This window comes from Pseudoclavibacter terrae, assembly GCF_008831075.1.
Lineage (GTDB): Bacteria > Actinomycetota > Actinomycetes > Actinomycetales > Microbacteriaceae > Pseudoclavibacter > Pseudoclavibacter terrae.
Genome location: NZ_WBJX01000001.1, coordinates 1044222 through 1274907 on the forward strand (window position 1 = coordinate 1044222; position 230686 = coordinate 1274907).

Here is a 230686-nt window from a genome sequence, read left to right on the forward strand (position 1 = left end):
CGACGACGACCTCGGCTCCCGGCAGCAGTTGCCCGAGGGAGATGGCGATGTCACCGGTTCCCGGCGGCAGGTCGAGAAGCAGGACGTCGAGATCGCCGAAGTACACGTCGGTGAGGAACTGCTCGATCGTGCGGTGCAGCATCGGCCCGCGCCAGGCGACCACCTGCGCGCCGTCGCCGAGGAACATGCCGATGGAGATGAGCCTCACCCCGTGCGCCTCAGGCGGCACGATCATGTCGCCGACTCGAGTGGGCGAGACGTCGTCCCCCAACCCGAAGAGGCCCGGAATCGAGTATCCGTGCACGTCCGCGTCGATGAGACCCACGCTGAGCCCGCGTCGGGCGAATGCCGCGGCGAGGTTCGCCGTCACCGTCGACTTCCCGACGCCGCCCTTGCCGCTCGTCACGGCGATGACACGCGTCAGCGAGTCCTTGCCGAACGGATGCACGCGTCCGGCCCGCGAGCCGCGCAGCCGTTCGGTGAGCGCGGTCCGCTGCTCACGCGTCATGACGCCCACCTCGAGCTCGTATGGCGCACCGTCGATCGCCGACTCGATCGCAGTCCTCACGTCCCGTTCGATCTGCCGGGCAGCCGGGCAGCCGACGATCGTGAGGCGGAGCTCGACCTCGAACGACCCGTCCTCGCGCTCGTCGACACGCTCGATCATGCCGAGCTCTGTCAGCGGTCGACGCAGCTCAGGGTCGCTGACCGCGCCGAGCGCGCCCCAGACAGCGTCAGCGACGGTCACGCCGCTCACACCTGCTCTTCTGCCGACTTCGCCGCGCGCTTCCTGTCCCGGATGGCTTCCGCACGTCGCCTCGCCGAGTCACTGACTCGCTGCTCCTCGCGCGAGATGGTCTCGGAGCCTTCCTCATCGGGATCGTCGAGGTCCTCGATGTCCTCGAGCAGAGCGCGCAGCTCGGCCCGGATGAAGTCCTTGGAGGCCAGATCCTTGGTCAGGACGCGCAGCGCCACGATCTCGCGCGCGAGGTACTCGAGGTCGGCCGAGTTTCGCTCGGCGCGCTGGCGGTCCTGCGCGATCTGCACGCGGTCGCGGTCATCCTGCCGGTTCTGGGCGAGCAGCAGCATGGGGGCCGCGTAGGACGCCTGGAGCGAGAGCATGAGCGTCAGGGCGATGAAGCCGAGGTCGGCCGAGTCGAAGCGCAGCTCCACGGGCGCCATCGAGTTCCACACGACCCAGAAGATGACGAACAGCGACAGCCCGACGAGGAAGGCGGGGGTGCCCATGGCTCGGGCGAAGGCCTCCATGCCGCGGCCGAACGCATCGCTGCGCTCGTGGTCGCGGTTCTCAGAGTCGTCTCCACGAGAGTCGCGCCTCGGCTTCGGGCGCGGCCGACGGAGGTGGAGCCCCTTGACCTTCGGGCGCTCGAGATCGTCTTCACGACGTGCCATGAGTCCTCCGGACCACTGGAGAGTTGGCGGGGGCGGTGACTGCGCGCTTCGTGCCGACGCGCTGCGAGACGCGGCTGGGCACGACCTCGCCCTCCGCGTCGACCTGTCGCCAGTCCTCTGGCAGGAGGTGATCGAGGACGTCGTCGATCGTCACGACGCCGACGAGGCGGTGCGCCTCGTCGATGACGGGCAGCGCGACGAGGTCGTAGCTGGCGAGCACGCGGGCAACCTCGGCGTCGCGCATCGTCGTCGGCGCCGGCTCCATCTCGCGGTCGAGGATGGTGTCGAGGCGCTCGTGCGGCGGATATCTGAGGAGCCGTTGGAAGTGCACGAGGCCCAGGTACCTGCCAGTCGGCGGCTCGTAGGGGGAGAGCGTCACGAAGACACTGGTCGCGAGGGCCGCAGGGAGGTCCTTCCGACGGATCAGCACGAGCGCTTCTGCCACCGTCGCATCCCCGGGGAGGATGACGGGATCGGTGGTCATGAGACCACCAGCGGTGTCCGGTGCGAACTCGAGGAGCATGCGAACCTCTTCCGCCTCCTCCGGGTCCATGCGCTGCAGGAGCGCCTCGCTCTTGACCGCGTCCAGCTTGGCCACGAGGTCGGCGGCGTCATCCGGCTGCATCTTGTCGAGCACGTCGGCGGCGTGCTCTTCATCGAGCCACTCGATGATCGTCACCTGATCGGACTCCCGCATCTCCTCGAGCACATCCGCGAGCCGCTCGTCCGGCAGCATGCTCACGACCTCCTTGAGGCGTGCATCCGGCAGATCGAGGAGCGCGGTCGCGAAGTCACTCGGCTTCATGTCGGAGTGAGCCGTGAGGAACTGGGTCGCCGCCTGCTGCTCGCCGATCGTCACCTCCGGAGTGACCTCGTCCCAGGTCGCGAAGCGGGTCGGGCCGGTCCCGAAGAGCTGCTTGCTCTTGCGAGGGAGACGCACGAACAGCTGGCCGACGTTCCAGTACCCCTGCGCGTCCTCCTCGATCTGGACGTCCTCGATCGTGCCAGTCGCCGTCCCGTCGTTGAAGGTCACGGAGCGGTCGGCGAGGTCCGCGAGCACGCGTACCTCCTGTCCGTGCTGCACGAACGGGCGCGAGTCGATCTCACCGCTCACGACGATCTGCCCGGAGCCGATCGACTCGACCTGGCGGATCGGGATGAAGATGAGGCGCTTGCTCTTCGTCTCGACGACGAGCCCGTTGACGCGCGGGGAGTGCGCTGCACGGTACTCGACGATGACGTCGCGCACCTTGCCGATGCGGTCGCCGTCCTCATCGAAGACGGGGCACGCGGAAAGTCGCGCTGTAAAGACCTTGGAGACGCTCACGGACCAATGGTAGTCGCCCGCGACCGCTCGCCAGCCGATAGCGAACATGTGACCGGGCGGCCACGTTTCCGAAGGGCGTGCTGAGAGAATGGCGGCATGACAACCCCAGGCACGACGACACGTGGCGCGCGCAGTCGGTTCCCGAAGGTCCCAGATGGCGACGTGATCGCGAGCCTCGAGAGCTACGAGGAAGCCCGCGCAGTCGTGGACGGCCTCGCGAAGCAGGACTTCCCGGTCTCGACGGTCTCGATCCTCGGCAGCCACCTGCGCACCGTCGAGCGCGTCACCGGTCGGATGTCGTTCGGCAAGGCGGCACTCGGCGCGGTCGGCACGGGCGTCATGCTCGGTCTCTTCGTCGGGCTGCTCGTGCTCATCGTGACGCCGGGGGTCGGATTCGAGACCCTCATCGCGATCCTGCCCGTCGCGATCGGCTTCTCCGTCATCTGGAGCGTCATCGGCTACGCGGCGAACCCGCAGCGTCGGCAGTTCACCTCGGTCATGCAGGTCGTCGCGACCCACTTCGATGTGGTCGTACCCCGAGAGCACGCCGGGAAGGCGCGCGGGCTCCTCGGCACACAGCAGGCACCTGCCGGCGGCATGCCGGCTCAGCAGGCGCCGGTGCAGGCTCCGACGGCCGCACCTGCCGCGCAGCAGCCCGGGCTCGACTCGCCGGCGCCGGCAGCTGACGCGGCGAACACGGACACCGAAGCCGTCCCCGCAGCGCCCCGCCGCACCTACTCAGAAGCGCAGGCCGAGCTGCGGCGGCTCGAGCGCGAGAAGCGGGCCCAGCAGGCAGACCAGGGACGGCCGGGGCCAAACGGCACGTCCTGAGCCAGCGGCCCCGCCGCTACTCGCCGTGGAGACTCGCGAACCACGACTCCACATCCGCGACCGTCCGCGGAATGGCTGAAGACAGGTTCTCGGCGCCGTCGGCCGTCACGAGGATGTCGTCCTCGATGCGCACGCCGATGCCCCTGAGCTGCTCCGGCACCGTGAGATCGTCCGGCTGCAGGTACAGACCGGGCTCGATTGTGAACACCATGCCCGCCTCGAGCACGCCGTCGAGATAGAGCTCGCGGCGCGCCTTCGCGCAATCGTGCACATCGATGCCGAGGTGATGGCTCGTGCCGTGCACCATGTAGCGGCGGTAGAGCTGCTCGGCGGGGTCCGTCTCGCCGACGCCCAGTGGCATGCCGAGCTCCTGCGTGCGCTTGGCGATGACCTCCATCGCCGTGTCGTGGATCGTGCGGAACGTGATCCCTGGGCGGACGATCGCGAACGCGGCATCCGCAGCCTCGAGGACGATCTCGTACACGAGGCGCTGCTCCTCGCTGAACCGTCCCGTGACCGGGATCGTCCGCGTGATGTCAGCCGTGAACAGCGAGTCGACCTCGACCCCCGCATCCACGAGGATCAGCTCGCCCGCGCGCACCGCACCGGTGTTCTTCGTCCAGTGGAGGATGCAGGCGTGGCTCCCGGAGGCGGCGATGGTGTCGTAGCCGACGTCGTTGCCCTCGAGGCGCGCCCTCTGCTGGAACACTCCCTCGACGATCCGCTCCCCGCGCGGGTGGGCCGACGCCTGCGCCAGGGCCGCGACGATGTCGTCGAAGCCCGCGGCCGTGGCCGCGACGGCCTCGCGCATCTGGCCGATCTCGTAGGCATCCTTCACGAGCCTGAGCTCGCTGAGGTCCTGGGCGAGGAGCGCGTCGTCGGCGAGGAGCTCGTCGAACTCGGCATCGGGGAGCGACATCGTGCGCCGAGCCTCGTCGACTCGCGCCGTGAGCGCTGCATCGGCCTCGCGAAGCACGAGCGTGCGTGCGTCCGTCACCAGACCGAGCTCGGAGAACTCGGCGAGATCCCGAGCCGCGACGTCGAGGTCGGCGGCCGTCTGCGCGAGCGATGGACGTGGGCCGATCCAGAACTCACCGATCTCGGAGTTCGCGTAGAACTCGTCGCTGTCGCGGCCGGCGCGTTCGCGGAAGTACAGCGTCGCGTCGTGGCCATCGTCGACGGGGTCGAGGACCAGGACGGCCCCCGGTTCGGCGTCGGAGCCCCACCCCGTCAGCTGCGAGAACGCGGAGTGCGCTCGGAAGCGGTAGTCGGTGTCGTTCGAGCGCTGCTTCAGACTCCCCGCTGGGATGACGAGTCGCGCGCCCCGGTGACGTGCGGAGATCGCATCCCGGTGGGCGGCGGCCGTGGGCACCGACACTCGGGCCTCCGGCAGCGGCTCGTCCCGCTCCGCCCAGCCGCGCATGATCTGCGACCGGAACGCGTCGCTCTTGGGCGTCGTGCTGCGGTTCTCGTTGGCAGGCGCTTCGACGGCCCGCGCGCCTTCTTCCACGGCCGACGCCGCCTCCGTGGCGGATGCTGTGGCAGGTGCTGTGGCGGACAGGGTGCGGGAGCGGTCGGAGGTAGTCACCCCACCATTGTCGCGCGGAAAACTGGACGACGCGGTCACCCGCCGTGGCGCGCTCGAGGGAGACCGCGTCAGCTCAGCGACGAGGGGGACAGCTGCGCGAACACGGGGCGGTGGTCGCTGCCCGCCTCATCGCGCGACACGATCACCTCGAAGCCCGTGACACTCCACTCCGGCGTCGCCATGACGCGGTCGATGTTCGCGCCGAGCAGCGGAGGGACTCCCGCGGTCCAGGTGCCCACAGCGCCGTTGTCCGTCGCCAGCGCCGCGTCCGCGCACGAGCCGAGCTGGCCCGACCCTCCGTCTCCGAGCCCCGAGAGGTGGTCGAGCGTCGAGTTGAAGTCCCCGGCGACGATCGTGTTGCTCGTGCACTGAGTCGCCAGCCAGTCGAGGTCGGCCTTCCACGCGTCCATGTTGCCCGGCGTCGGCGAGACGGGGTGTGCCGCGATGATCGTGGGGCCGCTGCCGTCGACCGGGACCGCGATGACCGTCGGAAGCGTGCTCGTGTCACCGCGGTCGGTGACGACCTCGTAGTCGCCGAGGTCCGGGGAGATGAGGAGCGTCGTCGACGTGGCCTTGTAGTCCTCGTCGATCGTCTGGGTGTGCACCCACATGGGTGAGCCCGCCTCGGACATCTGCGCGGCGATCTCCACCCCCAGCTCCTCGGTCGTCTCCGGCAGCACGACGACATCCGCGCCGACTTCCACGGCGAGTTCGGCGATCGAGGGGGAGCCGGGAGCGTCGCCGCGCGTGTTCCAGCTCAGGATGTTGATGCTGCCCGGCGAGTCGCTCGCGGCGAGGGGCGCACCCAGGCCCCGGTCGAAGAGCACGCCGACCGTCGATGCGACGAACAGCGCGATGACCAGAGCGGTCATACCGAGGACCGCGCGCGCCTTCCGGGAGGCGAGGACCGGGATGAGCAGGAGCAGGAGGATCGCCGTCGCCCCGATCGCTACTGGCAGCCGGAACGAGATCGCCTGGGCCACCAGCGGCGCGCGCTGCAGGTCGAGCAGTTGCGGCCAGCCGAGCACGATCGCCGCGGCGAGCGCGACGAGCCCGAGGAGGATCCCCGCTGCACGGTGGCCGGCGAGAGAGGAACGTCTGGGGTGTGAAGAGCTGCGCGGCATGACCGCCTCAGCGTAGCCCCAGAGCCGAAGAGAGGCTGGGAGGCGCGTGGCATTCACTTCAGCACCCCCTGTGATTTGATCGGAGCATGACCCCCTCCGGCACGCCAGGCATCGATCTCCACACCCACTCGGTGGTCTCAGACGGGACCGAGTCGCCTGGTGACGTCGTGCGACAGGCGGCGAGGGCCGGTCTCGACGTCATCGCCCTCACCGACCACGACACGACGGCGGGCTGGGCGGACGCCAGCGTCGCGGCGCGGGAGACCGGCGTGACGCTCATCCCCGGCATCGAGTTCTCGTCCCAGCTGAACCACGCGAGCATTCACGTGCTCGGCTACCTCATCGACCCCGCGAACGAGATCATGCTGGCCGAGATGCAGCAGGTGCGAGAGTCCAGAGTCTCGCGCGCCGAGCGGATGGTGCAGATGATCGGCGGCGACCACGACCTCGACTGGGATGACGTGCTCGCCGTCACCGAGCCCGGCGCGACGGTCGGCCGTCCGCATATCGCGGACGCGCTGGTGTCCAAGGGCATCGTCGAGAGCCGTGTCGCCGCGTTCGAGACCATCCTGCACTGGCGGGGCGGCTACTACGTCGCGCACTACGCGCCGAGCCCGTTCGAGGCCGTCAGGCTCATCCGGAAGGCCGGTGGGGTGCCCGTGCTCGCGCATCCGGGGTCGAGGGGGAAGCGGGGAATGGCGACCGATGTCCTCGAGCAGCTGGTGCAGGCGGGCCTCGGTGGGCTCGAGGTGGGCCACAGGGAGAACGACGCGGAGAGCCGGCGACTCCTGCTCGACATCGCGGCTCAGCACGACCTCATCGTGACGGGGTCGAGCGACTACCACGGTGCGGGAAAGCCGAACCGACTCGGCGAGAACACGACCGCGCCCGGGCAGCTGCAGCGGATCCTGGACCAGGCGACGGGCAGCGAGCCCGTGATCGGCGGGGCCAGCCCGCTCTGACCATCCCGACGCCGTCGACGGGCGGCTGAATCTCCGGGAACGCGAACGGCGCCGAGCTGATGCTCGGCGCCGTCTGCGCTCGTGCAGCGATCGATTCGTCTCGTTGCGGGTGCTCGCTGTCCTGCGACTACTCGCTGGGCTGCGACTCCTGGCGGGAAGCGCCCGACTCGCTGCCCGCTCCACCGCCGCGACGGCGACGGCGACGGCGAGCTGGGCGCTCTGCTCCCGCCTCGGCGGCAGGCTGCTCGCCCGAGGCCGTCTCGGCGGCGGGCGCCTGGCCCTCTGGAGCGGCAGTCGAGTCGTCGCTGCGGCGACGCGAGCGTGAACGAGCTGGCCGCTCCGACGAGCCTCGCGTCGACGAGCCTCCGCGCTCACCGCGCTCAGTCGAGCTGTGGCGGCTGCCTGGCGACTGCACCTCGCGCTTCGGCGCCGCGATGCGGCCCTTCGTGCCTTCCGGGATGCGCATGTCGGCGTAGAAGTGCGGGGATGAGGAGTACGTCTCGACGGGCTCCTCCGCTCCGAGCTCGAGCGCCTTCGAGATGAGCGCCCACTTGTGCAGGTCGTCCCAGTCGATGAAGGTCACGGCGATGCCGGTGTTGCCGGCGCGCCCCGTGCGGCCCACACGGTGGAGGTAGGCCTTCTCGTCCTCGGGGATCGTGTGGTTGATGACGTGCGACACGTCGTCGACGTCGATGCCGCGAGCCGCGACGTCGGTCGCGATGAGCACGTCCTTCTTGCCGGCCTTGAAGGCCGCCATGGCACGCTCGCGCTGCTCCTGGTTGAGGTCGCCGTGGACGGCTGCGGCCTTGAAGCCACGGTCGGTGAGCTCCTCCATGAGCTTCGCCGCTGCACGCTTGGTGCGCGTGAAGATGACGGTCTTCCCGCGGCCCTCGGCCTGCAGGATGCGGGCGATCATCTCGTCCTTGTCGAGCGGGTGGGCCCGGTAGATGACGTGCTCGATGTTCGCCTGCGTGATGCCCTCATCCGGGTCGGTCGCGCGGATGTGGATCGGCTTCGTCATGAAGCGACGGGCGAGGGCGACGATCGGCCCCGGCATGGTCGCGGAGAAGAGCATGGTGTGGCGCGTCGCCGGCGTCTGCGCGAAGAGGCGCTCGATGTCGGAGAGGAAGCCGAGGTCGAGCATCTTGTCGGCCTCGTCGAGCACCATCTCGCGCACGTTCGAGAGGTTGAGCATGCGCTGCTGCGCGAGGTCGAGGAGACGGCCCGGGGTGCCGACGACGATCTGGGCGCCGGCCTTGAGCTGCTCGATCTGGCCCTCGTACGCCTTGCCGCCGTAGATCGGGACGACGGTCGTGGTGCGGCCGGAGACTGCGATCTCGAGGTCTTCGTAGACCTGGACCGCGAGCTCGCGGGTGGGCACGACGACCAGCGCCTGCACGCCGTGGGCCGGGTCGAGGCCGAGCCGCTGGATGAGGGGGAGGCCGAAGCCGAAGGTCTTGCCAGTGCCGGTCTTGGCCTGGCCGATGATGTCCTGCCCGCTCAGCGCGAGAGGAATCGTCTGCTCCTGGATGGGGAACGGCTCTGTGATGCCGTGTCCCTCGAGCGCCGAGACGATGTCGGCATCGATGGAAAGGTCGGAGAACTTCACGAGTGAAACGCCCTGTCTGCAGTTGTGGGATGCGCCCGGGAAGTCGAAGGGCGCCGAACGGCCGCGGTCGCGGCATCGCCACAGTCTAGCGAATAGCTGCTTTCCGGTCCTCTCGGCATCGGCGGGGGCTGAGATCGGCCGACGCGGACCAACCGGGAGCTGCACCTGGGCGGACTCGTCTGGCACATAGGATGTGCGTGTGAAGCCAGTATTCGGAAGGCGCAGCGGAGACCGATCCCAGGATGACGCAGCTCCGGCATCCGCGCCGAAGCCAGCGACGTCGCTGGGAGACCTGCTGGTTCCCGTCGACGCGCTCGTCGCGCGCGCCGCGTACCTCGAGCTGCTGCTGTTCCAGGAGCTGTCGGCCATCGTCAACGAAGCGCCCGCGCTTGCCAACAAGCAGCACATCGGAGCGGCCGCCAACGCCGCACTCGAGCGGCACAGGGCCCTGCTCGGCGGTGCAGAGGCGGCCGCGGAGCAGGCCTCGATCACGCGCATCGGCGAGGCTGCCGAGCATTTCTCGGGCTACCCGGAACGAGTCCTCGGGCACGACTGGGCGCAGCGTCTGCTGAGCTGCCACCTCTCGTCCGGCTTCTTCCGCGACTTCTTCGGGGAAGTGGCCGAACAGGGCGGCGAGCGATACCGGACGGCCCTCGCGCCCGTCTTCATCACGGACGCGGAGCGGGACCAGCTGCTGCCGGTGATCGAGGCGGCAATCCACTACGAAGACGGCCTCGGCGACCGACTCGCGATGTGGGGGCGGCGCATCGTCGGCGACACCGTGCTCGCGATCAGACTTGCCCTCGATGTGCCGCTCGGAACGAGTGGAGACGACCTCATCCCCGACGGGGAAGCGCAGCTCGAGAAGCTCGCGTCGGTGCTGTATGCCGGCCACTCCCGCCGGATGAACACGCTTGGGCTCGCTGCCTGACGGACATGCACGACCGTGGCCCGGTCGCCGGGCACGACGAAGGCCCCCGGTCCTCGCCACTCCAGTCGGAGTGTCGGAGGACACGGGGGCCTGATCGTCTGCTGCGAGCGGAGCCCGGGGGGCCTACGTGGTCGTCTGCGCGCGGCCGAGGTGGCTGAGTCGGTGCAGGAGGTCGTCGTCATCGTGCTGGCGGCGAGCGCTCAGCGACCAGCCGACGGCGATGGTCACGACCGCGGCGACGAGCAGGGTGATCACCCAGATCCATCCGCCGTCGTAGGCAAGCCATGGCGCTGGGCCCTGAAGCCACGTGAGCGCCTGCCAGGCCACGAGCGCGACGATGCCGCCGAGCGCCGGCAGGAGCACGGGGCCCCGCGTGGCCCGGTGGGGCGCCGCGAACTGCACGGCCACACCGAGCAGGATTCCCGCGAGGCCCGCGAACATGAGTTCCATGGTGGTGGGCTAGGCGATGAAGCCGACGCGGCGAGCCTGGTCGCCGGAGAGCTCCACGTAGAGGATGTTCTCTGTCGCGACGAGGTAGGAGCGAGACTTCGAGTCGTGCAGCTTCACGATGGCCGCTTCCTTCGTGACTGCGTCCTCGATGATGCGCTCGAAGTCGTCCTTGGTGAGATCGGTCTCGAACGAGAGCTCTCGTGGGGCGTGCTTGATGCCGATGCGAACTTCCACTTGGCGCCTTTCGGATGCGAACGGGTGTCTGGCAAGGCTACCGGCAGGCCGCTGGGCTCGCGCGCATTCGCCGGGTCTTTCGCCGTGGGCGCAACGCGTGCTGCGCGCGCCGGACTGCGGCCATGGCTGCGCGTCGAATGTCGGTGCCCCGGGATACCGTGACTGCATGACTTCCGGACCAGTGCTCGATGCGGTGCTCCTCGATGCCACGCAGATGGCCGTCCTCGAGGCTGATGATGCGTCGCATCTCAGTGTCGTGGGTGCCCCGGGCTCCGGGAAGACGACGACGCTCATCGAGATGCTCGCGCGGCGTGTCCACGTGGACGGCCTCCGGACCACCGAGGTGCTCGCCCTGACCCCCGACCGCCGGAGTGCCGCACGCCTGCGCGAGAGCATCGCCAAGCGGCTCGCGGTCAGCACGCCAGGTGCCATGGCGCGCACGCCGGAGTCGCTTGCCTTCGAGATCGTGCGTGCCGACCGCGCACGGCGCGGCCTGCAGGCTCCACAGCTGCTCACCGGCGCCGACGAGGACACGATCCTGGCCGAGCTCATCCAGAGCGACCTCGAGGCACGCGCCGCGACGGTCCCGGAGCGGCTGCACGCTGCACCCATCGAGTGGGCTCCGCCCGTGACACCCGAGACGATCGGGCTGCGAGGGTTCAGGGCCGAGCTGCGCGACCTCCTGGCCGCGATGTCGGAGTACGACGTCACTCCGGAGCGCCTCGAGGAGCTCGCCCACCTCAGGCCCGTGTGGTCGGGTGCCGCCGTGGTCGCCCGACAGTTCCGCGAGAGCATCGAGCAGGCGAAGCCGAACGCCTTCGACACCCCTGGCATCGTGCTCGAGGCGGCGAGTCTCGTTCACTCCGCGGCAAGCCTCGACGCCTTCGCGGAGCTCAAGCTGCTCCTGGTCGATGACGTCCAGGAGTTCACCGAGTCAGGGCGAAGGCTCCTCGCGGCCTTCGCCTTGCGGGGAGTGCGCATCGTCTCGTTCGGCGACCCCGACATCACCACGGGGGGCTTCCGCGGCTCGAGACCGGAACTGGCGGCGGACTGGCGCGGAGAGACGCGCGGCGCGCTCGAGGCGCCGATTCGCCTGGTCCTCGGCACCGTGCATCGAGGGAGTGCGGAGCTTAGAGCGTTCGTTCGACGCGTCACCGAGGGCATCGGCGTGCAGCGTGAATCCGGACACCGCGCGGCGGATGCGGCCCTGGCAGGTTCGCCACCGCCAGCCGCCCCGCCCACGGTGGCCCGTTTCTCCGCCACGTCGGCTGCGGCCGAGTGCCGCGAGATCGCCGACTACCTCCGCGAGCTGCACCTCCTCCACGACGTGCCATGGGATGACATGGCCGTCATCACGCGCCGCGGCGGCAGCATCGAGTCGCTGCGACGGCAGCTCGCGAAGCTCGAGGTGCCGACGAGTTCCTCGCAGGCTCTTCCCGCGGCGAGAGACAAGGCGGTGCAGGCAGTGGTTCGTCTTGCGGCCATCGCGAGCGGGGCTGATGAGCTCACCCCGGAAGCCATCGAGGAGCTCGCCGCCTCACCTGTCTTCGCTATCGATCCCGTGCAGCTGCGGCGAGTCCGGCGAGCCCTGCGACTGGACGAGATCGCGGCAGGGGGGAACCGTGCCGCCGACGAGCTGCTCGTCGAGGCCGTCTCCCGCGTCGCCGGGCTCCGCCTCCTGACCGACCCGGACGCGCCAGCTTCGGCGACGTTCGAGCGCCTGCTCGCGACAGGCGGCTCCGCAAGCGGGCGCAGCGCGACGAGGGCCCTCCAGCAATTGGGCTCGGTGATCCGCGCCGTTGCGGCCGAGATCGAAGCCGCGAGTGGCCAGCAGCGCAGCATCGCGGCCGACGAGGTCCTGTTCGCCGTGTGGGAGCGCCTCGGCCTCGCGAGATCGTGGCGCGAGGCAGCGTTGGGGTCGGGGCCGCGCGCGGAGCAGATCGGTGCCCACCTCGACGCCCTGGTCACGCTCTTCGACGTGGGCAAGCGCTTCGTCGAGCGGCAGCCAGACGCGGGCATCCACGACTTCATCCTGCAGTGGACTGGGAGCGAGGTCACCGCCGACTCCCTCGCGAGTCGCACGCACGGCGGCACGGTCACCGTCACGACTCCGGCCGCTGTGCTCGGTCGTGAGTTCCGAGTCGTCGTCGTCGCCGGGCTCTCAGACGGTGTCTGGCCGAACCTTCGTCTCCGCGATTCGCTGCTCGGGGCAGGTCAGCTCGCGGAGCTCGAACGAGGCATCGACACCACGCGCGATCTCGTGGACCGACGACTCGAGGTGCTGCACGACGAGCGACGCATGTTCGCCCAGGCCGTGTCCCGGTCCTCGGAATGGCTGCTCCTGACCGCCGAGGAGAGCGAGGACAGCGCGCCGTCGCCGTTCTTCCTGCTGTCGTCGACCTCGTGGAACGACTCGACCGCAGCGCCGGGGCAGGCCGCGCTCGCATCCCTGACCTTGCGCGGCCTGGTCGGCGAGCTGCGTCGCGCCGCGATCGTCGACGGGGTCGATACCTCCGGCGCAGCTGGTCTCGCGAAGCTCTCGGCCGAGGGCGTGCCCGGCGCGGACCCGGCCGACTGGTACGGACTCCTGCAGCCGACCACCGGCAGGCCACTGCACGACCCGTCCGACCCCGACGCGAGCATCCCGGTCTCGCCGTCCAGCATCGAGAGCTTCGAGGACTGCGGCGTGAACTGGTTCGTGACTTCCCACGGAGGCGGGAGCACCAGCGACAGCATGAACGTCGGCAACATCGTGCACGCGGCCGCCGAGTTCGACTTCCCCAGCTTGGAGGCTCGAACGGCCTTCGCGCAGGCACGCCTGCGCTCGAGTGATTTCGACGCGCCCTGGCAGGAGAAGGCGGTTCGAGCGAAGGTGGACGAGCTCGTTCGCAACCTCTCCGCCTACCTGCACCGCGTCAGTCTCAGCGGCGGCGCCCTGCTCGGGGCCGAGCGTGGATTCAGCATCGAGGTGCGCGTCGAAGGCGATGACAGCGCCCAGATCATCCTGCGCGGCAAGATCGACCGCATCGAGAGCACCGCTGCCGGTTCCGTCGATGTCGTCGACTTCAAAACCGGCAAGTCGATGCCGTCCAACGACTCCATGGCCAGAAACGCGCAGCTTGCCGCCTACCAGCTCGCCCTCTCGACGGGAGCGGTGAGCGACCCCGTGGAGCGTCCGCCCCAGTCCGTCGAGCTCCCCCCGCGAAGCGATCAGGGAGGGGAGATCCCCGCCGCGGAGGTGCACGAGGCGAAGCTCGTCTTCCTCGCGAAGCCGACCTCGAAACTCGAGTGGAGCGAGCGCACCCAGCAGCCGTTCGACGAGGCGGCGACCGCGGAGTTCTTCGACCGCGTCCGCACCGTCGCCCTCGGCATGGTCGGGATCCCCGAGCCCTCCCGTGAGACGGGAGGCAGCGACCACGTCGCCGACGCCCACTATCTTGCCCACCTCGAGTCGCACTGCCTCGGCTCGTTCGGTGGCGGACGAGCGTGCGCGCTGCACGCCGCACCGGAGGTCACCGAATGACGCACACCTGGCCCGCAGGAGCCGTCACGCACGGCGATATCGCGCTGGCACTCGCCGACAACGACCCGTCGCGAATGCTCGAACCGACCCCGGAACAGCGACGCGTCATCGAAGCGCCCCCCGTGCCGAGTCTCGTGATGGCCGGAGCCGGCAGCGGCAAGACCCAGACCATGGTGCAGCGCATCGTCTGGCTCGTGGCCGCTCAGGGCGTGCATCCCACCGAGATCCTCGGCCTGACCTTCACCAGGAAGGCGGCGGGGGAGCTCCGTGAACGGGTGCAGCTGGCCCTCGCCCGGCTCCGCAGCGAAGGGCTGGTCGGCGGCGACGAGTTCGCTACCCCCGAGGTCTCGACCTACAACTCGTTCGCGAACCGCGTGTTCTCGGAGAACGCCCTCCTCATCGGACAGGAGCCGGACGCCCGTATCGTCGACGAGATGACCGCGTTCGCGCTCATGCGCAGCGTCGTGCTCGCGAGCGACGACGAACGCCTGAGCTCGCTCGACCTGCAGCTCGCCGCCATCACGGCCCTCGCGCTCAACGTCGCGAGGGCGATGAGAGACAACCAGCTCACCGCCGACGCGTGCGACGCGTTCGTCGCCGAATTCCGGCGCGTCGGTCAGCTGCCGGGTCGAGGCAAGGGCAACACGCCGAGCAAGCCGGTCACCGACGCCGTCGCCATCCTGGAGGAGCTGCCGATCTTCGTAGCGCTCGCCGAGCGCTACCAGCTCGAGAAGCGCAAGCGAGGGCTCATCGAGTTTTCCGACCAGGTGACGTTCGCGGCAGAGATCTGCGCGGGCACACCAGCCGTCGCCGCGGAGCTGCGCAGCAGGCACCGGTTCGTCATCCTCGACGAATACCAGGACACGAGCGTCGGCCAGACTCGCCTCCTCGGAACGATCTTCGGCGATCACCCGGTCCTCGCGGTCGGTGACCCGAAGCAGTCGATCTACGGGTGGAGAGGCGCGAGCCCCGGCAACATGCGGCGATTCCACCGCGACTTCCGGACGCGCATCGCACCGCCAGCCGAAGAGCCCACCTTCCAGCTGTCGATCTCCTGGCGGAACGACGCGCGCATCCTCGACGCAGCGAACCAGGTCGCCTCCAGGCTCCCTGAGGCCGATGACCCCGGAGTCACCCAGCTCGGTACGCGTCCGGGAGCGGCTGCGGGCACCGTCTCGCTGGCGTTCCCCGAGACACTCGATGATGAGGCGGATGCCGTCGCCACCTGGATGCGCGACCGCATTGTCGGCAGTGGCAGTGGCAGTGGCGAGACGAGACCGCCCTCGGGTGCCGTGCTGCTCCGCGCAGGCAAGCTCCTGCCACTCTTCTCGGCCGCCCTGACCCGTGCTGGCGTGCCCAACAGGGTCATCGGCTTGGGCGGGCTCCTCTCGTCACCCGAGGTTGTCGACCTCCGCTGTGCCATGCGCGTTGCGCACGACTCCACCGCCGGCAACGAACTCCTCCGGCTGCTCGTCGGCGCGAAGTACCGGTTCGGCCTCGCCGACGTGAAGGTCATCCACGACATCTCGCGGCGCCTCGCCAACCGGGACGTCACCATGGCGGCCCTCGCAGACGACGTCCGCGCCAGCCGGCGAGAACTCGCGACCGGTGACGACGAGGTGCCATTGCAGGAGGCCCTCGACTTCCTCGCCACTCGAATCCGCGGCGCCGCCAGGCGTGACGAGCCGGACACCTGGTTGACCGGGCTCAGCGACGAGGCGCTTCGCCGCATCCCGAGGGTGAACGACCTCATCTCCGCGCTCCGACGAAACTCAGGACTCCCGATCACCAGCTTCGTCGACGCCACCATCTCGATCATGGGTCTCGACCTCGAGGTGACCGCGAACCCGGACAACATCGCCAGAGTGGGCAACCTCGACGCGTTCGTCGAGGCGGCCGCGTCATTCGCATCCGCCGAGCCGGATGCCGACCTGGGCGCGTTCCTCGACTGGGTCGAGATCGCCGCGGGGGAGGACACGCTCGCCCCCGTCCAAGAGCAGGCCGAACCAGGAGTCGTGCAGCTGCTCAGCATCCACGGCTCCAAAGGACTCGAGTGGGACTTCGTCGCCGTGCCCCGCAGCGTCGAGGGGGAGATGCCGAGCTCATCACGCGACGGCCTCGGTTGGATCCGGAGGGGCGCCATCCCGTACGAGCTCCTGCTCGACGCCCACGACCGGCCAACGCTGTCCTGGCGGGACGCCGAGTCGCAGAAGGAACTCGCGGACCTCATGGCCGACCTCAGGGAGCGCATCAGGGAGCGCAACGACGACGAGGAACGACGACTCGCCTACGTCGCCTACACGCGGGCGCGCCACGAGCTGCTCATCACGGGTTCCTACTGGAGCGCCATCCACAAGGCGCCACGGAAGGTCTCGGTCTTCGTCAGCGAGCTCGCCGACGCGGGCATCATCGAGGCCCCGCCGGAGAACACGCTCGAGGATGCGCCCACGTCACTCGCCGCCGACAGCGTGGCGTGGCCGCACCAGCCCTTCACGGAGGCCCGTCGTCGACGAGTCGACGAGCTCTCGGGTGCCGTCGCCAGAGCGCAGCTCGACGCGACGATCCCAGACGAAGTGCTCGATCGGCGCATCGAGCTCCTCCTCCGGGAACGCGCCGATCGGAACACGGTGACGAACATCCAGCTCCCGGCACGTTTCGCGGCCTCGAAGTTCAAGGACCTCGTCACCGATCCCGCCGAGATCGCGGCGCAATTGCGACGTCCGATGCCGCAGAAGCCGTTCAGGCAGACCCGCATCGGGACGATGTTCCACGCCTGGGTGGAAGCGCACTACGCCGCGCCCAACGTCGGCGGAGACCTCCTCGGCATGGCCGAGATCTTCGGCACGGAAGACGCGGCGCTTGGCAGCCTCGCGGACGCCTCAGGTGCCGACTTCGCCGAGCTCGAACGCCTGCAGGACGCGTTCCTCGAGACGCCGTGGCCGCACAGGACGCCGATACTCGTAGAGCAGACCATCGAGTTCCGGCTCGGCGACCGCACCGTCGTCTGCAAGATCGACGCCGTCTTCGAGCACGACGGCCGAATCGAGGTCGTCGACTGGAAGACCGGCCGCGTGCCAAGCGGCGAGAGCGCCCGCTGGGAGCGTCAGCTGCAGCTCGCGCTCTACACGCTCGCCTACTCGGAGCACACCGGCGTCGCCCCCGAGCTCATCGATGCCGTGCTCGTCTACGTCCGAGAGGGCGAGGAGATCCGGGTCCCGGAGGTCACGGGGCGCCGCGAGCTCGAGCGGCTGCTCACAGAAGCGGAAGCCGCGCTCAGCGCCGCGAATCCGTCCGCATGAAGTCGTTCGGGGGAGTGTCGTCGTCGAGGTCATCCTCGGCTGCGTGATCGACGTCGACCTCCGGGCTGTCGTCAGGATGCACGTCGGCTGGCACCCCAGAGTCGGCCCTGTGCACCAGACCGGTGAGCACGGCGCTTCCCGTGTCCTGCGCGGCAGACTGGTGCGTCGGGCGGCGACCCGCGGCCTCCTTCAAGAGCTCCTGCACCTCTGCGATATCGAGCACCGGAAGCGTCTCGTGGACCAGCGGCTGAGCTGGCGCACGGTGGATGCGGTCGACCAGCGAGTCGAGCATCCCCTCCGCGTCGGAGATGATCTCCGCGTCGCTCGCATCCACGCCGTGGAGCAGCCAGCGGGCGAGCTCGAGCTCTGCGTAGAGCAGCGCGCGCTGGCGGAGCTGCCGGTCCACGGTCCCAGGGGCCTCATCCGTGTACTCATCGAGAATCCCGCGAGCGATGGCGCCATCGAGGGACGAGATCCAGTGGAGGTCTCGCGCCGGATCGCCGACGCGCAGGTCGCTCCAACCGAGGACACCGCGCACCTGGTTGCCGTCGGTGATGATCGAAGAGAGCCCGAGCGCTCCGTGGATGACCGTGGGCTGGAACTGCCAGAGCGAGTCGTCGTCGACGGCTGCCGACCACCGGCGATCAAGCGTCACCGGGAGACGGCCGGTCTCCTTCGCTCGGGCGATCGTCTGCGCCGCCGCCTGCCGCGCCTCCGGCGCGGTGAGCGTCGGCATGCCAGCGGCCTCGACCGGCCCCTTCGGAAGGGAGTGGATGGCGGCGATGGCACGACCGAGGCTCACGAGGAAGAGCGTGCCGGGCTCGAGCGTCTCCTGGTCGGCGGGGATCCCGCGCAGGTAGGTGTACACGGCCACCCGCTCGCGCTGATCGGCCAGGCTGCCGAGCACCTCGGACACCTGGAACGGCAGCCTGCTGCGCATCCCCGGCGTCAGCACGGCCAGCGCGCGCACGTCGGCCAGCTGCTCCTGCGCAGCAGCGGACGAGGTCGGGCGCCGGGCGATGATCGTCTCGCCGTCCGTGAGGGTCAGCAGGGCGGCGTCGAAGTCGCCGTGCGCCCCGTACGTGTGCTCGAGGGCCGCAGCCACATCGAGGTCGGGGACAGCGGCCACGGCAAGTGCCGCGAGTTCCAGCGAGAGCTCAGCCATGGGTCCAGGTTAGGAGGCCGGGTCCAGGCTGAGCGAGTGCCACGCCCGCACAGCGCCGAGGCGACCTAGGATGAGTCCGCCTATGAATCACTTCATGTCTCGTCTCCCCCTCGCCCAGCAGCAGACCGATCGCGACCACGAACGTCGGAGCCAGCCCGGTCTCGTTCAGGCGCTCTTCGCCGACGACGCCACCCGCGTGCTCGTCCTGAGCGGAGGCAAGGCGCTCATGCGCTCCGACGGCGACGGGCCGAAGCTCGAGCTGCTGGTCGCGACGAGCGAACGCGCGTCCGCGCTCGAGCCTGTCATCGGCGAGGCCATCTACCTCGGTCGCACACTGGCTGACGACGACGGACTGCCTCGGGGCACCTCCGTCGTCTCCATCAGCGTGGGCGAGCATCTCGCGGCCGCCCTCGAACCGGATGCGCGACTCTGGGCGGGGCTCATGGAGACCGCCGCGCACCTGGGCGCCCTGCATTGCGGGCTCTTCACCGAGGCGCTCGCCATCACGAACTGGCACGACACCCACGGGTTCTCGCCGCGAACGGGCTCCGCGACCAGCTCCGGCCTGGCCGGCTGGGTGCGCCAGGCGGAAGGTGAGTCGCATGTCAGCTTCCCTCGAACCGACGCCGCCATCATCGCGGCCGTCCTCGACCGGGACGATCGCATCCTGCTCGGCGCGAACGTGCGGTGGAACCCGCGACGCTTCTCGCTCCTGGCGGGCTTCGTCGAGCCGGGGGAGTCGTTCGAGGCCGCCGTCGCCCGGGAGATCTACGAGGAAGCGAGAGCGCACGTCGTCGAACCGAGGTACCTGGGTTCGCAGCCGTGGCCGTTCCCCGCGAGCATCATGGTCGGCTTCACCGCCAAGCTCCACCCGGACCAGGACCCGGCGAGCGTCGAGCCGGACAACGACGAGATCGTCGAGCTCGGCTGGTTCACTCGAGACGAGGTGCGCGCCATCGAGGATCGACTCCCCGGGCCCACCTCGATCGCTCGCGCGATCATCGATGCGTGGCTCAGTGGTCACCTCGACTGATTCGGAGACACCCGCGCAGGCCTCGACGGCAGACGTCAGCCTGCTCGCCTCCCTCAACGACGCGCAGCGTGAGGCCGCGCTGGCGCTGGTCGGACCTGTCTGCATCCTCGCCGGCGCTGGGACGGGCAAGACCCGCACCATCACGCACCGCATCGCCTACGGCATCCGCGCAGGCGTGTACGACCCGTCCCGTGTGCTCGCGCTGACCTTCACCTCGAAGGCGGCGGGTGAGTTGCGCGGACGCCTCCGCGACCTCGGAGCCTCCGGCGTCGCCGCTCGAACATTCCACGCCGCCGCGCTGAGCCAGCTCGGCTTCTTCTGGCCGCACACCGTCGGCGGACCCGCGCCGGCGATCGTGAAGGGCAAGGGGAGGCTCATCGCCGAGGCCGCCGAGCGCATCCGCCTCCGCCTCGACCCGGCCGGGGTGCGGGACATGGCGACGGAGATCGAATGGCGCAAGGTGCGCGAGCTCTCGCTCGAGGAGTACGCGATCCAGCTGCGAACGACGAGATCGCTGCCGAAGGGGGTCGGCGATGACGCGGCGCTCGCGCTGCTGCAAGCCTACGAGGACATCAAGGACGAGCGTCGGCAGATGGACTTCGAGGACGTCCTCCTCGCCACCGTCGGCATGCTCGAGCTCGAACCGTGGGTGACCCAGCGTGTTCGTGAGCAGTACCGGTTCTTCGTCGTCGACGAGTACCAGGACGTCTCGCCGCTGCAGCAGCGGCTGCTGCAGCTGTGGCTCGGCGAGCGACGCGAGCTGTGCGTCGTCGGCGATGCGGCGCAGACGATCTACTCGTTCGCCGGGGCGTCCAGCTCGTTCTTGACGGGGTTCCCCGAACGCTATCCGGACGCGCGAGTCGTGCGCCTCGAGGACAACTACCGCTCGACGTCCGCGATCATCGCCGTCGCCAACGAGGTCGCGCGTCACGTGCCATACGCGCTCACGCTCGAGCCGGCCGCCGAGACACCGAGGCGAGAGCCGCTGCCAGAGGTCCTGCAGTTCCACGATGACGATGATGAGGCGCGCGGGGTCGTGCACCGCATCGGCGAGGATCTCCGCGGCGGCATCCCGATCGAGAGCATCGCCGTGCTGTACCGGACGAACGTGCAGGCCGCCGCCGTGGAACGGGCCCTGCAGGACGCGGGGATCGCGTACTCGGCCATCGGGCAGCGCCGGTTCTTCGAGCAGCCGGAGGTGCGCCAGGCGCTCAGCGCACTGCGCGCCGCCGTCATGCAGGAGACCGAGGGGCCCCTGTTCCAGGCGGTCAGTGACGTGCTCCGCGACCTCGGGTGGACGCACGAACCGCCCGCCGACTCCGGCGCGCTCCGCGACCGGTGGAACTCGTGGGACGCGCTTCTGCGGCTGGCCGACGCACAGCCGCACGGCACGAAGCTCGCCGAGTTCTCGGCCGAGCTGCAGCAGCGGGCCAAGATGCAGTACGAGCCGGAGCTGCGAGCCGTGACGCTCTCGAGCATCCACGCGGCGAAGGGGCTCGAGTGGGACAGCGTCACGATCATCGGGGCGAGCGAGGGCCTGCTGCCCATCTGGTACGCCGAGTCGCAGGCTGAGCTCGACGAGGAACGGCGCCTGCTGTACGTGGCCGTCACGCGCGCACGGAAGCGGCTTCGCCTGACACATGCGCAGTTCGGGGGGAGACGCGACGCGGAGCGCCCTGCGTCCCGGTTCCTGGCAGAGCTCGGCACCCGCATTCGGCGTGGAACGAACGGCGCGTTCGGTGGACCTCGCCGCTGACGGCGTCGACATTCCAGGAGTCAGCGCCGCAGTCTGCTGACCCAGGTCCGTCGGCGAGCCAGGATGCGACCGATCTCGTCACGAGACTGCGCACGATCTCTCGAGTGGACCGTTGCAGTGGGACCCGGTCGTTGACGGCGAGCTGGGTGGCGATGGCCGCCCAGGCGAGGTCCGCGTCGAGTCGGTGCAGGTCGTCGCAGCGCACGCACGGTGTGCGACCGGGCACGACGAACGGTCCGATGGTCGCCCCGAGGTCCTCGGCGATGACGGCGAGGTGCGGGACGTCGTCGGCCATGAGGGGCGCGTATCGCCGTGGCGGCAGGACGTAGTCGGCGCAGTCGACGACGACCCCGATCTCTGCGGGTCTCGGAGGCCGGTAGTCGGCTCCGGCACGCCTCACGGTGCATCCGAGCGTCGCGATGTGCTCGGCGAGGTCGTCGCCCGCGACGGTGCCCCGAACCAGGACGACCGGAGGGCGCCGCGCTCCACCCCGCGCGGATCTCGTTGTGCGTCTGCGCGGCGAGGCCGGCGCCACCTCGAACAGCGGGCTGACGGCGTCCAGCAGGTCGCGCACTTCGGCACCGCTCAGCCCGAGTCGGGCGCCACGCGCCTGGAACTGCTCGAGCGTGCCCTGCTGACGCAGCGATTCGAGGAAGCGCTCGGCTCCCGTGGTCGGTGCGTCGATGACCGCGCGAGCGGTGACCCCGCCGAGCTGGAGCGCCGTGGGGGAGCGCCACACGATCGGTACGCCGGGAGGCAGTCGGAGGTCCATGCGGAGATCATGCTGGAACTGGCGGGACCACGCAGGAGTTCTCCACAGGGAAGCTGCGGCGCGGCCGGGGGATCGAGCCCGGCCGCGGCCGCGGCCAGCTAGCTGGCGGGCTTGTCGCCGCCCTCGGGTGCATCGCCGAAGGCCGTGGGGTCGTCGAGGAACTTCGCGAGCGCCTCGTCGTACTCGTCGGCCGGGAGCTCACCGAAGCCGAGCCTCGTCACCAGGGCCTCCGGGTGGTCGATGTCCTCACTGGTGGGGAGGGCGTCGAAGTGCGCCCAGAGCTCGTCGCGAACCTGCGCGCCATGGGCTTCTGACACAGCCCTCCACATCGCGGCCGCCTCGCGGAGTCGACGGGGACGGAGCTCAAGACCGACGAGCGAGGCGAACGCGCGCTCCGCCGGTCCACCCACGGCTCGCCGACGGCGGACCGTCTCCGCCAGCGCAACGGACTTCGGGAGCCGAGCGGTCGCATCCTCCGTCACGACGTCGACCCAACCCTCGATGAGCGCGAGCATCGTCTCGAGCCGTGCCAGCGCCGCCTCCTGCTGCTCGGTTCGCGGCGGGATGAACGCGCCTTCCGAGAGCGCGGCCCTGATGCCATCCGGGTCGCTCGGGTCGAGGGTCTGCGCGAGCTCCTCCATGCGGGACACGTCGATGCTCACCCCTCTGGCGAACTCGGTGATCGACGAGATGAGATGCAGGCGGAGCCATTTGGCGTGCTGGAAGAGACGCGCGTGGGCGGTCTCGCGCACCGCGAGATACAGCTCCACCTGCTCGCGGTCGACGTCGAGGCCCTCGGCGAAGTCATCGATGTTCTGCGGCAGCAGCGACGGGCGGCTGTGGTCGAGGACCGGCACGCCGATGTCACCTCCGGCGACGACCTCCTCTGCGAGGTTCCCGACGACCTGACCGAGCTGCACCGCGAACATGGCGCCGCCGATGCCGCGCATCATCGAAGAGGACTGGCCGAGCAGCTGCGCCATCTCGGGCGGAGTCTGCTCGGTGAGCACGTTCATGAGCGCATCCGCGATGCTCGTGGCGACGGGCTCGGACAGCGAGGTCCAGAACTGGATCGACCCCGTGATCCACTCGAGCCTGGTCAGCGTCGCGGGGGACTCGCTGAGCTCGCCGAGTTCGGTCGCCTCGCTCAGCCACAGCTGCGCCACGCGGAACGCCTGGTCGAAGCGCGCGGCCTCTTCCGAGCTGATCTCGCGGTTCTTGGGCTGCGCCACCCGGCGCGCCTGGTCCCGCGCGACCTGCCAGTCGAGCCCGTTCCCGGGGTTCGCCACGGCCGCCTGCAGCTGCGAGAGCAGCGCCTGCACCGCGGCAGGGTCGTTCGGGAGCCCCGCGACACCGGCCAGCTTCGCAGGGTCGAAGCCGCCCTGGCCGCTCAGCAGCTCGCGAAGCAGCTTGCGCAGCTCGTCCTCGGATCCGTCGTCGGGAATCGGTCCCTGTGCATCACTCATTCCGCACCTCCCAGCGCTTGGATCTACGCTAGCTCGTGGCCCCTCGAAGGAAGGGTCGCCGTGACTGCGTATGCGCCGAGTGCCTTGCGCCACGGGCGAACAATGGCCGCAGGACATCGAAACGAGCGCAGTGACCTTCTTCTCCGAGCCCTCATCAGAGGGTGAAGCGCGTGTGCGCGAGCAGTCCGAGGCGTTTGCCAGAGCGCACGAGGCGAACCGTCGTCGAAGCGAGGAGGGGACCCGCAGGGCGCGCATCGGCCTCGTGTTCCTGTCGATCGGCATGCTGCTGCTCGTCGCGCTCGGGTTCAGCCCGGCCCCGTACGTCGTGCGCTCGCCAGGGCCCGTCTTCGACGCCCTCGGCACCGTGCAGGCGTCGCAGGAGGACCCCACGCAGGTGGAGGTCATCACGATCGGCGGAGCGGACACGTTCGAGCCTTCTGGCGGGCAGCTGGATGTCATGACCGTCAACGTGGGCGGGAGGCCGGAGAACCTGCCCAACTGGTTCGAGGTCTTCCTCGCCCTCGTCACGCCGTCCAACGACGTGCTTCCCGTCGAGGCGTACTACGCAGATGCCGAGACCGGCGAGCAGCGCGACGCGCAGAACGCTGCGCTGATGCAGGGTTCGGAAGCGGATGCGATCGCCGCCGCGCTCCTCAACGAGGGGTACGACGTGGGGACGGCGCTCGCGATCGTCTCGGTGGGTGAGGACGGGGCAGCGGCAGGGATGCTCGAGCCGGGCGACCTCGTCACCTCCGTCAGCGGCATCCCGGTCGACTCGACCGAGGGGCTCCCAGCGGCTGTCGCCGAGGCCTCTGGCGGCAATCTGGAGGACCTGCAGCCGGTGGACGTGGCCGTCGACCGGGGCGGCGAATCCAAGACCTTCTCGATCACGCCACGCGCGGGCGTCGTCGAGGGGGAGGAGCGAGCGCTGCTGGGCGTCACCGTCTCCACGCAGCACGACTTCCCCATCGATGTCAGCATCGAGCTCGGCAACGTCGGGGGACCGAGCGCGGGCCTCATCTTCGCGCTGGCCGTGTCGGACAAGCTCGTCGACGGGGACCTCACCCAGGGGCTCCACGTCGCCGGCACCGGCACCATGTCCCCGGACGGCACCGTCGGCAGCATCGGCGGCATCACGCAGAAGCTGTACGCGGCCGTCGAGGTCGGGGCGGACCTCTTCCTCGCCCCCGCCGACAACTGCCAGGACGTCATCGACGGTGGCGTCCCCGGCGGTATCCCCGTGTACGCGGTCTCGTCGCTCACGGAGGCCGAGCAGGTCATCCAGACCGTCGGCGAAGGCGCCGACACGACCTCGCTGCGCACCTGCGAGTCCGTGCTCGGCTCCTGAGGCGGCGGTGTCTCAGTCTTGCCAGGCACTTGCCAGATAAACTCTCCTAGTTCCCCTTTCTCGGAAAACAAACGGCCCTTCCAGGCAATGACAGGTACGACGTGACAAGCACTGCAGCTCAACAGCCCCAGAGTCCGAAACCCGCCAGCCGACGTCGGATGGGACCGCTCACGATCACACTGCTGATCGTCGTGGCGCTTCTCGTCGTCTTCTTCTGGTTCGCCGGCCGATACGCGGACGTGCTCTGGTACGACCAGCTCGGCTTCCTCCAGGTCCTCCTCACCGAATGGGGAGCTGGCGCGATCATGTTCGCGATCGGACTCGTCGCCATGGCGGTACCCCTGTACGTGAACCTGCAGATCGCCTACCGCGCGCGTCCCGTCTACGCGAAGCTCAACGAGCAGCTCGACCGCTATCAGCAGGTCATCGAGCCCATCCGTCGCGGGGCCATGGTGTTCGTGCCCGCCATCTTCGGCCTCTTCGCCGGTGTGGCGCTCATCGCCTCCTGGCAGACCGTGCTCATGTGGATGAACTCGACGCCGTTCGGCGAGACCGATCCGGTCTTCAACCTCGACGTCTCGTTCTACGTCTTCCAGCTTCCGCTGTACCGCGGTGTGGTCGCCTTCGTGAGCGCCGTCGTGCTGCTCTCCCTCATCCTCACCGCCGCGACGCTGTACCTGTACGGCGGCATCCGCGTGACCGGTCGCGAGGTCGTCATCTCGAAGAGCGCGCGAACGCACATCGCGATCCTCGCTGGCCTCTACATGCTCGTCCAGGCAGTGAGCTTCTGGCTCGACCGCTACGCGGCGCTCAACACGCTCTCCGGCCGCTGGACCGGTGTGCTCTACACCGAGGCGAACGCGACGATCCCCGGCCAGGGCATCCTCGCCGGAGCCGCGATCGTCGTCGCTGTGCTCTTCTTCATCGCGGCCGCCATCGGCCGCTGGCGTCTGCCGCTCGTCGGGACCGCGCTGCTCGTCATCGTCGGACTCGTCGTCGGCATGGTCTACCCGTGGATCGTGCAGCAGTTCCAGGTCGGACCGAGCGAGCAGGCGCTCGAGACCCCGTACATCCAGAACAACATCGACGCGACCCGCGCCGCCTACGGCCTCGACAAGATCGAAGAGGTCAACTACGCGGCCGAGACGACGGTCAGCCAGGGGCAGCTGCGTGACGACGCCGACACCACGGCGAACATCCGCATCCTCGACCCGTCGCTCGTCTCGCCGACGTTCGCGCAGTTCGAGCAGGAGCGCGCCTACTACCAGTTCCCGGAGAGGCTCGACGTCGACCGCTACGAGATCGACGGCCAGGTTCAGGACGCGGTCGGCTCCGTCCGAGACATCAACATCGCGGGCCTCGGCGCCGACGCCCAGTCATGGGTCAACAACACCATCGTCTACACGCACGGCTACGGGCTCGTCACGGCCTTCGGCAACCAGCGCGGCCCGGACGGCCAGCCCCTCTTCATCGAGGGCGGCATGCCGAGCGAGGGCGCGCTCGGCGAGTTCGAGCCCCGCGTGTACTTCGGCGAGACCTCGCCCGAGTACTCCATCGTCGGTGCCCCAGAGGGGTCCGAGCCAGCTGAGTTCGACCACGTGTCGGGCGAGGACGGCGCAACCCAGACGTACAACACGTTCACGGGAGACGGCGGTCCCGATCTCGGCAACCTCTTCAACCGTCTCGTCTACGCGATCAAGTTCCAGTCGGAGCAGATCCTGCTGTCGGAGTACGTCAACGACGAGTCGCAGATCCTCTACGACCGCGACCCGGCTGAGCGAGTGCAGGCAGCTGCCCCGTACCTGACGATCGACTCCGACCCGTACCCCTCGGTCGTGGACGGACGCCTCACCTGGATCGTCGACGGCTACACCACGAGCAACAAGTACCCGTACTCCGAGCTCGCCGGCCTGCAGAACCTGCTCGAGGACGCCGACACGCCGGCTTCCTCGTTGCCGCCCGAGGTCATCAACTACATGCGCAACTCGGTGAAGGCGACCGTCGACGCATACGACGGCAGCGTGACGCTCTACGCGTTCGACGAGACGGACCCGATCCTGCAGACGTGGCAGAAGGTCTTCCCGTCGACGCTCAAGAACGTGTCGGAGATGTCGGGCGACCTGCTGAGCCACATCCGCTACCCCACGGACATGTTCAAGGTGCAGCGCGAGATGTTCGCCCGGTACCACGTGACCGACGCGAGCACGTTCTACAACCAGACGAACGCGTGGCAGCTGCCGCAGAACCCGACCGGTGGCGAAGCATCGCAGCCGCCGTACTACCTGACGATGCAGCTCCCGGGTCAGGAATCGGCGTTCTCGATCTACTCCACGTATATTCCGCTGACGAACGCGAACGCGCAGTCGAGGAACGTGCTGAGGGGGTACCTGGCGGCGAACTCCAACGCGGGCTCGACAGACGGCACGGTCGCTGACACCTACGGACGCATCACGCTCCTCCGGGTCGAGAACGACAACGTCAACGGTCCGGGTCAGGTGCAAAACATCTTCAACTCGAACGAGACGGTCGCCAACCAGCTGAACCTGCTCGAGCGAGGCGGCCAGACGCAGGTGCTGCGAGGCAACCTGCTGACCGTGCCCGTCGGCGAGGGCTTCCTGTACGTGCAGCCCGTCTACGTCGAGTCGACCGGTGAGACCAGCTACCCGCTGCTCAGGCGCGTGCTCGTCGCGTTCGGCGACAAGATCGCGTTCCAGCCGACGCTCGACGAGGCGCTCGACGAGCTCTTCGGCGGTGACGCCGGTGCGGACGCGGGCGACGGCGGCGTGGAGGTCTCCGACGACGATCTGCCCGTCGACTCCGTCCCGGACGACACCGCTGGGACGCCGGCTCCGACTGCGACGACTCCGCCGGCTGGCGGGGGAACGGGCACTCCGCAGGAGCAGCTCTCGACGGCCCTGGCCGACGCTGAGCAGGCACTCGAGGACCGCACGGCGGCCTACGCGAACAACGACCTCGTTGCCGCGGCCGAGGCTGACAAGCGACTCACGGACGCGCTGAACCGCGCCCGCGAGGCCGACGGTCAGATCTCGGGCACCTCGGGCGCGCCGAGCGATTCGCCGGAGCCGACGCCGACCACGTAGGCAGCCGAGCTCCACACGCCGACGGGCGTCGTCCTCACTGAGGACGGCGCCCGTCGGCGTCTGCGCCTGCGTCTCATTCGTGCGGCGCGCCCACGCCCCGCCCCGGCTCAGGATTCCGCAGCCGAGGTGGGGCGTGTGCACCTGCTGAGCGGGCGGCGGCTGCACGAGGCCCAGGTCTGCGGGTGCACCCGCGATTGTCACGGAGGCGCGACGCGCCCGGGATACGGTGCCCACCGGGCCGGGTGAAGCGATTTTCGACGATTTCGCATCCTTCGGGCGGCTTCTCGGCCCGCTCTGGGCCGTGGCACTGGCCCCGTCGCACCCCCGACACGCCGTGTTTTCCGGGGGAGGAGCACCCCGAGTTGCACGACGTGAGGACCGCGTGTAATGTTTTCTCTTGTGCCGCGGGGTGGAGCAGTTCGGTAGCTCGCCGGGCTCATAACCCGGAGGTCGTAGGTTCAAATCCTGCCCCCGCAACCAAAGCCGCACAAGTTGGGTTGCTCGAAAGAGCAAGTATGAACTGCGGCACAAGGCCCGTTTCCTCTCGAGGAAGCGGGCCTTTCGCGTTCCCGCTTGCCGCCGCCCACCATCCGTCCCCGGGGCGCTGGGCGGACCTCGAAGTGCGCGGGTGTCGTGGCCCGCCTCAGCCGGTTCGCGGCCTGATGCCGCTAGTCTCGGCCATTCGACGTGCGCCGATCGTTGGCGCGGTAGGAAAGCGGCGGTGCCAGGTGGCCAGATTCACGAGCCTCGAGCGGCGCATCGACGTCGCCGCCGGGCGTCTCCTCGAGAACTCCCCGTCACACGGCTTCAGAGCCGCCCTGGTGGAGTTCCTGGTGTTCGGCCTGAAGCAGGCGTGGGCGTGCATCTTCGGCGCGCTCATGCTCGTCATGATCCTCGCGGCGAGGCTCTGGTACCCGGACGACGCCCTGCTCGCTCGGAACGACGCGCTCGTCATCGGCGCCGTCGTCATCCAGGTCGTCATGATCGCCGCGCGGCTCGAGACGGGGCGCGAGCTGCTCGTGATCCTCGCGTTCCACATCGTCGGCACCGGCATGGAGCTCTTCAAGACGAGCGTCGGATCGTGGAGCTACGCGTCAGGGGGAGTGCTGCACATCGGCCCCGTGCCGCTCTACACGGGCTTCATGTACGCCGCAGTCGGCTCGTACATGTGCCGCGTCCATCGCCTCTTCGACCTCCGCTTCTCGAGGTACCCGCGCATCTGGCTGACCGTCATCGCCGCGATCTTGATCTACGTGAACTTCTTCACGCACCACTACGCCTACGACTTCCGCTACGTGCTGCTGCTCTTCGTGGCGGTGCTGTGGGGTCGCACGTGGATGCACTTCCGCGTGTTCCGCAGGACGCTCCGCATGCCGCTGCTCGTCGCGTTCCTGCTCGTCGCGCTCTTCATCTGGTTCGCAGAGAACATCGGCACGCTCGCGGGGGCGTGGGTGTACCCGAACCAGGAGCACGGCTGGGAGCTGGTGTCGATCACGAAGCTGCTCTCGTGGTTCCTGCTCATGATCATCTCGGTGGTCATGGTGACGCTCGCCTACCCACCGAAGCCTCCCCTCGCCGACGCGGAGGCGCCGGGGCAGGAGGCGCGCGCGGTGCGCTAGTCCCAGGCCTTGGCGGCGGGGATGCGCACGATGAAGGCCGCGCCGTCATCCGACTCGACGGCGATGTGCCCGCCGTGCGCCTCGACGATGGACTTCACGATCGCGAGCCCGAGCCCGGTGCTGCCAGAGGCACGCGTCCTGGCCGAGTCGCCGCGTGCGAACCGCGAGAAGAGGTCCTGACGCAGGGTCGCTGGGATGCCGGGGCCGTCGTCGCGAACCACCAGGACGGCTTCACGCCCGGTCGCGGATGCCGTCGCGAGCTCGTAGCGGACGGAGACGTTGACGTGGGTGCCCTGCGGGGTGTGCTGGCTGGCATTGGAGAGGAGGTTCACGACGATCTGATGCAGGCGCTCCCAGTCGCCGAGGACGGAGACCTCGCTCGGGGGCACGGTGGCGCTCCAATGGCGGTCGGCGTCGCTCGCCTGCGCGTCGCTGACGGCGTTGATGACGAGTTCCGAGAGGTCGACGGTGTCGAACTGGAGGTCCTGGCCCTCGTCGAGGCGCGCGAGCAGGAGGAGGTCGTTGACCAGAGAGCTCATTCGGGTCGCCTCCGACTCGATGCGCGCGAGGGAGCGTTCCGTGGTGTCCGGCAGTGACGCGGAGTCCTGCCTGGTGAGCTCTGCGTAACCCTGGATCGCGGCGAGCGGGGTGCGCAGCTCGTGGCTGGCGTCGGTGACGAAGCGGCGCATCCGCTGGTCTGCCGCAGACCGAACCGCGAAGGCCTCGTCGACGTGCGCGAGGAGCTTGTCGAGTGCCTCGCTGACCTTGCCCACTTCGGTCCTCGGGTCGATGTCGTTGAGCTTCACGGCTTGGCGGAGTCCCACCTCGCCTGAGGCGAGGGGCATCTGCGCCACGTTCTCGGCGGCGTTGACGACCCTGGAGAGGGGACGCATGGCGACGCGCATGACCAGGGCGACGAGGAGCACGATGAGGCCGATGCCCAGCGAGGAGAGCACGAGGGTGAGCACGGTCTGGTTGAGGGTCGCCTCTCGGGCGGTGTCGAGGGAGACCGCCGAGATGAGGGCGTAGCTGGGGTCCCCCTCCCACTCGTGGATCATGACGCGGAAGTCGCCGGCGACGTCATCGAGCTTGATGGTCTCCAGCAGCGAATGCTGGGCCGCGAAGCCGTCCGACTGTGCGAGGGCTGCGAGCTCGTTCTTGATGGTCTGGTCGCACTCGACCGCCGACGTCTCGCTGAAGGACGCCGAGTCGATGATCTCGCCGTTGTGCGCGAGAGCGATGATCGTGCCAGGCGCGTGTCCGACGAAGTTGATGAGCGGCTTGACCTTCGGGGCGCTCGTCTCGCCGTTCTTCGGCGGGTGCGGGTGGGTGCCGGGGATGTCGTCCCGGTACTTGTCGACGGAGTTCTCGAGCACCGACATGGAGGCGGCGAGCTGCGTGTTCACGACGCTCGTGATCGCCGAGTTGAGGGTGACGACGTTCATGATGCCGATGACGCTCATGACGAAGGCGACCACGAGGGTGACGCCGACGATGATGCGCGCCCGGAGCGTCCACGGCCTCATTCGGCTGGCCTGATCACGTAGCCGACGCCGCGGACCGTGTGGATCATCGGCGTGCGCCCGGCGTCGATCTTCTTGCGCAGGTAGGACACGTAGAGGTCGACGATGCTGGCCTTGCCGGCGAAGTCGTAGTTCCAGACGCGGTCGAGGATCTGGGCGCGACTCAGCACGCGCTTGGGGTTGCGCATGAAGTAGCGCAGCAGCTCGAACTCGGTGGTGGTGAGGGCGATCGGGTCGTTGCCTCGACGAACCTCGTAGCTGCTCTCGTCGAGGAAGAGGTCGCCGACCCGGAGCTGCGAGGCGTCGTCCGCGACCGCCTCGCCCGCTCGTTGGATGAGTCCGCGGAGCCTGGCGACAAGCTCCTCAAGGCTGAAGGGCTTGGTCATGTAGTCGTCGCCGCCCGCGGTGAGCCCGATGATGCGGTCGTCGATCGAGTCCTTCGCGGTGAGGAAGAGGACGGGCGTGGCGTGTCCCTGACCTCGGAGGTTCCTGAGAATGCTGAGGCCGTCGATGTCGGGAAGCATGATGTCGAGCACGACGACGTCGGGCCGTTCCGCCGTGAACTTCGCGAGCGCGTCGCGACCGTTGCTGGCCACGTCGACCTGCCATCCCTCGTAGGAGAGGGCCAGGCTGACGAGGTTCGTGAGCGTCTCTTCGTCGTCGACAAGCAGCACGCGGATGGGGGTGCCGTCCGGCCGGTGGAGACGGGGGAGCTGGGCGAGGACCGCCCGACGGCGCCCGGGCTCGATGATCGGGTCAGCGGAAGCAGAATCGGGCATTGGATCATCGTGTCATGAGCGGGCCCCGCGGGTGGTCTGCGGGCCCGTCCTCATAGGAAGCTCAAATCTTCTCTTACCGAGGGCATGGAGGGAGTTCGTAACCTGCGACGCATGACACTCCAGCGAATCCAGCAGCCCGACCTCGGGAGCCGCACGCCGGGGGTCAAGAAGGACCTGCAGGGTGGGCTCTTCCACCGTCCCCGGTTCCTGCGCGGCCCCCGCACCGAGCGTCCGTTCGACGCGCCCCAGCTCTTCACGGAACGCCTTGTGCTCCGTCCCCACACCGTCCGCGACGCGGCGGCCTGGCACGAGATCGTGTCGAACGCCGACGTGGTCCGCTACCTGCATTGGAAGCAGCGCGATCTCGCGGAGGCGACGGAGCATCTGAGCCGGCGCACCACGCAGACGCGGCTGTGGCAGTCGGGGGACTTCATGGCACTAGCAGTCGAGCATGACGGTCAGCTCGTCGGCGACGTCTCCGTGCACCTGCGGGAGGTCGAGCCTGAGCACCGGTCCGCTGAGCTCGGGTGGATCATGCATCCGGGATTCGGCGGTCACGGCTTCGCCACGGAGGCTGCGGATGCGCTCGTCGAGTACCTGCGCGACTATGTCGGAGTGAAGCGGGTGCTCGCGGTGATGGACCTCGAGAACGAGGCGTCCTACGCGCTCGCGAGGCGCCTCGGCCTCACGGAGGTCTCCCGCTCCGACGACTCGAGGACCACGGCGCTCGATCTGGTCTGAGCGGAGTCGCCGCCACGCGTCCGCTGTGCACCGCCTGTGCTCGCGGGGTGCGACGCCGCCATGAGCTGCGCGACCTCCAGGAGGTCCCATGCCATGTCGCCGGTGATGGAGATCCCCCTTGCCCCTGATCTGCGTGTCGTGCCTCGCACGAGCATGTAGTGCGTGCGGAACACGCGATTGCCAGCCCGCTCCTGCGCGTCGTGGAAGAACACGGTCTGCGAGAGGCCGGTGCTGTCGTCGAGGGAGACGAACACCGTGCGGCGGCCCCCGCGCATCGGCGGCGTGTTCGTCGCACGGCGAACCCCGGCGATGAGCACCTCCGTGCCGCCAGGCAGGTCGATGAGCGTGCTCGCCGGCACGACACCGAGCTGTCGGAACAGCGGGAAGAAGCGCTCCATCTGGTGACGGCTCACGCCGAGGCCGAGCTCCTGCAGCTCGAGATCGGTCTGCGTCTTGCCGTGCAGGTCCATGGTGCTCACTCCCCGCAGCTGGGGGACAGGCAGCGCGAACGCGAACGCCTGCTGGTGCTCCGGCACGCGTGTCGGGCTGCTGGTGAGCGAGCGGATGAACGCGAGCAGCTCGTGCCGCCTGCGCGGCTCGTAGTCGATGAAGGCGTCGAGTGCTCCGACCCTGGCGAGGGAGTCCAATGTGTTGCGACGGGGCCGCACCCGTGCGCGGAAGTCGGCGAGTGAGTCGAACGGCTGGTGTTCGGCGACCCTCTCGCGTTCCGCCGAGGACATGCCGCGCACATCCGCGAGGGACATGCGCACCCCGTCACGCCCATCCGGGAGCGGCTCGACCGTGTACTCGAGGCCGGATCGCTGCACGTCGATCGGCAGCAGCGGGATGCCGAGGTGCCTTGCTTCGGCGATGATCAGGTCCTTGCCCCACATGCCGGGGTCGTGGGTGAGGAGGCCCGCCCAGAAATGCGCGGCGCGGTGGGTCTTGAGCCACGCGCTCTGGAAGGTGGGCAGAGCGAACGCGGCACCGTGGGCCTTCGCGAAGCCGAAGCTGCCGAAGCCGGCGAGGACCTTCCACGACCGTTCGATGATCTCGGGCGGGAACCCGCGCTCGGCGGCTTTGCCGCGCACCAGCTGCTCGATGCGCGGGACGAGGTCTGGCTTCGCGAGCCAGCGTCGGTACACGTCGGCCAGTTCGAGCCCGCAGCCGGTGAGCTCGTCGAAGATGCGCATCACCTGCTCGTGGAAGATGACGACGCCCTTCGTCTCGAGCAGGATGGGCTTGAGCCTCGGGTGGATGTAGTCGGGCATCACCTCGCCGTGGCGTGCCCTGAGGAAGTTGAGGGGCATGTTGTTCTGCATGGGGCCGGGGCGGAACAGGGAGATGTCGATGACGAGGTCGTTGAACACCTCGGGCTGCAGCTTCCCGACGAGTTCCATCTGCCCCGGGCTCTCGACCTGGAAGATGCCGAGCGTCTTGGTCGAGCGGATGGTCTCGTAGGTCGCTTCGTCGTCGAGGGGCAGCGCGTCGAGGTCGAGCTCCTCACCGCGGGTGCGCTTGAGCTCCTTCACGGCGTGGGCCATGGCGCTCTGCATGCGCACGCCGAGGATGTCGAGCTTGATGAGGCCCATCGGGTCCATGTCGTGCTTGTCGAACTGGCTCATGGGCAGGCCGATGCCTGACATCTGCACTGGCGTGCGGTCGAGGAGGGAGATGTCGGAGAGGATGACGCCGCACGGGTGCACGGAGATGTGTCTCGGCAGGGAGTCGAGCCGCTCCGTCGCCTCGACGAGCACGTCGAGCTGACGTGAGCGGCGCACCTCTTCGGCGAACTCCCGAAGCTCGGGTTTCTCGGCGAGGGCCTGCCGGAAGCGCTTCGCGGAGAAGCGCCACAGCTCCTTGGCGATGCGGTCGACCTCCCCGTCGGCGAGCCCGAGCGCGAGCCCGGCGTCGCGCACGGCCCCCCTCGAGCCGTACGTGTTCACCATCGACATGAGCGTGACCCGCTCGCCGCCGAACTCGTCGAAGATGCGGTGGTAGACGCGGTGGCGTTCTGCGCTCTCCACGTCGAGGTCGATGTCTGGCAGCGTGCGTCGCTCGTCGGAGAGGAAGCGCTCCCAGATGAGCCCCAGGGAGACGGGTTCGACGTGGCTCGTGTACAGGAGGTAGTTGAGGAGCGAGCCGACCCCTGACCCCCTGGCCTGCACACGGACCCCCATCTCCTTGATGAGCTCGACGACGTGCGAGACGGTGAGGAAGTAGGGGGCGAAGCCCAGCTTCCGCACGGTCTTCAGCTCATGGGCGAGGCGATCGTGCAGCTCGCGCTCGTGGGCACTGGATGCGCCGGGGTAGCGGGCGGGGATCGCGGCTTCGGCCTTCGCCCGCAGCACCTCGAACGGGTCGCCGTCGATGCCGAAGCGCGTGACCTCCGGCATGCGCGGGGTGCCGATCCCCGCATCCCGCTCGAGATCGATGATGCAGGCTTCGGCGAGCGCTCTCGTCTGCGCCATGAGGTCGTCGGCGGCGGAGGCGTCGTGCCCGCCCGCGTCCGCGACCATGCGCGCGACCTGCCGCATGAGGCTCGCTGGCTTGAGCCACGCCTGCGCGGTGGGGGCGAGCTCGATCTCGTCGAGCGCTCGCCGAGCACGGACGGCGTCTGCGATGTCGACCGTCGCCGCTTCCTCGGGGGAGGCGTAGCGGACCGCGTTCGTGAGCACCGCCCGCAGCCTGGACTCCGTGGCGAGACCGAGCATCCGTGTCGCCGCTGTGACCGAACCGGGAGTGCCTGGTTCGGCGAGGTGGCACACGACCTCAACGACCAGCGAGGAGTGGGGGAGCGCGTGCACCCAGGTTCGCAGTCGCTCCCGCGCCAGTCCCAGCTGTGCCACGGAAGCGGCCGTGCCGACGTCGCTGCTGGGGCCGAGCAGCACCGTCAGGCGAGTGGCCCCCTCCTCGTCCTCGGCGAGCTTGGCCAGGCGGGCGAGCGGGATGCTCGGCTCATGCACCCCCGTTGGGGCGCTCGCGGTGGTCTCGTGCGCTGCAGACACGGCCCGGCACAGTGCCGCATAGCCGGAGCCGCCGTCTCCACCCGTCGCGAGCACGACAACCCGCCCGAGGGGCTCGCCCCGTTCGTCGTGCACGGCGAGCTCGCTGCCGAGCACGGCCCGCAGCTTCGCGTCTCTGCAGGCGAGGAGGTGCTTGACCGCGCCGGAGATGCCGTCGCGGTCGGTGAGGGCGATCGTGTCGAGGCCCCGCTCGACGGCTGCCTGCGCGAGCACCTCGGGAGGGGAGACCGCATAGTGCGCGCTGAAGCCGGACGAGACGTGCAGGTGGGGGAAGCTCATCGCGTGCTCATTCCCAGCTCAGCGCCAGGAGCCAGCCGCCGGAGGCACGGCAGAGGTCGTAGAGGTGTCCGTCGTGCTGTGCGTGCTGCTCGTGTGCGCTGTCGCGGACCGCGGTGACGCGCCACAGCTCCTGGTCGATGCGCTCGGGGGATGAGCCTCCGTGCCACCACGGCGGGAGCCTGCGGAAGTAGGCCTGGGGCTGGCCTGTGACGGTGTAGAGGAAGCGCTGCCACACGAAGGAGACCGGCTGCCCGTCTGGGCTGACGGCGACATCGATGGTGTCGTCGATGACGGTTGGCATGGTTCCCTCCTTCGTTGATTCGAATCTGTATTCGAACGTGGATCAAGCGTAAATCGCACCACCGACAGTGGCAACCGCAAGTCTCAGTCAGAGGGTGAGGGTGTGCTGCAGCTAGACAGGTTCTAAATCTGTCTGATAGCTTTTCTGCAGAACGTCACCCTCAAGGACGAAGGCACATGACTCACACCCCAGACTCGATCCCCTCGGCAGACTCCATCCGCTCGATAGGGCTCTCGACGCTCCGCCTCCCGCTCGCCACCCCCATCTCCGACGCGAAGGTCTTCACGGGCAGGCAGAAGCCCATGACCGAGGTCGTCTTCCTCATCGCCGAGATCCACACAGAGCAGGGCTTCTCCGGCCACGGGTTCAGCTACTCGAAGCGTGCAGGCGGCGCCGCCCAGTACGCCCATGCACGGGAGGTCGCCGAAGTCGCGCTCGGCGAAGACCCGAACGACATCCAGAAGCTGTACACCAAGCTGCTCTGGGCCGGCGCCTCCGTCGGACGCTCTGGCGTCGCCACCCAGGCGCTCGCGGCGTTGGACATCGCGCTCTACGACCTGAAGGCCAAGCGCGCCGGCCTGCCGCTCTCGAAGCTGCTCGGCGCGCACCGCGACTCGGTGCGCACCTACAACACGTCAGGCGGGTTCCTCCACGCGTCGCTCGACGAGGTGCGCGAGCGCGCGACGCAGTCACTCGCAGCGGGCATCGGCGGCATCAAGATCAAGGTCGGCCTCCCTGATACGGCCGAGGACCTGCGCCGCGTCCGCGCGGTGCGCGACCACATCGGGGCGAGCGTTCCGCTCATGGTGGATGCGAACCAGCAGTGGGACCGCGCGACGGCCCTGCGCATGGGCCGCCGCCTCGAGGACCTCGACCTCACGTGGATCGAGGAGCCGCTCGACGCCTCCGACGCGGAGGGGCATGCGGAACTGGCGCGTGCGCTCGACACCCCGATCGCGACGGGCGAGATGCTCGCCTCCGTGGCCGAGCACCGTCAGCTCATCACCGCCCGCGCGTGCGACATCATCCAGCCGGACGCGCCCCGCATCGGCGGGATCACGAACTTCCTCCGGCTCATGACCCTCGCCGACGAGGCGGGCCTCGACCTCGCCCCGCACTTCGCGATGGAGATCCACCTGCACCTGGCCGCCTGCTACCCCCGCGAGCCGTGGGTCGAGCACTTCGACTGGCTCGACCCGCTCTTCGAGGAACGACTCGAGACGCGAGGCGGCCGGATGATCGTGCCGAACCGTCCGGGGCTCGGGTTCACGTTCAGCGAGCAGGCGCGGGCCTGGACGACCGACAGCGTCACGCTGTCCGTCTGAGCGCAACCAGCCTCCACCGCACATGCCGCGGGGGCGAAGAGTTCGACTGCGCGGCGTGAGCCGTGCGCTCGCCGACGATGCCGTCGGCGATACTGACAGAGAGGTCCTCGAACATGTCCACAAAACCAATGTCCACCCGCAAGATGTGGTGGATCGCACTGATCTCGGGAATGGCGTCCTACATCGACGCAGCCGCCATGACCTCGAGTGGAACGGCGCTTGTCCTGCTGAAGGACACGCTGGCGCTCACCCCGGAGATGATCGGCGTGCTGTCCTCGGCGCTCACCTTCTCTGTGGCCATCGGGGCGCTCTTCGGCGGGCGGCTCGGCGATCTGCTCGGGCGCAAGTCGGTCTTCATCGCGACCATGGTGATGATCGCGGCAGGCTCAGCCATGCTGGTGTTCGTCGAGGTCTTCCCCGGGCTCCTCGCCGGCATGATCCTGGTGGGGCTCGGCGCAGGTGCCGACCTGCCGGTGTCCCTCGCCACGATCTCGGAGATGGCCAAAGCCGGGCTGCGCAGCAGCATGATCGGCTTCACCCACTTCCTCTGGAAGATCGGCAGCATGGTTGCGCTCGGAATCGCGACCATCGTCGGCAGCATGGGGCAGCTTGGCGCCCAGATCCTGTTCGGGCACATCCTCGTCGTCACGCTCCTGACGCTCGTCGCACGCTTCGCGGTGCCCGAGTCGACGCTCTGGCTCGAGCAGCGTGAGGCTGAGAAGGCCGGCGCCACGAGTCGTTCGGATGCTGCGCTCGGCTGGACGACGCTCAAGACGCTCCTCAAGGCGCCATTCGCCAAGTACTTCATCGTGCTCGCCATCTTCTACACGCTCATGAATCTCGGCTCGAACACGGTGGGGCAGTACGGCGCGTACATGTACACCGAGGTCGCGGGCTCCTCTGTCCAGGTCTACTCGACGGTCAAGCTCATCACGATGTTCCTCGGGGCGATCCTCGTCCTCCTCTTCATGCGAGTCGTGGGGACGCGCTGGCGCATGACGTGGTTCGTGGGTGGTGCCATCTGCACGATCACGGCGATGTGCGTCCCGCTGTTCCTCGGCGTGACCGAGGGAACGCTGAACGTCATGATGTTCCTGTGGCTCATCGGCACGGTGTTCGCGGGTGAGGGCATCATGAAGATCTGGACCCAGGAGTCCTTCCCGACCCTGCTGCGGTCGTCGGCTCAGGGCGCGATCATCGCGATCGCACGGTTCGGCTCGTCTGCACTCGTGCTGGTCACCCCGGTCGTGCTCGCCACCGGTCCCGGTGCGCTGTTCGGCTTCCTGACTGGCTCCTGCCTCGTCGCCGTCGTGCTGGCCTTCGTCGTCTTCTCCCGTCAGCGGACGACGGTCATCGACCAGGAGGAAGCGGACGCCGCGGCTGCGCAGGACGCCGCTGTGGATGCCGCGCCTGTGCGGGTGCAGGGATGAGCGACACCATGCGAGAGGTCGTCCGAGTGCTGCAGGGGGACAGCGCTCACGCGGCGCCGCTCATGCGCTGGTGGTGGTTCTCGACGCACGTGAGCGAAGCGGCCATCGACGCCGACCTCGACGCCATGCGGGCCGCCGGGATCGGGGGAGTGGAGGTCGCCTTCGTCTACCCGGTCGACGAGGGCGGCCCGAGCTTCGGCTCCCCGGAGTTCCTGTCGCTGGTCGGCTATGCGGCGCGCGGGGCTGAACGGCGTGGCCTGCGCTTCGATCTCACGCTCGGTGCGGGGTGGCCGTTCGGTGGGCCGCACATCGACACGATGACGGCAGCTCGGGGCCTGCGCTGGGAGCGCGTCGAGCTTGCTCCCGGGGCGATCGAGGTCGCATTCACCCCACCGCTCGACGGCGACCGCGTCGTCGCCGCGTATGTCGGCGCCGGTTCGATCCAAGAGCGCCCCGGCGCGTGGCATCGCGCGGAGCTCGGGGAGCGCATCCACGTGCCGGCGCTGGGCAACGGCCCTCGGGTGCTTCTGGTGGCCGTGTCGCGCCTCACCGGGCAGAACGTGAAGCGCGCACCGCGCGGCGGCGAGGGGCTGGTGCTCGACCACTACTCCGCGCACGCAGCGAAGGTGCACCTCGACGCGGTGGCGACGCCCTTGCTGACCGCGGTCGGCGCGTCCCGCGTGCATGCCGGCTTCTGCGACAGCTTCGAGGTGTACGAAGCCGACTGGACCGAGGACCTGCCTGAGCAGTTCCTCGCCCGTCGCGGCTATGAGCTGCTGGCTTCGCTGTGGATGCTCGAGGTCGAGGTCGAGGGCACTGCTCGTCTGCGCATCGATTTCATGACGACGCTCAGGGAGCTGTTCGAAGAGCGCTTCCTGGCGATGTTCCGGGACTGGTCGCACGATCACGGCATCCTGTTCCGCGCGCAGGCCTACGGCGAGCCGCCGATGCTCCCCAGCAGCTTCCGCCTGGTCGACCTCATCGAGGGCGAGGGCTGGGGGTGGCGACGCTGGACGAAGAACTCCTGGGCGGTGTCCGCGGCCGGGGCCTTCGGCCAGTCGTTGGTCTCGTCAGAGACGTGGACCTGGGTGCATTCGCCGTCGTTCCGCGCGGGGCCAGCGGACCTCCTCGGCGAGGCCTACGAGCACCTGCTCAGCGGCGTCAACCTGCTTGTCGGTCACGGGTGGCCGCTCGGGGCGGCGCTTGGGGACGGGCAGCCCGTCTTCTACGCATCAGGAGCGCTGGATGCGAGGAACCCGTGGTGGTCGGTCGCAGGCGAGCTCTTCTCGGGGTTGGCCCGGGCCAGCGCGGTCCTCCAGCTGGGGACGAGGATCGCTCAGGTCGCCGTCTACCACCCGGTCGCAGAGCTCCTGGCGAGCGCCGATGGTGAGCGACCGTTCGACCTCTGGCGACAGACGCGTCGGTTCGTGGATGACGGGTTCGTCTCCGCTGTGCGCACAACGGGTCTGGACTACGACCTCGTCGACGACGCGCTGCTCGCGGCCGGGGGCACGGAGCGCTTCGAGGTGCTGCTTGTGCCAGCTGGGTGCACGCTCTCCGCGGTCGCTGGTGCACAGCTTGCGGCGGCGGGCCTGCGGGTCGTGCGGTTGTCGGCATCCGCCGGTGAGGCGCGTGAGGCGGAGATTCGCGCCGCGTTGGCCGACCTGGTCCCGCCCCTCGCCACGAGCGAGCGAGCGACGGTCGGCGTGACGACTCGGCAGCTTGACGGGGCGCGGGTCTCGCTGGTCGTCAATACCGGGGAGGCTGCTGCCGAGGTTGCACTCGAGGCGCACGGCTGCAGCACGCTCACGGTGTGGGACAGCGTGTCGGGAAAGATGCGCCTGGCAGCTCAGGACGGTCGTGCCGTGGTCCGCCTCGGCTCGTATGAGGGGGTCCTGGTCGCCCAGACGCCGGGCTGGGCCGGTGAGCAAGGGCTGGGGCAGGACCTCGACAGTGGAGTGGATGGGCAGAGCCGACCGCTCGGAGAGGGCTGGTCGGTGAGCGTGGAGGGCGGCCAGCGTCCGGTGTCCTTCCCCCACGTCTGGGAGGACGATCCAGGCATCGCCCCGCAGGCTGAACGGCTCGTGTACACGACGCAGGTCGAGATCGAAGCGAGCGCCCACGCCGCCCTCGACTTCGGTGAGGGCGTCGTCCCCGAGGAGAGCCCCGAACGTCGAGAGAACTCCTTTGCGCTGCCGGCCACCCCGCCCGTTGGCGCCGCAGCGCGGGTCGAGGTCGATGGCGTCCTCGCAGGGGACGTCTGGCGCGCCCCGTACTCTGTCCAGCTCGGGAGGCTGTCCGCGGGTCGCCACGAGATCACGGTGACGGTGTCAGCCCTCGGCGTCCGGAGCACGGCCGCGAAGGCGGTCGACGGGACCAGCCCTGCCGCGATCGCCGCGAACGGAGTGCGATTCCGGGTGCAGGACGCGAGCCGCAGGCAAGACGGAGCGCGGGCGGGCCTCTTCGCCATTCCCATCCTGCGCCTGTCACCAGGGGAAGCCGCGTCGACAAGGGACTCGCTCGGGAGGACGTGACGCACGATGCAACCCTCACCGCGGCCGCCATGTCGCGGCTCGGACCCTCAGGGATGGCACGATGTCTCCATGAGCATGACGCGCGCCGAGGAGATCGCCAGGGTCCTGGCCGACCGCATCGTCGAAGGAGTCATCGCCCCCGGTGACCGCCTGCCGAGCGAGGGCGGCCTCGTCGAGGAGTTCGGGGCGAGCAGGACGGTCGTGCGTGAGGCGCTGCACCGCCTGCAGTCGCGCGGCCTCGTTCGCACGCGCGTCGGCTCCGGAAGCTACGCGCTCACCCCTCCCGTGCCCACGGCGGGTGACGACTGGCTCGGGGCGCACACCGAGGCTGAGCGCGCCGAGCTGCACGCGTTCCGCATCGCCGTCGAGGTCGAGGCCGCCGCGCTCGCGGCGCGTTCCCCGTCACCCCAGGAGATCGCCGAGATCGACGCAGCCCTCGACTCCCTCGCGCAGGCCACCCTGCCGAGCGAGACGGTCGATGCAGACTTCGCGTTCCACCGCGCGATCGCCGCAGCATCCGGCAACCGCTACTTCCTCACGGCCCTCGACCGCATGGGCGCTCGCGCCATCATCCTGCCGCCCGCGCGCATCTCCGACAGAGAGCGCAACGCCGCGGACTCGGCCGCCGTGCTGGCCGAGCATCGGGCCGTTGCCGACGCGATCCGCCTCAACGACCCCGTCGCCGCCGCGGCCGCAGTGCGCACGCACCTCTCGGCATCGACGGCCCGACGAGCGGCGCGCGAGTCGAGGGCGTGACCCGCGCGCGGCTCCCCGCGCAAGCGCAGCGGCCCGCAGGCCCGCGGAGCCGCGGGTCCGACTAGCCCTGGGACGACACCGGGGCCATGAGCTGCGGCCCCGAGCTCGCGACCCGGCCCACCTCCGGGCCCACCTCGTGCATCACGAGTGTCGAGGCCAGCTCCACGCCCGCCTGGCTCGCCTCGTCGAGCAGCCCCTGCGAGCCGACCACCGACTGGTCCAGCCACTCGTCCCACAGCACCCGCGGCAGCATGAGGGGCATGCGGTCGTGGATGCTCGCGAGCTCGCCCGTCGACCCTCGCGTCAGGATCGTCGTCGAGAGCACCCAGCGGGACGGGTCGTCGCCGGGTTTCGTCGGGTCAGCCCACCACGAGTACAGGCCAGCAAACGCGATCAGGTCATCGCTCCGCTCCGGATGGATGAAGAACGGCGTCTTCGAACCGGCCTTCGTGCCATCCGCCGTCTTCCGCCACTCGTAGTAGCCGACCGCCGGCACGATCGCACGCCGCTGCTTCACCGGGCCGCGGAACGTCGGCTTCTCCAGCACCGTCTCGATCCGCGCGTTGAACGCCTTCGACGAGAAGCTCGGATCCTTCGTGAACGGAGGGAGCAACCCCCACCTGGCGCGCTCGACGCGGCGCACCGCATCCCCGCCGCCCTTCGGCTCCGGCTCGACGACAACAGGCACCGGATCCGTCGGAGGAGTGTTGTACGACGGCTCCGGCAGGTCAGCGCCGAGCGCCTCGATGTCGAAGAGCGCCTCGACGTGCTCAACTGCTGGGGTGACGTAGCGACCGCACATGACTCAACGCTACGACGCGGGAACCCACGACGCGCGCTCCGAGCTTCGGATTCTCTGTACGCTCAGAGCATGGTCAAGCAGCGCAGCGCCCTCGAGCGCATCCCCGCGTACAAGCAGGGCGCCATGCCCAGCACCAGCGACGTCGTGAAGCTCTCCTCCAACGAGAACCCCTTCCCGCCCCTCGCCTCAGTCCGCGACGCGGTCGCCGCCGAACTCGAGCACATCCACCTCTACCCCTCGATGGCCGCCCCAGAGCTGACCACGCGCATCGCGAAGCTGCAGGGCGTCGCGCCGGAGAACATCGTCCTCGGAGCCGGGTCCGTCGAAGTGGCGACGCAGCTCGTGCAAGCCAGCGCAGGAGAGGGCGACGAGGTGATGTTCGCCTGGCGCAGCTTCGAGGCCTACCCCATCATCGCGATCGGAGCAGGCGCGACGCCCGTGCAGGTGCCGCTCACGCACGACGAACGCCACGACCTCGACGCCATGGCAGACGCCATCACCGAGCGCACCGCCATCATCTTCGTCTGCAACCCCAACAACCCGACGGGCGCGAGCCTCACCCACGCCGAGGTGCGGTCCTTCCTCGACCGCGTCCCGAGCGACGTGCTCGTGGTCATCGACGAGGCCTACGAGCACTTCAACAGAGACGCCGAGACCGCCATCGGCATCGACCTCTACCGCGAGTACCCCAACGTCGCCGTGCTCCACACCTTCTCCAAGGCCTACGGCCTCGCCGGCCTCCGCATCGGCTACGCCGTCGCCCAGGCCGACGTCGCAGCCAACCTCCGCAAGGTCGCCGTCCCCTTCGCCGTCTCCGCCCTCGCCCAGACCGCCGCCTCCGCGTCGCTCGACGCCGAAGCCGAGCTCGCCATCCGCATCGACGACATCGTCGCCGAACGCGACCGCGTCACCTCGGAGCTCCGAGCCCAGGGGTGGAACATCGGAGACTCCCAGGCCAACTTCGTCTGGCTCAGACTCGGCGACGACACCACACGCATCGACGCCGCCCTCACCGAAGCCGGCGTCCTCGCCAGGGCATTCGCAGGCGAAGGCATCCGCATCACCATCGGCTCACCGGACGCCAACAGCCGCGCGCTCACCGCGCTCGCGGGAGTGCATGCGGGGGCACGAGGATGAGCACCTGGCGCATTCGCGACTTCCAGCCGACCGACATGGACGCGCTGCTCCGGCTCTGGGAGCAGCATCGAAGCTCGGGGACCGAGCCGGTGTACGGGCTCAGCGAGGTCATCGCGTCGACCCGAAAGGACACCGCCGTCGTCGCGGTCGCAGGGGAGAAGATCGTCGGCGTCGCCGTGGCGCGAGCAGCCCACGACCAGGGCTGGATCGTGTTCTTCGCGACCGACGACGAGTGGCGCAGGCGCGGCATCGGCGGCGCGCTGCTCGCATCCCTCGAGCAGCGGATGGCCCAGCACGGCCTGCAGAAGCTCACGATCCTCGTGCCGGACGAGCAGACCCAGGTCGGCGCGCTCACGAAGGCCGGCTTCGCAGACAAGCGGCACCTGCGCTACTTCGAGCGGGAGATCCGAGTCAAGCAGCAGGAGATGGTCGCGCTTCGCGAGCTCGGCGGACGCATCCTGCCACCCGACCGCTGGGATGCGATCGGCGGAATGCAGCACGAGAAGGACGTGCTCGAGCGTCGCCTCGTGCTGCCCCTCAGCGACCCTGACCTCGCCGAGGAGTACGGGGTTGTGCCACCACGCGCCATCGTGCTCTTCGGCCCTCCCGGCACGGGCAAGACGACCTTCGCGAAGGGCATCGCCTCCCGCCTCGGGTGGCCGTTCGTCGAGGTCTTCCCGTCCAGACTCTCCGCGTCACCCCGGGGCCTCGCCGGCGAGCTGCGCGAGACGTTCGAGCAGGTCGAGTCGCTCGAGCACGCCGTCGTCTTCATCGACGAGGTCGAGGAGATCGCCTCGCACCGAGGAGGAGAGCCGCCGTCGCCGACGCAGGGCGTCACGAACGAGCTCCTCAAGATCATCCCCGCATTCCGCGAGAAGCCGGGTCGTCTCCTCATCTGCGCGACGAACTTCATCCGAGCCCTCGACCAGGCCTTCCTGCGCCACGGGCGCTTCGACTACGTCATCCCCATCGGGCTGCCGGACGCCGCAGCGCGTCGGGCGATCTGGGAGCGGTACGTGCCCGAGTCGGTGAGCGACTCCGTCGACGTGCCTGCGCTGGTCGAGCAGACGAGCGGGTACTCGCCGGCTGACATCGAGTTCGCCGCTCGCCGCGCCTCGCAGGTCGCCCTCGAACGCGCCGTCGCGGCCCGCAACTCGGGGGATGTCGTGCCCCTCGGGCCGACCACGGACGACTTCCTCGCCTCCATCGCGTCGACGCGCACCACCGTCTCCTCCGATGTCGAGCGCGAGTTCGAGGAGGACATCCAGGCGATCGCACGCGTGTAGCGCAGGATCGCTGTCCAACTTCAGTGCGATATCGGGGCGGACGCTGCGTTTTCGGGCCAATCGGCCGGATATCGCACTGATGTTGGTCACAGGTGCGACGGCCGGGAGGCCAGCAGGACCTTCGGGAGACAGACGAGGGGCCGGATGCGATGCATCCGGCCCCTCGTCCGTGCAGCTGAGGCTAGGCCTTCTTCGCTGCGGAGTCCTCGTCGTCCGTGGTGATGTCGAAGTCGTCGACCTCGTCGTCACCTTCAGGGTCGAGCTCGGCCTCGACCTCGTCGAGGTCGTCGTCTTCGTCGTCGGCGTCTTCGAGTTCGCTCTCGATCTCGTCGATCCACTCGTCGAGCAGGTCTTCAGCGGCCTCGTCGTCTGCGGCGGTCTGCACCTCGAGGGTGCCGTCGCCCCACAGGCGCGAGGAGACGCGGACGTCGTCGGTGTCCTCGACGGCGTCGTGAGCCTCGGATTCGTACTCGTTGGCGATCTTCGCGGCTTCGTCTTCGGATTCGGCTTCGATGACGAGCGCCGAGACGACCTCGTATTTCAAGAGCACGGCGTAGGTAGGCATGGGGCGACTCCTCGTGACAGCGAGCACACCGCTCGCAGAATGAAGGTACTCGTGACGGTGCGCGCAGACAAGCCGGGGCCGGTGCGTCGCGGGTGACACGTTGGTGAAGACTTCCCGACCGGTGCAGCTCACCGTAGGCTCGCGTCATGTCTTCCGACGCTCGCACCCCCCTTGAAGCACCCCTCGGATCCCCTGACGGTGGCCAGCAGCGTCCGATGCTCGGCGTTGCTGTCGCGCAGTATGCGCCAGGCGCGGACCCTGCCGAGAACGAGCGGCTGCTGCGCGAGCACGTCGCCATCGCCGCGGGTCGGGGCGCGCGGCTCGTCGTGGTGCCCGAGTACGCGAGCTTCTTCCTCCCGGACCTCGGGGAGGAGCTCGTGCGCCAGGCCCAGAGTCTGGACGGGGCGTTCGTCTCTCGGATGCGATCGCTCGCCGTGCAGCATGGCGTCGCCATCGTCGCCGGTCTCGTCGCCGAGTCCGAGGATCCGGGCCGGTTCGCCAACACGCTCGTCGCGGTTGATTCGAACGGCGAGGTCGTCGCCCAGTACCGCAAGGTGCACCTGTACGACGCGTTCGGCGCGAAGGAGAGCGACTGGGTGGTCCCAGGTGAGCTCTCGGCGCCGCAGACGTTTGTCGTCGGAGGCGTTCGGGTCGGCCTGCAGACCTGCTACGACCTGCGCTTCCCCGAGGTGACGAGGACACTCGTGGATGCGGGCGCGCAGCTCATCGCCATCCCCGCCGAATGGGTGCGCGGCCCGCTGAAGGAGCACCACTGGAAGACGCTGCTCGCTGCGCGGGCGATCGAGAACACCGTGTACTTCGCGGCGGCCGACCACCCCGCGCCGATCGGCGTGGGGCACAGTGCCGTCGTCGATCCGCGCGGAGCGACCCTCGCCGGTGCGGGTGTCGACCCGGGCGTCTCCATCGGTTGGGTCTCGCTCGACGTGATCGATGCGGTGCGGGAGCAGAACCCGGCGCTCGAGCTGCGGCGATACCGAGTGCTGCCGATCGACTGAGCTTCTACCGGCTGAGTTCGCCGAGCCGGTCGAGGCGGCGCATGCCCTCCTCGAGGACTGCGTCGCTCTTGCAGAACGCGAAGCGCACCAGTGAGCGGTAGTCTCCCTGCCGCTCGGGTGTGCACAGGGCGGCCACAGGGATGCCGACGACCCCGATCTCGCGGGGGAGTCGACGGCACAGCTCCGTGGCATCCGTGTAGCCGATGCTCGCCGCATCGGCGATGGCGAAGTAGCCAGCCGAAGGGGTCGCAGTCTCCAGGCCCCGGCTGCGCAGGGCGGTGACGAGCAGGTCCCGCTTGGCTCGCAAGCGGTCGCGATCCTGGTCGAAGCGCGCGGCCGGAAGCCGAAGGCCGACGGCGATCGCGGGCTGGAATGGCCCACTGCCCACGTAGCTGAGGTACTGCTTGACGGCAAGGACCGCCTCGATGAGCGTCGCGGGGCCCGTCACCCAGCCCACCTTCCACCCGGTCACGCTGAAGGTCTTGCCTCCGGACCCGATGCTCAGCGTCCGCGAGGCGGCGCCGGGCAGGCTCGCGATGGCGACGTGCTCGCCATCGAAGACGAGGTGCTCGTACACCTCGTCGGTGACGATGATCGCGTCGTGGCGAGCCGCGAGCTCGACGATGAGCTGCAGTGTCTCGCGGCGGAGAACCGCGCCCGTGGGGTTGTGCGGGGTGTTGACGACGATCAGTCTGGTTCGGTCGGTGACGGCTCGCCTGAGCTCGTCGTGGTCTGGCTGGAACTCGGGCCACCGGAGGGGCACGGTCACCAGTCGGGCGTCGGCGAGGTGCGCGAGGGCGCCGTAGGCGTCGTAGTGCGGTTCGAGGACGACGATGTCCTCACCGGGCTCGACGAGGCCGAGCACCGTTGCCGCCAGCGCTTCGGTGGCGCCGACGGTGACCAGCACTTCGCGGTCAGGGTCGAGCGAGACCCCTCGGAAGCGGAGCTGGTGCTCGGCGATGGCAGCGCGCAGATCTGCGGTGCCCCTGGGCGGCGGATACTGGTTCTCGCCACGGGAGATCGCGTCGATCGCCTCGTCCAGCAGCTCCTGCGGACCCGAGTAGTCGGGGAACCCCTGGCCGAGATTCACGGACCCGGTGGTCCGCGCGAGTTCGCTCATCTCCCCGAAGACGGTGCCCTGCAGCTCTCCGCTCGGTGAGAGGAGGCCAGCACCCTGGGCTGCCCGAAGCCACGGTCCATCTCTGCGCATGCATCCAGTCTGTCATCGGCTGAGTCACGATCGAATCTCGAACTGCGACGTGCCGCGGAAACCAGAGCGTCCACTCCGCCTGCTCCCTAGACTGGCGCCACCGATGCGCCCCGACGCATGGAGCGAACGTCAGGATTCACATGCTCGACACACCTTCCCCTGCCGGCGCCGACGCGACGAGCGCCGACGCGCCCACGAAGGCTGCGCAGCAGGATGAGCATGGGCGGCACCGCGCGGGTGCCCACCTGCACTCCATCCACGACGATGCGCCCGTCGTGACTCGACGCATCGGGCTGCTGCTCGCGGCAGGCGTCGCCGTCGTGGCTGCGGTTGTCGGGGGTGTGAGCGGTGCGCTCATCACGGCGAATCTCATCGGCGAGCCCAACCAGGACGCGCAGCGTCTCACGCAGCCGCTCGGGTCCCCGAGCGAGCCCACGGCTCCGCTGCCGGGGGAGGCAAGCGGCGCGATCGCGTTCGCCGCTCCGAGTGTCGTCACGCTGACGGTCTCGACGCCGACCAGGACCGAGACCGGGTCTGCGGTCGTGTACTCGGGCGACGGCCTCGTCATCACCAACGCCCACGTCGTGACGCTCGACGGCACGGTCTCTGATGCGCAGATCACGGCGACGACCAGCGACGGTCGGGTGTTCACCACGAGCCGCGTCGGACTGGACGTGCTCGCCGATGTGGCCGTGCTGCGCTTGACCGGGGCAAGCGGTCTCCAGCCGGCCAGGTTCGCGGACTCCGACCAGCTGATCGTCGGGCAGTCGACGATCGTGCTGGGCGCGCCGCTCGGGCTCACTGGCACGGCGACGACCGGTGTCGTCTCGGCGGTCAACCGCAGCATCGAGATCGCGTCGGCGGCGGTCCCGCCGACGGTTGACGAGAACGCCGCGACCGATTCTCCGCTCAGCTCGACGGCCGATCCGGGCAAGAGCATCGTCCAGCTGCCCGTCATCCAGACCGATGCCGCCATCAATCCGGGAAACTCGGGCGGTGCGATGCTCAACGCCGAGGGCGAGGTGATCGGCATCAACGTCGCGATCGCCGGCACGAAGCCCGGCGGTCAGGGGCAGGCGGCCTCGAGCGGCAGCATCGGCCTGGGGTTCGCGCTGCCGGCGAACTATGCGGTGCAGATCGCGGCGCAGCTCGCGGAAGGCCAGACGCCGTCGCACGGCGCCCTCGGTGCGACGGTCCGCAACGCGGCAACCGTGGCGACGAGCGGGCAGAGCATCGTGGGCGCCTACGTGGACAGTGTCGTGGAGAACGGTGCGGCTTCGGTCGCCGGTCTGCGTCGGGGCGACGTCGTCACCTACATCGGCACGATCCCCGTGTCGAACGCCAACGACCTGATCGCGCACGTGCGCGTGTACGAGGCGGGCGAGGAGGCGACGCTGACGGTGGTTCGCCAGGGAGAGGTCATCGAGATCGAGGTGTCCCTCGACGCTGCCGCGTAGGCACCCCGGGGCTTCTCTCGCCCGTTAGACCGAGGTGTCGTCGTGCTTGTCCTTCCCGCGGGTGAGGGCGAGCGGGACCCGGAAGAAGGAGAACGGCCCGCGCGTCAGCGCCTTGTGGTCGTCTCCCGCGTCGCTCTTGGGTGGAGCGTAGGTCGGGTGCAGTTCGATGGGGAAGCTGGCCGGTGCGACGCCGAACGCCTCGCGTGCTGTGCGCACGACCTCGTTGCTGAGCATCCGGTTGCCGGCTCCGCCGATGACGGCGCCGATCCCGAACGGGACGAGTCGCCCGACGGTGCTGGCCGACTGCCGCACGACGAACCTCTTGAGGAACATCGATTGGATGCGTCCGGAGAGTTCGCCGACCATGGCGCGCGGGAGGCTCTTGGTCACCATCTCGCCCCAGAAGACCTGCTTGGTGGGGCCCTTCCCGAAGACCTGGCCTGCGAACTGCTGGATGAGGTTCTTGCTCGCCTTGCCGAGCATGAGCGACTGGATGAGGGTGCGTGCGCGGACGGGATCCGAGATGGGGAGGCCGTGGATCTCGGCGACGGCCTGCCCGAAGAGGGAGGTCATCTCGAGGAAGCCAGCGGTCTCGACCCCGGTGACGGCGAGTGAGGCCGCGGTTCCGACGCCGGGAACCATGGCTGCGGCGCCTGCGGCTCCACCGCTGACCGTGGTCGCGTTGAGGTACTGCTGCTCGATCTTCTTGATGAGCTCGCTCGGTGTCGCGTCCGGGTATTTGCCCCGGAGGATGCGGATCTGCCGGACCACGATCGGGCGCTGGATGGCCATGAGGCGGTCGAGCCAGATCTTGTCCTGTTCGCCGGGCGCCGCGCCGGTCTGCTCGTCGCGAGGCGGCAGGGGCGCGTAGGTGGTCGCGTCTGCGGCGTCGTCGAAGCGCTGCGTGCTGGAATCGGACACTTGACCTCCTTGTGGTGGCACCGCCCCGGGTCTTGCAGGGGGCGACGCGAGCAGTGTATGAGGGGCCGCCTGGGGAGAGCTTGGAGCTCGCGGGGCGGCGCGCCACGCCGGATCGTTGGTACGGTTGAGCGATGTCTTCGAAGAGCTCAGACGTCGGCGATGGCACCGCCGACGATGTGAACGAGAGTGCTGCCAGCCCCGACGTGCCGGAGGGCGACGCGAGTCGACCCCAGCCGATCATGGTCGAGGCGATCGTCGTCGACGACACCGTGACCGTCTCCTCGCTGGCGGAGGAGGCGACTGCGGAGCAGGAGACCGGCCTCCCGGCCGCCGTCAGGAACCCGGTGCTGGGTGCCGCGACTGCCGAGGGGCTCTCGACGATGACGCCGGTCACCCGCGTCACGGAGGCTCCGGATCGTGAACTCGGCGACACCGTCCTGTCGGTCAACGGGCTCACGAAGCGATTCGGTTCCGATGTCGCGGTGAACGATGTCACGTTCGAGGTTCGTCGCGGCTCCTTCACTGGCATCGTCGGGCCGAACGGCGCGGGGAAGACGACGACCCTGTCGATGGCGACGGGATTGCTGAAGCCCACGAGCGGCAACGTGGAGGTCCTCGGCCTCGACGTGTGGAAGAACCCGAAGGCCGCGCATCCGCACATCGGCATCCTGCCTGACCGTCTGCGCCTCTTCGACCAGCTCACGGGCGGGCAGCTCCTCTACTACTCCGGGCTCCTTCGTGGGCTGTCGCCGGCTGACTCGCGTGCGCGCACCGAGTCGCTCGTGCACGCGTTCGAGCTCGAATCGGCGGCGAACCGGCTGGTCGTGGACTACTCGGCTGGCATGTCGAAGAAGATCTCGCTCGCAGCGGCGCTGATCCACTCGCCTGAGCTCCTGGTGCTCGATGAGCCGTTCGACACGATCGATCCGGTGTCTGCGGGCCAGCTCATCGACATCCTCCTCGAGTACGTGCAGCGCGGCGGCACCGTGCTGCTCTCGAGCCACAGCATGGACCTCGTGCAGCGCGTGTGCGACCACGTCGCCGTCATCGTGCGGGGCGAGCTGCTCGCTTCCGGCACCGTCAGCGACGTGCGCGGCAGCATCACGCTCGAAGAACGCTTCCGCGACCTCGTCCGCGGCACGCCACAGATGGAGGGGCTGGATTGGCTGGACATCTCCTTCAACTGAAGCTGCAGTCGATCCGCAACGGCGCTCGACGCGATTCGCAGCATCGGGGGGCGTGGATCGGCACGCTGCTGCTCTCGATCGCCTTCGCGGTCTTCGCGGTGCTCATGGTCGTGTCGATGCTGGATTCGGACATCGAGGCGAAGCGCGAGAGCGCGATCATCGTCGGCTCGCTCGTCACGATCGCGACCGGCCTCGTGAGCGTCTTCGTGACGCCGGTCGCGGCCATCGACCCTCGGTCGCTGACCGTCATGGGCTTCTCGCCGCGGCGTTCCGCGTGGCTCGCTCTCGGGACCGCCTTCGTGAGCGTGCCGTCGTTCGCGATGACCGTCGTGCTTCTCGCCGGGCTGCTGCTCTGGGCGAGTGCTGGCACGGCGCTCCTGGTCGGTGTGGTCGGGGCCGCGGTGGTGCTCGCGACGCTGGTCGTGCTCTCTCGTCTCGCTGGGCTCGTGGGTGAGGACCTGCGAGCCAGGCGGCTTGTGAGTGATGCTCGCGCCGCGCTGGTTCTCGTGCTGCTCCTGCTGGCTTCGCCGCTCGTCTTCGTCGCCGTGTCCGTCGACTGGCAGCTCGGGCAGCACGACGCGATCAGTGCCGCGCTCGAGGTGCTCTCGATGTCCCCGATCGCAGCGCCGTGGGCCGCCGCTGCGAGCGCTGCCGGGGGAGACCTGCAGCTCGCGTTCGCGCAGCTCGGCATCGGCGCCGCGACCCTCCTGGTCCTTCTGGTCCTGTGGCAGGTCATCGCCGGTCGGGTCGCGTCTGCGGCGCTCGGCGGTGACGAGACCGAGCTGGTCGACCTCGGCGTGTTCGGTGCGTTCGGTCGGTCGCCGGCCCTCGTGGTCGCCGCCCGCACGGTCACGTACTGGATGCGCGACCCGCGGTACGTCGTCGTCAACGTCTCGATCATCCTGATCCCGCTCCTTGCGCTCATCCCGCTCGCTGTCGTCGGCGTCGAGCCGAGGCATCTCGCGCTCCTGCCGCTGCCGCTGCTGGCGTTCTTCATCGGGTGGACGCTCCACAACGACCTCGCCTTCGACGGCTCGGCGGTGTGGATGCACGTGACGAGCGGCATGTCGGGGCTGTCAGACCGGTTCGGTCGCGCCCTGCCGACCCTGGTGTTCGGCTCGGTGGTCGTTCTGCTCGGCGCGGTCATCACGTGGCTGATCGTCGGTGACTGGGGCACGATCCTCGCGCTCGTCGGGCTCTCGCTCGGTCTGCTCTTCTCGGCGACCGGGTTCTCGAGCATCGGCAGCGTGCTGCACCCGTACCCGGTGGCGCGCCCCGGTGACTCGCCGTTCAGCCAGCCGGTCCGCTCCTGGGGGTCCGGCGTGTTCTGGCATCCGACGACCGGCTTCATCGCGATCCTGCTCATGGGCCCCGCCGTCTACGCGGGCCTCGTCGCGCTCAACGGCGGCGAGTCGTGGTGGAACTTCGTGGCTCTCGGCTGGGGGCTTGTCGTCGGGCTCATCGTGCTGCTCGTAGGCCTGCTGGCGGGGGCTCGCCAGTTCGAGCGCCGCTCGAGCGAGATCATGGCCTTCGCGCAGAGCGCGTAGACCTCGCCTGTTCTTCCAGAGGCGCCACCGGGTCGTGCATCCGGTGGCGCCTCCGGTTTGCGCTCTAAGATGTTCGGCATGACGTTCTCCAGCACCCCAACGGGCCCGGGCGGGCCAGACGAGACCGGCGGCGGCACGGCGATCCTCGACCGAGAGCTCGAGAAGCTCCTCAATGAGGAGCAGACCGATGACCCGGGCGACCACGACAAGTTCTCGCACTATGTGCGCAAGGAGAAGATTCTCGAGTCGGCTGTGACGGGCAAGCCCGTGCGCGCGCTGTGCGGGAAGAAGTGGCTTCCGAACAGCAACCCTGACCGCTTCCCGGTCTGCCCGAACTGCAAGGCCGTGTACGACAAGATGAAGGGCTGAGCCCCCTCACCGGCGATCGGGCTTCTGCCGGATGCACGACGGCCGCGAACCCGGAGACGGGTCGCGGCCGTTCTGCGTGGCGGCGTGGCTGGAGTCAGACCCAGACCGTCTCGCGGCCGTCCTGCTCGACGAACACGGTCGGCAGCGCCGCTTCGCCGGCGTGCAGGCGGAGGGCTCCGATCGGCAGCTCGTCGATGGCGGTGCGGTGGTGCTCGCGAGCGCGCTGCACCCCGGCCTCGCCCGTGAACTCCTCGTTGATGACTCCGTCGACGACGAGGTCCACGAGCAGGGGCCGGTCGCTCTTGTCGGAGACGGGCGGTGCGCCGATGCCGACGACCTCGGCTTCCGCCACGCCGTGCTCGTCGCGGCGGCGGACGGGGAACTTCTCGCCGCCGACGCTCGCCTTGCCTGCGGAGCGCTTCGCGACGGACGCCCAGTCTCCGTCTTCGCCGCGGCGGGCGACGAGCTTGTAGACCATGCCGGAGGCGACGGCGCCGGAGCCGGTGACGACGCTCGTGCCGACCCCGAAGGAGTCGACCGGGCTCGCGCCGAGGCCGGCGATGGCGAACTCGTCGAGGTCGTTGGTGACCGTGATGCTCGTCTCGGTGTTGCCGAGCTCATCGAGCTGCGCGCGCACCTCTGCGACGAGGGTGGGGAGGTCGCCGGAGTCGAGGCGGACGCCGCCGAGCTCGCGGCCCGCGACCTCAACGGCGAGCCTGACTCCTTCGCGGACGTCGTACGTGTCGACGAGGAGCGTCGTGCCGGCTCCGAGCGTCGCGACCTGGGAGGCGAATGCCTCGCGCTCGGAGTCGTGGAGGAGCGTGAACGAGTGCGCGGCCGTGCCCATCGTCGGCACGCCCCAGCTGCGGCCCGCTTCGAGGTTGCTCGTCGCCTTGAAGCCGGCGATGTAGGCGGCGCGCGCCGCGGCGACCGCGGAGCGCTCACCCGTGCGGCGTGATCCCATCTCGGCGAGCGGGCGGCCTCGGGCGACCGAGACCATGCGTGCTGCGGCGGAGGCGACGGCGCAGTCGTAGTTGAAGATGCTGAGCAGGAGCGTCTCGAGGATGACGCCTTCAGCGAAGCTCGACCGGACCTCGAGGATGGGCGAGCCGGGGAAGTAGATCTCGCCTTCGCGGTAGCCGCGGATCGTGCCGGAGAACCGGTAGTTCGCGAGCCAGTCGAGGGTCTCGGGGGAGACGATGGAGTGCGCACGCAGGTGCTCGAGCTCCGCCTCGCCGAATCGGAAGTCGCGCAGCAGCTCGAGCGCGCGGCCCACTCCCGCCACGACTCCGTACCGGCGTCCGCTCGGCAGTCGCCTCCCGAAGAGCTCGAAGACGCTGTCACGATCGGCGGTGCCCGCGTGGATCGCGGCATCGATCATCGTGAACTCGTACTGGTCGGTGAGGAAGCCGGTGGACGGGCGTTCGGAAGTCACCGCCCCAGCCTAGGCCCCACCGCGGGCAGCGTACGGGATCTCGGCGCGCGCATCCACGCTCGAAGGTGCCTGGGAGTAGACTCGGCACCCATGAGCGAGGCACCGATCGGCGTATTTGACTCTGGTGTCGGCGGGCTGACGGTCGCGAGGGAGATCCGGGCGCAGCTGCCGGGGGAGTCGCTCCTCTACGTCGGTGACACCGAGCACACGCCGTACGGGCCGAAGCCGATCGCCGACGTCCGGCGTCTGTCGCTCGCGATCCTCGACGAGCTTGTCGAGCAGGACGTGAAGATGCTCGTGATCGCCTGCAACACGGCCTCCGCCGCCGTGCTGCGGGATGCGCGTGAGCGGTACGACGTGCCCGTCGTCGAGGTCATCGCCCCCGCCGTCCGCGCGGCCGTCAGCGCCACCCACAACAACCGCATCGGCGTGCTCGGCACAGAGGCGACCGTGTCGTCTCGCGCCTACGACGACGCCTTCGCGGCGGCCCCGCACCTCGAGATCTTCTCGCAGGCCTGCCCGATGTTCGTCGAGTACGTCGAGCGGGGCGACACGACGAGTCCCGAACTCGTCCGCTACGCCGAGGAGTACCTCGCCCCCATCAAGGCGGCTGGCGTGGACACGGTGGTGCTCGGATGCACGCACTATCCGTTCCTGAAGGGCGTGCTCGGCTACGTGCTCGGCCCGGGCGTCCGCCTCGTGTCGAGCGACGTCGAGACGGCCCAGGACGTGTACCGCGTCCTCGCCTCCAACGGGCTGCTCAACTCGAGCGGGCGCGCTCCCCAGTACTCGTACCGCGCGACGGGCGAGAACACGGAGGCGTTCGTGAACCTCGCTGGCCGCTTCCTCGGGCCCGATGTGCGCCACGTCGAGCGCCTCATGACGGAGGCCATCAACCTGCCGCCGTCGATGCGCCGCGCCTGACGCATCCGCCCGCCAGCTCCCACCGCTTTCCCGTACCCATCAGACTCCTTGGAGGACCAATGACCGAAGCACGCGCAGACGGCCGCACTTACGACCAGCTCCGCCCCGTGACGATCGAGAAGGGCTGGAGCGAGCAGGCAGAGGGCTCCGCTCTCATCTCGTTCGGGAAGACCAAGGTGCTCTGCACGGCGTCGTTCACCCCCGGCGTGCCGCGCTGGCTGAAGGGCCAGGGCAAGGGCTGGGTCACGGCCGAGTACGCGATGCTCCCGCGCGCCACGAACGACCGCAACAGCCGCGAGTCGGTGAAGGGCAAGATCGGTGGGCGCACGCACGAGATCTCGCGCCTCGTCGGACGCTCCCTCCGCGCCGCGGTCGACATGTCCGCGCTCGGGGAGAACACGATCGTGATCGACTGCGACGTGCTGCAGGCTGACGGCGGCACCCGCACGGCCGCGATCACCGGCGCCTACGTCGCGCTCGCGCAGTCCATCGAGTGGGCGAAGGCGAACAAGCACGTCCCGACGAAGGCCACCGTGCTCACGCGCTCCATCGCGGCGATCTCGGTCGGCATCGTCGACGGCGTCCCGCTGCTCGACCTCGCCTACGTGGAAGACGTGCGGGCGGGCACCGACATGAACGTCGTCGCGACGGGTGACGGCAAGCTCATCGAGGTGCAGGGCACCGCCGAGGGGCAGCCGTTCGACCGGGAGGAGCTCGACCGTCTCCTCGACATCGCCCTCGCGGGCACCGCGACGCTCACCGAGCTGCAGAACGAGGCGCTCAAGGCATGAGCGGGCCCGTCCGGGTTGTCCTCGCCTCCCACAACGCGCACAAGCTGGTCGAGCTGCGGCGCATCCTCGGCGCTCAGCTCGACGGCATCGAGCTCGTCTCCTACGACGGGCCAGAGCCACGCGAGACCGGTCTGAGCTTCGAGGCCAACGCGCTGCTCAAGGCCCGCGCCGCCGCCGAGCACACCCGGCTCCCGGCGCTCGCCGACGACTCCGGCATCTCGGTGGACGTGCTGGGCGGATCGCCCGGCATCTTCTCCGCCCGCTGGTCCGGGCCCGCGAAGGACGCCACCGAGAACCTCGAGCTGCTGCTCTGGCAGCTGAGCGACGTCTCGCATCCGCACCGCGCGGCGCAGTTCGTCGCCGCGGCGGCGCTGGTCGTGCCGGCCATCGCCTCGCCGACCGGTGAGGAACAGAGCGAGGCCGTGCTCGGTGTGTGGCCCGGCCGCATCCTGGAGCAGCGTAGCGGCGACCACGGCTTCGGCTACGACCCGATCTTCCAGCCAGATGGTGCGGAAGGGTCCGCGGCTGACCTCACCGACGCGGAGAAGGACGCCTCGAGCCACCGCCGCCGCGCCTTCGACGCGCTCGCACCCAAGCTGCGCACCGCCCTCGGTCTCAACTAGCGACTCGGGATGGGAAACTCGCTTCGTGCTGGAGAACGTTCCAGCACGAAGCGAGTTTGCCATCCCGAGCTTCTCGGGTTGCCGTCGGTGACGACGAGCCCGTGTCAGAGCAGCGAGCTGGCCTCGGTGAGCACGCCGCGAAGCGTCTGCTCGATCTCGTCGAACTCGGCCTGGCCGATCGTGAGAGGCGGGGCGAGCTGGATGACGGGGTCGCCACGGTCGTCGGCGCGGCAGTACAGGCCGGCGTCGAAGAGCGCCTTCGAGAGGAACCCGCGCAGCAGGCGCTCCGATTCCTCGTCGTTGAAGGTCTCGCGAGTGTCCTTGTCCTTGACGAGCTCGATGCCGAAGAAGTAGCCGTCGCCGCGCACGTCGCCGACGATCGGGATGTCGAGGAGCTTGTCGAGGGCAGCACGGAAGTGCGGCGAGTTCTCCTTGACGTTCTGCGTGAGGCGCTCCTCCTCGAAGATCTTGAGGTTCTCGAGCGCCACGGCCGCCGAGACCGGGTGGCCGCCGAACGTGTAGCCGTGCGAGAACGACGTCTGGCCGTGCTTGAACGGCTCGTAGATGCGGTCGCTGACGATGGTGGCGCCGATGGGCGAGTAGCCGCTTGTCATGCCCTTGGCGCACGTGATCATGTCCGGCTGGATGTCGTAGGTCGTCGACGCGAACATGTCGCCGATGCGGCCGAAGCCCGTGATGACCTCGTCGGCGACGAGCAGCACGTCGTACTTCGTGCAGATCTCGCGCACACGCTTGAAGTAGCCAGGGGGAGGCGTGAAGCATCCGCCCGAGTTCTGGACTGGCTCGAGGAACACTGCGGCGACCGTCTCAGGGCCTTCGAAGAGGATCATCTCCTCGATGCGGTTCGCGGCCCACTGGCCGAACTCGATGAGGTTGTCACCGTGCTCGGTGGCGCGGTAGAAGTTCGTGTTCGGCACGCGGAAGCCGCCGGGTGTGAGGGGTTCGAACATCGCCTTCATGGCGGGGATGCCCGTGATCGCGAGTGCACCCTGCGGCGTGCCGTGGTAGGCCACCGACCGAGAGATGACCTTGTGCTTGGTGGGCTGGCCCTGCAGCTTCCAGTAGTACTTGGCGAGCTTGAAGGCCGTCTCGACGGCCTCGCCGCCGCCCGTCGAGAAGAAGACCCGGTTGAGGTCGCCCGGCGCGTAGTCAGCGATGCGGTCGGCGAGCTCGATGGCATTCGGGTGCGCGTACGACCAGATGGGGAAGAACGCCAGCTCGGCGGCCTGCTTGGCGGCGGTCTCGGCGAGACGCGTGCGGCCGTGCCCCGCGTTGACGACGAAGAGGCCGGAGAGGCCATCGAAGTACTTCTTGCCCTTCGAGTCCCAGATGTGGTGCCCGTCGCCCTTGACGATGATGGGCACACCGGCGCCGTCCTCCATCACGGACTGGCGCGAGAAGTGCATCCAGAGGTGGTCTTTGGCCTTCTGTTGCAGGTCGGCTTCGTTGAACTCGGTCATCGTCGATGCTCCTTCGCAGTGCTGGTACTGGAACCGTACCCGTTGGTCGGGGAGACGGACCAGACAGTCTGTCGAGTCGGAGGAGCCTGACACTCCAGTGCGGAAGGCGGGACTTGAACCCGCACGCTCGAAAGCACAGGAACCTAAATCCTGCGTGTCTGCCAATTTCACCACTCCCGCGAGCACGGGCGTACCCGTGTGCGGGAACCAGTCTAGGGCGGCGTTGAAGGGCAGCGGAGTCGAGGCTCGCGGGCTCCTGTGGATAACTTCTGCGGGGTTCTCCGGTTTTCGGCAGGCTGTCGTCGTGAGCATCGCTGTAAGCACCATCACCGACCGAATCCGTCGTCGTGTCCTGCTCGAGGGCATCGACCTCGGCGGCGATCGTACGAGGGCCGCGGACATCGCGCGGGAAGAGGTGCGCGGCTACGCCGAGGAGGCCCTCGGGTCCTCACTGCCGCTCGTGCACGACGAGGAGTCGACGACGCGCGAGGTGCTCGCGCGGGTCACTGGCTTCGGCGTGCTTCAGCCGTACCTCGACGATCCGGAGATCGAGGAGATCTGGATCAACGCACCGAGCAGGGTGTTCGTCGCGCGCGGCGGAGTCCCCGAGCTCACGCCGACGGTCGTCCCCGAGGGTGACCTGCGCGACCTCATCGAGCGGATGCTCCAGTCGAGCGGCCGGCGCGTCGACCTGTCCTCCCCGTTCGTCGACGCTTCCCTCCCCAACGGCGAACGCCTGCACGTGGCGGTCCCGGAGGTGACCCGCCGGTACCCGTCGGTGAACATCAGGAAGTTCACCCGCCGAATCCGCGACCTCTCGCACCTCGTCGAGCGAGAGGCGCTCACCGCCCAGGCGGCGGAGTTCCTGCAGCTCGCGGTCCTGGCCGGATGCAACATCCTCGTCTCCGGCGCCACGCACACGGGCAAGACGACCATGATCAATGCGCTCCTCTCCTCCGTGCGCAGCGAAGAGCGCATCGTCACCGTCGAGGAGACATTCGAACTCGATCTCGTCGCGCGCGACGTGGTCGCGCTGCAGTGCAGGCAGGCGAATCTCGAGGGCACCGGGGAGATCACCCTCCGCCGGCTCATCAAAGAGGCGCTTCGGATGCGACCCGACTGGCTCGTGGTCGGCGAAGTGCGGGAAGCGGAGAGCCTCGACCTGCTGATCGCCCTGAACAGCGGCATACCTGAAACTACTAACGCGCAATGAGAAGTTTGGGAGACCAGCCTCAGCGGCGACCGAGACTCAAGCAACTCCTTGACAAACTGGCCTAGTTGTAATCGATCGAATCCTCCTTGTGTATCGCCGCTCCAAACCTCAATCTCTATTGCAGGAGTCTGAGGAACTGGGTCAGAAATCGTCACCTGACCCGGTACTACATTCGTGATACTAAGTCCAATATTTGCGGCGTGTCGTGGTAGAATGGATGCTGAGCGGCAAACTCCGGAGGGGTGCGACCCAATCCCCGCACCCCTTCCGCCTGCCGCTCTTCCACCGGAAATCTCGAGGTTCGAAGGAGTTGCCGCTCAATAGTCCTCAACGAAGAGGACGACATGACCCAACTTGAAGACCCGTACGCTTGGCCAACCCCGCCGCCCAAGCTCCCCAAGAAGCGCCGTCAGACTGACGACGGCGATCTCGTGCAGGATCACTCTGCCCCTGACTTCGGGCAGGAGGTCAACAAGCTCATTCTCCGAGTGCTAGGCGACCTCGTGCGGGCCGACGAGAGCCTTCTCGACCGTCCGGAGGAGCTGGCGGAGCTGGGGCGCGAGCGCGTCTTCGACATCGCTGACGACCATGTGCTCATCGATTACGAGCTTGACACGGGCGGAGCACCATCCAGCAACGCGATGGGGCATGCAGGCCTCATCCGAGCCGACGACCTCGAAGCGAGGGTCGATAATGCTGTCGAGTTCATGCAGCTCTCGCACATCACCAACGACGAGCACCGGGAGATGCAACGTCGGCGCGGTCGGGCCGGCGGGAAGCGCTCGAAGCGGGGGAAGGGCTTCACGCTCAACGACTTCGCACCGCACGCGCATCTGACGAACAAGGCAGCAGCAGAAGAGATGCGGTGCTCTCCTCGCACCGTGGCATCCCTCAGGAAGCTGTACAGGGAGACGGTGACCAAGAGTGTGCAAACTAAGCCTACTAACCCCCCAGAGGGAGACCAGGCAGAGGGAGATCGGCAGGAGCTACCCGCAGCAGCTCAGCAGGTCGAAGACACTCCAGAGCATCAACTCTCGGTGTACTACAGCCATGAGGATGAACCGGAGCCACCGGAGTTCCTTGACGACTACACCTATGAGCACCTCCTGTTCCTCAAACACTCTCAGCGGCTCCGTAATGACCTGCGACGTGCAGAGATGACGGATGCGGACTGGAGGCTCGCTCAGCATTGGAGTGCTGAGGACTACGCGAACAGTCGCATCTCGACCACTGTGGATCGCCGGGAATGGGACGAGCTGCAAGCTTTTATCGACGCGCTCGAAATGACTGACAGCTCGGTATAGGTAGCTGGACAGTCCCCCTGTCTCAGACGGCTGTTCCGTCGCCGATCGTCTGCTTCGATCGCCTCTCAGGCCCAGAGAACACGCAAATTTTCGACCACATCCCAGCTGGCAGTAGGGCAACCACCCCGTTTCCCGCTTCACGCAGTGCCAGCCGAAGAGTCGCTGGCGATTGCCGATAGTAGAAGTAACAGCTCAACTTCTACCGACGGGAACCGACAACATGGCTATGCAATGCAAGGTCTGCACCTCCTCGCTTCAGGGGCGGATCGACGCGGCCCTCCTTGCAGGCGAAACGGTCGCGAGCGTCCAGCGCGCTCATCCGTCGTTCACCGACTCGGCGATCAGGCGGCACTACCGGAACCATGTCCAGGCCACGATCATCTCGAAGGTCGCGAACCTTCCCGGACTCGACACGGCTGACCTCGTACTCCGGCTCGTGCAGCTCGCCAACGACGCGATGGGCGTCCGAAACCAAGCTGTCGCCCAGCGCAACGGCTCCGCAACCCTCAGGGCCGCGAACGCCGAACTCGGCATCCTCCGCGAGTTGATTCAGACGCTCGGCATCGACGACACCGACGTGCACGTCTACATGCAAGAAGCCCAAGCGCTCGCAGGAGCGGCAGGGGCCGTCGCGCAGGAACACCCCGAGTTCGGTGCCCTCCTCATCGCAGAACTACGCGAGACATCTCCCGAGCTCGCATCCGGCTTCGAAGCACTGAGCGCAGCCCGCGCTCTCCCCAAACCAGAACAGGACCCCCCTCATGACATCCAAGACACTCACTCCCCAAGTCCAACAGCTCCTCGAAGCTAAGCAAGTACCCGGAGAGCTGCACCAGCTCGTCGGCTCGACCTGGCACGTCCTCTCACCGCGCGGAATTCTCCTTTTCGGCCAGGTGTACACACGCGGAGACGAGTTCACGCTCACCGCCGACACCGTGGCCAAGTCCGTCAATCGACTGGGCGAGTCCCTGCTGGCGAGCTTCCTCAGCGACGACGCCCAACTCGCCGCATGGGGCGAAGTCCGCTTCGCCGCCGGTCCACGCCCTGAGGACTTTCAGCAGCTCCTAGCCGGCTCGACCGCATGGAAGCTCGCGAAGCAAGCTGCGCTCGCTCGCGCGGGTCGATACCCCTACGGCACGAAGCTCCGCGACGACGCCATGCGAGAGGTGGAAGCGCAGTTTGGCCCCGGCGACATCGCGACCGGCGGTCAGACGAACTCACACGGCGGGCAGGTCACCCCATGACCTCGAACCGAGCGAACCGACACCGCGGCGAAGAGTTCCGAACACGGGTCGCGAACTTCTTCAAACTCGCGCTCCTGCCCGTTGTCCAGAAGGTTCCCATCGACAGCCTGGCGACGGCGTTCAGGATGGACCCTCGTCCCCAGATTTCCCATCTCCACATCGGCGAGCATTTCGCTGTCTCGGTCTCAACTGGGTTCCCTCTCGACGTATCCGGCAACCTCGATCGCGCCGAAGCAAACGCCCGAACCGATCGGCGACCGTATGCGGTGGCCGTGATCGAGCGACAACGACGAGACGGGATCGAAGAGTCCTACGCCGTCCTGTCTCTCGACACCCTGCGGTCGCTCATCGAGCAAGTGGAGCGAGGTGGCTCTCGTGATTGAAGCGGAGCAGACGCCTAGGCGACGTGGCCGACCTCCTGGGAGTACGAGTCAGAAGGTCAGCCGGATCGAGATCATCCATAACGGCACGCTCTGGCTCTTTCCCGAGGGCACGCGCATCCGCAGAGTCATGCTGGACCGCAAGGCCTGGCTCATCGTCGCCCCGGCGTCGGAACGCCCCTTCCTCGTCGACGACATGAACTGCAAGCGCCACGTGACAGACGACGACCAAGAGATGCTCCTCCGCCTCGTATCCGCAGACACAGGCTCGGTAGTCGACCACAGCTCATAGATTTCAGAAACCGGGCGCTGGTGATTCCTGCTTGACCTCGACCAGCGCCCACTCCTACGGCGGAGCCTGAGAACTCCGCAGTGCGGCACGTTGTCCTCGACGGAGCCGCGCAGAGCGTCCGGCGATCTTTGGTCATTTCGTCCCGGACAGTTCCGACACCCCCTGCCAGCCGGGCGACGGCAGGGGGTTTGTCGGAAGCCGTCAGTCCTTGGGCTCGCGCATCCTGACCAGCATCGAGAGGGTACGCCGCGCGACCTTGCCCCGTGGGCCGGTGCTGATTGCGCCTATAAGTGCGACGACACCCGTTGTCAGGGAGAGGAAAACGGTCGGGAAAGCAACTAGTGCCAGCGCCAAATCGGACATCAGGCCTCCGCCTGCATCTTGGTGCCCCGGTACGGCAGGGGGTGTTGCGGGGCCTTGCATACTGAGCCGATCAGGCGCTGTACCTGATGGCCCTGATCCTAGCTCGACCGATCGCGCGGAGCAACGCTAACGATCATTTACGGACACGTGCTGATCGACGCCGATACTGGCTCGAAATCCGTAACTTTTTCCGTGTCCGAAATCTATGTACTGTTAGCACCGTTTGTGTTACGCTCTGGGCGTGACTTCTCAGCGCATCGGGTACAGCCGCGTATCCACGACCGACCAGAACCCAGATTCTCAGAGGGATGCCCTCGAATCGGCAGCAGTGGACGCGATCCACGTCGATTTCTACACTGGCACGAAGGCGAGCCGCCCCCAGTGGGACATCGCACGCGGGAAGCTCCGTCGCGGCGACACTCTCGTAATCACTCGCTTGGACCGGCTGGGCCGCTCGACTCGCGACCTCCTCGAAATTGCCAAATGGTTGGAGGACAACGGCGTCCACCTCGAAGCCACCGAGCAGAAGATCGACACCGCTACACCGGAGGGGCGTCTCTTCTTCACCATGATTGCCGCATTCGCAGAGTTCGAGCACGGCATGATGGTCAGCCGCACGAAAGATGGGCTGGCGGCGGCGCGTGCTCGCGGCCGCGTCGGCGGCAGGAAGCCGAAGCTCACCGAGCGCCAGCGCGCCGATATCCGGAAGCGCTATGAGGCCAAGGCCAGCCCGACGGAGCTTGCAGAGGACTACGGCGTCAGCCGCCAGACCATCTACCGGGTAATCGGAGATGCCAAGGCATAGCCGCTCCGCTCGCACGACCGGCCCCCGCCACGTGCGGGAGTTTCGTGTGTCCGCCGATGTGCCCCGTCTCCGAGCGGTCCGGGGCAGCAGGACCGAAATCGTTTTGACCCCTAGTGCCTTCAGCCGCCCGCGCGGGTCGGTGTCCGGAACGGACACGGGGTGTTTCTGATCGTTTCTGCGAATGACACATTTGAGGTGAATACATCGCTGACAATTGACCGGCATGATGGTGGGATGAGCGAGGAATACAGATGGACGCCGCCCGGTCTCGCCGAAGCCGAGCTTGAAGCCTTCCTAACACCAGCCGTGGGCATGCCAAGCACTGCCATCCCGAGCATCGTGTCCTGGATCATCGACAGCGGGAGCTCGTCCGTTCACAACTACGTCGACTGGGATTGGGTGCAACAGTTTCAGGCAGCATCTGGGCGTGTCGTCAGCGGCGTTGGCCAGAGCCACGTCCATCTGAGCGATGCACGCCGAGTCTTGGCGGAGCTTCCGGAAGAGACGCTGACCTTCGTAGTCGACTACAAGCTCAGCGCGGTGCCGTTTGCGCGTAGGGGCTCTTACTCCAAAGTCAAGCAGCTAGAGAAGCTTCTCCACGACGCCCGCTCTACTTGGGAGGTCGGCGAGCGAGCCGGAAGGTGTGGTCTCGTCGAGCGCCTACCAGGTGGGGTACGCCTTGTCGTCGAAAGCGTGATGACCGGACAAGATCGCGCCAGTAGCCTCTTGAGGCGAGCTTGGGAGAGCGCGTTTAGCCCCCAGCCTTCGGCGAGTCATGCATACTACGATGCCGTGCGCGCGGTCGAGGTGCTGTCCGGTCCTCTCATCTCGAACAATGACCGTGCGGCCACGCTGGGGAAGGACATCAACGTCCTTCGGGGACAACACGCGAAGTGGCGCTTCGCTTTGAGTGGCAGCCAATCGATCGACCAAGTGCTCGGAGCTATGCAGCTCCTGTGGCACTCCCAGAACGACCGGCACGGACGCGAGGACTACGAGGATGTCTCCATCGAAGAGGCGCGAGCAGCGGTGCTCTTAGCTTCAACGCTTGTTGGATGGCTCGCTCAAGGGGCGCTCTCGAAGATCGAGCGTTAGAGCCATGCGGACGCCGCGCGGAGGTCCTTTCGCCTTCACCCGCCCACGTACCCGGGTCTAGGCGGGAAACGCCGAGGCCCGTGCTGTCCTAAGCTCAGATTCAGCGCTGGAAGGCCCGGGCGCTGAGACCAGATTTAAGCCGCTAAGCAATATGCGTCAGAGCGGACGCCCCAGGAGGGAACCCCATGGATGACGTTGCGATGCCGGTGTCGTTGAAGGCAAGGGTCCAGAATTTCGCCGAGCGCCAGATGGAGCTGTTCCGCGAGAACTACAAGGAAGCTTCTACTCGAATCGAGTTCGTTGACCCGCTGCTCGCCGCATTGGGTTGGGACGTAAGCAACGATGCGGGTCTGGCTGAGCGCTTCAAAGATGTCGTAGTTGAACCCGCTCAAGAAGTGGATGGACACAATCGCGCCCCCGACTATGCGCTAAGGGTAGACGGCGTCCGCAGGTTCTTCGTGGAGGCGAAGAAACCCAAGATCCCCCTCAAGAATCACAAGGACTCTGCGTTTCAGGCACGCGGTTACGCTTGGTCGGCCCAGCTGCCGGTCGTCGTCCTGACGAACTTCAGCGAGATCGCAGTCTACGACGGCCGGCTTCGGCCCAAGCCGGGAGATCCGGCAAGCAAGGCCAGACTCCTCTACATTACCTGGGATCAGCTTGAGGAGCGATGGGGTGAGCTGTACGCGCTGGTCGGACGCGAGTCAGTTGCGTCCGGTGCGCTGGAACTGTTTGTTAAGGCGTCTGGAAACAAGGGCGGCACTGAGCGGATCGACCGGGTCTTTCTCCGGGACCTGGAGGAGACGCGTCAGACTCTGCTTGCCCATGTCGCCGTTCGAAACCCCCACCTCACGGATTCGGAGCTGCTTCGGTCGATCCAGCTGACTCTGGACAGGATGATTTTTCTCCGCTTTTGCGAGGACCGCGGCATGGAGCGCTTCGGCGCGGTTCGAACGGCCGTCAACTCTCAAAACCCCCGCGCCGCGCTTCAAACCTTGTACCGCGAGGCAGACGCACGCTACAACTCGGGCCTCTTCCACTTCGACGTCGAGGCGGGTCGAGTCGATCCAGATCTCTTGACTTTGAACTTGAACATAGACGATGACGTCATTCGGAAGACCGTAGAACGGTTCTACCCTCCTCAGTCTCCATACGCCTTTTCCGTCATGCCTGTTGAAGTGCTCGGTCGGGCCTACGAGTCCTTCCTCTCTTGGCGGATCACACGCGCCGGTGGGAAAGTTGCTCTGGAGCAGAAGCCCGAGGTCCGGAAGGCGGGGGGCGTCTACTACACACCGGAGTGGTTGACGCGGGAAACTGTCAAACGTGTCCTCGACCCGCTGCTGGCCGGGCGAACGCCGGAGTCCATGGCTCGCAAGCCGCTTCGACTGCTAGACCCGTCGTGCGGGTCGGGGAGTTTTCTTGTCGTCGGCTACAGGTACCTGCTGGACTGGCACCTCGCCCAGTACGCCAAGGACGCTCAGCGCTGGCTTCCCACTTCTCGCCGCCAAACAAACGTCCGACTCAGGAAGAACCGTAACGGTGAGCTAGCGCTGACCGCCCGGGAACGTAAACGGATACTCACCGACCACATCCACGGAGTGGACATCGACGCGCAGGCGGTTGAGGTGGCCAAGCTGTCGCTCCTCCTGACATTCATGGAGGACGAGGAACCCTCCGATGCTAGCGTCGCGCTCACAGGTTTCAAAGACCGGATCCTGCCAGATATTGAAGCTAACGTGCGCTGCGGGAACAGCCTCATCGGTCACGATGTACTGACCGATGACGAGCTGTTGGACGTGGACGATCCTGCCCGCACGAAGCTGAACCCATTTGACTGGCGCGCCTTCGGCTTCGAATTCGATGCCGTCGTGGGCAATCCGCCATGGCTTATGGCGGGCTACGAGACGACTGCACGCAGCCTCAAGTACCTGAAGTCCAAGTATTCCAGCTATACGGGCAAGGCCGACCTCTACTACCTTTTCATCGAGCGGTCGATCAACCTGTTGACACCGAACGGGCGTATCGGCTTGGTAGTGCCCAACAAAATGTTCGCGACAGGATCGGCGAAGGGACTCCGATCTCTGCTCAGCCACTCACCTCTCGTCGAGTCGATCGTCAATTTCGGCGCGGAGCAGCTGTTCGAGGGTGCAACGAATTACTCCCAGATCCTGATCCTGGACAAGAACACGGCGGCTTCAAGCACTTTGAGCTACACCCGAGCGGTGAAGTACATGGCTGCCAGTCAGTCTTGGGGCATCGAGCGCGCGCGCTTGAACTCCGAACCCTGGGATCTGTCGTCGCCGATCTCGCGAGCGGTCTATCAGCGGATGGAGCATGGCGCGACGCGTTTGGATGAGATCGCGACTGGCTTCGACAACGGCGTGCAGACGGGCAGAGACCCGTTGATGATTCTCTCAAAGGATGAGGCGACGGCTCTAAGACTTGAGCCTGAGTTCCTGCGACCGCTGGTTAGAGGACGCCATATTCGCGATGGTCGAGTCACCCCGGGTGGGGAAGTGATCGTGTTCCCCTACAAAGAGATCGATGGTCGCTACGTCGTACTGACGCCCTCACAGCTGACTCGCGCACCCTGGCTCCAGGCCTATCTTGAAAGCATCCGAACCGAGCTACAAAAGAGGAAGTGGTTCGGTCAGTCTGCTACAGATCTCACCGGACAGTGGTGGGGGCTGATGTTCGTTGAGGAGCCGGCCGCGTTCAACGAGCTGCACCTGGTGACCCCGGCCTTCACCAGGATCGCGTCGTTCGCCGTCGGTGGTCGTGAACTGTTCCCGACAGGTACAGCGGGTGTCACAGGGGTGAGGTTGCCGAGTGGCTACGACCCAAAGCCGCTCCTGGCGCTCCTGAACTCCCCGTTGCTTTCGGCATACGCTCTTGGCCACAGCCCTGAGTACCAGGGAGGCTTCCGGAAATTCTCAAAGCCGTACATTGACTCGCTGCCCATCAAGGGGCATGCGGCTGGGGAGCGAGGAACCTGGGACAGGCTCGGCGACCTATGGGAGAAGAGGATGCAGCTACCTCCAGGGGCAAGCCGAGCCATCGTAGATACGCGCATCTCAGACTTAGTCTTGGAACTTTACGGCGTCTCGCAGACAGAGCTACATGCCCTCCAAGTCAGCGTCGAGCCCTTGGCCGATCCGATGGAAACGTCCGATCCGCACCCAGATCTTTGAAGTCGAGACGGCGTCCTATGCGATCTGGATAGGCCGGAGGTCCGAGTGTACTTTTCCGGGTGCTGCCGGACGGCATGGGCCTACTCGTTCCAGCTTGCCAGCTCCTGCGCGTCGTCGATTTCCGGGTCGAGATGGGGTGACTTCAAAAAGCTGACGCTTAGCCGGTCCACGGCAGCCCGCCTCCCGGGTGCGACTCGAACCCTGACGTACTCCCGCGCATAGAGGGTCTGCTCTGCGATCGTCATAGCGTCAAGACGTGCACCGACGGCTCGCCTAAGCGTGACGCCAGCGTCCAGACTCGCGGTTATCTTCCCCGTCTCAGGGTCGCGGCTGAACATGTCCGCCCGCAAGTCGGACAGCTGGCCGCGACTCTCAAGGGCAAGACCGCCCCGCTCTTCCGCGAGCTTCGAAAGTGCGCGCTCTTGCTTGGCGATACGGGCTTGAATCTGGGGTACACCCTCTGTCGCTTCCTCTAGGACGTCCAACAAGCGCTCGATGCTTCCCCGGGCCCGGTTCATCTCAGCTTCGATCTCAGCCGCGCGCCCCGTCGAAGTCGCCTGATCGTCAGGCAGCGGTGCTTCACAGATGGCACGGATGAGTGCGCCCCGGACGTAAGGCTCGACGATGTCCATGCGCACAGAGGAATGCTGGTCGCCATGCGACGCTCCAGCGCGTCTCTCATAGCTCGGCCGGCACCGGAGATACATCGTGCCGTTGCTACTGCCAGATCTAAGGGGCAAGCCGCATGCGCAGAGGACGAGCCCGGCGCTGAGGTATTTCTTGACTCCGCCGCCGAACTGGCCCGGATGCTTCTGCTGTATGCCTCGCAGCGTGTCCCGCGCTTCAAGGTAGACCTTGCCCTGGACGATCTCCGGCCATGCGCCCTTCTCCCGAACCAAGCTCGCACCCGCGCCGCTCGTGCGAACTCCGATGTTGCGTTCACGCAGCAGCAGTGCCTTCAACATCGTTACGTTGTAGGTGTTTCCGCCTCTGCGCTTGACCGGACGCTTCGGATTTCTATCCTCAGCAACTGGTGAACGGATGCCCTTCTTCTCCCAGTCCCGGACGATACTGTTGAGAGTCTCTCCTCTGATCACGGCGGCGTAGGCCTCGCGAAGGTGCTCGGCCTCGCTCTCGCGGATGGTCACACGATCTTTCTCGTACCCGAAGGGGCGAGGCCCCCAGAGTGGCAATCCAAGAATTCGCTGAGCGTCGAAGCGCGCGTTCAGCCTCATTTTTTTGAGGTCACTCTCGTAGCTGGCAAACAGTCCGGTGATGCCCGCGTTCAATCGGTCGGTTGGCTTACTAAGGTCCAACACAGCACCGCTGGTGCTGAAGTGCCAGAGCACTCCACGATCTGCGCTGATCTTGGCGAAGGCCGCACGCTCGTGGTCCTCTCGCGCTAGGCGCGTCTGCTCGGTCGCTACGACCACATCCACAGCTCCAGACTGCACGAGCTGTGCCAGTTCTTTGAAGCGAGGGCGCTCCAGTCCCTGGTAAGCACTCACAGTACCTTCGTCAAGCTCGGCTACGACCTTGTAGTTCGCCTTCTCTGCCAGCTTCAGGCATGCCGCTAGCTGGTTGCCGGTCTTGTCCACGGAGTTGTCATCTTCAGAGATTCGAGCGTAGAGCGCGGCGCGTGGTTGCTCTTGGACTGCCATAGCGTGAAGCTTAGTTCAGGTATGCCTGGCATGTGCAGCATCCACGCCAACTCGGCTCGGGACGCGCTCATCAAGCTGTCGACGCTGCCGCTCCTGGCTGGGCGCAACATCGACAGCGCGTTCGTCGTGCCGACGGTCGCCAGCTGCATCGACCTCGTGGTGCACCTGGAGATGACCGCTTCAGGGGCTCGACACGTGGGCGAGATCCTCGCACCCACGGGTGTCGCGACGGGTCAGATCATCGAGGCGGCGACGCTCTTCCGCCGCGGTCGCGGGCAGCTCGAATCCACGGGGTCCCCGCCGCCACGCATCGCGAAGTACGAGGCGCGCGGTCTCGACCCTGCTCGAATTCTTCGGAGGTCCCTGTGAACGTGCTGCTCGCGCTCGTCATGGGCGCGGGTGTCTCCAGCATCGTGAGTGCGTGGCTCTGGCCTCGGAGCGCCGAGCGCGTCGAGTGCCGTGCCTCCCGCGTCGACGACTTCCGCGCCGACCTGCGGCGTGCAGGCTTCGAGCGTGTTCCTGTGGCCGCCTTCGCGGGCGCCGCGGGTGTCCTCGGTCTCACGCTCGGCGCCGCAGGACTCGCGCTCACCGGTGTGATCGCCGTCGCCGTGCTGGCCTTCCTCGCGGGCTGCGCCGGCCCGTTCGCGATCGTCCGTATGCGTTCCGTGCAGCGGCGCAGCCGCAACCGTCTCGTCTGGCCGGACGTCATCGACCACCTCGTCGCTTCCGTCCGGTCCGGCGTGGCTCTGCCGGAGGGAGTCGCGAGCCTGGCGGAGTCTGGCCCGGCCGTGCTGCGCGACGACTTCGCCGCCTTCACGAGGCAGTACCGCCTCACGGGAAGCTTCCGTGTCGCGCTGGACGACCTCAAGGAACGGCTCGCAGACCCAACCGCCGACCGCATCCTCGAAACACTCCGCATGTCCAGGGACGTCGGCGGCGCCGAGCTCCCCACGGTGCTCAAGAGCCTCGGCAGCTACCTCCGCGAAGAGCAAGCGGTGCGCCACGAAGTCGAGGCGAAGCAGTCCTGGGTCATGAACGCCGCAAAGCTCGGATCAGCCGCACCCTGGATCGTCCTGCTCATGCTGGCCACGCGGCCGGAAGCCGCCACCGCCTTCAACAGCTACGAAGGTGCCGTCGTCATCCTCATCGGCCTCGCCACGACAGTCCTCGCCTACCTCGTGATGCTCCGGATCGCGAAGCTGAAAGACGACCGCAGGTGGTTCGCATGAACGAGACCCTCGGCTGGGCCGTCCTCTGCGGCCTCGGTCTCGGCATCGGCCTCTGGACGATGCTCGCCGCCGTGCCCCGACTCTCCAGACCGAATCTCGCCGAACGCCTCGCACCGCACCTCCTCGACGTGTCGGCAGCCGCCCGCGCCGACGTGCAGAAGACCGCGACCGACCCGCTCCCTGTCCTCGGCACCCTCACCGCCCCGATCATGGCGAAGGGACGCACGCTGCTCGGCGAAGTCCTCGGCGGCAACGACCGCATCATCGGCCAGCTTCGCCAAAGCGGCTCCTCCGCCAGCGTCGAACGCTTCCGCGCCGAACAGCTCACCTGGGGGCTGATCGCGGCAGGAATCGGACTCGCCACCGCACTGATGCTCGGCGTGACCCGAGGGATGCCGGTCATCGCTCAGATCCTGCTTCCCCTCCTGCTCGGCGGCGTCGGGATCTTCGCCCGCGACCAGGCACTCGGGCGTGCAGCGCACCGCCGGCATCGACAAGTGGCCAGCGAGTTCCCGACCGTGATCGAGTTCCTCTCCCTCAGCATCTCGGCCGGCGAGGGAGTCTTCGACAGCCTCAGGCGCGTCGCGAGCGTCAGCACCGGCGAACTGGCCAAGGAATTCGCACGCGTCGTCCACCACGTGAACACCGGCGTCTCGCTCGCCGACGCGCTCCACGAGATGACCAGGGGCGTCAAATACCTGCCACTCGACCGTTGCGTCGAGCACATGATCTCCGCACTGGAACGCGGCGCGCCCCTCGTCGAAGTGCTCCGCGCACAGGCAAGCGACGCCCGAGAGCTCGGAAAGCGCGAGCTCCTCGAAGCGGCGGGGCGCAAAGAAGTGCAGATGCTCGTCCCGCTGATCTTCCTCATCCTGCCCACCACCATCCTGTTCGCGCTCTACCCAGCCGTCTTCGTGCTCCGCACGAGCTTCTAGAGCCCCACCCGAAAGGCACGACCATGCAATTCCTCCACGCACTCCGAACCAGAGCAGCCTCCGAACGCGGAGACGTCCCCGGCTGGGTTCTGATCACGATCATGTCCGCCGGAATCGTCATCCTCCTCTGGACCGTCGCCGGCGACCTCCTCGTCAACGTGTTCGAGAACGCCATCACCCGAGTCAGTGACTTCAGCTGACAAGCCCGCCCGCTCACTCCGGCCCGTGATCCGCGACGACCGGGGATCGGCGGTCGCCGAGTGGGTCATGGTCACGGCGATGCTCGTGCTCCTCACCGTCACGGTCCTGCAGATCGGCTTCGCGCTCTACGTACGCACGACGCTCCTCGACGCCGCGGGCGAAGGCGCCAGGCACGCCGGGCTGTTCGGCGCCGACCTCGACGCGGGCGAAGCGCGAGCAGCAGAGCTCATCTCCGTCAGCCTCGGCGCCGGCTACGCCGAGAACATCACAGCCACCACAACGCAACTCAACGGAGCGCCAGTCGTCGCCGTCACCGTGCGCTCGCCACTTCCGCTCATCGGCCTCCTCGGACTGCCAGAAGCACTGGAGGTGACCGGGCATGCGCCACAGGAGACGCTGGACGCTGCGTGACGATCGGGGGTCAGCCTCGCTCGAGTTCCTGACCCTCGGCACACTCCTGATCGTGCCGCTCGCCTACCTCATGCTGACGCTCTCGGCGCTGCAGGGAGCGAGCATTGCCGGGGAGTCGGCGGCGAGAAGCGCAGCACGCCTGCTGGCATCCGACCCCGAGTCCGTGGAGACGCAGGCTCTCGCGGCGGCGGCGATCAACCTGGCCGCAGCCGACCACGGCTTCGAAGCCGAGGCCGTTGAACAGCTCGTCGCATGCGACAGTCCCGCCGACACCTGCCAGGATGCAGGAGCCGTCGTCACCGTCACCGTCACCGTCACGATCGACGTGCCCCTGCCATTCGCGCCGAACCTCACCGGGGGAGCGGCCCCGCTCTCCATCCCGACAAGCGCCACATCCTCGTTTGCCGTCACACGCTTCGGACTCTCCACATGAGCAAGCACCCAACCCGGATCCCGGACGGGTTGCAGCGGATGCGCGACGAACGAGGCAGCGTGCTCCCGCTCATCCTCGTCTTCCTCATGATCGGACTCACGACCGTCTACGTGCTCGCCGCCGCCACGTCGCTGTCCATCGAACGAAAGCGACTCCTCACGATCGCGGACGCCGTGGCGCTCTCCGCCTCCGAGAGCTTCTCCGCAGCCGACGTCGCCCTCAGCGGAGACGAACTCACACCCGTCCTCGACCCCGAGGCAGTTTCCGAGCGAGCCGTCATGACCCTCGAAGACCTCGCGGGTGGTGCCCCGGATGGCCTCACGCTCGACTCGGCGACCACCCCGGACGGCGTCACCGCCCACGTCGTCATCACCGGCCACTGGACGCCACCCCTCGCCCATGCGCTGCTCCCATCCGGTCTCGACATCACCGTCTCCAGCGACGCCAGAGTCGTGCTGTCCTGACCTCACGCGAGCCGAACCGCGCCGCCCAGCCCTGGCGGCTAGTCTTGAGGGATCATGATCAACCTTGACCTCGCTTCGGAAATCGCCGCCCTGCGCAGCACCTTCGGAGACATCAGCGCCGTGCTCAACCCCGACAAGCTCCGCGCGAAGGTGGTGGAGCTCGAAGCCGCAGCATCCGTCCCCGACCTCTGGAACGACACCGAGAACGCGCAGAAGGTCACCTCCGCACTCAGCCACGCGCAGTCCGACCTCAAGCGCCTCGACGAGATCGAACGACGCCTCGACGACCTCGAAGTGCTCGCGCAGATGGCCGTCGAGATGGAAGACGAGGACACGGCGGAAGAAGCCCGCGCCGAGCTCAAGTCGATCACCAAGGTCATCGGCAACCTCGAGGTCCAGACCCTCCTCGACGGAGAATTCGACCCGCGCCCCGCGGTCATCACGATCCGCGCCGGCGCCGGCGGCGTCGACGCCTCCGACTTCGCCGAGATGCTCCTGCGCATGTACCTCCGCTGGGCAGAACAGCACAGCTACAAGGTCTCCGTCCTCGACACGAGCTACGCCGAGCAGGCCGGCATCAAGTCGGCCACCATCGAGATCGACAGCCCATACGCCTTCGGCACCCTCTCCGTCGAAGCCGGCACCCACCGCCTCGTGCGCATGAGCCCATTCAACTCCGCAGGCAGCCGCGAGACGAGCTTCGCCGCCGTCGAGGTCGTGCCGCTCATCGAGCAGACAGAATCCATCGAGATCCCAGACAACGACATGCGCGTGGATGTCTTCCGCTCGTCCGGCCCGGGCGGCCAGTCCGTCAACACGACCGACTCCGCAGTCCGAATCACGCACCTCCCCACCGGCATCGTCGTGAGCTGCCAGAACGAGAAGAGCCAGATCCAGAACCGCGCCGCAGCGCTCCGCGTGCTGCAGTCCCGGCTCCTCCTGCTCCGCCGCGAGGAAGAGAACGCGCAGAAGAAGGAGCTCGCCGGCAACATCACCGCGAGCTGGGGCGACCAGATGCGCTCCTACGTCCTCGCGCCATACAAGATGGTCAAGGACCTCCGCAGCCAGCACGAGACCGGCAACACCGACAAGGTCTTCGACGGCGACATCGACGCGTTCATCGCCGCCGGCATCCGCTGGCGCAAGCGCGGCGAAGCCGACGCCGCCTAGGAACGCGGAGAAGGCGCCCGGAAGCAACGAGCCGGGCCCCCACGTCTGACGTGTTCTGCATGTCGCGCCGGGCTGCGGCCACTCCGGTGCCTACCCTGTTAGCGCCATGATCAGATTCGATAACGTCGCCAAGGTCTACCCTGGCACCGCCGCCCCCGCACTCGACGACATCACCTTCGAGGTGCTGCGCGGCGAGTTCGTGTTCCTCGTCGGGCCCTCCGGGTCCGGCAAATCCAGCGTCCTCCGCCTCATCCTCCGCGAGGACGCCCCGAGCCGCGGACAGGTGCACGTGCTCGGCCAGGACCTGCGCCGCATCTCCAACCGCAAGGTGCCCTACTACCGCCGCAGCATCGGCATGGTGTTCCAGGACTTCCGCCTCCTCGCAGGCAAGACCGTGTTCGAGAACGTCGCATACGCGCTCGAAGCGCTCGGCAAGTCGCGCGGCCACGTCGCGAAAGCCGTCCCCGACGTCCTCGAGACCGTGGGCCTCGGCGACAAGGCGAACCGCTTCCCCCACGAACTCTCCGGCGGCGAGCAGCAGCGCGTCGCCATCGCGCGCGCCGTCGTCAACAAGCCGGACATCCTCCTCGCGGACGAGCCGACCGGAAACCTCGACCCCGTCACGAGTCGCGGCATCATGCGTCTCCTCACCCGCATCAACGCGAACGGCACCACCGTCGTCATGGCCACGCACGACGTCTCGATCGTCGACGAGGAGCGCAGGCGCGTCATCGAGCTCGACGGTGGCGTCATCATGCGCGACGAGTCCGACGGCGTCTACCAGCCGGGAATCGTGCCGCTCACAGAAGCGGAGACGGCAACCGCGAACCAGCTCGAGCAGAACGACGACGCCGACGCGCAGGTCCAGGCACAAGCCCCCACATCCATCGCCGACTCGATCGCCTCCCGCGTCGCCGGCGAGAAGACCACGAAGAACACTGGAGACGTCAAATGATCGGCCGCGTATTCGCCGAGATGTGGCAGGGACTGCGCCGCAACTCGAGCATGGTCATCTCCGTCGTGCTCGTGACCTTCGTCTCCCTGACGTTCGTCGGCGCCGGAATCCTCATGCAGCAGCAGATCAGCAGCATGAAGGCGTTCTGGTACGACCGAGCCCAGGTGTCCGTCGACCTCTGCTCCTCCGTCTCGACCGCCCCGAACTGCGCAGGCGGTCAGGCGAGCGACACCCAGCGCGACGCCGTCGAGGCAGCCCTGCAGGGCGCCGTCCTCACCCCGTACGTCAGCGAGTACGAATTCGAGGACCAGGACCAGGCCTACGAGAACTTCCAGCAGCAGTTCGCCGGCGACCCCATCGTGTCCTTCGTCGAGCCCGAGTACCTCTCGGAGAGCTTCCTCATCACGCTCACCGACCCCGACCAGGCCGACATCATCATCGAGCAGCTCTCGAACTACGACGGTGTGGAGGCGGTCACGGACCAGCGCCAGTACCTCGAGAGCATCTTCGAGCTGCTCAACGTCGCCAGCCTCTCCGCGATCGGCGTCGCGGTCGTCATGCTCGTCGCAGCCGCGCTGCTCATCGCGACCACGATCCGCCTCTCCGCGATCAGCAGGCGCCGCGAGATCGGCATCATGCGCCTCGTCGGCGCATCCAACCGCTACATCCAGGCGCCCTTCATCCTCGAAGGCGTCGTCGCGGCCCTCATCGGTGCGGTGCTCGCCTTGGCGGCAACCGTCGCGATCGCGCACTTCTTCGTGCAGGGCTACCTCGGCAGGCAGCTGCCATTCGTCTCCCTCATCGGAGTCCCGGAGGCGCTCCTCGCGATCCCCGTCCTCCTCGTCGTCAGCGTGCTGCTCGCCTGGGTCTCCGCGCGCATCGCGATCAACAAGTACCTCAAGGTCTGACCCGCACGCAACAGCAAGGTAGACCGATGGGCAGCCCGTGTCGTAAGATAGCGGGCTGTCCATCGTCTGCCGTCGAGAGAGGAAGAGGCCATGCCAAAGGAGCAAGGGACGAAGCCTGTCGCGACGAACCGTCGAGCCAGGCACGACTACCTGATCGAGGACACCCTCGAAGCAGGCATCGTGCTGAACGGAACCGAGGTGAAGTCGCTCCGACAGGGGCGCGCCTCCCTCGTCGACGGATACGCGTACATCGACCGCGGTGAGGCGTGGCTCGACGCCGTGCACATCCCCGAGTACCTCGAGGGCACGTGGAACAACCACGCACCCCGCCGCAAGCGGAAGCTGCTGCTGCACAAGGAGCAGATCCGCAAGCTCGCCATGAAGACCAAAGAGGGCGGCTACACGCTCGTCCCGCTGACGCTCTACTTCCTCAACGGCCGAGCAAAGGTCGAGCTGGCCGTCGCGAAGGGCAAGCGCGAGTTCGACAAGCGCCACGCGCTGCGTGAGCGCCAGGACAAGCGCGAGGCCGACCGCGCCGTCGCGTCTCGCAAGTACATGGGGGAGTAGGCAGCGCCCCGCGTGCCGGTGCGCTGCACGTCCCGGAAAGCAATGCGGCCCCCGATCCACTGGATCGGGGGCCGCATCGCTGTCCGTCGCCTCGAGCCGCTAGCGCACGCTCTCGACGAGCGTCGCGATGGAGCTCTCGTGTGCGGAGAGCAGCGTCTTCAGGCTTCGCGACTGCCAACCGCGGTCCGTCTGGCCGTCCGACGACGGGTCGGCGCTCCACCAGGCCGTCTGAACGGCCGCGTCGGCTGCGTCGAACGAGTCGAACATCGCGGTGAACAGCGGTGCCGAGTTGGCGAACGGAACGGCCCCGACGGTGAGGCTCAGCGTCTCGGAACGGTACGAGTCGGACGCGGCCTGCGCAGCATCCGCGGCCTTCCCGAACTCGGTGCTGTAGCTCGTGCAGACGTCAGCGAGCTCGTCGAGGAAGCACTCCGATGCAGCCAGGTCCGCGATGCCACGGTAGAAGTCGACGTAGGTCGACTTGATGGCGTCTGCGATCGTCGTGCCGATGTTCGGGTCGCTGTAGTTCGGGCATCCCGTCGACACGTTGCACGGGTAGTACAGGTTGTTGCCGAGGTCAATGTTCTGACCGTCGGGGATGGTGAAGACCGTCGACGAGAACGACGCGAGCTGCGTGCCGAACGTGTTGTAGATCGAGTTGTACTTCGGGAACGCCTCGCAGAACTGCTGCAGCGCCGCGACGTCCGCGCTTGCCGTGTCAGCGAAGTTCGCGACGATGTCGCGTCGCTCGCTGAGGCCGTCGCTCTCGGTCTGGGCGGCCTTGTACGCGTCGGAGGCGTCGGCGCCGTCCTCGACCGCGAGCGAGGGCACGGTGGAGCCGGCGAGGTCGTTGATCGTCGTCTCCGCCGTCGCGACGTTCCCGCAGCGAGTCGAGAAGTCGGTCATCTGGGCCGCCGACTGCGAGAAGAAGTCGGTGTTCTCGCCCAGCGAGGCCGAGATGGTGACGTTGGCGGCCAGGTCGAGGTTCTCGGTCGTCCAGTCCGCGTAGTGCGCGTCGAGGTCCGTCTGGAACGCAGCAGCGAGCTCGTCGCCGCGGTTCACGTTGTTGTTGTGGATGGTGACGGGGATCGCTACGGCAGCTCCGACCAGGACCACCACGCCGATGATCGCGGGGATGAGGATCGCTGGCTTCCGGAACCAGGGCTTCTTGGCAGGGGCTCCGTTGCCGAAGTCGTTGGGGCCGGACGGTCCGCCGCCCTGGTAGCCACCGCCCCCGTTGCCGCCGAACGCCGGTGCCCCGAACTCCTGGCCGGGGGCGTAGGGAGCTGGCGTCTGGTTCTCCGGGGCGCCGTTCCAGGCGCCGGCCTGCTGCTGCGCGCCGTAGCCTGCGCCGAAGGCGGCAGCACCTGCTTCGGGGGCGGTCGAGCCGAACCCGTGTGCCTCGTTCTGGCCGCCGTAGCTCGGCGCGCTGTTCACCTCGCCGTGCGCTGGCGACTCGAAGCCGCCGTTCGCCTGACCGGGGCCAGCCTGACCGGCATCCGGGGCGTTCCACGCCGGGGTCTGCGTCGTCGGGGCGTCCTGCGCGTCTGGAGCCGACTGGCCCCACGCGGGAGCGGATGGCTGCTGGTCCCATGCTGCGGGGGCCGAGGCGGAGGCGCCCTGGCCGTTCCAGGCGTTCGGGTCCTGCTGGGGAGTCTGCTCCCAATTCGGGGCGGCGGGCGCGCCAGAGTCGAGGATCTCCGTCTGGTTGTGGTCTCCGCGACCGAGCACAGCGGTCTCGTTGCCGTCACCGAAGCCGAGAACCTCGGTGCTGTTCTGGTCAGCGTGAGACTGGTCGCCGCTCGCCGGTTCGGCGCCTTCGCCGACTGCGTCGCCCTGAGGCGATGGCTCGGCATCACGCGGCCAGGTGGGCGCCGCTGGCGCCTCGTACTGGTCAGGCGCGGGGGCCTCGCTGTCGCTCACCTCTGGCTGCCCGGCTCCATCCTCGGAGGGGGCAGGAGCGTCCGGCTCCTCAGCAGGCCTGCCGAAGTGCGCTCCGAAGCCCTCGTGACCAGAGGCCTGGTCTCCCTCACCAGAGGCCTGGTCTGCCGGAACGGTGCCCCCGGACTCCTGGGCATGCTCGTCGCCGTGCTCGGGCTTCTGCCAATTCGGGCGCCCGAATCCTTCAAAGTCATTGCCGCTCATGGGGTTCAGGTTACTGGTCCTGCCGGGAATCGCCTCCAGGCTTGCCCTGAGCACGCCAGGACGTGGATTTTCCGGCCGTCTTGACGTATGTTTAGGAGCTGCCAGTTCTTCTGGCAGCTGCAACTCAACAGAGCTCATGACGTGGAACGCCGCCGAGGAGACTCGGCTCACGGGGATGATCGGTTTCGACATGACTGGTGAATCGGCGTGAAGCGGGTCGAGGATGCGGGGTTATCTCGTAAACGCCCCTCGCAAAACATAGGTGCTAACGCTAAGCGCACCGACTTCGCCCTCGCTGCTTAAGCGAGTCCGATAGTCCGTCAGCCCGGGGGAGTTCCCGCTCCGGTAGCTGGCGTCATTAAGGGAACTTGCTGTGGTGTTGTGTTTCAGGGCACCACGGGACTTGCACTGGAACTGGGCTCGTCGATCAAGGTGTCTGTCCCCATGATCGGAGCCAAGTAGAACAGTAGACAGACTGCACCCGGAGAAGCCGCGGTTTCGTAGTTGTGGACGGGGGTTCGATTCCCCCCATCTCCACGAAACCCACGTCATGAGCGAAGGCCCCGACCCGCCAGTTCAACACTGGCGGGTCGGGGCTTTGTCGTCTGCGGTCGGCGGTGCCTGAGTCAGTCCGTCGGCCACACGCCGGATGTGCCTCGCCGGTGGCTGCCGACGAGGTGCGTGTCGACGATGCCGATCGCCTCCATGAGTGCGAAGAGGTTGGTTGGACCGACGAAGCTGAAGCCGTGCGCTTTGAGGCTCTTCGTGAGCTGTCGCGACTCATCGCTCGAACTCGGCACGTCTGCGGCTGAAGCTGGTCTCGGCGTCGTCGCCGGCTTGGCGCCCCAGACGAGTTCGTTGAGTGGCTCACTCTCGCGCAGCGCGACCGTGGCGCGAGCGTTCCTCATGACCGAGGAGATCTTGAGTCGGTTCCGGATCACGCCTGGGTCACCCATCAGACGCTCGAAGTCGTCGTCGCCGAACTCGGCCACCGCGTCGACGTCGAAACCGGCGAACGCCTCTCGCAGCAGCGGCCGTCGCTGCAGGATGAGGCGCCAGGACAGCCCTGACTGGAAGATCTCGAGGCACAGGCGCTCGAACACGCCCCGTTCGTCGGTGATCGGCATGCCCCATTCCGTGTCGTAGTACTGCATGAGCAGCTCGTCCCGGCTCGCCCACAGGGGCCGCGCGAGGCCGTCCTCGCCGACGACGAGGTCAGGTGTGATGGCGGTAGCTGGCAAGGGCATTCCTCTCCGGACGCGGAATCCTGCGATCTCCGCGAACCGGACGGGACGCGGACGGCGCCGATCGAGAACCTGCTGTGCTGAGGACGCTACTCGCAGCCGCCGACACGCGCCGCCGCTGTCCACAGGCAGGCAGCCCGCGATGAAGGCTGGGCTAGCCGTTGGTCGGCAGACGTGAGCCGCTCAGCTCGGCGCCGTCGCTGCTCGCGATGAGGCACACCACGTCGCGGTCACCCTCACTCCAGGTCTGCTCGCTCGGGACAAGGTGCAGCGCGGAGAGGCCTGCGACCGTGTCCCGGCCGAGCTCCGCGAACTCCGCTGAGCACCGTGCATCCGCCTCGGAGGCCAGAGCGTCGTCGCCTGGGAACGCGTCACCGAGTTCGCTCGGTGCAGCCGAGAGCACCTCGTAGAGGTGTGGGTCCGCGCACGAGGATGCAAGCGTCGCGACGGTGAGGTCGGCGTCCGACGAGAAGCAATCGCCGATGTTCACCTCGGTGATCGGAACCGCGCGGGGTGCCTCAGGATCGGCGGTGCAGGCCGTCAGCGCTCCGCTGACGACGAGCACGGCCAAGAGCGTTGCGGAGATTCGGGAGGACACCCCACCAGGCTAACTGGCGGAACCCGCAGCCGTTCCCGCAGTGGCTTGGCCGTCGACGGGCGTCACGATGCACAGCACTTCCCGGTCGCCGCTGGCCCACGACTCGGCACTCGGCACGATGCCCGTGTAGTTCCACTCGGTCAGGAACGGCTCCGCCCCGATGAAGCCGGTGAAGGCGGCGGAGCAGATGTCCTCGAGGGCGGTATCGATCGCCGAGTCGCCGGGGAACGTGTCATCGCCCGGCATGTTCTCGGAGTGATACGCCTCATACGTGTGCAGCGAGTCGCAGTTCGGGAAGAGCTCAGCATCGTCGGAATCCGATTCGAGGTCGAAGCAGTCGCCGACCGCGAGGTCCTCGATGCCGGTCATCGTGCCGGCCACCGCGGTTGGTGTCGGTGTTGCCGTCTCGGATGCGGTCGGCGTGGCCGACTCCGTCTCCTCGGCAGTGGACGTCGACGTCGTCGTCACCACGGGATCGGTGCCCCCACCGGCGAGTGTCGTCACGAGGGTGCATCCACTGAGGAGCAGGAGGGCGGCGAGCCCCAGGGACGCGCCTGCGGCGCTTCGTACGGCGGCGGTTCGCATCGTTGCTCCTCTTGGGGGTGAACAGCGGTTCAGAGCTCCTGTGCCGCTCCTGCAGACGCGACGCGACCAGTGTATTGCGGCCTCCCCGAAGATCACCACTGAGGCGAGTGGAATCGGTGCGTCGCGTCTGCGGCGTAGCATGTCCTCCATATGTCAGCAGATGCGACTTCCCCCACGCAGCAGTCGACTCCCGACCGCGGCCAGCCCATGCCGGCCTCGAGCGGGACCGGGGATTCCTCGCGCTGGCCCGCCTTCGCGGTGTGCGCGGCCGTCGCCGTGCTCACGATCCTCGATCTCGCCAAGGTCAACGTCACGCTCGGCCCGATCGAGCACACGCTCGGTGCGGCATCCTCCGACGTGCAGCTCATCGTCGCCGGCTACGTGCTGGCGTTCGGGATCCTGCTCGTCCCCTCGGGGCGACTCGGCGACCTGTGGAATCGCAAGCGCCTGTTCCTGATCGGTCTGGTCGCCTTCGGGCTGGCGTCACTCGTGTGCGCGCTCAGCGTGAGCACCGAGATGCTGATCGGCGGTCGAATCCTGCAGGGCTTCGCCGCAGGCATCCTGATGCCCCAGGTGCTCGGCCTCATCCAGCAGCTCTTCACGGGCCAGGAGCGCGGGCGGGCCTTCGGGATCTTCGGCGCCATCGTCGGGCTCGGCACGGCGTTCGGCCCGACGATCGGCGGATTGCTCATCGGCCTGCTGGGGGAGGAAGCCGGCTGGCGCTGGACGTTCGCCATGAACGTGCCGCTCGCCCTGGTCGTGCTCCCGTTCGCCTGGCGGCTCCTCCCGTCGAAGCAGGAAGTGGCGAAGGGGCAGACGCTCGACCTCTTCGGCGTCGCCCTCCTCGGGCTTGCCGTGCTGACCACGATGCTCCCCTTCGTGCTGACCTCGGGGCGGGACACGGACGACCCGGCCCGGTGGTGGCTGCTCGCTCCAGCGCTCGGCTTCTTCGTCGCGTTCATCCTCTGGGAGCGGCGCTACCTCCGCATCGGGAAGACGCCCGTCGTCGACTTCGCGCTGTTCCGCACGCCCTCGTATCGCTACGGGGTGCTCATCACGACGCTGTTCTTCGCCGCGATGCCAGTCGGCTTCCTCCTCGTCACGCTCTTCCTGCAGCAGGGGCTCGGCCACACGGCCGTGCTGGTCGGCGCCGTCTCGGTCCCGTACGCGCTCACCTCGGCGGTCGTCGCGGCCGTCTCGGGCAAGTGGACGTTCCAGCACGGGGCGACGCTCGTCGCCATCGGCGTGGCGCTCTTCGCGGTGGGGTACACCGTGGTGCTCGTCGTGACCCAGTTGGCGGAGCCGGCGCTGTCGCCCTACCTGGTCAGCGCGTCGCTCATCATCTCGGGTGCGGGCGCGGGACTGGTGATGGGGGCGAACCAGATGCGGATGCTCCTGCACGTTCCCGTCGAGCAGGCTGGCATCGCGGGTTCGTTCGCCCAGGTCGGCCAGCGCCTCGGCAACGCCATGGGCTTGGCGATCGGCAGCTCCGTCTTCTTCGCGGGGGTCGCCGCGCTGCAGGTCACGGGAGCCGTGCAGGGCACGAGTTCCCCTGTCGTGCAGGAGGCCTACAAGACGTCCGTAGCCGGCGGCCTGCTCGTGGTCATCTGCCTGGCCTGTCTCACGCTCGTGGTCGCCGTCGTCGACCTGGTCGGGCATCGGCGGCGCCTGCGCGAGCAGCCAGCGGGGGAGTGACGTCCGGTTCCTCGCCGAGTCGCGAACCGGATCAGCGGATCAGCGGGCCGCGAGGGCCTTGAGGGCCTGCTCGTGCAGAAGGCCGTTCGTGGCGAGCGCGCTGCCGTGCCACGGCCCCTCTTCCCCGTCCATGCTCGTGAACGTGCCGCCTGCCTCCACGACGATCGGCACGATCGCGGCCATGTCGTACGGCTGCAGATCGAACTCTCCCGCGATCTCGAGCGCGCCCTCCGCGACGAGCATGTAGGACCAGACCTCGCCGACGGCGCGTGTGCGCCAGATGGCTCGGCTGAACTCGAGCAGCTGCGCTGAGCGGCCCGCGTCATCCCAGCCCTTGAGGCTGTTGTAGCTCAGGGATGCACGTTCGAGCTCGTCGACGGCGCTCACCTGGATGCGCCTGTCGGTGGCGACGTCGCTGTCGCTGAGGTCGTCGTCGAGGTACGCACCCTGGCCGGTTGCGCCCCACCAGCGCCTGTTGAGGCCGGGCGCGGACACGACCCCCACCTCGGGGACGCCGTCGATGACCAGCGAGATCAGGGTCGCCCAGATCGGGATGCCGCGCATGAAGTTGGCCGTGCCGTCGATCGGGTCGATGATCCACTGCCGGCGGGAGGTGCCCTGCGAGCCGTACTCCTCGCCGAGGATGGAGTCGCTCGGGCGGGTCTCCGCGAGGCGCGCGCGCAGGGCCTGCTCGACGGCCCGGTCCGCGTCGGTCACCGGCGTCCGGTCCTCTTTCTCGTACACCCCGAGCGAGCGCGAGTTGAAGTGCTGCATCGAGACCGCATCGGCGATGTCGGCGAGCTCTCGTGCGAGGCGGAGGTCGGAGGAGAGCGGGTGCAGGAGTTCGGTGGCCACACGCTCAGCCTAGGCCAGGGTGCCAGCTAGTAGCTCGCGTCGGCCGCCTGGTCGAGCGACATGAACAGGCGTCGCAGCGAGTCGAGCCTGGCGATGCCAGCCTCGTCGAGCTCGCCGTCGCGCGCAGCGTCGTCGAGCGCGCAGTCCGGGGCGTCGGCCCGGTGCGTGCATCCGCGCGGGCAGTCCTCGGCGATGTCGGCGAGTTCGGTGAAGCCGCGCAGCACGTTGTCGCGGTCGACGTGCCCGAGTCCGAATGACCGGACCCCCGGGGTGTCGATGATCCAGCCGGTGTGCCCCTCGGCGTCCTCGATGCGAACGGCGAGGGTGGATGAGGAGGTGTGTCTCCCGCGACCGGTGACGGCGTTGACGACTCCCGTCTCGCGAAGCGTGCCGGGCACGAGCGCGTTCACGAGCGTCGACTTCCCGACGCCGGAATGGCCGACGGCGACCGTCGTGTGGCCCGTGAGCGCGGCTCGGAGCTCGTCGATGGGCTCGCCTCCCGGGCGAGACTCGAAGACCTTCACGCCGAGGGGCTCGACGAGCGAGCGCAGCTCGTCAGCGGGCGCCACGTCCGTCTTCGTGAGAACAAGCAGCGGCTGGATGCCCGCATCCAGGGCCGCCACGAGGTAGCGGTCGATGAGTCGTGGTCGCGGCTCCGGCTGAGCTGTGGCCGCGACGATGAGCATCTGGTCGGCGTTGGCGACGATGACGCGCTCGACCTGATCGGTGTCGTCCGCGCTGCGTCGGAGGAGCGTCTTGCGTTCGACGATGCGCACGATGCGGGAGAGGCTGCCGGCGTCGCCGGTCGTGTCGCCGACGATGTCGACGAGGTCTCCCGTGACGATCGCCGTCCGGCCGATCTCTCTCGCCTTGGCCGCGGTGACGGTTCGCTCCTCCGGCGTGCCCTCGTCGAGCAGCACCGTGTAGCGTCCGCGGTCGACGGTCACGACGCGTCCGGTCACGGCGTCGGAGTGCTTCGGACGCTGCTTCGATCGGGGCCTGTTCGCCTTGGGGTTCGGGCGCCCCCGGAAGTCGTCCTCGTCCCAGTCGCCGTAGGCGTCGAACGCGTCGCCGAGTGAGCGAGCCACGGTCAGATGCTGAAGGCGGTGAGGTCGACGCTGCCGTCGTCCTCGCCCTCGTCCGGGTCGCCGACCGTGCCCTGGTCCAGCATGTCCTGCCAGAGCTGGGTGAACTGGGGGAGCGTCTTGCTCGTGGCGTGGATGTCGTCGACGGTCACGCCCTCGATCGCGAGGCCGACGATGGCGCCGGAGGTGGCCATGCGGTGGTCCTCGTAGCTGCGCCATTCGTGGGCTGTGCGCGGTCCGGGAACGATCTCGAGCCCGTCGTCGAGCTCGGTGACCTCGCAGCCGATGCCGCGCAGCTCGGCGGCGATGGCCGCCACGCGGTCCGTCTCGTGGCCCCGGAGGTGCGCGATGCCCGTGATGCGGCTCGTGGTGGTACAGAGGCCGCAGAGCGCCGCGAGGTTGGGGGCGAGCTCTCCAGCCTCGGAGAGATCGAGGTCGACGCCCGGCAGCTCGGCTCCCTCGGCGATGCCGCGTTCAACCGTGCACGTGAGCACGCCGTCCGCGACCGAGATCTGCGCGCCGAAGAGCGGGAGCAGGTGCTCGAGGTGAGATCCGACCTGCGTCGTCGTCGCCGGCCAGTCTTCGATGGAGACGCTGCCGCCCGCGACGATCGCCGCGATGAGGAAGGGCTCCGCATTGGAGAGGTCGGGCTCGATCGTGAGCTCGCACCCGTCGATGCTGCCCGGCGAGACACGCCACATGCCCGCCTCCGAGTCGTCGATCTCGACCCCGCGGTCCCGCAGGGCGGCGAGCGTCATGTCGATATGCGGTTGGCTCGGGACCCGATCGCCCGAGTGGATGAGCGTGAGCCCGTTCTCGAAGCGTGCGCCGGCCATGAGGAGCCCAGAGACGAACTGGCTGGAGGCTCCAGCGTCGATCGTGACCTCGCCTCCCGTCACCTCGCCGGTGCCGTAGAGCGAGAAGGGCAGCCCGCCCCTCCCGTCGTCGCGGACCTCGACACCGAGCGCCTTGAGCGCATCCACCGTGCCCTTCATCGGGCGTCGGCGAGCCGCCTCGTCGCCGTCGAAGGCGACGGGACCGAGGGCGAGGGATGCGAGGGGCGGGACGAAGCGCATGACGGTGCCCGCGAGGCCGCAGTCGATGGAGACGCCGCCCTCGAGCTCGCCTGGCGTGATCTCGAGATCGTTCCCGAACCGACCGTCGCCGGGGACTTCGACGATCTTCGTGCCGAGCTGCCTGAGCGCCTCGATCATGAGCTCGGTGTCGCGAGCCCACAGCGGGTGCCGAAGCAGCGACGGTGCGTCGGCCAGTGCGGACAGCACCAGTTCGCGGTTCGTGAGGCTCTTCGACCCAGGGATCTGGAGGCGCGCGTCGATCGGCGCAGTCGCCGTCGGGGCCTCCCACGGGCCGTCGCCGAGGGTCAGGGGCTCGCTGCCCTCGTCGTCTCGGTACAGGTCGAAGCGTGGTCCGGAATAGCCAAAGATCTCCATTGGTTGACAACGATACCGCCAGTGGCGCTCGCATCACCCGGAAAGACGATTCCGGCAGACAACGAAGGGGAGGGCAGCCCTTGCAGACAACCCTCGCGCCGCCGAGGCGTCAAGCCGCCGAGAGGCGCACGGCAGTACACTCACGCGTAATGAGTGAGCAGAAGTCGCCTCAGGCGACCCCAGATCAGGACGAACTCCGGCAGCTGTTCGAGGAGCAGGCGCTGCAGTACATCGACCAGTTGTACGCGGCAGCCATGCGCATGACTCGAAACCCCGCAGACGCGCAGGACCTCGTGCAGGAGACCTTCGTGAAGGCCTTCGTGGCCTTCGCGCGCTTCGAGCAGGGCACGAACCTCAAAGCGTGGCTGTATCGCATCCTCACGAACCTCTTCATCAACTCGTACCGCAAGAAGCAGCGGGAGCCGTACGCGAACGCGCTCGAGGACCTCGAGGACTGGCAGCTCGGCGGCGCCGAGTCGGCGACGGCCCAGACCTCGTCGCGCTCGGCCGAGGCTGAGGCCATCGACCACCTTCCCGATTCGACGGTGAAGGACGCCCTCCAGGCGATTCCGGAGGACTTCCGCCTGGCGGTGTTCCTCGCTGACGTGGAGGGATTCTCCTACAAGGAGATCGCAGACATCATGAAGACCCCCGTCGGCACCGTCATGTCGCGGCTTCACCGCGGCAGGCGATTGCTTCGCGAGCGCCTCACCGGCTACGCGCGAGAGAACGGCATCATTCCGGCCCTGGACGGGGACGAGCAGGAAACAGGGAGCAAGAAATGACCGATTGCGGCTGCGAGAAAGCCAAGGACGCCCTCGAGGAGTACCTGCGCAACGAACTCGCCAGTACGGACGCGAGCGATATCCGCGAGCACCTCGAGCACTGCAAGGACTGCGAGAGCGAGCTGCACGTGAACCGCTCGCTCATGGAAGTCGTCCAGCGTGCCTGCAAGGAGCGCGCCCCGGAAGAGCTGCGCCTGCACGTCCTCGACCAGCTGCGGAATATCCAGCGTTCGCACGGCACGCCGGTCGCCAACTGACCCGGGGCGCGCCCGAACCCGTGTCCTGCCGATGACTCCGGATCCCAACGAGGACGCCTGGCGTCTGCTCTCCGCTCGCATCGACGAGGCCATCTCCGAGCTGCGGGAACGGGATGCCAGGCGGGAGACGCTCGCCGAGCTGCTCGAGCGTCGCCCCGTCCTCGGTATCCGTCGAGGCCCCGTTCTGCGACGGGTCACCAATGTCTGGCGTCTGCGAGAGCTGCTGCTCGACGAGAGCGGCGGGCTGTTCCGCGTCGGATCCGTGATCCGGGTCGCGAAGCAGCCAGACCACTACAGCGAGCAGTCGGCGCTAGCGGCCGAGCGACGGCGCGTGCAGCTCGCCGCACTGAAGTCCGGGTTCGACCTGGGCGAGATCGTCAACTACGGTGCGGCGGGCATCCAGCTCTCCGACAGCGGCGGCGCCGACGCGCACCCCGGCCTGGAGGTGGTGGGCGGCGAGGTGGTCCTGCACTGGGGAGCCGTCCCCGGCGCGCAGGCCGGTCTCGGCGCGAGCAGCTCGACTCCGCTCGCCGCGTACCTCGACGACGCCGTGGCTCTGCTGACCGGGCGCTGACGGGCAGCCCGACGCCACACGAAGGCGCCCGCCCCGATTGCTCGGGACGGGCGCCTTCAGCTTCCGCGGAGGAGACCTGCCTAGTCGGCCAGGATTCCCTCGATGAGCTCAGCCTGCTGGCGCTGGTGCGCCTTCATCGTGCCGACCGATGGCGCCGACGACTCCGGGCGGGTGACCGCGCGGATCGTGCGACCCTCGAGCATCGGCGCGAGGTGCGTGCGGATGAACGGCCAAGCGCCCTGGTTCTCCGGCTCGTCCTGCGCGTAGATGATCTCTGCGTTCGGGTACTCGGCAAGGATGCGGTTGATCTCCTCGCCCGGCATCGGGTAGAACTGCTCGAGCCGCACCAGGGCGACCGTCGAGTCCTCGCGCTTGTCGAGCTCTGCACGGAGGTCGTAGTGCAGCTTGCCGGCGTGCAGCACGACGCGGCGAACAGCGGACTTGTCGGTGATGCGCTCGTCGTCCAGGACGGGCCGGAACGCGCCGTTCGTGAAGTCCTCGACCGGCGAGACGGCACTGCGAAGGCGCAGCATCGACTTCGGCGTGAAGATCACGAGCGGCTTGCGCGGACGCGCGTAGGCCTGGCGGCGCAGCAGGTGGAAGTGCGACGCGGGCGTCGACGGCATCGCGACCGTCATGTTCTCTTCGGCGGCGAGCGTGAGGAAGCGCTCGATGCGCGCCGAGGAGTGGTCGGGACCCTGACCCTCGTAGCCGTGGGGGAGCAGCAGCACGACGCTCGAGCGCTGGTTCCACTTCTGCTCCGACGCCGAGATGAACTCGTCGATGATCGTCTGCGCGCCGTTCACGAAGTCACCGAACTGCGCCTCCCAGAGGACAAGCGCGTCGGGACGCTCCACCGAGTAGCCGTACTCGAAGCCGAGCACCGCGTACTCGCTCAGGAAGGAGTCGTAGATCGAGATGGGCGCCTGGTTGTCGCTCAGGTTGGACAGCGGCAGCCAGTTCTGGCCGTTGAGGCGGTCGTGGAAGAGCGCGTGGCGCTGCACGAACGTCCCGCGGCGCGAGTCCTGGCCGGACATGCGCACGGGCGTGCCCTCCATGAGCAGCGAGCCGAGGGCGAGGAGCTCGCCGAAGGCCCAGTCGATGCCGCCTTCACGGCTCATCTGCTCGCGCTTCGACAGCACGGCCTTGAGCTTCGTGTGCACCGAGAAGCCCTCTGGCGGGTTGCCGTGGGCGTCGCCGATGGTCTCGACGACCTCGCGTGCGACCGCGGTCGACTCGGGCTCGGAGCGGTGGTTCTCCTCACGGGACCCGACAGCGGACAGCTCGGCGGCCGAGATGGGCGTCGACTGCGTCTGGGCCTGGTGCGTCTCCGCAAAGGCGCGCTCGAGACGGTCGTGGAAGTCCTTCTGCGCCGCGTCGAACTCGTCCTGGGTGATGTCGCCACGTCCGACGAGTGCCTCGGCGTACAGCTTGCGCACGGAGCGCTTCGCCTCGATGAGGTTGTACATGAGGGGCTGCGTCATCGAGGGGTCGTCGCCCTCGTTGTGGCCGCGGCGGCGGTAGGAGATGAGGTCGATGACCACGTCGCGCTTGAAGCGCTGGCGGTAGGCGAAGGCGAGCTCGGCGACGCGGGCGACGGACTCGGGGTCGTCGCCGTTCACGTGGAAGACCGGCGCCGAGATGGCCTTGGCCACATCGGTCGAGTACATCGACGAGCGAGCATCCCTCGGCGTCGTCGTGAAGCCGACCTGGTTGTTGATGTTCACGTGGATCGTGCCGCCCGTGCGGTAGGCGCGGAGCTGCGACATCTGCATCGTCTCGTAGACGACACCCTGACCCGCCATGGCGGCGTCACCGTGGATGAGGATCGGCAGGACCGCGTCCCGGCCGTCGGCCTTGCGGTCGAGCTTGCCGCGCACGATGCCCTCGAGCACGCCGTTGACGGCTTCGAGGTGCGAGGGGTTGGCGGCGAGGTAGACCGGGATCGTCGCGCCGGAGGCGGCCGTGAAGGTTCCCTCGATGCCGAGGTGGTACTTCACGTCACCCGAGTTGCCGCGGCCCGAGCTGGACTGCACACCCTCGAACTCGCGGAAGATCTGGCCGTACGTCTTGCCGGCGATGTTGGTGAGCACGTTGAGGCGGCCGCGGTGGGCCATGCCGATCGCGACCTCGTCGAGGTCTTCTTCTGCGGCACCCTGGATGATCGTGTCGAGCAGGGAGATGACCGACTCGGAACCCTCGAGCGAGAAGCGCTTCTGCCCGACGTACTTCGTCTGCAGGAAGGTCTCGAACGCCTCAGCCTCGTTCAGCTTGTTGAGGATGCGCATCTGCTCTTCGTGCGTGGGCTTCGTGTACGGGTGCTCCAGCTCGTCCTGGAACCAGGCGCGCTGCTCCGGGTCCTGGATGTGCATGTACTCGATGCCGATGGTGCGGCAGTAGGAGTCGCGCAGGATGCCGAGGATGTCGCGGAGCTTGAGCATCCGCTGGCTCCCGCCGAACCCGTCTGCGACGAACTCGCGCTCGAGGTCCCAGAACGTGAGCCCGTGGTTCTCGATCTCGAGGTCGGGGTGCGTGCGCTGCACGTACTGCAGCGGGTCGATGTCGGCCATCATGTGGCCGCGCACGCGGTACATGTTGATGAGCTGCTGCACGCGAGCCGTCTTGTTGATCGCGGCGGCGAGGTCGACGTGGACGTCCTGCGACCACACGACGGGCTTGTACGGGATGCGCAGCGACGCGAAGATCTCTTCGTAGAAGTTGTGCTGGCCCGTGAGGTGCTCGTGCACGATCTTCAGGAACTCGCCGGAGCCAGCGCCCTGGATGACGCGGTGGTCGTACGTGCTCGAGATCGTGAGGCGCTTGGAGATGGCGAGGTCGTCGAGGACGTGCTGCGCCATTCCCTGGTAGGGGGCCGGGTAGTCGAGGGCGCCGGCGCCGATGATCGCTCCCTGGCCCTTCATGAGCCGTGGGACGGACTGCAGGGTGCCCATGCCGCCAGGGTTGGTGAGCGAGATCGTCGTGCCCGCGTAGTCGTCGCCGCTGAGCTTGTTCTGGCGACCGCGCTTGATGAGCTCCTCGTAGGCGCCGAGGAACTCGCGGAAGTTGAGCGTCTCGGCCTGCTTGATGCTCGGAACCACGAGGGCGCGGGTTCCGTCTGGCTTCGGCACGTCGATCGCGATGCCGAGGTTGACGTGAGCCGGCTCGATGGCGGAGGGCTTGCCGTCGACCTCGTCGTAGTAGACGTTCATGCTCGGGAACTTGATGAGCGCCTTCACGAGGGCCCAGCCGATGAGGTGCGTGAACGAGACCTTGCCGCCGCGCGTGCGGCGCAGGTGGTTGTTGATGACGATGCGGTTGTCGATCATGAGCTTCGCGGGGATCTCGCGGTAGCTCGTCGCCGTCGGCACCTGCAGTGAGATGTCCATGTTCTTGGCGATGGCCTTCGCCATGCCCTTCAGCGGCGACACGATGTTCTCGCGTGACGGCGCCTTCTCCTTGTCAGCTGCCGGCGCATCCGCGGGGATGAGCTTCTCCTGCGGGGCTGCGGCAGTGGTCTTCGCCTGCTTTCGCGCCTCGCCCTCGGCGGTGGGCTTCTTCGCCTCTGCCTGAGCGGCTGGAGCTGCCTGCGCCTTCGCGGGCTGGGCTGCTGGTGCCGTCTTCGCCGGAGCAGTGGTCTGCTGCTTGGCGTACTGCTCGAGTGTTGGCCACCAGGCCTCGTCGACACTCTTCGGGTCCTTGACGTACTTCTCGTACATCTCTTCGACGAGCCAATCGTTGGCCCCGAAATCGGACTTTGCTTCGTCTGTACCCGCACTGGTCAAATGACTCGCCACCTGAGTTCGTCTCGCGTTCGTCTGTTGATGCGGGACACGCCGAATCTGGGCGGCGGCCCCATCGAGCAACCAGCCTAACGCCCCTGGCGAGCGCTCTGCGCGAAAGTGGCCGGTTCGGCGCCTGGGCAACGTATTCTGGAGGCCATGCACTTCTCTGGTCCCGCCCCACACCACGAGCTCACGTACTCGGACGTCTTCCTGATTCCGAGCCGGTCAGATGTGGGGTCGAGGCTGAATGTCTCGCTCGCCCCCGATGACGGCACCGGCATGACGATTCCTCTGGTCGCCTCGAACATGAACGCGGTGACCGGTCCCCGCATGGCGGCGGCGATCGCACGGCGAGGCGGTCTCGGCGTGCTGCCGCAGGACATGTCCCTCGAGGCGCTGCAGACGGCGATCGCCTGGGTGAAGTCCCAGGACCCGGTCCTCGACACGCCCTTCACCGCGTCGGGTGACGCGACGGTCGGCTCGGTGCTCGAGCTCGTCCCGCCCGTCGCCGGGTTCGGGGTCTCCGTGCTGGCTCCCGACGGGGAGGTGCTCGGTGTGCTGCAGGCGTCGACGCTCGCGCGTGTCCCGAGCGACGCCGTGCTGGCCGACCTGAGCCACCACTTCGTCGACGAGGTGCCGCTGGCCCTCGCTCGCGACTCCCGGACGGTCTTCAACTCCTTCGCCGAGGCGGGCGAGAGCTTCGCTCCGGTGCGGACCGAGCGAGGCGAGATCGCGACGGTCACGGCGAGCGGCGCGCTGCGCAGCACGATCTACCAGCCGGCGCTCGACGCTCGGGGGCGCCTTCGAGTCGCGGTCGCCGTCGGCGTGTCGCGCAACGCGCAACGCGCTCGAGCGCGCACGCGCGCTCGTCGAGGCCGGCGCCGACGTGCTGGTCCTGGACACCGCGCACGGACATCAGGGCAGCATGCTGCGAGCGATCGAAGCGGTGCGTGGGGCGGAGCTCGGGGTTCCGATCGTCGCCGGCAACGTCGTCAGCGGGAGCGGCGTGCACGACCTCGTCTCGGCGGGTGCGAGCATCATCAAGGTCGGCGTGGGCCCGGGTGCCATGTGCACCACGCGCATGATGACCGCGGTCGGCCGCCCGCAGTTTTCCGCGGTGCTGGAGACGTCGGAGACCGCGCACGCGCTCGGCGCGCGCGTCTGGGCGGACGGGGGAGTGCGCTACCCGCGTGACGTCGCCCTCGCGCTCGCCGCCGGCGGGTCCGCCGTCATGATCGGCTCGTGGTTCGCCGGCACGGTCGAGGCCCCTGGGACGGTGCGCACCGACGACGCCGGCAACTGGTTCAAGGAGTCGTTCGGCATGGCGTCCACGAAGGCGGTCGAAGCGCGTTTCGGGGACCTCGAGCCCTACGAGCGCGCGCGCAAGCTCCTCTTCGCGGAGGGCATCTCGTCGTCGAAGATCATGCTCGATCCCAAGCGGCCCGGACTCGACGACCTGATCGACATGATCACGACCGGCGTTCGCTCATCGTTCACCTACGCGGGGGCCGACTCGCTTCCCGAATTCCGCCAGCGCGCCAAGGTCGGCATCCAGTCGGCGGCCGGCTACGAAGAGGGCAAGGCCCTCCCGGTGTCCTGGTAGACGCGGCCGGCTGACGGGGTCTCGGATATGTGTGCTCGACAGGGTGGTGACGGCGCGTGAACGAGTGGGTCATGCTCGGGATCGGCGTCCTGCTCACCCTGGGCACCGGCGTCTTCGTCGGCTCGGAGTTCTCGCTCGTCAACCTCGACCGCAACGACCTCGAGAAGCGGCGGGAGCGGGGGGAGAAACGACTCACCCCGACGATCAACGCGCTCAAGCACACATCCACGCACCTCTCGAGCGCGCAGCTCGGCATCACGCTCACGACGCTCCTCACCGGCTACACGATGGAGCCCGCGATCTCGTCGCTGCTCGCGACGCCGCTCGGCGCGGTCGGACTGCCGGAGGATGCCGTGCGCCCCGTCGGAGCCGTGCTGGCCATCGTCATCGCGACGGCCCTGTCGATGGTCGTCGGCGAGCTCATCCCGAAGAACTTCGCGCTGGCCGTGCCCCGGACGACGGCGAAGTTCCTCATCCCGCTGCAGGTCGCCTTCACGACGGTGTTCAGGCCAGCTGTCGCGGTGCTCAACGGCAGCGCGAACGGTCTCATCCGCTCCGTCGGCATCGAGCCGAAGGAGGAGCTTTCCGGCGCGCGCACCGCGGAGGAGCTGTCGAGCCTCGTGCGGCGCTCCGCGCTCGTCGGCATCCTCGAAGGTGAGCGGGCCGTGCTGCTGAGTCGCACGCTGCGCTTCGCCGACCACATCGCGGCGGATGTCATGACGCCGAGGCCTCGAGTGCAGTCCATCGCCGTCGACGCGCCGGTGCAGGAGCTCATCGATCTCGCGAAGTCGACGGGGCACTCGCGCTTCCCGGTGACCGGTGAGGACATCGACGAGATCGTCGGCGTCGCGCACCTCAAGAACGCCGTCTCGCTCCCGCTCGACCGGAGGCGCTCCGTGCCGGTCGGGGCCATCAAGACGGACGCGCTGCTGGTCCCCGAGACGCTCGGCCTGGACGCGCTGCTCGCCGAGCTGCGCTCCGGCGGCTTCCAGCTGGCGGTTGTGCTCGACGAGTACGGCGGCACGAATGGCGTCGTGACGCTCGAGGACCTCGTCGAGGAGATCGTCGGCGAGCTCGTCGACGAGCATGACCGCGCGCACCTCGACGTGGTCCGCGCCAAGGGCCGGACGACGTTCGACGGCATGCTCCGACCAGACGAGGTGCGTGACCGGCTCAACATCGAGCTCGACGACGACGGACCATACGAGACGGTGGCGGGCTTCATCATGAACGCCCTCGAGCGCATCCCCGCCGTGGGTGACGAGGTCCAGGTCCCCGTCGGCACGTTCCGGGTCGAGCGGATGGACGGCCGCCGCGTCGACCGTGTCGCGTTCACCCCCAACGAGTCCTACGAGTCGAGGGAGGCGCTCATGCAGCGCCTCGCCGACCAGCACGCCGAGAAGGAGAACCGTGGCTGAGTACTGGTCTGGCCTCGCCTGGCTCGTCGTCCTCCTCGCGGCGAACGCCTTCTTCGTCGGTGCGGAGTTCGCTGTCATCTCCGCGAAGCGCTCGCAGATCGAACCGAGGGCGGAGCGGGGCAGCAAAGCCGCCCAGCAGACCCTCTACGCGATGGAGCACGCGACCGGCATGCTCGCGACGAGCCAGCTCGGCATCACGGTCTGCTCGCTCCTCATCCTCAACGTGTCCGAGCCCGCGCTCCACCACCTCCTCGAGATCCCGCTGTCGGCAACGGGCCTCAGCGAGGAGATGATCTCGACCATCGCGTTTGTCATCGCGCTCGTCGTGGTCTCCTACCTGCACGTCGTGCTCGGCGAGATGGTGCCGAAGAACATCTCGTTCTCGGTCCCCGACCGCGCGGCCCTGCTGCTCGCGCCGCCGCTCGTGTTCTTCTCTCGCCTGTTCGCGCCCGTCATCTGGGCGTTGAACGGCATCGCGAACACGACCCTGCGTCTCTTCGGCGTCGAGCCGAAGGCCGAGACGACCAGTGCCTTCACCTTTGACGAGGTCGCCGGCATCGTCGAGCAGTCGAAGCGAGAGGGGGTGCTCATGGACCGCGCGGGCACTCTCTCGAACACCTTCGAGTTCACGGCCAAGAAGGTCGCCTCCGTCGCGATCGCCGGAGACCAGCTTGTGGTGCTCCCGCCGGACGCGACGCCGGAGATGCTGCAGCGCGCCGTCTCCGAGCACGGCTACTCGCGCTACATCATCCTCGACAGCGAGGGCGGGTACTCGGGCTACGTGCACCTGAAGGACGTGCTCGACCTCGATGAGCCGGGCGAGTTCGACCAGCCGATCCCAGCCAAGCGCATCCGCTCGCTCGACGGGGTCCATGATGAGGCCGACCTCGAGGACGCCCTCGCCATGATGCGCCGCACGGGCAACCACCTGGCTCGCGTGCTCGACCGGGAAGGCAACACGCGAGGTGTGCTGTTCCTCGAGGACATCATCGAGGAGCTCGTCGGCGAGATCCGGGATGCGACAGCCCGACACTGAAGTCCGGACCCCTTGAGCGTCCGGCGTCGACTTGGCGTGTCGCCGAAGAGCGACCAGGATGGCCGGGTGAGGGAATTCGAAGCTCAGGATGCCGCGGCCAGCGTGTTCGCGCCGCGCGAGGACGACCACAAGTACCGGAGGGGCGTCGCCGCGTTCGTCACGGGCTCGACGCACTACCCAGGCGCTGCCGTGCTCGGGACGAGAGCCGCCCTCGCGACCGGCATCGGCATGGTCCGGTACTCGGGCGGCGAGTCCGAGACGAAGGCCGTGCTGTGGCAGAGCCCTGAGGTCGTGGCCGACCTCGCATCGTTCGACGCGCTCGTCGTGGGCTCCGGCGTGGACCCGAAGGATGTGCGCCGCACCAGCGAGGCGCGCGAGGCCCTCGACCGTGCGCGTGAGCTCGACGCGACGGTCATCGCCGACTCGGGGGCTCTCGGGCAGATCGCCAAGCGGGTCCTGGGCGGGCACCATGTGCGCCGGTGCATCCTCACGCCGCACGCGGCCGAGCTCGCGGCGCTCATCACGAAGCTCGAGGACACCGAGGTGCGAGCGAGCGACGTCATCAAGGAGCCGGAGCAGGCTGTCCGCCTCGTCACCGACCGCCTCGGGTGCACGCTCGTGCTCAAGGGGCACCGCACCTACATCGCCGGTGACGGTCCCACGATCATCGTGGATGCGCCCGGTGCCTGGCTCGCGACTGCCGGCACCGGAGACGTGCTCGCGGGCGCCATGGGGGCGCTGAGTGCCGTTGCGTCCAAGCGCGAGGTCGCCGAGCAGCCGGAGCCCCAGCAGCTCGCGGCCGCCGCCGTCTGGCTGCACGCGCGCGCAGGCTGGTTCGCCTCGCAGGTCAACGCGGGCAATACCGCCGCCGCGGCCGACCTCCTGGCCCCCATCGAGCAGCTCCAGCGGCACGGACCCGGCTCTCCCATCAGGGCGAGCGACGCGACCGCGGTCCTGCCTCGCCTGGTCGGCGCACTCGTGGCGTCCAAGATCCGCGCCTGAGCTGGGGTAGCTTGTCCCGCATGACTACGTCGTGGATCGCCCGTCACTGGCGAGGCCCTCTCTCGATCGTGACGCTCTGGCTGGCCTTCGCCGGCGTGCACTACGTGCTGATCCTCGTGAACCTGTACTCGCTCTCGAACCCGATGGGCGACGTCTTCCAGGTGTACCGCGGGTGGGTGGATCAGGCGCAGCAGGGGCAGGTGCCCGGCATCGACGCGACGTTCGTGTATCCGCTGCCCTCGCTGCTTCCGATGCTGCTCGCCGACGTGGTGGGCGGGCAGGCGAACTACGGTCTCGGCTGGCTGCTCGTGGTCACGGCGGGCAATGCGGTGGCGTTCGCGGCCCTGACGCTCTGGCGGCCGTCGTCGCGCGACGCGCGCCTGCGCCAGATTGCCGCGTGGTGGTGGCTCGTTCTGATGGCACTGCTCGGTCCCGTCGCCCTCGGGCGGATCGACGCCATCAGCGTCCCCATCGCGCTGCTCGCCCTCCTGTCGCTCCGACGGAGGCCCGAGATCGCCGGCGCGCTCCTCACCTTCGGGGCATGGCTCAAGATCTGGCCGGCCGCCGTGTTCGCGGCCGCTTTCATCGTGCTGCGGCACCGCCTCTGGCTCGTGGCGGGTGCCCTCGTCGTCTGCGCCGCCGTGCTCATCCCGGCGTTTGCACTCGGAGGGGGATCGAACGTGCTCTCCTTCGTGACCGAGCAGACCGGCCGGGGGCTCCAGGTCGAGGCGGTCGCGGCGACCGTGCCCATGTGGCTCGCCTCGATGCAGGTGCCCGGCTACAGTGCCTCCTACTCCATGGAGATCCTGACCTTCCAGGTCTCCGGGCCCGGCACCGAGTTCGTCAGCGCGCTGCTCACTTCGGTGCTTGCCGTCGCCGTGCTCGGCGTGGTCCTGCTCGCGCTCGTCTCCAAGCGCCGGGGGATGCCCTTCACCCGGTTGTTCCCGGCGCTCTCGCTCGCGCTCGTGCTCTCGTTCATCGTCTTCAACAAGGTCGGGTCACCGCAGTTCATCACCTGGCTGGCGCCGGTCATCGTGTTCGGCCTCATCGTGGACGTCAGGCGGTTCGCGCTGCCTGCGGGGATCGCGCTGTGCATCGCCTGGCTGACGCAGGTCATCTACCCAGGCAACTACAACTTCGTCACCGACGCCCACGCGGCGGGCGTGGCCCTGCTCGCGGGCCGAAACGGCCTCCTGGTGGTGCTGCTCGTGTGGGCGCTGTGGGCGATGTGGCCGCGCAGCAGGCGAGCCGCGCCCGCCGCCTCGAGGTCAGCCGTTCACGAGCATCGATCGGATCGCGTCGCCGACGTGATGGATCTCCAGCAGGAACCCGTCGTGGCCGAAGTTCGATCGAATCGTGACGGCACGGTCACCTGAGTAGCTGTTCGGCACGCCGGCCGCGATGCGGTGCTGCGTCTCCGGCGGGAACAGCACATCGGTGGAGATGCCGATGACCATCGTCGATGCTGTGACGCGTCCGAGAGCCGCATCGACCCCGCCACGGTCTCGGCCGACGTTGTGCGAGCTCATCGCCGTCAGCAGCGTGATGTAGCTGTTGGCGTCGAATCGACGCGTGAACCGGTTGCCGTGGAAGTCGAGGTAGGACTCGACGGCGTAGCGGCCCTCGTCCTGCTCCGGGCTGAGGTTCGACTGCCAGCTGCGGCCGAAACGGTCGTCGAGCTCAGTGCCCGAGCGGTAGTTCAACATGGCCAGCCGCCGCGCCAGCGCGAGTCCCCGGTGCGGCCCGAAGCCGGCGGGCTCGTCGGCGTAGTCGCCGTCGTTGAAGTTCGGGTCGAGCCTGATGGCATCGATCTGCAGGGTGTTCTGCGCGATCGTCTGCGCGTCCGAGGCCGCTGGGGCGCTCATCACGATGAGCCGCTGCGTCCGGTCGGGGTACATGATGCCCCATTCGAGCGCGTGCATCCCGCCCATGGAGCCGCCGATGACGGCCGCGAACGTCGAGATGCCGAGGTGGTCGGCGAGGAGCGCCTGAGCCCGAACCTGGTCGCGGATGGTCAGGACGGGGAACGAGGCCCCGTACGCATTGCCGCGCGCGTCGAGGCTGGCTGGACCCGTCGAGCCCTGGCAGCCGCCGAGCATGTTGGGGGCGATGACGAAGTAGCGGTCCGTGTCGAGGGGCGCCCCTGGGCCGATGATGCCGGGCCACCAGCCGGCGGTCGGGTGCCCCGGGCCGAGCTGCCCTTCGACGTGGGAGTCGCCGGTGAGCGCGTGCAGGACGAGGATCGCGTTCGACCTGTCGGCGTTCAGCGTGCCCCAGGTCTCGTAGGCGAGTCGGATGAGCGGCAGCTCGCCGCCGTGCTCGGGGCTGAAGGCCCCGAGCCACGCGAATTGGCGGTCGCCGACGTCGTCGCCGTCGCGCCAGGCGCCGGAGGCGGGCGGCCTCAGTGAGGCCGCCCGCAGTTCGTCGTTCGGGATCCTGCCGCTCGGCGGCGAGATCCCGTGATCTGTCCAGTCCATCAGCGCCAGGCTAGCGGCAACTCCGCGCTTACGCGCGGAGGGAGTCGAGTGCCTGCGCGAGGTCCGCGATCAGGTCGTCGACGTTCTCGAGACCGACCGAGAGCCGCACGAGTCCCGGGTTGATGCCGGAGGCGAGCAGCTGCTCTGGGGTGAGCTGCGAGTGGGTCGTCGACGGAGGGTGCACGATGAGGCTGCGCACGTCGCCGATGTTGGCGAGGTGGCTGAAGAGCTGGACGCGCTCCACGAGCTTGCGCCCTGCCTCGACGCCGCCGCGCAGCTCGAACGAGAGGATGGCGCCGGCGCCGTTGGGCGCGTAGCGCTGGGCGAGCGCGTTCCATGGGCTCGAGTCGAGGCCCGCGTAGTTCACGTTCTGCACCTCCGCGTGGCCCTGCAGCCAGCTCGCGATGGCGGTCGCGTTGGACACGTGGCGCTCCATGCGGAGGCTGAGCGTCTCCACGCCCTGGAGGATCTGCCAGGAGGACGCGGGGGCGATGGATGCGCCGATGTCGCGCAGGAGCTGCACGCGGGCCTTCGTGTGGAAGGCGTTCGCGTTGCCGAGCGCGCCCGTGTAGCTCAGGCCGTCGTAGCTCGGGTCGGGCTCGGAGAGTCCGGGGAAGCGGGCCTTGTGCTCATCCCACGGGAAGCTGCCTCCGTCGACGATGATGCCGCCGATGACGGCGCCGTGGCCGCCGAGGAACTTCGTGGCGGAGTGGACGACGATGTCGGCTCCGTGCTCGAACGGGCGGATGAGGTAGGGCGTCGCGATGGTGTTGTCGACGATGAGGGGCACGCCGACCTCGTGTGCGACGTTCGCGACGGTCTCGATGTCGAGGATGTTCACGGCGGGGTTGCCGATCGTCTCGCCGAAGAACAGCTTCGTGTTGTCCTTGGCGGCGGCGCGCCAGGCATCCGGGTTGTTCTGGTCTTCGACGAACGTGACGTCGATGCCGAGCTTGGCGAACGTGTACTTGAAGAGGTTGAACGTGCCGCCGTAGATGGAGGTCGAGGACACGATGTGGTCGCCCGCTCCGGCGATGTTGAGGATCGCGAAGGTCTCGGCGGCCTGACCGGAAGCGAGGGCGAGGGCGCCGCTGCCGCCTTCGAGGTCGGCGATTCGGGCCTCGAGCACGGCCGTTGTCGGGTTGGTGATGCGCGTGTAGATGTTGCCCGCGCGGGAGAGGGAGAACAGGTCGGCCGCGTGCTGTGCGTCGTCGAACACGTACGAGGTCGTCTGGTAGATGGGGGTGACCACCGCGTTGGTCGTCGGGTCTGGGGCGGAACCGGCATGGATCTGCCTGGTCTCGAAGCTCTGGGTCATAGGTAGCCTCCGGGTCGGCTGCGACCCGACTGGACTGTCGGGTGGCACCGAGTGTGGCAGTGGGCGTCCAGGGTGGCAACGGATCGGGACACAAATCGTCACGCGTTGAGCGTTCGCGACATGCGCGCATGCCACGATGGAGGCATGCCTGAACAACAGAGGACGCGTGTGGTCGTGGTCACGGGAGCGAGCAGCGGGATCGGCCGTTCGACGGTCAGGTCCCTGCGAGCCGATGGGCGAGAGGTGCTCGCGACGGCTCGCCGTGCGGATCGACTGGACGAGCTCGCCGCTGAGACCGGGGCGGAGGTGCTCGCCGGCGACATCACGAGCGATTCGTTCGTCGCTGAGCTGCGGGATCGCGCGGCCGAGCTCGGCGAGGTCGAGGCGCTCGTGAACGTCGCGGGCGGGGCGTTCGGCACCGAGAGCGTCGAAGAGAGCCGCATCGATGACTGGCAGCGGATGTTCGACCTGAACGTGCTCGGCACGAAGCGCGTCATCACCGCGTTGCTGCCGCTTCTGCGTGCCTCCGCTGCGAGCAGCCAGGACGAGTTCCCGCACGCCGACATCGTCACCGTCACCTCGACGGCCGGGCGAGTCATCTACCAGGGCGGCGGAGGGTACGTCGCGGTCAAGGCGGCCGAGGCGGCCATGATCGGCGTGCTCCGGCTCGAGCTCGGCGGCGAGCCCATCCGCGTCATCGACATCGCGCCCGGCATGGTGCACACCGACGAGTTCACGCTCAAGCGGATGCGAGGTGACGAGGCGTCGGCCGCGAAGCTCTACGAGGGTGTCGATCATCCGCTCACGGCCGACGACATCGCTGCGACCATCCAGCTCGCACTGCAGCTGCCCGGGCACGTCAACGTCGATGAGCTCATCGTGCGGCCGGTGGCCCAGCGTGAGCAGTTCCAGCTGCATCGCGGTCGTCTTGCGATGAAGGACACGGCGAAGGAGTCGAGCGAATGAGCATCTTCCTGGTCGGTGGCGGCGACGGGCCCGGGGTCGAGCTCGCGCTCTCCCAGCTCGCGAGCGACGCGCGCCTGCGGGCCGGTGGCGAGACTCCGGTCATCGCGATCATCGCGGTCGGGGAAGCACCCCGGCCCGTCGCGGACTGGTTCGCCGACCGTCTGCGGTCGCTGGACCCCGGCGTCCTCGCCACGCCGGTGCTCGCGCGCAGCACGGAGGCTGGCGAACCGCTCGACGAGATCGACCTCGCGAGCTTCTCGACGGCGCACGCCATCCTCGTCGCCGGCGGGCACACGCCCGCCTACCTGGCGGCACTGGCGCCACTCGCGACGGACGTTCGTCGCCTCGTCAGCGAGGGGGTGTCGTACCTCGGCTACTCCGCAGGGGCGGCGATCGCGGCCGACGAGGCCATCATCGGGGGATGGCGCATCGGCGGCGTGCCCGTGGCTCCTGAGGAGTCCGGTGAGGGGCTTGACGAGGTGACGCTCGAGGCGGGACTCGGGCTGGTCGATCTGACCATCGAGGCGCACGCCGCGCAGTGGGGTCTCGTCGCGCTGTGCGCAGCGAGCATCGAGGCGGGGCTCGCCGAGCGCATCCTCGCCATCGACGAGGACACGGTTCTCAAGGTGGGGGAGGGTGCACTCGAGATCCTCGGCTCCGGCAGCGTCTGGCAGCTCACTGCAGCTGAGGGCGGCGTCACGGTCTCGTCGAGTCGCGCGTCCGGATGACCGGGCCCGCGGGGCTCGCGGACCTCGCGCGACTCGACCAGGGCTGGGCCAGCGCGCTCGAATCGGAGGCTGGGACACTCGCCCAGATCGACCTTCGCCTCGAGGCGGAGGTCGAGGCAGGTCGCGGATTCCTTCCCGCCGCAGAGCACGTCCTGCGGGCCTTCACGCAGCCCCTGGATCAGGTGCGCGTGCTGATCGTCGGTCAGGATCCGTACCCGACGCCCGGACACCCCATCGGCCTCTCGTTCGCGACCGACACGCACGTGCGGCCTCTCCCGCGCAGTCTCGCCAACATCTACCGGGAGCTGCACGACGACCTCGGCATCGAGCCGGCGGTGAGCGGTGACCTCTCACGCTGGAGCGAGCAGGGCGTCCTCCTGCTGAACCGGGTGCTCACGGTCTCCCCTGGGGCGGCGGGGTCGCATCGCGGCCTCGGGTGGCAGGCGGTCACCGATGCCGCGATCGCGGCGCTCGTCGCCAGGCAGACGCCGCTCGTCGCGATCCTGTGGGGCAAGGACGCGCAGGCCCTGGCCCCGATGCTGGGCGAGACCCCGCGCATCGAGAGTCCGCACCCGAGCCCGCTGTCCGCATCCAGGGGGTTCTTCGGCTCGCGACCCTTCTCCAGGGCCAACGAGCTTCTGCGTGACCAGGGAGCTGCCCCGGTCGACTGGCGCGTCGAGACGACGGACAGCGTCGTCTCGACGCCGTCCCTCTTCTGACTCTTCCCATCCGGGCGTGACGTGCCCGCTCCTCGAAAGGCACACCATGAGCGAACCGCTGCACGAACTCGGCGCCATGAGGCAACGGGAGCTGATCGCCACCGGCGAGCTCTCGCCCGTCGACCTCGCAAGCGCCTATCTCAGAAGGATCGACGCCGACGCGGGCAGGTCGGGCGCGTTCATCACCGTGACGCACGAACGCGCACTCGACCGGGCGCTCCGGCTCGAGCAGGACCCACAGGCCCGCTCGTGGCGCGTTGACAGACGCTCAGCCCCGCTCTGGGGCATGCCGTTCGCGGACAAAGACCTCGAGCCTCGTGCCGGCGTGCCCACGACGTTCGGCTCCCGAGCCTTCGCCGACCATGTGCCCGAGGTGAGCTCGCCGCTGGTCGAGACGATGGACGCCGCTGGCGGCGTCAGTCTTGGCAAAACGAACACCCCGGAGTTCGGGCTCCCCGCGTACACCGAGAACGCGGTCGCCGCCCCGGCCGTCACCCCGTGGGGCTCCGGGCTCGGTGCTGGCGGCTCCTCAGGTGGAGCCGCCGCCGCTGTCGCCGCTGGACTGCTGCCCTTCGCGCCGGGCTCGGACGGCGGAGGCTCCATCCGCATCCCCGCCGCGGCCTGCGGGCTCGTCGGCCTCAAGCCGAGCCGAGGTCGCGTGCCAGACGGTTCGGGCGTCGGGTCGCTGGCCGGGCTGCCAGTCGCCGGGCCGCTCGCGAGGACAACAGCGGATGCGGCGCTGCTGCTCGACGGCATGATCGCCCGCCGCGCCGACGGAGATCAGGCCGACCGGAGCGCGCTGACGGCTCCGGCGGGGGAGCGTTCCTACGTCGACGCGCTGGAGATGCCCGTCCGAAGACTCCGCATCGGCTTCAGCACGTGGTCGCCGTGGTCGACCCACTACGCGATCGACCTCGACGATGAGGTCGCCGAGGTCTTCGAGGCGACCAAAGAGCACCTCGCCAGGCTCGGGCACGAGCTCCTGCCCTCGACCCCGGTGGATGCGCCCGAATACGTCGACGCGTTCCGCACGGTCTGGCAAGCGGGAGCATCCACCATTCCGCTCGAGGGGGAAGCACTCGAGGCGCTCGAGCCGTTGACGCGCTGGCTGGTCGGCGTTGGAAGGACGAAGTCGGCGGCGGAGCTGGCCGCCGCGCTCGCTTCGCTGGGTGCGTTCGAGCGCAGCATCATCGCCCAGTACTCGGAGTTCGACGTCGTGCTGACCCCGACCCTGGCGATGACGCAGAGGCCGCTGGGATGGTTCGACGCAGCGGACGGGGAGCGGAACTTCGAGCAGCAGTGCCAGTTCACGCCGTACACCTCGTACGTGAACGTGACAGGCCTGCCCGCGATCACGATGCCGGCGGGTTCAGCGCGCGGTCTGCCGGTCGGCGTGCAGGCCATCGGGCGCCCGGGGGATGACGCGACGCTGCTTCGACTCTCCATGGAGCTCGAGCGGGAGCTGGACTGGCCGAGGCGGTATCCGCCCACGTGGTGAGCGGCGACGTGCTCTCGTACGGTCAGCCGCGAGCGGCTGGGCGCCGACGTGGCGGCAGGTAGTTGCCGTCTTCCAGACCGGCTTCGATCTCGAAGCGGTTCTTGAGCGGGTCGAATCCGGCGAGCCAGTACAGGGGCGGGAACAGGAAGCCGTGGCGCTTCCACTGCTCGACGTGCACTCGCTCGTGGCGGAACACCCGCTCGCCGACGACGTCGCGCGTCAGGTAGACACGGCCGACGCAGGTCCCTCCTCGGCGGAAGACCCACTTCGGGAGACCGCGACAGACGATGAGCCCGTCGTGCACCTCCACCCGGCCCGTCGAGAGCGGGACTCCGACGACGAGGCCGACGACCGTCGCCGCGTGGTACCCGAGTCGCGAGATCGGCGAGTCGAGGAACAGGCTCTTGAGGGGGTTCATGGTGACGGCCTTCCGACGCTGACTGTGGTGCCTCGAAAGGCTGGGAGAGAAGGACGCCGCTGAGACCCGACCGTGTGCGACGGGTCTCAGCGGCGAACACTGCCGGCTTCGATGCCTAGAAGCTCTGCTCCGGGGCATCGATGGCGGCGGGGGCACGCTGCCCCTGCTTGAGCGCGGCGAGGCGCGCCTCGACCTCGGTCAGCTTGCCGAGGTCCTCGAGCTGGTTGAACTGCGAGTCGAGGCTCGAGGTCTGCAGCTCCTGCTGGCCACGGACGAGCGCCTCCTGGCGACGCACCTTCTCCTCGAAGCGGCCGAGGTCGCTCGTCGGGTCCATGACGTTGATGCTGCCGAGGGCCTCGTTGACCTTCTGCTGCGCCTCAGCCGTCTTGGCGCGGGCGGCGAGCTGGTCGCGCTTGGCGCCGAGCTGGCGCAGCTTCTCGCGCATGCCCTCGAGGCCGCCCTTCAGCTGGTCGACGACCTGCGTCTGGGCGCGGATCTGCGGTTCGGCGGTGCGGGCCTCGGTCTCGGACTCGATCTGGCGTGAGAGCGCGACCTTCGCGAGGTTGTCGAACTTCTGCGCGTCGACCTCGTCGTTCGCGGCACGGAGCTCGTCGGCCTTCCGGCTCGCGGCGAGCGCCTTGTTGCCCCACTCTGACGCGGCCTGCACGTCCTCGCGGTAGTCATCTTCCAGCATGCGCAGCTGGCCGATGGTCTGCGCGATGGCCGACTCGGCTTCCTTGATGTTGGCCGTGAAGTCGCGAATGAGCTGGTCGATCATGAGCTGCGGGTCTTCCGCGTTGTCGATGAGCGAGTTGATGTTCGCGCGGACGAGCTGGCTGATTCGTCCGAAGATGGACTGCTTGTTGGACATCGAGTGCTTCCTTCTTGCTGGTCGGTTCCTGATGGTCCCTGGTGGATGGCCGTGCTGGGGGTGGTGTGCGTGTGGGCTGTGTGTTTCCGGGAGCTGCGTCAGCGCCGCCGGCCGCCGCCCGAGGAGCGGAAGCCGCCGCCTGAGGAGCGGAAGCCTCCGGACGATCTGAACCCGGAGGAGCCGCCTGAGCGTCGGCTGGAGCCGCCTCCCCAGGAGCTTCCGCCTCCCCAGGAGCTCCGGCTCGAGGAGCCGCTGTTGCTGATGAGGCCGCCGAGGATCCCGCCGAGGAGCCCCGAGTCGAAGCTGCTGTTCGAGCTGCCGCCAGACGCCATGCCCCAGCTCTGCTCGTAGCCGCTGCGCTGCATCTGCACCTGGCTCCTCGCCTGCTCGGTCGCCCGTTCGGCGAGGCTGATCGCGCTCTTGGCTCGCTGCATCGCCTCTTCCGGCTGCGTCGCGGCGAGCTGCTCTGCCGTTCGGAGCTCCGTCTCTGCCTGCTGGATGCGGGCGCGCGGTTCGCTCTCGACGGCGCCGCGTCGTCCGTCGATGAACTGGAGCCCTCCCGTGACTGCGGAGCGCGCTTGTGCCAGCGCCACATCGAGCTGACGGCGCACACCGGCGAGGCGCTCGTGCTCGTCCAGCAGCGATGCGATGGCGGTGTCGAGCGCCTCGTCTGCCTCGCGCAGAGCCCCGAGGGTTCGGAGGGGGTCAGCCGCTGCTGCTCCGCCGGAGCGGGCCCGGCCGATGGCCTCCTGGGCAGCTGTCTGCGCTGCGGCCGCCGCGGCGGCGACGTCTGGTTGCAGTGACGCCTGCTGGACGAGCTGGGAGCTGCGCGCGAGGCCCGATTCCAGCTCCCCGATCTCCTGGCGGATGAGCTGCTCCGCGTTCTCCAGGTCGCTCGCTGCCGCGCCGATCGAGCCCAGCACCGAGCTCACCCGTGCGAGCGCGAGCTGCGCGTCACTGATGTCGACCGCTGCGGGCCCGGTCCGGCCCTCCCGCAGACCGCCGTCCGCATTCTCCGTCTCCGTGCGAGCCAGCGCGAGCAGCTCCCTCGCGTGCTGTGTGGAATCGTCGACGGTCGAGAGCGCCTGTGCGCTGTAGCGTGCGCGGAGGGCCGTCAGCTGCGACTCGGCACCCTGCATCTGCCCTTCCAGACGGTCGAGCTCGCCCCGCACCTGCCTGAGCAGCTCCGGCGCATTGCGTTCCATGTCCCGGAGCTTCTCGAATCGCGCGGCCTGCTCGGCGACGCGCTGCTCGGCCTGGTTCGCGAAGCCGAGGATGGCCTCGTTCATCTGGATCTTGGCGGGCTCCGGCTCCGGGGTCGCGTCGAGGTACTGCCCCTGGACGTCGAACGCTCGTCGCAGCTGCTCGCGCGCATCCGCGACTGCCGCCCGGTACTCGGCAACCGGTTCCTGGCCGAACTGCGCCTCGGCGAAGCTCACCTCCTGGTCTGCGGCGGTCACGAGGTTGTCGACCCTGACGAGCTCGCCGGCGGCGCGCTGCGCCAGCTGCTCGAGCTGCGCCTGGCGCTGGGCCTGGGTTGCTCGCTCGCCCTGCTTCTTCTTGCGTCGCGCCAGGAGAACGACGACCAGGATGATGACGGCCACGACGACGATGAATCCGCCCACGAAGAGGAAGATCGGCCCCGCGTCAATGCTCGGTGCAGTTCCGGCCGGCCCGCTTCCTGCGCCCGTCAGCTCCTGGCGGAGGGAGTCGGCGGCAGAGACAGCGGCTTGGCCGTAGTCGCCTGCATCGAGGTTCGGCGCGATGGACTGCGTCTCGATGTCGCGAAGCGCCCCGTCTCCGAGAGGGAACGTGCTGTCGGTGTTGAGCCCGAAGTCGAGCTGATCGACGCCGACGTAGAGGATGACCGCCTCCGAGCCGAGGTCGTTGACGGACGCGAACTCGCTCGCCCAGTCGAACCCCGCGCTCGGGTTCGAGAATCGATCGACGATCGCGAAGTACATGGTGAAGTCCGTGTCCGCCTCCAGAGCGGAGATCGCCTGCTCGATGTCGGCGGTCTCGCCAGTGACGAGCCCGTCTGGGTCGAAGATGTGCCCGTCGGGGGAACCCGGGCTCGCAGCCGGCGCTACGGCAGAGGAAGTGATCGGAGAGACCTCGGCGGATGCTGGCGCACTCGTCCCGAGGAGTGCAGCGGCAACGATGCCGAGCAGAGAGAGCACACGACGCACGGAGACCCCTTTCTGGCCGGTCAGCGGCCTCGGTCGTAACGCTAGCGGGACCAAGCCGTGAAGAACGTGATTGTTGTGCGCGTCGTCGCCGCGCGGGTGAACACGTTGGGAACACCGGGCGTCGTGGGGGTGGCCAACGTGAGCACTCGGTGACAATCGGGCGTCGATGTGTGATTCCGCATGGAGTTCCGTAGAATTGTCGTGCACCGGACAAGCGCTCCTTGTCCGGTTTTCACATGAGACACAGGAGGTCCAACGTGCGAAGTGAAGACGTACGCACCAAGCGGTTCAACGCGCTGAAGTTCGACGGCTGCTACGACGTGCAGGAGGTCGACCAGTTCCTCGACCAGGCGGCGGCAACGCTGGAGGCGTTCGAGAGCGGCCGCCCTGAGGAGGCCCAGATCGCCGGAGCCCACGAGGTCGAGGCAGTGAAGTTCACCTCGCGGGTCTACGAGCGCGGCTACTCGGCGCAGGAGGTCGACGTGTTCCTGGAGGAGCTTGCCGACGCCATCGCGCGGTACAAGCGCTCGGAACCCGCCACCGACGCGCAGGGGGCGTGAACCGGGTCCATCACCCGCTCCTCGTGGGTCTTGTTAGGCTGTCCTAACTCGTACCGCCACCGTCAGGAGCCCCCACGTGACCGATGCCGTCATCCAGAAGCCGCGCAAGCGCGGACCCACCGTCCGCCTGACGGTCGTGCGAACCGAGCGCCTCAGCCGTTCGCTCGTCCGCGTCCATTTCTCCGGCGCCGACCTCGACGACTTCGATCTCGAGCACGCCGACACCTACCTGAAGCTGCACTTCGGCGAAGGCGTCGGTGAGCTCGAGCTCCCCTTCGACCTGCAGGAGCTGCGGGCCACGCTCCCGATCGACCAGGTGCCGGTCCGCCGCACCTACACGGTCCGCGGCATCGACCGCGCGAGCGGAACCGTCTCGGTCGACTTCGTCGTGCACGGCGACGCCGGGGTGGCCGGGCCATGGGCCAGAGACGCAGAGCCCGGCGACGTCATCGTCGCCAGCACTCCACACGGGGCGTACTCCCCGCTGCCCGACAGCGACTGGCATCTCATCTGCGGCGACGAATCCGCGCTCCCCGCCATCGCCCGCACGCTCGAGGCGATGCCCGCGGACGCCAAGGGCGCAGTGCTCCTCGAGGTCGCCGGCGACGAGGACCACATCCCTCTTGGAGCGCCGACGGGCGTCGCCGTGACCTGGATCCACCGGGGCGAGCACGGCGGCTACGACCGCCAGCTGCTCGCGGCTGCGGTCGAGGAGCTCGATCTCCCGGACGGAAGAGTCCAGGTCTTCGCGCACGGCGAGCGCGAGCAGATGAAGCGGCTGCGGAAGAACTTCTCCGCGCGCGGCATCGATCGCTCGCAGCTCTCCCTCTCCGGCTACTGGGCGGCGGGACGGACCGAGGACGCCTTCCAGAGCGAGAAGCGCGAGCCGGTCGGCCAGATCTTCTAGCTACCAGGAGCCTGGCTTGTAGTCCTTCAGGAATACGCCGAACAGGTCCTCGCCGGCCTCGCCCCGAACGATCGGGTCGTAGACGCGCGCGGCTCCGTCGACCAGGTCGAGCGGAGCGTGGAAGCCCTCTTCGGCGAGCCGGACCTTGGTGAAGTGCGGCCGCTCGTCCGTGATCCAGCCCGTGTCCACGGCGGTCATGAGGATGCGGTCGCTCTCGAACATCTCCCGCGCGCTTGTGCGCGTGAGCATGTTGAGTGCGGCCTTCGCCATGTTCGTGTGGGGATGACCTGGGCCCTTGTAGCCGCGACCGAAGACGCCCTCCATCGCGGAGACGTTGACGATGTAGGTGCGCCTGGCCGACGATGCCCTGAGCGCGCCGCGCAGCTTGCTGACCAGCAGGAACGGGGCGGTCATGTTGGCGAGCTGCACCTCGAGCATCTCGATGGGCTCGACCTGGTCGACGTGCTGGGTCCAGGAGTTGATGTGCAGCTCGTCCGGCACGAGTCCGCCGGCGTCGATCGCGGTGCCGGCCGCGAGGCGCTCGAGCGACGAGGAACCAGCGGCCATCGCGTCGGCGCTGAGCTCCTCGGCGGTGCGACCGGCGGCCGACGAGAGGATCGGGTGCGCCGCAACCGACTCCGCGAGGGCGAGCGGATGCGCGTCGTTGGTGTGCCCGAACGTCACGAGTTCCGGGAGAGGGCCGTCCGGCAGCGGTGCCAGCTCAGCCTCCACGAGCGGCGCGTAGGCGCCAGGGGAGCGGCGCACGGTCTGTGCCGCGTTGTTGATGAGGATGTCGAGCGGCCCCGCGGCGGTGACCGAATCTGCGAGTCCCATGACCTGAGCGGGGTCGCGGAGATCGATGCCGACGATCTTCAGCCGGTCGATCCACTCGGCGGAATCGGGCAGCGCCGAGAAGCGGCGCACGGCGTCGCGCGGGAAGCGCGTCGTGATGGTCGTGTGCGCACCGTCGCGCAGGAGGCGCAGCGCGATGTACATGCCGATCTTGGCGCGACCGCCCGTGAGCAGCGCGCGCTTCCCCGTGAGGTCGGCTCGTGCATCCCGCTTCGAGTGGCTGAACGCCGCGCACTCGGGGCAGAGCTGGTGGTAGAACGCATCGACGACCGTGTACGGCTGCTTGCAGATGTAGCAGGCGCGTGGCTTGAGGAGCTCGCCCGCGGTCGGGGTCGTCGTCGAGGTGGAGATCGGGATGCCGCGGGTCTCGTCGTCGATGCGATCGGGCGCGCCGGTCGCGGTCGCCGCGACGACAGCCTTGTCGGCGTCCGCGATGCGCTGCCGCTTCGCGGCACGTCCCACGCGCTTCACGTCCTTGAAGAACTGGGCTGTCGCTCGGCGCACGGTGATGAAGTCCGGGTCCTCGCGGTCGTACGCGGACAGCTGCTCGAGCACCCGCAGGGTCGTCGCGAGGTCGGCTTCGCCGATGCGCTCCGGTGCGCTGCTCGCGATGGTCGCATCGTCGGGCGTCGCCGTTGGCGTCTCGTCTGGGGTCTCTGAAGGCACACGAGATTGTAGAGGCCAGCGGGCAGGCGCGCCACACGCGCCCACCCGCGGCCCCAGGTGATGCAGGAGATCTCTCAGGAGGCGACGGCCCTCGGCGCCCCCATGCCCGGGTCGATCTGGTGCGGCCCGCTTGCGGAGGGGCGAACGTCGAAGTCGAAGATCGCGGTCGGCAGGTACACCGTGGAACAGGAGTTGGGAATGTCGACGACGCCGGACAACCGGCCCTCGATGGGTGCCGAGCCGAGCAGCAGGTAGGCCTGCTCGGGGCCGTAGCCGAACTTCGTGAGGTAGTCGATGGCGTGCAGGCAGGCGCGCTGGTAGGAGAGGTGGGAGTCGAGGTAGCGCTGCTCGCCGTCGAGCGTCACGGACGTGCCGCTGAACGCGATCCACTCGCTGTAGTTGGGCTCGACGTTGCCTGGCATGAAGATCGCGTTCTCGGAGACGCCGTAGGTGTCCATGCCGTCCTTGATGACATCGACCCGCACATCCATGAACCCGCCCATCTCGATGGCTCCGCAGAAGGTGATCTCACCGTCGCCCTGTGAGAAGTGCAGGTCGCCCATCGAGAGGTTCGCTCCGTCCACGAAGACGGGGTAGAAGATGCGGGTGCCCTTCGAGAGGTTCTTGATGTCCTGGTTGCCGCCGTTCTCGCGCGGGGGAGCGGTCCTGGCGGCCTCACCGGCGACGCGGTCGAACTCCGAGTCGGGGAGCGAGCCAAGCACCGCGAACTGCGGCTCGGGAGGCAGCGCGAGCGGCGGCACACGGTTCGGGTCGGTCGCGATGAGCTTCCCTTCCCGGGCGTTCCAGGTCGCGAGCAGCTCCGCCGACGGAGCCGTGCCCATCAGCCCTGGGTGGATGAGCCCGGTGAAGGAGACTCCAGGCACGTGGCGAGAAGTTGCGGTCTGTCCGCTGAAATCCCAGATCGCCTTGTACGCGTCCGGGAACTGATCGGTGAGGAAGCCGCCGCCGTTCTGCTTCGCGAAGATCCCGGTGTACCCCCAGCCCTGGCCCGCGAGTGGGCCCTTCTCCTGCGGGATGGGACCGACGTCGAGGATGTCGACGATGAGCAGGTCGCCCGGTTTCGCCCCCTCGACGCGGAACGGACCACTGAGCTTGTGCACCGTGAGCAGCGGTGCGTTCAGGATGTCCTCGGCCGAGTCGTCGTTGACGATCGCGCCGTCGAACCACTCCCGGCAGTCGACGCGGAACTCGTCTCCGGGTTTCACCGTGGCGACCGGCGGGATCTCCGGGTGCCACCGGTTGTGGCCGATCTTCTCCTGGTCCTCGAACTTCTTCGACGAGTCGAGGGGAAACAGCACGTCTGGCATGGGGCGGTCCTTTCATCGGTGACCGCAGCCGTCCCCTGGGTGGCGGCAGCCGAGGTCGTTGGTGCGGGCCCCACGACGTCAGCGTCGAGGCAGCTTCGCGTGGAGCGGGTGGCGGGTCACACCGGTGCCGGGTCGACGAGGCGACCCGGGGAGCGCGCTGACGACCTGTGGTTCGTGCGCGGACTTCGCGGCGGCGTCCATGAGGCCGTAGGCGGGGGAACCGGTGGCAGAGAGGTGGGGCGCTGAGGGGCGGCGTCTGGCCGAGCTTCCGCATTCAGGGCACGGGGATTCGTCAGGGACGGAGCTCATGGCATGCACCTCGTCGAAGCGGTGCGACCGGTCGCACCGGTACGTGTAGGTGGGCATCGTTGCCTCCCCTCGTCGAGGTACTGCTGACCGTAGCGCCGCCTCTTGGCGGCTGTCAACGGTGCCGTGTCGACGACCTCTCGATGGTGGCAGCTCGCATTCACAGTGCTTTCTCGCCCGCGACTGCGGCCTGGTACGCGGAGGTGCTCGGATCGCATCCGTACTTCCGACGACCGGAGGAAGGAGTCCCGCAGTACGTCGATCCGTTCGGCAACGTTCTGGGCCTCATGCACGGCCCGCACTGGTCCGGGCGTCACTGAAGCCGAGGCACGGGACTGAACAGACGCGGAACGGCCCGGCTCTGCGATGCAGAACCGGGCCGTTCGTGATGTCTCGCGACATCGAGATGTGCCCCCGACAGGAGTCGAACCTGCGACCTACGGTACCGGAAACCGGCGCTCTATCCACTGAGCTACGGAGGCGAACGCGACGCCGAAGATGGCAACGCGGAGCCAATACTAACAGGGAGCGAGACGCCCCAGATGCCACCCTGCGAGGCCGCACACACTTGTGCCCGAAGGCTACGCGGGCGTGACACAATCCGCTGGTGATGCGAAAGATCGAATCTGCCATTGACCTCGAACTCGACGGGGAAGCCGACCTCGTGTTCTCGATCGCGGCCCACACGCTGGCGAACCTCGAGAGCGAGTCGTTCACGATCACCGGCGACGGGCAACCGCTCGACGTCATCGAATCCGTCGACCGCTCCGAGTGCAGGCTGCACCGCGTGACGACCTCCGCGAAGCACATCGAGATGCGGTACAGCGCGACCGTGCTCGACCGGGCGCAGCCGAACGAGCCGGAAGAGCTGGATCTCATCCAGTTCCGTCGCCCGTCCCGCTACGCCGAATCCGACCTGCTCGGACCGACGGCACGGTCCATGTTCCGCGGCAAGCAGGGCTTCGAGCTCGTGGATGCAGTCGTCGACTGGGTCTCGAGGAACATCAGCTACGTGCCCGGCTCCAGCGCGCCGACCGACGGTGCGCGAGACACGTTCCTGAAGCGCCAGGGAGTCTGCCGTGACTTCGCGCACCTGACGATCGCGTTCCTGCGCGCCAACGACCTGCCGGCGCGGCTCGTGTCCGTCTACGCTCCCGGCCTGGTGCCCATGGACTTCCACGCCGTCGTCGAGGTGCTCGTCGACGGAGCCTGGTACGTCGTGGATGCCACCCACCTGGCGCCGCGCCGCCTCATGCAGCGCATCGCGAGCGGACGGGATGCCGCCGACACCGCGTTCCTGAGCAACACGATCGCGAACCTGCGCCTCTCGAAGCTCCACGTCAACGCGACCTCGAGCGAGGTCATCTTGGAAGACTGGACCGAGCGGGTCCAACTGGGCTGACGCGGGCGCGCTCGCGCGCCGACGGGGCGGCCCGCGCGGCTCTAGGATGGGTGGTCTATGACTTCTCCAGCTCTCGTCACGGCCCTCACCACCGCTGTCAACGCCGCGCTCGCACCCCTCGAGGGTGGGGCGGGCATCACCGTCCCCGAGACGGACATCGTGCTCGAGCGTCCGCGGAACCGCGACCACGGTGACTGGGCCTCGAACGTCGCGATGCGCCTCGCGAAGCGTGTCGGGACGAACCCGCGTGAGCTGGCCGCGAGCATCGTCGAGCAGCTTGTCCTCGATGCGCAGGTGGCGAGCGCCGAGGTCGCTGGCCCCGGCTTCATCAACATCACGCTCGACACGGCCACGGCTGGTTCGCTCGCGAAGCTCATCGTCGACGCCGGTCCGGCGTACGGCGACGGCGACTCCCTTGCCGGTGTCAAGATCAACCTGGAGTTCGTGTCGGCCAACCCGACCGGCCCCATCCACATGGGCGGCGTCCGCTGGGCTGCGGTCGGCGACTCCCTGGCGCGCGTGCTCATCGCTGCCGGCGCTGATGTGACGCGCGAGTACTACTTCAACGACCACGGCGCGCAGATCGACCGCTTCGCCCGCTCGCTGCTCGCTGCGTACCTCGGCGAGGACACGCCGGAGGACGGCTACGGCGGCGCGTACATCTCCGACATCGCGGGACAGGTGGCGGCCGCCTACGGCGACGGGCTCGCCGAGCTCGACCGCGACGCGCAGCAGGAAGTCTTCCGTTCGAAGGGCGTCGAGCAGATGTTCGGCGAGATCAAGCAGAAGCTCCACGACTTCGGTGTCGACTTCGACGTCTTCTTCCATGAGGACTCGGTGCACGAGTCCGGTGCCGTGGGACGCGCCATCGAGCGTCTGCGCCAGCAGGGCCAGATCTTCGAGCAGGACGGCGCGCAGTGGCTGCGCACGACGGAGTACGGCGACGACAAGGACCGCGTCGTCGTGCGCTCGAACGGCAGCCCGACCTACATGGCCGGTGACATCGGCTACTACCTCGACAAGCGCGAGCGGGGCTTCGATCAGTGCATCATCATGCTCGGTGCCGACCACCACGGGTACGTCGCCCGCATGATGGCGATGGTCGCGGCGTTCGGCGACCAGCCAGGCGTCAACCTGCAGATCCTCATCGGACAGATGGTGAACCTCGTGAAGGACGGCGAGCCCGTGCGCATGTCGAAGCGCGCAGGCACGATCGTCACGCTCGACGACCTCGTCGATGCCGTGGGGGTGGATGCGGGCCGGTACGCGCTCGTGCGTTCATCCGCCAACTCGACCCTCGACATCGACCTCGATGTGCTCGCGCAGCGCACGAACGACAACCCCGTCTACTACGTGCAGTACGCGCATGCTCGCACGTGCGCCGTCGGGCGCAACGCGGCGGAGTCCGGTGTCGACCGCTCGGTCTTCGAGCCGTCCCTCCTCGACCACGAGTCCGAGTCCGCGCTGCTCGGCGCGCTCCAGGACTTCCCGCGCGTCGTGGCAGCAGCCGCCGAGCTGCGTGAGCCGCACCGCGTCGCACGATACGCGGAGGAGCTCGCGGGGCTGTACCACCGTTGGTACGACAACTGTCGCGTCATCCCGCGCGGCGACGACGAGATCACCGACCTGCACCGCACGCGCCTCTGGCTGAACGACGCCACGAGCACGGTCCTGCGCTCTGCCCTCACGATGCTCGGGGTCTCCGCGCCAGAGCGGATGTGAGTTCCGCGTGACGCCGGCCATCTCCGCTGAGCCGCCGCTCGGCCCCGGACAGGTTCCGCGGCCGCAGCGGAGGCGGAGGATGCGCCGCTGGGTGAAGGCCGGGGTGTGGGCGCTCGGCGCCCTGCTGCTCCTGGTCGGGCTCGATGTCGGCGTGCGCCTCGTCGCGCAGGACCGGATCGCGCAGCATGTGCAGGACTCGCTTCCTCCTGGGGTCGACGGTGACGTCGAAGCCCGCGTGCACGGCTTCTCGACGCTCTGGCAGCTCGCCTCCGGTCGAGCGAGTCACGTCACGGTGTCGGCCGGTGAGCTGACGGCGTTCGGACTGAACCTGGCGGCGAGCGTCGACGCGTACGGCGTCCACATCTTCGACGGCATGCGGACGGAGATGCTCACGGGCACCCTCGACGTTCCCGAGGCGACGCTCGAAGGGGTTGCGGCCCTGCCGGGAACGGACGCATCGCTCACGCTCGGCGACGACGAGCTGTCGTACGCATCCACGGTGTCCTTCCTGGGGCTCAGCGGCATGCTCACGGTCGACGCCGAGCTGCGGCTCGTCGACGGCGAGGTGATCATCGACCCGACGAACGTCGAGGTCTCCGGCAGCGCGTTCGGGCAGGCGCTCACGCAGGCGCTGCCCGACATCGACGAGTTCGCCGTGCCGATCTGCACGGCCGACTACCTCCCTGCCGGCCTGCACGTGTCCGAACTGCGTATCGCCGAGGGAATGCTCACCGTCGGCGTCGAGGCCAGAAACATCGCGCTTACGGCCGAGATCCCGGATTCCGGGGAGTTCTCCACCTGTCGCGACTAGTTTCGAGCTGAGACGATGGGGTCCGTGCCGACGAGGCCACCTGGGCTCGACGGCTCGCCCCCAGCGCGTCGCCGGCCCAGCCGCCGAGGAACTGGAGAACTGTGATGAGCATGCCGCCGAACGGACAGGGCTTCGGGCAGCAGCCCGGTCGGGGCCAGCAGCAGCCGGGGTACGGTCAGCAGCCTCAGCAGCCCGGTTTCGGTCAGCCGCAGCCGGGCCAGGGCCAGCAGCAGCCCGGCTACGGTCAGCCTTCCCAGCCGGGCTTCGGTCAGCAGCGCCCGGGGTACGGTCAGCAGCCTCAGCAGCCTCAGCAGCCCGGCTACGGTCAACCACCCAACGGCCCCGCCTACGGGCAGCCTCCACAGCGTCCGTTCGGCCAGCCGCAGGGGAGTAGTGGCTACGGCCAGCAGGTCGCCGTGGCGGGCGGGCAGCCACCGCATGGCCAGCAGCCCGGTGCATGGCAAGGCGGTCAGCCCCCGCAGGGCAAGAGGTCCCGGCCCTGGTACGCGCAGTGGTGGCTGTGGACGGGCGTCGGAGTCGTGGTGATCGCGGGCGGTCTGGTCATCGGCGAGTTCGCGGCCCGGGCGAACGTCACGAGCGCGCTCGAAGAGCAGGCGAGCAAGATCGTCATCGACAACTACGGGGAGGCGTCAGCCCCGACCGAGTACACGGTCTCGGTGGACGGCTTCAGCGTGCTCGCTCAGGTGCTCACCGGGAAGATCGAGCACGCCACCCTGACATCGGTGGGCGACGGAGGGATCACGGTCGGCATCGACCTCAGGGGCATCGACGCCTCGCTGGAGGGCCAGGTCGATGCGACAGCTGTCGATCTCTCGGTGGCGACCGACGTCCTCGATGGCGTCCCGACCGCACTGCAGGGCGAGGAGAGCGAGATCGACACCGAGTCCTACGAGACGACGATCAGCTATGGCGACGACGTCATCAACATCGAGGCCGTGAGCGGCACCGGTGAGTTCCAGGTCAAGGTCGAGTCGGAGCTCGGGTACGAGACCGCCGACGGCAAGCTGTTCGTGACGAACGACAGCAGCATGACCCTCTTCGGCACGAGCATTCCCTTCGGATCGAACGAGAAGGTCGAGGTGCCGACGTGCGCGGACTCGCAGCTCGAGGCCACGGTCACCGACGCGGGCGTCTCCAGCGATGCGATCACGTTCTCCTGGCAGGTCGACGGTGCCAGGCTCGACGAGCTCCCCGCAGTGGCCGACTGCCTGTAGCCCTGCGTGTCGGCACCGACGACCTGTCCCGTCGAGAGGGCAGCGGATAGCATGCTCTGGTGCCTGAAGCTCTCCGCGAACCCCAAGCCGTCCACCCGACCGGAGCGAATCCGCTCGCCCCGGCCGACCTCGAAGTGCCGAGCGACCTGAACGCGCTCGAGGCCCACGTCTGGTCCAGGAACGCGAACCGTTCGGAAGACGGTGCGGTGTCGATCGCTGGTGCGGATGTGCGTGCGCTCGCCGAGCAGTTCGGCACGCCGCTCTACGTCGTGGACGAGTCGGACGCGCGAGCGAGGGCCAGCGAGACCGTCGCGGCATTCGCCGACGCCTTCGCGCCACTCGGGGTCTCGGCGAAGGTCTACTACGCGGGCAAGGCGTTCCTGAGCGCCGACGTCGTGAGGTGGATGCTCGAGGCCGGCTGCGCGATCGACGTGTGCAGCGAGGGCGAGCTGGCGCTGGCACTGGCGGCCGGCGCGCCGCCCGCGCTGATCGGCTTCCACGGGAACAACAAGTCGACCAGAGAGATCGGCCTCGCCGTCGCTGCCGGCATCGGCGGGATCGTGCTGGACAGCACGCAGGAGCTCGATCGTGTCGCCGCCGCCGCTGCCGCTGCGGGGGTGAGGCAGCCCGTGCGCGTCCGCGTCAACTCCGGTGTGCACGCCTCGACGCACGAGTTCCTCGCCACGAGTCGCGAAGACCAGAAGTTCGGCATCCCACTCGACGAGGTGGACGCATTCGTCGCGCGCATCCGGGAGCACGACTCGCTCGAGTTCCTCGGGCTGCACTCGCACATCGGCTCGCAGATCTTCGACGCCGACGGGTTCGGCGAGGCGGCAGACCGCCTCGTCGCCGTGCACGCGCGCCTGCTCGACGGCGGGCCGGTGCCCGAGCTGAACCTCGGCGGCGGGTACGGCATCGCCTACCTGCCCCGCGAGACGCCGACCGACATCCGCACGATGGCCTCCCACATCGCCTCCCATGTCGCGGACGCCTGCTCGCGGCTGGGCATCGCCGTCCCGAACATGGCGTTCGAACCGGGCCGCACCATCATCGGACCGGCCGGCACTGCGCTCTACGAGGTGGGCACGACGAAGAACGTCCGCGTCCCACTCGAAGCCGGAGGCACCGCCGACCGCCTCTACGTCTCCGTGGACGGCGGCATGAGCGACAACGTCAGGGCGGCGCTCTACGAGGCCGAGTACAGCGTTCGCCTCGCGTCCCGGGCGTCCGCCGCGGGGCCAGCACTCGTTCGTGTCGTTGGAAAACACTGCGAATCCGGCGACATCGTCGTTCTGGCAGACTATCTCCCGAGCGATGTCGCCCCCGGCGACCTCGTCGCCGTGCCAGCGACCGGCGCGTACTGCTGGTCGCTCTCGAGCAACTACAACATGATCGGCCGACCGGCCGTCGTCGCAGTTCGCGACGGCGAGACGCGCACGCTGATCCGTGCCGAGTCCGTGACCGACCTGCTTGCCAGGGACGCCGGACTCGCAGCTGCCGTGACCGATGAGCGCCCGTAACCGAGGAGAACCGATGAACCAGAACCGACCCATCCGTGTCGCCCTGCTTGGCGCGGGATCCGTCGGCTCGCAGGTCGCCCGCATCCTGCTCGAGAACGCCGAGGAACTCGCAGCCAGGGTGGGGGCCCCGCTCCTGCTCACCGGCATCGCAGTGCGCAACGTCGACGCGAAACGCGACGTCGACCTGCCCAAGGAGCTGTTCACCGACGACGCCGAGCGCCTCATCCTTGGCTCGGACATCGTCATCGAGCTCATGGGCGGCATCGACCCGGCGAAGCACCTCATCTCGCTTGCGCTGTCCACGGGCGCCGACGTGGTCACGGCCAACAAGGCGCTCGTCGCGGCGCATGGACCCGAGCTCTTCGACCAGGCGCGCCGGGTCGGCGCGCAGCTCACGTACGAGGCCGCCGTGGCCGGAGCTATCCCGATCATCCGCCCGCTGCGCGACAGCCTCGCCGGCGACAGGGTCGAGCGCATCCTGGGCATCGTGAACGGCACGACCAACTTCATCCTCGACCGGATGCACACGAGGGGCGACTCCCTGGAGGAGGCTCTGCGCATCGCGACGGAGCTCGGCTACGCGGAAGCGGACCCGACGGCCGACATCGGCGGCTACGACGCGCAGCAGAAGGCGGCCATCCTGGCGTCCATCGCCTTCCACACCGAAGTCCCCGTCGAGCTCGTGCACCGCGAGGGCATCACGGAGATCACCATCGAGCAGATCGAGCGAGCGAAGGCGGCTGGCTTCGTGGTCAAGCTCCTCGCCATCTGCGAGCGCGTGACGGGCTCCGACGGCGTCGAGGGCATCTCGGCACGTGTGTACCCTGCGCTCGTCGACGAGCAGCACCCGCTTGCCTCGGTGCACGGCGGGAACAACGCCGTCTTCGTGCAGGCGCAGGCAGCCGGCGACCTCATGTTCTACGGTGCTGGCGCCGGGGGAGTGGAGACCGCCTCGGCCGTCCTCGGCGACCTCGTCTCCTCCGCCAGGCGCCGCGTCAACGGCGGCCCCGGCCTGGGGGAGTCGACGCACGCGGACCTGCCGGTGCTCGAAGTCGGCGAGATTACGACCCGGTACCAGATCATCCTCGAAGTGCACGACCGTCCCGGCGTGCTCGCGGAGATCGCGAAGGTCTTCAGCGACTTCGGCGTCTCGGTCTCGACACTCGAGCAGCGCAGTGCCGGCGCCCAGGATGGTGCGCCCGCGGGCCCCTCCGCCGAATCGGCCGAAGGCGGGGCAACCCTCGTCATCGGCACGCACGCCGCAACCGAGCGAGCCCTCTCGGCCCTGGCCGAGGCCCTGGCCGCCCACGAGGCCTCGCGTCGCGTCACGGGAGTCCTCCGTGTCGAGGGCGCGCTCTAGCCAACGACCCACCGACGCCACCGATCGCCACGCAGTGGCCTTGGTGCCCGCCGATATCACTCACATCGCAACAGTCCTCTGCCTAGGAGTCGCAGCATGAAGCAGGTCGAACAGGCGCGTCGCGTCGAAGTCAAGGTCCCCGCGACGAGCGCCAACCTCGGACCGGGCTTCGACACGCTCGGGCTCGCGCTTGCCGTCTACGACACGCTCGTCGTCGAGAGCGCGCCGGCTGGCGTCCTCGAGATCGACGTGGAAGGCGTCGGCGCTGAGAGCGTGCCCCGCGACGCCTCGCACCTCGTGGTCCAGTCGATCGAGCACACGCTCACCGGCCTCGGCTACGAGCTGCCCGGTCTGCGCATCCGCGCCGTCAACACGATCCCGCACGGCCGGGGCATGGGGTCGTCTGGCGCGGCGATCGTCTCCGGCGTCATGGCCGCGGCTGCGCTCGTGTCCAACGACGTGGAGCTCGACGCGGACACGCTCCTGCGATTCGCGACCGAGCTCGAGGGCCACCCTGACAACGTCGCGCCGTGCCTCTTCGGTGGCCTGACGATCGCCTGGGTCGGTGAGAACGGGCCCCGCTCGAAGCAGCTGCTCGTGCATCGCGGTGTGTCGCCGATCGTCCTGATCCCGACCGAGACGATGTCCACCAAGCTCGCCCGCAGCCTCCAGCCCGAGAGCGTCCCGCACGCCGACGCGATCTTCAACCTCTCTCGCTCCGCCCTGCTCGTCGCCGCGCTCGTCCAGAGCCCAGAGCTGCTCTTCGAGGCGACGGAAGACCGCCTCCACCAGAGCTACCGCGCATCCGCCATGCCCTTCACGAGCGGCCTCGTCGCCGAGCTGCGGGCCGCAGGACTGCCCGCCGTGGTCTCCGGCGCGGGCCCGAGCGTGCTCGTGCTGTGCGAGAGCCCCGAGCAGCGGCTCCGTGCGGCGGCGGTCGCGGAGGCCAACATGCAGACCGAGTGGAGCGCCATCATGCCTGCCGTTGATTTCCTCGGTGCTACAGTGGAGGTGCTGTCGGGCGACGCGGCCACACTCTCGGTGTAGGCACAGCGCGACAGCTTCAACTCTCCGAGCAGCGGAGTACGCACCCCCCTCGATTTCTGTCGATGTGGTTCAGAGTGTGTGAGAAGTCCCGCTCGCTCGATCTGAACACCGCAGAACGCGGTAGAGGTAAGGACTCACAGCAGATGACTGACACAACACCCACCGCGGAGCAGGAAGCTCCGCTCACTTCCATGAAGGTCGCGGACCTCCAGGCGCTTGCCGCCGGTCTGCAGATCCGTGGTGCTCGGAGCCTGCGCAAGGGCGCGCTCATCGACGCCATCGAGACCGCACGAGCAAGCGCGGCTCCCGGGGCACCGGCCGTCGAGGCCGACGCCGCCCAGGCGGATGCCGCACCGGTCGAAGCTGACGTCGCCGAAGCGGTCGCCGCACCGGTCGAGGCCGCTGCCGCGCCCGAGGCCGAGGCCGACCCCCAGGGCGAGTCGGCTCCGCTCACCGACGAGGAGACGCCCGTCGCCATCGACGACTCCGCGGCTCAGGAATCGACCGCACCGGTCGCCCCCGCGGCTCCCGAGCTGTCGCTCGACGACCTCGTCCTCCCGCCCGCACGCGGCGAGGCCTCCGAGCAGGACGAGGCTCGCGACGAGGATCAGGGACGCGCGGGCCAGCGGAAGCGCGGCCGTGGCCGTGGACGTCGTGGACGCACCAACGACACCGAGCAGAGCACCGACACTTCGGAGCCCGCCGCCAAGCAGGACGAGCTGCCCGCTGAGTCCAACGGCGACACCCAGGATGACGAGCAGCAGGGCGGGCGCCGTCAGCGCGGTCGCTCGCGCGGACGCGGCGGAGACCAGGCGCAGGGCCGCGCCGAGGGCCAGCAGGCACAGGACACGCCCGCTGACGACGAGACGGACGAGCAGCGTCGTGGCCGCGGAGGCCGCTACCGCGACCGCAAGCGCGGACGCGGCGGAGCGGAAGACACCGAGCCGGAGATCGCAGCGGACGACGTGCTCCTGCCCATCGCCGGCATCCTCGACGTGCTCGACAACTACGCGTTCGTGCGCACGAGCGGCTACCTGCCGGGCCCGAACGACGTCTACGTCTCGCTCGCGCAGGTCAAGAAGTACCAGCTGCGCAAGGGCGACGCCGTCGTCGGCGCAATCCGCCAGCCGCGCGAGGGCGAGAACCAGCACGGCCGGCAGAAGTTCAACGCCATCGTGCGCTTCGACGCCATCAACGGCCAGTCGCCGGAAGAGCCGCGCCAGCGTCCTGACTTCGACTCGCTGACCGCCCTGTACCCGCAGGAGCGACTGCGCCTCGAGACGAGCGAGGACCGCGTCGCCACTCGCCTCATGGACCTGTTCGCCCCCATCGGCAAGGGGACCCGCGGCCTCATCGTCGCACCGCCGAAGTCGGGCAAGTCCATCGTGCTGGAGCAGGTCGCCGCCGCAGTCGCGAAGAACAGCCCTGACGTGCACCTCATGGTCGTCCTCATCGACGAGCGTCCGGAAGAGGTGACGCACATGCAGCGCACCATCCAGGGCGAGGTCGTCGCGGCCACGTTCGACCTCCCAGCCGACGACCAGACCACCGTCGCGGAGCTCGCCATCGAGCGGGCGAAGCGCCTCGTCGAGCTCGGCCACGACGTGGTCGTGCTGCTCGACGGCGTGACACAGCTGTGCCGCGCCTACAACCTCGCGGCTCCCGCATCCGGTCGCATCCTGCCTGGCGGCGTGGACGCCTCGGCGCTGACCCCGGTTCGCCGCTTCTTCGGCTCCGCCAAGAACGTCGAGAACGGCGGCTCGCTCACGATCCTCGCGACGGCGATGATCGGCACCGGGTCCAAGACGGAAGACACGATCCTCGAGTCCTTCGCCGGCACGGGCAACATGGAGCTGCGCCTGTCCCGCGACATCGCCGACAAGCGCGTGTTCCCCGCCATCGACATCTCGCACTCCCAGACGCTCCGCGAGGAGCAGCTGCTCACGCAGCAGGAAGTCGAGGCGACCTGGAGCATCCGGCGCGCCCTCACCGGCGGCGACCCGCTCCTGCTGCTCGAGGCCGTGCTCGCCCGCGTGGCAGGCACGAGCACCAACGCGGAGTTCCTCGCCTCTGTCGCGAAGCAGCCCATCCGCGCCGCCAAGGCATAGTCATGGCCAGACACGAGATGGCCGACTCCGTTCGGCAGCTTCGAGCGGAGCACGAGGACCTGCAAGAGCAGCTGGCCGACCCCGAGCTGCACGCCAACCCGGCGCGCGCGAAGAAGGTCAACCGCCGGTACGCCCAGCTCGCGCAGATCCTCGCAGCTGACGCCTCCCGAGCCGAGCTCGAGGACGACCTCGAGGCCGCCAGGGAACTCGCCAAGGAAGACCAGTCGTTCGCCGACGAAGTCCCCGTGCTCGAGGAGAACCTGCGTGTCGCGCAGGAGAAGCTGCGGCGACTCCTCATCCCGCGCGACCCCGACGACGGACGTGACGTCATCATGGAGATCAAGGGTGGTGAAGGCGGCGAGGAATCGGCGCTCTTCGCGGCCGACCTCCTCCGCATGTACTCGCACTACGCGGAGCAGCGCGGCTGGAAGACCGAGATGATCTCCTCGACGGAGAGCGACCTCGGCGGCTTCAAGGACGTGCAGGTCGCGATCAAGGGCAACGCCAACGACCCGGCGCTCGGCGTCTGGGCGAGTCTCAAGTACGAGGGTGGCGTGCACCGCGTGCAGCGAGTCCCCGCGACCGAGTCGCAGGGACGCATCCACACCTCGACAACGGGCGTGCTCGTGTTCCCGGAGGTCGACGAGCCGGAAGAGATCGAGGTCAGCCCCAACGACCTCAAGATCGACGTCTTCCGTTCGTCCGGCCCAGGCGGCCAGTCGGTCAACACGACCGACTCCGCCGTGCGCATCACCCACATCCCAACGGGAATCGTCGTGTCGATGCAGAACGAGAAGAGCCAGATCCAGAACCGCGCAGCCGGCATGCGAGTGCTGCTCGCGAGGCTCCTCGCCCACCAGCAGGAGCAGATCGCGGCAGCTGAGTCCGAGGCGCGATCCGGGCAGATCCGCACGATGGACCGTTCGGAGCGCATCCGCACGTACAACTTCCCGGAGAACCGCATCGCCGACCACCGCACCGGCTACAAGGCGTACAACCTCGACCATGTGATGAACGGGGCCCTCGGGCCCGTCATCCAGTCTGCGATCGCCGCCGACGAGGAGGCTCGTCTCGCAGCCCTCTCCGGCAGCGACGACTGAGGCCGACGCCCACGACGCACTGAAACGGCGGCCAGCACTGCTGGCCGCCGTTTCGCTGTCTCTGGCCCAGGCCTTGAGATCTTTTAGATCTCGTAGTACCCGACGAGGTCCTGCTCGGCGGGAGTGCGCTGACGGACGCGCGCTGGCACGCCCGTGAGCACCGAGTTGGCGGGCGCGTCCCGCGTCACCACGGCGTTCGCGCCGATCCGCGAGTCGTCGCCGATCGTGATGTTGCCGAGGAGCTTCGCACCGGCGCCGATGAGCACCCGGCTGCCCACGGTGGGGTGCCGCTTCACACGGTGGCCGGACGTGCCGCCGAGCGTGACGCCGTGGTAGATGAGCACGTCGTCTCCGACGACCGCGGTCTCGCCGATGACGATCCCCATGCCGTGGTCGATGACGACGCGGCGTCCGATCTGCGCGCCCGGGTGGATCTCGACACCGGTCGCGAAGCGATTGAACTGCGAGAGCGTGCGCGCGAGCAGCTTCGTGCCAGCGCGCATCCACAGGCGGTGGGCGATGCGGTGCAGCCAGAGCGCGTGCATCCCCGAGTAGTTGATCACGATCTCGGCCTTGGAGCGGGCCGCCGGGTCGTTCCTGCGCGTCGCGGCGATGTCCTCCCTGACCCGACGCCAAACGCCGACACCTTGCGGTGCCGGCGTTCGACGTGGTGTTGCCAGTGCCACTCGCTAGTCGCGGAGGTCGTCGAAGAGCACGGTCGAAAGGTAGCGCTCGCCGGTGTCACAGATGATCACCACGATGTTCTTCCCGGCGTTCTCGGGACGCTTCGCGATCTCGAGAGCTGCCCAGAGGTTCGCTCCGCTCGAGATGCCGCTGAAGATGCCCTCGGTCGAGGTCAGCGCACGGGAGACGCGGATGCTGTCCTCGAGCGTGGCGTCGAGGACCTCGTCGATGACATCGCGGTCGAGGACGTCGGGCACGAAGTTCGCGCCGAGGCCCTGGATCTTGTGGGGGCCGGCCTTGCCCTCCGTGAGCAGGGGGGAGTCCTTCGGCTCGACGGCGACGATCTTGACCTCTGGCTTGCGCTCCTTGAGCACCTGGCCGACGCCGGAGATCGTTCCGCCCGTGCCGACACCGGCGACGAAGATGTCGATCTCGCCGTCCGTGTCTGCCCAGATCTCCTCGGCAGTGGTCTCGCGGTGGATCTGGACGTTCGCCTCGTTCTCGAACTGCCGAGCGAGGATCGCGCCGGGCGTCTCGTCGACGATCTGCTTCGCGCGTGCGACGGCGCCACGCATGCCCTCGGGGCCCGGCGTGAGGACGAGCTCGGCTCCGAACGCCTTGAGCAGCTGGCGGCGCTCGATGGACATGGTCTCGGGCATGGCGAGGATGACGCGGTAGCCGCGCGACGCGCCGAGCATCGCGAGCGCGATGCCGGTGTTCCCGGAGGTGCCCTCGACGATGGTGCCACCCGGCTGCAGCTCGCCACTCTGCTCAGCTGCGCGGATGATGCCGAGGCCGAGGCGGTCCTTCACCGACGACCCGGGTCCGAAGAACTCGAGCTTCGCGAAGATGTTCGCGCCGGTCTCGTTGATACGACCGAGCTTGACGAGCGGGGTGCGGCCGACGACCTCGGTGATGTCGTTGTAGATCTTTCCAGTCACTTCGTGCCCTTCTGGGATGCTGTGTGAACTTCGTGGGTGTCGCTGGCAGCGTTCGCCCGCGTCAATCGTCCCAATCATCTCGCGCGCGAGTGCTGTGCATGACGCTGCGAGTCAATGTGCGGGAGACTCTCTCCATGATCTTGCACGTAGACGCGCAGAGAAAGCTGGTTCGCGAACAGCTGAAGGCCGCTGGCATCGCCGACAGCGGCGTCGAGGCGGACCTGCTGCTCGCCGGTGTGCTCGGCATCTCGCGCGGCGAGGTGCAGATGCGCTCGCTGCTGGGCCGGGAGCTGTCGGAGATGGAAGCACGGGAGGTGGGGGCGGCGACGGCGAGACGAGCGCGTCGGGAGCCCCTCCAGCACGTTCTCGGCGTGGCGCCCTTCCTCGACATGGAGCTCGCCGTCGGCCCAGGGGTCTTCGTCCCGCGGCCCGAGACGGAATCGCTCGTGACCGCCGCCGTCGCCCTACTCGGGCAGGATCCGAGCTCCAGTGTCGGCCAGCTGACGGGCATCGACGTCGGCTCCGGCAGCGGGGCGGTGGCGCTCGGCGTCGCTCGCGCACACGGACGCATCCGCATGACGGCGATCGAGCGTTCGAGTGCCGCCTGGCCCTGGCTTCGGGCGAACGTCGAAGCGTTCGGGGACGGGCACGTCGACGTGTTCTTCGGAGACGCCGAGCGCGCCTTCTCGGTGGTGCCGCCCGGCTCGCTCGATCTCGTCGTCTCCAACCCGCCGTACGTGCCCGCCGCGAACCGGCCGGAGAGTCGCGAGGTCTGGCGGCACGACCCCGAAGAGGCGCTCTACTCCGGAGTCGACGGCCTCGACTTCATCCGAGAGCTCGCCACCTGGTCGTCCGCCGCGCTCGCACGAGGCGGCGTGCTCATCGTCGAGCACGAGGACTCCCAGGGGGCCGAGATCAGGCAGATCTTCGCCGACGCCGGCTTCATCGACGCCGCCACCCGTCAGGACCTCACCGGCAGGGACCGCCTCACATCCGCCGTGCGCTCCGCGTCGGGCGAGGGCGGATGCGACCAGCCGACTATCATGTGACGAAGAATGGGACAGATCTACGCCACCACAGACTCACTCGACCTCCTGGCAGCGGTCCGCGCGGCACGCACGGCCATCGCGAGCGGCGAGGTCATCGTCATGCCGACCGACACGGTGTACGGCATCGCAGCCGACGCCTTCTCGGCATCGGCCGTCCAGCGTCTGCTGGACGCCAAGGGGCGCACGCGCGCGACCCCGCCGCCGGTGCTCGTGGCGAACCACGAGACACTCGACGCGCTCGCCGAGAACGTGCACCCGCTCGCGCGGCAGCTCTTCGAGCGCTTCGCACCCGGCCCGCTCACGGTCATCCTTCAGGCGATGGGCTCGCTGCAGTGGGACCTCGGCGAGACGAACGGGACGGTCGCCCTGCGCATCCCCGACAGCCGCCTCGCACGCGAGCTGCTCAAGGAGACGGGCCCACTCGCGGTCTCGAGCGCCAACAAGCACGGCGAGGCGGCGGCGACGACGGTGCAGGAGGCCCTCGACGCCCTCGGGGAGGTCGTCGGAGTGTTCCTCGACGGCGGCCCGGCCGGAGGCGAGGCCTCCACGATCGTGGACGCGACCCCGCTGACCCGGGGTGAGCCCGCGCGCATCGTCCGACAGGGTGCGCTCTCCCGCGAGCTCATCGAAGAGGTGCTCGGCGACAAGCTCGCGCCGGTCGATGCCCCGGATCCGGAGCCAGCAGGCGAAGCAGAGCCGAAGTCGTCGACGGGGCACGAGTCCTAGCGTGCGGATCTACCTCGCCCTCGTGGTCGGCACGGCGCTTGTCACGCTCGTGCTCGTCTACGTGGTCTGGCGACTCGCGATGCGCTACAAGTGGTACCCGCCCGTCCGCGACAGGGACGTCCACACGACGCCCAAGCCGAGGCTCGGCGGCGTCGCGATGTTCGTCGGCATGCTGCTCGCGCTCGCCGCGGCCTCGCAGATACCGTTCTTCTCGCTCGTCTTCGAACAGCCGGGGCGGGTCTGGGCCCTCGTCGGCGCAGCGTCCCTCATCGTCCTGATCGGCGTGATCGACGACTTCATCGACCTCGACTGGATGACGAAGCTCGCCGGCCAGATCCTCGCCGCCATCCTCCTCGCCTGGCAGGGCGTCGCGATCACCTCGCTCCCGATCGGAGGCATCACGGTCGGCTCCCAGTGGATGTCGATCGCCATCACGGTGCTCGCCGTCGTCCTGGTGATGAACGCCGTCAACTTCATCGACGGACTCGACGGGCTCGTCGCCGGAGTCGCGATCATCGCGAACGGCGTCTTCCTGGTCTACAGCTACGTGCTCAGCGAATTCGCGGGTCAGACGGGGCGCTTCACGATGGGCGCGCTGCTCTCGGCGATCGTCATCGGCATCTGCCTCGGCTTCCTGGTTCTGAACTGGTACCCGTCGAAGATGTTCATGGGCGACGGGGGAGCGCTCCTCGTGGGCCTGCTGATGGCGGCCAGCGCCGTGGCGGTCACCGGCGAGGTCGACCCGCAGACGATCAGCCGGACCGAGCTCTGGCCCGCGTTCCTGCCCATGATCATCCCGTTCGCCGTGCTCATCGTGCCGCTTCTCGATTTCTCCCTCGCCGTGTTCCGACGGATGAGGGCCGGCAAGTCGCCCTTCACCGCCGACCGCAAGCACCTCCACCACCGCCTGCTCGACATGGGCCACTCCCAGCGGTGGGCGGTCGTCGTCTTCTACTCCTGGACGGCTGTCGTGTCGGTGGGCGCGCTCATGGCGTTCGCAGCCGACCTCATCTCGATCCCGATCGGACTCGTCATCGGCTTCGTCGTCGTCGGCTTCGTCCTCTGCACGCTGGTGACCATCGCGCCGCTCAGCAGGCGCAAGTCGCGGGAGCGCCACGCGCAGAAGGCTCCGGGCGAGAACGCCCACGACGAGCTCGCCGATGCAAACGCCTCGCTGCTCAAGGCAGCACCCGAATCCGGAATGGACGCATGAACTCCTCTACGACCCCCACCTCCGTGCCCATCTTCAAGAGCATCCTGAAGTGGTCCGTCGTGGTCGCCATCGCGGTCGCCGTCGTCGGCGGTGCCGCTGGCTTCTTCGCCGTCGGGATCAACGGCCTGTGGAGCGCGCTCTTCGCCGCCGCCATCACGCTGCTCTTCACGGGCATCACGGTCGTCTCCGTCATCCTGGCGTCGCACCTCGACCAGATCTTCTTCATGGCGACCATCCTCGGCGCCTGGATCCTCAAGTTCATCGTGTTCCTCGGGGCCCTGTTCCTCATCAGGGACCTGCCGATCGTGCACCTCTTCACGCTCTGGCTGTGCCTCGTCGTGGCTGTCATCGCGACAGTCGTCGTCGACGTCGTCTGCGTTGTGCGCGGGCGGATGGGCAACGTCAGCGACGTGCGACTGCCCGGCGACGACAAATAGTAGAAAAGTTGGCTCAGGAGGCCCGAAGTGCACTCCTGCCTGGGGATTTCTTGATAGGCTGATCCAGGTGCGCCGAGAAGGGGTCCTTCTCGTGTGCTCACCCGCCCGAACTCATCGAAGCGCAGCAAAGACAGCTGCGCCCCGAGACAGGAGAGTGCTCTGTTCGCCTCAGCCCTGAATCTGCCAGTTTTCATCGCTGCCGCGGAGGACAACAGCATCTTCCACCCGCCGTCGCTTGACCACGAGTTCTTCCTCGAGGCAGTGGCGTTCGCTGGCACGCCGTTCGAACTGAACCGCATCATCCTCGTGAGGCTCCTCGCCATCGCGGTCCTGCTCCTCCTCTTCTGGCTTGCTCTCCGCAGCCCGAAGGTCATCCCGGGCAAGGGGCAGTCGCTCGCCGAGATCGCAATCGGCTTCGTCAAGTCGCAGATCGCTGACGGCATCCTGGGTGAGAAGCTCGGACACAAGTACCTGCCGCTGCTCGCCGCGATGTTCTTCGGCATCTTCGCCATGAACATCACGGGCATCATCCCGGGCCTGAACATCGCCGGAACCTCGCTGATCGGCATGCCGCTCGTGCTGGCCGTCGTGTCGTACATCGCCTTCATCTACGCGGGCTTCCGCGAGGCGGGCCCCGGGACGTTCTTCAAGAACGCGCTCTTCCCGAGCGGTGTGCCGTGGCCGATGTACATCCTGCTGACGCCGATCGAGTTCATCAACATCTTCATCGTGCGCCCCGTCTCGCTCGCGCTGCGACTCTTCCTCAACATGATGGTCGGCCACCTGCTGCTCGTCCTCACGTTCAGCGCGACGAACTTCTTTGTCATCCAGTACTCGCTGCAGGGCCCTGGCGGTCCGCTCGACATGCTGTTCGGCATCCCCACACTGCTCGGCGGCTTCGTCATGACGCTCGTCGAGATCCTCGCGGCGGTCCTCCAGGCCTTCGTGTTCACGCTCCTGACCGCGGTCTTCATCCAGCAGGCCGCTGCCAAGAGCCACTAAGACCCACCTGACTCACGCGAAGCAACCTGCTTCACCACCCATACGGAAGGAAACCCCTGTGGAAACCACCACGCTCGCCGAGATCTCCGGCAACATCGCTACCGTCGGCTACGGCCTCTCTGCAATCGGCCCCGGCATCGGCATCGGTATCGTCGCCGGCAAGACCGTCGAGGCCATGGCACGTCAGCCCGAGATGGCTGGCCGCCTCCAGGTCACCATGTTCCTCGGTATCGCCTTCACCGAGCTGCTCGCCTTCATCGGCGTCGCAACGTTCTTCATCTTCCAGTAAGCGGGTCCGCACATGAGCACTTTCGCACTGTCGGCGGCTACGTCGACGCTCGCAGCGGAGGAAGGCGGCAACGTCCTTCTTCCCGCTACGTATGACATCGTCTGGTCGGCGGTCGTCTTCGTTGTGCTCGGATTCTTCTTCTGGAAATTCGCCATCCCGGCGCTGCGCAAGGTGCTCGACGAGCGCGAGGCGCAGATCGAGGGCGGCATCCGCAAGGCGGAGATCGCCCAGGCCGAGGCCGCTGCCAAGCGCGACGAGAACGAGAAGCTTCTCGCCGCCGCGCGAACCGAAGCCGCGGAGATCCGCGAGCAGGCTCGCGTCGACGCAGATCAGATCAAGGTCCAGAAGAAGGCCGAGACGCAGGCTGAGCTCGACCGCATGACCGCTTCCGCAAAGGCCCAGATCGAGGCGGAGCGCCAGACGGCGATCGTCTCGCTCCGCGCCGAGGTGGGCACGCTTGCACTCGACCTCGCCTCCGGCGTCGTCGGAGAGAGCCTGCGCGAGGACAGCCGCTCGACGGCTTACGTCGACCGGTTCCTGAGCGAGCTCGACAACGACCAGAAGGCAGGAACGCACAGCTGATGGGAAGCGCGACCAGACACGCACTGGCAGCCCTCAAGAACAGCGTCGACGGCTGGGGCCAGGCAGAGCTTGGAGATGCTGAGCAGGTGTTCGCGGCGGTCAACGCAGCGGGCGCCAACCAGCACCTCCTCGCAGCACTGTCCAACCCCGCCGCCGACGTCAGCGCCAGGCGCGAGCTCGCAGGGACGGTCTTCGGATCGCACCTCGGCCCGCGTGCGCTGCAGCTCCTCCAGGACGCTGTCAGCCAGACCTGGTCGAGCAACCATGAGTTCGCGCTCGGCCTGCAGGAACTCGCAGTCCGTGCCACGGCCCAGACCGCAGGAGCGCAGTCGGTCATCGCCGCCGAGCTCACCACGGTCGCTGACACGATCAGCGCCAACCCGGAGCTCGAGCTCACGCTCGGGTCGCGCCTCGGAGACTCGGCTGTCAAGTCGCAGCTCATCGAGCGCCTCTTCGCGGGCAAGATCAGCGCGCCCAGCCTGCTGATCCTCCGCGAGCTCGTGGGCAACCCGCTCGGTCGCCGCACGCGCCGCCTCCTCACGTGGGCTGGCGAAGTGGTCGCCGACCAGGCAGGCCGCTCGGTCGCAACCGTCACGGTGGCGAGTCCGCTCGCCCCCGAGCAGCTCGCGAAGCTCGAGGCGGGACTCACGCGTCGGTTCAACCGGCGCGTCTCCGTCACCACGGTCATCGACCCGAAGATCATCGGCGGCCTGCGCGTGCAGCTTGGCGATGACGTGATCGACGACAGCGTCGCCGCTCGACTCAACAACCTCCGCCTGCAGCTCGCCTGAGCCTCACGCACTGAAACTCTCGGGGCGAGGCCCCGGACGACAAGGGAAGAACATGTCAGAACTCACAATCAATCCGGATGAGATCCGCGACGCGCTTCAGCAGTTCGCTTCCTCATACCGTCCGGAAGGCGCCACGGCGACCGAGGTCGGCACCGTGGTTGACGCCTCGGACGGCATCGCGCACGTCGAGGGTCTCCCTGGCGTCATGGCCAACGAGCTCATCACCTTCGCCGACGGAACGCTCGGCCTCGCCCAGAACCTCGACGAGAGCAGCATCGGCGTCATCGTCCTCGGCGAGTTCCAGGGCATCGTCGAGGGCATGGAAGTCCGCCGCACCGGCGAGGTGCTCTCCGTCCCAGTCGGCGACGGCTACCTCGGCCGCGTCGTCGACCCGCTCGGGAACGCAATCGACGGACTCGGCGAGATCGCCACCTCCGGTCGCCGCGCCCTCGAGCTCCAGGCGCCGGGCGTCATGGACCGCAAGTCGGTGCACGAGCCGCTCGAGACCGGCATCAAGGCCATCGACGCGATGATCCCCGTCGGCCGCGGCCAGCGCCAGCTGATCATCGGCGACCGCCAGACCGGCAAGACGGCCATCGCGATCGACGCCATCATCAACCAGAAGGCCAACTGGGAGTCGGGCGACGTCAACAAGCAGGTTCGCTGCATCTACGTCGCCGTCGGCCAGAAGGGCTCGACCATCGCCTCCGTCAAGGGCGCGCTGGAAGACGCCGGAGCAATGGAGTACACGACGATCGTCGCGTCTCCCGCATCCGACCCCGCAGGCTTCAAGTACCTCGCCCCGTACACCGGTTCGGCCATCGGCCAGCAGTGGATGTACGAGGGCAAGCACGTCCTCATCGTGTTCGACGACCTGTCGAAGCAGGCTGAGGCCTACCGCGCCGTCTCGCTCCTCCTGCGCCGCCCGCCGGGCCGCGAGGCCTACCCGGGTGACGTGTTCTACCTGCACTCCCGCCTCCTCGAGCGCTGCGCGAAGCTCTCCGACGCGATGGGTGCAGGCTCGATGACCGGTCTTCCGATCATCGAGACGAAGGCCAACGACGTCTCCGCGTACATCCCGACCAACGTGATCTCGATCACCGACGGCCAGATCTTCCTGCAGTCCGACCTCTTCAACGCCAACCAGCGTCCCGCGGTCGACGTCGGAATCTCCGTCTCACGAGTCGGCGGCGACGCGCAGCAGAAGCACATCAAGAAGGTCTCGGGAACGCTCAAGCTCGAGCTCGCCCAGTACCGTTCGCAGCAGGCGTTCGCGATGTTCGCATCCGACCTCGATGCGACGACGCGCAAGCAGCTCGAGCGTGGCGCACGCCTCACCGAGCTCCTCAAGCAGCCGCAGTACTCGCCGTACCCCGTCGAGCAGCAGGTCGTCGCGATCTGGGCCGGCACCAACGGCAAGCTCGACCTCGTCCCGGTCGACGAGGTGCTGCGCTTCGAGCGCGAGCTCCTCGAGTACCTCGAGCGCAACACCGACGTCCTCGGCCTCCTCCGCGACAGCGGAAAGCTCGAAGACGACACGCTGAAGGCCATGGCCGACGGTGTCGACGCCTTCGTGAAGACGTACCTCAAGAACGACGGAACTCCGCTCGTCGCAAGCGCCGAACAGGTCGCCGCTGACGAGATCGAGCAGGAGAAGATCGTCAAGAAGCGCCGCTAGGCGCCCTCGACGACTTCGACGACGAGCACAGGAGAAGCATGGGAGCACAACTTCGGGTCTACCGGCAGAAGATCAAGTCTGCCCAGACGATGAAGAAGGTCACCCGCGCCATGGAGCTGATCGCCACTTCGCGCATCACCAAGGCGCGGAAACGCATGGCCGAGTCGAACCCGTACGCGCAGGCGATCACCGAGGCAGTCTCGGCAGTGGCCAGCTACACGGACATCGATCACATCCTCGTCACCGAGCGTGAAGAGGTGCGCCGCGTCGCGGTCGTCGTCTTCACGAGCGACCGAGGCCTCAACGGAGCCTTCTCGTCGAGCGTGCTTCGCGAGGCCGAGGGCCTCACGAACCAGCTCGAGTCAGAAGGCAAGGAAGTCGTCCACTATCTCATCGGGCGCAAGGCGGTGGGCTACTTCGCCTTCCGCAAGCGCGCGAGCGAGAAGCAGTGGACAGGCTCGACGGACCTCCCGGTCTTCCAGACCGCGAAGGAGCTCGGCGAGGCACTGGTCGAACGGTTCACGATTCCCTTCGAGGACGGCGGCGTGGAGGAGATCCACTACGTCTACAACCGGTTCCAGTCGATGGTCACGCAGACGCCGACCGTCGTGCGGCTCCTGCCGCTCGAGGTCGTCGAAAGCGACGACGTCGCAGAAGAGGCCCCGCTGCTCCCGCTGTACGAGTTCGAGCCGGATGCGGAGACGGTGCTCCACGCACTGCTTCCCGACTACATCCAGGCGCGCCTCTTCAACGCCATGCTGCACTCCGCCGCATCCGAGCACGCTGCCCGCCAGCGCGCGATGAGCGCGGCTTCCGACAACGCAGACACCCTGGTGCGCGACTACACCAGGCTCGCGAACAACGCGCGCCAGGCAGAGATCACGCAGCAGATTTCCGAGATCGTGGGCGGCGCGGACGCGCTCGCAACCGCATAACCGCGCGAACACGCAAGAAAAGGACAAGACATGACGACGCACATCGTCTCCGACAGGGAAGACACGACGGCTCCGGCCGGTGTCGGCCGGATCGCCCGTGTCACGGGTCCCGTTGTCGACATCGAGTTCCCGCATGACGCCATCCCCGGCATCTACCACGCGCTCGAGACCGAGGTCAGCCTCGGCGACCAGTCGCTCAAGCTCACGCTCGAGGTCGCTCAGCACCTCGGCGACGACCTCGTCCGCGCCATCGCGCTCAAGCCGACCGACGGCCTCGTCCGCGGCCAGGAAGTCCGCGACACCGGCGCCCCCATCTCGGTGCCCGTCGGCGACGTCACCAAGGGCAAGGTCTTCAGCGTCACCGGTGAAGTGCTCAACGAGACCATGATCTCGGAGCCCTACGAGATCACCGAACGCTGGCCCATCCACCGCGAGCCCCCGGCCTTCGACCAGCTCGAGTCGAAGACCGAGCTCTTCGAGACCGGCATCAAGAGCATCGACCTGCTCACCCCGTACGTCCAGGGTGGAAAGATCGGCCTCTTCGGTGGAGCCGGCGTCGGCAAGACCGTCCTCATCCAGGAGATGATCCAGCGCGTCGCGCAGGACCACGGCGGCGTCTCGGTGTTCGCCGGTGTCGGCGAGCGCACGCGTGAGGGCAACGACCTCATCTACGAGATGGAAGAAGCAGGCGTCTTCGACAAGACCGCGCTTGTATTCGGCCAGATGGACGAGCCGCCGGGAACGCGACTGCGCGTCGCCCTCTCGGCCCTCACCATGGCCGAGTACTTCCGTGACGTGCAGAAGCAGGACGTGCTCCTCTTCATCGACAACATCTTCCGCTTCACGCAGGCCGGTTCCGAGGTCTCCACGCTGCTCGGCCGCATGCCGTCCGCCGTCGGATACCAGCCGAACCTCGCCGACGAGATGGGTGTGCTCCAGGAGCGCATCACGTCGACGCGTGGCCACTCGATCACGTCGCTCCAGGCCATCTACGTGCCTGCTGACGACTACACCGACCCGGCCCCTGCGACGACGTTCGCCCACCTCGACGCCACGACGGAGCTCTCGCGAGAGATCGCGTCGAAGGGCCTCTACCCGGCCATCGACCCGCTCACGTCGACGAGCCGCATCCTCGACCCCCGTTACCTGGGCGCCGACCACTACCGCGTCGCGACCGAGGTCAAGCAGATCCTTCAGAAGAACAAGGAACTGCAGGAGATCATCGCGATCCTCGGTGTCGACGAGCTCTCCGAGGAAGACAAGATCACCGTCTCCCGTGCTCGCCGTATCCAGCAGTTCCTCTCGCAGAACACCTACATGGCGAAGAAGTTCACTGGTGTCGAGGGTTCGACGGTTCCGCTCAAGGAGACCATCGAGTCGTTCGACGCCATCGCCAAGGGCGACTTCGACCACGTCGCCGAGCAGGCCTTCTTCAACGTCGGTGGAATCAACGACGTCGAAGAGAAGTGGGCGCAGATGCAGAAGGACAACGCATAGTCATGGCAGGCAAAGGCGAACTGACCGTCAAGGTCGTCGAAGCAACCAAGCTCGTCTGGGAGGGGAGCGCGACCATGGTCGTCGCCCGCACCTCCGAGGGCGAGATCGGAATCCTCTCCGGCCACGAGCCTGTGCTCGCAGCCCTGGGTGCCGGACAGGTTCGCATCACGGCTTCCGACGGATCGAAGATCGTCGCCAACGCCGAGGGCGGCTTCCTCTCGGTGAACAGCGACGTCGTCACGGTCGTCGCCGGCGAGGCTGAACTCGTCTCCGGGGAGTGACCGAAGGTCTCCTGCTGCTGTTGCCGCCGTCCGAAACAAAACGGGACGGCGGCAACGCTGCGTTCACGGGGGAGTTGGTCGAGAGCCCGGAAGCAGGCGGGCTCAGCTGGCCGGAGACATTCGCGGCGACGCGGGAGCTCGTCGCCAGTGAGCTGCACAGCCTCTCGCACGACCGCGAGACCGCCCGCAAGGTGCTCAAGATCTCCGAGAAGCAGGCAGAGATCGAGCTCAACAGGAACCGCACCCTGCGCTCAGCCCCTCGCATGCCGGCGCTGCTCCGGTACACGGGTGTGCTGTACGACGCCCTCGACGCCCCGACCCTGACCGCGCCCCAGCTGAGCTGGGCGGCGCACCATGTGGCGGTCCACTCCGCTCTGTTCGGGCTCGTCGGCGGGGGAGAAGGCATTCCCGCCTACCGGCTCTCTGCGGCGTCACGGCTCGGCGGTGTCGCTGCACCTCGCCGCTGGGCTCCAGCGGCGAGTCAGGCGCTGTCGGCGCACAGGGGGCTTGTGGTCGACCTCCGATCGAAGGCGTACGCCGCGCTCGGACCCGTCGAGGCCGCTGAGCGGCATGTGTCCATCGATGTCGTCTCGAGGTCGGCAGACGGCACCGTGCGCTCACTCAACCACTTCAACAAACGAGGCAAGGGCCTCTTCACGCGCGGTCTCATCACGCGCGCGTCGTCGCAGCCTGACCGGGCAGCGGCGCTGCGGGATGCGGAAGAGCTGGCGGACTTCTGCCGCGAGGCCGGTTGGGAACTCGAACCAACAGGACCGGGCGCCGCGCGGCTGATCGTGCCGGAAGGCCTCTGAGCCGCCCGTCGCCGGCAGCAGCGCTTCCGACGCCAGGCGCGCAGGGGAGCGCTCCCCATCGACAAAGTCGTTGAAACGCCGCTACTTTGTACCATGTCTGCGATTTCTGGCTCATGCGCACTCCCCGCGCTCGACGCAGACGTCGACTGAATATCAGAAAGTGACTCCTCCATGGAAATCATCGCTTACGGCGATCAGGCCGCTGCCGGTATCGGCGCCCTCGGGATCCTCCTGTGGCTCGTCCTCGTGCTCGGCGCGTACGCGCTCACCTCGTGGATCATGTCGAAGGTGTTCACGAAGATGGGCATCGAGGCCTGGAAGGCCTGGGTTCCGGTCTACAACTCGTGGACGTTCGTCGAAGCCGCGGGCTTCCCCGGCTGGTGGGTCCTCGTCGGTTTCATCCCCGGCGTCAACATCGCCCTCGTCGTGCTCATGGCCATCGCCGCCTACCGCATCGGTCTCGGCTTCGGCAAGAGCGGCGTCTGGGTGCTGCTCTACATCTTCCTCCCCATCGTGTGGCTCGCCATCATCGGCTTCGACAGCTCGCGTTGGAACCCGGCACTCATGAACCTGGGTGGCCAGTACGGCCAGCCCCAGGGCGCAGTCGGCTATGGGCCGGGGCCACAGGGACAGGCGTACGGACAGGCACCGGTGCAGTCCGGCTACGGACAGGCCCCCGCGCAGCCGTACGGACAGAACCCGGCCCAGCCCAACGGCCAGCAGGCATACGGTCAGGCTCCGGCGCAGTCCAACGGCCAGCAGCCGTACGGTCAGGCTCCGGCGCAGCCGTACGGTCAGCAGCCGTACGGACAGGCACCAACGCAGCAGCCGTACGGGCAGCCGCCCGTTCAGCAGCCGCCGCTCGGTCGCGCCCCCGAGAACCAGCAGCCGTACGGCCAGCAGCCCCCTTCTCAGCACTGACGGGGCTGGACACTCGTCCGGTCTCCGAGCACGGCACGCGGATCGTCTTCCGCGTGCCGTGCTCTGTTCACTTCGTCGTCACAGGCGTGTGAAACGCTCGCTGTCCACAACCGCGGTCACCACCGAACCGCACGGCTGACGTGGGGCCTAGCTTCTGGGCATGCAACAGATTCGCCTCAGCACACCGAAGCAGATTCTCGACGCCGTGCCTCGTCTCCTCGGCTACTCACCGGTCGGCTCACTTGTCGCCATACCGCTCAGCGGGAAACGGGGAGGAGTGGTCCTCCGCTTCGATCTGCCGGAGGTACCGGAACCGTCATCAGCGGGTGCGGCCGCCTACGCGAATGCCGTGATCGGTCACCTGTCGCACCTGAGGAGCATCGAGCGAGTCGTCTTCGTCCTGTGCCCGGACCTGCCCTTCGGGTCTGGTCCGCGGCCACCCTTCTGGGTGGTTGCCGAGGAGCTTGTCGCAGCGGCGGACCGCGCAGGAATCGAGCTTGCCGCCTGCATCTGCCGAGCTGCCGACGCCTGGGGCGTCTACGGGTGCGACGACGCCGACTGCTGCGACATCGGCCCGCGCCCGCTCGGCGCACAGGAGGAGTGGGTGCGGGCGACGGCGAAGCCGGGCGACGAGTCGCTCATCACGCCCGCGTCCGTGACCACAAGGCTGCGCTTCGCGGACGAGGATGAGCGACACTGGCAGCACCACGAGGGTGAGGACGACCTGCCGTCGATGCGGCAGCGGTGGCTCATGGCATTCGCTCCTGACACGTTCCGCGCTGCACCGACAGACGCGGAACTCGCACATCTGCTCTGCATGCTCCGGGGCCGCCACACCTCTGAGCTGCTCCTCGTGACGATCGGGTTCGGCGCGCACGCCGACCTGCTCTCGCTGGCGCCGGTCTGGAGCACGGTGATGGGCGAGGAGGACGCGCACCGACCTCTGCCCGAGTTCTCCCGCCGGCGTGTTCGCCAGGCCGCCGCGGTCCTGCGACGTCTCGCCGAACTCGTCGACCTCGACGATGAACCCGTGCTCCTTGCCAGCATGAGCTGGCTCGAATGGGCCTCGGGGAGGTCGAGCGCCGCGGCGGCCTTCGCGAAGAGAGCGCTCGAGATCAGAGCGGACGATCCGCTTGCCTCAAGCGTCGCCTGGCTCGTCGAGCGGTGCGTGGTTCCGCCCTGGCTCGCTGTCGTCGAACAGTGGTCCGATGAGCCGGAAGCAGCCGCTGCAGGACGTGACGACTGAGGGGTCTCACGGGCGATCGGACGAACAGGCAGGGCCCCGGCTGATCGAGCCCGTCCTGTCCCTGCCCGCGCCCGTCCCCGATCTGAGGGGAGTGGCGTTTCCCATCATCATGGCCTCGGCTCCGGTCTTCGTCGCGATCCTGCTCTGGCTGCTTCTGGGCTCACCCGCCATGCTTGCATTCGCCCTGCTCGGTCCCGTCATGGCGACAGCAAGCTACGCGGAGTCGAGACGTCAGGCGAGCGCCGAGCACAGGCGGGCGCAAGCCGTGTTCGATCGCGAGCTCGACGCATGCATCCAGCAGGCTCGGGCGCTCGCCTCGGACGAGCTGCGGAGGCTGGAGGCCCTCGCTGCAGAGCCCTGCACCGCTCGTGGCGCGCCCCCTCTGGAGCTGCAGGAGCGCTTCTGCCTCGGATCAGGATCGGTGCGTGTGCGTGTCCCCATGTCCGGGGAGCTGCGGCACCTCCCAGAAGACGTACGTGCGCGTCTCGATCACGTCCTCACGCTCGACGACGCTCCCGTCTTCGGACCCGGTGCGACGTTCGAGATCACCGGGAGCACCAGCCTGGTTCTCGCGGCATCACGCGCGCTGCTCGTCCAGCATGCGGCGTGCGCGGGCGAGGTTCGCATCTGTGGCGACGCCTCCGAGCCGGCCTTGGCCGAGGAGCTCTCCGCACTCGGTCGCCCGTGGAGATGGGCTGATGCGCAGGTGCCCGATGGCGGGCTGCTCCTCGACCTCTCCGGAGCTCGAGACGGCGAGTCGTCGAACGCGGCCCCGGTTCGCGTCCATGTGCAGAACGCCTCAGCCGCGAGCGTCGTGCTCGAGAACGGTCGTCACGTCACGCTGCGGCCCAGGTTCGTGACGGCGGAGCAGCTTCGCGCCTCCGGTCCGAGCCGTTCCGACGGGGCTGGTCAAGCGGGCAACGATGGGCAGGACTCCGGAGAACCGAGACGTCCAGCGTCGATCACGAGCCCAGCCGCTGCCGGGCCGACGAGGCCGAGCGGCGCCGGCCTGTACGCCGACCTCGGCACACTCGGCGCACACGACACCAGGCTCTTCGGCGTCGACCTCGTCGCCGACGGCCCGCACGCGGTGATCGGGGGCACGACCGGGTCCGGCAAGAGCGAGCTGCTCGTGACCTGGGTGCTGGCGCTGACCGAGACGAGATCCACTCGGGAGGTGCAGGTGCTGTGCTTCGACTTCAAGGGCGGCGCGACGTTCGACCCTCTGGCCGAACTCCCGCACTGCGTCGGCATCGTGACCGATCTGGACGCTGCCGAGGCGCAGCGGGCCGCGGTCAGCCTGCGTGCCGAGCTCCGCGAGCGTGAACGTGCGCTCCGCGCCGCCGGTGCGACTCACATCGGACAGGTGCCCGGCCTCGCCCGGTTAGTCGTCATCGTCGACGAGTACCAGGCGCTTGTGGACGCCGGTGCCGAGTTGCACTCCGTATTCGCGGACATCTCAGCGAGGGGGAGGAGCCTCGGGATGCACCTCGTGTTGTGCGCCCAGCAGCCGGCGGTCGCCGTCCGAGCGACGACGCTTGCCAACTGCAGCATCCGCATCTGCCTCCGCGTGGTCGCGGACGCGGACAGCACCGCGCTGATCGGCACCGCCTCCGCCGCGCGCCTGCCCGTCGACTCACCCGGGCTCGCCCTGGTCGCGCGAGACAACCGCATCACAGAAGTCCAGGTGCGGCATCGAGACCGCCCGGCTGTCGCAGGCTTCGTCGACGCGGCCGTCCAGCGGGAAGCTCACCTCGGCCATCCACCTCCGCAGCGGCCGTGGCTGCCCGCTCTTCCCACGCGGATCACGCTCGCGGCACTCACGGCGCACGGCCCGGGTCTCGCATTCGGGCTGAGCGACGACACCGAGGCTCGCGAGCAGCGCCCCGCACGCTTCGACCCGCATCTCGGCGCGATGGCGGTCATCGGAGGGCCTCGAACCGGGAAGACCGGCTGCCTCACGGCGCTCGTGGAGTCGGCCCGCTCGGAGCCCGACTCCGTCGTCGGGTGGGTGACCGTCCTGGCCGCGGATCCAGAGCCGGCCTGGGACCAGCTGATTGCCGCAGACCTCGCTGCGGGCCCGGGCCTGTTGCTCGTCGACGACATCGATGCGCTCCTCGCCGGGGTGGAGGAGCCGCACCGCACCGCCATGACCGAGCGCCTCGTGCGCCTCATCAAGGCCTCCGCATCCTGCTCACCGGCCGTCGCGTTCTCGCTGAGTCGGGTGACGGGCGGGACAGCGGCGATTGTCGCCTCCGCTGCCCAGACGCTCCGCCTGGTCGGTGGTGATCGCAGCGCGTACGTCATGGCGGGCGGGCAGTCGTCGGAGCACGACGCGGATGCCCCCGCGGGGCGGGCGGTCTGGCATGGGAGAGCCTGCCAGGTCGCACAGGCGTCCCAGCCGATCGGCAACCGTGGTCGTGACGCCGAGGATGCGACGGATCCACTCGACCTGATCCACGGCGAGAGCGACCGAGAGCTGCTCGTGGTGGCTCGCCAGCCTGCCACGATACGGCGCATCCTCGAGGCAAGGGGGTTCGTCTGCACGGATCTCGCGGACTGGGGTGCGGTGACACCCGCAACTCGTGGACACCCCGAGCGAGGCGGCTCGGAGCCGGGAAGCGTTCAGCGAGCTGTCATCGGCGACCTCGAGACGTGGCAGGGTCGATTCGGGGTCCTGTCGAGGCTCTCCGCCGAGCACCGTGTGCTGCTGTCCGGCGTGACCCCCGCCGAGCACCGGTCACTCCTCAGAGGCGATCCTCTGCCGCCGCTGATCGTCGACGCGTCGCGCAGCGCGGTCCTGCGCCACAGTCGAGGCGTGCTGGAACGCATCCGCTGGTCGGACCAGGAGAGGTCCCTGAGCGGCCCCTAGAGGCTCGTCGGAACTCCGCTGCCGACCATGATCTCGCCCACGAGGACGCCACCGCCCATGACCTCGAGCCCAAGCCGCGGCAGCAGCTGCTGCACTCGGCCCACATCGACGGCACCCGCCGCGACGAGCAGCTGCAGACCCACGAGCGTCGTTCCACGGCTGGAGCCGTCGAGCATCTTCATCGCGACCGCGGTGCCGTCCGGCGCGGCGAGGATGAGGACCCCCTCAGCGCCGGACTTCGCGAGCACACCGAGCTCGGAGACGACCAGGGAATTCGGGCGCCCGTGGCCCTCGAGGAGCCAGCCGTTGGAGAGCACCGAGCGCCACACGGCGGCTGCCGCCTTGAAGAGCGGGAACGGGGAGGACGGACTGGCCGTGGCGAGCCGGCTCGCCGCCGCCGCGAGACCGACGAGGCTGACGGCGAAGACCGGCGCGCCGCATCCGTCGACACCGACCGCGCTCGGGCGCTCCCTGGTCATGCGCTCGACCGTGTCCTTGACGGCCACCTGGAGCGGATGATCTGCCGCCAGGTACCCCTCCGTCGGCCACCCCTGGGCGACGCAGGCCGCCAGCATCGCAGCGTGTTTGCCGCTGCACTCCATGTACACCGGGGAGGATGCCTCGCCGGCGCGGACGAGCGCGTCTCTGGATGCACGATCTCGGGGCCAGGAAGCGGGGCAGGCGAGTGCCCGGTCGTCGAGCCCGCTGGCGTGCAGGATCTCCCGCACGTGTGCGACGTGAGCGGGGGAACCGGAGTGGCTGCCGCAGGCGATCGCCGTCTGCTCGTCCGTCAGCCGAGCGCCGAGCGCCAGCGCGGTCTGCGCCTGGAAGAGCTTGAGGGTCGAGCGTGGGAACACCGGCTGATGCCCGTCTCCGAGCTCGGCACGGATCGTCGCGTCCGGGTTGGTCAGGACCGCAGCGCCGACGTGCCTGGATTCGATGAACCCAGAACGGACGACAACGGCGAGTTCGACGGCGGCTGCAGCGTGCAGCGTTGATGCTTCGCTCATGATCGGGCAAGCCTACGCGGTGGGCGACTCGCAGCACCGGTGCGCGCGCGGCCCGGCGGGCAGGGCAGATCGACAGCATGCGAGCGACAAGGCGGGTCTACGCTTGACCCCCGTGGAATCAGTCTTGCTCTTCATCGTCGGCGTCCTGGCCGCAGTCATCGGCCTCGCCGCGTCTATCGCGCTCCACGAGGTCGGCCACCTCGTCCCCGCCAAGCGCTTCGGGGTGCGCGTCACGCAGTACATGGTGGGGTTCGGGCCGACGCTCTTCTCGCGCAAGCGGGGCGAGACGGAATACGGCGTGAAGGCCATCCCGCTCGGCGGGTACGTCGCCATGATCGGCATGTACCCGCCCGCCAAGGCGGGACAGGCCGCGCGCACGGGCGGGACCGGGTTCATGTCGAGCATGATCGACGACGCCAGGCTCGCGTCCGCGGAAGGGGTGCTGCCGGGGGAGGAGTCGCGGACGTACGCGGCGCTCCCGGTCTGGAAGCGCATCGTCATCATGGTCGGTGGGCCAGCCATGAACTTCGTCATCGCGATCCTCGGCTTCATGATCGTCTGCTCCGGATTCGGGCTCTACCAGCCGTCGACGACGGTCGGCACGGTCTACGAGTGCGTCGTCCCGGCTGGCTCGGTGGCGCCTGAGCCAGGTGAGGCGTGCGCGACGCCGGCACCCGCCTTCGAGGCCGGACTCCTCCCCGGTGACAGGATCACGAGCGTTGACGGCACCGCCACCGACAGCTGGGACCTCCTCCAGGAGACCATCCGCGTGAGCCCGGGCGAGCCGATCTCCGTCGGGGTCGATCGCGCGGGTGAGCAGCTGCAGGTGGAGCTCACGCCACGCGTCAACACCGTCTACGAGCTCGACGAGCTGACGGGAGCACGCGTCGAAGCCGCGGACGGCTCGTTCGTGACGCAGGAAGTCGGGTTCGTCGGCATCACGCCGACGCAGGAGCGCATCAGGCAGTCGCCGCTCTACGCATTCACGATGGCCGAGGCCAACGTGCGCGCCGTCGGCAACTTCCTGATCACGATCCCCGAGCGCATCGTCGAGATGTGGAACGCCGGCTTCGGGGGCGCCGAGCGAGACCCGAACGGCCCGATGAGCGTTGTCGGGGTCGGACGGATCACAGGAGAGGTGGCGGCTGAGAGCAGCATCCCCGTCGTCGATCGGGTGGCGACCATCGTGCAGCTGGTCGCGTCCGTCAACATCGCGCTCGGCGTCATCAACCTCGTCCCGCTGCCGCCCCTCGATGGCGGACACGTGCTCGCCGCGCTCATCGACGGTGTCCGCCGACGGCTCGCCAAGCTGTTCGGTCGCCCCGACCCTGGTCCGTTCGACACGGCCAAGCTGCTCCCCGTCACCCTGGTGATCGCGGGATGCCTCATGGCGATGAGCGCCCTCTTCATCTATGTCGACATCGTCAACCCGATCCGACTCTTCGAGTAGCCGTTCGAGGAAGACTCGCGGGAGGCTGAACGTGAGTGCCGCACGGTGTCACTACGCTTTCCCTTGCGAATCACTGAAGTGCCCGAGACGAGATCAGTAGAGTCGGCAGGCGTGTCCAGCCGCAGGAAGAAGGATCCGTGACGATTGTCGGCGGTCAGCAGCTCAAGCTCAGCCAGCAGGAGCTCCAGGAAGCGGGGCGTGCCATCGGGGCCGTCTCGCAGGCCTTCGCACACAAGGTCGTCGGCCAGACGCAGCTGCGCGAGACGCTGCTCGTCGGGCTCATGTCCGGGGGGCACGTCCTCCTCGAGTCGGTTCCCGGCCTCGCGAAGACGACGGCAGCCCAGACGCTCGCGCAATCGGTCCGTGGGTCGTTCAGTCGCATCCAGTGCACGCCGGACCTCCTGCCGTCGGACATCGTCGGCACGCAGATCTACGATGCCGCGGAGCACCGCTTCTCGACCCAGCTCGGGCCCGTCCACGCGAACTTCGTGCTGCTCGACGAGATCAACCGCTCGAGCGCGAAGACGCAGTCCGCGATGCTTGAGGCGATGCAGGAGCGCCAGACCACGATCGGAGGCACGCTGTACCCGCTGCCCGATCCGTTCCTCGTGATCGCCACGCAGAACCCCATCGAGCAGGAAGGCACCTACGTGCTGCCTGAGGCGCAGCTCGACCGCTTCATGCTCAAGGACGTGCTCGAGTACCCGAACCCAGCTGAGGAGGCCGAGATCCTGCGTCGCATCGACGAGGGTGTCTTCGAGCATGGGGAACCAGCCGCGGTGGGGCTGCAGGACGTGACGCGGCTGCAGGAGCTGACGTCACGGGTGTACGTCGACAAGGCGATCACGGAGTACATCGTCGGGCTCGTCTACGTGACGCGTCACGCCGGTGAGTACATCGGCCCGGAGCTGGCCAGGCTTGTCGAGGTCGGCGCGTCGCCGCGCGCCTCGATCAACTTCGCCAAGGGCGCCAGGGCAGTCGCGCTCCTGCAGGGCCGCGACCATGTCGTGCCCGAGGACGTCCGCCGACTGGCGCACCGCATCCTCCGCCACCGCATCATCCTCGGCTTCGAGGCGGATGCCACGGGTGTGCGCGTCGAGCAGATCATCGACGCGGTGCTCGGGGCTGTCCGAACTCCGTGACCATGTCGAGCGAACGCCCCCTTCTCGCGAAGGTGAAGTCGAAGATGTTCCTGCACGCGCGAAGGCGCGTGCTGCACCTGCTCGACGGCCAGTACGCCTCGCATCTGCGGGGTCGCAGCATGGATTTCGACGATCTCCGCGAGTACGTGGCGGGAGATGAGATCAAGGACATCGACTGGAAGGCGAGCGCGCGAGCGGGGCACCCCCTCGTGAAGCGCTACGTCGCCGAGCGTCGCCACCGTGTGCTGTTCGCCGTCGATGGCGGCCGCAACATGGCGGCGATCTCGGCGAGCGGCGAGCCGAAGAGGGAGGTGCTGGTCACGGCGCTGGGCGTTCTCGGCTATCTCGCCATCCGGCATGGTGACGACGTGGGTCTCGTGACGGGTAGCTCCGACGGCATCAGGCAGCTCCCGTTCCGCAGCACGTCGTCCGCGCTCGAGCGGATGCTGCACGCTGTCTACGACACGGTTGGACTCGAGACAGCGACCAGCGATATGAACGCGGTCCTCGACCGAGTCCGTCTCACGGTCAGGCACCGCGCGCTGCTCGTCGTGATCGCGGACGAGTTCGACTGGGACGAGGAACGTGCTGCGCTCGTGCGCCGGCTGGCGGCGCAGCATGAGATCGTCTGGCTCCAGATCACGGACGCGGAACCGCATCAGCGCGGCACCCGTGGCGAGCTGGCCTTCGACGTGGAGGGGAACTGGGCCATGCCGAGCCTTTTCGGCGGGGACCGGCTCCTCGAGCGCGAGTTCGAGTACGCCGAGCAGAAACGGGCGCTCGATATGGAGCGCACGTTCGAGGCGAACGCGGTGTCGTACGCGGAGATCGCGAGCGAGCAGCAGGTCGCGCCGACACTCCTTGCGCTCTTGAAGGCGAGGGCGAATGTTCGTCGCTGATGTCCAACCGCCGGAGGGAACCGTCGTTCCCGTCATCGACTACGCGCAGTTCTGGCTGGTTCTCGGCTTCCTGATCCTGGCGTCCATCGTCGCCTACTACTTCCTCGTGGTCTTCCTGACTCGACCGCGCCCGCCGAAGGCAGCCCCGGTGCTCCCTCCTGCGAGGCCGCCGGTCCATGCGCTGCAGCAGGAGTATCTCGAGCGCGTGGACGAGGTCGCGCGCCGTGCGGCGGCTGGCGAGCTGACGCCGCGACGGGCCCACGCGGAGCTGAGCGTGCTCGTCCGTGGTTTCGTCGCTGCCGTCTCGACCGTTCCGGCGGACAAGATGACGCTCACCGACCTGAGGCGCACCGAGCTGCGCGGGGTCTCGCACACGGTCGGCCAGTACTACCCGATGGTCTTCGGGGCGCACGATCCGAGCGGCACGGAGGCCGGGATCGCAGCCGCGCGGGAGGTGATCGCGACATGGCGATAGCAATGTGGTGGGTCAGCCTGTCGCTGATCGCAGTAGCGGCAGCCGTCGCGGCCATCGCCTGGTGGCGTGCTCGCAAGCGTGGGCGGTCTGGCGCGATCCCCGTCGCCAACTCCAGGCGGCTCACGAGGCTTCCGGCGTACCGACGGGCGCTGCTCAGGTACTCGAGTCTCATGACCGCGGTCGGGGTCGTCCTCGCGATCCTCCTCGCGGTCACGAGCGTCGCGGCTGGCCGCTGGGTGTACCAGCGCGTCGAATCGCCGGAGAAGTTCAACCGCGACATCGTGCTCTGCCTCGACATCTCCGGCTCCATGGTCGACTACGACGTCGAGGTGCTCGACAGGTACCTCGAGATGCTCCAGGGGTTCGACGGGGAGCGCATGTCGCTCATGCTGTGGGATGCGACGGCGGTCCAGCTCTTCCCGCTGACCGACGACTACGCGTTCGTCGAGACCCAGCTGCAGCAGGTGCGGGATGAGATGGAGTCGGCCTCGGGCGGATCCAACATCGAGTACTCGTTCGCCCAGGGCACGCAGGGCGCTGCAGGCGCCTCCCTCGTCGGCGATGGCCTTGCCTCCTGCGCGATGACGTTCGGCGAATACGATCCGGCCGCCGATGACGGAAGATCCCGTTCCATCATCTTCGCGACGGACAACGCGGTGAACGGCGACCCGCTCGTCTCGTTCCCGGAGGCCGCCGAATACACGGAGGAGCGCGGGATCACCATCTACGCGCTCGATGCCAACCAGTTCGAGGATGCGTTCGCCGACCAGTTCAGGACGACGATCCTGCAGGCGGACGGCAGCTACTTCAAGCTCACCGACCCGGCCAGCGTGTCCGGCATCGTCGACCAGATCACGAGCGAGCAGACCTCGCTCATGGTCGGCCAGCCCCAGCTGCTCGTCACCGACCGGCCGAACGTGTGGCTCGTGCTGATGCTCGTCTTCGCATCCATCTACGTCGTGCTGGCCTGGAGGCTTCGACTATGACCTGGAATCCCATACTTCCCCCGGTGCTCCTGGCACTCGTCGGCATGGTCCTTCTCGGCTTCTGCGTCTTCGCGCTCGTCAGGGCATCCGATCGACGTCGGCGAGTCAACTGGGCCCTGCGCCTCGCCGCCTGTGCCCTGATCGTGGTCGCCGCGTTCCGTCCTGGCGTCGGCAGCGCTCCGGCCCCGAACCTCCAGAGCGAGGTCGACGTGCTCTTCGTGGTCGACACGACGGCGAGCATGGTCGCAGAGGACTGGGACGGCGCTCCGCGCCTCGACGGCGTGAAGGCGGACATCTCAGCCCTGACGGCCGCGCACGAGGGGGCAAGGTTCGGCCTCGTGACCTTCGATGCCGCCGCCGTCCAGCGGTTGCCGTTCACCGCCGACACGACGGCGCTCGACGCCCTGCTGCAGACGCTGCGTCCGGAGGTCACCCAGTACTCCCGCGGCAGCTCCATCTCCATCGCAGAGCCGCTGGTCCAGGACGTGCTGGAAGCGGCCGCCGAGGCCGAGCCGGAGCGGGCGAGGCTCGTGTACTACCTGGGCGACGGTGAGCAGACCGCCGAGACGGAACCGGAATCGTTCAGCGCCGTCGCAGGCTATCTGGCCGGGGGAGCCGTGCTCGGCTACGGCACCGAGGAGGGTGGGCCCATGAAGGAGACTGCTGGCACGCTCGCGACGGACGAGTCGGGCTACATCCTCGATGGACAGGGCCAGCAGGCCCGCTCCGTCATCGACACCGCCGCCCTGCAGACCATCGCGGACGACCTCGCGCTGCCGCTCGAGGTGCGCGAGCCGGGCACGGAAGTGGTTCCCGCGGAGGTCGACGGCACCAGGGTGACGCAGACCGGCGGCAGCGCGGAGACGGCGTTCGAGGTGTACTGGATCCTCGCCGCGGCCGCGTTCCTCCTGCTGCTCCGAGACGTCTGGGAGTCCGTGAAGCACTCCATCGAACTCAGCAGGGCCAGGGGAGGAACAGCATGAGTCCTCGTCGGAGGAAAGCGGGCGGTGCGGTGCCCATGGCCGGTGCCGCCGCGAAGCGCAGGCGGAGGTTCATCCTCGTCAGCATCCCGTTCGCGCTCCTGGCAGCCGCGTTCGCGACCAAGCTGATCAGCATGTCGGTCATCGCCGACCGCACGGTGTCGCTCTATGCCGACTCCGAGTACGAGGGGAGCATGAACTCCGCGCAGCAGCAGAAGTTCGTGAACATCCTCGAGAGCTGGAAGGCCCCGTACAACACGGGCACGTCGATGCTCCAGCTTGGACTGCTCGACGAAGCACGCACCGAGCTCGAGGCGGCACTGCCCCTGGCCGAGCCTCCGCAGCAGTGCCCGATCCGCGCGAATCTGGCCATCACGATCGAGCGGCAGGGCGATGCGCGCCTCGCCGAGGACGACACCGCAGGGGCGGTCGCCCTGTGGCAGGAGGCCCTCGCAGTCCTGGATGCCCGCGACCCGAGTTGCGCGTCCACCGAATTCGAGCCCCCGACGGTCGAGTCGAGCGAGCGCATCCAGCAGAAGCTGCAGCAGCAGTCGGAGGCGCAGGAGCCGACCGAGGGGGAGGAGCCTCCGGAATCGACGCAGTCGCCGGAGATGACCGAGCTCGAAGAGCAGCTGCAGGAGAATCAGCAGGACCGCCAGGACGAGCTCGACCAGGAGCGCGGTGAGACCGAGGGCGATTCCCTGTACGACAAGCCCTGGTGACGCAGATCGGTGCCCGCGGTCGGCCAGGCGTCTGCCAGGGCCGAGCGCGGCCAGCGCGTGGGCCCTGGCAGGACTAGCATTGGCCGGGTGACTACTCGCCTCTCCAAGCTCTTTGTCCGCACGCTCCGCGAAGACCCCGTCGACGCTGAGGTGGCCAGCCACAGGCTCCTCGTGCGCGCAGGCTACATCCGTCGCCAGGCGCCAGGCGTCTTCGCGTGGCTGCCGCTTGGTCTCAAGGTGAAGCGTCGCATCGAGCAGATCGTGCGCGAGGAGATGGAAGCGGCAGGCGCTCAGGAGGTGCACTTCCCCGGCATCCTGCCCGCAGACTTCTACGAGGCCACGGGCCGCCTCGACGACTTCGGCGACGGGATCTTCCGCCTCGAGGACCGCAAGGGCGCGCCCCTCGTGCTCGCGCCCACACACGAGGAGGCCTTCACGCTCGCCGTCAAGGACCTCTACTCCTCGTACAAGGATCTGCCGCTCTCGATCTACCAGATCCAGGACAAGTACCGCGATGAGGCGCGTCCCCGCGCTGGGCTGCTGCGCGGCCGTGAGTTCACGATGAAGGACGCGTACTCGTTCGACATCGACGACGCTGGACTGGACGCGAGCTACCAGGCTCAGCGCGACGCCTACGAGCGCATCTTCGACCGCCTCGGGCTCGAGTACGTCATCGTCGCTGCCAATGCCGGCGCGATGGGCGGCTCACGGAGCGAGGAGTTCCTGCACCCGACGCCCGTCGGCGAAGACACCTTCGTGCGCTCGCCCGGCGGCTACGCGGCGAACGTCGAGGCCTACTCCGCGCCGGCTCCCGCCGCCGTGGACCCGAGCTCGACCGGTGCCGCGACCGTCTTCGATTCACCGGACACGCCCACCATCGCGACGCTCGTGGCGCACGCCAACGCGGTCGTCCCGAAGGTCGAGGGCCGCGACTGGACAGCAGCGGACACGCTCAAGAACGTGGTCGTGGCGCGTCTCCACACGGACGGCACCCGCGACCTGGTCGTCGTCGGCATCCCCGGCGACCGCGAGGTCGACATGAAGCGCCTCGAGACGGCCCTTCAGCCTGCCGAGGTCGAGGCCGCGACTGCTGAGGACTTCGCGAAGCACCCTGGTCTCGTTCGCGGGTACATCGGACCGTGGTCTGCCGAGGGGCAGGCGCTGGGCGAGGACTCCACCACCGGTGTCGCGTACTTCCTCGACGAGACCGTTGCGGACGGCTCCAGCTGGATCACCGGCGCCAACATCGCCGGCAAGCACGTCCACTCGCTGGTCGTCGGACGAGACTTCACGGCCGACGCGCGCATCGGCGCCGCCGAGGTCCGCGACGGTGACCCTGCCCCCGACGGCAGCGGCGCCATCACGACGGCTCGAGGCACGGAGATCGGGCACGTCTTCCAGCTCGGCCGCAAGTACGCGGAAGCTCTCGGGCTGAAGGTCCTCAACGAGCAGGGCAAGCTCACCACTGTGACGATGGGGTCCTACGGCATCGGCGTGACCCGGAACCTCGCGCTCATCGCCGAGGCCAACCACGACGACCGTGGTCTCATCTGGCCCGAGCAGGTGGCCCCATTCGACGTGCAGATCATCGCCACCGGCCGCAACGAAGAGCCGTTCGCCGTTGCAGAGGAGCTCTCCGCCGCGTTCGACGCCGCCGGCCTCGACGTGCTCTACGACGACCGGAAGAAGGTCTCGCCCGGCGTCAAGTTCGGAGACGCGGAACTCCTGGGCGTTCCATGGATCGTCATCGCGGGAAAGGGCGCCGCCGACGGCCAGGTCGAGCTGTGGAACCGCCGGACGAACGAGCGCGACGCGGTCGCCAAGGACGAGGTGCTGGCGCTCCTGCAGTCCAAGCGCGCCAGCTGAGGGCGGCGCGGGACGAGGCGGAGCATCGCCTCGTCCCGCGTGCCTGACATGAGGACGAGTCTGCCCGCATGGGGTAAACTCGTCCTTTCATCTGAATAGAGGGAGCGCCATGAAGATCGACCTTGCTGTCCTGAGGATTCTCGAGCGAGAGCGTGAGATCCCGTTTGAGGAACTTGCCAGCATTCTCGAGCAGGCGATCCTGACCGCGTACGAGAAGCACGTCTCGCAGGAACTGGGCCAGGACGTGCCACCGGCCTCGACCCGGGTGCACCTCGACCGCAAGAGCGGTGAGGTCAACGTCTTCGTCCCCGAGCTCGACGAAGACGGAGAGATCATCGGCGAAGCCCAGCTCCCCGCCGACGACTTCGGGCGAGTGGCCGCGTTCGCAGCCAAGCAGGTCATCAACCAGCGCATCCGCGACATCGGCGACGACAAGGTGCTCGGCGAGTTCCGCGGACGCGAAGGCGACATCATCGCCGGCGTCATCCAACAGGGCCCGAACCCCCGCATGATCCACGTCGACCTCGGAACCGTCGAGGCGATCCTGCCCCCTGAGGAGCAGGTGCCAGGTGAGGACTACTCGCACGGCCGCCGACTGCGCGTCTTCGTGACGAAGGTCGAGCGGGGCAGCAAGGGCCCCCAGATCACCGTCTCCCGCACCCACCCGTCTCTCGTCCGCAAGCTCTTCGCCCTCGAGGTCCCCGAGATCGCGAGCGGCGTCGTCGAGATCGTGTCGCTGGCTCGTGAAGCCGGTCACCGTTCGAAGATCGCGGTGCGAGCCACGCAGGAGGGCATCAACCCCAAGGGCGCCTGCATCGGTGAGCTCGGGGCACGCGTCCGCGCCGTCACCAACGAGCTCGGCGACGAGAAGATCGACATCGTCGACTACTCGGACGACCTGCCGACGTTCGTGGCCAGCGCACTGAGTCCCGCCAAGGTCTCGAGCGCGTTTGTCATCGACCGGGCGACCAAGGCCGTCCGAGCACTCGTCCCGGACTTCCAGCTGTCGCTCGCGATCGGCAAGGAGGGCCAGAACGCACGGCTCGCGGCCAAGCTCACGGGGGCGAGAATCGACATCCAGCCCGACTCGATCCTCGAAGACGGAGACGAAGCGCGCGCAGAGGGGTAGTATGTCGTCTGTACGAACGTGCGTTGGATGCCGTTCGCGCTCCGCACGGAGTCAGCTCCTCAGGGTTGTGCTCCGTCAGGGAAGCCTCGAAGTCGATATCTCGGCGAGTCTTCCAGGGCGTGGAGCCTGGATCCATCCGACCGCGGAGTGCACCAGGCTAGCGATCGAGCGGCGCGCATTCTTGCGGGCCTTCAAGACCGGCACGGTGGACACCGAGGCGCTCAGCAGGCACGCGAGCACACTGGAGCAGGGCGAACGCACTGCTCCTACCACGAGAAAAGGCTGATCGGACCATGGACTAATCATGAGTGACTCACGATGAGGCACATCCGACTTTAATGGTCCGCTCCTGTTTGGGCGGGCCCCAGACAGGAGAAAAGTGGCAAAACCACGCGTACACGAAATCGCCAGCGAGATGGGCGTCGACTCGAAGACCGCCCTCAAGACTCTGCAGGACATGGGCGAGTTCGTTAAGAGCGCATCGTCGAGCGTCGAGCCCCCCGTGGCCCGTCGCCTTCGCGAGGCGCTGAAGACCAACGCAGCCGGTGGCACGCAGCCGCAGGCAGCGGCTCCCGCGGCATCGAAGCCAGGCGCCCCGCGTCCCGGTGGCGCGACGCCATCGAGCGTGCGCCCCGGCACGAAGCCCGGACCTTCCGCACCCTCGGCCCCGGCCGCACCAGCTGCTCCCGCTGCGGCGCAGAAGTCCTCCGGCTCCTCGGCTCCGACTCCCGGACCGAAGCGCAAGCCTGAGCCAGCACCCGCTCCGGCCGCGACAGAAGCTCCGGCTGCGGCCCCCGCACCCGCCGCTCCTGCAGCTCCCGCGGCTGAGGCCGGCGCACCGAAGCCGAACGCGCAGCGTCCCGCTGCACCCGGCGACCCCAAGCCTGCCCAGGCTGAGGGCGGCGCAAGCCCCTCGATCCCGCGCCCCCGCGGCCCACGCCCCGGACCCCGTCCGGGGAACAACCCCTTCGCTTCCAGCCAGGGGATGGGTCGTTCGCGACCCGGCAACAACCCATTCGCCTCGAACCAGGGCATGCGTCCGGGTGGCGGAGCCGGTGGCGGACCCCGTCCGGGCGGCGCAGGCGGACCCCGTCCTGCAGGTGCAGGCGGACCCCGTCCGGCAGCTCCGCGTCCCGGTCAGCCCCGCGTCCTGCCGGGTGCTCGTCCCGCGGGTGCGGGCCGGCCAGGCGGTCGTCCGGGCGCTGGTGGCGCTGGTGGCGGACGCCCAGGTGGCGCTCCAGGCGCCGGTGGCGGTTTCGCGCCGCGTCCAGGTGGCGGCGGAGGTCGCCCGGGCGGCGGCGGCCGCGGTCGCGGTTCGACGGCCGGAGCGTTCGGTCGTGGCGGCGGCAAGTCGAAGGCGCGCAAGTCCAAGCGGACGAAGCGGGCAGAATTCGAGATGAGGGAAGCCCCGAGCGTCGGCGGCGTCAAGGTTCGTCGCGGAGACGGCTCGACGCCGATCCGCCTGCGCCGCGGTGCCTCCATCTCGGACTTCGCTGAGAAGATCGACGCCAGCCCAGGCGACCTCGTGACGGTGCTGTTCCACCTCGGTGAGATGGCGACCGCAACGGAGTCGCTCGACGAGGCCACGTTCGAGGTCCTCGGCGAGGAGCTCGGCTACCGCATCCAGATCGTCAGCCCCGAAGACGAAGACCGCGAGCTCCTCGAGGGCTTCTCGATCGACCTCGACCAGGAAGCAGAGGACGAAGGAGACGACGTCCTCGAGATCCGCCCGCCCGTCGTCACGGTCATGGGTCACGTCGACCACGGTAAGACGCGCCTCCTCGACGCGATTCGCAACGCGAACGTCGTCGAAGGCGAAGCCGGTGGCATCACGCAGCACATCGGTGCGTACCAGGTCTGGCACGAGCACGAGGGCATCGAGCGCGCCATCACGTTCATCGACACGCCAGGTCACGAGGCCTTCACGGCCATGCGTGCCCGTGGTGCGCAGGTCACCGATATCGCGATCCTCGTGGTCGCGGCGGATGACGGCATCATGCCGCAGACAGTCGAGGCGCTCAACCACGCCCAGGCTGCCAACGTGCCGATCGTCGTCGCGGTCAACAAGGTCGACAAGGAAGACGCGAACCCGTCGAAGGTCCGCGCGCAGCTGACCGAGTACGGGCTCGTCGCCGAGGAGTTCGGCGGCGACACGATGTTCGTCGACGTCTCCGCTCGCAACAACCTCAACATCGACAGCCTCATCGAGGCCGTCCTCCTCACGGCTGACGCGGGTCTCGACCTTCGCGCCAACCCCAACAAGGAGGCGCGCGGTATCGCCATCGAGGCGAAGCTCGACAAGGGACGCGGTGCGGTTGCGACCGTCCTCATCCAGTCGGGAACGCTGCGCGTGGGTGACCCGATCGTCGCCGGAACGGCGTACGGCCGCGTCAGGGCCATGCTCGACGAGAACGGTCAGGTCGTCACCGAGGCTGAGCCATCGCGCCCAGTCCAGGTGCAGGGCCTCTCGAGCGTTCCTCGTGCAGGCGACACCTTCATCGTCACGGAAGAGGACCGCACCGCGCGTCAGATCGCCGAGAAGCGTGAAGCCGTCGAGCGCAACGCGAGCCTCGCGAAGTCCCGCAAGCGCATCAGCCTCGAGGACTTCACCCGTGCACTCGAAGAGGGCAAGGTCGAGTCGCTCAACCTCATCATCAAGGGTGACGTCTCCGGTGCCGTCGAGGCACTCGAGGAGTCGCTGCTCAAGATCGATGTGGATGACTCGGTGCAGCTGCGCATCATCCACCGCGGTGTCGGCGCCATCACGGAGTCCGACGTCAACCTCGCCACGGTCGACAACGCCATCATCATCGGCTTCAACGTGCGCCCCGACACGAAGGCGCGCGAGCGCGCCGCTCGTGAAGGCGTGGATGTCCGGTTCTACTCGGTCATCTACGGGGCGCTCGAGGACATCGAGAACTCGCTCAAGGGCATGCTCAAGCCCGAGTTCGAAGAGGTCCAGTCGGGTGTGGCCGAGATCCGCGAGGTGTTCCGTTCCTCCAAGTTCGGAAACATCGCCGGATGTATCGTCCGCAGCGGAACGATCACGAGGAACGCGACTGCTCGCGTCATCCGCGACGGCATCGTCATCGCGGACAACCTCGCGATCGACTCGCTCCGCCGGTTCAAGGACGACGTCACCGAGGTCCGCACGGACTTCGAGTGCGGTATCGGCCTCGGCAAGTACAACGACATCCAGATCGGCGACGAGATCGAGACGACTGAGCTCGTCGAGAAGCCGCGCGTCTAGCTGTCGACCGAGCTGCCGCGCTGACTGAAGCGCGGTGCGTACTCGGGGCGGGGTCCTGGCCAACCGGCCGGGGCCCCGCCTTCAGGTTCTCCGCAGTTTGAGACACCGCAGACACATTTGACTGTCTGCATCAGCACACGAGAAAGTAGCCATCATGGTCGATCATTCACGGGCACTGCGACTCGCAGACCGCATCAAGGTCATCGTCGCGAAGACCCTCGAGCGAGGCGTCAAGGACCCGCGGCTCGGGTTCGTCACGATCACGGACGTGCGCGTCACGGGTGACCTTCAGCACGCCACGATCTTCTACACGGTCTACGGCGACCAGAAGGAGCGCCGGGACACCGCGGCTGCGCTCAGGAGCGCGACCGGGATGCTGCGCACGGAAGTGGGCAAGAACATCACGTCGCGCCTGACCCCGAGCCTCGAATTCGTGCCGGATGCGATCCCCGAGAACGCCGACGCCATCGCAGCGCTGCTGCGGGAAGCGCACGAGCGCGACAGCGCATCCGCTGAGCAGGCCAAGGGTGCGAGCTACGCGGGCGACGCCGACCCGTACGAGAAGAAGGACGAGCCCGAGGGGGCCTGACGCTCCTCTGCTCGATGCCCCAGCGTTCGCCGGCGACTGCTCAGTCGCCGGCGAGCGCTATCTCCGCCGCTTCGCGTTCCACGATGAGTCCGTCGCTCTTCAGTGAGGCGATCGCACGCGTGAAGCGTTCTGCATCCGCACCGGAGGGGTCGAGGTGCTGCTGCAGGAACGCGATCTCCACGCCGCCTGGGATCGACCGGAGCTCTCGGAGCACCAGGCCGCGCATCTCTCGGTCGGAGCCGGCGAACGTCGCCTGACGCTTCCTCCCGACGGTGCTGGAGGCCGGCCGACCAGCTCGGAACCACGCGCACAGGCCCATGACGGGGCACTCTTCGCACTTCGGCCGCTTCGCCGTGCAGACGACGGCACCCAGCTCCATGGCGGCGGCGTTCCAGGCGTTCGCGGCGTCGGGATCCGCGGGGGAGACTGCTCGCATCTCTGCGGCATCGCGCACGGCAGACGGCCCCCACGGAGCCTCTACGCCCCCGAACACGCGAGCGAGGACCCGACGAACGTTGGTGTCGACGACCGGTTCGGGCACGCGATAGGCGAACGACATCACGGCTGACGCCGTGTAGGGGCCGACGCCTGGCAGCGCGAGCAGCTCCTCTCGTGTGCGAGGGACCGCGCCCGCGTGGTCTGCCACGATGGAGCGCGCGCAGGCGAGGAGCCAGAGGGCTCGCCGCGGGTAGCCGAGCCGATCCCAGAACCGGAGCACTTCGGCCTCGGATGCGCTTGCCATCGCGGCGGGCGTGGGCCAGCGGTCGATGAACTCGAGCCATTTCGGCTCCACTCGGGCCGCCTGGGTCTGCTGCAGCATCGTCTCGCTCACGAGAACGCCCCACGGCGTGGTCATGGGCAGGCGCCACGCGAGCGCTCGGTGGCCCCGGTCGAACCAGGCGTTGACGGCGGCCGTCACCGTCGAGCTGTGGACCGCGGAGGGGGAGAAGTGCGGGTGTCCTCGCTCGATCTCGTGGACGAGCCCCGCGAGGGCAGCGTTCACCGGGGCTGGCAGGCCGAGCGCGCGACCGTGGGCGACCACGGCTCCGTTGAGTGCGTCGATCTCTGTCGCCTCGCCGCGGCGGATGCTCTGCAGCGTCGAGGCGTAGTTCGGCGTCGGGCCGAACGCGGCGGACAGCTCGCGCGCCAATCGCTCGTTCCGGGCATTGGCGTCGCCGGGCTCGTGAGGCTGGGTGTTCGCGAGGGATACGAGCGCCGCGTCGAGCGGACCGACCTCGACGTGGTGTGCACCACTGGCCGCCGCGACGGCCAGCAGTTCGCCCATGCTCGCAGCCAGGACCCTCAGGAGGGCTGGGTCTCGACCCGCTTCCTGCACGCTGAGACCGGTGATGGCCGGGAGTGCGTTGACCTGGTTGATGAGGAGCTTGCTCCACAGCGCTGAGGCCAGGTCATCGGTGTACCGGGTCTCGATCGCGGAGGACAGATCCGATGCGAGCTGCGAGAGGCGCGCAGCATCGGCCCTGGACGCCGTTCCGAGCGTCAGCGATCCAGTCGCCGTCGCTCGGACTTCGTCGGACGAGGGCCTGTTCACGGCGAACGTGGCGAGCCCTCCCGCGACGAATCCCGTCGTGAGCGCGTGGGGGAGCGAGGTGAGCATCCGCTCGACGGTCGACGCGCCCTCGAGGCCGTTCTGCACGACGACCGTCACGGAGCGGGCCACCGCTTCGAGGTGCGGCTCGAGGGCGCGCACGGTGTCCTGAGCCTTGACGGCGACCAGGATGAGGTCGAACGCTCCGGACAGTGCTCGGCGCGTCGCGAGCTCTGCGCTGTGCGTGCCGAATGCGCCGGTGAGCGTGAGTCGTCGCCGGTCGGCGGCTGCTGCCGTCGCGTCCTGTCGCTCGACGAGCACGATCTCGTGCCCGGCTCGGTCCAGGAGGAGCGCCAGCGCGCCCCCGACCGCACCCGCGCCGATGACCGCAACCCGCATCTGTTCTCCTTCACGCGTGTAGAAGGGCGGCTGCCGGGGATATCCCGGCTCCGTCCGGTGGCCGGGAACGAGCCTACGGGCACCGTAGGATATTGGGGACATGACGACTCCATCTCTCGGCCCAAGCGGTGTCCTCCTCCTTGACAAGCCCCAGGGGCCGACGAGTCACACGCTCGTCGCGATGACGAGACGGGCGCTCGGGACGCGGAAGGTCGGCCATGCTGGCACGCTCGACCCGATGGCGACCGGACTCATGATCTTGGGCGTGGGCGGCGCCACGCGTCTCCTCACCTACTTCGTCGGCGACGACAAGGAGTACTTCGCGACGGTGCGACTGGGGGTGTCGACCAACACCGAGGACGCGGAGGGCGAGGTCACGGCCACTGCCGCTGCGTCCGCTGTCGCGGCGGTCACACCTGAGCGTGTCGAGGCGGCGATGTCCGCGCTTCGTGGGCCGATCAGCCAGATCCCCTCCGCGGTGAGTGCGATCAAGGTCGACGGGGTGCGTGCATACAAGCGCGTTCGCGACGGCGAGGCCGTGCAGCTCGCGGCCCGCGACGTGACGATCTCCGAGCTCGAGCTCCTCGCTTCGCGGTCGACGATCGCAGAAGAGCAGCCCGTCATCGACCTCGACATCCGAGTCTCCTGCTCGTCCGGCACCTACATCAGGGCCCTGGCACGAGACCTCGGCGCAGCACTCTCCACGGGCGCGCATCTGACGGCGCTCAGGCGCACGCGCGTCGGCGACTTCGGCATCGAGGATGCGGTCGCGCCTGACGCGGACGACCTGGGCGCGCGCCTTCTGGCGCCGGCGCAAGCTGCGCTCCGACGCTTCCGCGGGTTCGAGGCGACCGCCGAACAGGCTGCCGACCTCAGAAACGGCAAGAAGCTGCGCCTCGAAACGGGCGCCGACGACGGGTTGCTCGCCGCGATCGATCCGGACGGCGACCTCATCGGCATCGCCAGAGCCAAGGCCGGCGTGCTCAAGTCGGAGTTCAACATGCCGACGGAGGCCAAGGCGTGATCGACTGGTTCACCTGGATCCTCTGCCTCGTGAGCGCCGCCGCCGGTGTCTTCTGCCTCATCGCGGGCGCCGCTGGCCGCAAGCCCGGTGACGTGACGGTCGGCGCCGTCGCGCTCGTGGAGCTCCTGCTCGTGGTGCAGCTCGTCATCGCGCTCATCGCGCCCGCCACGGGGAACGCGCCGGTCGGGGACGCCCTCGAGTTCTGGATGTACTGGGTCGTGGCGGTCATCATCCCGCCCGCCGCGGTCTTCTGGGGTCTCGTCGAGCGCACGAGGTGGTCGACCGTGATCCTCGGCATCGCCGCCCTCACCGTCGGCGTGATGGTCTTCAGGATGCACCAGATCTGGATCGGCGCCAGCCCGTTCATCGGGGCACCGGCGTGAGCCGAGCGGAGCGCGAGCCCAGCAGCGACGGCGGGTACCAGGGTGCGAGGGGTGCAGGTCGCGTGCTGGTCGTGGTCTACGCAGTCCTCGCGCTGGCGTCGATCGGCAGGAGCTCGTATCAGCTGCTCTCCAAGTTCGGGGAGGCGCCTCTCGCCTACTCGCTGTCCGCTGCAGCCGCGCTGGTGTACCTGCTCGCCACGATCGCGCTCGTCAGGCGGGGGCGCGTGTGGAACCGAATCGCCTGGTGCACGATCGTCTTCGAGCTCGTCGGCGTTCTCGTGGTCGGGTCGCTGACGGAGTTCCACCCGGAACTGTTCCCCTCCGACACCGTCTGGTCGGACTTCGGGGTGGGCTACGCGTATATTCCTCTTGTGCTCCCGATCCTCGGCATCGCGTGGCTCGAGACGGGACGATCGAGACGAAAGAGGGAACGTGCGGCTGTTCACTGACCTGGCTGAGCTGCCAGCCGAGCTGGCGCCGAGTGCCATCACCGTCGGCAAGTTCGACGGCGTGCACCGCGGCCACCGCTGGCTGCTCTCGCGTCTCGTCGACGAGGCCTCCGCACGCGGCCTGGAGCCGGTCGCGGTCACCTTCGATCGCCATCCGCTCTCGCTCATCACGCCGGGAGTCGAACCAGAGCCGATCACGTCGCTCGGCCAGAAGATCGACCTGCTCGCCGAGACCGGCTTGGGTTCGACGATCGTGCTGCCGTTCGACGACACCCTCGCTGGCATGAGTCCGGAGGCGTTCGTCCGTGATCTGCTCGTGGGCACACTCCGGATGCGGCTCATCGTCGTCGGACAGGACTTCCGTTTCGGTGCGAAGGGTGCCGGTGACGTCGCACTGCTGCGAGAGCTCGCCGCCAGCTGCGGATTCGAGATCGTCATCGCCGACGACGAGATGGCGGAGGACGAGCGCTCGCACGCCGAACGCCGCGCATCCTCGACCTGGGTTCGTGAGCTCCTCGCCGCCGGTGAGGTCCGTGCGGCCGCCGAAGTGCTCGGACACAACCACACCGTGACCGGAGAGGTCGTGCACGGCGCGAAGCGCGGGCGGGAGCTCGGCTTCCCGACGGCGAACCTGTCGCCGGAACTCGAGGGCCTCATTCCAGCGGACGGGGTGTACGCGGGCTGGTTCAGGGGCGGGGATCTCAGCGCTCCGGCGGCCATCTCCATCGGCAACAACCCCACCTTCGACGGGGTGCCCCGCAAGCAGGTCGAGGCGCACCTCATCGGCGAGACCGTCGACCTGTACGGGCTGATCGCCCGCGTGGAGTTCGTCGAGCGGATACGCGGCATGGAGAAATTCGACAGCATCGAGGCGCTCAAGGAGCGCATGAGCCTCGATGTCGTCGAGGCGGCGGAGACGCTCGGCGGCAGCTACGCCGTCTGAACCGCGCGGGCGGTGGTTGTCGTCCGATCATCGGCCCCCGCCGCCGACAAGCCTCACGGTCTCAGCGCGGGCACCGTCGGACGTGCCTAGTCGTCGAGCTGCACGCTGCGCCCGAAGAGCTTGAGCACGAGCTGCGCCGCGGTCCCCTCGACCACAGGTCCCTTGTCGCCGATCTGCCACCGCGCATCCGTCGCCCTGAGCCGGTTGCGCTTCGCGAGGGAGGCAGCCGAGCTGAGCGGCACCCGCGTGCGCACGAGGGCGACGGCGCTCGTCGACCGTGGGCTGAGGCGGATGCGCAGACCGAGCGCCTCGGTCATGTCGTAGGTGTGCACGACCGCTTCGGTGAGCTCGGAGATCCCGGCTCGTGTCTGGGAGACGACCTTCGTGGCGGCGATGGAGCGGATGCGGGCGACGAGTTCCTCGGTCGGAGCCGCACCCTCGCGCTTCGCGATGTCGTCCAGGTAGGCATCGACCCGCAGCCCCTTGCGCAGGACGCCCTTGGACGCTTCACGCATGAGTGAGGACGTGGGGGAGCCGAGTCTCCAGGCGAGGTGTCCGGCAACGTCGCGGACGCTCCAGCCGTCGCACTTGCTCGGAGACTCCCACTGTTCGGGCGTCAACCCTGCGAGCAGCGTGGCGGTGCGGTCGAGCGTCGTCGCGATGTGAGCGCTCCAGTCGCCTGCGACCCGCTTCGACGGCGTGAAGTACGGCCGGTCGGGATCTGGGAAAGGGCGTTGTGGCACCTGACGATTATCGCACCCGTGCAGAGTCTGTGCGGGGCAACGACACGTCGTTCCCGAGTCGAAACCTGCGGGTCGCCTGGCGTACACTGTCAACGCTGGTGTCTGAGGGAATCTGAACTCTCCTCGAGACCTGCATGACATCCGGGAGCTCGTCACTCGAGTGGGCCGACGCCCGCCTCACTGCCGGTCGCCGCGTTCGGCACCGATGCTGCGACCTCCGCCCGGCTCAACTTCCCGATCCCTGCCACGTTGCATAAGGAGGGGCATGTCTCGTAGGACACGCGCCCAAGCCGGCGGTCGCGCCGGCGTTCACACGGCGCCACGCCACCGTAAGCCCGTCGACAACACCGGCGTCATCCCTCAGCTCGCCAAGGCGGCGAGGGAGGTCGAGGCCTCCGCCCAGCGAGGCAAGGTCTCGCCGTCGAACCGCACGAAGTTCCAGGTCATCGCATTGCTGATGCGCGAAGAGCGCGCGAAGGCGAAGGAGTCGACGGAGCTCAGCGAGCACGACCGGGCCGAAGCGCTCAAGCGTCTCGACGGTCTCGCCTCGATCCTCGCGAAGACCGCTGCTCGGGACACGTCGCTCATCAGCCTGCTCGAACCGGGCGCTCCCGTCAGCGAGGCCGCGAAGGCGCTTCGCAAGCAGATGCTCTTCGCCGGCGGCATCGAGATGGTCGTCGACGAGCAGCCGGAACCCGAGGCCCAGGCGGAGAAGCTGCCGCCGGAGATCGCGCAGCGTCAGGTCCTCCCCGGGTCCGTCAAGGCTCGGACGCGCTCCAACCCGTTCCTCGCTCCCGTGCTCACCAGTGTGAACACGACGACGCCGCACTACTCCCGCCTCTCCAACTGGGAGCTGCTCGGACCGCTGCTCCGTGCCTTCGAGACCGGTGCGGGCGGCAACGCGGCTTCGATGGAGTTGCCTCCCGCCCCCCGGTGGGACCGCATCTCCCCGCCAGGGCAGGAGCTCATGGATCACCAGGCGCGGCTCCTCGCGAGCGTCGCGGAGGGGCACAGGGCGTACCTGCTCGCGGACGAGCCAGGACTGGGCAAGACCGCGCAGGCGCTCCTCGCTGCGTCGGTCGCCGACGCGTATCCGCTGCTGTGCGTCGTCCCGAACGTCGTGAAGACGAACTGGGCACGCGAGGTCCAGCGCTGGACCCCGAACCGCCGCGTCACCGTCATCTCCGGTGACGGCCAGGGCATCGACGCCTTCGCAGACGTGTTCGTCGTGAACTACGAGATCCTCGACCGCCACCTGGGTTGGCTCACCTCCCTCGGGTTCAAGGGCATGGTGCTCGACGAGGCGCACTTCATCAAGAACCTGCAGTCACAGCGATCGCGGTTGGTCATGCAGCTTGCGACGAGCATCCGCTCGCGCGTTCCAGGCGCAGACCCGCTGCTCATGGCGCTGACGGGCACGCCGCTCATCAACGACGTGGACGACTTCAAGGCCATCTGGCAGTTCCTCGGCTGGCTCGAGGGCGATCGTCCCTCGCAGCTGCTCCTTGATCGCCTGGACGAGACGGGACTCGTGCCGAGCGACCCCGGCTTCCTCGCCGCCGCGCGGCAGACGGTCATCGACCTCGGCATCGTGCGCAGGAGGAAGATCGACGTCGCAGCAGACCTTCCCGCGAAGCGAGTCGTCGACATGCCCGTCGAGCTCGACTCCGACGAAGGCCGGAGCATCCGAGCCGCGGAGGCGGCGCTCGTCGCCCGTCTTCTGGAGCGCTACCGCCGGATGGCGTCGGCGGCGGGTCTCGAACCCGGCGTCGTCGACCTCGATCGGGTGCGGATGATCGCGCGACAGGAAGTCGAGGAGTCCAAGGCCTCCTCGACCGGAGCGAGCATCTTCACCATGCTCCGCACCATCGGTGCAGCGAAGGCCCGCCTCGCGGCGGAGTACGCGGGGCAGATCGCGCGTTCGGCCGGCAAGGTCGTGTTCTTCGCGAAGCACATCGAGGTCATGGACGCGGCCGAGCGCACCTTCGCCGAGAACGAGATCTCATCCGTCTCCATCCGCGGCGACCAGTCGCCAGCGGCGCGGCAGGCTGCGATCGATGCCTTCCAGAACGACCCGAGCGTGCAGGTCGTCGTCTGCTCGCTCCTCGCCGCCGGTGTCGGCCTCAACCTGCAGGCCGCGTCCGACGTGGTGCTCGCCGAGCTGAGCTGGACCGCTGCCGAGCAGACCCAGGCCATCGACCGCGTGCACCGCATCGGTCAGGAAGAGCCGGTCACGGCGTGGCGCATCGTCGCCGCCCAGACCATCGATGCCCGCATCGCCGAGCTGATCGACGACAAGCAGGGCCTCGCGCTGCGGGCGCTCGAGGGCATCGACACCGGTGAGCAGTCCGCCGACAGCATCCAGGTGGATGCGCTGGCGAGTCTCCTCGAAGCGGCGATCCGGGGAGCGCGCCGGCAGTAGGCTGAGGTCAGCGCGGAAACCCAGACGACGAAGTTGGAGGACCATCAGGTCATGTCAGAAACGCAGGAATTCCGTGTCGAACGCGACTCGCTCGGCGAGATGCGGATCCCCGCAGGTGCCTACTGGGGCGTGAACACCGCGCGTGCCCTCGAGAACTTCTCGATCAGCCGACGACAGATCAGCGTGTACCCGGACTTCATCGTGGCCTACGCGCAGGTCAAGCAGGCGGCCGCGCGCGCGAACCTCGAGATCGGCGTGCTCGACCAGGAGCGCTCGTGGCTCATCGACCGCGCCTGCCAGGACATCATCGACGGCAAGCTCCATGAGGAGTTCGTCGTCGGCGTCATCCAGGGCGGCGCGGGCACGAGTACCAACATGAACGTGAACGAGGTCATCGCCAACCGAGCGCTCGAGCTCGCCGGCCGGCCGTTCGGGGACTACGAGTTCCTCTCGCCGAACGACCACGTCAACCGCTCGCAGTCGACCAACGACACGTACCCGAGCGCCGTGAAGGTCGCGCTCGTGCACGCCACGGAGCGGCTCATCGACGAGTTCACGCTTCTGCAGAACGCGTTCCGCGTCAAGGGAAGCGAGTTCAAGCACATCCTGAAGATCGGTCGCACGCAGCTGCAGGATGCGGTGCCGATGACGCTCGGCCAGGAGTTCAGCGGCTTCTCGACGACGATCGGCGAGGACATCGAGCGCCTGCGGGACGTGCTGCCGCTGCTCCTCGAGCTCAACCTCGGTGCGACGGCGATCGGCACGGGCATCACGGCGGAGGCGAGCTACGCATCCGCTGTCATGCGACAGCTCCGCAAGATCACCGGCTACAACGACCTGCAGACGGCGCACGACCTCATCGAGGCCACGAGCGACACGGGCGTCTTCATGTCGCTCTCGAGCGTCATCAAGCGCACGGCGATGAAGCTCTCCAAGATCTGCAACGACCTGCGACTGCTGTCGTCCGGCCCGCAGGCGGGTCTCGGCGAGATCAACCTGCCTGCCCGCCAGGCGGGTTCGTCGATCATGCCTGGAAAGGTCAACCCGGTCATTCCTGAGGCGGTCAACCAGGTCGCCTTCGTCATCGCTGGCGCCGACGTGACGATCTCCATGGCCTCTGAGGCCGGCCAGCTGCAGCTCAACGCGTTCGAGCCCGTCATGCTGCACACCCTCATGCAGAACTCGGCGTGGCTGCGCCGCGCCGCTCGCACCCTCCGGGTGAACTGCATCGACGGCATCACCGCCAACGAGGAGCTTCTCGAGTCACGTGTCTCGAGCTCCGTCGGTGTCGTCACGGCCCTGACGCCGTACATCGGCTACTCGGAGGCCTCGAAGCTCGCGAAGGAGGCCCTCAACACGAAGGCCACCATCGCGGACCTCGTCGTCGAGCGGGGGCTCCTCAGCCGCGAAGAGGTCACGAGCATCCTCTCGCCTGAGCGCCTCTCCGGCATCCAGGCGGTGACGAGCGCGATCCCCATCATCACGCAGGCGCAGGCCATGGCGCTCGAGGACAGCCTCGACCGAGCTGACCTGCGCGACTTCTCGTAGCGTCAGCCCGTCGTTCGCGAGACGAGCGTCTCGCAACCAGTTCGGCCCCGCCGGTGCACGTGCACCGGCGGGGCCGAACCGGTCAGGCGTGGACGGGTCAGGTGGACGGCTTCTCGTCCGATGCCGCAGGCGCATCGTCGACGCGAGCCGCGTGGCGGGGCGACGCCGTCTCAGTGGGGGAGACCATGGCGTCCGCGTCATCGTCCTCGAAGGTCTCGAGCACGTCCTCGCGGGCCTGGCCGGCACGCACGAGTGTCTGCACCTGGGACTCGATGCTCTTCTCGACTTCCTCCTCGACCCGACGCTTCACGTCGTCGAACCCATCGTCGACTCGCTTGCGCATGTCCTCGAGCTGCTCGTCCACGCGCCGGCGCATGTCCTCGAGCTGGGTGTCGCTGCGTCGCCGCAGATCCTCGGCCGAGACCGTCATGCGCTCGGCGAACGCCTTGGACTTGCCGCCGATGTCCTTCGCGACCTCTTCCGCATGCACTCGACTCGTGCTGATACCAGCGATGAAGCCGACAGTGGCACCGAGAAGGAATCCGAGACGCATCATGTGTCCCAATCTACCGTGCGACTGCCGCCGCCGACTGGTCGTTCGCTCGACGCGCCCCGCCTTGGCTAAGCTGACCGCAGCGTGCAGACGAGACGGGGCGACCCGCGCGCGCCGCGATCCCGGCAGCCCCCGATCCAGACACCCACCCAACGCACGGAGGACCATCGATGAGCAGTGCCACGTCCGTCGCGCCGAAGAAGCGTCGGAGGCTGACGCGGGGCAGGCTCACCTGGCTGCTGCTGCTCGGCTTCGCCGTCCTGCTCTCCGTCGGCGTCGTCGCCTGGCTCTTCAGCGAGCTGCGCTTCGCGGCCCTCACCATGGCCATCCCAGCCCTCGTGCCGCTCGGCCTCGTGCTCGCCGCGGTCTGGTGGCTCGACCGGTGGGAGCCGGAGCCCCGCATCCTGCTCGCCTTCGGGCTCTTCTGGGGAGCAGGCGCATCCGTCGTCGGCACCCTCGTGACGGGCGGGATGATGCTCGACGTCGCGAGGTCCTACCTGTCGACCGAAGGCGACGTCAGCAAGTTCTCCGTGCTGATCCAGGCGCCCATCTCCGAGGAGGCCATCAAGGCCGTCGGGCTGTTCCTCATCCTGGTGTTCGCGAGGCGACACTTCGACAGCCCGCTCGATGGCTTCAGCTACGCCGCAGTCATCGGGGCGGGCTTCGCCTTCACCGAGAACATCATCTACTTCTCGCAGGCAGCCGACTCCGCCGCGGGCTTCGCATCCACGTTCATCGTGCGCGGCATCCTCTCGCCATTCGCGCACGCCCTCTTCACGGGCATCACCGGGATGGCGATCGGCTGGGGAGCGCGCCGCGGCGGATGGATGCGCCCCGTCCTCATGGGGCTCGGCGGCCTGGTCATCGCGATCCTCGCGCATGCCTTCTGGAACGGCGGCAGCCTGCTCATCCTGCCGCTCCTCGGCGTCGACCCCACGAACCAGTTCGGATGGCTCATCTTCTACCTCGTCGTCCAGCTGCCCATCTTCCTGCTGCTGGCCTGGCTTCTCGTGAAGCTGCACGACCGCGACCGGCTCATCATCGTCGACCGGCTCGGCGAGTACGCAGACGCCGGCTGGTTCACGACCTCGGAGGTCGCCATGATCGGGGACTGGAGCGCACGGGAGCAGGCATTCGCCTGGGCCAAGTCGGTGAGCCCCGAGGCGGACCGCGCGATGCGTGGTTTCGTGCAGGACTCGTCACGCCTGGCCTTCGCCCGCGAACACGCGCGTGTCAACAAGCGCGATCCGAACCGACGGGTCGTGGAGAAGCGGATGCTCGACCGCGTCAAGGAGCACCGCTCGCAGCTCGCCGCGTTCGGCGCCGCCGGAACCAGGTCGGCCGCCTCGTGACCGCGCCTCAGCCACAGCAGGGCGCCTGGTCGGCACCCGGCGCGCAGCGTCAGCTCGACCCGCAGTTCGCGCTCCCACAGCCCCCGACCAGGGGCGAGCTCGCGATGCGCATCACCACGATCGTCGTGATGAGCCTGGCGGCGCTCATCATCGCCGTCGTCCTCTTCCTCGCCTACCTCGGCAGCAGCGACGTCGTGCTCCTCGGCAGCGTCCTCGCGGCCCTCATCCCGCTCTTCGTCGTGTGGATGGTCGTCTGGCTCATCGACCGCTGGGAGCCGGAGCCGCGCATCCTGCTCATCGGAGCGGTGTTCTGGGGTGGCGGCATCGCGGTCGGCGGTGCGCTCCTCACCGGTCTGGTGCGCGAAGCCCTGCTGCCCGGCGCGCTCCCAGCATGGTGGGGACCGTCCGTCGAGGCTCCCGTCGGCGAGGAAATCTGGAAGGGCCTCGGCCTCATCGTCATCTACGCGGTGGCACGGCGTCACTTCAACGGACCGACGGACGGTCTCGTCTACGGTGCGCTGCTCGGTGCCGGGTTCGCCTTCACCGAGAACATCCTCTACTTCTCGTCGATGTGGCAGGAGGCAGGCGTCGGCGGGTTCGTGGCCCAGTACTTCATCCGCGGCATAGCCCTCCCGCTCCTGCACCCGATGTGCGTCTCCCTCACGGGAATCGGCATGGGCATCGGCGCACGCCGGGGAGGCTGGGGATCCGCGCTCGGCGGCTTCGCGCTCGGCCTGATTCCCGCCATGGGACTCCACGCGCTGTGGAACGTGGGCTCCGGGCTCGTGCAGCAATCCGCCGGCATCCTCGGTCTCATCCTGTTCTTCGCCGTCGTGATGGTGCCCATCTTCATCGCCTGGATCGTGACGATCTTCCTGCTGCGGAGGAGAGACGCGCGCATCATCGTCGAGCGTCTCTCCGAATACGCGGCCGTCGGCTGGTACTCGCCGGCGGAGATCAGGATGCTCTCGACCATGCGGGGCAGGTCGAGCGCACGCGCCTGGGCGCGACGTTCGGGGAAGCGCGCGGACAAGGCCATGCGGGACTTCATCACGGAGTCCACGCGTCTTGCCAGCGTGCGCCATCAGGTTGTCCTCGACCCGAGTCGGACCAGCAAGCTCTTGGACGAGCGCCTCCTGCTGCGCCGTCTGGGCGAGCTTCGCGGCGAGCTCATCCAGGCGCAGGCGCGGCCTCACGGCGCGTCATCCGGGACTCGTCCAGGCTCCGGCGCTTGGATGTAGGACATGACAAACACTGATCGCACCAAGCCAGAAGTCGACTTCCCAGGTGGAGAGGCACCAGCAGAGCTGGTCATCGAAGACATCATCGTGGGCGACGGGGCTGTCGCGGAACCGTCATCGACGGTCGACGTGCACTACCTCGGCGTCGAATTCGAGTCGGGGGAGGAGTTCGACTCCTCGTGGAACCGTGGCGAGTCGGTCAACTTCCCGCTCAAGGCGCTCGTTCGCGGCTGGCAGGAGGGCATCCCCGGCATGCAGGTCGGCGGGCGTCGCAAGCTCGTGCTCCCACCCCACCTCGCCTACGGCGCGGCAGGCGGAGGCCACCCGCTGTCAGGCAAGACGCTTGTCTTCATCATCGACCTGCTCGGTGTGAGCTGAGCCGTCGAACCTGATATGCTCTTTCGGTTGCCGTGAAACGGCCGCGGATCAAGAGAGCTCGCACACTGTGTGCTGAGCGCCGCGCAACGAAAGAGAAGGGGGTCTGTCAATGGCACTAAGCGCTGAGGGCAAGAAGGCCATCATCGAAGAGTACGCAACGCACCCGGGTGATACTGGCTCCCCTGAAGTTCAGGTTGCCATCCTCTCCACGCGAATCAAGGAGCTCACCGAGCACCTCAAGGAGCACAAGCACGACCACCACTCGCGTCGTGGTCTCCTGCTGCTTGTGGGTCAGCGTCGTCGTCTGCTCGGCTACCTCGCCGACGTCGACATCGCGCGTTACCGTTCGCTCATCGGACGACTCGGCCTCCGCCGCTAAGCACTTGCTGCGAAGAGCCCCTGCCGTCGGCAGGGGCTCTTTTCGCGTTCGCAGCGCGGGACGAGTGCGACGCGGATCGACCGCTGCCGCGGTGACCGCGCGCTGAGGCGCGACTAGGCTGTCGTCATGGCAGCCTCTCGCACCCCAGCTCAGCACCAGGCAGGTTCAAAGGGCCAGGCAAAGACCGCATCCGACGGCGACGGAGCCCTCGACGATGCACGCAAGTCTGCCGACGGCTCGAACGGTCGCTCTCGCAGGGCCACCCAAGGGGCTCAGACCGCCTACCGCCTGAACCGGGCGGGTATCCCGGACACGACGCCCGAGATCGACGAGCTCGCCGAGCTGCGGGACGAGGACCCGCTCGGCGAGGCCTGGCGGCACGGCTACCCGTACGACACGAAGCTCCCGCGCAAGGAGTACGAGAAGCAGAAGCGCGCGCTGCAGATCGAGCTGCTCAAGCTCCAGACCTGGGTCAAGGAGACCGGCCAGAAGGTCGTCATCATCTTCGAGGGCCGCGATGCCGCCGGGAAAGGCGGGGCGATCAAGCGCTTCATGGAGCACCTGAACCCCCGGGGCGCCCGAACCGTCGCGCTCGAGAAGCCGACGGAGAAGGAGCAGTCGCAGTGGTACTTCCAGCGGTACGTCGAGCACCTGCCCTCCGGTGGTGAGATCGTGCTGCTCGACCGATCCTGGTACAACCGCGCGGGCGTCGAGCGCGTCATGGGCTACTGCACGCCGACGGAGTACCTCGAGTTCACCCGCTCGGCTCCCGAGTTCGAGCGGATGCTCGTCAACTCCGGCACGACCATCATCAAGTTCTGGTTCTCCGTCGGTCGGGCTGAGCAGCTCGCGCGCTTCGCTGCCCGCAGGGACGACCCGGTGCGACAGTGGAAGCTGAGCCCGACCGACCTCGCCTCCCTCGACAAGTGGGACGAGTACAGCGAGGCCAAGGAGGCGATGTTCTTCTACACCGACACCGCGGAGTCTCCGTGGACGGTCGTCAAGTCGAACGACAAGAAGCGGGCGAGGCTCGAGGCCATGCGCTACGTCCTCTCGCAGTTCGACTACCCGTCGAAGGACGAGAGCGTCGCGCACGCAGCCGACCGGAAGATCGTCGGCTCGCCGAGCAAGCTCTACGACGAGGGGGAGAAGCCGACCGGCGAGTTCCCGCTCGTCAAGGAGCTGCCCCGAGCATCGCGCAAGAAGTAAGAGGGCCACGTCCACAGCGTTTCGGGGCCCGTCGGCAATCGCCGCACGGGTTCCAGCTGCTCGGCGCACTCCGCTGGTAGAGTCGGTGTCGCAATCACTCAAGATACGCGGGGCGGCGAGTAGCTGGTCCTCGGTGGTGGGTTCCTGTCGTGGCTTCGCGTCGAAGCGCGAACAAGACAGAGGTCTTCTACTGACGATCAGCCCGGGATGACCCGGTCGCGCTTTCCCTTCGCGTGCACACGCAAAAGGAGGAGACCTCTTGGAAGGTCCCGAAATCAAGTTCTCTGAAGTCGTTCTCGACAACGGCAAGCACGGCCAGCGCAAGATCCGCTTCGAAGCAGGGCGCCTCGCCCAGCAGGCGCAGGGCTCCGCCGTCGCCTACCTCGACGACGAGACCATGCTGCTCTCGGCCACGAGCATCTCGAAGAACCCGAAGGAGAACTTCGACTTCTTCCCGCTCACGATCGACGTCGAAGAGCGCAGCTACGCCGCCGGAAAGATCCCCGGATCGTTCTTCCGCCGTGAGGGTCGCCCCTCGACCGAGGCCATCCTCGTCTGCCGCCTGATCGACCGCCCCCTGCGCCCGTCCTTCGTCAAGGGCCTGCGCAACGAGGTCCAGGTCGTCGTCACGGTGCTCTCCATCGCGCCGGGCGAGTTCTACGACGCCCTCGCCATCAACGCCGCGTCGCTCTCGTCGCAGCTGAGCGGCGTGCCGTTCTCCGGCCCGATCGCCGGTGTGCGCCTCGCGCTCATCGACGGCCAGTGGGTCGCGTTCCCGAAGTTCGAGCAGCTTGCTGACGCGGTCTTCGACCTCACCGTCGCAGGCCGACTCGTCACCAAGGCAGACGGCACCGAGGACATCGCCATCATGATGGTGGAGGCCGAGGCAACCGAGCACGCGTGGGGCCTCATCCAGGCCGGCGCGCAGAAGCCGGATGAAGCCGTCGTCGCACAGGGCCTCGAGGCCTCGAAGCCGTTCCTCACGCAGCTCGTGAAGGCACAGCAGGAGCTCGCAGACCAGGCCGCGAAGCCCGTCGTCGAGTACCCCGTCTTCCTCCCGTACACGCAGGAGGCGCTCGACGCCGTCACCGCGCTCTCGCACGACGGCCTCGTCGACGTGTACCAGATCGCCGGCAAGGTCGAGCGACAGGACGCGGACGACGCTCTCAAGGCGAGCGTCAAGGAGCAGATCGCCGCGAAGATCGAAAACGGAGAGCTCGACGCCTCCGTCGCCGGTCAGGTATCTGCCGCGTACAAGACCGTCACGAAGGACGTCGTCCGCGGACGCATCCTCCGCGAGGGCAAGCGCATGGACGGACGCGGCGTCGCCGACATCCGCCAGCTCGACGCAGAGGTCGACGTCGTGCCTCGCGTGCACGGCTCGGCCATCTTCCAGCGCGGCGAGACGCAGATCCTCGGCGTCACCACGCTGAACATGCTCAAGCTCGAGCAGCAGATCGACTCGCTCTCGCCGATCACGTCGAAGCGCTACCTGCACCACTACAACTTCCCGCCGTACTCGACGGGTGAGACCGGACGCGTCGGCTCGCCGAAGCGTCGCGAGATCGGGCACGGCTTCCTCGCCGAGCGCGCCATCGTGCCGGTGCTCCCCAGCCGCGAGGAGTTCCCCTACGCGATCCGCCAGGTCTCGGAGGCGCTCAGCTCGAACGGCTCGACGTCGATGGGCTCGGTCTGCGCCTCGACGCTGTCGCTCCTCAACGCCGGCGTGCCACTGCGCGCGCCCGTTGCCGGCATCGCCATGGGCCTCGTGTCCGACGAGGTCGACGGAGAGACGCGCTACGCCGCCCTCACCGACATCCTCGGCGCCGAAGACGCACTCGGCGACATGGACTTCAAGGTCGCCGGTACGGCCGAGTTCGTGACGGCCATCCAGCTCGACACGAAGCTCGACGGCATCCCGACGTCGGTCCTCGACGGCGCGCTGACGCAGGCTCGGGATGCTCGCATCCAGATCCTCGACAAGGCGATCAACGCGGTCATCGACACGCCGGATGAGCTGGCAGCAACGGCTCCGCGCATCATCTCGGTCCGCGTGCCGATCGACAAGATCGGCGAGGTGATCGGGCCGAAGGGCAAGGTCATCAACCAGATCCAGGACGACACCGGCGCCGACATCTCGATCGAGGACGACGGCACCGTGTACATCGGCGCAGTCGACGGTCCGTCCGCCGAGGCCGCTCGCGCAGCGGTCAACGCGATCGCGAACCCCACCAACCCCGAGGTCGGCGAGCAGTACCTGGGCACGGTCGTAAAGATCGCGTCGTTCGGTGCCTTCGTCTCCCTGCTCCCGGGCAAGGACGGCCTCCTGCACATCTCCGAGGTGCGCAAGCTCGCCGGTGGCAAGCGCGTCGAGAACGTCGAGGACGTGCTCGGCGTCGGCCAGAAGATCCTCGTCGAGATCACCAAGGTCGACGACCGCGGAAAGCTCTCGCTCGCCCCAGTGGTCGAGGAAGCAGCAGCTGAAGAGGGCGTCGCCCTCGAGGCAGGCGCCGAGTAACTCCGGCCCCGTATCACCGAGAAGGCCCCGCGCATCTTTGCGCGGGGCCTTCTTGCTGTCCGTCGGCTGCCCTTCCGCGTCGCTGCTGGGAGTTCCCACGTCGCTGACGCTCGTACCGCTGCGACGCTCTAGGCTTGACTGGTTATGCGCGATGCCATTGAACTGCCACTTGACCTTCCCGAGATCGAAGCACGTGTGTCGAACGGCGGTCTCTTCCGCCGGTCCGTCCTGCCCAGCGGCGTGCGCCTGCTGACGGAGGAGGTCGTGGGGGCAGCGAGCTCCAGCATCGGGTTGTGGGTGCCGGTCGGCTCGCGCGACGAGCAGCCCCACGAGTACGGTTCCACGCACTTCCTGGAGCACCTGCTCTTCAAGGGGACACCTTCTCGCACCGCCTTCGAGGTCTCGGCCGCGTTCGAGCGGGTGGGTGGCGAGGTCAACGCGCAGACGGCGAAGGAGCACACGCTCTACCACGCCAAGGTCCGTGACGCGGACCTGCCGATGGCCGTCGAGGTGCTCAGCGACATGATCACCTCGAGCGTGATCGACGCGGCTGAGTTCGAGATCGAGCGCGGTGTCATCATCGAAGAGCTGGCGATGGCCGACGACGACCCGAACGACGTCGTGTGGGAGCGCTTCTACGAGACGCTGCTCGGAACGCATCCGCTCGCGCGACCCATCGGCGGGACGCCGGCCTCGATCAGGGCTGCCGACCGCGACGCCGTCTGGAGCTCCTATCGCCAGCACTACCGCCCCGAGGAGCTCGTCGTGACGATCGCGGGCGCCGTCAACCACGACGAGGTCCGGGCACAGCTCGAGCGGAACCTGACAGCCGGAGGATGGGACCTCGACGTGCCGTCCGCCCCCGTAGCGCGTCGGGAGACGGCCCTCCAGCACGGGTCAGCCGCGCCCACCGGTCCTCTGTCCGCCATCGACCGCCCGCTCGAGCAGCTGGCGCTGGTCATCGGCGGACAGGGCATCACCCAGCTCGACCCACGCCGGGAGGCCTTCGGCCTCATGCATCGGATCTTCGGTGGCGGCATGTCATCGCGCCTGTTCCAGGAGATCAGGGAGAAGCGGGGGCTCGCGTACTCGGTGTACTCCTTCGGGGGAAGCCACTCAGACCTGGGCGTCACCGGCATGTACGCCGGATGCGCCCCTGACAACGTGCTCGAGACCGTCCGAGTGCTGCGCCAGGAAGCCGAGAAGCTCGTGCAGGACGGCGTGACGGCCACGGAACTGGCGGATGCGAAGAGCGCGAGCGCCGGCGGATCCGCGCTGGCGATCGAGGACGCGGACACCCGCATGTCGCGCCTCGGCCGCGCGGAGATCCATACGGGCCGGTTCTACGATCTCGAGGCCGCACTGTCACGAGTCGAGGCCGTGACGCTCGACGAGGTGCAGTCGGTCGCCGCCGACATGTTCAGCGGCGAGCTCGTCGCATCCGCGGTCGGTAAGCTGTCGTCCGAAGCAAGGACCGAACTGGAGCGCCGCTGATGTCGCACTACCTCTACCTCGTCAGGCACGGCGAGCAGGAGAACGCAGAGCACGGTATCAACGACGGGCCGCTCTCCGAACGCGGCCGGGCGCAGGCTCACCTGATCGGCCGTCGTCTCGCTGCTGTCCCGCTCAGCGAGACCTACACCTCGCCGCTTGATCGTGCCGTGCAGACGAGCGCGGTCATCGACCAGTACACGAGCGGGCCGGCGGCTCTCGAGTCGACGCTGCTGTTCGACTGCATCCCCACCGGACAGGACGGTGCCCCCTCCATCTACGACGGCTTCTTCGGCGGCATCGGCGACGAGGTCATCGAGGCGGGGGTGGCGCAGATGAGCGACGCGTACGACACGTTCTTCAGCAAGAGCCGCGATGATCGGCACACGCTCCTCGTGACGCACAACTTCGTGATCGGCGAGTTCGTGCGCAGGGTCGTCGACGCCCCGGACTGGCGCTGGCTCGGGCTCAACTCGGTGAACACGGGGCTGACCGTCGTGCGCGTCCGTACCCGCAAGCCAGCGGAGCTGCTGCTGTTCAACGACCAGTCGCACCTGACTCCGGAGCTGCGCACGGGCGTCAGCGCCTCGATCGCCATCTGACTCCTCGCGGCGTTCGGGCTCGCCCCGCGCGCAGACGCTCTCGCCGCATCGCCCTGGATCGTCGGCGGTTGCCCGTACCCTTGGAGACATGGAAACTCAGGTCGCCGTGCTCGGCGCATCCGGTCGCATGGGAAGCCTTGTGGAGCGCATCATCGACTCGACGGAGGGGCTTGTGCTCCACGCGGGGCTGACGAGCGCGACCCCACTTGAGGAGATGCTCGGCGCCGACGTGCTCGTGGACGTGTCGCATCTTGATGCCTCCGAGATCGCGGTGCCGTTCGCGCTCGAGCATGGGCTCGATGTGGTCGTCGGCACGAGCGGCTGGGATGAGCGGCGGATCGCGAGCGTCGCGGCGGCCGTGCCAGCTGGGCGAGCAGCCGTGTTCGTCCCCAACTTCTCGCTCGGCTCCGTGCTCGGCACGGCGCTGGCGAGCGTTGCCGGCCGGTTCTTCGACTCGATCGAGATCCTCGAAGCCCACCATGACAAGAAGGTCGACTCGCCGTCCGGGACGGCGGTCCGCACGGCGGAGCGCATCGCCGCAGCGCGGGAGCACCCTCTGAGCCCACCGCATGCTGATCAGGAGGCGCGAGGACAGCTGGTCGCTGGCGTGCCGATCCACAGCATGCGCCTGCGGGGCATCGTCGCCGACCAGCAGGTCGTGCTCGGTGGAGCGGGTGAGGTGCTCACTATTCGGCACGAGACGATCTCGCAGGAGGCCTACGTGCGGGGCATCACGCTGGCGATCGGGCATGCGAGGTCCTCACAGGGCACGACGGTCGGCCTCGACGGTGTGCTCGGCCTCGGCGAACTGCTGGGCCGAGCGTGAAGCGCAACCTCGCCACGAAGCTCGGCGTCGCGGCTGTCACGCTGCTGTTGCTGCTCTATGTCGTGTTCGTCGCGGGCATGGCGGTCTCGCTCTTCGCGGGAGATATCGTCGCGAAGATCATGGGCGCGGCGCTCATCGTCTTTCCGATCCTCGCGGTCGTCTTCATCGCACGCGAGCTGCTGTTCGGGATGCAGACGGAGCGCCTGCTCCGGCGCCTCGCTGATGCGGGGGAGCTGCCGGAGGACGACCTGCCGAAGCGTCCGAGCGGACGAGTCGTGCGGGAGGCCGCCGACGAGGACTTCCCCAGGTGGAAGGCCGAGGTCGAAGCCGCCCCGGACGACTGGCGAGCCTGGATGCGCCTGGGGCTCGCCTACTCGGCGTCCGGGGACCGCAAACGTGCGAGGTCAGCGCTTCGCCAGGGCATCCGCCTGGAGAAGGTGCGCCCCGAGGCGGCCTGAACCGGGGGCCGATCGACGTCAGACACCGGCTCCTGGCTCTGGCTCGAACTCGGGAGACTTGAGTGCGAGCTCGACGGCTTGCGCGGCCGTCCGGTCCTTGAACGAGAATCCGGCGTCGAGGAGGCGCTTCGGCCGGATCTGCTGGTCGGCGAGGAAGAGCTCACGGCCGGCCTTCTGCAGGGTGAGGTCGATGAGGGTCGACGGTGCCTTCAGCTTGTAGGGGCGACCGAGCTCGGTCGCCAGCTGTTGCTGGATCTCGTCGGCCGTCGCGGGAGCGGGACCGACCAGGTTGTAGGCGCCGTGCGCGTCATCGGATTCGAGCAGGAACCTGAGGGCGCGCACCTCGTCACGGAGGCTGACCCACGGCCAGTGCTGCGTGCCGTCGCCGAGCTGCGAGAGGAGCCCGACGCTCGCCAGCGTCTTGAGGACGGTGAGGACTCCGCCTCGGCCCAGCACGAGCCCCGTGCGCGCGAGCACCACGCGGGTGCCCTCCGGCGCCGTCTGCGCCGCGCGCTCCCACCGGTCCACGACGCGGGGCAGGAACTCGTCGGTCTCGGGGAGCGCGGAGTCCTCGTCGAGGACCTGGCCGGGCCGGTCGCCGTAGGCGCCCGAGGCGGAGCCGTTGATGAGCAGCGTGGGCGGGTTCGCCGACGCTGCCATCGCGGCAGTGATCGTGAGCGTCGCGTTCACGCGCGACCGGAAGATCTCCTTCTTCACGTTGTAGGTCCACGGAAGCTTGCTGAGCGGCGACCCCGAGAGGTTCACCACCGCGTCCACTCCATCGAGCACCCTCGCGTCGAGGGTGCGCTGCGCGGGGTTCCACCGGAACTCGCTGCTGTCCTTCGGTTCGCGCCGCACGAGCCGCGTGACGCGGTGGCCGTGCGCGTGGAGCTCCTCGACCAGGCTGTGGCCGATCATGCCGGATGCCCCGGAGACGAGAACGTGCTTGTGGGAGGTCGCCTGGCTGCTCATGACTCAGACGGTAGCCCCTTCAGTTGGGCGGGAGCGCAACGCACGGTGGGGGTCCGGGTGCTGTGGCGACGAATACCGCCTAGGCTGTCCTGGTGCATCACGCGACTCGCGCCCCGAGCTGGGCCAAGCTGAACGGCCGTCTTGGCGCCTAGCGCCCTGCCTCTGGGCGAGCCCGTCCCGCCGAGCGGCGAGCTCCCCACTCAGGCTCTCATCGGCGCCGAAGCGCGCGACTTCGGCGTGTACATCCACGTACCCTTCTGCCGAGTCAGGTGTGGCTACTGCGACTTCAACACGTATACGGCCGAGGAGCTTGGAGGGGTATCCCGCTCGAGCTACGCAGGCGAGGTCGAGAAGGAGATGGCGATCGCAGAGCGCGTTCTCAGCGGCTCGCCCCGCCAGGTGTCGACGGTCTTCTTCGGCGGTGGGACGCCGACCCTCCTCCCGGTCAGCGACCTCGCGGCGATGCTCGATGGCGTTCGCAGCCGCTGGGGCCTCGCGCCCGACGCCGAGGTGACCGTGGAGGCGAACCCGGACTCGGTCGGCGAACGTGAGCTCGCGCAGCTGCGGGAGGCCGGCGTGACCCGCGTGAGCTTCGGAATGCAGTCGGCGGTGCCGCATGTGCTGGCCGTGCTCGAGCGCACACACGACCCGGATCGCATCCCGATCGTCGTCGCAGCCGCCAAGAAGGTCGGGCTCGAACCGAGTCTCGACCTCATCTACGGAACGCCGGGGGAGTCGCTCGACGACTGGCGCCGATCGCTGGACATGGCCCTCGCCCAGGAGCCGCTCCACGTGAGCGCGTACGCCCTCATCATCGAGGACGGCACGAAGCTCGCCAGGCAGATTCGCCGCGGCGAGGTGCCCGCCGTCGACGACGACCTGCAGGCGGACATGTACGAGCTCGCGGAGGAGCGCTTGGCGTCGGCCGGCTTCGAGTGGTACGAGGTCAGCAACTGGTCGCTGCGCGGGGAGCACCCGTCGCGCCACAACCTGTCCTACTGGCGGGACGCGGACTGGTGGGGCTTCGGACCGGGCGCGCACAGCCACGTCGGCGGAGTGCGCTGGTGGAACGCGAAGCACCCGAGCGCGTACGCGTCGAGGCTCGCCGACGGCATCACCCCTGCCATGGGGCGTGAGGTGCTCGACGAGGACACGAAGCGGTTCGAGCGCATCATGCTCGGTTCGAGACTGCGCGAAGGGCTCGCGATCTCCGAGCTCGAGGATTCCAGCGTGGTTGCCGAGCTCATCGCGGAGTCGCTCGTCGATGGCAGGGCGGCGCTGCAGGGGAGGCTCGTGCCCACACTGCGGGGCCGCCTCATGGCGGATGCGATCGTCAGGCGCATCGCCGTCTGAGACGTGCGCTCGTCAGCTGACGAACCGGAAGGTCACCGGGTAGCGGTACGGTCGTCCCTGGTTGGCCTGGACTGCACCGAGGATCGCGTACACGACGACGGCGACCCAGAGCAGCGGGTACAGCAGGGGTACGAGCAGCGCCAACGGTCCGCCGAACAGGGACAGCAGCGAGAGGACCCCGATGCCCACGTAGACGATCGCGACGGTGATGCCGAAGTTGAGGGCTTCGCGGCCCTCGCTGTTGGCGAGTGAGCCTCGCCGCCGCGTCACGAGCCAGAGGATCAGCGGGCCGACCGCGGGCGCGACGATGTTGAGCAGGTGATCGAACGTTGCGACGAGGCGGTCCCCGTCGGCCGTCAGCGGCGGTTCGGAGGTCGTTGCACCGCTCGAGTGCGGCCCGGCCTGCTGCTGGCCGTACTGCGGCTGACTGCACTGGGGCTGCTGCCCGTATGGCGCCTGCTGGCCATACGGTGCCTGCTGGCCGTACGGGGGTTGCTGCCCGTACGGGCCGGGCTGGCTGTACGGCTGGTGCTGGGCAGGATCCTCGTGCCCAGGCTGCGGGTTCGGTGCGTTGTGATCGGACATGGGATTCCTCTCGACGGTTTCCATCCAGGCTATTTCGGTTGCTCGGTGACGGCCTGGGCGTTCTGCCCCCGCGGGCGAGCGAACGCGGTAGGATTGGCAGTCTCTGACCGGGAGTGCCAGATGGGCGCCCCGTCGAGGGCCAGCGGTCGGCAGCGGAAGGAGCATCGTGGTTTCGGACAGAAGCATGCAGGTGCTCCGAGTCATCGTCACCGACTACGTGACGAGCCGTGAGCCCGTCGGCTCGAAGTCGATCGCCGACCGCCACGACTTCGGCGTCTCGGCCGCCACCATCCGCAACGACATGGCACAGCTCGAGGACGCCGAGCTGATCGTCGCGCCGCACACGTCCTCCGGGCGCATCCCGACGGACAAGGGCTACCGGCTGTTCGTCGACCGGCTCGCCGAGTTCCGTCCGCTCTCGGGAGCGCAGCGACGCGCGATCGAGACGTTCATCGAGGGCAGCGAGGATGTCGACGAGGTGCTCGGGCGCTCGGTGCGCCTGCTCGCCCAGCTGACGAACTCCGTCGCGATCGCGCAGTACCCGTCGCTCGCGAACGCGTCGATCCAGCACGTCGAATTCGTGCTGCTGTCGAGTCGGCGGGTGCTCACCGTCCTCATCACCGACTCCGGCCGCGTCGAGCAGCGCATCGGGCACCTCGGGGCCGAGGTGAGTGTCGAGCAGCTTCACGTGCTCCGAGATCGCCTCGCGGGGCGCCTGGTCGGCCGGACCGTCGCGCACGCATCCACCGAGCTGAGGGACGTGAGCGGCATCATGGGGGAGCAGGACGCGGAGCTCTTCGCGCCCGTCGTGGCCAACCTGCTCGAGCTCGTGCTCGCGCACCGCCAGGAGCGCCTCGTCATGGCAGGGACCGCCAACCTCGCTCGAACGGAACGCGACTTCCCATCGAGCATCCTCCCGGTGCTCGAGGCCATCGAGGAGCAGGTCGTGCTGCTGCGGCTGCTCGACGAGCTGCACTCCAGCACCGAGGCCTACTCGGTGAGCATCGGCCAGGAGAACGTCGACCTCGGCCTCGGCGAGACGGCCATCCTGACCAGCGGATATCGCAGCTCCGGCAGCGATGCGCGCCTCGGAGTGGTGGGACCGACGAGAATGGACTACCCGCGGAATATCCAGGCCGTGCGGGTCGTTGCGAGTTACCTGTCACGGGTGCTCGACGAACGACACCTGGACGCCTGACCGACACCGCCCGGCTCGCCGGCGGTTGCACCCGGTGCCTGACAACGCAGGCACACATTCACAGATGCAAAGAAGGAGTCGCCACTCTTGGCAGACCACTACGACGTGCTCGGCGTGAGCCGCGAGGCGTCCCAGGACGAGATCAAGAAGGCCTACCGCAAGCTGGCCCGCCAGCTGCACCCGGACGTCAACCCGTCCGAGGAGGCCGCGGAGCGCTTCAAGTCCGTCACGCACGCCTACGACACGCTCAGCGACACCGAGCGACGCAGACAGTACGACCAGGGCGGGCCTGACGGGCAGTCCTTCGGGGGCTTCGGGGACATCTTCGAGACCTTCTTCGGGCAGCAGGGTTCCCGGGGTCCGCGGTCGCGGGCAGAGCGTGGTCAGGATGCGCTGGTTCGCGTCGAGCTCGACCTCGACGAGGTCATGTTCGGCACGCACCGCGACCTCGAGGTCACCACCGCGGTCGCCTGCGAGAACTGCCAGGGCACGTGCTGCGCTCCTGGCACCTCGCCCACGACGTGCTCGGCATGCGGGGGAGCTGGTTCCGTCCAGCGCCAGGTGCGCTCCATCCTCGGCATGGTCGTCACGAACCAGCCGTGCGCGCAGTGCCGTGGCTACGGAACCGTCATCGAGCACCCGTGCGAGACGTGCCACGGCCAGGGCCGTGTTCGCGCCAACGTGAGCATCCCGGTCGACATCCCATCCGGAGTCGACTCCGGGCTTCGCATCCACCTTCCCGGCCGCGGTGAAGCCGGTCCGGCTGGCGGAGCGAACGGCGACCTGTACCTCGAGATCCGGGTCCGACCTCACGAGGTCTTCTCTCGCGACGGCGACGACCTGCAGTGCGTCATCGAGGTGTCTATGGCCGATGCGATCCTCGGCACCTCGACCACGGTCGGGGCCCTTGACGGCGATGTCGACCTGCAGATCCCGGCCGGCGTCCAGTCGGGCGAGGTCCTCACCGTTCGCGGGCGCGGCATCACCCGTCTGCGCTCGACGCACCGAGGCGACCTCGACATCGCGGTGCAGGTCCTGACTCCCGCGAAGCTCGACGGGAAGTCGCGCAAGCTGATCGAGGAGTTCGCGACACGGCACCGTCACGAGGCCCCGCGTCTCGCGCGAGAGAAGCAGGGGATGTTCTCGAAGCTCCGCGACCGATTCGGCCGCTGACGTGGCCTGGCTCTACCTCGCTGAGGACCTCGACGAGGCGCTTCGTCCGGGCGACGTCACCCAGGTCCGCGGGGCGGAGGCCAAGCACATGGGCGTCGCGCGCATGCGCGTGGGCGAGCGCGTGCAGCTCGGCAACGGACGCGGCTTCGTCGTCGACGGCGAGCTCGCCGCCCTGGAACGCGACCTGGCGGTCGTGAACATCGTCGGGGTGAGGCGCGTCCCCGAGCCGAAGCCCCTCGTCACGGTCGTCCAGGCGCTCGCGAAGGGCGGTCGAGACGAGCTGGCCGTGCAAGTCGCGACGGAACTGGGGGCCGCCGCCTTCGTCCCGTGGCAGGCGAAGCGCAGCGTCAGCCGTTGGGATCAGAAAGCCGAGAAGGGCAGAGAGCGCTGGGCCGCCGTTGCCAGGGAGGCGAGCAAGCAGAGTCTCTCCGCCTGGGTGCCGGAGGTCGCTCCGCTGCACACCACTGCCAGCGTCGCCGGGCTCGCAGCGCACGGCCCGCTGCTCGTGCTGGACCCACTCGGCGACGTCTCGCTGCGGGACGCGCTCGGCGAAGATCCCGCCTCCGGCGGCGTCGGCCTCACCCTCGTCGTCGGGCCAGAGGGCGGCATCGACGACAGCGAGTTCGCGGTCTTCGAGGCGGCAGGCGCCCGGCGCGTCCATCTTGGCGCCGCCGTCCTCCGCACGTCGAGCGCCGCACCGGCGGCCATCGCAGCGATCCTCGCGCTGAGCGGCTCGTGGGACTCGCGGCTCCGCTCGGGCACCGAGTCGTAGGCTGGTCGCATGTCGAGTTCAGAGCCGTCCATCTTCACGCGCATCGTCCATCGCGAGATCCCAGCCGACATCGTCTTCGAGTCGGACCGGGTCATCGCGTTCAAGGACATCAGTCCGAAGGCACCCGTGCACCTCCTCGTCGTGCCCAAGACCCAGGAGTACGCGAACGTCGCACAGCTGGCGGCCGGCGATCCCGAGCTCCTCGCCGAGCTCGTCGCGGTCGCCCAGGGGCTTGCCGACCAGCACACAGACAGCGAGTTCCGCCTCGTCTTCAACTCGGGAGCGGCCGCGGGCCAGACCGTCTTCCACGTTCACGCTCATGTCCTCGGAGGAGGACTCTCGGAAGGATCCCTTGCCTAGTCAAGACAGTGCATCGCCCCAGGGCCCGCAGCAGCCGGAGGCCCACAGCGATTTCGTCGAGCAGACCACGACGGTCGAGGGGGTCGCCATGGTGCGTCTCCTCGGACCGGGTGACCGTCTGCTCAAGTCAGTCGAGCGTGAGCATCCGCGCGTTCGTGTTCTCGCCCGGGGCAACGAGATCACCTTCAGCGGGCAGCGTGACGACGTCGCGGCGGCCGAAGCGCTGCTGCGAGAGATCACCGCGATGGCTCGGAACGGCGTCGACCTCGAGCCCGCCCAGGTCGAGCGCTCGCAGCGTCTCATCGATCGTGGCGAGGAGACCCCGACCGACGTCCTCGGACAGGCGATCGTGCAGTCACGCGGCAAGATAATCCGCCCCAAGACGCTCGGGCAGAAGCAGTACGTCGACGCGATCGATGACAACACGATCGTCTTCGGCATCGGCCCCGCCGGCACCGGGAAGACGTATCTCGCGATGGCGAAGGCCGTGCAGGCCCTCCAGCGCAAGGAAGTCACGCGCCTCATCCTGACTCGTCCCGCCGTCGAGGCCGGCGAGCGGCTCGGCTACCTGCCCGGCACGCTCAACGACAAGATCGACCCGTACCTGCGACCGCTCTTCGACGCGCTGAACGAGATGCTCGACCCCGAGGTCGTCGTGAAGCTCATGGCGAGCGGCACGATCGAGGTCGCGCCGCTCGCGTACATGCGCGGGCGCACACTCAACGACGCGTTCGTGGTGCTCGACGAGGCGCAGAACACGACCCCCGAGCAGATGAAGATGTTCCTCACGAGGCTCGGCTTCGGCTCGAAGATGGTGGTCACCGGCGATATCACGCAGCTCGACCTCCCCATGGGAGCCTCCGGGCTGAAGCTCGTCACACACGTGCTCGGTGGCATCGACGAGGTGCACTTCTCGCACCTGACGAGCGACGACGTCGTCAGGCACACGCTGGTCGCGCGCATCGTCGACGCCTACACCGAGTACGACCAGAAGAAACAGGCCGACGATCACCGTCGCCGGGACAGGAACGAGGGCCGATGAGCATCGAGGTCAACAACGAGGCCAGCTACGAGGTCGACGAGGGTGCCCTGCAGCGTGTCGCCGCGTACGCGCTCGACCAGCTGCACGTCCATGCGGAATCGGAGCTCGCCATCGTCCTCGTCGAGGTCGGCCCCATGGAGGAGCTGCACGTGCAGTGGATGGGCGAGCCCGGCCCGACCGACGTGCTGAGCTTCCCCATGGACGAGCTCCGGCCAGGCAACGTCGACAGGCAGACTCCTCCGGGACTGCTCGGCGACATCGTGCTGTGCCCGCAGGTCGCCACGGATCAGGCCAAGGCGGCGGGGCACTCCATGATGGACGAGCTGCTGCTGCTGACGACGCACGGCGTGCTCCACCTCCTGGGCTTCGACCACGCCGAGCCCGAGGAGGAGAAGCAGATGTTCGGGCTCCAGCGCGACATCCTCGTCGGCTTCCACCTCCAGGAGAGGAAGCGCGCCAGATGACCGCGGTTCTGCTCGTCGCCGCTATCGTCCTGATGGTGGCGCTGAGCGGACTGCTCGCCGCGACTGAAGCGGTCATCGCTCGCCTCTCCCGGCCCGAGCTCGAGCAGGTAGCGGCTGGGAGCCGCGCTCGGCGCTCCATCGAGGCCATCGCCGCCGATCCTGGGGCGCACAGCAACGCGCTCACCTTCGCGCGCGTCCTGTTCGAGAGCATGTCCGCGGTGCTCGTGACCCTCATCCTGACCGATCTCTTCGACGTCAGGTGGCAGGCGTTCCTCGTCTCCGTGGCCATCATGATCCTGGTGTCGTTCATCATCGCGGGGACCAGCCCGAGAAGCGTCGCCCGCGCGCATCCGCAGCAGGTCATGAGCTTCGCCGCGCCGATCGCGCGCGCCGTCCGGGTGGTCATCGGACCCGTCGCAGACCTTCTCGTCGTGCTCGGCGACCGGGTGACACCGGGACGACCGCAGCGCATCGGCTCGGTCTCCAGCGAAGAGGAACTGCTCAACATGGTCGACGAGGCCGCCGACCTCAAGGTGCTCGAGCACGGCGACCGCGAGCTCATCCACTCCGTCTTCGAGTTCTCAGACAGACTCGTCCGCGAGGTCATGGTCGCCCGCACCGACATGGTCACGATCGACGGTGACGAGGGCGTCAGAGACGCACTCGAGCAGTTCCTCGAAACCGGCATCTCCCGTGCCCCCGTCGTGGGGCGAGACAGTGACGACATTCTCGGCGTGCTCTACCTGAAGGACCTCGTGCGGCAGTCGCTGCAGGAGGAGAGCCGGTCGAAGCCCGCCGTGGAGCTGGCGCGTCAGGCCGACTTCGTCCCTGAGTCGCTCCGCGCCGATCTGCTGCTGCGGCGCATGCAGGCATCCGCGACGCACCTCGCCATGGTCGTCGACGAGTACGGCGGAATCGCGGGACTCGTCACTCTCGAGGACCTCATCGAAGAGCTCGTCGGCGAGATCAGCGACGAGTACGATCGACCGGGCGACGAACCACGCAAGCTGCTCGACGGCGGGTACCGGGTCTCCTCCCGGCTCGCGACCGGCGAGCTCGGAGACCTCTTCGACATCGACCTCGAGTTCGATGACGTCGACTCCGTCGGCGGCCTGCTCGCGAAGTCGCTGTCGAAGATCCCCGAGCGCGGGGACAGGGCGGTCGTCGACGGCATCGAGCTCGTGGCCGAGCGAGTCGGCCCCCGCAAGCGCATCCTCACCGTCCTGGCGCGTCGCCTGGAACCACTTCAAGAGTCAGGAATCGAAGCATGACGAACTACCGAGCAGGATTCGTGACCTTCGTGGGTCGCCCGAACGTGGGAAAGTCGACCCTGACGAATGCACTGGTCGGCGAGAAGATCGCCATCATCTCGGACAAGCCCCAGACGACCCGCCGGGCCGTTCGAGGCATCGTCCACCGCGAGGACGGCCAGATCATCATCGTCGACACGCCGGGAATGCACCGCCCGCGCACGCTGCTCGGCGAGCGTCTCAACGACGTCGTCCACGCGACGCTCGCGGAGGTCGACGTCATCGGATTCTGCGTGCCGGCGAACGAGCCCGTCGGCCCAGGGGACCGCTTCATCAACGAGCAGCTCGAAGAGGCGCCGAAAGCGCGCAAGATCGCCATCGTCACGAAGGCCGAGACCGTCAGCCGTGACGTCCTGGCTGCGCGCCTCGTCGACGTGCAGGGCCTTCGCGAATGGGACGACATCGTGCCGGTCTCGGCAGCCGAGGACATCCAGCTCGACACGCTCACCGGCATCATCCTCGCGCTCCTCCCGGACTCGGAACCGCTCTATCCGAGCGACATGAAGACCGAGGAGTCGTTCGAGCAGCGCGCGGCCGAGCTCGTTCGCGAGGCCGCCCTCGAGGGCGTGCACGACGAGCTCCCGCACTCGATCGCCGTCACGGTCGAGGAGATCGTCACCCGCGACGATGGCGTGACCCGTGAGCTCTACGTCAACATCGTCGTCGAGCGCGACAGCCAGAAGGGCATCATCATCGGACGCGGCGGCGAACGGCTCAAGCGCATCCGCGAACAGGCGCAGCGGGAGATCTCGCAGATCACCGAGGGACGCGTCATCGTCTCGATCCGAGTGAAGGTGGCGAAGGAGTGGCAGCGTGACCCGAAGCAGCTCGGACGCCTCGGGTTCTGAGACGGCGAGCCCTGCCACTCGGGCGGTCGAGCCGAAGAGGCGGGAATCGTTCCTCGCCACCGTGACGCGTCTGTGGACGCAGCACACCCACCGCCTGACCTGGCTCCAGTGGGTGACCGACATCATCCTCGGCGTGCTCTTCGCCATCACCCTGGGGCTGCCCTTCGACTACGACGCCCCGAACAGCGCAACCCTGACCTGGCTGCTGCTGCCCTCCTGGGTGCTCTTCACGGTCGCGATCATCCTCCGCCGCTACGCTCCGTGGCCGAGCTTCCTCATCGTCGTCCTGGCGGCCCTGCTGAAGTCGATCTTCGCGTTCGGGCCTCATCCGCAGGATGTCGCGATCTACCTCAGCATCTACGCCGCCGTCGCATACGGCAGCCGGGCGCTGCTCGTCACCTCCGGCGCCTACGGGATCGTCGCGCCGACCATCATCGTCGCCTTGATCCCGCACTGGAACCCCAGCACCTTCACCTGGGATTCGATCGCGTCGAACCTCGACGGCAGCAGAGACGAGTTCCTCCTCGCGGCGGCACTCATCTGGCTTCTCTTCGTCGGGGCTGGTGTCGTGTCCTGGCTGGCCGGACTGCTGCGCCGCATGCACCTGAGGGCGCAGGAGGTCAAGAACCGCGCGGCCATCACCGAGCTGGAGCGTCTGCGCGCCAAGGAGCAGCTGACGGCCGAGCAGGAGCGCACGCAGATCGCTCGCGACATGCACGACGTGGTCGCGCATTCGCTCGCCGTCGTCGTCGCCCAGGCCGATGGCGCCAGGTACGCCATGAAGAGCAGCCCGGACGCCGCAGAAGCCGCCCTCGTGACGATCTCGTCGACGGCCAGGAGCGCCCTCGTCGACGTCCGAGGGCTCCTCGGACAACTGCGGCACAGCCAGGAGGCGGGACCCGAGCCGGGGCTCGAAGAGCTTCCGGCCCTCTACTCGCGGATGCGCGCGGCGGGCCTCGATCTGCAGCTCGAGACCCGTGGGCAGCCCGGTGCGCTCTCGACGCAGGCTCAGGGCGCGGTCTTCCGCCTGCTGCAGGAGTCGCTCACGAACGTCCTCAAGCACGGTGACGCGACGCAGCAGGTCGTCGTCCGACTGAGCTGGGGACAGGTCTTCGAGGTCACCATCGTGAACGCCATCGCCGACCCGCCCCGGCCACGAAGCGACACGGGGCACGGTCTCATCGGCATGGCCGAGCGCATCGGCATCGCAGGCGGTAACGTGCAGGCAGAGCGACTGGGTGAGCAGTTCCGCGTCCACGCCTGGCTGCCGCTCGCTTCAGCTCAGCCGAGCGGCACGGGAGAGCTCGAGGGCGACCGTGCTCGCACGACAACCGAGAGGCAGGACCCGTGACCAGCAGTCAGATCACCGTCGCACTCGTCGACGACCAGCCTCTGTTCCGCAGCGGCATCAGGATGCTCATCGAGAGCCAGGACGACATGCGCTTCATCGGGGAGGCGAGCGATGGAGCCGCCGGGGTGGCGCTTGCGAAGGCGCTGAAGCCGGACGTGATGCTCATGGATGTGCGCATGCCGGGTCAAGACGGTCTCGAGTCCACGAAGCAGATCGTCGCGAGCGGCTCGGCGACGCGCGTCCTCGTCCTCACGACGTTCGACCTCGACGAGGCCGTCGCGAAGGCCGTCGGTGCGGGTGCCAGCGGCTTCCTGCTGAAGGACGCCGACCCCGAGTTCCTCCTCGCGGCGGTTCGCACGGTCAACACCGGCGCGGAGGTCTTCGCGGCCCAGGCTACTGCGGACCTCATTCGGCGCTACTCGGCCGCCGTGCCGGCAACCACGGCCGTCCCGGAGCGCTACCTGACCCTCACGGAACGTGAGCGGGAGATGTTCGCGCTCGCGTCGCGGGGGCTCTCGAACGGAGAGATCGCGCGGCAGGAGTTCCTCAGCGAGGCGACGGTGAAGACGCACATCTCGCGCGTGCTCGCGAAGCTCGGGCTGAGGGATCGGGTGCAGCTCGTCGTCTTCGCCTACGAGCACGGACTCAACTGAGCGAGCAAGTGGACGAGCGCCTCGGTGTTACGCTGTGACCATGCTGTTCGGCACCCTCCTTCTTCGCTGCCGCGGCGAGGCTTCGCTCTAAGCCCCCCTCGCCGCGGAGTCTGCTGTCGGCTTAGCACGTCTCGAAGCGAATCTGGGAGCTAGAAATGAAGAACCTGCAGCAGCCGTCGTCGATGCCAGCGCATCGCTACATCCCGCATCACGAGCAGATCGCCGTCGATCTGCCTGATCGCACGTGGCCGTCGAAGCGGATCGAGCGTGCGCCCCGTTGGTGCGCCGTCGATCTGCGCGACGGAAACCAGGCGCTCATCGACCCGATGTCGCCAGAGCGCAAGCGCGCGCTGTTCGACCTGCTGGTCCGCATGGGCTACAAGGAGATCGAGGTCGGATTCCCGTCGGCCAGCCAGACGGACTTCGACTTCGTGCGCTCGCTCATCGAAGAGAACGTCATCCCCGACGACGTCACGATCCAGGTGCTCACGCAGGCCCGCGGGCACCTGATCACCCGGACCTTCGAGTCGCTGAAGGGCGCCAAGCAGGCGATTGTCCACCTCTACAACTCCACGAGCGTCCTGCAGCGTGAGGTCGTCTTCCGCAAGGACCGCCAGGGCATCATCGACATCGCGCTCGAGGGTGTGCGCCTGTGCCGTGAGGCCGAGGCGCTCGTGCCCGACACGAAGATCTACTACGAGTACTCCCCGGAGAGCTACACGGGTACCGAGCTCGACTTCGCCGTCGACATCTGCAACCAGGTCATCGAGGGCTTCGACGCGAGCCCCGAGCGTCCGGTCATCATCAACCTGCCTGCGACGGTCGAGATGTCGACCCCGAACGTCTACGCGGACTCGATCGAGTGGATGCACCGCAACCTGGCACGGCGCGAGAGCGTCGTGCTGTCCCTCCACCCCCACAACGACCGGGGCACCGGCGTCGCGGCGGCCGAGCTCGGCTATCTGGCCGGTGCCGACCGCATCGAAGGATGCCTCTTCGGCAACGGCGAGCGCACGGGCAACGTCGACCTGGTGACGCTCGGTGTCAACATGTTCACGCAGGGCGTCGACCCGCAGATCGACTTCTCGGACATCGACGGCATCCGTCGCACGGTCGAGTACTGCACGCAGCTCCCAGTGGGCGAGCGCGCGCCGTGGGGCGGGGACCTGGTCTACACGGCCTTCTCCGGTTCGCACCAGGACGCCATCAAGAAGGGCTTCGAGGCGATGGCCGCGAAGGCCGAATCCCTCGGGGTCTCCGTCGACGAGCTGACCTGGGAGGTCCCGTACCTGCCCGTCGACCCCCGCGACCTCGGACGCAGCTACGAGGCCGTCATCCGCGTCAACTCGCAGTCAGGCAAGGGCGGTGTCGCATACCTGCTCAAGGAGCACCACAACCTGGACCTGCCGCGTCGCCTGCAGATCGAGTTCTCGGGCGTCGTGCAGAACAAGACCGACTCCGAAGGTGGCGAGGTCTCGACCGACGCCATCTGGCGCATCTTCAACGACGAGTACCTGCCCGCCGAGAGCGAGCAGCACAAGTGGGGCCGCTTCGAGCTGTTCCGCACCGCGACGAGCTCCGCGCTCGACGGAGCGGTCGACCTCAGCGTCTCGCTGCGGGACGGGACCTCGGTCGCGGACCATGCATCCAAGGGCAACGGCCCGCTCGACGCCTTCATGAAGCTGCTCGGTGACCAGGGCCTGCAGGTCGAGTTGCTCGACTACGTCGAGCATGCGCTCTCGGTCGGCGGCGACGCGCGTGCCGCTGCCTACATCGAGCTCGACGTCGCCGGCGTGCGCCTGTGGGGCGTCGGCATCGACAGCGACATCTCGACCGCTTCGCTCAAAGCCATCGTGTCGGGCGTCAACCGTGCGCTGCGCGGGCAGACCGAGGCCGAGCTCGACGCGCAGCTGACAACCGTCGCGTAGCCGCGACCACCTCGGAGGGCGGGCGCCCCGACCGGAGTTCACTCCGAGTTCGGGCCGCTCGCCCTCTGCTGCTCCTGGCTGGCTCGCTTCTCCTCGAGGACTGCGATGGGGCGCGTGTCGAGAGCATGGAAGCCAGACGCCTCGAGGATCTCCCGGTCGGTGAACGGCCGCTCCCGCTCGGTCTTCCCCGTGCGCGGAGATCGTCGGAACCGTGGCATCCGCAGCGCTATCTGCTCGGGAAGGCTGAGCCCGAACCAGACGCTCGCCATGCGCACCGCGAACGTCACCGCGACGCAGATCACGATCCCGATGATCTGGGAGACGCCGAGGTAGTCGGCGAGCACGAACGCGGCGCTTCCCGCCGTGGCCGCGATCGCGTACAGCGAGCCGACGAAGAGGATGCCGACCGGCATTCCGAGCAGCATGTCCCGCACCACGCCGCCGCCAGCTGCGGTGACGGTGCCCACGAGCAGGGTCGGGAGGATGGGCAGCTCGAAGTTCATCGCCTTCAAGGTGCCCACCGCGCAGAAGAACCCGAGCGCGGCGGCATCGAGTACGGACACGAGTCCGTCCATCCGTCGCAGCACGCGTTGCAGGAGCATTCCCCCGAGCGCCGCCGCCCCGGCTGTGAACAGGAACCACTCGGTCTCCATGCTCACCGGGCGGATGCCGAGCAGGAGGTCGCGGATGATGCCCCCGCCGAGACCGACCGTGATGCCGATGATCACGACGCCGAGCCAGTCGAGCTTCTTGTCCCGGAACTGCTCCGCGACCATGGCCGCCGTGATGGCGCCGATGGCGATGGCGGTGAGGTCCAGCCAGAGGGGGAGCGTCGTGGCGGGCGAGTCCATGGAGTCAATGCTCGCACAGCGCCGTCATCGGCTCGGTCACGCGTGGTTCCTGCCTCTGGGTGGGAGGAGGTTCATACTGGATGGATGCCCACCTATCGCGACGAGGCGGTCGTCCTTCGCACCCAGCGCCTCGGTGAAGCCGACCGCATCGTGACGCTGCTCGGCAAGGAGCGGGGGAAGGTGCGCGCCGTCGCGCGCGGCGTGAGACGAACCTCTTCGAAGTTCGGGGCACGACTCGAGCCGTTCATGGTCGTGGACGTGCAGTGCTACGCGGGCCGCAATCTCGACACGGTCACGCAGGCGGTGACGCTGGCCGCGTACGGTCGCGACCTGGTCGATGACTACTCGCGATACTCAGCGGCGTCCGTCATCGTCGAGGCTGCCGAGCGGATCGCTGAGGCTGAGCCGTCGCCGCAGCAGTACACGCTCGTCATCGGGGCTCTGCGCGCCCTGACCATCGGCGCGAGGGCATCCCAGGACATCCTCGACTCGTATCTGCTTCGTGCACTCTCCCTGGCGGGCTGGGCCCCGGCCCTGGACGACTGCGCGAGATGTGGGGCCCCGGGGCCGCACGAACGGTTCAGCGTGCAGCTCGGCGGCGTGGTCTGCGCGCGGTGCACTCCGGCCGGCGTCATGCGCGTGGATGCTGCGACCGTGGGCGCGCTCCGAGCTCTGCTCTCGGGCAACTGGGCGACGCTGGATACGCTCGAGGCGCCGCCGAGGGCTCGCGCAAGCGGTATCGTCTCGGCGTACTCGCAGCAGTACCTCGAGAAGCGGCTCCGGTCCATGCAGGTGCTCGAGCACGATCGACTGCTCGGCAGGCTGGAGCCGCCCAGCGCAGCAGCATCCGTTCGCGAAGAGGCCGTGGAGCCCAGCATTGAGGAGAAGGCATGAGCCGCAGCAAGCAGGCGCGGGAGTTCAAGCCCGTCGACTGGACCGGCGTGTATCCGCCGCAGTTCGACGCGTCCGAGGTGCCGTCTCACGTTGCCGTCGTCATGGACGGCAACGGAAGATGGGCGAACCAGCGTGGCCTGCCGCGGATAGAGGGGCATCGAGCCGGCGAGGCCGCGCTGCTCGACGTCGTTGCGGGGGCCCTGCAGGTCGGTGTGAAGCACCTGAGCGCCTACGCCTTCTCGACGGAGAACTGGAAGCGCTCGCCTGAGGAGGTGCGCTTCCTCATGGGGTTCAACCGCGACGTCCTGCACCGCCAGCGCGATCAGCTCAACGAGTGGGGTGTGCGCATCCGCTGGGCGGGTCGCGAACCGCGTCTGTGGAAGTCGGTCATCAAGGACCTCCAGCTCGCTGAGCGCTTGACGAAGGACAACACGCGGATGACGCTCACGATGTGCGTCAACTACGGCGGTCGCCTCGAGATCGCGGACGCGGTGAGGAGCATCGCGGAGGAGGTTCGCGCGGGCCGGCTGCGCCCGGAGCGCGTCACCGAGCAGACGATCGCCAAGCACCTCTACGACCCGGAGATGCCGGACGTCGATCTGTTCGTGCGCTCGAGCGGCGAGCAGCGGACCAGCAACTTCCTCCTCTGGCAGGCGGCCTACGCGGAGATGTGCTTCCTGGACACGCTGTGGCCGGACTTCTCGCGGACGGACCTCTGGGAGGCCATCGAGCGCTACGCCGGTCGTGATCGGCGGTTCGGGGGAGCGGTCGACGCGCCGACGGCGCCGACCGGCTCGCCTCCAAGCGTCGTCAGCTGAACTCGATCGTGACCGCGTCTCCGACGATCGTGAAGGTCCCCGTCGTCCGGATGGGGCTGGAGCCTGCGCTCGTCCGACCGCTGCTTCCCGTGTACGAATAGCTCACGAGGCCGTCCTCGACCTCGAATCGGTCCGAGGTCTCGCTGACCGACACGGTCGGAGCGCTGGCGACCTGCCAGCTCAGCGCCGTGTTCGCGCCGGAGACGTAGGTGCTGAACGGGCAGCCGTCCGGCGACGCGTCGGTGGAGAGCACGCACTGGTCGATCTTGGCCGTGACGGCGGCGTTCACAGCTTCGGTGAGAGCTTCGGTGGGGGTGTAGATCAGGTTGCGCTCGGGGACGTGCTCGTCCTGGACTGGGCCGACCCGGACGGGCTCGCTGGCAACCGAGTAGAACGTCGATTCGGTCCCGGTCACGGGGTAGATGGCCGGGTACGCGCTGAAGGGCACCCAGCTCACCGGCTGGCTGCCCTCCCAGGTCAGCGTCTCCACTGGTCCCGGCGTTGCGGCCACGGAGCCGATGGTGAAGTCCATGGCGTGGCTGGTGCCGGCGACGGACTCGAAGACGAGTGGGGTGACGACCCTCCAGGTCTCGAGGAGGAGGAACTCGTTCTCGATGCGCTCGGCCACGAGAACGGTGCTCTCCGTCGTCCCGCCGAGACGGTAGGTGACCTGCACGTTCCGCCTCTCCCGGCCGGAGCCGTACTCCTCCTTGGCGGGGTCCTCGAACCAGCTCGTGCTCGGAGCCGCGGGGCTGAGCTCCGTCTCGACCACGTCGAGGACGGTGATCCGCTCGCTGGCGGACGCGAGCATCGCATCACTCACGTAGTCGCGTTGCGACGTCTCCACGTTGGGGTCGACGAGCTCACCGGCGTGCGTCGCGTCGCCCGCGGCGATCGCCTCCACGTATGCACGGACCTTCGCGACCGCCCCGCGCTGCGTGTTGACCGAGGTGATCGCGATGGCGGAACCCGTGACGACGAGCACTGCGATCGTGGTGCAGACGCCCGCGATGCGCAGTCGGCGCTTGGTCCTCGCGGTCATGGGCAGGCTTGGGAGTCCTGCTGCGTCTCGCGCCGGTTCCAGGAGCGGGGGCACCTGGTGCGTCGACGGCGACGGCACAGCGGTCGGCGCGGTGCCCGCCCATGCCGCGCTGGCTGGCGATTCGAAGCCCCCGAGTCGCGTGCGGATCCGCGTCGCGAGGGCGTGGACCCTCGGCGTGAGGGCGCTGGCTCGGTCTGGGAGCGCCCATGCGCCGAGCTCGACGGCCAGGGCCCAGACGGCGAAGAGCGCAGGGGTCCAGAACGCGGGCCGGGCGGCGAGCTCGAGTTCCCCGAGCGTGAAGCCGAGCACCGTTGCCGAACCGGAGACCGTCACCGGGAGGAACACCAGCGAGCCCAGCATCCACAGGACGAAGACCGCGGCGGGGAGGCGCCAGATTCTCGCCAGCTCCGGGGTTCGCGTCCGGGCGCGCCCGACGCCGATGAGCAGCGCCGAACCGAGTGAGGCCAGGACGACGGGAAGGACCGAGACCCAGGCGAACGGGAGTTCCGGCGAGAGGACGGAGATGCCTTCGACAGCGGTGTACGGGACAGTGACCGTGACCGCTCCGAGATGCGCGAAAATGAGCGCCCAGAAGGCGGCGTGCGGGGCGCCGGCGAGCAGCATGGGAAGCTGTGCGCTCAGGGCCCCGGCCTGAAGGAAGACAAGCACGAGGGTGATGGTGCCCAGCACCGCGCCGGTGAGGGCGAGCGCTCCTGCGTAGATGCCGACGTCGGTGGCGAGGCTCGCAAGCTCGCGGGCCAGCGGGCTTCGTGGTCTCCCGGTTGGCGCGATCTCGTGCTGCTTGCGGGTTGCAAGGGACCTGCCGAGCCAGCCGCTCGCGAAGACGGACGTGAACGAGATCGGCACGAGCGCCGGCCCGAGAGCCGAGACTGTGGCGGCCGCGCCCGGCGCATCGAAGCGGACGCCCGGCGCAGCGACGAGGAGCATGAGCACGGCGAAGGCGCCCCCAGCCGCAGCGGCGGCTCCCGCGCGCATCCCGCCGCTGCGCTGAGGGTGACGGCGTTCGAGCAGGTACGCGCCGAGGACGCTCGCGAGGCCCACGAAGGCCAGGGAGGCGAGCGGCCACACGCCGATGGTGAACCCCTCGTCGCCCGTGCTGACGAAACCGCCGATGGTCTCGAGCCCCGCCCGGAGCTGCCCGCTGAACGGCAGCGAGGTGAGCAGGAGGAACACGCGCCAGAGCTGCTCGGCGAACTGCGTCCCGGAACCGCTGGGACCAGATGCGCCGGACCCAGCGTTCAGGGCCTCGTTCAGGAAGAGGGCCGTCGCACCGCACAGTGCGGCCCCGGCGAAGGCCGCGGCGCCTGCGGCGATGCCGACGTGCGCGGCCGCAGTGGTGAGGAATTGCTTGTCGACGGCGATTCTGCGCGTTGAGTGGAGGCTCACTGGTGTCCTTCGGATGACAGACGCCCTGGGGGACCGCGTCATTCGAGTGTTCGGGTGGTCCGCGACATGGTTGCAGGAGAGAGGAGCGCACCGGTGGCTCGCACTGGCATCTGTGGATAACTTCCAGGCCATCGCGTCGGCTGGGGCCGCCGCGAGTTCGGCGGCTGACTAGACTGGCGACTTGCGGCGAGCACGACCCTGGGTTCGCCTTCGACACCCCAGCAGGAGTTTTTCTCAATGGCGCAATCCACGCTCGATAAGGTCATCGCCCTCGCGAAGCGACGCGGCTTCGTCTTCCAGGCCGGCGAGATCTACGGAGGCACGCGCGCCTCGTGGGACTACGGCCCCCTCGGCGTCGAGCTCAAGGAGAACATCAAGAAGCAGTGGTGGCAGACGTTCGTCCGCGGACGCGCGGACATGGTGGGTCTCGACTCCTCGATCATCCTCCCGAAGGCCGTCTGGGAGGCCTCCGGCCACGTCGCCACGTTCACCGACCCTCTGGTCGAGTGCCTCAGCTGCCACAAGCGGCACCGCCAGGACCACCTCGTCGAGGCGTTCGAGGCGAAGAAGAAGCGCGCGCCTGAAGGCATGTCGGAGATCGTCTGCCCCGACTGCGGCACCAAGGGGCAGTGGACGGAGCCGCAGCTGTTCTCCGGGCTCGTCAAGACCTACCTGGGTCCGGTCGACAACGAGGCTGGCCTCCACTACATGCGCCCCGAGACCGCTCAGGGCATCTTCGTGAACTTCAACAACGTGCTCACCACGTCGCGCAAGAAGCCGCCGTTCGGCATCGGGCAGGTCGGCAAGGCGTTCCGCAACGAGATCACGCCTGGCAACTTCATCTTCCGGACGCGCGAGTTCGAGCAGATGGAGATCGAGTTCTTCGTGCACCCCGACGAGGCGCAGAAGTGGTTCGAGGACTGGGTGGAGGCCTGCTGGAACTGGTTCACCGACCTCGGCCTGAACCCGGACAACATGCGCCGTTTCGACGTTCCCAAGGAAGAGCGCGCGCACTACTCCGCCGGCACGATCGACTTCGAGTACCAGTTCGGGTTCAAGGGCTCCGGGTGGGGCGAGCTGATGGGCGTCGCGAACCGCACCGACTACGACCTCACGTCGCATTCGACCGCGTCCGGCACGGGGCTCAACTACTTCGACCAGGCAACCGGCGAGCGCTACACGCCGTTCGTGATCGAGCCGAGCTTCGGCCTGACGCGGTCCATGATGGCGTTCCTCGTCGACTCCTACGTCGAGGAAGAGGCTCCGAACGCCAAGGGCGGCGTCGACATCCGCACCGTGCTGCGCCTCGACCCGCGCCTCGCGCCCATCAAGGTCGCCGTGCTGCCGCTGAGCCGCGACGAGCGTCTCAGCCCAGTCGCCCGTGAGCTCGGCGACAAGCTCCGCAGGCACTGGAACATCGATGTGGATGACGCGGGCCAGATCGGGCGCCGCTACCGCCGCCAGGACGAGATCGGCACGCCGTTCTGCGTCACCGTCGACTTCGACACGCTCGAGGACAACGCCGTGACGGTTCGTGAGCGCGACTCGATGGCGCAGGAGCGCGTCGCCCTCGACCAGCTCGAGGCCTATCTCGCGGCTCGCCTCCTCGGGGCCTGACCCAGCTGGCGTGAGCCCGAGCAACACCGACGGTGCCGAGCGCCTGCCTGCGACTTCGCGGGCGGGCCGCTCGTGGCGCGTCACCCTGCTGGCGCTCGCCTCGCTGCTCGTCCTCCTGGCCGTGGTTGGCTACGTCCACGTGTCGAACCGAGCGACAGACCGTGGCGAGGCTGAGCTGACAGCAGGCGAGGCCACGCCAGCCTGGCGCGGTGAGGGATCCGAGCTCCCGAGCCGCGGCTCGGTCGAGGTCCGTGGGGTGCGGATGACGGCGAGTGAGGTCCAGTGCGGTCTGCCACGGCATGACTGGCAGGGCGGCAGTGCACAGGCGTCCGGTCAGTTCTGCGTCGTCGACATCGAGCTCCGCAACGACGGGGAGGCGGCGCTGGTGATCGCCCCGGCTGTCTTCGCGCTCATCGACGGGGAGGGGGCGCCGTTCGTCGCCGACGAGCGCGTCACCGCGTACGGCACCGACCTCCCGCCGAGCCTTCCGAGTTCTCGCGAGCTCCCGCTCGGGGCAGCTACGCGCATCCATCTGGTGTTCGACGTTCCCGCCGATGCCTCGGGGCCGATGGAGCTGCGCTTCACCCCCTCCGAGCAGCTGTCGATCACCGTCTGACATGGTTCGGGGCGCCCGTCGTCGCGTTGAGGCGGCGGGCGTGCGAAAGTCGACGCGACCTGCGAGAATTGATCGGTTATGACCTTGACTGCACTCGACTCGAAGCCGCTGCGCATCGGACCCCTGGTTCTCGACGTACCGGTGGTCCTGGCGCCCATGGCTGGCATCACCAACTCCGCCTTCCGACGCCTGTGCCGTGAGTACGGCGCCGGCCTCTATGTCTCCGAGATGATCACGTCCCGTGCGCTCGTCGAGCGCACGCCCGTGACCATGCGGCTCATCGAGCATCACGAGTCAGAGGACACGAGGAGCATCCAGCTCTACGGCGTCGATCCCAAGACGGTGCGCGAGGCCGTCACGATGCTCGTCGCGGAGGACCGCGCCGACCACATCGACCTCAACTTCGGCTGCCCGGTGCCGAAGGTCACCAAGCGAGGCGGCGGGGCTGCGCTTCCCTGGAAGACGTCACTGTTCCGCGCCATCGTGGAGGGTGCCGCCGAGGCGGCGGGCGATATCCCCCTGACCATCAAGATGCGCAAGGGCATCGACGATGAGCATCTGACGTACCTCGAGGCCGGTCGCATCGCCGAGGGCGCCGGCGTCGCCGCCGTCGCGCTCCACGGGCGCACCGCCTCGCAGTTCTACTCTGGTCAGGCCGACTGGGACGCCATCGGGAAGCTCAAGGAGACCGTCACGAGCATCCCGGTCCTCGGCAACGGCGACATCTGGGCGGGCGAGGATGCGTTGCGCATGATGGAGCAGACCGGATGCGACGGGGTCGTGGTCGGCCGCGGCTGCCTCGGCAGGCCGTGGCTGTTCGGCGACCTGGCGGCTGCCTTCCGGGGTGAGACGACCCGCATCCAGCCGACCCTCGGGGGTGTGGGGGACGCCATCCGTCGGCACACCGAGCTGCTCGCGGAGTTCCATCAGGAGGAAGCCAGGGCGTGCCGGGAGATGCGCAAGCACATGGCGTGGTACCTGAAGGGCTACCCGGTGGGTTCCGACATCCGGTCCGGGCTGGCCCTCATGTCGACGCTCGAGGAGCTCGACGGGCTTCTCGCCCAACTGGACCGCGATCAGCCGTACCCGGGTCGGGACGCGGAAGGCCCGCGGGGTCGAGCGGGAACACCGAAGCGTCCGTCCTTGCCCGACCGCTGGCTCGAGTCGCGCGAGCTGAACGACGACCAGAAGGCGAACATCTCCGCCGCCGAGCTCTCCCACTCGGGAGGCTGAGGGTGTCGCTTCCTCCAGAGCCGATCGACCGCAGCCCGTACGGTGACCATGATCGGGAGCGGTTCCTGCCCGAGCATCACGAGAACCGTCGGCGGTCGACGTTCGCCCGCGACCGGGCGCGCCTCGTCCACTCGAGCGCGCTGCGGCGGCTCGCCGCGAAGACCCAGGTGCTGTCGCCGACCGCTGGCATCGATGCCGCCCGGAACCGACTGACCCACTCGCTCGAGGTCGCGCAGGTGGGGCGGGAGATCGCCGGCACGCTCGAGCTCGATCCGGACATCGTCGACACGGCCTGCCTCGCGCACGACCTCGGGCATCCGCCCTTCGGACACAACGGGGAGAAGGCGCTCAACGAGTGGGCGCGGGATATCGGGGGCTTCGAGGGCAACGCGCAGACGCTGCGCATCGTCGCGCGGCTCGAGCCCAAGGTGTTCGGCCCAGACGGGCGGCACTACGGGTTGAACCTGACGCGGGCGAGCCTCGACGCGAGCTGCAAGTACCCGTGGACGCGCGAGGTCGGTGCCGAACGCGGCACGGGCAAGTTCGGCGTGTACGCGGATGACCGTGCGGTCTTCGACTGGGTGCGGCAAGGCGCGCCGGAGTCGCAGACGAGCATCGAGGCGCAGGTCATGGATCTGAGCGACGACATCGCGTACTCGGTCCACGATCTCGAGGATGCGATCGTCGAGTCGTTCGTGTCGCTCCCGGAGCTCGATGACCCCGAGAACAGGCCGGCGATCCTCTTCGCCGCTTCCGACTGGTCCGGATCGAAGTTCACGGAAGAGGAGCTCGATGAGGCGTTCGCGCGACTGCAGCTGCAGCCGTACTGGATGCGCGAGTACGACGCCTCGAGGGAGGCCCAGGCCGGACTCAAGAACCTGACATCGCAGCTCATCGGTCGGTTCGCGAAGGCCGCGACGTCGGCGACGTGGGCGGCGCAGCCGGGGGAGTCGCTCATCCGGTACCGCGCCTCGCTGGTCGTGCCGCGCGAGATCCGCGCTGAGATCGCGCTGCTGAAGGGCATCGTCGCGGGCTTCGTCATGTCGTTGGATGCGCGTCGCCCCATCTACGAGCATCAGCGGAAGATCCTGGTCGAGCTCGCCGAGATGTTCTGGCAGACGGGGGACCAGCATCTCGATGCGGCCTTCGCCGCTGATTTCCGGGCCGCGGACGACGACACGGCGCGCAAGCGGGTCGTCGTCGACCAGGTCGCCAACCTCACCGACAAGGGCGCCCTCGTCTGGCACGACCGGCTCGCTGCGGCGTCGGAGGTGCCGTCTAGGGTGGCTTCATGGCACTGATCCGCAAGAGCGATATCGAGGAAGTTCGCTCTCGCACGGACATCTCCGAGATCGTGGGTGACCACGTCACGCTCAAGAACGCGGGTATCGGTTCCAAGAAGGGGCTCTGCCCGTTCCACGACGAACGCACGCCGAGCTTCCATGTGCGCCCGCAGCTGGGCTACTACCACTGCTTCGGCTGTGGCGAGTCGGGGGACGTCTTCACGTTCCTCCAGAAGATCGACCACGTCACGTTCTCTGAGGCGGTCGAGCGGCTGGCGGGCCGGCTGGGCTATGCGCTCACGTACGAGGACGGCGGGCACGCCCCAGACCACTCGAAGCGGCTCCGTCTCCTGCAGGCCCACACGGCCGCCGAGGCCTACTACCGCGAGCAGCTGCAGGCGCCCGGCGCGGATGCGGCGCGCGAGTTCCTGGGCGGACGCGGGTTCGACCCGAGCGCGGCCGCGATGTTCGGGGTCGGCTACGCACCGCAGGGGTGGGATTCGCTGTCGAAGCATCTGACGGGGCTCGGTTTCACGCTGCCGGAGCTCAAGGAGTCCGGTCTGCTCTCCACCAACGAGCGCGGGTCCAGCTACGACCGCTTCCGCGGGCGCGTGATGTGGCCCATCCGCGATACGTCGGGACAGACCGTCGGGTTCGGTGCGCGCAAGCTCTACGACGATGACAAGGGGCCGAAGTACCTGAATACGCCGGAGTCGCCGATCTACCACAAGGCGCAGGTGCTGTACGGACTCGATGTCGCGAAGCGCGAGATCGCGAAGCAGCACAAGGTCGTCGTCGTCGAGGGCTACACGGATGTCATGGCCGCGCATCTTGCTGGAGTGCCGACTGCGGTCGCGACCTGCGGGACGTCTTTCGGCGTCGACCACATCAAGGTGCTGCGCCGGATCATGGATGACGAGTCCGCCGGTGGGCAGGTGATCTTCACGTTCGACCCGGATGAGGCCGGGAAGAAGGCAGCGATGCGCGCGTTCGCGGAGGAGCAGCGCTTCGTGGCCCAGACGTTCGTCGCCGTCGCGCGCGACGGACTCGACCCCTGCGATCTGCGTCTCGCGCGTGGTGACGCCGCTGTGCGGGACCTCGTCGATCATCCGACGCCGATGTACGAGTTCGTCATCGCGCAGCAGCTGCTCGGCCACGACCTCGACACGGTCGAGGGTCGGGTCGCGGCGTTGCGCCAGGCTGCGCCGGTTGTGGCGGGGATCCGCGACCCCGCGATGCGCCCTGGGTACTCACGACGACTCGCGAAGATGCTCGGTATCGATCTGGTGCAGGTCGAACAGGCTGTGCGTGCGGCGCGGGGGACAAGCAAGAGCGCGCCCCGGCGGCAGGCGGAGACCCGTGCGCCGGTTCGAGCGGCCGACCAGCGGCCCCGAGTGCCGGCGCAGCGTGGGCCAGCCCCCGGTCCTTTCGAGGAGGAGCCGCCGTTCCCTGACGGCGAGGGGTACGACTTCCCGCCGGACGCCGGCGACTTCGGTGGCGGTGCGGTGCGCGCGGTACGGATGAGCGATCTGCCGAACGACCCTGTGACGCGTCTGGAGCGTGACACGCTCATGGCGGTGCTGCAGCATCCGAGGCGGCTGTCTGACGAGCGGTTCCAGCAGGTCATGGCGGCTGGCTTCACCAATGCGTCGCTCTCGACGGTGCGCGACGGAATCGTTGCCACTCGCGACTCGCTCGGATCGATGGAATGGATCACCCGCATCGGCGAGGAGGTACCGCAGGCGTTCACGACCCTCGTCACCGAGTTGGCGATGGCCTCGATCCCGGCGGGGAATAAGGACGAGCAGATCGACCTCTACGTCCGCTCGCTGAGCGCCTCGCTGGTCGAGCGTGACCTGCTGCGCAGGAAGGCGGAGCTGCTCGGGGCGCTGCAGCGAACGGACGGCAGGACTGAGCCGGACCGGTTCCGCTCCCTGAACGAGCAGCTCGTGTCCATCGAGAATCAGAAGCGCGAGCTGCGCGAAGGCTAGGCTCGCACGGTGAGCCCGGATCGGCGGAGGACGCGCTTCGCCAGCGTTCCGGTGGGCTCGGAGAACAAAAGGGGAGACCAGGAATGGCAACCAGTGCAGATCATCAGCGGGCCGTCGTCGCCGACGACCTGTCGATCTCGTACATCGAGCACGGGTCGAATCGGAAGCACGAGGCGGTCAGTGGCATCTCGTTCGAGCTCGAGCCTGGCGAGATCCTCGGCGTGGTCGGCACGGCCGGGTCGGGCAAGTCGGCGTTGGGTCGCATCCTCTCCGGCCGCCGCAGGCCCGGCAAGGGCGAGTGGCCGTTCATCACGGGCGGCACACTCGAGGTGGTGGGCATGGACCTGCGGCACCCGTCGCGGCTCGACCGCCGTCGCATTGATCTCGACATCGGCTACCTGGCCCAGGACTCCGGCGACCAGCTCCGGAACGATCTGACGGTCGCCGAGAACATCGCCGAGCCGATCCTGTCGCGGGACCGGACGTTTGATCGGAAGCGTCTCGGGCGCGCGGCGGCGATGCTCATCGACGCGGTCGACCTCGAGCTGGGCATGCTCGGGAAGTTCCCGTTCGAGTTGTCACGGGGTCAGCGGCAGCGCGTGGCGTTCGCCCAGGCCCTCATCGTGGAACCGAGCGTGCTCGTGGTCGACGAACCGGCGCAGGGGGTCGACATCATCGCGAGGCCGGCGCTCTTCAGCCTGCTGGAGCGCATCAACGTCGCGCGCAACTGCACGATGATCCTCCTGAGCCATGACCTGCGCGCGATTGAGCGGCTCACGAAGAACGTGCTTGTCCTCGACCGCGGTTTCGTGCTGGCTCGCGGCACGATCGACGAGGTCCTCACGGACCCGCATCATGCGTATCTGAAGCGGATGCGGGAGGCGCGCGAGTACGCGCTCACGCCGCTGCCTGGCCTCGTCGAGCGTGAGACGCTCGCCGCCATGGATCTGGTCGCGGACGGCCTGTTCGGCGACCCAGACCCCGAGCAGCTGGGCGCGGATGCTGAGCGTTCCGCCCGCGAGCAGCTCGTCTCCCAGCGCGCCGAGTTCGCGCGTTTCCACACCGACGACGCCGAAGAGAAGGAGTAGCAGCGGATGAGCGCAGGCAGCGGGCAGGTTCAGCACCGAGCGAGACTGGCGGAGGAATCGACGCTGCTTGACGGCGATGAGCGACCGGAGCCCGGCGCCATCACGCTGCTTCCTGTCAGCCATGCGGAGCCGTTCACGGACGCCGTCGTCTCGAGCGGTGGCCGACTTGTCGAGCTCGGGCCCGAGACGCGCGGAATCGTGTACCTGTCGGCATCCAAGGTCCAGGGGCTCATCGACGCTCTCGAGGCCAACCCGCAGGTGACCTGGGTGCAGCTTCCCTTCGCAGGCATCGACAACTTCGCTGCGAAGCTGAAGCCCCACGCCGAGCGTGGCGTGCTCTTCACCTCCGCGAAGGGCGCGTACGCGGAGCCCGTTGCCGAGCACGCGCTCGCGCTGACGCTGGCGCTGCTGCGCGAGTTCCCACGGCGCCTCGCTGCGCGCACGTGGGAGAAGAAGACGGGCACCTCGCTCTACGGCAAGCACGTGGTGATCGTCGGGGCTGGCGGCATCGCGCTCGAGCTGCTCGACCTGCTGAAGCCGTTCCGCGTGACGACGACGATCGTCCGAGCACGCGACCTGCCGGTCGATGGTGCGACGCGCACGGTCACGGCGGATCGCTTCGACGAGGTCCTGCCGGAGGCCGATGCTGTCATCCTCGCCGCAGCGGCCACGGACGGCACGCGAGGGCTCATCAACGAAGCGCGCCTGCGCGCCATGAAGGAGTCTGCGGTGCTCGTCAACATCGCGCGTGGGCCGCTCGTCGACCTGGCGGCTCTGCAGGTGGCTCTCGAGGAATCCTGGATCGCGGGGGCTGGTATCGACGTGACGTCGCCGGAGCCGCTGCCGGACGGGCACCCGCTGTGGACCGCGCCGCGCCTCATCATCACGCCGCACTCGGCAGACACCCCCGAGATGGTTCGGCCCCTGCTGCAGGAGCGCGTGCGGCAGAACGTCGATGCCTTCGTGTCGACGGGTCGTTTCGTGGGCGTCGCGGACCCCGTGCGAGGCTACTGAGTCCTGCCTCGAGACAGGGCCGGAGAGACTCCCGCGACACGCCAGCCGCTCGATTTCGCTTTCGGTCGAAGGTGTTGCTATTCTCTTCGAGTTGCCAATCCCTGATAGCTCAATTGGCAGAGCAGCCGGCTGTTAACCGGCAGGTTGATGGTTCGAGTCCATCTCAGGGAGCAATCGAAAAGCCACGGACCTCCGCTTCACGGAGGGATCGTGGCTTTTTTCATGTGCCTGCGGTGTCGTCGGCTGTGCCAGCGCTGCTCTGTGCCCCGAGTCGGAATGCGCCTCGTGTGAGATCTGCTCGTTTCGCTGGACTTCGCTGTCATCTGAAGAGCTCGATGTCGGTCATCGGTATCCGCGTGGGCGTCGGCGTCCGCGTGGGCGTCCATGGCGATCACGGCGTTTCGCGTGCTGTGGTTCGCGCAGCTCGGCAGCAACATCGGCACCTGGATGCAGACGGTCGGGGCGCAGTGGTACCTCGTCGAGGCTGCCGCAGGTGCAACGGTCATCGCGCTCGTGCAGACCGCGAGCCTTGCACCGGCGATGCTGTTCTCGCTCCCTGCGGGCGTGCTCGCGGATTCTCTCGACCGCCGCAAGCTGCTCATCTGGGGCTCGGCCGCCAGCGCCCTGATCGCCACATCCTCAGCGCTCGGCGGTGTCACGGTGAACGGCGCCAGGGCGGTCGGACCCGCCCTGGCTGGCGTGGTGCTCTCCGTCGCAGGGGCCCCGGTCGTGTTCGGCATCAACGCGCTGAGCTTCGTCGCCGCCATCGTCGCCCTCTGGTGGTGGAAGAGGCCGCAGCAGGAGGGGCTCGAAGATCGCGAGGCGTTCGGCCCGGCCCTGAGAACCGGTGTTCGCTACGTCGCATCCGCTGGCCTCGTCCGGCGCATCCTCCTCCGATCGGCGCTGTTCGCGCTTCCCGCCAGCGCCCTCTGGGCGCTGCTGCCTGTCCTCACGGGTCGCGACCGCGAGATCCGGGCTGCGGCCCTCGCTGTCTGCGACGGCGTGCCGGTCGAGCGGCATTATTTCGCGAATGGGGATCCGCGGTCGCACGGGTCCCCGTGAGAGCATCCACCATGGAAGCTACGAGGCTGTGCAGTCGATGACGACGTTCAGTGCTGAGCAGCGTTGGACGAACTGGGCCGGGTCGCTGACCTACACGGCGCGCGAGATCGTGGCACCAGCGTCGATCGCAGAGGTGGCGAGCGCCGTGGCGGAGGCGGACCAGGTGCATGCCCTCGGCACGCGGCACTCCTTCAGCGATGTCGCTGACGCCGCCGGCGTGCTCATCGATCTCAGCCGCATTCCGCTGGATCTCGTCATCGACGAGCGGGAGGGAAGCGCGTCGATGAGTGCAGCAGCTTCGTACGGTCAGGTCGCTCCGGACATCGACCGCGCGGGTTTCGCGCTGCACAACGAAGGGTCGTTGCCGCATATCTCGGTCGGCGGGGCGACCGCGACCGGGACCCACGGTTCGGGGACGGCACTTGGGTCGCTGAGCACCGCGGTCAGGGCTCTCGAGTTGCTCGGCCCGGATGGCTCGCTGCGGGTGCTGACGAGACATTCGCTCGCCTTCCGCGGGTCCGTGCTGCACCTCGGTCTGCTTGGGGTGGTCACCCGTGTGACGCTCGACCTCGAGCCGAGCTACCGCATGCGCCAGGATGCGTACGGGGCGATGCCCTGGGATACCTACCTCGAATGGCTCCCTGAAATTCATGACTCCGCATACTCGGTCAGCGCGTTCACCACATTCGACGGAGCCGTGAGCGAGATCCTCGTGAAGACGCGCATACCGAATGGCGACGAGAATCTCGAAGTGCCAGCGGATCTCTTCGGAGCTCCTCTGCTGACGGGTGATCCAGGCGGGTCCTCGCACACAGCCCGCGAAGGAACTGCGGGGCCGTGGTGGGATCGCCTTCCGCACTTCCCGATCCACGCGGCACCCAGCGTCGGGTCGGAGCTGCAGAGCGAGCACTTCGTCCCCATGCGACACGCGGCCGCGGCCCTCGAGGTCGTCAGGGCAGCTGCGCCGCGCCTCCAGCCGCTGCTGCACGTGTGCGAGCTGCGGACCATGGCCGGTGACGACCTCTGGCTCAGCCCGAGCCAGGGCGAGGCGGTGCTCTGCATCGCGTTCACGTGGAAGAAGCTCGCCGAACCCGTCGAAGATCTGCTCTCCGAGCTCGAGAGACGTCTTCTGCCCTTTCGGGCACGCCCTCACTGGGGCAAGCTGAGTTTCCTCGACCGGGATGAGATCGCAGACCTCTATCCGCGGCTTCCGTCTTTTCGGGAGCTCGTTCTCGACATGGATCCGCACGGGAAGTTCCGGTCGCGTTTCAGCAGACGAGTTCTCCATATCTGAGATGTGCGGTCGATAGGGTTTCGTAGTTCCGGATATCGTTGTGAAAGCGTTCTGCGCACCGCATTCCGAAATCGCCCCTTCCGTATTCCCAGAAGGCTCCTTAGACTCGGACACGTTGCCCCGAAGCACCAATCGCAGGAGACTCCCTTGCCGAAGTCATCCAACGCTCCGTCAGAACCTCCCCTCGACGTTCCTGGCCGCCGCGCCCGTCGTGCGCGCGAGCGCCGTCGCGCCAGACTCCTCGCCGTGCCGGTGGTCGCCGCGACGCTCGGGTTGATCGCTGCCGCTTCCATCGGAGCCGCCGCCGTGACCGGTGCCGTGGATGACGGACAGTCGACCGTTCCGGTCGTGAGCTCCGAGAAGACGGACGGGGTCACCTACACGGTCTCCGGAAGCGTGCCAGGGCAGCTCATCGGAACGCGCGATCTGCCCGTGGTCCAGAACGCGGCAGCAGGTTCGACTGACGGCACCGCAGCGCCCGGAGTCCAGTGGCCAGTCGACATGAGCGTCGTGAGTATCTCCGACGGGTTCGGCCCGCGCAATTCCCCGTGCTCCGGATGCTCCTCGAACCACCGGGGCCTCGACCTCGCTGGCCCGCAGGGGACACGGGTCGGCAGCATCGCGAACGGGATCGTCATCGAGTCAGTCCCGACGGACAGCGGCGGTCTCGGCGCCCACGTCGTCGTCGAGCACCGGATCGACGGCCTGCAGGTGCGGTCCGTCTACGCGCACTTCGTGGCAGGGTCCCCGGCGGTGAAGGTCGGCGACCAGGTCAAGACGGGGCAGCTGGTCGGTCTCCTCGGCAACACCGGCGCCTCCACCGGACCCCACCTGCACCTGGAGACCATCGTCGACGGCGCGCACGTCGACCCTCAGAAGTTCCTCAACAAGTACGCGGACGGCGTCGCCGTCGACATCTTCGGCGAGGTCCCGACGTGGAATCCGCCGACCGGCGATCCGGACGAGAAGGACTACTGGGAGCAGAACGAGAACACTCGCGTGCCACCGGCGGACGTAGTGCCTGACACGACCCTGCCTGCGGCCACCCCTCCGGCGTCGACGCCGCCGAAGGGCACCAGCGCCCCGACGGCACCGCCGACGCAGGGCAGCTCTCCGACCCCTCCGCCGCCTTCGACGACGCCGAGCGGAGAGCCCGAGGCGCCGAGCCCCGCACCCTCGCAGTCCGCGAACCCGACACCGCCGAGCTCCTCGACGGAGACGAAGACCGAGACCACCTCCGAGACCACGAGCACACCGAAGTCCTGAGCCAGCGCTCAGCCCAGGCAGCGCCCAACCGTCCTCGCGATGAGCGGGGTCGCGAGCAACCGGACAGCCCTCGCGCGGTGTTCTCCGAAGATTCTCGATGCGCGGCCCTAATGTAGCTCGAGGGATCCGCCCGTGAGGTCCCAGGCGTGAGCCGAGAGCAGCGAGGATGGGCCGACTTTGATCCGCACGTACAGTGCTCCGCGAGCCGAGTGGCGAGCGCGGTTCGACTCCATCGGCTTCACCTTCTACGACATGGAGTCGGAGGGCGGCCGGCCGTATTGGCAGGAAGAGGCTGCCTACGGCTTCTCGAACGCTGAAATCGACGACTTCGAGCGCGCCACTGCCGAGCTCTTCCGTCTCTGCATGGAGGCCTGCGAGCGCATCGTGCGCGACCGCCGCTTCGCGGAGTTCGGCATCCCGGTTGAGCTCTGGGATCTCGTCGAGAAGTCCTGGGACGAGGACGACCCGACGGTCTACGGACGCTTCGATCTCGCCTACGACGGAGCGGGCACGATCAAGCTGCTCGAGTTCAACGCGGATACACCCACATCGCTTGTGGAGTCTGCGGCGGCGCAGTGGCAGTGGCTTGTCGAGACTCGAGGCGAGCGCGCGGACCAGTTCAACCTGCTCCACGAGCTGCTCGTGGAGCAGTGGGTGCACATCCGCGTGCAACGCTGGTTCCTGCCGCAGGGCGCGCGACTGCACCTGGCCTCGCTGCACGATGACGGTGACGGGCAGCTCATCGTGGAGGATGCCGACACGGTGGGGTACATGGCGGAAACGGCGCGCCTCGCCGGCTTCGAGGTGAAGCAGATCTTCATGGAGGACGTGCAGTTCGATGAGGTCACGCATGGCTTCGTCGACGGGGACGGAGAGCGGATCGACCGCATCTTCAAGCTGTACCCGTGGGAGTGGATGGTGCGGGAGGAGTTCGCGACGTACTTCCCGACGACACGCGCGACGACGGCCTGGGTCGAGCCGATCTGGAAGATGCTGCTCTCCAACAAGCAGCTGCTGGTCGTGCTCTGGGAGCTCTTCCCCGAGCATCCGCTGCTGCTTGCCGCGTACGCGACACCAGAGCGGCTCCGCGGGAAGGCCTACGTCGAGAAGCCGAAGCTGGGGCGCGAAGGCGCCAACGTGACGATGTACGACCTCGTGGGCCGCAAGACGGCAGAGAATGGCGGCGACTACGGGGCAGAGGGCTTCGTCTACCAGGAGCGGGCTCGGCTGGCGAACATCGACGGGAGGACCGTCATCGTCGGCTCCTGGGTCGTGGGCGAGACGCCTGCGGGCATCGACGTGCGCGAGACGAGCGGCCCGATCACGGGCGACCTCGCCGAATTCGTTCCGCACTACATCACCGATCGCGAGGAGCGGCCATGACCTACGAACCGAAGCTCCGTCGAAGCTCAGGGGTGACGCTCTCAGGTATCTCTCGCCCGTCGACCACCAAGACGGTGGGCGCGATGGGGGTCGCGACCGCCATGATGTTCCTCGCGGGCTGCAGCACGGTCCCCGACGAGGGCATCGTCGTGGAGGGCGCCGACGGGGAGAACTACGTGCTCCCGGAAGGTGCTGAGCGGCCGACGTATGCGTCGAAGGAGGACTGCGTCGCGGACGTGAACGAGCAGATCCAGCTTCTCGAGCAAGAGGGTGAGCAGGTGGAGGGCGACGCTGAATCGCTGTGCGAGTCGTCCAGCAGCTATGGGACGCACTACAGTTCTGCGCTCTGGCTCGGCCCGGTGCTGTTCGCCTCATCTCGGTGGAACAGCACGCGCGTGAGCTCGTGGGCGCCGGTCACGTCCGGTGGTTTCGCGGCTCCCGGCTCTGCCGCGCACTCGGACGTCGCGCAGCGGGCTCCGGCGGGTGCGACCGTCGGCTCGCGGGCACCGTTGAAGAACGGATTCGGCTCGACCGGAAAGTCGGGATTCGGTTCGACGGTCAAGGGCAAAGCCGGGGGAGGCAGCTCGACCGGGGGGTGACCCGCGGCCCGACCCTGCCGGGCGCAGCAGAATGGATGCATGACCTCCGCGCGTGTGCTCCGTTACGACGACCTCGAGCCGTTGCCCTGGCGCAACGGACAAGGCGTGACGCGGACGCTGCGGGCCATGACGGATGGCGGCGACTGGGCACTGAGCATCGCGACGATCGAGGGCCCGGCTGAGTTCTCGGTCATCCCGAGCACGCAGCGGGTGCAGCTCGCCATCGAGGCGGTGCGCCTCGAGATCGACGGTGTCGAGGTTCGGTTGGACAGCGGAGAGCAGGTGCGGTTCACGGGCGAGCAGCGCGTGACCGGAGCGTCCGCCGCCGAGTCGTCGCGGGTGCTCAACCTCATGTACGCCGACGGTGCGCCGGAGCTGCGGCTCGTCGTCGCACCGACTGCGGCGCAGATTCCCCGACCCGCCGAGGCCGTCGTCGTGCTGGCAGGGTCGCTCGAAACGGGAGACGAGGCGCTCGGCCCGCTCGACGCGGTCCTCTTGTCGGAGTTGCCAGATCACGTGTGCGACCTCGCTGGCCGCGGCCTGTTCGGGGTCGTTCTCCTGCGCGACTGAGCACGGTCGGGGCAGAACGTCGACCCGCGGCACCCGAATCCAATCCCGCTCTTGCCATGCAGTGACATCTCCGTTTTACTGAGTGCAACACGGCCGACGGACATCAGTACCGCTGGCCACCGCGCTCACCTGCCACGAGGGAGTCACGTTGGCCGAATCATCGACGCGCACCGTCGAACGAGCACTCACGCTCCTCGCGTCTGTCTGCGAACGGGATGGCCTGAGCCTGGCGGAGAGCGCTCGCCTCGCCGACCTCTCGCCGAGCACCTCCCTTCGACTCCTTCGAACGCTGGAATCGGCCGGATTCGTGCGCCGCGACGACCAGGGGGACTTCCGTGCGGGGAGTCGCATGGTCCAGCTCGGAGCGCGCGCTCTCTCGAACGACAACCTCGCGCAGCTCTCCGCGCCCGCGATGCGGCACATCGCGGAGCGGACGGGCGAGTCGGTCTACCTGTGCGTCGAGGGCCATGCGGATCAGGCGCTCTACATCGCCATCCACGAAGGCACTCACTCCGTGCGACACACGAACTGGGTCGGGCGCACCATCCCGCTCGACGGATCCGCGTCGGGGCGTGTGCTCCGCGGAGATACACCGTCGATCGGATACGTGACCGTCGAGCGCGGCATCGAGCAGGACGTCACCGCCATCGCGGCGCCGATCGAGTTTCAGCAGCGCGTCCTCGGGTCGCTGAGCTTGCTCGTACCGAGCTACCGCGTCACGGAGACGAAGGCGGCGCGCTACGGGGAGCTGCTCACCGATGCCGCGGCAAGCATCGAGGGAAGCCTCGGCACACCACCGCAGGAAGGGATCCGGACGTGAACACGCACAAGAACATCAGGGCAGCACGGGGCACGAAGCTGACCGCGAAGAGCTGGCAGACCGAGGCGCCGCTTCGCATGCTCATGAACAACCTCGACCCAGAGGTGGCCGAGCACCCGGAGAGCCTCGTCGTCTACGGCGGCACGGGCAAGGCCGCACGCAACTGGGAAGCCTACGACGCCATCGTTCGCACCCTGACGACACTCGAAGACGACGAGACGCTCCTCGTCCAGTCTGGAAAACCGGTCGGCGTCTTCCGCACGCACGAGTGGGCGCCTCGCGTGCTGATCGCCAACTCGAACCTCGTCGGCGACTGGGCCAACTGGCCCGAGTTCCGGCGCCTCGAAGCGGCCGGCCTCACCATGTACGGCCAGATGACGGCAGGATCCTGGATCTACATCGGCACACAGGGGATCCTTCAGGGCACCTACGAGACGTTCGCGGCGGCCGCCGAGAAGCGCTTCGGCGGCACACTCGCGGGGACGCTCACGCTCACGGGCGGCGCGGGAGGCATGGGCGGCGCGCAGCCGCTCGCCGTCACGATGAACGAGGGCGTCGTCCTCATCGTCGACGTCGACGCGAGCCGCCTCGAGCGGCGCGTCAAGCACGGCTATCTCGATGAGATGACGCACGACCTCGACGACGCCATCACGCGAGTGCTCGCCGCGAAGGAAGCACGCGAGCCTCGCTCCGTGGGCGTCGTCGGGAACGCGGCGACGATCTTCCCGCTGCTCCTCGAGCGCGGCGTCGCGATCGACATGGTCACCGACCAGACCAGCGCGCACGACCCGCTTGCGTACCTCCCAGAGGGAGTGAGCGTCGACGAATGGACGGCGGAGGCCGAGCGCGACCCGGTCGGCTTCACCGAGCGGGCCCGTGCATCGATGGCGAAGCAGGTCAAGGCGATGGTCGAGTTCCAGGACGCGGGGGCCGAGGTCTTCGACTACGGCAACTCGATTCGCGCTGAGGCGAGACTCGGCGGGTACGAGCGGGCCTTCGACTTCCCCGGATTCGTGCCAGCGCACATCCGCCCCCAGTTCGAGGAGGGACGTGGCCCGTTCCGGTGGGCCGCGCTCTCGGGTGACCCCGCCGATATCGCCGCCACGGACCGCGCCATCCTCGAGCTGTTCCCCGACGACGAGCGTCTGCACCGCTGGGTGACGGCCGCGGGAGAGAAGGTGCACTTCGAGGGCCTTCCCGCGCGCATCTGCTGGCTCGGCTACAAGGAACGGCACCTTGCGGGGCTCAGATTCAACGAGATGGTCGCGTCTGGCGAGCTCTCCGCGCCCGTCGTGATCGGCCGAGACCACCTTGACTCTGGCTCCGTCGCCTCGCCGTACCGGGAGACCGAGTCGATGAAGGACGGCTCTGACGCGATCGCCGACTGGCCGCTGCTCAACGCGCTCCTCAACACCGCATCCGGTGCCACGTGGGTCTCGTTGCACCACGGAGGCGGCGTCGGAATCGGGAGGTCCATCCACTCCGGTCAGGTCATCGTGGCCGACGGAACCGAGCTCGCGGCCCAGAAGATCGAGCGGGTGCTCACCAACGATCCAGGCACGGGAGTCATGCGCCACGTGGATGCCGGCTACGAGCACGCCGCCGACATCGCACGGGAGCGCGGACTGCGCGTCCCGATGTGGGAGGGCGAGTGACCGATCGTCGCACCACGCTCCAACTGCACGAGGGAGGCTGGATCTGGGCCGACGCACTCGTGCGCGGTGCGGACACAGTGCGGTCCGTGCGGCTCAGGAACGAAGCGGGCGTGCTGGTCGACGAGCAGGTGGGCGTGCCCGCGCAGGACGGTGACCTCGTGCTCGCCACCGTCTTCCCCGCCTTCGGCAACGCGCACTCGCACGCGTTCCACCGCCTGCTGCGGGGACGCACGCACGCAGACGGCGGCACCTTCTGGTCGTGGCGAGACAAGATGTACGCCGTCGCGGGTGCGCTCACACCAGACGCCTTCGAGCGCATCGCCGCCGCCGCCTTCACTGAGATGGTCGCCAGCGGATGGGGAGCCGTCGGGGAGTTCCACTACGTGCACCACCGCGCGGACGGCGGGCCGTACCCTGACCACGACATGGAGGTTGCGCTCGCCAACGGCGCACGCGCGTCGGGCATCCGCCTGACGCTGCTCGACACCTGCTACCTCACGGGGGCCATCGGATCGGACCTCTCGCCCGAGCAGCGGAGGTTCGGAGACGCGGATGCAGAGCGCTGGCTCGAGCGGTGGTTCCGTCTGCGAAACCGCCTCGCAGCCACACACCCCGAGGTTCTCCTGGGAGCCGCGATCCACTCGGTTCGGGCTGTCTCGGCCGACGCGATCGCCAGCATCGTCCGCGGACTGCCGACCGATGTGCCGCTCCACATCCACCTCTCCGAGCAGCCCGCGGAGAACGAGCAGAGCCTGGCAGCCTACGGTCGGACGCCGACGAAGGTGCTTGCGGATGCCGGCGCCCTCTCCAGCCGCCTGAGCGTCGTGCACGCGACGCATCTGACCGACGGCGACATCACGGTGCTCGGGGAGGCAGGTGTGCACGCCGTGTTCTGCCCGACGACCGAAGCGGACCTCGGCGACGGCATCGGCCCGGCCACCGAACTCGTCGCGGCCGGCGCACGTCTGGCCGTCGGGTCCGACCAGAACGCGGTGGTCGACCCGCTGCTCGAGCTGCGCGGCCTCGAAGCGGGGGAGCGGCTCCGCTCACAGACCAGAGGCAGGTTCTCACCGCAGGAACTCCTGGAGTTCGGCACGCGACACGGGTACGCATCCCTCGGCTTGCCCTCGCCCGGTGCGCTCGGCGGTCCATTCGACTTCGTCGAGGTCGACGCGGCCTCGATCCGCACTGCAGGCTCGACGCCCCCTCAGCTGCTGCTCACCGGGACCGGGAGCGACGTGATCCGGACGATCGTGGCCGGACGCGTCGTCTACGACCGCGGAAGGGACGGGCCGCGGCTTGCACACGCAGCCGTCGAGCTCGCGCGCTTCGCCGCCGATCCGGCGTCACGATCCGAAGGAGCCTCATGACCTCGACCGCGTTCACGAACATCGGCGAACTCACGACCAACGGAGACGATGGCGTGCTGGGCGATGCCGCCCTCGTCATCGACGGTGACCGGGTCGCGTGGATCGGTCCGACCGTCCTGGCGCCCGCGGCAGACCGCGGCGTCGACGTCGGCGGCCGTGCCGTGCTTCCGGGCTGGGTCGATTCGCACACGCACCTCGCGTTCGCCGGCGACCGCTCAACCGAGTTCGCGGCACGGATGGCGGGGGAGCCGTACGCGGCCGGCGGCATCAAGGTCTCAGTCGAGCGGACTCGTGCGGCCAGCACCGAGGAGCTGCGGGGGCTGATGGCCGAGCGCGTCCGCGCAGCCAACCTCGGAGGCACGACCTGGCTCGAGACGAAGACCGGGTACGGGCTCGACGTCGAGACCGAGGAGCGCTCCGCCCGCCTTGCGGCCGAGATCTCCGACGACGTCACCTACCTCGGCGCCCACGTCGTCCCGGATGGGTGGCATGCGGACGACTACGTGGGGCTCGTCACGGGCCACATGCTCGACGCCGTCCGGCCGCATGTGAACTGGATGGACGTGTTCTGCGAGCGCGGGGCGTTCGATGTGGAGCAATCGCGGGTCGTGCTGCAGGCGGGCCGAGAGGCTGGACTGGGCCTGCGTGTCCACGGCAACCAGCTCGGCCCGGGCCCCGGAGCGAAGCTCGCCGTGGAGCTGGGGGCCGCGAGCGTCGACCACTGCAACTTCCTCGACGATGAAGACATCGACCTGCTCGCGGCATCGGCCACCGTCGCCACGCTGCTGCCGGCCTGCGATCTCTCGACACGGCAGCCGTTCCCACCAGCAAGGGCTTTGCTCGACGCGGGCTCGACGGTAGCCCTGGCGAGCAACTGCAACCCGGGAACCTCGTACACGACGTCGATGGCGTTCTGCGTCGCGACAGCCGTGCTGCAGATGCGGATGACCGTGGAGGAGGCGGTCTGGTCCGCCACGATGGGCGGGGCGATCGCGCTGCGCAGGCACGAGGGTGAACTGCCCATCGGCGCCCTGGCGCCCGGCTCGCGCGCAGATCTGCAGGTGCTGGATGCGCCCTCGGTCACGCACCTCGCCTACCGCCCGGGCATGCAGCTCACCCACTCCGTCTGGCAGGCCGGGCGGCGCATCGTGTGAGAGCGCGGCGCCTCGCCCCGGTCGCGGGCCGGTCACTCCCACCGCAGCACCAGCCGCCAGCCGTCCTGGTCTCTTCGCAGGTCGAAGAGGGAGGCCTCGCCGTCGGAGCCATCACGCTTCGCGCTGACGCGCCAGAACTCGGTGTCGAGGCGAGACGGGTCACCCTCACCCGTCCACCACCGCTGCTGCACGCGGCGATAGAAGGCCTGCGGCAGGCCGTGCACGACGTAGGCGAAACGCTCCCACCAGAAGACGGAGGGGAGCTCGTCGACGAGTTCGACCTCGATGGGGTCGTTCAGCGCTGTGGTCATATCGGAACCCTCGCAGGAGCCACCGACATTGACCGGCAGGGTCAGCCTTCGAGGTCGTCGACCCCGGGGAGCCAGCTCTTGCCGGGCCCGCCCCAGCTGCGCTTGCGCATGACCTTGAACGCGTCCTTGTACCAGGGATGCTCCAGGCGATCCGCGTAGATGATGCCATTGAGGTGGTCGAACTCGTGCTGCAGGATGCGCGCGAACCAGCCTTCTGCCTCGATCTCGTACTGGTCGCCCTCGAGATCGGACGCACGCAGGAGCGCACGCTCCGACCGCCGCAGCGGGTAGCGCTCACCGGGGAACGAGAGGCACCCCTCGGATTCGAGCTCGTCGTCCAGCTCGAGCAGCGACTCCGGTTCGGCGGGAGTCACGTACAGCTCCGGGTTGATGGCGACGCCACGATGCACGGTTCCGTCTGCGTCCTCGTACGAGTACACGAAGAGGCGCTTGCCGACGCCGACCTGCGGGCCCGCGAGGCCGACACCCGGCGCCGCATCCATCGTCTCGAACATGTCCGAGACGAGTTCACGGATCTCGTCGGTGATGTCGCCCACCGGGGCTGCGGGCTCGTGGAGGACGGGCTCGCCGTAGATGCGAATTGGGAGAGTTGTCATCCCATCAGCGTATCTTCGCGCCAACCTCCCTCCATGACTCGCGCCGCCCAATAGGATTGCCCATCATGACCATCGCACCCCTCAGTGATCTGGCAGTGCTCCCGGGGCTCAGTCCGGTCCAGATGATCGGCATCCCGCTTGCTCTCATAGGCGCGGTGTTCCTGTCTCTCGGCGCCATGTACCAGCATCGCGGAGTGAGCAAGGTCGAGGCCGCGAGCGGCACGAGCGGCGCCGCGGGGCTGAACCTGAAGCACCTGCTCGCGCTCTTGAGCCGACCTTCCTGGGTGATCGGCACGGCCATGCTCGGGCTGGCCGTCGTCATGCAGCTGTCCTCGTTCGTGTTCTCGCCGATCATCGTGGTGCAGCCGCTCGGCGTCGTGTCCCTGCTCCTGACCACGCTGCTCACCGCCCGCGCCATCCGGCAGCGTCTGCCGAACGTGAAGATCTTCGCGGTCGCGCTCTGCATCATCGGCGTCGGCGCCTTCGTCACGGTCGCGGCACTCTTCGCGAAGGAGCGCGCGATCTCCGACGAGCAGGTCGCCACCGTGCTCGTGCTGCTCGCCGTGGTCGTCGTGGTCTTCGGCACCGCGTTCTGCTTCCTGCGCAAGCGGTTCAAGGCGCTCATCTACGTGCTCGGCGCCGGAGTGATCTACGGCTTCGTCGCGACGCTCGCGAAGATCACCATCAACCGGATCCAGCACGACAACTTCGAGTGGCTCACGCTCATCTGCCTCGTCGCGCTGCTTGTCGCCACGGGGGTGGGCGGCTACTTCGTCCAGAACGCCTACGCCTCGGGACCGCCGGACATGGTCATCGCCGGGCTCACCGTCATCGACCCGATCATCGCCGTCGGCATCGCCATCGCCGTGCTCGGCGAGGCGAACGCGGCGCCCTGGTACGCCTTCCTCATGTTCGTCGTCTCGGGCGCCATCGCCGTCACGGGCGTGTTCGTGCTCGAGCGCGGGCAGACAGATGCTGAGGTCGAGGCCGTGCGCCGAAACGCCGTCGAAGGCCGAGGCACGCAGGACGCCCAAGGGCACCGCCACGACACGGAGGCCCGAGTCATCGAGCAATAGCAGCGTCCCAGCGTGTGCTGAGGTCCCCTCGCGGAGCGTGGCCAGTAGCATGACGTGAGATTCCGCGAGCGACGACCACACCCTGTCGCGAGCCCCCAGACGAGATCGAGGTCACCACCCCGTGCCGAATGCAGGTCACTCAAGCAGCACCCCCGCCGTCGCAGCTGACGGCGAACGGCCGCTCAAGATCCTGATCGCGGGGGACACCTTCACTCCGAACGTCAACGGCGCCGCGAAGTTCACCGAGCACCTCGCGTCCGGCATGGCGGCCAGGGGGCACGACGTGCACGTCATGGTGCCAGCTGCCAGCCGCCGACACGGAACCTGGACCGAGCAGTACGACGGGCAGAACATCACTGCTCACCGTCTTCGGTCGCACCGCTGGTGGGCGCACGACTGGCTGCGTTACGCGCCGCCGTGGCGCATTCGCGCCGAGTCGCAGCGGGTCGTCGACGAGGTGCGTCCCGACGTGGTTCATTTCCAGTCGGCCGTCATCATCGGCCGCGGCGTGGCGATCGAGGCGGAGAAGCGCGGCATCCGCATCATCGGCACGAACCACCTCATGATCGAGAATCTCGTCGACCATTCCCTGCTGCCACAGGCTCTGCGTGGCCTCGCGGCAAGAATCTGGTGGAACGACGCTCGGTCGACGCTCGGGCGCGCGACGGCCATCACGACCCCGACGCGCCGTGCCGCCGACTTCCTGGAGGCAAACGGGGGGATCTCCGACGTGCTCGCGATCTCGTGCGGCATCCGGACCTCCGACTACGCGTTCGACTTCTCGAGCCGAGAAGCCAAGCGCATCCTCTTCGTCGGCCGTGTGACGGGCGAGAAGAAGATCGACGTTCTCCTGCGCGCGATGACGCTGCTGCCGAGGGACGTGCAGCTCGACATCGTCGGGGGCGGAGACCAGAAGAAGAATCTGCAGTCGCTCGCCAAGCAGCTCGGTCTCGCCGATCGGGTCACGTTCCACGGCTATCTGAGCGACCAGGAGCTTCGTCGCATGTACACGCGTGCCTCAGTGTTCGCGATGCCGTCGATCGCGGAATTGCAGTCGATCGCGACCATGGAGGCGATGGCGTCCGGCCAGCCCGTCGTCGCGGCCAACGCCATGGCGCTTCCGCACCTCGTGCACGATGGTGAGAACGGCTTCCTCTTCGAGCCGAACAATGAGCGAGACCTCGCGGACAAGCTCGCGAAGGTGCTGTCGCTGTCGGATGCCGAGCGCGAGGAGATGGGCCGGACGGGTCTCGATCTCGTCCGCATGCACGACATCGACCGCACGCTCGAGCTCTTCGAGCGCCTCTACCGGGGCGCATCCGTGAAAGACGTCGCCCGCGATTCGGTGAACGAGCAGGACCACTCGCTCGACTGACCGCTCGCGCGTTCGTCAGCCCACCGGCCCCGCGGGGATGGTCAGGATGCGTGCCCCGCCTTCGAGGATCGCGATCGTGTGCTCGGAGTGAGCGGTCCGGCATCCTGTCGCGCTGCGGAGCGTCCAACCGTCATCGTCCACAATCAGCTGGTTCGTGTCGGCCATGACCCACGGTTCGATGGCGAGCAGCATGCCGCGGCGCAGACGCACACCGCGGCCCGGGCGGCCGTCGTTCGCGACATGCGGATCCTGATGCATGGTCGAGCCGATGCCGTGTCCACCGAACTCCATGTTGATCTCGTAGCCCGCGGACGCGAGGACCGTGCCGATCGCGTGTGAGATGTCGCCGATTCGAGCACCGGGGCGCGCGACGTCGATGGCGGCCGCGAGGGCCTGCTCCGTGACGGCGATGAGGGCTTCGTCACCGGCCTCCCGCGCCGCGCCGACGCTGAAGCTGATCGCGGCGTCAGCGGCCACCCCGTCCTTGACGATCGCCAGGTCGAGAGTGAGAAGGTCCCCGTCCGCGAGTCGGTAGTCGTGAGGCTTGGCGTGCAGCACGGCGTCGTTCACCCCCGTGCAGATGTAGTGCCCGAATGGTCCGCGCCCGAAGGACGGCGCATAGTCGACGTAGCAGGAGGTCGCGCCCGCTTCGAGGATCAGCGACCTCGCCCACTGGTCGATTTCGAGCAGATTGGTGCCGACTCCGGCCCTGGATCGCAGCTCCTGCAGGATCGACCCGACCAGCTGCCCGGTGACTGCCGCCCGCGCCAGCTCTTCGTCGTTGAGGATCTCGATCATGCGATGCCTTCCGTCTCTGGGCGCACGAGCACCCCCAATAAGTGTCCCGGTAAAGGTATACCGGATTAGTATCGGGTCATGGTCAGACTGCCGCTCAGCCCCGAGGAGATCGAGCGCGGGGAGCGCCTCGGCGAGTTCCTTCGACGAGCCCGGGGCGACAGAGCGATGCTGCGGGTGGCGCTTGACGCCGGCGTCTCGCCCGAGACGCTTCGCAAGATCGAATCGGGCCGAGTCGCGACGCCGGCATTCACGACGATCGCCGCGATCGCGGGGGTGCTGTCCGTTTCGCTGGACGAGATCTGGGCGCAGATCAACGGGCCAGACGACCGTGCGGAGTCCGCGACCGGTGCCGGCATCCGCGCCGTGAGCTGACGCCTGCTAGCTCGAGCGGGCCTCGAGCGCCGCTTCCAGGCGCTCGACCTTTCCGTCGAGCTCGCCGCTGTGACCGGGCCGGATGTCCGCCTTCAGCACCAGGGAGACGCGGCTTCCGAACTGGCCGACGGCCTCGGTGGCCGCTTTGACGACGGCGAAGACCTCGTCCCACTCGCCCTCGATCGTCGTGAACATCGAGTCGGTGCGGTTGGGGAGCCCGGACTCCCGCACGACGGCGACGGCTGCTGCGACGGCGTTGTGCAGCGAGGCGTCGCCCTCACCCGGGGAAGGGGAGTTCGGGCTCGGAGTTCCGCTGGGGGCGACAGAGAAGGCAACGATCATGGCACCATCGTGCCACGCGGGCGCTCTGACAGGGAGTGCCGAACAGAGGAGAGTAGGGCGGGTGGGACTCGAACCCCTTTCGCTGCCTGGCAGGATGCCCGCCGTTCCGCCGACTTCGCCGGTATGGCGCGGATCTCGCCCCATCTCAATTCAGGGACATGCAGGGCGATTTAGGGCTGTCTAGGCTCAGAGTGTGGGCAAAATGTGGGCACGCGTGGGAGCGGTCAGCGCCGCCGACCGAGCCTTGTCGAGAGCTGTGGCGACGTCGTCAAGGTCATCCTCGAACAGGTCTGCGTACGTGTCGAGCGTCATCGCCGCCGAGGCGTGACCGAGCATCCGCTGGACGGCCTTCACATGCGCGCCGGATTGTACGGCCAGCGAGGCGGCGGTGTGTCGTAGGTCGTGCGGCGTGAGCTTCGCGGGGAAGTCCCGGTCGACGGCGCGGCATCGGGTGGTCGCGGCGGCGAACCACGCGTGGTCGGTCGCCGGCGGCTTGATGTGGTCCTCACCGTTCCCGAAGACAAGCGCATCGCGCCCCTTGCCCTCGCACTGCCGCGCGAGCATGTTGGCGAGGAACGCCGGGAACGGGACCGAGCGCCGCTCGTGCGACTTGGGGGTGCCGGTGACGATCCTCGCGCCCACCCGTACCGCGTTCTCCTCAACGTGGATGCGACGCCGGAGCATGTCGAGGTGGCGGACGCGTAGCCCCGTCATCTCGCCCCAGCGCAGGCCCGTGTAGGCGAGCGTGAGGACAATCGTGCCGTGCTCGGCGGTGCGCGCTGTTGCGGCGAGCGCGTCGACCTGGGCGTGGCTGAGGTATGCGCGGGGTGCTCGGGTCTTGCGGGGGCGCTTGACGCCGGCCGCGGCGTTGGCGACGAGGAGCTTGTCCCGGACGGCGTCGTCGAGGATGCCGTAGAGCACGCCCCAGCAGCGGGCGATAGACGTGGGGCTGAGGCCGAACCCGTGGAGCTCGGAGATCCAGGCTTCGACGGCGCTCGAGCGGATGCGGCCGATCGACTCGTCGCCCCACTTCGGTTCGACGTGCACGCGCCATGCAGAGTCTTCGGTGTGCCAGGTCGACGCCTTCAGCACGGCCTTGCGACGCGCGAGGCGCTGAGTGCCGAGGTCGCGCACGGTGGCCCGCCCGGAGATGTCGGAGACGAACTCGCCTCGGAGCTTCGACACCTCGACAGTGTTCGCGAAGGCCTCCGCCTCTCGCTTCGTCTTGAACCCGCGCCGGTCGGTCTGCTTGCCGTCGGGCTTCCGGTAGCGCACCCGGTAGCGATTACCTGATGCGGTCTCGTACTTCTGGATCGTTGCCATCGTGGGCTCTTCTCATGAGGCGAGCCAGAGGCGTCGCTCGGCTTGCGCGTAGTTGGCGGGCTGCTCCATCCACGCCTTCAGGATGTCGGAAGTCACCTCGAGCTCCTCGCACCACTTCTCGGGGTTGTCTGGCCAGATGCGGGCGCACCGAGCGACCTGCTCGGCGGTGAGGAGGAGGTTCGCGGCCCACTGGTCGGCGGCGCGTTCGTTCGGGCCGTCATCGCAGTCATGGCCGAGGGCTGCGTGCGCGAGCTCGTGAGCGAGGACGCAGCGTTCCTTGTCGGCGGTCAGGTCGTGGTTCAGGGCTATGAGCGATCGGTCGGGATACCACATGCCGGCGAAGTCCCAGTTTCTCCGCTTCCGAATGTCGATCCCGGCGAGCCAGGCCAAGTTCTCGAAGTGAAAGAGGTGCATGCCGAGAGTGTGAGGCTGACCACCGACATTGTCAGTCCGCGTCGGGGTCAAGCTCCTGCTCCGTGGCCTTCTTTTTCGCTACCTTGCGGCCCTTGTCGATCTCGTCCCAGTCTGGCTCGGCCTCCGCGCGAGGGCGGAACGGGGTCACGTTGTTGTCCAAGGCTTCCTCAACACGCCTGTTCTCCATCACGTAGATGAAGCGCGCGGATGTCATCAGGTCATCGTCGACTGCCGCTTCGGCCTCGAGCACGATCTCGCTGACGGTGGTCCCGAGGGCGACGGCGAGCGCATCCATCACGTCTATGTCCATGGGGCGCTTGCCGCGCAGCATCTTGGACAGCTGCGACTGGGACACGCCGGTGGCCGCCGCGAGCTCTGACTGGGTCACGTCGTAGCGGGCTGCCCTCCCTCGGAGGATGCCGACGATCTCACGGGCCAATTCTGTGGGTGTGTATTCCTGCACGACTCAGATCATGCCAGATCTGGACCAATTATGCGAGTGCCACCACAACTCATGCCATATGAACTACGCTATTCCACATGAACTACGAATCTCCCAGCAGCAAGGCGGCTCGATCCGTACGGGCGCTGCTCGCAGAGAAGCGTGAGTCGATCGAGAGCTTGGCTGAGGCTACAGGGATCGCTCACTCCACGCTGAAGCGACGCCTGCTCACCATCTCCCCGTTCACCATCGACGAGCTGTCGGTCATTGCAGAGCACTTCGGAGTGCGCGTCCATGACCTCCTCACTCCACCCTCCGAGCGGCTCGCGGCGGTCTAGTCATGACCACCGCAACCGCCGAGAAGTTCCTCACCACGGACGAGGCAGCAACGCTGCTCAACCTTCGCCCGGGCCTCCTGCGGGAGTGGCACTACCTCGACAAGCAAGACGGCGGCAACCGAGGGCCGAAGCCCAAGAAGTTCGGCCGCCTCGTCCGCTACCCGGTCAGCGCGATCGACGCCTGGCTCGCACAGCAAGACCACTAGACGAAAAGAGGCCCCGCAGCTGGAACTGCGAGGCCCACGGAAAGGACAACACCTTGTCGCAATCCATCGCCACCCAGCCTACCGCCCTCATGCCGTTCTCGTACGGATCGCACGCGGTCCGCACGGTGATCATCGAGGGTGAGCCGTGGTTCGTGCTCGCCGACCTCTGCACGGTGCTCAGCATCGAGTCGGTCGCTCGCGTCGCATCCCGCCTCGACGAGGGTGTGCGCTCGAAGCACACCCTTGAAACGGCCGGCGGGCGGCAAGCCATGACGATCGTCAGCGAAGCCGGCATGTACGACGTCGTCATCCGGTCAGACAAGGCCGAAGCGATCGCCTTCCGCCGTTGGATCACGAGCGAGGTGCTTCCCTCCATCCGGAAGACGGGCAGCTACGCGGTGAACCCGCCGAGCGGTGCCGAGCTCATGGCGCTCGCCGTGATCGAGGCTCAGCGCACGATCGCGGCCGGGCAGGCCCGGGTCGCGGAGCTCGAGGAGCAGGCCGCGGAGGACGAACCGAAGGTCGCGTACGTGGACACGTTCGTCGCCGATGGGGATCTGCGCCTCATGCGGAACGTCGCGAAGTCCCTCGGCGTCAGCGAGAGCCAGCTGCGCGCCGAGCTCGTGAACCACGGCTGGATCTACGTCGAGTCGTCGACCCGCTGGTCCGACTCCGAGCAGCGCAAGCTCCGCATCTTCCGCTACTCCGCCTACGCGGAGAAGCGCGACTACTTCGCCCCGGTCCCGAACCACGACGCGCCCCGGTTCAAGGGGGAGCTCATGCACACGTTGAAGGTGACGCCGGCGGGCGCGCTCGCCATCGCCCGCGCTCTGAAGTCCTGGGGTGTGGCGGCATGACCTACGTCGACTCGCCGTGGCACGCCGCCGCGCAGCTGCTCGCCCTGATCTTCGCTGTCGTCCTCATGTCGGCGGCCCTGCACCGCATCAGCGACCGCGCGACCCGCGCCCTGGACATGGCCGCGATGGCTATCGGGAAGGACGAGTACGTGACCGACTCCTACGACCGCTGGTCAGATCAGCGGCTCATCGACGAAACCGAGCAGGAGAACTGGCGGGCGGCCCGCATCGGGCAGGCCATCGAGATGCACCCGGACCTCTGGGAGGTGCCCGTGAGCCGCACGTTGTCCGTGCAGGGGCGAACGCGCGTCGAGGCGCTCGAGAACGCCGAACCGTACCGGGAGGCGTCATGAAGCGGCCCGTTCCGGAGATCTGCCTCTACTGCCGCGACCGCGTCGGCATCAAGCGGTGGATCGTGCCCGAGATCACCTACGACGACGAGGGCGAAGGCCCCGAGCACTTCAAGACACAAGACAGCGCAGAGAAGCGCATCGAGCAGTGGTTGGAAGACCACGCAACCGAGTTGGAGCCAGCATGAACACCACGACAGAACTCAAGCCGGGACGCATCGTCGTCGACGCGGATGCACCCCGCGAGGTGTGGATGGACGAGCGCGGCGTCGGCGTGACGGCGTCGGTCGCGAAGGAGATCGCGACCGGCGGACGCTCCGTCTGGGAGAAGCAGCTCGACACGATGCTGAACGGGTCGACGTGGTTCGGGAACGCGCACACCGAGCGCGGGCACCGCGACGAGGACGACCTCATCGCGCACGCCGCGACCATCGACCCCACGATCGAAGCGAACAGTGCCCTGTGGGCGCACGCCGACTCGGACGACTACCGCGCCACCCCGGACGGTGTCGGCGACGACTCGGTCGCCGAGGTGAAGTCGCTGAAGGAGGGCGACGGCTTCGGCCCGATCCCCGCCGACCACTACGCGCAGATGCAGTGGCAGATGTTCGTGCTCGGCAAGTCCCGAGCCCTCTACGTGCGCAAGCGCGACGACGGGAAGGGCGGGGTCGCTGACCTCGACGAGAAGTGGGTCGATCGCGACGACGACTACATCGAGTTCCTGAAGGAGCGGGCGGACGCGTTCATCGCGTGGCGTGACGCTGACTGCCCGGAGTTCGACGACGTCGACGACGTGCTCGGCGACCTCATCCAGGAGGCACTCGAGGCGAAGCAGGGCCTCGCGGCGCCGCAGGCCCGCGACAAGAAGGCCGCCGCCGCCCTCAAGAAGGCGCTCGAGGCTCGCTCGCACTCCGAGTACGGGGTGACGCTCACCCTGCCGCTCGGCGAGGTGAAGCTCACCGCCGCCTCCCGCGTCCTCACCCTCGACGAGGAAGCCATCCCCGACCACCTGAAAGCGAAGCGCCACGCGAAGCTCACCGCCGCGAAGACGGCCCGCGACCGCGCCGACGAGCTCGAGCAGGAACTCGTCCGCGAGTACGGCGTCACCACCCTCGGCACGTCGCAGTCGCTCCGCATCACCACCACGAGGAGCACGAAGTGAGCCAGCAGACAGCGGAGACGATCGCCGACATCGAGCGCATCGTGCTCGCCTCCGGCCAGTGCGTGCGCACCGCCGAGGTCTTGTTCTCCCAGGACGGGGCGACGTGGTCGCCGGTGTTCGCGAAGACCGACGACAACCCGGTCCCCGCGTTCATCCGAGCATCCGCGCAGCGCACCGGGACGACCGAGCCGACGGTCGTTTTCCTCTCATGGGAGGAAGCGATCCCCGCCGACGACGAGTACCACGGCCTGTGGATGCGCCGCCCGATGGCGCTCGCCGGCGCTCGCGCTCGCCGTGACGTGTACCGTCGCGCGTTCCGCGACCTCGTCGACATCGTCTCGAACCCCGCCGAGGGCGACGATCCCGACATCGAACGTGCAGCCGCGCAGCCCGCCGAGGAGGAGGCGCCGCGCGACTGGGTCGCCGAACTCACTGCGGCCGCGACACTCGACGAGCTCCGCGAGGTGCACCATGCGGCCAAGAAGGCTCGCGCGATGAAGACGCCGCAGTTCAAGGCGTGGAAGGCCCGCAAGACTGAACTCGAGGGCCGCGAAGCCGTCGACACCGAACCGGCCGCCCGCGACGCGCTCGCCGCATCCGACGCCTTGCCGGGAGCCGTCGGCGTCGCGCTGCTCGCCGCCCTCGACGAGGCGCAGGCTCGCCGCGTTCCGACGCCGCTCGACCTCATGCGGGGTCGGCGATGACCGGCTACGTGGACCCCGCGAACGGCGAGGTCGTGGAGTCGCCGATGGAGCTCGTCCCGCTGAACCTCGGCGACCTCGACGAGAACCAGATCGCGCAGCTGATCCCGACGCCCCCGCAGGCCGCGGCGGCACTCCAGAAGGCACGCTCGGTGAACTCGCGCATGCCGGGCAAGCTCGACGGTTTCCGCAAGGACCTGCAGACCACGGAGCGTGAGCTGAAGCTCGCCGTCGCGCTCGAGGTGAAGTCCCTCCGGGAGGACCACCCGAAGGCGACCCTCTCGGAGCTGCGCGAGCTCGCGACCGCTGACGACCGGGTGCAGCGGGCCCTCGACGCCCGCGACACGGCCTGGCTGCTCTTCGAGTACGCGAAGGACTGGGCGAAGTCCATCGCCGCCGACATCGAGCTGCTCCGCAGCATCAACGCAAACTTCCGGATGGAGCACCGATGAACGCCCTCGAGCAGGCAGAGAAGCGCGTCCGCGACGCTCAGGCGGACGTGGAGGCCAAGCGGCAGGTGTTCGCCGCGGCACGGGCTCGCTCGTCCGCGGTCACCCCTGGTGGCCTCGAAGACGTCGACCACGGCGTGCTGTCCGGCACCACCCGGAAGTTCAGCCAGCGGGCGAACACGCGCCGCATGAACGCCTACGACGCGGAGGCCCGCGCCGCGGGAGCCCTCGACGTCGCCGAGAAGGCCCTCGAAGCCGCCCACCGCGGCGTGGAGCTCGCCCACCAGAACGCGCCCATCGAGTACACGCGGGAGCAGCTGGAAGCCGCCACTCACGTCCGCACGTGGCGGGGCTGGGAGCGCATCGTCCGCGTCAACCGCTCGTCGGTGAAGGTGTTCCGCGCGGCGGGCGAAGACGATCTCGTGAAGCTCGCGAAGATCCTCGAGGTGCGGTGATGGCCGCGATCTCGCAGGTCGACCGGCAGCAGATGTACGCCCGCGACGTCCACCGGTGCATCCGGTGCAGCGCCGAGCAGCTGCTCACGTGCCAGCACCGCGCGGCTGTCGGCATGGGCGGATCCAAGGTTCAGCCGCGCGTCCTCGAGTGCGTCACGGCGTGCCTCGAGTGCAACATGCGCTTCGAGTCGGACCTGCAGGGCGAGGCCCTGCGCTTCGGGTGGAAGGTGCGCCGGTGGGCGAACGCCGCGGCCGTGCCGGTCTTCTACCCGCTCGAGGGGATCTGGTGCGTGCTCATCAACGACACGCGCCGACCGATCACAGAGGCCGAGGCGGTCGCGATGATGCACGCCGTCTACGGCCAGGAGCAGTACGAGAAGTGGGGATTGGCAGCATGAGCGAACTCATCGCCTTCGACACATTCGCCGGCACCGGCTGGGGCGTCGCCTGCCACTGGCTCGGCATCCGCGAGTACGGCGTGGAGCTGATGCCCGAGGCTGTCTCGACGCGGGACGCCGTCGGAATGACGACCGTCTACCGCGATGTCTGGGACGGCATTCTCGACCCCGCGAAGGTGCCAGCGCACGACATCAAGATCTCGTCGCCGCCGTGCCAGACATTCTCGGCCGCCGGAAACGGTGACGGGCGCCGTGCCCTCGGCGACGTGCTCGCCGCGGTGAAGGCGGGCGTCTACATGCGCCCGCTGGATCTCTACGAGCTCACGAAATCGCTCGACCCACGGACGGCGCTCGTGCTCACGCCGCTCGCGCACATCTACCGGGAGCGCCCGCGACTGGTCGCGCTCGAGCAGGTGCCGCAGGTGCTCCCCGTCTGGGAGGCGTACGCCGCGGTCATGCGCGAGTGGGGCTACTCCGTCGCCGTGGGCGTGCTAAACGCCGAGCAATTCGGCGTGCCGCAGACCCGCCGCCGCGCCATCCTCGTCGCTCGCCGCGACGGCCGCGAGGCTCGCCTTCCGGCACCGACGCACTCGCGCTACTACTCGCGAGACCCGAAGCGCTTAGACGACGGTGTCCTGCCCTGGATCAGCATGCCGACGCGCTCGGCATGGACGGCTTCACCGCTGAGAAGGCGATGGGAAAG

At 68.2% G+C, this 230686-nt stretch carries 210 protein-coding genes, 4 tRNA genes, 1 other RNA gene and 2 pseudogenes (2 of these 217 only partly in view); 161 read left to right on the forward strand and 56 right to left on the reverse strand.

All coding sequences use genetic code 11. The features are described from left to right. The 3 genes in view from F8O03_RS04865 to F8O03_RS04875 are tightly spaced (at most 5 nt apart) and all read right to left on the reverse strand, a layout consistent with a single transcriptional unit that may run on beyond the window. On the reverse strand, positions 1-748 hold the 5' portion of the coding sequence (locus F8O03_RS04865) for an Mrp/NBP35 family ATP-binding protein (protein ID WP_151422834.1). Its footprint begins 377 nt before the window's first position; only the first 748 of its 1125 coding nucleotides appear in the window; it begins with the start codon at positions 746-748; the stop codon falls past the left edge of the window. 5 nt (positions 749-753) lie between these two features. Beyond that, a complete protein-coding gene (locus F8O03_RS04870; RefSeq protein ID WP_104253627.1) occupies positions 754-1413 on the reverse strand; it encodes a DUF1003 domain-containing protein in 660 nt (219 codons plus the stop codon). Beyond that, the gene (locus tag F8O03_RS04875) at positions 1400-2740 is read right to left on the reverse strand and encodes a magnesium transporter MgtE N-terminal domain-containing protein (RefSeq protein ID WP_104253873.1); all 1341 of its coding nucleotides are present in this window, start codon (positions 2738-2740) and stop codon (positions 1400-1402) included. The genes F8O03_RS04870 and F8O03_RS04875 overlap by 14 nt, the downstream gene beginning before the upstream one ends. 96 nt (positions 2741-2836) lie before the next feature. On the opposite strand from F8O03_RS04875, the gene F8O03_RS04880 reads away from it, so the two are divergent. After that, positions 2837-3571, forward strand: coding sequence for a YflT domain-containing protein (locus F8O03_RS04880; protein WP_151422835.1), 735 nt, complete (start codon positions 2837-2839; stop codon positions 3569-3571). A 16-nt stretch (positions 3572-3587) separates the two neighbouring features. On the opposite strand, the gene F8O03_RS04885 is transcribed toward F8O03_RS04880, so the two are convergent. Together F8O03_RS04885 and F8O03_RS04890 are read right to left on the reverse strand one after the other, a co-directional pair. Then, positions 3588-5159 (reverse strand): aminopeptidase P family protein, encoded by a 1572-nt coding sequence (locus F8O03_RS04885; protein WP_244295915.1) that lies wholly within the window; start codon positions 5157-5159, stop codon positions 3588-3590. 68 nt (positions 5160-5227) lie between these two features. After that, the gene (locus F8O03_RS04890) at positions 5228-6283 is read right to left on the reverse strand and encodes an endonuclease/exonuclease/phosphatase family protein (RefSeq protein ID WP_151422837.1); all 1056 of its coding nucleotides are present in this window, start codon (positions 6281-6283) and stop codon (positions 5228-5230) included. 86 nt (positions 6284-6369) lie between these two features. On the opposite strand from F8O03_RS04890, the gene F8O03_RS04895 reads away from it, so the two are divergent. Beyond that, positions 6370-7245: a PHP domain-containing protein gene (locus F8O03_RS04895; RefSeq protein WP_151422838.1), complete on the forward strand. Its 876-nt coding sequence runs from the start codon at positions 6370-6372 to the stop codon at positions 7243-7245. A 127-nt stretch (positions 7246-7372) separates the two neighbouring features. Here the strand turns inward: F8O03_RS04895 and F8O03_RS04900 are convergent, their stop codons facing one another. Next, complete coding sequence (locus F8O03_RS04900) at positions 7373-8854, reverse strand: DEAD/DEAH box helicase (RefSeq protein ID WP_104253623.1); 1482 nt, start codon at positions 8852-8854, stop codon at positions 7373-7375. Positions 8855-9053: 199 nt separating this feature from the next. On the opposite strand from F8O03_RS04900, the gene F8O03_RS04905 reads away from it, so the two are divergent. Beyond that, the gene (locus F8O03_RS04905; RefSeq protein ID WP_167516474.1) at positions 9054-9785 is read left to right on the forward strand and encodes a ferritin-like fold-containing protein; all 732 of its coding nucleotides are present in this window, start codon (positions 9054-9056) and stop codon (positions 9783-9785) included. Positions 9786-9908: 123 nt separating this feature from the next. Here F8O03_RS04905 and F8O03_RS04910 read toward each other — a convergent pair whose 3' ends face one another. Beyond that, complete coding sequence (locus F8O03_RS04910; RefSeq protein ID WP_151422840.1) at positions 9909-10235, reverse strand: hypothetical protein; 327 nt, start codon at positions 10233-10235, stop codon at positions 9909-9911. Between the two features lie 9 nt (positions 10236-10244). Next, entirely contained in the window at positions 10245-10469 is a 225-nt protein-coding gene (locus F8O03_RS04915) for a DUF3107 domain-containing protein (protein WP_151422841.1), read from the reverse strand. 166 nt (positions 10470-10635) lie between these two features. Between F8O03_RS04915 and F8O03_RS04920 the strand changes: the two genes are divergently transcribed. Further along, positions 10636-13992 carry a UrvD/REP family ATP-dependent DNA helicase gene (locus F8O03_RS04920; protein WP_167516475.1) on the forward strand — a complete coding sequence of 1119 codons (3357 nt, stop codon included), beginning with the start codon at positions 10636-10638 and terminating at the stop codon, positions 13990-13992. After that, entirely contained in the window at positions 13989-17291 is a 3303-nt protein-coding gene (locus F8O03_RS04925) for an ATP-dependent helicase (protein ID WP_151422843.1), read from the forward strand. Before F8O03_RS04920 ends, F8O03_RS04925 begins: the two co-directional genes overlap by 4 nt. Here the strand turns inward: F8O03_RS04925 and F8O03_RS04930 are convergent. Further along, positions 17266-18456, reverse strand: coding sequence for a phosphotransferase (locus F8O03_RS04930; RefSeq protein WP_151422844.1), 1191 nt, complete (start codon positions 18454-18456; stop codon positions 17266-17268). The genes F8O03_RS04925 and F8O03_RS04930 overlap by 26 nt on opposite strands. Before the next feature lie 94 nt (positions 18457-18550). Between F8O03_RS04930 and nudC the strand changes: the two genes are divergently transcribed. Both nudC and F8O03_RS04940 read left to right on the forward strand, forming a co-directional pair. Beyond that, positions 18551-19489, forward strand: a complete 939-nt coding sequence (nudC, locus tag F8O03_RS04935) for an NAD(+) diphosphatase (protein ID WP_244295917.1) — start codon at positions 18551-18553, stop codon at positions 19487-19489. Further along, positions 19473-21245: an ATP-dependent helicase gene (locus F8O03_RS04940; RefSeq protein WP_244295920.1), complete on the forward strand. Its 1773-nt coding sequence runs from the start codon at positions 19473-19475 to the stop codon at positions 21243-21245. Before nudC ends, F8O03_RS04940 begins: the two co-directional genes overlap by 17 nt. Before the next feature lie 870 nt (positions 21246-22115). Here the strand turns inward: F8O03_RS04940 and F8O03_RS04945 are convergent. Then, complete coding sequence (locus F8O03_RS04945; protein ID WP_151422847.1) at positions 22116-23483, reverse strand: zinc-dependent metalloprotease; 1368 nt, start codon at positions 23481-23483, stop codon at positions 22116-22118. A gap of 130 nt (positions 23484-23613) precedes the next feature. Between F8O03_RS04945 and F8O03_RS04950 the strand changes: the two genes are divergently transcribed. From F8O03_RS04950 to F8O03_RS04965, 4 genes are all read left to right on the forward strand, one after another. Further along, the gene (locus tag F8O03_RS04950; RefSeq protein ID WP_167516476.1) at positions 23614-24831 is read left to right on the forward strand and encodes a YlbL family protein; all 1218 of its coding nucleotides are present in this window, start codon (positions 23614-23616) and stop codon (positions 24829-24831) included. A 158-nt stretch (positions 24832-24989) separates the two neighbouring features. Next, positions 24990-27932, forward strand: a complete 2943-nt coding sequence (locus tag F8O03_RS04955; protein WP_208851789.1) for a UPF0182 family membrane protein — start codon at positions 24990-24992, stop codon at positions 27930-27932. A 403-nt stretch (positions 27933-28335) separates the two neighbouring features. Then, positions 28336-28412 (forward strand) — tRNA-Met (locus tag F8O03_RS04960). Positions 28413-28660: 248 nt separating this feature from the next. Next, positions 28661-29551, forward strand: a complete 891-nt coding sequence (locus F8O03_RS04965; RefSeq protein WP_167516477.1) for a DUF817 domain-containing protein — start codon at positions 28661-28663, stop codon at positions 29549-29551. Here F8O03_RS04965 and F8O03_RS04970 read toward each other — a convergent pair. Both F8O03_RS04970 and F8O03_RS04975 read right to left on the reverse strand, forming a co-directional pair. Further along, positions 29548-31077 (reverse strand): sensor histidine kinase, encoded by a 1530-nt coding sequence (locus tag F8O03_RS04970; protein ID WP_104253612.1) that lies wholly within the window; start codon positions 31075-31077, stop codon positions 29548-29550. The genes F8O03_RS04965 and F8O03_RS04970 overlap by 4 nt on opposite strands. Next, positions 31074-31853 carry a response regulator transcription factor gene (locus tag F8O03_RS04975; RefSeq protein WP_151422850.1) on the reverse strand — a complete coding sequence of 260 codons (780 nt, stop codon included), beginning with the start codon at positions 31851-31853 and terminating at the stop codon, positions 31074-31076. The genes F8O03_RS04970 and F8O03_RS04975 overlap by 4 nt, the downstream gene beginning before the upstream one ends. A 111-nt stretch (positions 31854-31964) precedes the next feature. Between F8O03_RS04975 and F8O03_RS04980 the strand changes: the two genes are divergently transcribed. Next, complete coding sequence (locus tag F8O03_RS04980) at positions 31965-32594, forward strand: GNAT family N-acetyltransferase (protein WP_151422851.1); 630 nt, start codon at positions 31965-31967, stop codon at positions 32592-32594. On the opposite strand, the gene dnaE is transcribed toward F8O03_RS04980, so the two are convergent. Then, positions 32513-35899, reverse strand: coding sequence for a DNA polymerase III subunit alpha (dnaE, locus tag F8O03_RS04985; protein WP_151422852.1), 3387 nt, complete (start codon positions 35897-35899; stop codon positions 32513-32515). The two genes, F8O03_RS04980 and dnaE, sit on opposite strands and share 82 nt — an antisense overlap. Before the next feature lie 7 nt (positions 35900-35906). Then, complete coding sequence (locus F8O03_RS04990) at positions 35907-36200, reverse strand: hypothetical protein (RefSeq protein ID WP_151422853.1); 294 nt, start codon at positions 36198-36200, stop codon at positions 35907-35909. A 176-nt stretch (positions 36201-36376) separates the two neighbouring features. Between F8O03_RS04990 and F8O03_RS04995 the strand changes: the two genes are divergently transcribed. The 4 genes from F8O03_RS04995 to F8O03_RS05010 all read left to right on the forward strand — a co-directional run bounded on the left by F8O03_RS04995 (position 36377) and on the right by F8O03_RS05010 (position 42245). After that, on the forward strand, positions 36377-37525 hold the full coding sequence (locus tag F8O03_RS04995; RefSeq protein WP_208851790.1) for an L-talarate/galactarate dehydratase: 1149 nt from the start codon (positions 36377-36379) through the stop codon (positions 37523-37525). 113 nt (positions 37526-37638) lie between these two features. After that, positions 37639-38955, forward strand: coding sequence for an MFS transporter (locus F8O03_RS05000; protein WP_167516478.1), 1317 nt, complete (start codon positions 37639-37641; stop codon positions 38953-38955). Then, a complete protein-coding gene (locus F8O03_RS05005) occupies positions 38952-41489 on the forward strand; it encodes a glycosyl hydrolase (protein ID WP_151422855.1) in 2538 nt (845 codons plus the stop codon). Before F8O03_RS05000 ends, F8O03_RS05005 begins: the two co-directional genes overlap by 4 nt. Before the next feature lie 69 nt (positions 41490-41558). After that, positions 41559-42245, forward strand: a complete 687-nt coding sequence (locus F8O03_RS05010; protein WP_167516479.1) for a FadR/GntR family transcriptional regulator — start codon at positions 41559-41561, stop codon at positions 42243-42245. A 61-nt stretch (positions 42246-42306) separates the two neighbouring features. Here F8O03_RS05010 and F8O03_RS05015 read toward each other — a convergent pair whose 3' ends face one another. Beyond that, entirely contained in the window at positions 42307-43047 is a 741-nt protein-coding gene (locus tag F8O03_RS05015; protein ID WP_151422857.1) for an SOS response-associated peptidase, read from the reverse strand. 69 nt (positions 43048-43116) lie between these two features. Between F8O03_RS05015 and hisC the strand changes: the two genes are divergently transcribed. Both hisC and F8O03_RS05025 read left to right on the forward strand, forming a co-directional pair. Next, complete coding sequence (hisC, locus tag F8O03_RS05020; RefSeq protein WP_151422858.1) at positions 43117-44184, forward strand: histidinol-phosphate transaminase; 1068 nt, start codon at positions 43117-43119, stop codon at positions 44182-44184. Further along, a complete protein-coding gene (locus tag F8O03_RS05025) occupies positions 44181-45470 on the forward strand; it encodes an ATP-binding protein (RefSeq protein WP_151422859.1) in 1290 nt (429 codons plus the stop codon). Before hisC ends, F8O03_RS05025 begins: the two co-directional genes overlap by 4 nt. Before the next feature lie 181 nt (positions 45471-45651). Here F8O03_RS05025 and F8O03_RS05030 read toward each other — a convergent pair whose 3' ends face one another. Continuing rightward, positions 45652-46035, reverse strand: coding sequence for a hypothetical protein (locus F8O03_RS05030; protein WP_151422860.1), 384 nt, complete (start codon positions 46033-46035; stop codon positions 45652-45654). A 215-nt stretch (positions 46036-46250) separates the two neighbouring features. Here F8O03_RS05030 and F8O03_RS05035 point away from each other — a divergent pair, with 215 nt between their 5' ends. Continuing rightward, complete coding sequence (locus F8O03_RS05035) at positions 46251-47051, forward strand: carbon-nitrogen hydrolase family protein (protein ID WP_151423113.1); 801 nt, start codon at positions 46251-46253, stop codon at positions 47049-47051. A gap of 4 nt (positions 47052-47055) precedes the next feature. Here F8O03_RS05035 and F8O03_RS05040 read toward each other — a convergent pair whose 3' ends face one another. After that, a complete protein-coding gene (locus tag F8O03_RS05040) occupies positions 47056-48261 on the reverse strand; it encodes an aminotransferase class I/II-fold pyridoxal phosphate-dependent enzyme (RefSeq protein WP_151422861.1) in 1206 nt (401 codons plus the stop codon). Positions 48262-48401: 140 nt separating this feature from the next. On the opposite strand from F8O03_RS05040, the gene F8O03_RS05045 reads away from it, so the two are divergent. Beyond that, complete coding sequence (locus F8O03_RS05045) at positions 48402-49718, forward strand: S1C family serine protease (RefSeq protein ID WP_151422862.1); 1317 nt, start codon at positions 48402-48404, stop codon at positions 49716-49718. A gap of 24 nt (positions 49719-49742) precedes the next feature. On the opposite strand, the gene F8O03_RS05050 is transcribed toward F8O03_RS05045, so the two are convergent. Beyond that, positions 49743-50639: a hypothetical protein gene (locus tag F8O03_RS05050; RefSeq protein WP_151422863.1), complete on the reverse strand. Its 897-nt coding sequence runs from the start codon at positions 50637-50639 to the stop codon at positions 49743-49745. A gap of 131 nt (positions 50640-50770) precedes the next feature. On the opposite strand from F8O03_RS05050, the gene F8O03_RS05055 reads away from it, so the two are divergent. The 3 genes from F8O03_RS05055 to F8O03_RS05065 all read left to right on the forward strand — a co-directional run bounded on the left by F8O03_RS05055 (position 50771) and on the right by F8O03_RS05065 (position 53742). Continuing rightward, the gene (locus F8O03_RS05055; RefSeq protein ID WP_341872788.1) at positions 50771-51826 is read left to right on the forward strand and encodes an ABC transporter ATP-binding protein; all 1056 of its coding nucleotides are present in this window, start codon (positions 50771-50773) and stop codon (positions 51824-51826) included. After that, positions 51802-53373, forward strand: a complete 1572-nt coding sequence (locus F8O03_RS05060) for a hypothetical protein (RefSeq protein ID WP_151422864.1) — start codon at positions 51802-51804, stop codon at positions 53371-53373. The genes F8O03_RS05055 and F8O03_RS05060 overlap by 25 nt, the downstream gene beginning before the upstream one ends. Positions 53374-53451: 78 nt before the next feature. Next, positions 53452-53742, forward strand: a complete 291-nt coding sequence (locus tag F8O03_RS05065; protein WP_104253865.1) for a DUF3039 domain-containing protein — start codon at positions 53452-53454, stop codon at positions 53740-53742. A 94-nt stretch (positions 53743-53836) separates the two neighbouring features. On the opposite strand, the gene F8O03_RS05070 is transcribed toward F8O03_RS05065, so the two are convergent. Continuing rightward, on the reverse strand, positions 53837-55177 hold the full coding sequence (locus F8O03_RS05070; RefSeq protein ID WP_151422865.1) for a nicotinate phosphoribosyltransferase: 1341 nt from the start codon (positions 55175-55177) through the stop codon (positions 53837-53839). A gap of 90 nt (positions 55178-55267) precedes the next feature. Between F8O03_RS05070 and murI the strand changes: the two genes are divergently transcribed. Genes murI through F8O03_RS05085 form a run of 3 tightly spaced genes read left to right on the forward strand, consistent with a single transcriptional unit; the run spans position 55268 to position 57515 of the window. Beyond that, positions 55268-56101: a glutamate racemase gene (gene murI, locus F8O03_RS05075; RefSeq protein ID WP_104253596.1), complete on the forward strand. Its 834-nt coding sequence runs from the start codon at positions 55268-55270 to the stop codon at positions 56099-56101. A gap of 59 nt (positions 56102-56160) precedes the next feature. Then, the gene (gene rph / locus F8O03_RS05080; protein WP_151422866.1) at positions 56161-56892 is read left to right on the forward strand and encodes a ribonuclease PH; all 732 of its coding nucleotides are present in this window, start codon (positions 56161-56163) and stop codon (positions 56890-56892) included. Beyond that, a complete protein-coding gene (locus tag F8O03_RS05085; protein WP_151422867.1) occupies positions 56889-57515 on the forward strand; it encodes a non-canonical purine NTP pyrophosphatase in 627 nt (208 codons plus the stop codon). The genes rph and F8O03_RS05085 overlap by 4 nt, the downstream gene beginning before the upstream one ends. A 104-nt stretch (positions 57516-57619) precedes the next feature. Here F8O03_RS05085 and F8O03_RS05090 read toward each other — a convergent pair whose 3' ends face one another. Together F8O03_RS05090 and F8O03_RS05095 are read right to left on the reverse strand one after the other, a co-directional pair. Continuing rightward, on the reverse strand, positions 57620-58996 hold the full coding sequence (locus F8O03_RS05090) for an aspartate aminotransferase family protein (protein WP_151422868.1): 1377 nt from the start codon (positions 58994-58996) through the stop codon (positions 57620-57622). Positions 58997-59094: 98 nt separating this feature from the next. Continuing rightward, positions 59095-59176, reverse strand: a tRNA-Leu gene (locus F8O03_RS05095). Positions 59177-59300: 124 nt separating this feature from the next. Here F8O03_RS05095 and F8O03_RS05100 point away from each other — a divergent pair. The 9 genes from F8O03_RS05100 (at position 59301) to F8O03_RS05140 (ending at position 68883) form a co-directional block, all read left to right on the forward strand. Next, a complete protein-coding gene (locus F8O03_RS05100) occupies positions 59301-60209 on the forward strand; it encodes a TadA family conjugal transfer-associated ATPase (RefSeq protein WP_151422869.1) in 909 nt (302 codons plus the stop codon). 344 nt (positions 60210-60553) lie between these two features. Beyond that, positions 60554-61513: a hypothetical protein gene (locus F8O03_RS05105; protein WP_151422870.1), complete on the forward strand. Its 960-nt coding sequence runs from the start codon at positions 60554-60556 to the stop codon at positions 61511-61513. A gap of 220 nt (positions 61514-61733) precedes the next feature. Further along, the gene (locus F8O03_RS05110; protein ID WP_151422871.1) at positions 61734-62324 is read left to right on the forward strand and encodes a hypothetical protein; all 591 of its coding nucleotides are present in this window, start codon (positions 61734-61736) and stop codon (positions 62322-62324) included. Between the two features lie 82 nt (positions 62325-62406). Next, on the forward strand, positions 62407-62757 hold the full coding sequence (locus F8O03_RS05115) for a hypothetical protein (protein WP_151422872.1): 351 nt from the start codon (positions 62407-62409) through the stop codon (positions 62755-62757). Beyond that, complete coding sequence (locus tag F8O03_RS05120; RefSeq protein ID WP_151422873.1) at positions 62754-63140, forward strand: hypothetical protein; 387 nt, start codon at positions 62754-62756, stop codon at positions 63138-63140. The genes F8O03_RS05115 and F8O03_RS05120 overlap by 4 nt, the downstream gene beginning before the upstream one ends. Continuing rightward, a complete protein-coding gene (locus F8O03_RS05125; RefSeq protein ID WP_151422874.1) occupies positions 63133-63429 on the forward strand; it encodes a hypothetical protein in 297 nt (98 codons plus the stop codon). Before F8O03_RS05120 ends, F8O03_RS05125 begins: the two co-directional genes overlap by 8 nt. A gap of 604 nt (positions 63430-64033) precedes the next feature. Beyond that, positions 64034-64597 carry a recombinase family protein gene (locus tag F8O03_RS05130; protein ID WP_151422875.1) on the forward strand — a complete coding sequence of 188 codons (564 nt, stop codon included), beginning with the start codon at positions 64034-64036 and terminating at the stop codon, positions 64595-64597. 234 nt (positions 64598-64831) lie between these two features. After that, positions 64832-65692: a hypothetical protein gene (locus F8O03_RS05135; protein ID WP_151422876.1), complete on the forward strand. Its 861-nt coding sequence runs from the start codon at positions 64832-64834 to the stop codon at positions 65690-65692. Positions 65693-65877: 185 nt separating this feature from the next. Further along, entirely contained in the window at positions 65878-68883 is a 3006-nt protein-coding gene (locus tag F8O03_RS05140; protein ID WP_151422877.1) for an Eco57I restriction-modification methylase domain-containing protein, read from the forward strand. A gap of 80 nt (positions 68884-68963) precedes the next feature. Here the strand turns inward: F8O03_RS05140 and F8O03_RS05145 are convergent, their stop codons facing one another. Beyond that, on the reverse strand, positions 68964-70544 hold the full coding sequence (locus F8O03_RS05145) for a recombinase family protein (protein WP_151422878.1): 1581 nt from the start codon (positions 70542-70544) through the stop codon (positions 68964-68966). A 30-nt stretch (positions 70545-70574) separates the two neighbouring features. Between F8O03_RS05145 and F8O03_RS18405 the strand changes: the two genes are divergently transcribed. From F8O03_RS18405 to smpB, 11 genes are all read left to right on the forward strand, one after another. Continuing rightward, positions 70575-70913 (forward strand): hypothetical protein, encoded by a 339-nt coding sequence (locus F8O03_RS18405; RefSeq protein WP_425280945.1) that lies wholly within the window; start codon positions 70575-70577, stop codon positions 70911-70913. After that, positions 70910-71773, forward strand: coding sequence for a type II secretion system F family protein (locus F8O03_RS05155; RefSeq protein ID WP_151422879.1), 864 nt, complete (start codon positions 70910-70912; stop codon positions 71771-71773). The genes F8O03_RS18405 and F8O03_RS05155 overlap by 4 nt, the downstream gene beginning before the upstream one ends. Further along, positions 71770-72708, forward strand: a complete 939-nt coding sequence (locus tag F8O03_RS05160) for a type II secretion system F family protein (protein ID WP_151422880.1) — start codon at positions 71770-71772, stop codon at positions 72706-72708. The genes F8O03_RS05155 and F8O03_RS05160 overlap by 4 nt, the downstream gene beginning before the upstream one ends. A 23-nt stretch (positions 72709-72731) precedes the next feature. Continuing rightward, positions 72732-72908, forward strand: a complete 177-nt coding sequence (locus tag F8O03_RS18020) for a hypothetical protein (protein WP_167516480.1) — start codon at positions 72732-72734, stop codon at positions 72906-72908. Beyond that, complete coding sequence (locus F8O03_RS05165) at positions 72895-73320, forward strand: TadE/TadG family type IV pilus assembly protein (RefSeq protein ID WP_244295922.1); 426 nt, start codon at positions 72895-72897, stop codon at positions 73318-73320. The genes F8O03_RS18020 and F8O03_RS05165 overlap by 14 nt, the downstream gene beginning before the upstream one ends. Then, complete coding sequence (locus F8O03_RS05170) at positions 73289-73753, forward strand: hypothetical protein (RefSeq protein ID WP_151422881.1); 465 nt, start codon at positions 73289-73291, stop codon at positions 73751-73753. The genes F8O03_RS05165 and F8O03_RS05170 overlap by 32 nt, the downstream gene beginning before the upstream one ends. After that, positions 73750-74217, forward strand: a complete 468-nt coding sequence (locus F8O03_RS05175) for a hypothetical protein (protein WP_151422882.1) — start codon at positions 73750-73752, stop codon at positions 74215-74217. Before F8O03_RS05170 ends, F8O03_RS05175 begins: the two co-directional genes overlap by 4 nt. A gap of 54 nt (positions 74218-74271) precedes the next feature. Next, complete coding sequence (prfB, locus tag F8O03_RS05180; RefSeq protein WP_104253536.1) at positions 74272-75387, forward strand: peptide chain release factor 2; 1116 nt, start codon at positions 74272-74274, stop codon at positions 75385-75387. A gap of 106 nt (positions 75388-75493) precedes the next feature. Continuing rightward, complete coding sequence (ftsE, locus tag F8O03_RS05185) at positions 75494-76342, forward strand: cell division ATP-binding protein FtsE (RefSeq protein ID WP_104253535.1); 849 nt, start codon at positions 75494-75496, stop codon at positions 76340-76342. After that, positions 76339-77250 carry a permease-like cell division protein FtsX gene (gene ftsX, locus F8O03_RS05190; RefSeq protein WP_151422883.1) on the forward strand — a complete coding sequence of 304 codons (912 nt, stop codon included), beginning with the start codon at positions 76339-76341 and terminating at the stop codon, positions 77248-77250. The genes ftsE and ftsX overlap by 4 nt, the downstream gene beginning before the upstream one ends. Positions 77251-77340: 90 nt before the next feature. Beyond that, positions 77341-77817, forward strand: a complete 477-nt coding sequence (smpB, locus tag F8O03_RS05195; RefSeq protein WP_104241539.1) for an SsrA-binding protein SmpB — start codon at positions 77341-77343, stop codon at positions 77815-77817. 99 nt (positions 77818-77916) lie between these two features. Here smpB and F8O03_RS05200 read toward each other — a convergent pair whose 3' ends face one another. After that, positions 77917-79962 (reverse strand): hypothetical protein, encoded by a 2046-nt coding sequence (locus F8O03_RS05200; protein WP_151422884.1) that lies wholly within the window; start codon positions 79960-79962, stop codon positions 77917-77919. A 171-nt stretch (positions 79963-80133) separates the two neighbouring features. On the opposite strand from F8O03_RS05200, the gene ssrA reads away from it, so the two are divergent. After that, positions 80134-80502, forward strand: a transfer-messenger RNA (tmRNA) gene (ssrA, locus tag F8O03_RS05205). A gap of 86 nt (positions 80503-80588) precedes the next feature. On the opposite strand, the gene F8O03_RS05210 is transcribed toward ssrA, so the two are convergent. From F8O03_RS05210 to F8O03_RS05220, 3 genes are all read right to left on the reverse strand, one after another. Then, the gene (locus tag F8O03_RS05210) at positions 80589-81209 is read right to left on the reverse strand and encodes a DNA-3-methyladenine glycosylase I (protein WP_151422885.1); all 621 of its coding nucleotides are present in this window, start codon (positions 81207-81209) and stop codon (positions 80589-80591) included. 151 nt (positions 81210-81360) lie between these two features. Continuing rightward, positions 81361-81804: a septum formation family protein gene (locus F8O03_RS05215; RefSeq protein WP_151422886.1), complete on the reverse strand. Its 444-nt coding sequence runs from the start codon at positions 81802-81804 to the stop codon at positions 81361-81363. A gap of 9 nt (positions 81805-81813) precedes the next feature. Further along, positions 81814-82389 carry a septum formation family protein gene (locus tag F8O03_RS05220; protein WP_167516481.1) on the reverse strand — a complete coding sequence of 192 codons (576 nt, stop codon included), beginning with the start codon at positions 82387-82389 and terminating at the stop codon, positions 81814-81816. Between the two features lie 150 nt (positions 82390-82539). On the opposite strand from F8O03_RS05220, the gene F8O03_RS05225 reads away from it, so the two are divergent. Next, positions 82540-84084 (forward strand): MFS transporter, encoded by a 1545-nt coding sequence (locus tag F8O03_RS05225; protein ID WP_244295924.1) that lies wholly within the window; start codon positions 82540-82542, stop codon positions 84082-84084. Between the two features lie 39 nt (positions 84085-84123). Here F8O03_RS05225 and F8O03_RS05230 read toward each other — a convergent pair whose 3' ends face one another. From F8O03_RS05230 to aroA, 3 genes are read right to left on the reverse strand one after another with little or no spacing between them, the layout of a single operon-like run. Further along, on the reverse strand, positions 84124-84939 hold the full coding sequence (locus F8O03_RS05230; RefSeq protein ID WP_104253517.1) for an inositol monophosphatase family protein: 816 nt from the start codon (positions 84937-84939) through the stop codon (positions 84124-84126). A 26-nt stretch (positions 84940-84965) separates the two neighbouring features. Beyond that, positions 84966-86027: a ribosome small subunit-dependent GTPase A gene (rsgA, locus tag F8O03_RS05235; protein ID WP_151422888.1), complete on the reverse strand. Its 1062-nt coding sequence runs from the start codon at positions 86025-86027 to the stop codon at positions 84966-84968. A 2-nt stretch (positions 86028-86029) separates the two neighbouring features. Further along, positions 86030-87475: a 3-phosphoshikimate 1-carboxyvinyltransferase gene (gene aroA, locus F8O03_RS05240; protein WP_151422889.1), complete on the reverse strand. Its 1446-nt coding sequence runs from the start codon at positions 87473-87475 to the stop codon at positions 86030-86032. A gap of 149 nt (positions 87476-87624) precedes the next feature. Between aroA and F8O03_RS05245 the strand changes: the two genes are divergently transcribed. Genes F8O03_RS05245 through F8O03_RS05255 form a run of 3 tightly spaced genes read left to right on the forward strand, consistent with a single transcriptional unit; the run spans position 87625 to position 89091 of the window. Then, entirely contained in the window at positions 87625-88260 is a 636-nt protein-coding gene (locus F8O03_RS05245; RefSeq protein WP_104312180.1) for a sigma-70 family RNA polymerase sigma factor, read from the forward strand. Then, on the forward strand, positions 88257-88517 hold the full coding sequence (locus tag F8O03_RS05250) for a zf-HC2 domain-containing protein (protein WP_104253513.1): 261 nt from the start codon (positions 88257-88259) through the stop codon (positions 88515-88517). The genes F8O03_RS05245 and F8O03_RS05250 overlap by 4 nt, the downstream gene beginning before the upstream one ends. A gap of 31 nt (positions 88518-88548) precedes the next feature. Next, positions 88549-89091 (forward strand): hypothetical protein, encoded by a 543-nt coding sequence (locus F8O03_RS05255; protein ID WP_151422890.1) that lies wholly within the window; start codon positions 88549-88551, stop codon positions 89089-89091. A gap of 80 nt (positions 89092-89171) precedes the next feature. Here F8O03_RS05255 and F8O03_RS05260 read toward each other — a convergent pair whose 3' ends face one another. Further along, positions 89172-92885 (reverse strand): multifunctional oxoglutarate decarboxylase/oxoglutarate dehydrogenase thiamine pyrophosphate-binding subunit/dihydrolipoyllysine-residue succinyltransferase subunit, encoded by a 3714-nt coding sequence (locus F8O03_RS05260; protein WP_151422891.1) that lies wholly within the window; start codon positions 92883-92885, stop codon positions 89172-89174. A 144-nt stretch (positions 92886-93029) separates the two neighbouring features. Between F8O03_RS05260 and guaB1 the strand changes: the two are divergent. From guaB1 to F8O03_RS05285, 5 genes and pseudogenes are all read left to right on the forward strand, one after another. Beyond that, positions 93030-94476: pseudogene (gene guaB1, locus F8O03_RS05265) on the forward strand (GMP reductase). 71 nt (positions 94477-94547) lie between these two features. After that, positions 94548-95894 (forward strand): hemolysin family protein, encoded by a 1347-nt coding sequence (locus F8O03_RS05270; RefSeq protein WP_104253862.1) that lies wholly within the window; start codon positions 94548-94550, stop codon positions 95892-95894. After that, on the forward strand, positions 95887-96930 hold the full coding sequence (locus F8O03_RS05275) for a hemolysin family protein (RefSeq protein WP_151422892.1): 1044 nt from the start codon (positions 95887-95889) through the stop codon (positions 96928-96930). The genes F8O03_RS05270 and F8O03_RS05275 overlap by 8 nt, the downstream gene beginning before the upstream one ends. Before the next feature lie 66 nt (positions 96931-96996). Continuing rightward, the gene (locus tag F8O03_RS05280; protein ID WP_167516482.1) at positions 96997-97932 is read left to right on the forward strand and encodes an ADP-dependent NAD(P)H-hydrate dehydratase; all 936 of its coding nucleotides are present in this window, start codon (positions 96997-96999) and stop codon (positions 97930-97932) included. A 20-nt stretch (positions 97933-97952) separates the two neighbouring features. Continuing rightward, complete coding sequence (locus F8O03_RS05285) at positions 97953-99308, forward strand: glycosyltransferase 87 family protein (protein WP_151422894.1); 1356 nt, start codon at positions 97953-97955, stop codon at positions 99306-99308. Here F8O03_RS05285 and metX read toward each other — a convergent pair. Both metX and F8O03_RS05295 read right to left on the reverse strand, forming a co-directional pair. Next, entirely contained in the window at positions 99201-100409 is a 1209-nt protein-coding gene (gene metX, locus F8O03_RS05290; RefSeq protein WP_151422895.1) for a homoserine O-acetyltransferase MetX, read from the reverse strand. The two genes, F8O03_RS05285 and metX, sit on opposite strands and share 108 nt — an antisense overlap. 28 nt (positions 100410-100437) lie before the next feature. Beyond that, a complete protein-coding gene (locus F8O03_RS05295) occupies positions 100438-101727 on the reverse strand; it encodes a bifunctional o-acetylhomoserine/o-acetylserine sulfhydrylase (RefSeq protein ID WP_104253505.1) in 1290 nt (429 codons plus the stop codon). 144 nt (positions 101728-101871) lie between these two features. Between F8O03_RS05295 and F8O03_RS05300 the strand changes: the two genes are divergently transcribed. The 4 genes from F8O03_RS05300 to F8O03_RS05315 are packed head-to-tail and all read left to right on the forward strand — an operon-like array spanning position 101872 to position 105638. Further along, positions 101872-102693 (forward strand): SDR family oxidoreductase, encoded by an 822-nt coding sequence (locus F8O03_RS05300; RefSeq protein WP_151422896.1) that lies wholly within the window; start codon positions 101872-101874, stop codon positions 102691-102693. Then, a complete protein-coding gene (locus F8O03_RS05305; RefSeq protein WP_151422897.1) occupies positions 102690-103421 on the forward strand; it encodes a Type 1 glutamine amidotransferase-like domain-containing protein in 732 nt (243 codons plus the stop codon). The genes F8O03_RS05300 and F8O03_RS05305 overlap by 4 nt, the downstream gene beginning before the upstream one ends. Then, positions 103418-104140 carry a uracil-DNA glycosylase gene (locus tag F8O03_RS05310; RefSeq protein ID WP_151422898.1) on the forward strand — a complete coding sequence of 241 codons (723 nt, stop codon included), beginning with the start codon at positions 103418-103420 and terminating at the stop codon, positions 104138-104140. Before F8O03_RS05305 ends, F8O03_RS05310 begins: the two co-directional genes overlap by 4 nt. A 46-nt stretch (positions 104141-104186) precedes the next feature. Continuing rightward, the gene (locus F8O03_RS05315; protein WP_151422899.1) at positions 104187-105638 is read left to right on the forward strand and encodes an amidase; all 1452 of its coding nucleotides are present in this window, start codon (positions 104187-104189) and stop codon (positions 105636-105638) included. A 22-nt stretch (positions 105639-105660) separates the two neighbouring features. On the opposite strand, the gene F8O03_RS05320 is transcribed toward F8O03_RS05315, so the two are convergent. From F8O03_RS05320 to F8O03_RS05330, 3 genes are all read right to left on the reverse strand, one after another. Further along, the gene (locus F8O03_RS05320) at positions 105661-106056 is read right to left on the reverse strand and encodes a Fe-S oxidoreductase (RefSeq protein ID WP_151422900.1); all 396 of its coding nucleotides are present in this window, start codon (positions 106054-106056) and stop codon (positions 105661-105663) included. Between the two features lie 115 nt (positions 106057-106171). Continuing rightward, positions 106172-106927, reverse strand: coding sequence for a PspA/IM30 family protein (locus F8O03_RS05325; RefSeq protein ID WP_104253499.1), 756 nt, complete (start codon positions 106925-106927; stop codon positions 106172-106174). Positions 106928-107025: 98 nt separating this feature from the next. Further along, the gene (locus F8O03_RS05330; protein WP_167516483.1) at positions 107026-109116 is read right to left on the reverse strand and encodes a TPM domain-containing protein; all 2091 of its coding nucleotides are present in this window, start codon (positions 109114-109116) and stop codon (positions 107026-107028) included. A 257-nt stretch (positions 109117-109373) separates the two neighbouring features. Here F8O03_RS05330 and F8O03_RS05335 point away from each other — a divergent pair, with 257 nt between their 5' ends. Together F8O03_RS05335 and F8O03_RS05340 are read left to right on the forward strand one after the other, a co-directional pair. Then, positions 109374-109676: a DivIVA domain-containing protein gene (locus tag F8O03_RS05335; RefSeq protein ID WP_167516504.1), complete on the forward strand. Its 303-nt coding sequence runs from the start codon at positions 109374-109376 to the stop codon at positions 109674-109676. A 76-nt stretch (positions 109677-109752) separates the two neighbouring features. After that, complete coding sequence (locus F8O03_RS05340; protein ID WP_151422903.1) at positions 109753-110583, forward strand: siderophore-interacting protein; 831 nt, start codon at positions 109753-109755, stop codon at positions 110581-110583. Here the strand turns inward: F8O03_RS05340 and F8O03_RS05345 are convergent, their stop codons facing one another. From F8O03_RS05345 to F8O03_RS05360, 4 genes are all read right to left on the reverse strand, one after another. After that, positions 110584-112047, reverse strand: coding sequence for an SDR family NAD(P)-dependent oxidoreductase (locus tag F8O03_RS05345; RefSeq protein WP_151423117.1), 1464 nt, complete (start codon positions 112045-112047; stop codon positions 110584-110586). Positions 112048-112175: 128 nt separating this feature from the next. Next, entirely contained in the window at positions 112176-113429 is a 1254-nt protein-coding gene (fmdA, locus tag F8O03_RS05350) for a formamidase (protein ID WP_151422904.1), read from the reverse strand. Positions 113430-113507: 78 nt separating this feature from the next. Further along, positions 113508-113795, reverse strand: a complete 288-nt coding sequence (locus tag F8O03_RS05355; RefSeq protein WP_151422905.1) for an FmdB family zinc ribbon protein — start codon at positions 113793-113795, stop codon at positions 113508-113510. Positions 113796-114144: 349 nt separating this feature from the next. Further along, positions 114145-114217 (reverse strand) — tRNA-Arg (locus F8O03_RS05360). Between the two features lie 128 nt (positions 114218-114345). Between F8O03_RS05360 and F8O03_RS05365 the strand changes: the two genes are divergently transcribed. The 9 genes from F8O03_RS05365 (at position 114346) to prfA (ending at position 126040) form a co-directional block, all read left to right on the forward strand. Further along, positions 114346-115137 (forward strand): transglutaminase-like domain-containing protein, encoded by a 792-nt coding sequence (locus tag F8O03_RS05365; RefSeq protein ID WP_208851791.1) that lies wholly within the window; start codon positions 114346-114348, stop codon positions 115135-115137. Positions 115138-115194: 57 nt separating this feature from the next. Beyond that, the gene (argS, locus tag F8O03_RS05370) at positions 115195-116859 is read left to right on the forward strand and encodes an arginine--tRNA ligase (RefSeq protein ID WP_151422907.1); all 1665 of its coding nucleotides are present in this window, start codon (positions 115195-115197) and stop codon (positions 116857-116859) included. 7 nt (positions 116860-116866) lie between these two features. Then, positions 116867-117670: an LmeA family phospholipid-binding protein gene (locus tag F8O03_RS05375; RefSeq protein WP_151422908.1), complete on the forward strand. Its 804-nt coding sequence runs from the start codon at positions 116867-116869 to the stop codon at positions 117668-117670. 110 nt (positions 117671-117780) lie between these two features. Continuing rightward, complete coding sequence (locus tag F8O03_RS18230) at positions 117781-118905, forward strand: hypothetical protein (protein ID WP_151422909.1); 1125 nt, start codon at positions 117781-117783, stop codon at positions 118903-118905. A gap of 59 nt (positions 118906-118964) precedes the next feature. Then, positions 118965-120425 (forward strand): diaminopimelate decarboxylase, encoded by a 1461-nt coding sequence (lysA, locus tag F8O03_RS05385; RefSeq protein ID WP_151422910.1) that lies wholly within the window; start codon positions 118965-118967, stop codon positions 120423-120425. A gap of 13 nt (positions 120426-120438) precedes the next feature. Beyond that, positions 120439-121785 (forward strand): homoserine dehydrogenase, encoded by a 1347-nt coding sequence (locus F8O03_RS05390; RefSeq protein WP_151422911.1) that lies wholly within the window; start codon positions 120439-120441, stop codon positions 121783-121785. Positions 121786-121881: 96 nt separating this feature from the next. Further along, positions 121882-122832, forward strand: coding sequence for a homoserine kinase (gene thrB, locus F8O03_RS05395; protein ID WP_151422912.1), 951 nt, complete (start codon positions 121882-121884; stop codon positions 122830-122832). Between the two features lie 143 nt (positions 122833-122975). Further along, positions 122976-124940, forward strand: coding sequence for a transcription termination factor Rho (gene rho / locus F8O03_RS05400; protein ID WP_151422913.1), 1965 nt, complete (start codon positions 122976-122978; stop codon positions 124938-124940). 17 nt (positions 124941-124957) lie between these two features. Continuing rightward, positions 124958-126040 (forward strand): peptide chain release factor 1, encoded by a 1083-nt coding sequence (gene prfA, locus F8O03_RS05405; RefSeq protein WP_104253860.1) that lies wholly within the window; start codon positions 124958-124960, stop codon positions 126038-126040. Between the two features lie 83 nt (positions 126041-126123). Here the strand turns inward: prfA and cysE are convergent, their stop codons facing one another. After that, on the reverse strand, positions 126124-126720 hold the full coding sequence (cysE, locus tag F8O03_RS05410; RefSeq protein ID WP_151423118.1) for a serine O-acetyltransferase: 597 nt from the start codon (positions 126718-126720) through the stop codon (positions 126124-126126). Positions 126721-126729: 9 nt separating this feature from the next. Continuing rightward, positions 126730-127665 carry a cysteine synthase A gene (gene cysK / locus F8O03_RS05415; protein WP_244295926.1) on the reverse strand — a complete coding sequence of 312 codons (936 nt, stop codon included), beginning with the start codon at positions 127663-127665 and terminating at the stop codon, positions 126730-126732. Between the two features lie 134 nt (positions 127666-127799). On the opposite strand from cysK, the gene prmC reads away from it, so the two are divergent. The 16 genes from prmC (at position 127800) to F8O03_RS05495 (ending at position 143996) form a co-directional block, all read left to right on the forward strand. Next, positions 127800-128714, forward strand: coding sequence for a peptide chain release factor N(5)-glutamine methyltransferase (prmC, locus tag F8O03_RS05420; protein ID WP_167516484.1), 915 nt, complete (start codon positions 127800-127802; stop codon positions 128712-128714). Positions 128715-128720: 6 nt separating this feature from the next. Beyond that, positions 128721-129440, forward strand: coding sequence for an L-threonylcarbamoyladenylate synthase (locus F8O03_RS05425; RefSeq protein WP_151422915.1), 720 nt, complete (start codon positions 128721-128723; stop codon positions 129438-129440). 1 nt (position 129441) lies between these two features. Further along, entirely contained in the window at positions 129442-130653 is a 1212-nt protein-coding gene (locus F8O03_RS05430; RefSeq protein WP_151422916.1) for an MraY family glycosyltransferase, read from the forward strand. Continuing rightward, complete coding sequence (locus tag F8O03_RS05435; protein WP_104253482.1) at positions 130650-131090, forward strand: Cg1360 family ATP-synthase-associated protein; 441 nt, start codon at positions 130650-130652, stop codon at positions 131088-131090. Before F8O03_RS05430 ends, F8O03_RS05435 begins: the two co-directional genes overlap by 4 nt. 93 nt (positions 131091-131183) lie before the next feature. Continuing rightward, positions 131184-132092 (forward strand): F0F1 ATP synthase subunit A, encoded by a 909-nt coding sequence (gene atpB / locus F8O03_RS05440; RefSeq protein WP_308471312.1) that lies wholly within the window; start codon positions 131184-131186, stop codon positions 132090-132092. Positions 132093-132150: 58 nt separating this feature from the next. Then, positions 132151-132381: an ATP synthase F0 subunit C gene (atpE, locus tag F8O03_RS05445; protein ID WP_104241494.1), complete on the forward strand. Its 231-nt coding sequence runs from the start codon at positions 132151-132153 to the stop codon at positions 132379-132381. Positions 132382-132393: 12 nt separating this feature from the next. Beyond that, entirely contained in the window at positions 132394-132963 is a 570-nt protein-coding gene (locus F8O03_RS05450; RefSeq protein WP_104253481.1) for a F0F1 ATP synthase subunit B, read from the forward strand. Further along, entirely contained in the window at positions 132963-133754 is a 792-nt protein-coding gene (locus F8O03_RS05455; protein ID WP_104253480.1) for a F0F1 ATP synthase subunit delta, read from the forward strand. The genes F8O03_RS05450 and F8O03_RS05455 overlap by 1 nt, the downstream gene beginning before the upstream one ends. Before the next feature lie 52 nt (positions 133755-133806). After that, positions 133807-135432 (forward strand): F0F1 ATP synthase subunit alpha, encoded by a 1626-nt coding sequence (atpA, locus tag F8O03_RS05460; protein ID WP_104253479.1) that lies wholly within the window; start codon positions 133807-133809, stop codon positions 135430-135432. 38 nt (positions 135433-135470) lie between these two features. Then, positions 135471-136367, forward strand: a complete 897-nt coding sequence (locus tag F8O03_RS05465) for a F0F1 ATP synthase subunit gamma (RefSeq protein WP_151422917.1) — start codon at positions 135471-135473, stop codon at positions 136365-136367. Between the two features lie 30 nt (positions 136368-136397). Continuing rightward, positions 136398-137864, forward strand: coding sequence for a F0F1 ATP synthase subunit beta (gene atpD, locus F8O03_RS05470; RefSeq protein WP_104253477.1), 1467 nt, complete (start codon positions 136398-136400; stop codon positions 137862-137864). A gap of 2 nt (positions 137865-137866) precedes the next feature. Beyond that, positions 137867-138145, forward strand: coding sequence for a F0F1 ATP synthase subunit epsilon (locus F8O03_RS05475; RefSeq protein ID WP_104253476.1), 279 nt, complete (start codon positions 137867-137869; stop codon positions 138143-138145). Continuing rightward, positions 138142-138957 carry a YaaA family protein gene (locus tag F8O03_RS05480; protein WP_151422918.1) on the forward strand — a complete coding sequence of 272 codons (816 nt, stop codon included), beginning with the start codon at positions 138142-138144 and terminating at the stop codon, positions 138955-138957. The genes F8O03_RS05475 and F8O03_RS05480 overlap by 4 nt, the downstream gene beginning before the upstream one ends. 171 nt (positions 138958-139128) lie before the next feature. Further along, positions 139129-139878, forward strand: a complete 750-nt coding sequence (locus F8O03_RS05485; protein WP_151422919.1) for a DUF5684 domain-containing protein — start codon at positions 139129-139131, stop codon at positions 139876-139878. Between the two features lie 160 nt (positions 139879-140038). After that, positions 140039-141124: a DUF4192 family protein gene (locus F8O03_RS05490; RefSeq protein ID WP_151422920.1), complete on the forward strand. Its 1086-nt coding sequence runs from the start codon at positions 140039-140041 to the stop codon at positions 141122-141124. Then, complete coding sequence (locus F8O03_RS05495) at positions 141087-143996, forward strand: FtsK/SpoIIIE domain-containing protein (RefSeq protein WP_151422921.1); 2910 nt, start codon at positions 141087-141089, stop codon at positions 143994-143996. The genes F8O03_RS05490 and F8O03_RS05495 overlap by 38 nt, the downstream gene beginning before the upstream one ends. On the opposite strand, the gene F8O03_RS05500 is transcribed toward F8O03_RS05495, so the two are convergent. Further along, the gene (locus F8O03_RS05500; RefSeq protein ID WP_151422922.1) at positions 143993-145006 is read right to left on the reverse strand and encodes an asparaginase; all 1014 of its coding nucleotides are present in this window, start codon (positions 145004-145006) and stop codon (positions 143993-143995) included. The genes F8O03_RS05495 and F8O03_RS05500 overlap by 4 nt on opposite strands. Positions 145007-145118: 112 nt before the next feature. On the opposite strand from F8O03_RS05500, the gene F8O03_RS05505 reads away from it, so the two are divergent. The 12 genes from F8O03_RS05505 (at position 145119) to rbfA (ending at position 158494) form a co-directional block, all read left to right on the forward strand. After that, positions 145119-146456 carry a M50 family metallopeptidase gene (locus tag F8O03_RS05505; protein WP_244295928.1) on the forward strand — a complete coding sequence of 446 codons (1338 nt, stop codon included), beginning with the start codon at positions 145119-145121 and terminating at the stop codon, positions 146454-146456. 203 nt (positions 146457-146659) lie between these two features. Beyond that, on the forward strand, positions 146660-147598 hold the full coding sequence (locus F8O03_RS05510; protein ID WP_244295980.1) for an AAA family ATPase: 939 nt from the start codon (positions 146660-146662) through the stop codon (positions 147596-147598). 2 nt (positions 147599-147600) lie between these two features. Beyond that, the gene (locus F8O03_RS05515) at positions 147601-148497 is read left to right on the forward strand and encodes a DUF58 domain-containing protein (RefSeq protein ID WP_151422924.1); all 897 of its coding nucleotides are present in this window, start codon (positions 147601-147603) and stop codon (positions 148495-148497) included. Next, a complete protein-coding gene (locus F8O03_RS05520) occupies positions 148484-148972 on the forward strand; it encodes a hypothetical protein (RefSeq protein WP_151422925.1) in 489 nt (162 codons plus the stop codon). Before F8O03_RS05515 ends, F8O03_RS05520 begins: the two co-directional genes overlap by 14 nt. Next, on the forward strand, positions 148963-149958 hold the full coding sequence (locus tag F8O03_RS05525; RefSeq protein ID WP_151422926.1) for a vWA domain-containing protein: 996 nt from the start codon (positions 148963-148965) through the stop codon (positions 149956-149958). Before F8O03_RS05520 ends, F8O03_RS05525 begins: the two co-directional genes overlap by 10 nt. Further along, the gene (locus tag F8O03_RS05530; protein WP_151422927.1) at positions 149955-150941 is read left to right on the forward strand and encodes a VWA domain-containing protein; all 987 of its coding nucleotides are present in this window, start codon (positions 149955-149957) and stop codon (positions 150939-150941) included. The genes F8O03_RS05525 and F8O03_RS05530 overlap by 4 nt, the downstream gene beginning before the upstream one ends. Then, positions 150938-151660, forward strand: coding sequence for a hypothetical protein (locus F8O03_RS05535; RefSeq protein WP_146079150.1), 723 nt, complete (start codon positions 150938-150940; stop codon positions 151658-151660). Before F8O03_RS05530 ends, F8O03_RS05535 begins: the two co-directional genes overlap by 4 nt. An 87-nt stretch (positions 151661-151747) precedes the next feature. Beyond that, positions 151748-153526 (forward strand): proline--tRNA ligase, encoded by a 1779-nt coding sequence (locus F8O03_RS05540; protein WP_151422928.1) that lies wholly within the window; start codon positions 151748-151750, stop codon positions 153524-153526. A 109-nt stretch (positions 153527-153635) separates the two neighbouring features. Beyond that, positions 153636-154655 carry a transcription termination factor NusA gene (gene nusA, locus F8O03_RS05545; RefSeq protein WP_104253463.1) on the forward strand — a complete coding sequence of 340 codons (1020 nt, stop codon included), beginning with the start codon at positions 153636-153638 and terminating at the stop codon, positions 154653-154655. A gap of 1 nt (position 154656) precedes the next feature. Next, complete coding sequence (locus F8O03_RS05550; protein ID WP_104312130.1) at positions 154657-154941, forward strand: YlxR family protein; 285 nt, start codon at positions 154657-154659, stop codon at positions 154939-154941. 93 nt (positions 154942-155034) lie between these two features. Next, positions 155035-157905 (forward strand): translation initiation factor IF-2, encoded by a 2871-nt coding sequence (infB, locus tag F8O03_RS05555; RefSeq protein WP_151422929.1) that lies wholly within the window; start codon positions 155035-155037, stop codon positions 157903-157905. Between the two features lie 154 nt (positions 157906-158059). After that, on the forward strand, positions 158060-158494 hold the full coding sequence (rbfA, locus tag F8O03_RS05560; RefSeq protein ID WP_151422930.1) for a 30S ribosome-binding factor RbfA: 435 nt from the start codon (positions 158060-158062) through the stop codon (positions 158492-158494). Between the two features lie 40 nt (positions 158495-158534). Here rbfA and F8O03_RS05565 read toward each other — a convergent pair whose 3' ends face one another. Further along, entirely contained in the window at positions 158535-160442 is a 1908-nt protein-coding gene (locus tag F8O03_RS05565; RefSeq protein ID WP_167516485.1) for a 2-dehydropantoate 2-reductase, read from the reverse strand. Between the two features lie 100 nt (positions 160443-160542). Here F8O03_RS05565 and truB point away from each other — a divergent pair, with 100 nt between their 5' ends. Genes truB through F8O03_RS05585 form a run of 4 tightly spaced genes read left to right on the forward strand, consistent with a single transcriptional unit; the run spans position 160543 to position 163241 of the window. Beyond that, the gene (gene truB / locus F8O03_RS05570; protein ID WP_151422932.1) at positions 160543-161466 is read left to right on the forward strand and encodes a tRNA pseudouridine(55) synthase TruB; all 924 of its coding nucleotides are present in this window, start codon (positions 160543-160545) and stop codon (positions 161464-161466) included. Continuing rightward, positions 161463-161849: a hypothetical protein gene (locus F8O03_RS05575; RefSeq protein WP_104253457.1), complete on the forward strand. Its 387-nt coding sequence runs from the start codon at positions 161463-161465 to the stop codon at positions 161847-161849. The genes truB and F8O03_RS05575 overlap by 4 nt, the downstream gene beginning before the upstream one ends. Beyond that, positions 161846-162298, forward strand: a complete 453-nt coding sequence (locus tag F8O03_RS05580) for a hypothetical protein (protein ID WP_151422933.1) — start codon at positions 161846-161848, stop codon at positions 162296-162298. Before F8O03_RS05575 ends, F8O03_RS05580 begins: the two co-directional genes overlap by 4 nt. Next, the gene (locus F8O03_RS05585) at positions 162282-163241 is read left to right on the forward strand and encodes a bifunctional riboflavin kinase/FAD synthetase (RefSeq protein ID WP_151422934.1); all 960 of its coding nucleotides are present in this window, start codon (positions 162282-162284) and stop codon (positions 163239-163241) included. The genes F8O03_RS05580 and F8O03_RS05585 overlap by 17 nt, the downstream gene beginning before the upstream one ends. Before the next feature lie 86 nt (positions 163242-163327). Here F8O03_RS05585 and F8O03_RS05590 read toward each other — a convergent pair whose 3' ends face one another. Then, positions 163328-163984, reverse strand: coding sequence for a maleylpyruvate isomerase family mycothiol-dependent enzyme (locus F8O03_RS05590; RefSeq protein ID WP_167516486.1), 657 nt, complete (start codon positions 163982-163984; stop codon positions 163328-163330). A gap of 265 nt (positions 163985-164249) precedes the next feature. On the opposite strand from F8O03_RS05590, the gene F8O03_RS05595 reads away from it, so the two are divergent. Beyond that, entirely contained in the window at positions 164250-166406 is a 2157-nt protein-coding gene (locus F8O03_RS05595) for a DEAD/DEAH box helicase (RefSeq protein WP_151422936.1), read from the forward strand. 51 nt (positions 166407-166457) lie between these two features. Next, positions 166458-167954: an aspartate ammonia-lyase gene (locus F8O03_RS05600; protein WP_104253452.1), complete on the forward strand. Its 1497-nt coding sequence runs from the start codon at positions 166458-166460 to the stop codon at positions 167952-167954. Between the two features lie 97 nt (positions 167955-168051). On the opposite strand, the gene F8O03_RS05605 is transcribed toward F8O03_RS05600, so the two are convergent. After that, a complete protein-coding gene (locus F8O03_RS05605) occupies positions 168052-168510 on the reverse strand; it encodes a hypothetical protein (RefSeq protein WP_104253451.1) in 459 nt (152 codons plus the stop codon). 167 nt (positions 168511-168677) lie between these two features. Between F8O03_RS05605 and F8O03_RS05610 the strand changes: the two genes are divergently transcribed. The 10 genes from F8O03_RS05610 to F8O03_RS05655 all read left to right on the forward strand — a co-directional run bounded on the left by F8O03_RS05610 (position 168678) and on the right by F8O03_RS05655 (position 178961). Then, on the forward strand, positions 168678-169859 hold the full coding sequence (locus tag F8O03_RS05610; protein ID WP_151422937.1) for a PrsW family intramembrane metalloprotease: 1182 nt from the start codon (positions 168678-168680) through the stop codon (positions 169857-169859). After that, complete coding sequence (locus F8O03_RS05615; protein ID WP_167516487.1) at positions 169856-171100, forward strand: PrsW family intramembrane metalloprotease; 1245 nt, start codon at positions 169856-169858, stop codon at positions 171098-171100. The genes F8O03_RS05610 and F8O03_RS05615 overlap by 4 nt, the downstream gene beginning before the upstream one ends. A gap of 3 nt (positions 171101-171103) precedes the next feature. Continuing rightward, positions 171104-171478, forward strand: coding sequence for an FKBP-type peptidyl-prolyl cis-trans isomerase (locus F8O03_RS05620; protein ID WP_068480291.1), 375 nt, complete (start codon positions 171104-171106; stop codon positions 171476-171478). 109 nt (positions 171479-171587) lie between these two features. After that, on the forward strand, positions 171588-171857 hold the full coding sequence (gene rpsO, locus F8O03_RS05625; protein WP_104253448.1) for a 30S ribosomal protein S15: 270 nt from the start codon (positions 171588-171590) through the stop codon (positions 171855-171857). Positions 171858-171983: 126 nt separating this feature from the next. After that, positions 171984-173066, forward strand: a complete 1083-nt coding sequence (ppk2, locus tag F8O03_RS05630; protein WP_151422939.1) for a polyphosphate kinase 2 — start codon at positions 171984-171986, stop codon at positions 173064-173066. A 259-nt stretch (positions 173067-173325) separates the two neighbouring features. Further along, positions 173326-175584: a polyribonucleotide nucleotidyltransferase gene (locus F8O03_RS05635; protein ID WP_151422940.1), complete on the forward strand. Its 2259-nt coding sequence runs from the start codon at positions 173326-173328 to the stop codon at positions 175582-175584. A gap of 144 nt (positions 175585-175728) precedes the next feature. After that, positions 175729-177078 (forward strand): M16 family metallopeptidase, encoded by a 1350-nt coding sequence (locus F8O03_RS05640; protein ID WP_151422941.1) that lies wholly within the window; start codon positions 175729-175731, stop codon positions 177076-177078. Beyond that, positions 177078-177677 carry a histidine phosphatase family protein gene (locus tag F8O03_RS05645; protein ID WP_151422942.1) on the forward strand — a complete coding sequence of 200 codons (600 nt, stop codon included), beginning with the start codon at positions 177078-177080 and terminating at the stop codon, positions 177675-177677. The genes F8O03_RS05640 and F8O03_RS05645 overlap by 1 nt, the downstream gene beginning before the upstream one ends. A gap of 88 nt (positions 177678-177765) precedes the next feature. Continuing rightward, entirely contained in the window at positions 177766-178503 is a 738-nt protein-coding gene (gene dapB / locus F8O03_RS05650) for a 4-hydroxy-tetrahydrodipicolinate reductase (protein ID WP_151422943.1), read from the forward strand. Beyond that, entirely contained in the window at positions 178500-178961 is a 462-nt protein-coding gene (locus tag F8O03_RS05655; RefSeq protein ID WP_208851792.1) for a tetratricopeptide repeat protein, read from the forward strand. Before dapB ends, F8O03_RS05655 begins: the two co-directional genes overlap by 4 nt. 18 nt (positions 178962-178979) lie before the next feature. Here the strand turns inward: F8O03_RS05655 and F8O03_RS05660 are convergent, their stop codons facing one another. Then, positions 178980-179933, reverse strand: a complete 954-nt coding sequence (locus F8O03_RS05660) for a TIGR01777 family oxidoreductase (RefSeq protein WP_151422944.1) — start codon at positions 179931-179933, stop codon at positions 178980-178982. 141 nt (positions 179934-180074) lie between these two features. On the opposite strand from F8O03_RS05660, the gene hemW reads away from it, so the two are divergent. Then, positions 180075-181286 carry a radical SAM family heme chaperone HemW gene (hemW, locus tag F8O03_RS05665; RefSeq protein ID WP_151422945.1) on the forward strand — a complete coding sequence of 404 codons (1212 nt, stop codon included), beginning with the start codon at positions 180075-180077 and terminating at the stop codon, positions 181284-181286. 12 nt (positions 181287-181298) lie between these two features. Here the strand turns inward: hemW and F8O03_RS05670 are convergent, their stop codons facing one another. Continuing rightward, positions 181299-181871: a DUF4870 domain-containing protein gene (locus F8O03_RS05670; protein WP_151422946.1), complete on the reverse strand. Its 573-nt coding sequence runs from the start codon at positions 181869-181871 to the stop codon at positions 181299-181301. Positions 181872-182037: 166 nt separating this feature from the next. Between F8O03_RS05670 and hrcA the strand changes: the two genes are divergently transcribed. The 11 genes from hrcA (at position 182038) to leuA (ending at position 192970) form a co-directional block, all read left to right on the forward strand. Then, positions 182038-183069 (forward strand): heat-inducible transcriptional repressor HrcA, encoded by a 1032-nt coding sequence (gene hrcA / locus F8O03_RS05675; protein ID WP_104253439.1) that lies wholly within the window; start codon positions 182038-182040, stop codon positions 183067-183069. An 87-nt stretch (positions 183070-183156) separates the two neighbouring features. Further along, entirely contained in the window at positions 183157-184242 is a 1086-nt protein-coding gene (dnaJ, locus tag F8O03_RS05680) for a molecular chaperone DnaJ (protein WP_151422947.1), read from the forward strand. Between the two features lies 1 nt (position 184243). After that, positions 184244-185014, forward strand: coding sequence for a 16S rRNA (uracil(1498)-N(3))-methyltransferase (locus tag F8O03_RS05685; RefSeq protein WP_151422948.1), 771 nt, complete (start codon positions 184244-184246; stop codon positions 185012-185014). A gap of 9 nt (positions 185015-185023) precedes the next feature. Beyond that, a complete protein-coding gene (locus F8O03_RS05690; protein WP_151422949.1) occupies positions 185024-185374 on the forward strand; it encodes a histidine triad nucleotide-binding protein in 351 nt (116 codons plus the stop codon). Positions 185375-185462: 88 nt separating this feature from the next. After that, a complete protein-coding gene (locus tag F8O03_RS05695) occupies positions 185463-186416 on the forward strand; it encodes a PhoH family protein (protein ID WP_244295982.1) in 954 nt (317 codons plus the stop codon). Beyond that, positions 186413-186880 (forward strand): rRNA maturation RNase YbeY, encoded by a 468-nt coding sequence (gene ybeY, locus F8O03_RS05700; protein ID WP_068480328.1) that lies wholly within the window; start codon positions 186413-186415, stop codon positions 186878-186880. The genes F8O03_RS05695 and ybeY overlap by 4 nt, the downstream gene beginning before the upstream one ends. After that, positions 186877-188151 carry a hemolysin family protein gene (locus F8O03_RS05705; protein WP_151422951.1) on the forward strand — a complete coding sequence of 425 codons (1275 nt, stop codon included), beginning with the start codon at positions 186877-186879 and terminating at the stop codon, positions 188149-188151. The genes ybeY and F8O03_RS05705 overlap by 4 nt, the downstream gene beginning before the upstream one ends. Further along, on the forward strand, positions 188148-189038 hold the full coding sequence (gene era / locus F8O03_RS05710; protein ID WP_104253433.1) for a GTPase Era: 891 nt from the start codon (positions 188148-188150) through the stop codon (positions 189036-189038). The genes F8O03_RS05705 and era overlap by 4 nt, the downstream gene beginning before the upstream one ends. Beyond that, the gene (locus tag F8O03_RS05715; RefSeq protein ID WP_151422952.1) at positions 189004-190389 is read left to right on the forward strand and encodes a sensor histidine kinase; all 1386 of its coding nucleotides are present in this window, start codon (positions 189004-189006) and stop codon (positions 190387-190389) included. Before era ends, F8O03_RS05715 begins: the two co-directional genes overlap by 35 nt. Next, entirely contained in the window at positions 190386-191042 is a 657-nt protein-coding gene (locus F8O03_RS05720; RefSeq protein ID WP_151422953.1) for a response regulator, read from the forward strand. The genes F8O03_RS05715 and F8O03_RS05720 overlap by 4 nt, the downstream gene beginning before the upstream one ends. A 155-nt stretch (positions 191043-191197) precedes the next feature. Then, complete coding sequence (gene leuA / locus F8O03_RS05725; RefSeq protein WP_151422954.1) at positions 191198-192970, forward strand: 2-isopropylmalate synthase; 1773 nt, start codon at positions 191198-191200, stop codon at positions 192968-192970. Between the two features lie 38 nt (positions 192971-193008). Here leuA and F8O03_RS05730 read toward each other — a convergent pair whose 3' ends face one another. Continuing rightward, on the reverse strand, positions 193009-193821 hold the full coding sequence (locus F8O03_RS05730) for a trimeric intracellular cation channel family protein (RefSeq protein ID WP_104253429.1): 813 nt from the start codon (positions 193819-193821) through the stop codon (positions 193009-193011). Positions 193822-193905: 84 nt separating this feature from the next. Here F8O03_RS05730 and recO point away from each other — a divergent pair, with 84 nt between their 5' ends. Together recO and F8O03_RS05740 are read left to right on the forward strand one after the other, a co-directional pair. Then, on the forward strand, positions 193906-194715 hold the full coding sequence (gene recO, locus F8O03_RS05735) for a DNA repair protein RecO (protein WP_151422955.1): 810 nt from the start codon (positions 193906-193908) through the stop codon (positions 194713-194715). Beyond that, a complete protein-coding gene (locus tag F8O03_RS05740; protein WP_151422956.1) occupies positions 194712-195533 on the forward strand; it encodes an isoprenyl transferase in 822 nt (273 codons plus the stop codon). Before recO ends, F8O03_RS05740 begins: the two co-directional genes overlap by 4 nt. Here F8O03_RS05740 and F8O03_RS05745 read toward each other — a convergent pair. Then, the gene (locus F8O03_RS05745; protein ID WP_151422957.1) at positions 195526-197982 is read right to left on the reverse strand and encodes a hypothetical protein; all 2457 of its coding nucleotides are present in this window, start codon (positions 197980-197982) and stop codon (positions 195526-195528) included. The two genes, F8O03_RS05740 and F8O03_RS05745, sit on opposite strands and share 8 nt — an antisense overlap. Positions 197983-198219: 237 nt before the next feature. Between F8O03_RS05745 and F8O03_RS05750 the strand changes: the two genes are divergently transcribed. The 18 genes and pseudogenes from F8O03_RS05750 (at position 198220) to hutI (ending at position 217997) form a co-directional block, all read left to right on the forward strand. After that, complete coding sequence (locus F8O03_RS05750; protein ID WP_151422958.1) at positions 198220-199599, forward strand: glycine--tRNA ligase; 1380 nt, start codon at positions 198220-198222, stop codon at positions 199597-199599. Positions 199600-199609: 10 nt separating this feature from the next. Next, positions 199610-200215 carry a DUF4352 domain-containing protein gene (locus F8O03_RS05755; protein ID WP_151422959.1) on the forward strand — a complete coding sequence of 202 codons (606 nt, stop codon included), beginning with the start codon at positions 199610-199612 and terminating at the stop codon, positions 200213-200215. A 78-nt stretch (positions 200216-200293) separates the two neighbouring features. Continuing rightward, a complete protein-coding gene (gene dusB, locus F8O03_RS05760; protein ID WP_151422960.1) occupies positions 200294-201448 on the forward strand; it encodes a tRNA dihydrouridine synthase DusB in 1155 nt (384 codons plus the stop codon). 2 nt (positions 201449-201450) lie between these two features. Beyond that, positions 201451-202749, forward strand: coding sequence for a deoxyguanosinetriphosphate triphosphohydrolase (locus F8O03_RS05765; RefSeq protein ID WP_244295930.1), 1299 nt, complete (start codon positions 201451-201453; stop codon positions 202747-202749). Continuing rightward, positions 202740-204722: a DNA primase gene (dnaG, locus tag F8O03_RS05770; RefSeq protein ID WP_151422961.1), complete on the forward strand. Its 1983-nt coding sequence runs from the start codon at positions 202740-202742 to the stop codon at positions 204720-204722. Before F8O03_RS05765 ends, dnaG begins: the two co-directional genes overlap by 10 nt. 83 nt (positions 204723-204805) lie before the next feature. Then, complete coding sequence (locus F8O03_RS05775; protein WP_151422962.1) at positions 204806-205810, forward strand: ATP-binding cassette domain-containing protein; 1005 nt, start codon at positions 204806-204808, stop codon at positions 205808-205810. Positions 205811-205816: 6 nt separating this feature from the next. Next, positions 205817-206824 carry an NAD(P)-dependent oxidoreductase gene (locus F8O03_RS05780; protein ID WP_151422963.1) on the forward strand — a complete coding sequence of 336 codons (1008 nt, stop codon included), beginning with the start codon at positions 205817-205819 and terminating at the stop codon, positions 206822-206824. Between the two features lie 98 nt (positions 206825-206922). Beyond that, positions 206923-206995 (forward strand) — tRNA-Asn (locus F8O03_RS05785). A gap of 207 nt (positions 206996-207202) precedes the next feature. Further along, positions 207203-207886 (forward strand): annotated as a pseudogene (locus tag F8O03_RS05790) (MFS transporter); the annotation flags it as partial. A 37-nt stretch (positions 207887-207923) separates the two neighbouring features. Continuing rightward, positions 207924-209180 carry an FAD-binding protein gene (locus F8O03_RS05795; RefSeq protein WP_167516488.1) on the forward strand — a complete coding sequence of 419 codons (1257 nt, stop codon included), beginning with the start codon at positions 207924-207926 and terminating at the stop codon, positions 209178-209180. 147 nt (positions 209181-209327) lie between these two features. Further along, entirely contained in the window at positions 209328-210446 is a 1119-nt protein-coding gene (locus F8O03_RS05800; RefSeq protein ID WP_151422966.1) for a M23 family metallopeptidase, read from the forward strand. 177 nt (positions 210447-210623) lie between these two features. Then, positions 210624-211829 carry a glutathionylspermidine synthase family protein gene (locus tag F8O03_RS05805; protein ID WP_208851793.1) on the forward strand — a complete coding sequence of 402 codons (1206 nt, stop codon included), beginning with the start codon at positions 210624-210626 and terminating at the stop codon, positions 211827-211829. After that, complete coding sequence (locus tag F8O03_RS05810) at positions 211826-212428, forward strand: hypothetical protein (RefSeq protein ID WP_151422967.1); 603 nt, start codon at positions 211826-211828, stop codon at positions 212426-212428. Before F8O03_RS05805 ends, F8O03_RS05810 begins: the two co-directional genes overlap by 4 nt. A gap of 39 nt (positions 212429-212467) precedes the next feature. After that, positions 212468-212998 (forward strand): HutD family protein, encoded by a 531-nt coding sequence (locus F8O03_RS05815; protein WP_151422968.1) that lies wholly within the window; start codon positions 212468-212470, stop codon positions 212996-212998. Positions 212999-213146: 148 nt separating this feature from the next. Beyond that, on the forward strand, positions 213147-213818 hold the full coding sequence (locus F8O03_RS05820) for an IclR family transcriptional regulator (RefSeq protein ID WP_151422969.1): 672 nt from the start codon (positions 213147-213149) through the stop codon (positions 213816-213818). Continuing rightward, on the forward strand, positions 213815-215473 hold the full coding sequence (hutU, locus tag F8O03_RS05825) for a urocanate hydratase (RefSeq protein ID WP_151422970.1): 1659 nt from the start codon (positions 213815-213817) through the stop codon (positions 215471-215473). Before F8O03_RS05820 ends, hutU begins: the two co-directional genes overlap by 4 nt. Further along, the gene (locus F8O03_RS05830) at positions 215470-216843 is read left to right on the forward strand and encodes a formimidoylglutamate deiminase (protein WP_244295932.1); all 1374 of its coding nucleotides are present in this window, start codon (positions 215470-215472) and stop codon (positions 216841-216843) included. Before hutU ends, F8O03_RS05830 begins: the two co-directional genes overlap by 4 nt. Then, complete coding sequence (gene hutI, locus F8O03_RS05835) at positions 216840-217997, forward strand: imidazolonepropionase (protein WP_151422971.1); 1158 nt, start codon at positions 216840-216842, stop codon at positions 217995-217997. The genes F8O03_RS05830 and hutI overlap by 4 nt, the downstream gene beginning before the upstream one ends. Before the next feature lie 32 nt (positions 217998-218029). On the opposite strand, the gene F8O03_RS05840 is transcribed toward hutI, so the two are convergent. Together F8O03_RS05840 and def are read right to left on the reverse strand one after the other, a co-directional pair. After that, positions 218030-218308: a hypothetical protein gene (locus F8O03_RS05840; RefSeq protein WP_104253411.1), complete on the reverse strand. Its 279-nt coding sequence runs from the start codon at positions 218306-218308 to the stop codon at positions 218030-218032. A 41-nt stretch (positions 218309-218349) separates the two neighbouring features. After that, the gene (gene def, locus F8O03_RS05845) at positions 218350-218925 is read right to left on the reverse strand and encodes a peptide deformylase (protein ID WP_151422972.1); all 576 of its coding nucleotides are present in this window, start codon (positions 218923-218925) and stop codon (positions 218350-218352) included. Positions 218926-218990: 65 nt separating this feature from the next. On the opposite strand from def, the gene F8O03_RS05850 reads away from it, so the two are divergent. After that, complete coding sequence (locus F8O03_RS05850) at positions 218991-220001, forward strand: DMT family transporter (RefSeq protein WP_151422973.1); 1011 nt, start codon at positions 218991-218993, stop codon at positions 219999-220001. 121 nt (positions 220002-220122) lie between these two features. Next, on the forward strand, positions 220123-221376 hold the full coding sequence (locus F8O03_RS05855; RefSeq protein ID WP_244295934.1) for a glycosyltransferase: 1254 nt from the start codon (positions 220123-220125) through the stop codon (positions 221374-221376). Positions 221377-221391: 15 nt separating this feature from the next. Here F8O03_RS05855 and map read toward each other — a convergent pair whose 3' ends face one another. Further along, the gene (map, locus tag F8O03_RS05860) at positions 221392-222174 is read right to left on the reverse strand and encodes a type I methionyl aminopeptidase (protein WP_151422974.1); all 783 of its coding nucleotides are present in this window, start codon (positions 222172-222174) and stop codon (positions 221392-221394) included. 78 nt (positions 222175-222252) lie between these two features. Between map and F8O03_RS05865 the strand changes: the two genes are divergently transcribed. Further along, a complete protein-coding gene (locus F8O03_RS05865; RefSeq protein ID WP_104253407.1) occupies positions 222253-222546 on the forward strand; it encodes a helix-turn-helix domain-containing protein in 294 nt (97 codons plus the stop codon). A gap of 6 nt (positions 222547-222552) precedes the next feature. On the opposite strand, the gene F8O03_RS05870 is transcribed toward F8O03_RS05865, so the two are convergent. The 4 genes from F8O03_RS05870 to F8O03_RS05885 form a co-directional block, all read right to left on the reverse strand. Next, on the reverse strand, positions 222553-222888 hold the full coding sequence (locus F8O03_RS05870; protein WP_151422975.1) for a thiamine-binding protein: 336 nt from the start codon (positions 222886-222888) through the stop codon (positions 222553-222555). Positions 222889-223074: 186 nt separating this feature from the next. After that, on the reverse strand, positions 223075-224211 hold the full coding sequence (locus F8O03_RS05875) for a site-specific integrase (RefSeq protein WP_151422976.1): 1137 nt from the start codon (positions 224209-224211) through the stop codon (positions 223075-223077). 12 nt (positions 224212-224223) lie between these two features. Then, positions 224224-224625 carry an ImmA/IrrE family metallo-endopeptidase gene (locus tag F8O03_RS05880; protein WP_151422977.1) on the reverse strand — a complete coding sequence of 134 codons (402 nt, stop codon included), beginning with the start codon at positions 224623-224625 and terminating at the stop codon, positions 224224-224226. Positions 224626-224656: 31 nt separating this feature from the next. Continuing rightward, positions 224657-225088: a helix-turn-helix domain-containing protein gene (locus tag F8O03_RS05885; RefSeq protein ID WP_151422978.1), complete on the reverse strand. Its 432-nt coding sequence runs from the start codon at positions 225086-225088 to the stop codon at positions 224657-224659. A gap of 77 nt (positions 225089-225165) precedes the next feature. Here F8O03_RS05885 and F8O03_RS05890 point away from each other — a divergent pair, with 77 nt between their 5' ends. The 11 genes in view from F8O03_RS05890 to F8O03_RS05935 are tightly spaced (at most 53 nt apart) and all read left to right on the forward strand, a layout consistent with a single transcriptional unit that may run on beyond the window. After that, positions 225166-225405: a helix-turn-helix domain-containing protein gene (locus F8O03_RS05890; protein ID WP_151422979.1), complete on the forward strand. Its 240-nt coding sequence runs from the start codon at positions 225166-225168 to the stop codon at positions 225403-225405. A 2-nt stretch (positions 225406-225407) separates the two neighbouring features. Next, positions 225408-225611 carry a helix-turn-helix transcriptional regulator gene (locus F8O03_RS18030; RefSeq protein WP_167516490.1) on the forward strand — a complete coding sequence of 68 codons (204 nt, stop codon included), beginning with the start codon at positions 225408-225410 and terminating at the stop codon, positions 225609-225611. 53 nt (positions 225612-225664) lie between these two features. Continuing rightward, positions 225665-226468: a phage antirepressor KilAC domain-containing protein gene (locus F8O03_RS05895; RefSeq protein WP_167516491.1), complete on the forward strand. Its 804-nt coding sequence runs from the start codon at positions 225665-225667 to the stop codon at positions 226466-226468. Beyond that, positions 226465-226821, forward strand: coding sequence for a hypothetical protein (locus F8O03_RS05900; RefSeq protein WP_151422981.1), 357 nt, complete (start codon positions 226465-226467; stop codon positions 226819-226821). The genes F8O03_RS05895 and F8O03_RS05900 overlap by 4 nt, the downstream gene beginning before the upstream one ends. After that, the gene (locus tag F8O03_RS05905) at positions 226818-227006 is read left to right on the forward strand and encodes a hypothetical protein (protein ID WP_151422982.1); all 189 of its coding nucleotides are present in this window, start codon (positions 226818-226820) and stop codon (positions 227004-227006) included. Before F8O03_RS05900 ends, F8O03_RS05905 begins: the two co-directional genes overlap by 4 nt. Next, on the forward strand, positions 227003-227980 hold the full coding sequence (locus F8O03_RS05910; protein WP_151422983.1) for a PDDEXK family nuclease: 978 nt from the start codon (positions 227003-227005) through the stop codon (positions 227978-227980). Before F8O03_RS05905 ends, F8O03_RS05910 begins: the two co-directional genes overlap by 4 nt. Continuing rightward, a complete protein-coding gene (locus tag F8O03_RS05915; RefSeq protein ID WP_151422984.1) occupies positions 227977-228684 on the forward strand; it encodes a hypothetical protein in 708 nt (235 codons plus the stop codon). The genes F8O03_RS05910 and F8O03_RS05915 overlap by 4 nt, the downstream gene beginning before the upstream one ends. Then, on the forward strand, positions 228681-229133 hold the full coding sequence (locus tag F8O03_RS05920) for a hypothetical protein (protein ID WP_151422985.1): 453 nt from the start codon (positions 228681-228683) through the stop codon (positions 229131-229133). The genes F8O03_RS05915 and F8O03_RS05920 overlap by 4 nt, the downstream gene beginning before the upstream one ends. Continuing rightward, positions 229130-229585, forward strand: coding sequence for a hypothetical protein (locus F8O03_RS05925; protein ID WP_151422986.1), 456 nt, complete (start codon positions 229130-229132; stop codon positions 229583-229585). The genes F8O03_RS05920 and F8O03_RS05925 overlap by 4 nt, the downstream gene beginning before the upstream one ends. After that, positions 229585-229983, forward strand: a complete 399-nt coding sequence (locus F8O03_RS05930; protein WP_151422987.1) for a hypothetical protein — start codon at positions 229585-229587, stop codon at positions 229981-229983. The genes F8O03_RS05925 and F8O03_RS05930 overlap by 1 nt, the downstream gene beginning before the upstream one ends. Continuing rightward, positions 229980-230686 carry the 5' portion of a DNA cytosine methyltransferase gene (locus tag F8O03_RS05935; RefSeq protein WP_208851794.1) on the forward strand. The gene runs 223 nt beyond the window's last position, so only the first 707 of its 930 coding nucleotides appear in the window; it begins with the start codon at positions 229980-229982; its stop codon lies beyond the right edge, outside the window. Before F8O03_RS05930 ends, F8O03_RS05935 begins: the two co-directional genes overlap by 4 nt.

Bases quoted from the DNA above. Each gene is read 5' to 3' on its own strand.
- F8O03_RS05390 (WP_151422911.1), top strand. From the start codon at position 120,439: ATGAACCAGAACCGACCCATCCGTGTCGCCCTGCTTGGCGCGGGATCC.
- era (WP_104253433.1), top strand. From the start codon at position 188,148: ATGACGAACTACCGAGCAGGATTCGTGACCTTCGTGGGTCGCCCGAAC.
- F8O03_RS05210 (WP_151422885.1), bottom strand. From the start codon at position 81,209: ATGCCCTTGCCAGCTACCGCCATCACACCTGACCTCGTCGTCGGCGAG.
- F8O03_RS05305 (WP_151422897.1), top strand. From the start codon at position 102,690: ATGAGCATCTTCCTGGTCGGTGGCGGCGACGGGCCCGGGGTCGAGCTC.
- F8O03_RS05300 (WP_151422896.1), top strand. From the start codon at position 101,872: ATGCCTGAACAACAGAGGACGCGTGTGGTCGTGGTCACGGGAGCGAGC.
- F8O03_RS04970 (WP_104253612.1), bottom strand. From the start codon at position 31,077: ATGAGGCCGTGGACGCTCCGGGCGCGCATCATCGTCGGCGTCACCCTC.
- F8O03_RS05285 (WP_151422894.1), top strand. From the start codon at position 97,953: ATGACTACGTCGTGGATCGCCCGTCACTGGCGAGGCCCTCTCTCGATC.
- truB (WP_151422932.1), top strand. From the start codon at position 160,543: ATGACGACTCCATCTCTCGGCCCAAGCGGTGTCCTCCTCCTTGACAAG.
- F8O03_RS05295 (WP_104253505.1), bottom strand. From the start codon at position 101,727: ATGACCCAGAGCTTCGAGACCAGGCAGATCCATGCCGGTTCCGCCCCA.
- F8O03_RS05905 (WP_151422982.1), top strand. From the start codon at position 226,818: ATGAAGCGGCCCGTTCCGGAGATCTGCCTCTACTGCCGCGACCGCGTC.
- F8O03_RS05485 (WP_151422919.1), top strand. From the start codon at position 139,129: ATGGAAATCATCGCTTACGGCGATCAGGCCGCTGCCGGTATCGGCGCC.
- F8O03_RS04955 (WP_208851789.1), top strand. From the start codon at position 24,990: ATGGGACCGCTCACGATCACACTGCTGATCGTCGTGGCGCTTCTCGTC.
- F8O03_RS05730 (WP_104253429.1), bottom strand. From the start codon at position 193,821: ATGGACTCGCCCGCCACGACGCTCCCCCTCTGGCTGGACCTCACCGCC.
- F8O03_RS05175 (WP_151422882.1), top strand. From the start codon at position 73,750: ATGAGCAAGCACCCAACCCGGATCCCGGACGGGTTGCAGCGGATGCGC.
- F8O03_RS05035 (WP_151423113.1), top strand. From the start codon at position 46,251: ATGCTCGGCGTTGCTGTCGCGCAGTATGCGCCAGGCGCGGACCCTGCC.
- F8O03_RS05090 (WP_151422868.1), bottom strand. From the start codon at position 58,996: ATGACCGAGTTCAACGAAGCCGACCTGCAACAGAAGGCCAAAGACCAC.
- F8O03_RS04990 (WP_151422853.1), bottom strand. From the start codon at position 36,200: ATGCCAACCGTCATCGACGACACCATCGATGTCGCCGTCAGCCCAGAC.
- F8O03_RS05425 (WP_151422915.1), top strand. From the start codon at position 128,721: ATGGGACAGATCTACGCCACCACAGACTCACTCGACCTCCTGGCAGCG.
- hisC (WP_151422858.1), top strand. From the start codon at position 43,117: ATGGTCAAGCAGCGCAGCGCCCTCGAGCGCATCCCCGCGTACAAGCAG.
- F8O03_RS04895 (WP_151422838.1), top strand. From the start codon at position 6,370: ATGACCCCCTCCGGCACGCCAGGCATCGATCTCCACACCCACTCGGTG.
- F8O03_RS05085 (WP_151422867.1), top strand. From the start codon at position 56,889: ATGAGCGGGCCCGTCCGGGTTGTCCTCGCCTCCCACAACGCGCACAAG.
- F8O03_RS05490 (WP_151422920.1), top strand. From the start codon at position 140,039: ATGCAACAGATTCGCCTCAGCACACCGAAGCAGATTCTCGACGCCGTG.
- F8O03_RS05870 (WP_151422975.1), bottom strand. From the start codon at position 222,888: ATGATCGTTGCCTTCTCTGTCGCCCCCAGCGGAACTCCGAGCCCGAAC.
- ftsX (WP_151422883.1), top strand. From the start codon at position 76,339: ATGATCGGCCGCGTATTCGCCGAGATGTGGCAGGGACTGCGCCGCAAC.
- F8O03_RS05010 (WP_167516479.1), top strand. From the start codon at position 41,559: ATGAGCATGACGCGCGCCGAGGAGATCGCCAGGGTCCTGGCCGACCGC.
- F8O03_RS05055 (WP_341872788.1), top strand. From the start codon at position 50,771: ATGTCTTCGAAGAGCTCAGACGTCGGCGATGGCACCGCCGACGATGTG.
- hutI (WP_151422971.1), top strand. From the start codon at position 216,840: ATGACCTCGACCGCGTTCACGAACATCGGCGAACTCACGACCAACGGA.
- F8O03_RS18230 (WP_151422909.1), top strand. From the start codon at position 117,781: ATGCCGCCGAACGGACAGGGCTTCGGGCAGCAGCCCGGTCGGGGCCAG.
- F8O03_RS05500 (WP_151422922.1), bottom strand. From the start codon at position 145,006: ATGAGCGAAGCATCAACGCTGCACGCTGCAGCCGCCGTCGAACTCGCC.
- F8O03_RS04930 (WP_151422844.1), bottom strand. From the start codon at position 18,456: ATGGCTGAGCTCTCGCTGGAACTCGCGGCACTTGCCGTGGCCGCTGTC.
- F8O03_RS18405 (WP_425280945.1), top strand. From the start codon at position 70,575: ATGTGCAGCATCCACGCCAACTCGGCTCGGGACGCGCTCATCAAGCTG.
- F8O03_RS05930 (WP_151422987.1), top strand. From the start codon at position 229,585: ATGGCCGCGATCTCGCAGGTCGACCGGCAGCAGATGTACGCCCGCGAC.
- F8O03_RS05160 (WP_151422880.1), top strand. From the start codon at position 71,770: ATGAACGAGACCCTCGGCTGGGCCGTCCTCTGCGGCCTCGGTCTCGGC.
- F8O03_RS05255 (WP_151422890.1), top strand. From the start codon at position 88,549: ATGACTCCGGATCCCAACGAGGACGCCTGGCGTCTGCTCTCCGCTCGC.
- F8O03_RS05515 (WP_151422924.1), top strand. From the start codon at position 147,601: ATGTCGAGCGAACGCCCCCTTCTCGCGAAGGTGAAGTCGAAGATGTTC.
- F8O03_RS05620 (WP_068480291.1), top strand. From the start codon at position 171,104: ATGACAAACACTGATCGCACCAAGCCAGAAGTCGACTTCCCAGGTGGA.
- F8O03_RS04920 (WP_167516475.1), top strand. From the start codon at position 10,636: ATGACTTCCGGACCAGTGCTCGATGCGGTGCTCCTCGATGCCACGCAG.
- F8O03_RS05005 (WP_151422855.1), top strand. From the start codon at position 38,952: ATGAGCGACACCATGCGAGAGGTCGTCCGAGTGCTGCAGGGGGACAGC.
- aroA (WP_151422889.1), bottom strand. From the start codon at position 87,475: ATGGAGATCTTTGGCTATTCCGGACCACGCTTCGACCTGTACCGAGAC.
- F8O03_RS05795 (WP_167516488.1), top strand. From the start codon at position 207,924: ATGACGACGTTCAGTGCTGAGCAGCGTTGGACGAACTGGGCCGGGTCG.
- F8O03_RS05530 (WP_151422927.1), top strand. From the start codon at position 149,955: ATGACCTGGAATCCCATACTTCCCCCGGTGCTCCTGGCACTCGTCGGC.
- rbfA (WP_151422930.1), top strand. From the start codon at position 158,060: ATGGTCGATCATTCACGGGCACTGCGACTCGCAGACCGCATCAAGGTC.
- F8O03_RS05880 (WP_151422977.1), bottom strand. From the start codon at position 224,625: ATGCACCTCTTTCACTTCGAGAACTTGGCCTGGCTCGCCGGGATCGAC.
- fmdA (WP_151422904.1), bottom strand. From the start codon at position 113,429: ATGCCAGACGTGCTGTTTCCCCTCGACTCGTCGAAGAAGTTCGAGGAC.
- F8O03_RS05120 (WP_151422873.1), top strand. From the start codon at position 62,754: ATGACCTCGAACCGAGCGAACCGACACCGCGGCGAAGAGTTCCGAACA.
- F8O03_RS05015 (WP_151422857.1), bottom strand. From the start codon at position 43,047: ATGTGCGGTCGCTACGTCACCCCAGCAGTTGAGCACGTCGAGGCGCTC.
- rho (WP_151422913.1), top strand. From the start codon at position 122,976: ATGACTGACACAACACCCACCGCGGAGCAGGAAGCTCCGCTCACTTCC.
- dnaG (WP_151422961.1), top strand. From the start codon at position 202,740: ATGGCACTGATCCGCAAGAGCGATATCGAGGAAGTTCGCTCTCGCACG.
- F8O03_RS05365 (WP_208851791.1), top strand. From the start codon at position 114,346: ATGCGAAAGATCGAATCTGCCATTGACCTCGAACTCGACGGGGAAGCC.
- ybeY (WP_068480328.1), top strand. From the start codon at position 186,413: ATGAGCATCGAGGTCAACAACGAGGCCAGCTACGAGGTCGACGAGGGT.
- F8O03_RS05520 (WP_151422925.1), top strand. From the start codon at position 148,484: ATGTTCGTCGCTGATGTCCAACCGCCGGAGGGAACCGTCGTTCCCGTC.
- F8O03_RS05600 (WP_104253452.1), top strand. From the start codon at position 166,458: ATGTCAGAAACGCAGGAATTCCGTGTCGAACGCGACTCGCTCGGCGAG.
- F8O03_RS04880 (WP_151422835.1), top strand. From the start codon at position 2,837: ATGACAACCCCAGGCACGACGACACGTGGCGCGCGCAGTCGGTTCCCG.
- F8O03_RS05815 (WP_151422968.1), top strand. From the start codon at position 212,468: ATGACCTCCGCGCGTGTGCTCCGTTACGACGACCTCGAGCCGTTGCCC.
- F8O03_RS05525 (WP_151422926.1), top strand. From the start codon at position 148,963: ATGGCGATAGCAATGTGGTGGGTCAGCCTGTCGCTGATCGCAGTAGCG.
- F8O03_RS05225 (WP_244295924.1), top strand. From the start codon at position 82,540: ATGTCAGCAGATGCGACTTCCCCCACGCAGCAGTCGACTCCCGACCGC.
- F8O03_RS05670 (WP_151422946.1), bottom strand. From the start codon at position 181,871: ATGTCCGATCACAACGCACCGAACCCGCAGCCTGGGCACGAGGATCCT.
- F8O03_RS05690 (WP_151422949.1), top strand. From the start codon at position 185,024: ATGTCGAGTTCAGAGCCGTCCATCTTCACGCGCATCGTCCATCGCGAG.
- F8O03_RS05660 (WP_151422944.1), bottom strand. From the start codon at position 179,933: ATGAGCAGCCAGGCGACCTCCCACAAGCACGTTCTCGTCTCCGGGGCA.
- F8O03_RS05605 (WP_104253451.1), bottom strand. From the start codon at position 168,510: ATGATGCGTCTCGGATTCCTTCTCGGTGCCACTGTCGGCTTCATCGCT.
- F8O03_RS05110 (WP_151422871.1), top strand. From the start codon at position 61,734: ATGGCTATGCAATGCAAGGTCTGCACCTCCTCGCTTCAGGGGCGGATC.
- dusB (WP_151422960.1), top strand. From the start codon at position 200,294: ATGACCTTGACTGCACTCGACTCGAAGCCGCTGCGCATCGGACCCCTG.
- def (WP_151422972.1), bottom strand. From the start codon at position 218,925: ATGACAACTCTCCCAATTCGCATCTACGGCGAGCCCGTCCTCCACGAG.
- nusA (WP_104253463.1), top strand. From the start codon at position 153,636: ATGAAGATCGACCTTGCTGTCCTGAGGATTCTCGAGCGAGAGCGTGAG.
- F8O03_RS05450 (WP_104253481.1), top strand. From the start codon at position 132,394: ATGAGCACTTTCGCACTGTCGGCGGCTACGTCGACGCTCGCAGCGGAG.
- F8O03_RS05550 (WP_104312130.1), top strand. From the start codon at position 154,657: ATGTCGTCTGTACGAACGTGCGTTGGATGCCGTTCGCGCTCCGCACGG.
- F8O03_RS05135 (WP_151422876.1), top strand. From the start codon at position 64,832: ATGAGCGAGGAATACAGATGGACGCCGCCCGGTCTCGCCGAAGCCGAG.
- F8O03_RS05030 (WP_151422860.1), bottom strand. From the start codon at position 46,035: ATGCCTACCTACGCCGTGCTCTTGAAATACGAGGTCGTCTCGGCGCTC.
- ppk2 (WP_151422939.1), top strand. From the start codon at position 171,984: ATGGCAGCCTCTCGCACCCCAGCTCAGCACCAGGCAGGTTCAAAGGGC.
- F8O03_RS05045 (WP_151422862.1), top strand. From the start codon at position 48,402: ATGCTCGACACACCTTCCCCTGCCGGCGCCGACGCGACGAGCGCCGAC.
- atpA (WP_104253479.1), top strand. From the start codon at position 133,807: ATGTCAGAACTCACAATCAATCCGGATGAGATCCGCGACGCGCTTCAG.
- F8O03_RS05925 (WP_151422986.1), top strand. From the start codon at position 229,130: ATGAACGCCCTCGAGCAGGCAGAGAAGCGCGTCCGCGACGCTCAGGCG.
- F8O03_RS05875 (WP_151422976.1), bottom strand. From the start codon at position 224,211: ATGGCAACGATCCAGAAGTACGAGACCGCATCAGGTAATCGCTACCGG.
- F8O03_RS05145 (WP_151422878.1), bottom strand. From the start codon at position 70,544: ATGGCAGTCCAAGAGCAACCACGCGCCGCGCTCTACGCTCGAATCTCT.
- F8O03_RS04975 (WP_151422850.1), bottom strand. From the start codon at position 31,853: ATGCCCGATTCTGCTTCCGCTGACCCGATCATCGAGCCCGGGCGCCGT.
- F8O03_RS05320 (WP_151422900.1), bottom strand. From the start codon at position 106,056: ATGAACCCCCTCAAGAGCCTGTTCCTCGACTCGCCGATCTCGCGACTC.
- F8O03_RS05170 (WP_151422881.1), top strand. From the start codon at position 73,289: ATGCGCCACAGGAGACGCTGGACGCTGCGTGACGATCGGGGGTCAGCC.
- F8O03_RS05250 (WP_104253513.1), top strand. From the start codon at position 88,257: ATGACCGATTGCGGCTGCGAGAAAGCCAAGGACGCCCTCGAGGAGTAC.
- F8O03_RS05140 (WP_151422877.1), top strand. From the start codon at position 65,878: ATGGATGACGTTGCGATGCCGGTGTCGTTGAAGGCAAGGGTCCAGAAT.
- F8O03_RS05065 (WP_104253865.1), top strand. From the start codon at position 53,452: ATGACGTTCTCCAGCACCCCAACGGGCCCGGGCGGGCCAGACGAGACC.
- F8O03_RS05780 (WP_151422963.1), top strand. From the start codon at position 205,817: ATGAGCGCAGGCAGCGGGCAGGTTCAGCACCGAGCGAGACTGGCGGAG.
- F8O03_RS05775 (WP_151422962.1), top strand. From the start codon at position 204,806: ATGGCAACCAGTGCAGATCATCAGCGGGCCGTCGTCGCCGACGACCTG.
- F8O03_RS05535 (WP_146079150.1), top strand. From the start codon at position 150,938: ATGAGTCCTCGTCGGAGGAAAGCGGGCGGTGCGGTGCCCATGGCCGGT.
- F8O03_RS05645 (WP_151422942.1), top strand. From the start codon at position 177,078: ATGTCGCACTACCTCTACCTCGTCAGGCACGGCGAGCAGGAGAACGCA.
- F8O03_RS05810 (WP_151422967.1), top strand. From the start codon at position 211,826: ATGACCTACGAACCGAAGCTCCGTCGAAGCTCAGGGGTGACGCTCTCA.
- prfA (WP_104253860.1), top strand. From the start codon at position 124,958: ATGGCCGACTCCGTTCGGCAGCTTCGAGCGGAGCACGAGGACCTGCAA.
- prfB (WP_104253536.1), top strand. From the start codon at position 74,272: ATGATCAACCTTGACCTCGCTTCGGAAATCGCCGCCCTGCGCAGCACC.
- F8O03_RS05865 (WP_104253407.1), top strand. From the start codon at position 222,253: ATGGTCAGACTGCCGCTCAGCCCCGAGGAGATCGAGCGCGGGGAGCGC.
- F8O03_RS05200 (WP_151422884.1), bottom strand. From the start codon at position 79,962: ATGAGCGGCAATGACTTTGAAGGATTCGGGCGCCCGAATTGGCAGAAG.
- F8O03_RS05455 (WP_104253480.1), top strand. From the start codon at position 132,963: ATGGGAAGCGCGACCAGACACGCACTGGCAGCCCTCAAGAACAGCGTC.
- F8O03_RS05920 (WP_151422985.1), top strand. From the start codon at position 228,681: ATGACCGGCTACGTGGACCCCGCGAACGGCGAGGTCGTGGAGTCGCCG.
- recO (WP_151422955.1), top strand. From the start codon at position 193,906: ATGCCCACCTATCGCGACGAGGCGGTCGTCCTTCGCACCCAGCGCCTC.
- F8O03_RS05565 (WP_167516485.1), bottom strand. From the start codon at position 160,442: ATGCGGGTTGCGGTCATCGGCGCGGGTGCGGTCGGGGGCGCGCTGGCG.
- F8O03_RS04925 (WP_151422843.1), top strand. From the start codon at position 13,989: ATGACGCACACCTGGCCCGCAGGAGCCGTCACGCACGGCGATATCGCG.
- smpB (WP_104241539.1), top strand. From the start codon at position 77,341: ATGCCAAAGGAGCAAGGGACGAAGCCTGTCGCGACGAACCGTCGAGCC.
- F8O03_RS05025 (WP_151422859.1), top strand. From the start codon at position 44,181: ATGAGCACCTGGCGCATTCGCGACTTCCAGCCGACCGACATGGACGCG.
- F8O03_RS05640 (WP_151422941.1), top strand. From the start codon at position 175,729: ATGCGCGATGCCATTGAACTGCCACTTGACCTTCCCGAGATCGAAGCA.
- nudC (WP_244295917.1), top strand. From the start codon at position 18,551: ATGTCTCGTCTCCCCCTCGCCCAGCAGCAGACCGATCGCGACCACGAA.
- F8O03_RS04910 (WP_151422840.1), bottom strand. From the start codon at position 10,235: ATGGAACTCATGTTCGCGGGCCTCGCGGGAATCCTGCTCGGTGTGGCC.
- ftsE (WP_104253535.1), top strand. From the start codon at position 75,494: ATGATCAGATTCGATAACGTCGCCAAGGTCTACCCTGGCACCGCCGCC.
- F8O03_RS04995 (WP_208851790.1), top strand. From the start codon at position 36,377: ATGACTCACACCCCAGACTCGATCCCCTCGGCAGACTCCATCCGCTCG.
- prmC (WP_167516484.1), top strand. From the start codon at position 127,800: ATGATCTTGCACGTAGACGCGCAGAGAAAGCTGGTTCGCGAACAGCTG.
- F8O03_RS05740 (WP_151422956.1), top strand. From the start codon at position 194,712: ATGAGCCGCAGCAAGCAGGCGCGGGAGTTCAAGCCCGTCGACTGGACC.
- F8O03_RS05750 (WP_151422958.1), top strand. From the start codon at position 198,220: ATGGCGCAATCCACGCTCGATAAGGTCATCGCCCTCGCGAAGCGACGC.
- dapB (WP_151422943.1), top strand. From the start codon at position 177,766: ATGGAAACTCAGGTCGCCGTGCTCGGCGCATCCGGTCGCATGGGAAGC.
- F8O03_RS05910 (WP_151422983.1), top strand. From the start codon at position 227,003: ATGAACACCACGACAGAACTCAAGCCGGGACGCATCGTCGTCGACGCG.
- F8O03_RS18030 (WP_167516490.1), top strand. From the start codon at position 225,408: ATGACCACCGCAACCGCCGAGAAGTTCCTCACCACGGACGAGGCAGCA.
- F8O03_RS05610 (WP_151422937.1), top strand. From the start codon at position 168,678: ATGAGCAGTGCCACGTCCGTCGCGCCGAAGAAGCGTCGGAGGCTGACG.
- F8O03_RS05270 (WP_104253862.1), top strand. From the start codon at position 94,548: ATGCTCGGGATCGGCGTCCTGCTCACCCTGGGCACCGGCGTCTTCGTC.
- F8O03_RS05705 (WP_151422951.1), top strand. From the start codon at position 186,877: ATGACCGCGGTTCTGCTCGTCGCCGCTATCGTCCTGATGGTGGCGCTG.
- F8O03_RS05310 (WP_151422898.1), top strand. From the start codon at position 103,418: ATGACCGGGCCCGCGGGGCTCGCGGACCTCGCGCGACTCGACCAGGGC.
- F8O03_RS05040 (WP_151422861.1), bottom strand. From the start codon at position 48,261: ATGCGCAGAGATGGACCGTGGCTTCGGGCAGCCCAGGGTGCTGGCCTC.
- F8O03_RS05105 (WP_151422870.1), top strand. From the start codon at position 60,554: ATGACCCAACTTGAAGACCCGTACGCTTGGCCAACCCCGCCGCCCAAG.
- F8O03_RS05325 (WP_104253499.1), bottom strand. From the start codon at position 106,927: ATGTCCAACAAGCAGTCCATCTTCGGACGAATCAGCCAGCTCGTCCGC.
- rph (WP_151422866.1), top strand. From the start codon at position 56,161: ATGACCGAAGCACGCGCAGACGGCCGCACTTACGACCAGCTCCGCCCC.
- F8O03_RS04980 (WP_151422851.1), top strand. From the start codon at position 31,965: ATGACACTCCAGCGAATCCAGCAGCCCGACCTCGGGAGCCGCACGCCG.
- F8O03_RS05840 (WP_104253411.1), bottom strand. From the start codon at position 218,308: ATGACCACAGCGCTGAACGACCCCATCGAGGTCGAACTCGTCGACGAG.
- F8O03_RS05495 (WP_151422921.1), top strand. From the start codon at position 141,087: ATGAGCCGGAAGCAGCCGCTGCAGGACGTGACGACTGAGGGGTCTCAC.
- F8O03_RS05890 (WP_151422979.1), top strand. From the start codon at position 225,166: ATGAACTACGAATCTCCCAGCAGCAAGGCGGCTCGATCCGTACGGGCG.
- F8O03_RS05435 (WP_104253482.1), top strand. From the start codon at position 130,650: ATGAACTCCTCTACGACCCCCACCTCCGTGCCCATCTTCAAGAGCATC.
- F8O03_RS05000 (WP_167516478.1), top strand. From the start codon at position 37,639: ATGTCCACAAAACCAATGTCCACCCGCAAGATGTGGTGGATCGCACTG.
- rpsO (WP_104253448.1), top strand. From the start codon at position 171,588: ATGGCACTAAGCGCTGAGGGCAAGAAGGCCATCATCGAAGAGTACGCA.
- F8O03_RS04890 (WP_151422837.1), bottom strand. From the start codon at position 6,283: ATGCCGCGCAGCTCTTCACACCCCAGACGTTCCTCTCTCGCCGGCCAC.
- F8O03_RS05465 (WP_151422917.1), top strand. From the start codon at position 135,471: ATGGGAGCACAACTTCGGGTCTACCGGCAGAAGATCAAGTCTGCCCAG.
- F8O03_RS05355 (WP_151422905.1), bottom strand. From the start codon at position 113,795: ATGCCCACCTACACGTACCGGTGCGACCGGTCGCACCGCTTCGACGAG.
- thrB (WP_151422912.1), top strand. From the start codon at position 121,882: ATGAAGCAGGTCGAACAGGCGCGTCGCGTCGAAGTCAAGGTCCCCGCG.
- argS (WP_151422907.1), top strand. From the start codon at position 115,195: ATGACTTCTCCAGCTCTCGTCACGGCCCTCACCACCGCTGTCAACGCC.
- F8O03_RS05695 (WP_244295982.1), top strand. From the start codon at position 185,463: ATGGTGCGTCTCCTCGGACCGGGTGACCGTCTGCTCAAGTCAGTCGAG.
- F8O03_RS05475 (WP_104253476.1), top strand. From the start codon at position 137,867: ATGGCAGGCAAAGGCGAACTGACCGTCAAGGTCGTCGAAGCAACCAAG.
- dnaE (WP_151422852.1), bottom strand. From the start codon at position 35,899: ATGAGCTTCCCCCACCTGCACGTCTCGTCCGGCTTCAGCGCGCACTAT.
- F8O03_RS05850 (WP_151422973.1), top strand. From the start codon at position 218,991: ATGACCATCGCACCCCTCAGTGATCTGGCAGTGCTCCCGGGGCTCAGT.
- F8O03_RS05900 (WP_151422981.1), top strand. From the start codon at position 226,465: ATGACCTACGTCGACTCGCCGTGGCACGCCGCCGCGCAGCTGCTCGCC.
- F8O03_RS05315 (WP_151422899.1), top strand. From the start codon at position 104,187: ATGAGCGAACCGCTGCACGAACTCGGCGCCATGAGGCAACGGGAGCTG.
- F8O03_RS04870 (WP_104253627.1), bottom strand. From the start codon at position 1,413: ATGGCACGTCGTGAAGACGATCTCGAGCGCCCGAAGGTCAAGGGGCTC.
- F8O03_RS18020 (WP_167516480.1), top strand. From the start codon at position 72,732: ATGCAATTCCTCCACGCACTCCGAACCAGAGCAGCCTCCGAACGCGGA.
- atpD (WP_104253477.1), top strand. From the start codon at position 136,398: ATGACGACGCACATCGTCTCCGACAGGGAAGACACGACGGCTCCGGCC.
- F8O03_RS05595 (WP_151422936.1), top strand. From the start codon at position 164,250: ATGTCTCGTAGGACACGCGCCCAAGCCGGCGGTCGCGCCGGCGTTCAC.
- F8O03_RS05220 (WP_167516481.1), bottom strand. From the start codon at position 82,389: ATGCGAACCGCCGCCGTACGAAGCGCCGCAGGCGCGTCCCTGGGGCTC.
- metX (WP_151422895.1), bottom strand. From the start codon at position 100,409: ATGGACTGGACAGATCACGGGATCTCGCCGCCGAGCGGCAGGATCCCG.
- F8O03_RS05245 (WP_104312180.1), top strand. From the start codon at position 87,625: ATGAGTGAGCAGAAGTCGCCTCAGGCGACCCCAGATCAGGACGAACTC.
- F8O03_RS04945 (WP_151422847.1), bottom strand. From the start codon at position 23,483: ATGAGTGATGCACAGGGACCGATTCCCGACGACGGATCCGAGGACGAG.
- murI (WP_104253596.1), top strand. From the start codon at position 55,268: ATGAGCGAGGCACCGATCGGCGTATTTGACTCTGGTGTCGGCGGGCTG.
- map (WP_151422974.1), bottom strand. From the start codon at position 222,174: ATGATCGAGATCCTCAACGACGAAGAGCTGGCGCGGGCGGCAGTCACC.
- leuA (WP_151422954.1), top strand. From the start codon at position 191,198: ATGAAGAACCTGCAGCAGCCGTCGTCGATGCCAGCGCATCGCTACATC.